Origin of the sequence: Methylobacterium terrae, assembly GCF_003173755.1 — a bacterium.
GTDB classification, from domain to species: Bacteria; Pseudomonadota; Alphaproteobacteria; order Rhizobiales; family Beijerinckiaceae; genus Methylobacterium; species Methylobacterium terrae.
In genome coordinates, this window is the sequence record NZ_CP029553.1 from 1,752,501 (window position 1) to 1,978,101 (window position 225,601).

The 225,601-nt window shown below is 72.1% G+C and carries 203 protein-coding genes, 3 pseudogenes and 1 riboswitch; of the genes and pseudogenes, 109 read left to right on the plus strand and 97 right to left on the minus strand.

Features of this window, described 5'->3' with window-relative positions; translation table 11 throughout:
* Positions 1-199: 199 nt before the first annotated feature.
* From DK419_RS07870 to DK419_RS07920, 11 genes are all read right to left on the minus strand, one after another.
* On the minus strand, positions 200-823 hold the full coding sequence (locus DK419_RS07870) for a biliverdin-producing heme oxygenase (RefSeq protein WP_109962185.1): 624 nt from the start codon (positions 821-823) through the stop codon (positions 200-202).
* Positions 824-834: 11 nt separating this feature from the next.
* Entirely contained in the window at positions 835-3,429 is a 2,595-nt protein-coding gene (locus DK419_RS07875; RefSeq protein ID WP_245442868.1) for a histidine kinase dimerization/phosphoacceptor domain -containing protein, read from the minus strand.
* A 121-nt stretch (positions 3,430-3,550) separates the two neighbouring features.
* A complete protein-coding gene (locus DK419_RS07880; RefSeq protein WP_109958587.1) occupies positions 3,551-4,942 on the minus strand; it encodes a dihydrolipoyl dehydrogenase in 1,392 nt (463 codons plus the stop codon).
* Between the two features lie 118 nt (positions 4,943-5,060).
* A complete protein-coding gene (gene gmk / locus DK419_RS07885) occupies positions 5,061-5,735 on the minus strand; it encodes a guanylate kinase (RefSeq protein ID WP_208642295.1) in 675 nt (224 codons plus the stop codon).
* A gap of 159 nt (positions 5,736-5,894) precedes the next feature.
* Positions 5,895-6,770, minus strand: coding sequence for a YicC/YloC family endoribonuclease (locus tag DK419_RS07890; RefSeq protein WP_109958588.1), 876 nt, complete (start codon positions 6,768-6,770; stop codon positions 5,895-5,897).
* 120 nt (positions 6,771-6,890) lie between these two features.
* On the minus strand, positions 6,891-8,279 hold the full coding sequence (mltG, locus tag DK419_RS07895) for an endolytic transglycosylase MltG (RefSeq protein ID WP_109958589.1): 1,389 nt from the start codon (positions 8,277-8,279) through the stop codon (positions 6,891-6,893).
* Between the two features lie 217 nt (positions 8,280-8,496).
* The gene (gene fabF, locus DK419_RS07900; RefSeq protein WP_109958590.1) at positions 8,497-9,753 is read right to left on the minus strand and encodes a beta-ketoacyl-ACP synthase II; all 1,257 of its coding nucleotides are present in this window, start codon (positions 9,751-9,753) and stop codon (positions 8,497-8,499) included.
* A 63-nt stretch (positions 9,754-9,816) separates the two neighbouring features.
* Positions 9,817-10,053, minus strand: coding sequence for an acyl carrier protein (locus DK419_RS07905; RefSeq protein ID WP_048430877.1), 237 nt, complete (start codon positions 10,051-10,053; stop codon positions 9,817-9,819).
* 282 nt (positions 10,054-10,335) lie between these two features.
* Positions 10,336-11,073, minus strand: coding sequence for a 3-oxoacyl-[acyl-carrier-protein] reductase (fabG, locus tag DK419_RS07910; RefSeq protein WP_109958591.1), 738 nt, complete (start codon positions 11,071-11,073; stop codon positions 10,336-10,338).
* 14 nt (positions 11,074-11,087) lie between these two features.
* Positions 11,088-12,023 (minus strand): ACP S-malonyltransferase, encoded by a 936-nt coding sequence (fabD, locus tag DK419_RS07915; protein ID WP_109958592.1) that lies wholly within the window; start codon positions 12,021-12,023, stop codon positions 11,088-11,090.
* Positions 12,024-12,183: 160 nt separating this feature from the next.
* Positions 12,184-12,909, minus strand: coding sequence for a carbonic anhydrase (locus tag DK419_RS07920; protein WP_109958593.1), 726 nt, complete (start codon positions 12,907-12,909; stop codon positions 12,184-12,186).
* A 233-nt stretch (positions 12,910-13,142) separates the two neighbouring features.
* Between DK419_RS07920 and rpoZ the strand changes: the two genes are divergently transcribed.
* The 4 genes from rpoZ to DK419_RS07940 all read left to right on the plus strand — a co-directional run bounded on the left by rpoZ (position 13,143) and on the right by DK419_RS07940 (position 17,643).
* Positions 13,143-13,553 (plus strand): DNA-directed RNA polymerase subunit omega, encoded by a 411-nt coding sequence (rpoZ, locus tag DK419_RS07925; protein ID WP_048436834.1) that lies wholly within the window; start codon positions 13,143-13,145, stop codon positions 13,551-13,553.
* A 251-nt stretch (positions 13,554-13,804) separates the two neighbouring features.
* The gene (locus tag DK419_RS07930) at positions 13,805-16,066 is read left to right on the plus strand and encodes a RelA/SpoT family protein (RefSeq protein ID WP_109958594.1); all 2,262 of its coding nucleotides are present in this window, start codon (positions 13,805-13,807) and stop codon (positions 16,064-16,066) included.
* 72 nt (positions 16,067-16,138) lie between these two features.
* Positions 16,139-16,729, plus strand: coding sequence for an orotate phosphoribosyltransferase (gene pyrE, locus DK419_RS07935; RefSeq protein WP_109958595.1), 591 nt, complete (start codon positions 16,139-16,141; stop codon positions 16,727-16,729).
* 221 nt (positions 16,730-16,950) lie between these two features.
* Positions 16,951-17,643 carry a LabA-like NYN domain-containing protein gene (locus tag DK419_RS07940; RefSeq protein WP_109962188.1) on the plus strand — a complete coding sequence of 231 codons (693 nt, stop codon included), beginning with the start codon at positions 16,951-16,953 and terminating at the stop codon, positions 17,641-17,643.
* A gap of 28 nt (positions 17,644-17,671) precedes the next feature.
* Here the strand turns inward: DK419_RS07940 and DK419_RS07945 are convergent, their stop codons facing one another.
* The 4 genes from DK419_RS07945 to DK419_RS07960 form a co-directional block, all read right to left on the minus strand.
* On the minus strand, positions 17,672-18,595 hold the full coding sequence (locus DK419_RS07945; RefSeq protein WP_109958596.1) for an NAD-dependent epimerase/dehydratase family protein: 924 nt from the start codon (positions 18,593-18,595) through the stop codon (positions 17,672-17,674).
* Positions 18,592-19,605, minus strand: coding sequence for an MraY family glycosyltransferase (locus DK419_RS07950; RefSeq protein ID WP_109958597.1), 1,014 nt, complete (start codon positions 19,603-19,605; stop codon positions 18,592-18,594). Before DK419_RS07950 ends, DK419_RS07945 begins: the two co-directional genes overlap by 4 nt.
* Before the next feature lie 72 nt (positions 19,606-19,677).
* Entirely contained in the window at positions 19,678-20,100 is a 423-nt protein-coding gene (locus DK419_RS07955) for a cupin domain-containing protein (RefSeq protein WP_109958598.1), read from the minus strand.
* 234 nt (positions 20,101-20,334) lie between these two features.
* On the minus strand, positions 20,335-22,353 hold the full coding sequence (locus DK419_RS07960) for a protein meaA (protein WP_109958599.1): 2,019 nt from the start codon (positions 22,351-22,353) through the stop codon (positions 20,335-20,337).
* Between the two features lie 198 nt (positions 22,354-22,551).
* On the opposite strand from DK419_RS07960, the gene ccrA reads away from it, so the two are divergent.
* From ccrA to DK419_RS07975, 3 genes are all read left to right on the plus strand, one after another.
* Positions 22,552-23,847, plus strand: a complete 1,296-nt coding sequence (ccrA, locus tag DK419_RS07965; RefSeq protein WP_109958600.1) for a crotonyl-CoA carboxylase/reductase — start codon at positions 22,552-22,554, stop codon at positions 23,845-23,847.
* A gap of 107 nt (positions 23,848-23,954) precedes the next feature.
* On the plus strand, positions 23,955-24,557 hold the full coding sequence (leuD, locus tag DK419_RS07970; RefSeq protein ID WP_109958601.1) for a 3-isopropylmalate dehydratase small subunit: 603 nt from the start codon (positions 23,955-23,957) through the stop codon (positions 24,555-24,557).
* Positions 24,558-24,707: 150 nt separating this feature from the next.
* Positions 24,708-25,907 (plus strand): lytic murein transglycosylase, encoded by a 1,200-nt coding sequence (locus DK419_RS07975; protein WP_109958602.1) that lies wholly within the window; start codon positions 24,708-24,710, stop codon positions 25,905-25,907.
* Positions 25,908-26,050: 143 nt separating this feature from the next.
* Here the strand turns inward: DK419_RS07975 and DK419_RS07980 are convergent, their stop codons facing one another.
* A complete protein-coding gene (locus tag DK419_RS07980) occupies positions 26,051-27,142 on the minus strand; it encodes a L,D-transpeptidase (protein ID WP_109958603.1) in 1,092 nt (363 codons plus the stop codon).
* Between the two features lie 61 nt (positions 27,143-27,203).
* Entirely contained in the window at positions 27,204-28,088 is an 885-nt protein-coding gene (locus tag DK419_RS07985; RefSeq protein ID WP_109958604.1) for an extensin-like domain-containing protein, read from the minus strand.
* A 219-nt stretch (positions 28,089-28,307) separates the two neighbouring features.
* Here DK419_RS07985 and DK419_RS07990 point away from each other — a divergent pair, with 219 nt between their 5' ends.
* Positions 28,308-30,368, plus strand: a complete 2,061-nt coding sequence (locus DK419_RS07990) for a M3 family metallopeptidase (protein WP_109958605.1) — start codon at positions 28,308-28,310, stop codon at positions 30,366-30,368.
* A gap of 4 nt (positions 30,369-30,372) precedes the next feature.
* Here DK419_RS07990 and DK419_RS07995 read toward each other — a convergent pair whose 3' ends face one another.
* Genes DK419_RS07995 through DK419_RS08005 form a run of 3 tightly spaced genes read right to left on the minus strand, consistent with a single transcriptional unit; the run spans position 30,373 to position 33,303 of the window.
* Positions 30,373-31,134, minus strand: coding sequence for an ABC transporter permease (locus DK419_RS07995; RefSeq protein WP_109958606.1), 762 nt, complete (start codon positions 31,132-31,134; stop codon positions 30,373-30,375).
* Positions 31,131-32,288: an ABC transporter permease subunit gene (locus tag DK419_RS08000; protein WP_109958607.1), complete on the minus strand. Its 1,158-nt coding sequence runs from the start codon at positions 32,286-32,288 to the stop codon at positions 31,131-31,133. The genes DK419_RS07995 and DK419_RS08000 overlap by 4 nt, the downstream gene beginning before the upstream one ends.
* 13 nt (positions 32,289-32,301) lie before the next feature.
* Positions 32,302-33,303 carry a glycine betaine ABC transporter substrate-binding protein gene (locus tag DK419_RS08005; RefSeq protein WP_245442869.1) on the minus strand — a complete coding sequence of 334 codons (1,002 nt, stop codon included), beginning with the start codon at positions 33,301-33,303 and terminating at the stop codon, positions 32,302-32,304.
* 164 nt (positions 33,304-33,467) lie between these two features.
* On the opposite strand from DK419_RS08005, the gene DK419_RS08010 reads away from it, so the two are divergent.
* Complete coding sequence (locus DK419_RS08010; RefSeq protein WP_109958609.1) at positions 33,468-33,857, plus strand: response regulator; 390 nt, start codon at positions 33,468-33,470, stop codon at positions 33,855-33,857.
* 103 nt (positions 33,858-33,960) lie between these two features.
* On the opposite strand, the gene DK419_RS08015 is transcribed toward DK419_RS08010, so the two are convergent.
* The 3 genes from DK419_RS08015 to rsmI form a co-directional block, all read right to left on the minus strand.
* Positions 33,961-34,176 (minus strand): hypothetical protein, encoded by a 216-nt coding sequence (locus DK419_RS08015; protein ID WP_109958610.1) that lies wholly within the window; start codon positions 34,174-34,176, stop codon positions 33,961-33,963.
* An 86-nt stretch (positions 34,177-34,262) separates the two neighbouring features.
* Entirely contained in the window at positions 34,263-34,646 is a 384-nt protein-coding gene (locus DK419_RS08020; protein WP_208642296.1) for a YraN family protein, read from the minus strand.
* Positions 34,630-35,598 (minus strand): 16S rRNA (cytidine(1402)-2'-O)-methyltransferase, encoded by a 969-nt coding sequence (gene rsmI / locus DK419_RS08025; RefSeq protein ID WP_109962189.1) that lies wholly within the window; start codon positions 35,596-35,598, stop codon positions 34,630-34,632. The genes DK419_RS08020 and rsmI overlap by 17 nt, the downstream gene beginning before the upstream one ends.
* A gap of 165 nt (positions 35,599-35,763) precedes the next feature.
* Between rsmI and DK419_RS08030 the strand changes: the two genes are divergently transcribed.
* Positions 35,764-36,972 (plus strand): penicillin-binding protein activator, encoded by a 1,209-nt coding sequence (locus DK419_RS08030; protein WP_109958612.1) that lies wholly within the window; start codon positions 35,764-35,766, stop codon positions 36,970-36,972.
* 1 nt (position 36,973) lies between these two features.
* Here DK419_RS08030 and hemW read toward each other — a convergent pair whose 3' ends face one another.
* From hemW to yciA, 3 genes are read right to left on the minus strand one after another with little or no spacing between them, the layout of a single operon-like run.
* Positions 36,974-38,137 (minus strand): radical SAM family heme chaperone HemW, encoded by a 1,164-nt coding sequence (gene hemW, locus DK419_RS08035; protein ID WP_109958613.1) that lies wholly within the window; start codon positions 38,135-38,137, stop codon positions 36,974-36,976.
* 48 nt (positions 38,138-38,185) lie between these two features.
* Positions 38,186-38,497, minus strand: coding sequence for a YkgJ family cysteine cluster protein (locus tag DK419_RS08040; protein ID WP_109958614.1), 312 nt, complete (start codon positions 38,495-38,497; stop codon positions 38,186-38,188).
* A complete protein-coding gene (gene yciA / locus DK419_RS08045) occupies positions 38,494-38,910 on the minus strand; it encodes an acyl-CoA thioester hydrolase YciA (RefSeq protein ID WP_109958615.1) in 417 nt (138 codons plus the stop codon). The genes DK419_RS08040 and yciA overlap by 4 nt, the downstream gene beginning before the upstream one ends.
* A gap of 176 nt (positions 38,911-39,086) precedes the next feature.
* Between yciA and DK419_RS08050 the strand changes: the two genes are divergently transcribed.
* Complete coding sequence (locus DK419_RS08050; RefSeq protein ID WP_109958616.1) at positions 39,087-39,455, plus strand: hypothetical protein; 369 nt, start codon at positions 39,087-39,089, stop codon at positions 39,453-39,455.
* A gap of 30 nt (positions 39,456-39,485) precedes the next feature.
* Here DK419_RS08050 and DK419_RS08055 read toward each other — a convergent pair whose 3' ends face one another.
* The gene (locus tag DK419_RS08055; protein WP_109958617.1) at positions 39,486-40,769 is read right to left on the minus strand and encodes an ArgE/DapE family deacylase; all 1,284 of its coding nucleotides are present in this window, start codon (positions 40,767-40,769) and stop codon (positions 39,486-39,488) included.
* A 235-nt stretch (positions 40,770-41,004) separates the two neighbouring features.
* Positions 41,005-42,576 carry a GMC oxidoreductase gene (locus tag DK419_RS08060; protein ID WP_109958618.1) on the minus strand — a complete coding sequence of 524 codons (1,572 nt, stop codon included), beginning with the start codon at positions 42,574-42,576 and terminating at the stop codon, positions 41,005-41,007.
* A 144-nt stretch (positions 42,577-42,720) separates the two neighbouring features.
* Between DK419_RS08060 and DK419_RS08065 the strand changes: the two genes are divergently transcribed.
* From DK419_RS08065 to DK419_RS08080, 4 genes are read left to right on the plus strand one after another with little or no spacing between them, the layout of a single operon-like run.
* Positions 42,721-43,191 (plus strand): DoxX family protein, encoded by a 471-nt coding sequence (locus DK419_RS08065; protein ID WP_109958619.1) that lies wholly within the window; start codon positions 42,721-42,723, stop codon positions 43,189-43,191.
* The gene (locus tag DK419_RS08070) at positions 43,188-43,634 is read left to right on the plus strand and encodes a cupin domain-containing protein (RefSeq protein WP_109958620.1); all 447 of its coding nucleotides are present in this window, start codon (positions 43,188-43,190) and stop codon (positions 43,632-43,634) included. The genes DK419_RS08065 and DK419_RS08070 overlap by 4 nt, the downstream gene beginning before the upstream one ends.
* 4 nt (positions 43,635-43,638) lie before the next feature.
* Positions 43,639-44,541, plus strand: coding sequence for an SMP-30/gluconolactonase/LRE family protein (locus tag DK419_RS08075; RefSeq protein WP_109958621.1), 903 nt, complete (start codon positions 43,639-43,641; stop codon positions 44,539-44,541).
* A complete protein-coding gene (locus tag DK419_RS08080; protein WP_109958622.1) occupies positions 44,538-45,461 on the plus strand; it encodes a VOC family protein in 924 nt (307 codons plus the stop codon). The genes DK419_RS08075 and DK419_RS08080 overlap by 4 nt, the downstream gene beginning before the upstream one ends.
* Before the next feature lie 139 nt (positions 45,462-45,600).
* Here DK419_RS08080 and DK419_RS08085 read toward each other — a convergent pair whose 3' ends face one another.
* Complete coding sequence (locus tag DK419_RS08085) at positions 45,601-45,972, minus strand: hypothetical protein (RefSeq protein ID WP_109958623.1); 372 nt, start codon at positions 45,970-45,972, stop codon at positions 45,601-45,603.
* Between the two features lie 345 nt (positions 45,973-46,317).
* On the opposite strand from DK419_RS08085, the gene pyk reads away from it, so the two are divergent.
* The 6 genes from pyk to DK419_RS08115 all read left to right on the plus strand — a co-directional run bounded on the left by pyk (position 46,318) and on the right by DK419_RS08115 (position 55,775).
* The gene (gene pyk / locus DK419_RS08090) at positions 46,318-47,751 is read left to right on the plus strand and encodes a pyruvate kinase (protein ID WP_109958624.1); all 1,434 of its coding nucleotides are present in this window, start codon (positions 46,318-46,320) and stop codon (positions 47,749-47,751) included.
* 134 nt (positions 47,752-47,885) lie between these two features.
* Positions 47,886-48,296: a DUF4864 domain-containing protein gene (locus DK419_RS08095; RefSeq protein ID WP_109962190.1), complete on the plus strand. Its 411-nt coding sequence runs from the start codon at positions 47,886-47,888 to the stop codon at positions 48,294-48,296.
* 77 nt (positions 48,297-48,373) lie between these two features.
* Positions 48,374-49,786, plus strand: a complete 1,413-nt coding sequence (gene thrC / locus DK419_RS08100) for a threonine synthase (protein WP_109958625.1) — start codon at positions 48,374-48,376, stop codon at positions 49,784-49,786.
* Complete coding sequence (locus DK419_RS08105; RefSeq protein WP_109958626.1) at positions 49,783-51,078, plus strand: M16 family metallopeptidase; 1,296 nt, start codon at positions 49,783-49,785, stop codon at positions 51,076-51,078. Before thrC ends, DK419_RS08105 begins: the two co-directional genes overlap by 4 nt.
* 509 nt (positions 51,079-51,587) lie before the next feature.
* Positions 51,588-52,679, plus strand: a complete 1,092-nt coding sequence (locus tag DK419_RS08110) for a UDP-3-O-acyl-N-acetylglucosamine deacetylase (RefSeq protein ID WP_109958627.1) — start codon at positions 51,588-51,590, stop codon at positions 52,677-52,679.
* 213 nt (positions 52,680-52,892) lie between these two features.
* Positions 52,893-55,775: an EAL domain-containing protein gene (locus tag DK419_RS08115; protein ID WP_109958628.1), complete on the plus strand. Its 2,883-nt coding sequence runs from the start codon at positions 52,893-52,895 to the stop codon at positions 55,773-55,775.
* Between the two features lie 26 nt (positions 55,776-55,801).
* Here DK419_RS08115 and DK419_RS08120 read toward each other — a convergent pair whose 3' ends face one another.
* Positions 55,802-56,608 carry an AraC family transcriptional regulator gene (locus tag DK419_RS08120; protein WP_109958629.1) on the minus strand — a complete coding sequence of 269 codons (807 nt, stop codon included), beginning with the start codon at positions 56,606-56,608 and terminating at the stop codon, positions 55,802-55,804.
* 110 nt (positions 56,609-56,718) lie between these two features.
* Here DK419_RS08120 and DK419_RS08125 point away from each other — a divergent pair, with 110 nt between their 5' ends.
* Both DK419_RS08125 and DK419_RS08130 read left to right on the plus strand, forming a co-directional pair.
* Complete coding sequence (locus DK419_RS08125) at positions 56,719-58,041, plus strand: tetratricopeptide repeat protein (RefSeq protein ID WP_109958630.1); 1,323 nt, start codon at positions 56,719-56,721, stop codon at positions 58,039-58,041.
* A gap of 1 nt (position 58,042) precedes the next feature.
* Positions 58,043-59,266, plus strand: a complete 1,224-nt coding sequence (locus tag DK419_RS08130) for an MFS transporter (RefSeq protein WP_109958631.1) — start codon at positions 58,043-58,045, stop codon at positions 59,264-59,266.
* A gap of 41 nt (positions 59,267-59,307) precedes the next feature.
* Here the strand turns inward: DK419_RS08130 and DK419_RS08135 are convergent, their stop codons facing one another.
* Positions 59,308-59,685 (minus strand): response regulator, encoded by a 378-nt coding sequence (locus DK419_RS08135; protein ID WP_109958632.1) that lies wholly within the window; start codon positions 59,683-59,685, stop codon positions 59,308-59,310.
* Positions 59,686-59,906: 221 nt separating this feature from the next.
* Between DK419_RS08135 and DK419_RS08140 the strand changes: the two genes are divergently transcribed.
* Both DK419_RS08140 and DK419_RS08145 read left to right on the plus strand, forming a co-directional pair.
* A complete protein-coding gene (locus DK419_RS08140; RefSeq protein WP_109958633.1) occupies positions 59,907-60,269 on the plus strand; it encodes a hypothetical protein in 363 nt (120 codons plus the stop codon).
* A gap of 52 nt (positions 60,270-60,321) precedes the next feature.
* Positions 60,322-61,314: a ferredoxin reductase domain-containing protein gene (locus DK419_RS08145; protein WP_109958634.1), complete on the plus strand. Its 993-nt coding sequence runs from the start codon at positions 60,322-60,324 to the stop codon at positions 61,312-61,314.
* A gap of 28 nt (positions 61,315-61,342) precedes the next feature.
* Here the strand turns inward: DK419_RS08145 and DK419_RS08150 are convergent, their stop codons facing one another.
* Positions 61,343-61,933, minus strand: coding sequence for an AAA family ATPase (locus tag DK419_RS08150; protein ID WP_109958635.1), 591 nt, complete (start codon positions 61,931-61,933; stop codon positions 61,343-61,345).
* Positions 61,934-62,025: 92 nt separating this feature from the next.
* Complete coding sequence (locus DK419_RS08155) at positions 62,026-62,889, minus strand: MBL fold metallo-hydrolase (protein ID WP_109962191.1); 864 nt, start codon at positions 62,887-62,889, stop codon at positions 62,026-62,028.
* Between the two features lie 327 nt (positions 62,890-63,216).
* On the opposite strand from DK419_RS08155, the gene DK419_RS08160 reads away from it, so the two are divergent.
* A complete protein-coding gene (locus DK419_RS08160; protein WP_109958636.1) occupies positions 63,217-63,498 on the plus strand; it encodes a hypothetical protein in 282 nt (93 codons plus the stop codon).
* Between the two features lie 453 nt (positions 63,499-63,951).
* Positions 63,952-64,314 (plus strand): hypothetical protein, encoded by a 363-nt coding sequence (locus tag DK419_RS08165; protein WP_109958637.1) that lies wholly within the window; start codon positions 63,952-63,954, stop codon positions 64,312-64,314.
* Positions 64,315-64,381: 67 nt separating this feature from the next.
* Here the strand turns inward: DK419_RS08165 and DK419_RS08170 are convergent, their stop codons facing one another.
* Positions 64,382-66,136 (minus strand): carbamoyltransferase family protein, encoded by a 1,755-nt coding sequence (locus DK419_RS08170; protein WP_109958638.1) that lies wholly within the window; start codon positions 66,134-66,136, stop codon positions 64,382-64,384.
* Between the two features lie 234 nt (positions 66,137-66,370).
* Here DK419_RS08170 and DK419_RS08175 point away from each other — a divergent pair, with 234 nt between their 5' ends.
* Positions 66,371-69,991 (plus strand): AsmA-like C-terminal region-containing protein, encoded by a 3,621-nt coding sequence (locus DK419_RS08175; protein ID WP_109958639.1) that lies wholly within the window; start codon positions 66,371-66,373, stop codon positions 69,989-69,991.
* 213 nt (positions 69,992-70,204) lie between these two features.
* Here the strand turns inward: DK419_RS08175 and DK419_RS08180 are convergent, their stop codons facing one another.
* The 5 genes from DK419_RS08180 to DK419_RS08200 form a co-directional block, all read right to left on the minus strand.
* A complete protein-coding gene (locus DK419_RS08180; RefSeq protein WP_109958640.1) occupies positions 70,205-70,996 on the minus strand; it encodes a VOC family protein in 792 nt (263 codons plus the stop codon).
* Between the two features lie 46 nt (positions 70,997-71,042).
* Positions 71,043-72,671, minus strand: coding sequence for an ABC transporter ATP-binding protein (locus tag DK419_RS08185; RefSeq protein WP_109958641.1), 1,629 nt, complete (start codon positions 72,669-72,671; stop codon positions 71,043-71,045).
* Positions 72,668-73,519: an ABC transporter permease gene (locus tag DK419_RS08190; RefSeq protein WP_109958642.1), complete on the minus strand. Its 852-nt coding sequence runs from the start codon at positions 73,517-73,519 to the stop codon at positions 72,668-72,670. The genes DK419_RS08185 and DK419_RS08190 overlap by 4 nt, the downstream gene beginning before the upstream one ends.
* A gap of 2 nt (positions 73,520-73,521) precedes the next feature.
* The gene (locus tag DK419_RS08195) at positions 73,522-74,499 is read right to left on the minus strand and encodes an ABC transporter permease (protein ID WP_109958643.1); all 978 of its coding nucleotides are present in this window, start codon (positions 74,497-74,499) and stop codon (positions 73,522-73,524) included.
* 91 nt (positions 74,500-74,590) lie between these two features.
* A complete protein-coding gene (locus DK419_RS08200) occupies positions 74,591-76,213 on the minus strand; it encodes an ABC transporter substrate-binding protein (protein WP_109958644.1) in 1,623 nt (540 codons plus the stop codon).
* Positions 76,214-76,495: 282 nt separating this feature from the next.
* Here DK419_RS08200 and DK419_RS08205 point away from each other — a divergent pair, with 282 nt between their 5' ends.
* Entirely contained in the window at positions 76,496-76,948 is a 453-nt protein-coding gene (locus tag DK419_RS08205; protein WP_109958645.1) for a cupredoxin domain-containing protein, read from the plus strand.
* 141 nt (positions 76,949-77,089) lie between these two features.
* On the opposite strand, the gene DK419_RS08210 is transcribed toward DK419_RS08205, so the two are convergent.
* The 3 genes from DK419_RS08210 to DK419_RS08220 form a co-directional block, all read right to left on the minus strand.
* Entirely contained in the window at positions 77,090-78,280 is a 1,191-nt protein-coding gene (locus DK419_RS08210) for an ABC transporter permease (RefSeq protein WP_109958646.1), read from the minus strand.
* A 25-nt stretch (positions 78,281-78,305) separates the two neighbouring features.
* Positions 78,306-78,698 (minus strand): DUF4112 domain-containing protein, encoded by a 393-nt coding sequence (locus tag DK419_RS08215; protein WP_109962192.1) that lies wholly within the window; start codon positions 78,696-78,698, stop codon positions 78,306-78,308.
* 243 nt (positions 78,699-78,941) lie between these two features.
* Positions 78,942-80,099 (minus strand): aminotransferase, encoded by a 1,158-nt coding sequence (locus DK419_RS08220; RefSeq protein WP_109958647.1) that lies wholly within the window; start codon positions 80,097-80,099, stop codon positions 78,942-78,944.
* A gap of 324 nt (positions 80,100-80,423) precedes the next feature.
* On the opposite strand from DK419_RS08220, the gene DK419_RS08225 reads away from it, so the two are divergent.
* The 3 genes from DK419_RS08225 to DK419_RS08235 all read left to right on the plus strand — a co-directional run bounded on the left by DK419_RS08225 (position 80,424) and on the right by DK419_RS08235 (position 82,390).
* A complete protein-coding gene (locus DK419_RS08225; protein WP_109958648.1) occupies positions 80,424-80,915 on the plus strand; it encodes a DUF2721 domain-containing protein in 492 nt (163 codons plus the stop codon).
* Between the two features lie 67 nt (positions 80,916-80,982).
* Entirely contained in the window at positions 80,983-81,417 is a 435-nt protein-coding gene (locus DK419_RS08230) for a PRC-barrel domain-containing protein (RefSeq protein ID WP_109958649.1), read from the plus strand.
* A 7-nt stretch (positions 81,418-81,424) separates the two neighbouring features.
* Entirely contained in the window at positions 81,425-82,390 is a 966-nt protein-coding gene (locus DK419_RS08235) for a hypothetical protein (protein WP_109958650.1), read from the plus strand.
* 38 nt (positions 82,391-82,428) lie between these two features.
* Here DK419_RS08235 and DK419_RS08240 read toward each other — a convergent pair whose 3' ends face one another.
* Complete coding sequence (locus tag DK419_RS08240; protein WP_109958651.1) at positions 82,429-82,797, minus strand: hypothetical protein; 369 nt, start codon at positions 82,795-82,797, stop codon at positions 82,429-82,431.
* Positions 82,798-82,966: 169 nt separating this feature from the next.
* Between DK419_RS08240 and DK419_RS08245 the strand changes: the two genes are divergently transcribed.
* Together DK419_RS08245 and DK419_RS08250 are read left to right on the plus strand one after the other, a co-directional pair.
* A complete protein-coding gene (locus tag DK419_RS08245) occupies positions 82,967-83,641 on the plus strand; it encodes an HAD family hydrolase (protein WP_109958652.1) in 675 nt (224 codons plus the stop codon).
* 78 nt (positions 83,642-83,719) lie between these two features.
* Positions 83,720-84,856 carry an alpha/beta hydrolase gene (locus DK419_RS08250; RefSeq protein WP_425352642.1) on the plus strand — a complete coding sequence of 379 codons (1,137 nt, stop codon included), beginning with the start codon at positions 83,720-83,722 and terminating at the stop codon, positions 84,854-84,856.
* A 319-nt stretch (positions 84,857-85,175) separates the two neighbouring features.
* On the opposite strand, the gene DK419_RS08255 is transcribed toward DK419_RS08250, so the two are convergent.
* Complete coding sequence (locus tag DK419_RS08255; RefSeq protein WP_109958653.1) at positions 85,176-85,493, minus strand: hypothetical protein; 318 nt, start codon at positions 85,491-85,493, stop codon at positions 85,176-85,178.
* Positions 85,494-85,840: 347 nt separating this feature from the next.
* Here DK419_RS08255 and cysS point away from each other — a divergent pair, with 347 nt between their 5' ends.
* On the plus strand, positions 85,841-87,220 hold the full coding sequence (gene cysS, locus DK419_RS08260; RefSeq protein ID WP_109958654.1) for a cysteine--tRNA ligase: 1,380 nt from the start codon (positions 85,841-85,843) through the stop codon (positions 87,218-87,220).
* 67 nt (positions 87,221-87,287) lie between these two features.
* On the opposite strand, the gene DK419_RS08265 is transcribed toward cysS, so the two are convergent.
* From DK419_RS08265 to DK419_RS08280, 4 genes are all read right to left on the minus strand, one after another.
* Entirely contained in the window at positions 87,288-87,482 is a 195-nt protein-coding gene (locus DK419_RS08265) for a DUF1737 domain-containing protein (protein ID WP_109958655.1), read from the minus strand.
* Positions 87,483-87,629: 147 nt separating this feature from the next.
* The gene (locus DK419_RS08270) at positions 87,630-87,995 is read right to left on the minus strand and encodes a hypothetical protein (protein WP_109958656.1); all 366 of its coding nucleotides are present in this window, start codon (positions 87,993-87,995) and stop codon (positions 87,630-87,632) included.
* A 110-nt stretch (positions 87,996-88,105) separates the two neighbouring features.
* Positions 88,106-88,516 (minus strand): hypothetical protein, encoded by a 411-nt coding sequence (locus DK419_RS08275; protein WP_109958657.1) that lies wholly within the window; start codon positions 88,514-88,516, stop codon positions 88,106-88,108.
* 340 nt (positions 88,517-88,856) lie between these two features.
* The gene (locus tag DK419_RS08280) at positions 88,857-89,450 is read right to left on the minus strand and encodes an LOG family protein (RefSeq protein ID WP_109962194.1); all 594 of its coding nucleotides are present in this window, start codon (positions 89,448-89,450) and stop codon (positions 88,857-88,859) included.
* Between the two features lie 234 nt (positions 89,451-89,684).
* Here DK419_RS08280 and DK419_RS08285 point away from each other — a divergent pair, with 234 nt between their 5' ends.
* Entirely contained in the window at positions 89,685-91,085 is a 1,401-nt protein-coding gene (locus DK419_RS08285) for a LysM peptidoglycan-binding domain-containing protein (protein ID WP_109958658.1), read from the plus strand.
* 6 nt (positions 91,086-91,091) lie between these two features.
* Here the strand turns inward: DK419_RS08285 and DK419_RS08290 are convergent, their stop codons facing one another.
* A complete protein-coding gene (locus tag DK419_RS08290) occupies positions 91,092-92,012 on the minus strand; it encodes a class I SAM-dependent methyltransferase (protein WP_162561169.1) in 921 nt (306 codons plus the stop codon).
* Positions 92,013-92,229: 217 nt separating this feature from the next.
* Between DK419_RS08290 and DK419_RS08295 the strand changes: the two genes are divergently transcribed.
* From DK419_RS08295 to pssA, 3 genes are all read left to right on the plus strand, one after another.
* Entirely contained in the window at positions 92,230-94,170 is a 1,941-nt protein-coding gene (locus DK419_RS08295; protein ID WP_208642297.1) for an ABCB family ABC transporter ATP-binding protein/permease, read from the plus strand.
* 114 nt (positions 94,171-94,284) lie between these two features.
* Entirely contained in the window at positions 94,285-94,998 is a 714-nt protein-coding gene (locus DK419_RS08300; protein ID WP_109958660.1) for a phosphatidylserine decarboxylase, read from the plus strand.
* A gap of 16 nt (positions 94,999-95,014) precedes the next feature.
* Positions 95,015-95,881 (plus strand): CDP-diacylglycerol--serine O-phosphatidyltransferase, encoded by an 867-nt coding sequence (gene pssA, locus DK419_RS08305; protein WP_109958661.1) that lies wholly within the window; start codon positions 95,015-95,017, stop codon positions 95,879-95,881.
* A 10-nt stretch (positions 95,882-95,891) separates the two neighbouring features.
* Here the strand turns inward: pssA and tam are convergent, their stop codons facing one another.
* A complete protein-coding gene (tam, locus tag DK419_RS08310; protein WP_109958662.1) occupies positions 95,892-96,665 on the minus strand; it encodes a trans-aconitate 2-methyltransferase in 774 nt (257 codons plus the stop codon).
* Between the two features lie 123 nt (positions 96,666-96,788).
* Here tam and mscL point away from each other — a divergent pair, with 123 nt between their 5' ends.
* From mscL to DK419_RS08325, 3 genes are all read left to right on the plus strand, one after another.
* Positions 96,789-97,199: a large conductance mechanosensitive channel protein MscL gene (mscL, locus tag DK419_RS08315; protein WP_109958663.1), complete on the plus strand. Its 411-nt coding sequence runs from the start codon at positions 96,789-96,791 to the stop codon at positions 97,197-97,199.
* A gap of 203 nt (positions 97,200-97,402) precedes the next feature.
* Complete coding sequence (locus DK419_RS08320; protein WP_109958664.1) at positions 97,403-97,936, plus strand: response regulator transcription factor; 534 nt, start codon at positions 97,403-97,405, stop codon at positions 97,934-97,936.
* 108 nt (positions 97,937-98,044) lie between these two features.
* On the plus strand, positions 98,045-99,292 hold the full coding sequence (locus tag DK419_RS08325; protein ID WP_245442870.1) for an acyl-CoA dehydrogenase: 1,248 nt from the start codon (positions 98,045-98,047) through the stop codon (positions 99,290-99,292).
* Here DK419_RS08325 and DK419_RS08330 read toward each other — a convergent pair.
* From DK419_RS08330 to rpsF, 9 genes are all read right to left on the minus strand, one after another.
* A complete protein-coding gene (locus DK419_RS08330) occupies positions 99,289-99,756 on the minus strand; it encodes an opioid growth factor receptor-related protein (RefSeq protein ID WP_109958665.1) in 468 nt (155 codons plus the stop codon). The genes DK419_RS08325 and DK419_RS08330 overlap by 4 nt on opposite strands.
* A gap of 53 nt (positions 99,757-99,809) precedes the next feature.
* Positions 99,810-100,922 (minus strand): dimethylsulfone monooxygenase SfnG, encoded by a 1,113-nt coding sequence (gene sfnG, locus DK419_RS08335; protein WP_109958666.1) that lies wholly within the window; start codon positions 100,920-100,922, stop codon positions 99,810-99,812.
* 222 nt (positions 100,923-101,144) lie between these two features.
* Positions 101,145-102,395, minus strand: coding sequence for an acyl-CoA dehydrogenase family protein (locus DK419_RS08340; protein ID WP_109958667.1), 1,251 nt, complete (start codon positions 102,393-102,395; stop codon positions 101,145-101,147).
* A 266-nt stretch (positions 102,396-102,661) separates the two neighbouring features.
* Complete coding sequence (alr, locus tag DK419_RS08345; RefSeq protein ID WP_109962197.1) at positions 102,662-103,756, minus strand: alanine racemase; 1,095 nt, start codon at positions 103,754-103,756, stop codon at positions 102,662-102,664.
* A gap of 95 nt (positions 103,757-103,851) precedes the next feature.
* Positions 103,852-105,339 carry a replicative DNA helicase gene (locus tag DK419_RS08350; RefSeq protein WP_109958668.1) on the minus strand — a complete coding sequence of 496 codons (1,488 nt, stop codon included), beginning with the start codon at positions 105,337-105,339 and terminating at the stop codon, positions 103,852-103,854.
* A 258-nt stretch (positions 105,340-105,597) separates the two neighbouring features.
* Positions 105,598-106,170, minus strand: a complete 573-nt coding sequence (rplI, locus tag DK419_RS08355; RefSeq protein WP_109958669.1) for a 50S ribosomal protein L9 — start codon at positions 106,168-106,170, stop codon at positions 105,598-105,600.
* Positions 106,171-106,276: 106 nt separating this feature from the next.
* Positions 106,277-107,227, minus strand: a complete 951-nt coding sequence (locus tag DK419_RS08360; protein ID WP_109958670.1) for a DUF2232 domain-containing protein — start codon at positions 107,225-107,227, stop codon at positions 106,277-106,279.
* Positions 107,228-107,337: 110 nt separating this feature from the next.
* Positions 107,338-107,589 carry a 30S ribosomal protein S18 gene (rpsR, locus tag DK419_RS08365; RefSeq protein ID WP_012332436.1) on the minus strand — a complete coding sequence of 84 codons (252 nt, stop codon included), beginning with the start codon at positions 107,587-107,589 and terminating at the stop codon, positions 107,338-107,340.
* A 3-nt stretch (positions 107,590-107,592) separates the two neighbouring features.
* Entirely contained in the window at positions 107,593-108,081 is a 489-nt protein-coding gene (gene rpsF, locus DK419_RS08370; protein WP_109958671.1) for a 30S ribosomal protein S6, read from the minus strand.
* Between the two features lie 422 nt (positions 108,082-108,503).
* On the opposite strand from rpsF, the gene DK419_RS08375 reads away from it, so the two are divergent.
* The 3 genes from DK419_RS08375 to DK419_RS08385 all read left to right on the plus strand — a co-directional run bounded on the left by DK419_RS08375 (position 108,504) and on the right by DK419_RS08385 (position 112,134).
* Entirely contained in the window at positions 108,504-109,517 is a 1,014-nt protein-coding gene (locus DK419_RS08375; protein ID WP_109958672.1) for a DUF2336 domain-containing protein, read from the plus strand.
* Positions 109,518-109,810: 293 nt separating this feature from the next.
* Entirely contained in the window at positions 109,811-111,508 is a 1,698-nt protein-coding gene (locus DK419_RS08380; protein WP_109958673.1) for a methyl-accepting chemotaxis protein, read from the plus strand.
* Between the two features lie 284 nt (positions 111,509-111,792).
* A complete protein-coding gene (locus DK419_RS08385) occupies positions 111,793-112,134 on the plus strand; it encodes a hypothetical protein (protein WP_109958674.1) in 342 nt (113 codons plus the stop codon).
* A 143-nt stretch (positions 112,135-112,277) separates the two neighbouring features.
* On the opposite strand, the gene DK419_RS08390 is transcribed toward DK419_RS08385, so the two are convergent.
* Entirely contained in the window at positions 112,278-113,288 is a 1,011-nt protein-coding gene (locus tag DK419_RS08390) for an ABC transporter substrate-binding protein (protein ID WP_109958675.1), read from the minus strand.
* Between the two features lie 129 nt (positions 113,289-113,417).
* A complete protein-coding gene (locus DK419_RS08395) occupies positions 113,418-113,669 on the minus strand; it encodes a DUF6356 family protein (protein ID WP_109958676.1) in 252 nt (83 codons plus the stop codon).
* A 151-nt stretch (positions 113,670-113,820) separates the two neighbouring features.
* On the opposite strand from DK419_RS08395, the gene DK419_RS08400 reads away from it, so the two are divergent.
* Positions 113,821-114,282 (plus strand): Lrp/AsnC family transcriptional regulator, encoded by a 462-nt coding sequence (locus tag DK419_RS08400; protein ID WP_048434174.1) that lies wholly within the window; start codon positions 113,821-113,823, stop codon positions 114,280-114,282.
* A gap of 177 nt (positions 114,283-114,459) precedes the next feature.
* Positions 114,460-115,922: pseudogene (locus DK419_RS08405) on the plus strand (MDR family MFS transporter).
* Between the two features lie 70 nt (positions 115,923-115,992).
* Here the strand turns inward: DK419_RS08405 and DK419_RS08410 are convergent.
* The 16 genes from DK419_RS08410 to DK419_RS08480 form a co-directional block, all read right to left on the minus strand.
* The gene (locus DK419_RS08410) at positions 115,993-116,823 is read right to left on the minus strand and encodes a response regulator (RefSeq protein WP_162561170.1); all 831 of its coding nucleotides are present in this window, start codon (positions 116,821-116,823) and stop codon (positions 115,993-115,995) included.
* 138 nt (positions 116,824-116,961) lie between these two features.
* Positions 116,962-117,927 (minus strand): tyrosine recombinase XerC, encoded by a 966-nt coding sequence (locus DK419_RS08415; RefSeq protein ID WP_109958678.1) that lies wholly within the window; start codon positions 117,925-117,927, stop codon positions 116,962-116,964.
* 78 nt (positions 117,928-118,005) lie between these two features.
* On the minus strand, positions 118,006-118,884 hold the full coding sequence (locus tag DK419_RS08420; protein ID WP_109958679.1) for an aldose 1-epimerase family protein: 879 nt from the start codon (positions 118,882-118,884) through the stop codon (positions 118,006-118,008).
* 60 nt (positions 118,885-118,944) lie between these two features.
* A complete protein-coding gene (locus DK419_RS08425; protein WP_109958680.1) occupies positions 118,945-120,621 on the minus strand; it encodes a DEAD/DEAH box helicase in 1,677 nt (558 codons plus the stop codon).
* A gap of 239 nt (positions 120,622-120,860) precedes the next feature.
* Positions 120,861-124,631, minus strand: coding sequence for an ATP-binding response regulator (locus tag DK419_RS08430; protein WP_245442871.1), 3,771 nt, complete (start codon positions 124,629-124,631; stop codon positions 120,861-120,863).
* Between the two features lie 114 nt (positions 124,632-124,745).
* The gene (locus tag DK419_RS08435; RefSeq protein WP_109958682.1) at positions 124,746-125,282 is read right to left on the minus strand and encodes a gluconokinase; all 537 of its coding nucleotides are present in this window, start codon (positions 125,280-125,282) and stop codon (positions 124,746-124,748) included.
* A gap of 349 nt (positions 125,283-125,631) precedes the next feature.
* The gene (lpdA, locus tag DK419_RS08440; RefSeq protein WP_109958683.1) at positions 125,632-127,035 is read right to left on the minus strand and encodes a dihydrolipoyl dehydrogenase; all 1,404 of its coding nucleotides are present in this window, start codon (positions 127,033-127,035) and stop codon (positions 125,632-125,634) included.
* Between the two features lie 75 nt (positions 127,036-127,110).
* Complete coding sequence (locus tag DK419_RS08445; RefSeq protein WP_109958684.1) at positions 127,111-127,857, minus strand: SDR family oxidoreductase; 747 nt, start codon at positions 127,855-127,857, stop codon at positions 127,111-127,113.
* 297 nt (positions 127,858-128,154) lie between these two features.
* On the minus strand, positions 128,155-129,441 hold the full coding sequence (gene odhB, locus DK419_RS08450) for a 2-oxoglutarate dehydrogenase complex dihydrolipoyllysine-residue succinyltransferase (protein WP_109958685.1): 1,287 nt from the start codon (positions 129,439-129,441) through the stop codon (positions 128,155-128,157).
* A gap of 80 nt (positions 129,442-129,521) precedes the next feature.
* The gene (locus tag DK419_RS08455) at positions 129,522-132,476 is read right to left on the minus strand and encodes a 2-oxoglutarate dehydrogenase E1 component (RefSeq protein ID WP_109958686.1); all 2,955 of its coding nucleotides are present in this window, start codon (positions 132,474-132,476) and stop codon (positions 129,522-129,524) included.
* A 210-nt stretch (positions 132,477-132,686) separates the two neighbouring features.
* Positions 132,687-133,571, minus strand: coding sequence for a succinate--CoA ligase subunit alpha (sucD, locus tag DK419_RS08460; protein WP_109958687.1), 885 nt, complete (start codon positions 133,569-133,571; stop codon positions 132,687-132,689).
* 4 nt (positions 133,572-133,575) lie between these two features.
* The gene (locus DK419_RS28545; RefSeq protein WP_162561171.1) at positions 133,576-133,911 is read right to left on the minus strand and encodes a hypothetical protein; all 336 of its coding nucleotides are present in this window, start codon (positions 133,909-133,911) and stop codon (positions 133,576-133,578) included.
* A gap of 30 nt (positions 133,912-133,941) precedes the next feature.
* Entirely contained in the window at positions 133,942-135,141 is a 1,200-nt protein-coding gene (sucC, locus tag DK419_RS08465) for an ADP-forming succinate--CoA ligase subunit beta (protein WP_109958688.1), read from the minus strand.
* Positions 135,142-135,220: 79 nt separating this feature from the next.
* Entirely contained in the window at positions 135,221-136,183 is a 963-nt protein-coding gene (gene mdh, locus DK419_RS08470) for a malate dehydrogenase (protein ID WP_109958689.1), read from the minus strand.
* 249 nt (positions 136,184-136,432) lie between these two features.
* Positions 136,433-137,119 (minus strand): TetR/AcrR family transcriptional regulator, encoded by a 687-nt coding sequence (locus tag DK419_RS08475; protein ID WP_109958690.1) that lies wholly within the window; start codon positions 137,117-137,119, stop codon positions 136,433-136,435.
* A 104-nt stretch (positions 137,120-137,223) separates the two neighbouring features.
* A complete protein-coding gene (locus DK419_RS08480; protein ID WP_109958691.1) occupies positions 137,224-137,784 on the minus strand; it encodes a DUF533 domain-containing protein in 561 nt (186 codons plus the stop codon).
* Between the two features lie 540 nt (positions 137,785-138,324).
* Here DK419_RS08480 and DK419_RS08485 point away from each other — a divergent pair.
* From DK419_RS08485 to DK419_RS08535, 11 genes are all read left to right on the plus strand, one after another.
* Positions 138,325-139,020 (plus strand): class I SAM-dependent methyltransferase, encoded by a 696-nt coding sequence (locus DK419_RS08485; protein WP_162561172.1) that lies wholly within the window; start codon positions 138,325-138,327, stop codon positions 139,018-139,020.
* Between the two features lie 458 nt (positions 139,021-139,478).
* The gene (locus tag DK419_RS08490) at positions 139,479-141,245 is read left to right on the plus strand and encodes an SLC13 family permease (RefSeq protein WP_109958693.1); all 1,767 of its coding nucleotides are present in this window, start codon (positions 139,479-139,481) and stop codon (positions 141,243-141,245) included.
* A gap of 96 nt (positions 141,246-141,341) precedes the next feature.
* Positions 141,342-142,490 carry a c-type cytochrome biogenesis protein CcmI gene (ccmI, locus tag DK419_RS08495; RefSeq protein WP_109958694.1) on the plus strand — a complete coding sequence of 383 codons (1,149 nt, stop codon included), beginning with the start codon at positions 141,342-141,344 and terminating at the stop codon, positions 142,488-142,490.
* A gap of 252 nt (positions 142,491-142,742) precedes the next feature.
* A complete protein-coding gene (gene ccmE, locus DK419_RS08500) occupies positions 142,743-143,231 on the plus strand; it encodes a cytochrome c maturation protein CcmE (protein WP_109958695.1) in 489 nt (162 codons plus the stop codon).
* A gap of 209 nt (positions 143,232-143,440) precedes the next feature.
* The gene (locus DK419_RS08505; RefSeq protein ID WP_109958696.1) at positions 143,441-145,438 is read left to right on the plus strand and encodes a heme lyase CcmF/NrfE family subunit; all 1,998 of its coding nucleotides are present in this window, start codon (positions 143,441-143,443) and stop codon (positions 145,436-145,438) included.
* A 17-nt stretch (positions 145,439-145,455) separates the two neighbouring features.
* Positions 145,456-145,935, plus strand: coding sequence for a cytochrome c-type biogenesis protein (locus DK419_RS08510; protein WP_109958697.1), 480 nt, complete (start codon positions 145,456-145,458; stop codon positions 145,933-145,935).
* On the plus strand, positions 145,932-146,927 hold the full coding sequence (locus tag DK419_RS08515) for a P1 family peptidase (RefSeq protein WP_109958698.1): 996 nt from the start codon (positions 145,932-145,934) through the stop codon (positions 146,925-146,927). Before DK419_RS08510 ends, DK419_RS08515 begins: the two co-directional genes overlap by 4 nt.
* Before the next feature lie 198 nt (positions 146,928-147,125).
* Entirely contained in the window at positions 147,126-147,497 is a 372-nt protein-coding gene (gene crcB, locus DK419_RS08520) for a fluoride efflux transporter CrcB (protein ID WP_109958699.1), read from the plus strand.
* Positions 147,498-147,572: 75 nt separating this feature from the next.
* On the plus strand, positions 147,573-147,878 hold the full coding sequence (locus DK419_RS08525; RefSeq protein WP_109958700.1) for an Rdx family protein: 306 nt from the start codon (positions 147,573-147,575) through the stop codon (positions 147,876-147,878).
* A 45-nt stretch (positions 147,879-147,923) separates the two neighbouring features.
* Entirely contained in the window at positions 147,924-150,482 is a 2,559-nt protein-coding gene (locus DK419_RS08530; RefSeq protein ID WP_109958701.1) for a sensor histidine kinase, read from the plus strand.
* A gap of 179 nt (positions 150,483-150,661) precedes the next feature.
* Complete coding sequence (locus DK419_RS08535; protein WP_109958702.1) at positions 150,662-152,050, plus strand: adenylate/guanylate cyclase domain-containing protein; 1,389 nt, start codon at positions 150,662-150,664, stop codon at positions 152,048-152,050.
* Positions 152,051-152,069: 19 nt separating this feature from the next.
* On the opposite strand, the gene DK419_RS08540 is transcribed toward DK419_RS08535, so the two are convergent.
* Positions 152,070-152,303, minus strand: a complete 234-nt coding sequence (locus tag DK419_RS08540; RefSeq protein ID WP_048430796.1) for a GcrA family cell cycle regulator — start codon at positions 152,301-152,303, stop codon at positions 152,070-152,072.
* A gap of 310 nt (positions 152,304-152,613) precedes the next feature.
* Here DK419_RS08540 and DK419_RS08545 point away from each other — a divergent pair, with 310 nt between their 5' ends.
* On the plus strand, positions 152,614-154,254 hold the full coding sequence (locus DK419_RS08545; protein WP_109958703.1) for an inorganic phosphate transporter: 1,641 nt from the start codon (positions 152,614-152,616) through the stop codon (positions 154,252-154,254).
* A 15-nt stretch (positions 154,255-154,269) separates the two neighbouring features.
* On the opposite strand, the gene DK419_RS28550 is transcribed toward DK419_RS08545, so the two are convergent.
* The gene (locus DK419_RS28550; RefSeq protein WP_162561173.1) at positions 154,270-154,938 is read right to left on the minus strand and encodes an Abi family protein; all 669 of its coding nucleotides are present in this window, start codon (positions 154,936-154,938) and stop codon (positions 154,270-154,272) included.
* A gap of 280 nt (positions 154,939-155,218) precedes the next feature.
* On the opposite strand from DK419_RS28550, the gene DK419_RS08550 reads away from it, so the two are divergent.
* Complete coding sequence (locus DK419_RS08550; protein WP_109958704.1) at positions 155,219-156,232, plus strand: NAD-dependent epimerase/dehydratase family protein; 1,014 nt, start codon at positions 155,219-155,221, stop codon at positions 156,230-156,232.
* A 57-nt stretch (positions 156,233-156,289) separates the two neighbouring features.
* The gene (locus DK419_RS08555; protein ID WP_109958705.1) at positions 156,290-157,540 is read left to right on the plus strand and encodes a TetR/AcrR family transcriptional regulator; all 1,251 of its coding nucleotides are present in this window, start codon (positions 156,290-156,292) and stop codon (positions 157,538-157,540) included.
* Between the two features lie 31 nt (positions 157,541-157,571).
* On the opposite strand, the gene DK419_RS08560 is transcribed toward DK419_RS08555, so the two are convergent.
* Both DK419_RS08560 and DK419_RS08565 read right to left on the minus strand, forming a co-directional pair.
* The gene (locus DK419_RS08560) at positions 157,572-159,257 is read right to left on the minus strand and encodes a methyl-accepting chemotaxis protein (RefSeq protein ID WP_109958706.1); all 1,686 of its coding nucleotides are present in this window, start codon (positions 159,255-159,257) and stop codon (positions 157,572-157,574) included.
* Between the two features lie 169 nt (positions 159,258-159,426).
* Complete coding sequence (locus tag DK419_RS08565) at positions 159,427-161,814, minus strand: oxidoreductase (RefSeq protein WP_109958707.1); 2,388 nt, start codon at positions 161,812-161,814, stop codon at positions 159,427-159,429.
* A 390-nt stretch (positions 161,815-162,204) separates the two neighbouring features.
* On the opposite strand from DK419_RS08565, the gene DK419_RS08570 reads away from it, so the two are divergent.
* From DK419_RS08570 to map, 15 genes and pseudogenes are all read left to right on the plus strand, one after another.
* Positions 162,205-163,389 (plus strand): ABC transporter substrate-binding protein, encoded by a 1,185-nt coding sequence (locus tag DK419_RS08570; protein WP_109958708.1) that lies wholly within the window; start codon positions 162,205-162,207, stop codon positions 163,387-163,389.
* A 26-nt stretch (positions 163,390-163,415) separates the two neighbouring features.
* Positions 163,416-164,339, plus strand: a complete 924-nt coding sequence (locus tag DK419_RS08575; protein ID WP_109958709.1) for a branched-chain amino acid ABC transporter permease — start codon at positions 163,416-163,418, stop codon at positions 164,337-164,339.
* A complete protein-coding gene (locus DK419_RS08580; protein WP_109958710.1) occupies positions 164,336-165,325 on the plus strand; it encodes a branched-chain amino acid ABC transporter permease in 990 nt (329 codons plus the stop codon). Before DK419_RS08575 ends, DK419_RS08580 begins: the two co-directional genes overlap by 4 nt.
* The gene (locus DK419_RS08585) at positions 165,322-166,089 is read left to right on the plus strand and encodes an ABC transporter ATP-binding protein (RefSeq protein WP_109958711.1); all 768 of its coding nucleotides are present in this window, start codon (positions 165,322-165,324) and stop codon (positions 166,087-166,089) included. The genes DK419_RS08580 and DK419_RS08585 overlap by 4 nt, the downstream gene beginning before the upstream one ends.
* The gene (locus DK419_RS08590) at positions 166,089-166,784 is read left to right on the plus strand and encodes an ABC transporter ATP-binding protein (RefSeq protein WP_109958712.1); all 696 of its coding nucleotides are present in this window, start codon (positions 166,089-166,091) and stop codon (positions 166,782-166,784) included. Before DK419_RS08585 ends, DK419_RS08590 begins: the two co-directional genes overlap by 1 nt.
* 24 nt (positions 166,785-166,808) lie before the next feature.
* On the plus strand, positions 166,809-167,267 hold the full coding sequence (locus DK419_RS08595; RefSeq protein ID WP_109958713.1) for a cupin domain-containing protein: 459 nt from the start codon (positions 166,809-166,811) through the stop codon (positions 167,265-167,267).
* 5 nt (positions 167,268-167,272) lie between these two features.
* Positions 167,273-168,529 carry a flavin-dependent oxidoreductase gene (locus tag DK419_RS08600; protein WP_109958714.1) on the plus strand — a complete coding sequence of 419 codons (1,257 nt, stop codon included), beginning with the start codon at positions 167,273-167,275 and terminating at the stop codon, positions 168,527-168,529.
* A gap of 242 nt (positions 168,530-168,771) precedes the next feature.
* Positions 168,772-169,533, plus strand: coding sequence for an SDR family NAD(P)-dependent oxidoreductase (locus DK419_RS08605; protein WP_109958715.1), 762 nt, complete (start codon positions 168,772-168,774; stop codon positions 169,531-169,533).
* A gap of 140 nt (positions 169,534-169,673) precedes the next feature.
* Positions 169,674-169,769: pseudogene (locus DK419_RS29975) on the plus strand (MarR family winged helix-turn-helix transcriptional regulator); the annotation flags it as partial.
* Between the two features lie 258 nt (positions 169,770-170,027).
* Positions 170,028-170,860: pseudogene (locus DK419_RS08615) on the plus strand (enoyl-CoA hydratase family protein).
* Positions 170,861-171,042: 182 nt separating this feature from the next.
* Entirely contained in the window at positions 171,043-172,188 is a 1,146-nt protein-coding gene (locus DK419_RS08620; protein ID WP_109958716.1) for an acyl-CoA dehydrogenase family protein, read from the plus strand.
* Between the two features lie 159 nt (positions 172,189-172,347).
* On the plus strand, positions 172,348-173,934 hold the full coding sequence (locus DK419_RS08625; protein WP_245442998.1) for an AMP-binding protein: 1,587 nt from the start codon (positions 172,348-172,350) through the stop codon (positions 173,932-173,934).
* Entirely contained in the window at positions 173,931-174,368 is a 438-nt protein-coding gene (locus DK419_RS08630; RefSeq protein WP_109958717.1) for a RidA family protein, read from the plus strand. The genes DK419_RS08625 and DK419_RS08630 overlap by 4 nt, the downstream gene beginning before the upstream one ends.
* Complete coding sequence (locus DK419_RS08635; RefSeq protein WP_109958718.1) at positions 174,368-175,210, plus strand: alpha/beta hydrolase; 843 nt, start codon at positions 174,368-174,370, stop codon at positions 175,208-175,210. Before DK419_RS08630 ends, DK419_RS08635 begins: the two co-directional genes overlap by 1 nt.
* 402 nt (positions 175,211-175,612) lie before the next feature.
* Positions 175,613-176,365, plus strand: a complete 753-nt coding sequence (map, locus tag DK419_RS08640; RefSeq protein WP_109958719.1) for a type I methionyl aminopeptidase — start codon at positions 175,613-175,615, stop codon at positions 176,363-176,365.
* Positions 176,366-176,409: 44 nt separating this feature from the next.
* On the opposite strand, the gene DK419_RS08645 is transcribed toward map, so the two are convergent.
* Together DK419_RS08645 and DK419_RS08650 are read right to left on the minus strand one after the other, a co-directional pair.
* Positions 176,410-177,324 carry a bestrophin family protein gene (locus DK419_RS08645; protein WP_109958720.1) on the minus strand — a complete coding sequence of 305 codons (915 nt, stop codon included), beginning with the start codon at positions 177,322-177,324 and terminating at the stop codon, positions 176,410-176,412.
* 108 nt (positions 177,325-177,432) lie between these two features.
* Positions 177,433-177,858 carry a RidA family protein gene (locus DK419_RS08650; RefSeq protein WP_109958721.1) on the minus strand — a complete coding sequence of 142 codons (426 nt, stop codon included), beginning with the start codon at positions 177,856-177,858 and terminating at the stop codon, positions 177,433-177,435.
* Positions 177,859-177,965: 107 nt separating this feature from the next.
* Here DK419_RS08650 and DK419_RS08655 point away from each other — a divergent pair, with 107 nt between their 5' ends.
* The 7 genes from DK419_RS08655 to DK419_RS08685 all read left to right on the plus strand — a co-directional run bounded on the left by DK419_RS08655 (position 177,966) and on the right by DK419_RS08685 (position 184,594).
* A complete protein-coding gene (locus tag DK419_RS08655; RefSeq protein ID WP_109958722.1) occupies positions 177,966-178,556 on the plus strand; it encodes a TetR/AcrR family transcriptional regulator in 591 nt (196 codons plus the stop codon).
* A gap of 36 nt (positions 178,557-178,592) precedes the next feature.
* Positions 178,593-178,691: riboswitch (TPP riboswitch) on the plus strand.
* Positions 178,692-178,795: 104 nt separating this feature from the next.
* Positions 178,796-179,872: a LuxE/PaaK family acyltransferase gene (locus DK419_RS08660; RefSeq protein WP_109958723.1), complete on the plus strand. Its 1,077-nt coding sequence runs from the start codon at positions 178,796-178,798 to the stop codon at positions 179,870-179,872.
* Positions 179,869-181,323 carry an acyl-CoA reductase gene (locus tag DK419_RS08665; RefSeq protein WP_109958724.1) on the plus strand — a complete coding sequence of 485 codons (1,455 nt, stop codon included), beginning with the start codon at positions 179,869-179,871 and terminating at the stop codon, positions 181,321-181,323. Before DK419_RS08660 ends, DK419_RS08665 begins: the two co-directional genes overlap by 4 nt.
* Positions 181,313-182,086: an ABC transporter ATP-binding protein gene (locus DK419_RS08670; RefSeq protein ID WP_109958725.1), complete on the plus strand. Its 774-nt coding sequence runs from the start codon at positions 181,313-181,315 to the stop codon at positions 182,084-182,086. The genes DK419_RS08665 and DK419_RS08670 overlap by 11 nt, the downstream gene beginning before the upstream one ends.
* Complete coding sequence (locus DK419_RS08675; RefSeq protein WP_109958726.1) at positions 182,083-182,832, plus strand: ABC transporter permease; 750 nt, start codon at positions 182,083-182,085, stop codon at positions 182,830-182,832. Before DK419_RS08670 ends, DK419_RS08675 begins: the two co-directional genes overlap by 4 nt.
* Positions 182,833-182,840: 8 nt before the next feature.
* Entirely contained in the window at positions 182,841-183,830 is a 990-nt protein-coding gene (locus DK419_RS08680) for an ABC transporter substrate-binding protein (protein ID WP_109962199.1), read from the plus strand.
* Positions 183,827-184,594, plus strand: coding sequence for an SDR family oxidoreductase (locus tag DK419_RS08685; protein WP_109958727.1), 768 nt, complete (start codon positions 183,827-183,829; stop codon positions 184,592-184,594). The genes DK419_RS08680 and DK419_RS08685 overlap by 4 nt, the downstream gene beginning before the upstream one ends.
* Positions 184,595-184,909: 315 nt before the next feature.
* On the opposite strand, the gene DK419_RS08695 is transcribed toward DK419_RS08685, so the two are convergent.
* On the minus strand, positions 184,910-185,818 hold the full coding sequence (locus DK419_RS08695; protein ID WP_109958728.1) for a LysR family transcriptional regulator: 909 nt from the start codon (positions 185,816-185,818) through the stop codon (positions 184,910-184,912).
* A 255-nt stretch (positions 185,819-186,073) separates the two neighbouring features.
* Between DK419_RS08695 and benA the strand changes: the two genes are divergently transcribed.
* The 9 genes from benA to DK419_RS08740 all read left to right on the plus strand — a co-directional run bounded on the left by benA (position 186,074) and on the right by DK419_RS08740 (position 195,554).
* Complete coding sequence (gene benA / locus DK419_RS08700) at positions 186,074-187,402, plus strand: benzoate 1,2-dioxygenase large subunit (RefSeq protein WP_109958729.1); 1,329 nt, start codon at positions 186,074-186,076, stop codon at positions 187,400-187,402.
* A 133-nt stretch (positions 187,403-187,535) separates the two neighbouring features.
* Positions 187,536-188,027, plus strand: coding sequence for a benzoate 1,2-dioxygenase small subunit (gene benB, locus DK419_RS08705; RefSeq protein ID WP_109958730.1), 492 nt, complete (start codon positions 187,536-187,538; stop codon positions 188,025-188,027).
* 22 nt (positions 188,028-188,049) lie between these two features.
* On the plus strand, positions 188,050-189,063 hold the full coding sequence (gene benC, locus DK419_RS08710; RefSeq protein WP_109958731.1) for a benzoate 1,2-dioxygenase electron transfer component BenC: 1,014 nt from the start codon (positions 188,050-188,052) through the stop codon (positions 189,061-189,063).
* Positions 189,060-189,854: a 1,6-dihydroxycyclohexa-2,4-diene-1-carboxylate dehydrogenase gene (locus DK419_RS08715; protein WP_109958732.1), complete on the plus strand. Its 795-nt coding sequence runs from the start codon at positions 189,060-189,062 to the stop codon at positions 189,852-189,854. The genes benC and DK419_RS08715 overlap by 4 nt, the downstream gene beginning before the upstream one ends.
* A gap of 33 nt (positions 189,855-189,887) precedes the next feature.
* Positions 189,888-190,823: a catechol 1,2-dioxygenase gene (catA, locus tag DK419_RS08720; RefSeq protein ID WP_109958733.1), complete on the plus strand. Its 936-nt coding sequence runs from the start codon at positions 189,888-189,890 to the stop codon at positions 190,821-190,823.
* Between the two features lie 324 nt (positions 190,824-191,147).
* On the plus strand, positions 191,148-192,317 hold the full coding sequence (locus tag DK419_RS08725; protein WP_109958734.1) for a muconate/chloromuconate family cycloisomerase: 1,170 nt from the start codon (positions 191,148-191,150) through the stop codon (positions 192,315-192,317).
* Between the two features lie 4 nt (positions 192,318-192,321).
* A complete protein-coding gene (gene catC / locus DK419_RS08730; protein ID WP_109958735.1) occupies positions 192,322-192,600 on the plus strand; it encodes a muconolactone Delta-isomerase in 279 nt (92 codons plus the stop codon).
* Between the two features lie 288 nt (positions 192,601-192,888).
* Positions 192,889-194,235 (plus strand): MFS transporter, encoded by a 1,347-nt coding sequence (locus DK419_RS08735; RefSeq protein ID WP_109958736.1) that lies wholly within the window; start codon positions 192,889-192,891, stop codon positions 194,233-194,235.
* 104 nt (positions 194,236-194,339) lie between these two features.
* Positions 194,340-195,554 carry an FAD-dependent monooxygenase gene (locus DK419_RS08740; protein WP_245442872.1) on the plus strand — a complete coding sequence of 405 codons (1,215 nt, stop codon included), beginning with the start codon at positions 194,340-194,342 and terminating at the stop codon, positions 195,552-195,554.
* Between the two features lie 79 nt (positions 195,555-195,633).
* Here the strand turns inward: DK419_RS08740 and DK419_RS08745 are convergent, their stop codons facing one another.
* Positions 195,634-196,974: a glycosyltransferase gene (locus DK419_RS08745; protein ID WP_109958738.1), complete on the minus strand. Its 1,341-nt coding sequence runs from the start codon at positions 196,972-196,974 to the stop codon at positions 195,634-195,636.
* A 355-nt stretch (positions 196,975-197,329) separates the two neighbouring features.
* Here DK419_RS08745 and DK419_RS08750 point away from each other — a divergent pair, with 355 nt between their 5' ends.
* Positions 197,330-197,620: a hypothetical protein gene (locus DK419_RS08750; protein ID WP_109958739.1), complete on the plus strand. Its 291-nt coding sequence runs from the start codon at positions 197,330-197,332 to the stop codon at positions 197,618-197,620.
* Positions 197,621-197,624: 4 nt separating this feature from the next.
* Here the strand turns inward: DK419_RS08750 and DK419_RS08755 are convergent, their stop codons facing one another.
* Both DK419_RS08755 and hppD read right to left on the minus strand, forming a co-directional pair.
* Positions 197,625-199,352, minus strand: a complete 1,728-nt coding sequence (locus tag DK419_RS08755; protein ID WP_109958740.1) for an ABC transporter ATP-binding protein — start codon at positions 199,350-199,352, stop codon at positions 197,625-197,627.
* A 593-nt stretch (positions 199,353-199,945) separates the two neighbouring features.
* Positions 199,946-201,076 (minus strand): 4-hydroxyphenylpyruvate dioxygenase, encoded by a 1,131-nt coding sequence (gene hppD / locus DK419_RS08760; RefSeq protein ID WP_109958741.1) that lies wholly within the window; start codon positions 201,074-201,076, stop codon positions 199,946-199,948.
* Between the two features lie 115 nt (positions 201,077-201,191).
* Between hppD and DK419_RS08765 the strand changes: the two genes are divergently transcribed.
* Both DK419_RS08765 and DK419_RS29790 read left to right on the plus strand, forming a co-directional pair.
* Entirely contained in the window at positions 201,192-201,683 is a 492-nt protein-coding gene (locus DK419_RS08765; protein WP_109958742.1) for an Lrp/AsnC family transcriptional regulator, read from the plus strand.
* A gap of 89 nt (positions 201,684-201,772) precedes the next feature.
* Positions 201,773-201,904, plus strand: a complete 132-nt coding sequence (locus DK419_RS29790) for a hypothetical protein (protein WP_280953930.1) — start codon at positions 201,773-201,775, stop codon at positions 201,902-201,904.
* A gap of 31 nt (positions 201,905-201,935) precedes the next feature.
* On the opposite strand, the gene DK419_RS08775 is transcribed toward DK419_RS29790, so the two are convergent.
* Positions 201,936-202,832, minus strand: coding sequence for a hypothetical protein (locus tag DK419_RS08775; protein ID WP_109958743.1), 897 nt, complete (start codon positions 202,830-202,832; stop codon positions 201,936-201,938).
* 196 nt (positions 202,833-203,028) lie between these two features.
* Here DK419_RS08775 and DK419_RS08780 point away from each other — a divergent pair, with 196 nt between their 5' ends.
* Complete coding sequence (locus tag DK419_RS08780; protein WP_109958744.1) at positions 203,029-204,081, plus strand: patatin-like phospholipase family protein; 1,053 nt, start codon at positions 203,029-203,031, stop codon at positions 204,079-204,081.
* 31 nt (positions 204,082-204,112) lie between these two features.
* Here the strand turns inward: DK419_RS08780 and DK419_RS08785 are convergent, their stop codons facing one another.
* Positions 204,113-204,544 carry a CBS domain-containing protein gene (locus DK419_RS08785; RefSeq protein ID WP_109958745.1) on the minus strand — a complete coding sequence of 144 codons (432 nt, stop codon included), beginning with the start codon at positions 204,542-204,544 and terminating at the stop codon, positions 204,113-204,115.
* 131 nt (positions 204,545-204,675) lie between these two features.
* On the minus strand, positions 204,676-205,494 hold the full coding sequence (locus DK419_RS08790; RefSeq protein ID WP_109958746.1) for a rhomboid family intramembrane serine protease: 819 nt from the start codon (positions 205,492-205,494) through the stop codon (positions 204,676-204,678).
* Between the two features lie 474 nt (positions 205,495-205,968).
* Between DK419_RS08790 and DK419_RS08795 the strand changes: the two genes are divergently transcribed.
* Both DK419_RS08795 and DK419_RS08800 read left to right on the plus strand, forming a co-directional pair.
* Positions 205,969-206,571, plus strand: coding sequence for a PAS domain-containing protein (locus DK419_RS08795; RefSeq protein WP_109958747.1), 603 nt, complete (start codon positions 205,969-205,971; stop codon positions 206,569-206,571).
* 174 nt (positions 206,572-206,745) lie between these two features.
* Entirely contained in the window at positions 206,746-207,369 is a 624-nt protein-coding gene (locus DK419_RS08800) for a PilZ domain-containing protein (protein WP_109962201.1), read from the plus strand.
* 97 nt (positions 207,370-207,466) lie between these two features.
* Here DK419_RS08800 and DK419_RS08805 read toward each other — a convergent pair whose 3' ends face one another.
* The 3 genes from DK419_RS08805 to DK419_RS08815 all read right to left on the minus strand — a co-directional run bounded on the left by DK419_RS08805 (position 207,467) and on the right by DK419_RS08815 (position 209,367).
* A complete protein-coding gene (locus DK419_RS08805; RefSeq protein WP_109958748.1) occupies positions 207,467-208,189 on the minus strand; it encodes a DUF6894 family protein in 723 nt (240 codons plus the stop codon).
* Between the two features lie 247 nt (positions 208,190-208,436).
* Positions 208,437-208,742 carry a DUF6894 family protein gene (locus tag DK419_RS08810; protein ID WP_109958749.1) on the minus strand — a complete coding sequence of 102 codons (306 nt, stop codon included), beginning with the start codon at positions 208,740-208,742 and terminating at the stop codon, positions 208,437-208,439.
* Between the two features lie 142 nt (positions 208,743-208,884).
* Entirely contained in the window at positions 208,885-209,367 is a 483-nt protein-coding gene (locus DK419_RS08815) for an MmcB family DNA repair protein (RefSeq protein WP_245442873.1), read from the minus strand.
* 251 nt (positions 209,368-209,618) lie between these two features.
* Between DK419_RS08815 and DK419_RS08820 the strand changes: the two genes are divergently transcribed.
* The 5 genes from DK419_RS08820 to DK419_RS08840 all read left to right on the plus strand — a co-directional run bounded on the left by DK419_RS08820 (position 209,619) and on the right by DK419_RS08840 (position 213,891).
* Positions 209,619-210,692 (plus strand): PepSY-associated TM helix domain-containing protein, encoded by a 1,074-nt coding sequence (locus tag DK419_RS08820; RefSeq protein ID WP_109958751.1) that lies wholly within the window; start codon positions 209,619-209,621, stop codon positions 210,690-210,692.
* A gap of 43 nt (positions 210,693-210,735) precedes the next feature.
* Positions 210,736-210,960: a hypothetical protein gene (locus tag DK419_RS08825; RefSeq protein WP_109958752.1), complete on the plus strand. Its 225-nt coding sequence runs from the start codon at positions 210,736-210,738 to the stop codon at positions 210,958-210,960.
* Between the two features lie 147 nt (positions 210,961-211,107).
* Positions 211,108-211,935: an ABC transporter ATP-binding protein gene (locus DK419_RS08830; protein WP_208642341.1), complete on the plus strand. Its 828-nt coding sequence runs from the start codon at positions 211,108-211,110 to the stop codon at positions 211,933-211,935.
* A 28-nt stretch (positions 211,936-211,963) separates the two neighbouring features.
* Entirely contained in the window at positions 211,964-212,749 is a 786-nt protein-coding gene (locus DK419_RS08835) for an ABC transporter permease (protein WP_109958754.1), read from the plus strand.
* Between the two features lie 137 nt (positions 212,750-212,886).
* A complete protein-coding gene (locus DK419_RS08840) occupies positions 212,887-213,891 on the plus strand; it encodes an ABC transporter substrate-binding protein (RefSeq protein ID WP_109958755.1) in 1,005 nt (334 codons plus the stop codon).
* A gap of 7 nt (positions 213,892-213,898) precedes the next feature.
* Here DK419_RS08840 and DK419_RS08845 read toward each other — a convergent pair whose 3' ends face one another.
* Both DK419_RS08845 and DK419_RS08850 read right to left on the minus strand, forming a co-directional pair.
* Positions 213,899-215,107: a GGDEF domain-containing protein gene (locus DK419_RS08845; RefSeq protein WP_109958756.1), complete on the minus strand. Its 1,209-nt coding sequence runs from the start codon at positions 215,105-215,107 to the stop codon at positions 213,899-213,901.
* Positions 215,108-215,266: 159 nt separating this feature from the next.
* On the minus strand, positions 215,267-215,791 hold the full coding sequence (locus DK419_RS08850; RefSeq protein WP_109958757.1) for a DedA family protein: 525 nt from the start codon (positions 215,789-215,791) through the stop codon (positions 215,267-215,269).
* Positions 215,792-216,001: 210 nt separating this feature from the next.
* Between DK419_RS08850 and pdxY the strand changes: the two genes are divergently transcribed.
* From pdxY to DK419_RS08875, 5 genes are all read left to right on the plus strand, one after another.
* A complete protein-coding gene (gene pdxY, locus DK419_RS08855) occupies positions 216,002-216,850 on the plus strand; it encodes a pyridoxal kinase PdxY (protein ID WP_109958758.1) in 849 nt (282 codons plus the stop codon).
* Positions 216,851-217,092: 242 nt separating this feature from the next.
* Positions 217,093-218,010: a PhzF family phenazine biosynthesis protein gene (locus tag DK419_RS08860; protein ID WP_109958759.1), complete on the plus strand. Its 918-nt coding sequence runs from the start codon at positions 217,093-217,095 to the stop codon at positions 218,008-218,010.
* 235 nt (positions 218,011-218,245) lie between these two features.
* Positions 218,246-218,719: an NUDIX hydrolase gene (locus DK419_RS08865; protein ID WP_245442874.1), complete on the plus strand. Its 474-nt coding sequence runs from the start codon at positions 218,246-218,248 to the stop codon at positions 218,717-218,719.
* 107 nt (positions 218,720-218,826) lie between these two features.
* Positions 218,827-220,824 carry an alpha/beta hydrolase domain-containing protein gene (locus DK419_RS08870; protein ID WP_109958760.1) on the plus strand — a complete coding sequence of 666 codons (1,998 nt, stop codon included), beginning with the start codon at positions 218,827-218,829 and terminating at the stop codon, positions 220,822-220,824.
* Between the two features lie 68 nt (positions 220,825-220,892).
* Positions 220,893-221,258: a hypothetical protein gene (locus tag DK419_RS08875; protein ID WP_109958761.1), complete on the plus strand. Its 366-nt coding sequence runs from the start codon at positions 220,893-220,895 to the stop codon at positions 221,256-221,258.
* Between the two features lie 22 nt (positions 221,259-221,280).
* Here the strand turns inward: DK419_RS08875 and DK419_RS08880 are convergent, their stop codons facing one another.
* On the minus strand, positions 221,281-221,853 hold the full coding sequence (locus DK419_RS08880; protein ID WP_245442875.1) for a cytochrome b: 573 nt from the start codon (positions 221,851-221,853) through the stop codon (positions 221,281-221,283).
* A 179-nt stretch (positions 221,854-222,032) separates the two neighbouring features.
* Here DK419_RS08880 and radA point away from each other — a divergent pair, with 179 nt between their 5' ends.
* Positions 222,033-223,484 carry a DNA repair protein RadA gene (radA, locus tag DK419_RS08885; RefSeq protein WP_109958762.1) on the plus strand — a complete coding sequence of 484 codons (1,452 nt, stop codon included), beginning with the start codon at positions 222,033-222,035 and terminating at the stop codon, positions 223,482-223,484.
* A 291-nt stretch (positions 223,485-223,775) separates the two neighbouring features.
* Here radA and DK419_RS08890 read toward each other — a convergent pair whose 3' ends face one another.
* Entirely contained in the window at positions 223,776-224,987 is a 1,212-nt protein-coding gene (locus DK419_RS08890) for a hypothetical protein (RefSeq protein ID WP_109958763.1), read from the minus strand.
* Positions 224,988-225,601: the final 614 nt, after the last annotated feature.

Sequence of the window (225,601 nt, forward strand, 5' to 3'; positions counted from 1 at the left end):
CGTCCACGCTTCTCTTTCTCGTATGCACTTGTCAAAGAGCGACCCGGCTGGAAACCGGGGCATCGTCGGCGACAAAGGGACCAGCGCCTGACCAAGGTCAGGCTCGCCAGCCCGGACTGTCTCGAAGATGGCTCAGCGCCCGGGCCGCTGTCGCGGCCGGCGCCGATGGGCTGGGGTATACGGCCGGCTCCCGGACCCGTCAACCCCTTTGCGAAACTTTCGCGACAGGCCCCTCCCCTCCCCCGTCCAGGAGCGGCACGGGCGCGGCGCAGAGCCAGCTTCGCATCGCCTCGAAGGTCCGGGTCGCGAAAGTCACGATCGCGTCCGGGTCGCCGTCCCGGGCCTCCTCGGCCAGGCGCAGGCGGAAGGCCTTCCACATCGTGCCGGTCTCGCGGCCATGGGCGGCGTAGTAGCGGCAGCCGCCCTCGGCGGTGAGGCCGAGCTGGCGGCCGATATGCTTGGCGATCACCTGCCCCCCGAGGGTCGAGCCTTCGAGGACGTAGAGCGCGCCGAAGGCTTCCGCCCGATCGCGCGGAAGGGTGATGGCAGCCGGGGGCAACTCCCGGATCGCCGTCTCGCCGAAACCGAGGACGCGGAGATCGGCGTCGAGATGCGCGAGCCTTCGGCGCGGGTCGAAGAACGCATCGTCGGCGAGGACGGCCGCCAGGGCCGGCTCGATGACGACGTGGAAACCCCGGAACCGGGCGAGCAGCGCGCGATAGCCGCCGAGGGTGGCGACGCGGGCCTCCCAGGCGAGGTCGCGCTCGATCCTCTCGTGGGCCTCTCGCGTCTCCGCGCGCAGCCGCTCAAGGATGTCGCTCACCGGGATCTCGCTCAAGCGGTGACCGTGAAGCAGGCGCCGGGACGGTTCTCGACCTCGAGACGGGCATTGATCTGGTCGAGCATCGCGCGGATCAGCTTCATGCCGAGGCCGGTGCCCCGGGCCGGGGCGTCGGGCCAGTCGCTGGGCAGGCCCTTGCCCTCGTCGCAGACCGAGAGCCGCACCCGCCCCTCGGTCTCCGCGACGACGCTGACGGCGACGCGGCCGCCGGCTTCCGCGTAGGCGTACTTGAAGGCGTTGGTGATCAGTTCGGTCGCGATGAGCGAGAGCGCCACCGCCTTGCGGTAGGGCACCATCAGGCCGGGCTGGGCGTCGAGGTCGACGGCGTGCCCCTCCCCGGCCATGCCGGCGAGGTCGGCGCAGAGGTTCTCGATCGTCTGCCCGAGATCGACCTCCTCGACGCTCTCCGCCTGGTACAGGCTGTCGTGGACCCGCGCCACGCTCATCACCCGGGCCGCCGTCTCGGCGAAGGCGGCCTGCGAGGCCGGATCGGTCACCTGGCGGCGCTGCATCTGCAGGAAGGCCGAGACGATCTGGAGCGAGTTCTTGACCCGGTGGTCGATCTCGCGGGTGAGCAGGTCCTTCTGGGTGAGCAGGCGCTCCTTGTCGGCCAGGAGCCCGGTCAGCTCGGCGATCTTGCGCCGCTGGCGCAGCACCACGCCCTCCACCGCCTGGGCCAGGGCCTCGGCGATGCCGACCTGCCAGGGCGCGAACGGCTCGGAGACGCCGCGGCGCTCCTCGACCCAGCGCTCGAACGAGCGCCGGGGCAGCACCGCCACCGGCCCGCTGCCGGCGAGGACGGGCTTGCGCGGGTCGCCGCCCCAGGTGACCGTGCTCGGCACTTCCGGCCGAAACCACAGGAGGAGGTGGCGCCGCTCCGAATCGACGAAGACGGCGAGCAGGCCGCTGGCGCATTCGGCGTAGGGCGCGCTCGGCGGGTGGGCGGCGGCGAATTCCGCCGTGGCGTAGCTGCTGCGATCCGCCGGCATCGTCGCGCGCAGCCAGTCGGCGATCGTCAGGATCGCCTCGGGCGGCGGCGTCTCGCCGAGGCGGCGCACGACGTCGTTCGACACCGTGGCGGCGCCGCCGGCCTCGAACAGGTCGAGGAGGGTGTGGGTGTTCTCGGTCAGCGCGCTGACGAAATCGTCGGAGCGGGCGAGCTCGCGCACGAGCTCGCTCTCGAGCGCCAGGTGGGCCTGCTGCTCCTGCCACAGGCGCCGGCTCTCGAGCTCGTAGACCCGCATCGCGAAGGCGTCGGCGAGCACCGTCGCGGCGGCGCGGGTCTCCGGCGCGACGTAGTGCGGCCGGCGGTGGTGCCCGATCATCAGGCCCCAGAGCCGGCCCTCGACCAGGATCGAGATCGACATCGAGCCGTTCACGCCGAGGTTGCGCTGGTACTCGAGGTGGATCGGCGACAGGCTGCGGGCCTGGGCGAAGGTGAGGTCGACGGGGGCGTTGGCGGTGGCCGGCGTCGCCACCAGGGGCACCGGCACGTAGTCGCGGTCGATGACGAAGCGGCTCTTCGAGCGGGTGTAGAGGGCGCGGGCCTGGGCCGGGATGTCGGAAGCGGGAAAGCGCAGGCCGAGGAGGCTGCGGGTCCAGGCCGGGTCCTTGTCCTCGGCGATCGCGGCGCCGTTCCAGTCCGGGTCGAAGCGGTAGACCAGGATGCAATCGAAGCCGGTCAGCGCCCGGGTCTCGCGGGCCGCCACCTCGGCGGCGTCCTCCAGCGTCGCGGCGCCGCGCAGGCGGCTGATGGCGAGCTCGGTGTCGAGCTGGCTCGCGGTGCGGAAATCGTCCGGATGGGCCGGCGCCAGTTCGAGCTCGACGATGATGCGCTCGCCGTTGCGGTGGGCCACCGCCTCGACCGGCAGGTCGGAATCGGGGGGCAGGACGACGCGCTGGCGCACGGTGCGGCCGGGATCGACGCCCTCGCCCAGCAGGCTCTCGCGGATCCGGCCGGTGAGGCCGTCGCCGAGCACGTCGCCGAGCGATCGGCCGAGGGGATCCCGGTCGAGGGCGTCCCGCACGTTGCCGCTGCAGGCCACCACGGTCAGGGTGTCGACGTCGGCCGCGACCAGCACGGCATGGGGCTGGATCGCCCCGGGAATGTGGATCGGCTCCTGCTCGCACAGGCTCGGGTCGACGGGCTCGGCCCGAACCCGCTGGCTCACCGCCGCCTGCACCGCCTCGCGCCGGTGCCCGGGCTCCAGGGTCTCGACCGGCTCGGTGATGATCCAGTAGCGGTCGGGCGCAGCGGCCTGGCGCAGGGTGATCCGCACCTGCATCGGTCGCGGATCGAAGCCGTAGACGAACGAGAAGGTCTGATCGAGCCGGCCCCGGCGCACGCCCTCGCGGAAGCGGCCGTAGAAATGCGGCAGGTGCGTGCAGGGCGCGACCTCGGTGAAGAAGTTGCGGCCGATCATCCGCTCCGGGACGCGGCCCGAGAACGCGCTCTCCGCCCGGTTGTAACGGTGGATGACGCCGCTGCCGTCGATCTGGATCACGCCCTGGCGCAGGGCGTCGAGCTCCTGGGGCGCGAGCGCGTCGAGGTCGATCGTCGGGGCCGTCGTCTGGTCGGGCAAGGTCACGGTTGTTCCACGGGATCGATGGCCCGAAACGGCCGCGCATCCGGCGACGGGTCCGGCACCTTAACGACTTCCCACCCTGAACGGAACCGCAACGGATGACGGCACGCCGGCCCTCGACGCCTCACCGCGTGCCGCCGGTGCGCGCCGCCACCGCCTTCACGGCGCTCTGCAACCCCTCCTCGAGGGTCGGGTGGTAGAACGGCCGGTCGAGGAAGGCGGCGGCGTCCCAGCCCTCCTGCACGGCGATCACGATCAGGTGCGCGAGGTGCTCGACGCCGGGCCCGATCATCGCCGCGCCGGCGAGGCGGCCGTCGGGCTCGGCGTAGATCCGGATCAGGCCGGCGGCGCGGTCCATCGTCCGCGCCCGGCCCTGGTCGGCGAAGCTGGCCTCGCCGATCACCCAGCCGCGCGCCTCCTCGGCGTCGAAGGCCCGGCCGATCGCGGCGACCTGCGGATCGGTGAAGGTGAGGGCGAAGGCCGGCCAGGGCGGCGGCGCCTCGACCTGGGGGAAGCGCGCGGCGTTGCCGCCGGCGATCCAGCCCTGGCGCTGGGCCTCGTGCAGCACCGGGCGCTCGTGGTTCGCGTCGCCCGCGAGGAAGACCGGGGCGGTGCCGCACTGGAGCGTGCGGGGGTTGAAGTCCGGCAGGCCGTCCTCGTCGCAGGCGATCCCGGCGGCGGCGAGGTCGAGGTCGGACAGGTTCGGCGGGCGCCCGGCGGCGGCGAGCACGCGGGCGAAGGTGCCGCTGGCCTGCTCCCCCGAATCCAGGCGCCAGCTCAGCCGCACCGCGTCGCCGACGATCTCGGCCGCCTCGACGGTGGCGCCGAGGCACAAGTCGATCTCCGCCCCGATCAGCGCCGCGGCGCAGGCCGCGACCTTCGGGTCGCGGATGCCGCCGACGGCGTCGGCCGGGTCGAGGAGCGTCACCCGCACGCCGAGGCGAGCCATCGCCTGCGCGAGCTCGAGCCCGACCGGGCCGGCGCCCAGCACCGCGAGGGATTCCGGCAGCCCCTCGATCTCGAACAGGGTGTCGGTGGTGAGAACGTGGCTCTCGACCGGCCGCAGGGGTGGCGGCAGGGCCGGGGTCGAGCCTGTGGCGATCACCACCGCGCCGGCGACGACGCGGGTATGGTCGTCGACGAGGAGCGTGGTCTGGTCGCAGAAGCGGGCGGTGCCGGACACGCGCAGGTCCGGCGAAATCTCGTCGAGGCCCTCGAACACCGAGGCGACGAAGTCGTCGCGCAGGCGCCGCACCCGGCGCATCACGGCGGCACCGTCGATCCGGACCTCGCCGGCGGCGACGCCGAACGGCTCCGTCCCGCGGGCGTCGTGGGCGGCGCGCGCCGCCTCGATCAGGAGCTTCGAGGGCATGCAGCCGACCCGGGCGCAGGTGGTGCCGCCGGGGCCGCGCTCGATCAGGACGGCGCGGGCGCCGGCCTTGACGGCCGCGCCGTGCGCCGCGATCCCCGCCGTGCCGGCGCCGATGATCGCCACGTCGCAGGCCAGTTCACGCATCGCTGTTCCCTTCGGGCCGACCGGCGCGGCGCGGGCGGCGACGTCGCGGGCTTCACCACCCAGCAACTTCGATCGTGGACGATTCGTTCCGGCGCGTCAGGATTCCGACGTCCCCGACCTACGGCGCCGCGCTCTCGGCGAGCAGCCGGTCCACGAAGCCGGCGAGACCGACCTGGCGCTCGCGGCGCAGGTGCTCGGCGGCGAGGATCGCCTCCAGGGTCTTGAACGAGCGGTCGAGGTCGTCGTTGACCAGCACGTAGTCGTATTCCGACCAGCGCTCGATCTCGGTGCGGGCGTTGAGGAGCCGGCGCTCGATCGTCTCGGCGGAATCCTCGGCCCGGCGCTCGAGGCGGCGGCGCAGCTCGGCCATGCTCGGCGGCAGGATGAAGATCGTGACGACGTCGTCGCGCAGCTTCCCCCGCACCTGGCGGGTGCCCTGGTAGTCGATGTCGAAGATCATGTCGCGGCCGGCGGCGAGCGCCCGCTCCACCGGGCTGCGCGGCGTGCCGTAATAGTTGCCGTGCACCTCGGCCCATTCGAGCAGGTCGTCGCGCTCGCGCAGGTGCTCGAAGGCGTCCCGGTCGATGAAGCGGTAGTGCTGGCCGTCGATCTCCGACGGGCGGCGCGCCCGGGTGGTCACCGAGACGGAGAGTTCGAGGCCCCATTCGGGACGCTGCGCCAGCGCCCGGGTCAGGGTGGTCTTGCCCGCCCCCGAGGGCGAGGAGAGGATCAGCACCAGGCCCCGGCGCGCCACCGGCGAGGTCAGGAGTTCGGAGCCCATGGTCGACACCATCGCGTTGCTTCACCCTGTGGTCGGCACCGCCCGGGAGACCTCGTGCGGCGCGACGCGGACCGGCGCCAGCCGTCCGTTCGATTCGAGACCCATCCCATTGCCGTCCGCCCGGCCGACGCGCAACCGGCGAGATGACGGCGGGACGGGGACAAGTGCCCCCTACTCGACGTTCTGAACCTGCTCGCGGAACTGCTCGACCACCGCCTTGAGGTCGAGGCCGATGCGGGAGAGCGACACGTCGTTGGCCTTGGCGCAGAGCGTGTTGGCCTCGCGGCCGAGCTCCTGGGCCAGGAAGTCGAGCCGGCGCCCGACGGCGCCCCCCGCCGCGAGCAGGTCGCGCGCGGCACCGATATGGGCGCGCAGGCGGTCGATCTCCTCGCGCACGTCGGCGCGGGCGGCGAGCAGCACCGCCTCCTGGTGCAGGCGCGCCGGATCGAGGCTGGCGGCCTCCATCAGGGCCGCGACCTGGGCGGCGAGGCGGGCCTTCACCGCCTCCGGCCGGCGGGCCGGGCAGGCTTCCGCCGCCTCGACGAGGTCGGCCATCGCGGCGAGCTGACCCTCGACCACGTCGAGGAGCGCCCGGCCCTCGGCGCGCCGCCCCTCGGCCAGGGCCTCGACCAGCCGGCCGGCCGCCGCCGAGAGGTCGCGGCGCAGCGCCTCGTCGTCGCCCGTCTCCTCCTCGACCTCGATCACCCCGCGAATGCCGAGGAGACCGTCGACGGAGGGAAGCGTGATGCCGAGCGGCATCGGCACCCGGGTCACCGCCTCGGCCAGGGAGGCGAGGAGCGCCTCGTTGATCCGCACCCGCGGCGTGGCCTCGGCCCGCGACAGGGTCAGGGTGAGGTGGCAGGTGCCGCGGCCGACGCGCTTCTGCACCAGGGCGCGGGCCTCCTCGCCGACGGCGTCGAGACCGGCCGGAACCCGGACCCGGACCTCGAGCCCGCGGCCGTTGACGCTCTTCAGCTCCCAGGCCCAGTGGGCGGGCCCGGTGCTTCCGGCCTCGCGGGCGAAGCCGGTCATGCTGGCGATGGACATCGATGGTGCTCGGAGGGTTGGAGCCTCGTCCGACGAAGCGCAGACCGGTTCGTCGTCGAAAATGCGGCGGAATCTGAGGACCGGGAGCCCCGTCCGATCGCAGCGCGATCGGGCGCCGCTCTAGCGCGAGCCGGGCCCGGCCTTGGGCTGGGACAGGACCGGGACGGTCTTGGGCGAGTTCAGGTCGAAGGTCTTGTTGCGCAGGGGGTCGCGGGCGGTCCCCTCCGAGGCGTCGAAGGCGCGCGAGCGCGCGCCGTTCGCCTCGCTGCCGTCATAGGCGAGCGGCGCGCCGGGCAGGCCGGTGCGCGGCGGCAGCGCCGCCGGATCGGCCTGCGGCGGCGGCTCGACCTTGTCGACGCCGACCGTCGAGCCCGGATCGGACGCGGCCTTCGCCTTCTCGACCTGGCGCCAGCGGGCGACGTTGCGGTTGTGCGCGTCCAGGGTCTCGGCGAAGACGTGGCCGCCGGTGCCGTCGGCGACGAAGAACAGGTCCTTGGTGCGCGAGGGGTTCGCCACCGCCTCGAGCGCCGCGCGGCCCGGATTGGCGATCGGCCCCGGCGGCAGGCCCTCGATCGCGTAGGTGTTGTAGGGCGTCACCCGGTCGATCTCGGAGCGCAGGATGCCGCGCCCGAGGGTGCCGCGCCCGCCGACGAGGCCGTACACGATGGTGGGATCGGATTGCAGCCGCATCCGCTTCTGCAGGCGGTTGACGAACACCCCGGCGACCCGCGGGCGCTCGTCGGCCCGGCCGGTCTCCTTCTCGACGATCGAGGCGAGGGTGACCATCTCCTGGGGCGTGCGCACCGGCACGTCGGGCGAGCGGCGGGCCCAGATCTGGCTCAGGACCTCGCGCTGCTTGGTGCGCATCAGGTTGAGGATCTTCTGGCGGGAATCGCCGCGCTCGAACTTGTAGGTGTCGGGGAGCAGCGAGCCCTCGGGCGGGGTCTCGTTGATGTCGCCCGTGAGCACGTCGTTGTCGTTGAGGCGGGCGACGATCTGCTCGCTCGTCAGGCCCTCCGGGAAGGTGATGGCGTGCTGCACCGGCCGGCCCTGGACCAGCACGTCGACCACGTCGTCGATGCTGGCATGGGCCTTGAAGTTGTACTCGCCGGCCTTCAGCGCCGCCTTGCGGCCGAAGCGGGCGGTGAGCTCGAACAGCATCGGATGGTCGATCACCCCCTCGCGCTTGAGCAGGTCGGCCATCTCGCCGACGCTGGAGCGGGGCACCACCACGACCTTGTCGGCGGGGAGCGGGCCGGCCTCGTTGGTCTGGCGCTCCAGCACGACGAGGCCCAGGATCGCGCCGAGGCCGAGGATGACGAACAGGGTCAGGAAGCCGCTCACCGCCGAGAGCAGGCCGCCGCGCTCGCGCACCGGCTTCTCGGGCGGGGGCGGCGCGGCCGTCGGCTTGATGGCCTCGCTCGGGCTGCGCGGGGCGAGCCGGTTCGGCTGGCTGACCGGCTCCGGCGCGCTCGGCGCCGGGTCCTGCGTCTTCGATCTGCGAAACATGGCGGTCCTGTCGTGGCGCGTCCGGGGAGCCGGCCGGTGGACGCGCGTGCCGGCCCGATAGGGCGGAGAGCGAACGAGACCCTAGCAAGTTTTATGGCGAAATGGAGCCGGACCGTGCCGGGGCCACAGACAAGAAAGCCCCTCCGCGCGAGCGAGAGGGGCTTTCCGAGGTCTCTTCGGCCGGTCGAGAGCCGGGTCGACGACCCGGCACCGGTTTCTAGACCCGCCGCAGGATCAGCGAGGCGTTGGTGCCGCCGAAGCCGAAGGAGTTCGACAGGGCGATGTCGACGGTCCGCTTCTGCGCCTTGTGCGGCACGAGGTCGATCGCGGTCTCGACCGACGGGTTGTCGAGGTTGAGGGTCGGCGGCACGACGCCGTCGCGGATGGCGAGCACGGAGAAGATCGCCTCGATGGCGCCGGCGGCGCCGAGCAGATGGCCGGTGGCGGACTTCGTCGATGACATCGCCACGTCGGTGGCGTTGCCGAGCAGGCGCTCGACGGCCTTCAGCTCGAGCTCGTCGCCGAGCGGCGTCGAGGTGCCGTGGGCGTTGATGTAGTCGATCTCGGACGGGGCGATGCCGGCCCGCTTCACCGCCGCGCTCATGCAGCGGAAGGCGCCGTCGCCGTCCGGCGAGGGCGAGGTGATGTGGTAGGCGTCGCCCGAGAGGCCGTAGCCGATCACCTCGGCGTAGATCTTGGCGCCGCGCGCCTTGGCGTGCTCGTACTCCTCGAGCACCACCACGCCGGCGCCCTCGCCCATCACGAACCCGTCGCGGTCGCGGTCGTAGGGGCGGGAGGCGCGCTGCGGCTCGTCGTTGAAGCCGGTCGAGAGCGCCCGGCAGGCGGCGAAGCCCGCGAGCGAGAGACGGTTGATCGGCGATTCGGCCCCGCCGGCCAGCATCACGTCGGCGTCGCCGAGGGCGACGAGGCGCGCGGCGTCGCCGATGGCGTGGGCGCCGGTGGAGCAGGCCGTCACCACGGCGTGGTTCGGACCTTTCAGGCCGTGGGCGATCGAGACCTGGCCGGAGGCCAGGTTGATGATCCGGCCCGGGATGAAGAACGGCGAGATCCGCCGCGGTCCCTTCTCGAACAGCGTCACCGAGGCATCGTAGATGCCGCCGATGCCGCCGATGCCCGAGCCGATGAGGACGCCGGTGGCGCACTGGTCCTCGTGCGAGGACGGGTGCCAGTCGGCGTCGTCGAGCGCCTGGCCGGCCGCCGCCATCGCGTAGACGATGAAGGGGTCGACCTTGCGCTGCTCCTTGGCCTCCATCCAGGTATCGGGATTGAAGGTGCCGTCGCTGCCGTCGCCGAGGGGGATCGAGCAGGCGATCTTGCACGCCAGATCCGACACGTCGAACGCCTCGACGCGGGCGGCCCCGCTTTGCCCCTCGATGAGGCGGCTCCACGTGACGTCGACGCTGCTGCCCAGCGGCGACACCATCCCGAGGCCCGTGACGACGACTCGACGCATCGCGTTATCCCGACCCGATCCCATGACGGAAGCGTTAACCTTTCAGCGAGACGGAGCCGGGCTTCAGCCGGCGTTCTTCTCGAGGAACTTGATCGCGTCGCCGACCGTCTGGATCGTCTCGGCGGCGTCGTCCGGGATCTCGACGTTGAACTCCTCCTCGAACGCCATCACCAGCTCGACGGTGTCGAGGCTGTCGGCGCCCAGATCGTCGATGAAGTTCGCGTTCGGGGTCACCTTCTCGGGCTCGACGCCCAGGTGATCGACGACGATCTTCTTCACCCGGTCCGCGATATCGCTCATCGTGTAGGTCCTTAAGTTACTGCTCGTGGAACTGTTCGAGGCCGCCGCGTGCGGGCGGAGCCCCGGGGGAGAGTTCGTGATGCGGCCGGGCGTGCCGGTCGCGCATGTCGTGGAAAAGCCGCGGACGGCCGGCCCGTCAATCCCCTTGCACGGCCGGCGGGTGCTTAACACAGGGATTTAGCCCTGGCGAGGGCCGCTTCACCACCGGTTAAGAAACCGTGCCCCCGCCGGGGGAATGGGGCCCGTGCCCTCAGAACATCGCGTTCTCAGGGCATGGCGTTCTCAGAACATGGCCATGCCGCCGTTGACGTGCAGGGTGTGCCCGGTGACGTAGGCCGCCTCGTCGGAGGCGAGGTAGACCGCCGCCGCGGCGATCTCGGCCCCCTCGCCGAGGCGCCCCATCGGCACCGTGGCGAGGATGCCCTCGCGCTGCTTGTCGTTCAGCACGTCGGTCATCGGCGAGGTGATGAAGCCCGGCGCGATGCAGTTCACGGTGATCTTGCGGCTCGCCACCTCGGCGGCGAGCGCCTTCGTCAGGCCGACGAGGCCGGCCTTGGCGGCGGCGTAGTTGCCCTGGCCGGCATTGCCGGTCGCGCCCACCACCGAGCCGACGTTGACGATGCGGCCGTAGCGGCGCTTCATCATGCCCTTCACCGCCGCCCGCGACAGCCGGAACGCCGCCGTCAGGTTCACCGCGATGACGCTGTCCCACTCCTCGTCCTTCATGCGCAGGAAGAGGTTGTCGCGGGTGATGCCGGCATTGTTGACCAGCACGTCGAGCCCGCCGAGCGCGGCCTCCGCCGCCGGCACCAGGGCCTCGACCGCCGCGGTATCGGACAGGTTGGCCTCGAGGATGTGGACCCGCTCGCCGAGCTCGCCCGCGAGCGCCTCCAGGGCCTCGCGCCGGGTGCCGGAGACCGCCACGTGGGCGCCCTGGGCGTGCAGGGCCCGGGCGATGGCGCCGCCGAGGCCGCCGGTGGCGCCGGTGACGAGGGCCTTGCGGCCGCTGAGGTCGAACATGGAGACGGTCTTTCTCAGAGCGTGAAGGCCGCGACCTCGGCCGAGGTCCCGACCGGCGTGGCGGAGCTCCCCGCCGCGATGCGCTTGACGAGGCCCGACAGCACCTTGCCGGTGCCGATCTCGAAGAACGTGTCGACGCCGGCCGCCGCCATGGCGGCGACGCATTCGCGCCAGCGCACGGTGCCGGTCACCTGCTCGACGAGCGCGCTCCGGATCGCCGCCGGGTCGCCGATGGGGGCGGCGAGCACGTTCGCCATCACCGGAACGGCGGCGGGGCGAAGCGCGACGGCGTCGAGCGCCGCGCGCATCGCCTCGGCGGCCGGCGCCATCAGGCTGCAATGGAAGGGCGCGGAGACGTTCAGCATCACCGCCCGCTTGGCGCCGCGGCCCTGCGCGAGGGACACCGCCCGCTCGACGGCGGCACGGGTCCCCGAGACCACCACCTGGCCGGCGCCGTTGTCGTTGGCGACGTCGCAGACATCGCCCTGACGGGCCTCCGCCGCGACCTCGGCCGCCGCCTCGACGTCGAGGCCGAGAAGCGCCGCCATGGCGCCGGAGCCCACCGGCACCGCCTTCTGCATCGCCTCGCCGCGCAGGCGCAGCAGCCGCGCCGTGTCGGCGAGCGACAGGCTGCCGGCGGCGGCGAGCGCGCTGTACTCGCCCAGCGAGTGGCCGGCCACGTACGCCACGTCCCGGGCGAGATCGAGGCCGCGCTCGGCCTCCAGCACCCGCAGGACCGCGAGGCTCGAGGCCATCAGGGCCGGCTGGGCGTTGGCGGTGAGCGTCAGCTCCTCGGCCGGGCCCTCGAACATCAGGCGCGAGAGGTTCTGCCCCAGGGCCTCGTCGACCTCGGCGAAGACCGCCCGGGCGGCGGCGTGATCCTGGGCCAGGGCGGAGCCCATGCCGACGGCCTGGCTGCCCTGGCCCGGAAAGATGAAGGCGCGCGACACGTGCGGGGTGCTTCCTGCCCTGAGAGCTTCGATGCGGCTGCGGGACGCAGCGATTGGGCGGCGCCAGTCGCAGAGCGGATGCCGCTAGTCAAGCGTGGCCGGATCGTAAAAATCCGGCGCACCTCGATGGACGGCGCCGTGGAGTCACGTCCCGCTCTCGTCAGCCCTCGTCGAAGAAGTCGACCTCGCCGGTATCGAGGCTGTAGGCCGCCCCGACGATCCGCAGCCTCTTCTCGGCGAGAGGCGTCAGCAATTCGGGGTCCGAGGCGGTGCGCAGGCGCCGCACGACCCGGCCGACATTCGCCCGCACCGCGTTCTCGACGAGGTCGCCGCCCTTGTCGCGCACGCCGAGCACCGCCGGGACGATCGGCTCGATCATCTGGCCGATGGCGCCCGGAAGGACCGTGTTGTTCCTCACCACGTCCACCGCCGCCTCGACGGCGCCGCAGCGGCTGTGGCCCATCACCAGGATCAGCGGCACGCCGAGCTTGGCCACCGCGTACTCGATCGAGCCGAGCGCCGTGGTGTCGACGGTGTTGCCGGCATTGCGCACGATGAACAACTCGCCCAGGCCCCGGCCGAACAGGATCTCGGGCGAGACGCGGGAATCCGAGCAGCTCACGAGCACGCAGAACGGCGTCTGCCCGAGCGCGATCTCGATGCGCCGCTCGCGGCCCTGGACCGAGCGCACCGGGCTGTCGGTCTTGAACAGCCGGTTGCCCTCCTTCATCGCCTCGAGGGCCTGGTCGGGCGTCATCGTGGTGCGCTTCGTCGACGGGGTCGCCGCCCGGGCGAGGCCGGGCGGCAGCACGGCGGTGGCGGCGATGGCCGCACCCAGGCTGCAGCCGCAGCCGAGCAGGTGGCGCCGGCTCGGACGGTTCGTCATCGGGTCGTCTCCTCAGGCATGGGCCGCCTCCCGCGCCGCCCCTCGGAGGCGGGGACCGGTCGATCAGTTGTCGGGGCGGATCACCCGATGCGCAATCATCCGGAAACATTAGGCCGGGCGGCGCCGGGATCGGCCCGCGCGCCCGTTCGACGCCGGTGCTTGTTGCAAAACGGCATCTCGTGTAGGGAGGCCGCTACTCCGAGATTTTCGTTTGACCAAGGAAGGGGTCGCGCATGGCTCGCGTCACCGTTGAGGACTGCATCGACAAGGTCGAGAACCGCTTCGAGCTGGTTCTGCTCGCCGGCCACCGGGCGCGCCTGCTCTCCTCCGGCGCCCCCCTCACCATCGACCGCGACCGCGACAAGAACCCGGTCGTGGCCCTGCGCGAGATCGCCGACGAGACCATCACGCCGGACGACCTCAAGGAGCAGCTGATCCACTCGCTGCAGAAATACGTCGAGGTCGACGAGCCGGAGGCCGAGACGGTGCCGCTGCTCTCGAGCTCGCCCGCCGCCGCCGCGGTGGCGCCGCAGGGCTCGGGCGACGGCGACGACATCCAGTTCGACCGGATGAGCGAGGAGGACCTGCTGCGCGGCCTCGAGAACCTCGCGCCCCCGACCGAGACCGAGGAAGAGGGCGACTGAACCTTCCGGCTCCACGCTCCGACGCGAACAGGACCCGGCCGAGAGGCCGGGTTTTTTCGTGACCCCGCGCGCGAGCGGGGCTGCCGCGACGTTTAGGGGCTGGCGCGGTCGTCGCTTCGGCTCGATATTGGTCCCCGGACCTCCACCAGCGTCGTCGGCGTTCAGCGCAACCGGCCCTCCGGCACGCCGCGACGCCTCCGCGCCGGCCCCTGGCCGGCGCCCCGTTGCGCGCCCAAGGAGACCAACGGCGGATGATGCGCCAGTACGAGCTCGTCGAGCGGGTCAAGGCCTACAATCCCGGCGCCGACGAGGGGCTGCTGAACCGGGCCTACGTCTACGCGATGCGGGCGCACGGCACGCAGAAGCGCGCCTCGGGGGATCCGTTCTTCGCCCACCCGCTCGAGGTGGCGGCCATCCTCACCGACCTGCGGCTCGACGACGCCACCATCGTGGCGGCGGTGCTGCACGACACGGTCGAGGACACCGCCGCCACCCTCGACGAGATCAACCGGGTCTTCACGCCGGAGATCGGCAAGCTCGTCGACGGGCTCACCAAGATCAAGCGCCTGGATCTCGTCTCGAAGCGCGCGGCTCAAGGAGAGAACTTCCGCAAGCTCCTCCTCGCCATCGCGGCCGACGTGCGGGTGCTGCTGGTCAAGCTCGCCGACCGGCTGCACAACATGCGCACCCTGCAGCACATGCCGGCGGAGAAGCGCGCCCGGATCGCCCAGGAGACCCTCGACATCTACGCGCCCTTGGCCAGCCGCATGGGCATGCAGGAGCTGCGCGAGGAGCTGGAGGACCTCTCCTTCGTCAACCTGAAGCCCGACGTCTACGCGACGATCGCCAAGCGGCTCTCCGACCTCTCGGCCAAGTCCGAGCGGCTGGTCGAGAGCATCGAGCGCGACCTCGTGGCGAAGCTCGCGAATGCCGGCATCACCGCCATCGTCAAGGGGCGGCAGAAGCGCCCCTACTCGATCTGGAGCAAGATGGAGCGCAAGTCGGTCGCGTTCGAGCAGCTCTCCGACATCTTCGGCTTCCGGGTCATCGTCGACACCGTCGATACCTGCTACCGCGCGCTCGGCGTCGTCCACACGACCTGGCCGATGGTGCCGGGGCGCTACAAGGACTACATCTCGACGCCGAAGCAGAACGACTACCGCTCGATCCACACCACGGTGATCGGGCCGAAGAGCCAGCGCGTCGAGCTGCAGATCCGCACCACCGAGATGGACGAGATCGGCGAGTACGGCATCGCCGCCCACGCGCTCTACAAGGACGGCGCGCCGCATCTGGCCACCGAGAGCGGCGCCTACCAGTGGCTGCGCCGCACCATCGAGCTCCTGGCCGAGGGCGACAGCCCGGAGGAGTTCCTCGAGCACACCAAGCTCGAGCTGTTCCAGGACCAGGTGTTCTGCTTCACCCCCAAGGGCCGGCTGATCGCGCTCCCCCGGGGCGCGACCCCGATCGATTTCGCCTACGCCGTCCATACGGATGTCGGCAACACCGCGGTCGGGGCCAAGATCAACGGCCGCATCGCCCCCCTCCTCACCGAGCTGCAGAACGGCGACGAGGTCGAGATCGCGCGCGCCGACGGGCAGACCCCGCCGGCGGCCTGGGAATCCCTCGTCGTCACCGGCAAGGCGCGGGCGGCGATCCGGCGCGCCACCCGCTCGGCGGTGCGGCGGCAATATGCGGGCCTCGGCCGCCAGATCCTCGACCGCGCCTTCGAGCGGGCCGGCAAGAATTTCTCCGACGAGAAGCTGCGCGGCGCCCTGCCGCGGCTCGCCCGCCAATCGACCGAGGACGTGTTCGCGGCGGTGGGCCGGGGCGAGATGTTCTCCGGCGACGTCGTGAAGGCGGTCTATCCCGACTACAAGGACGAGCGCCGCCTCGCCGCGAGCCAGCCCGCTCCCGGGGGCCCGCGCCCGCACGTCAACGGCGCCGGGCGCCTCTCCCTCGACAAGGACCAGACGGTGCGCCTGACCTGGCCGGGCAAGGCCGCCCCCGGCAAGGAGGGCCAGAAGGAGGGCGGCGCCGACAAGGGAACTCCCGACGACGGCGCGATCCCGATCCGCGGCCTCGACCGCGACCTGCCGGTGCGCTTCGCCCCGGACGGCGGCGCCGTGCCGGGCGACCGGATCGTCGGCATCCTCACCCCCGGCGAGGGCGTGACCATCTACCCGATCCAGTCGCCGGCGCTCGCCGCCTTCGACAACGAGCCCGACCGGTGGCTGGACGTGCGCTGGGACGTCGACGGCGCCTCCTTCCAGCGCTTCCCGGCGCGGCTGGCCCTGCAGTCGATCAACGAGCCCGGCAGCTTCGCCCAGATCGCCCAGGTGATCGCCGACCACGACGGCAACATCGACAATATCTCGATGAAGCGCCGGACCCAGGACTTCACCGACGTGACGATCGACCTCGCGGTCTGGGACCTCAAGCACCTCAACGCGATCGTGTCGGAACTCAGGGCCAAGCGCGTGGTGAGCCGGGTGGATCGGGTCAACGGGTAGGATTGCGCGACGGCCGGGGCGCTGCCACAAGCCCCGGCTCAGTGCCGCTCTCGAACGACCACTGAAGGTGCCATGACCTCCGACGACGTCCTCGCCGAATTCCGCTCCGCCGGCGCCCTGCTGGAGGGCCACTTCGTGCTCTCCTCCGGGCTGCACAGCGCGGTGTTCCTGCAGAAGATGGCGATCTTCACCGATCCGGTGCGCACCGCGCGGGTCTGCGGCGCGCTCGCCGAGCGGATCGAGGCGCGCTACGGTCGGGTCGACTACGTCGTCTCGCCGGCGATCGGCGGCATCGTGCCGGGCTACGAGACCGCCCGGGCGCTCGGCGCCAGGGCGATCTTCGTCGAGCGCGACCCGGGCAAGCCCTTCGCCCTGCGCCGCGGCTTCCAGATCCCGAAGGGCGCTCGCGCCGTGATGGTCGAGGACATCGTCACCACCGGCCTGTCCTCCCGCGAGTGCCTGGCGGCGCTGACGGAGGAGCCCGGCGAGGTGGTGGGCGCGGCCTGCCTCATCGACCGCTCGGGCGGCAAGGCCGATCTCGGCATGCCGCTGGTCGCCCTCGTCACCCTCGACATCCCGAACTACCCGGCCGACCAGCTGCCGCCGGAACTCGCCGCGATTCCCGCGGTGAAGCCGGGCAGCCGCGCCCTGCCGGGCGCCTGAGCCCCGGGGGGCCTCCCCGCATCCTCGATGCGCCGCCGCGACCTCGCTTGACAGGCGCCGCGGCGCATCCTTAGCTGCGCGGATTGCGGCCGCTGCCCGGTGTGCGGCACCCGCGCTGATTGCCCCCGCCTGGATACTCAGGGGGCAGTGCTTTGCTCGTAGCGGCTTTTCTCGCAAGTGATTCTTTTCGTGCGGCCGTACCGCATATTCAAGGATAAATGATGCCCAATCCCCCCCGCAGCGCCCTGTTCATCGACGGCGCCAACATCTACGCCACCACCAAGGCCCTCGGTTTCGACATCGATTATCGCAAGCTCCTGGCCGATTTCCGGGCCCGCGAGAACCTTGTCCGCGCCTTCTACTATACTGCACTGATCGAAGACCAGGAATACTCCTCGATCCGGCCGCTGATCGACTGGCTCGACTATAATGGTTACCGCGTCGTCACCAAGCCGGTGAAGGAGTTCACCGACTCCACCGGTCGGCGCAAGATCAAGGGCAACATGGACATCGAGCTGACGATCGATGCCATGGAGTTGAGCCCCTATATCGACCACATGGTGCTGTTCTCGGGCGACGGCGACTTCCGGCCCCTGGTGGCGGCCCTGCAGCGCCGCGGCGTGCGGGTGACCGTGGTCTCGACGGTGCAGACCCAGCCGCCGATGGTGGCCGACGAGCTGCGCCGCCAGGCCGACGACTTCGTCGACATCGTGCAGCTGATCCCCCGCATCGGCCGCGACCAGGGCGAGCGCCCGGTGCGCCCGCCCCGCGCCCTCGGCGCCGACGGCCCGCGCGACGCGGGCTCCCGGGACTACGCTCCCCGGGACGCCGGAGACCGGGCGCCGCGCCCGAGCGTGAACCTCGAGAACCGCTACGGCATCCGCCAGAACGACGAGGACGACGCGGAGGATTGATCCCTCCGTCGCGTCTATCCGGGCCGGCTCAGCCGCCGGCCCGGGCCAGCGCCGCGAGGCCGCCCTTCGTCTCGACCGGCGCGCGCCATCCGAGCGCCTCCAGCCCCGCCGCCCGCGCGACCAGGGAGCCGGCCAGGCGCTCGCGCAGCGCGCCGCGGCCCGTGAGGCGCAGGGCCGCGTCGAGGAGCGCCCCCGGTACCGGCAGCAGGCCGGGCCGGCGACCGAGGCCGGCCCGCAGGGCACCGATCATCTCGGGCACGCTCAGGGCCTCGGCCTCGCTGACGATCAGGGGCCGGCGCAGCGGCGAGGGGGCCCGCAGCACCGCGTCGACGGCGTCGCTCAGGGACTCGACCGAGACGAGGGAGCGCCGGCCGGCAAGCCCCCCGAGGGGGAGCGGGTACGGCGCCCGGGCGAGCCGCATCAGCGCCGCCATGTTGCCCTTCTGGCCCGGCCCGTAGACCAGAACCGGGCGCAGGGCCGCGTAATCGATGTCGATGCCGTCCAGCGCCTCCTCGGCGGCGAGCTTCGAGCGGCCGTAGGGGTCGATCGGCGCCGGGGCGTCGGCCTCGGTGAGGATGCCGCTCGCGGAAGGGCCGGCTTGAGCCCGGATCGAGGACAGGAACACGAAGCGGCGCACCCGGGCGCGGGACGCCGCCTGGGCGAGGCCGCGCGTCGCCTCGGTGTTGAAGGTCCGGTAATCGTCCTCCGGCGCCCCCGACATCGCGTGGGCGAGCCCGGCCGAATGCACCACCGCGTCGGCGCCGGAGAGGGCCGCCGCCATGTTCTGCGGCCGGGCGAGGTCGCCCACCACCGCGCCGCTGATGCCCGGCGGCAGCTCCACCGGGCGGCGCAGCAGCACCCGCACCCGGTAGCCCCGGGCGGCGAGCGCCGCCAGCAGGTGGCGGCCGATGAAGCCGGTCGAGCCCGTGAGGGCGACGAGGGGAGCGGTCATGCGGCGGCCTTCCTGGCGGCGGGCAGGGCGAAGAGCCGGAGCAGGGCGGCGACGAGCGCCGCGCCCAGCGCCAGCGCGGCGAGCGACACCGTCCAGCCCGGCACGGCCAGCGTCGCGGCGGCGAGCAGCGCCAGGGCGAGGTTGAGGGCGAACACCGCCCCGACCACGAACGGCACCGAGCGGCCGTTGGTCGTGGCGCGCTGGTAGAAGTGGCTGCGATGCGCCTGCCACACCGGCTCGCTGGCGAGGGCCCGGCGGCCGAGGGTCAGGGTCGCGTCGGCGAGGTAGTAGAGCGGCAGCAGGATCGCGGCAGCGAGCCCCCCCTCCCCCGAGCCCCCTTCGCGGGCGAGCCGGTAGAGCAGCCAGGCGACGACGAGGCCGATCGGCAGCGAGCCGACATCGCCGAGGAAGAGTTTCGCCACCGGCCGGTTGAACGGCGCGAAGCCGAGGAGCCCGCCCAGCAGCGCCGCCGCCGCCAGGGTCGCGTGTCCCGGCAGGTGCCCGGCGAGGCCGAAGGCCAGGAGGGCGCCGAGCAGCGGCACCATCTCGGCCACCGTCATCCAGTCGAGCCCGTCCATGAAGTTCGTCAGGTTGACGAACCACAGGCCCGCCAGGACCGCGAGGGCGCGCTCGAGCCAGAGCGGCAGCCCGGGGATCAGCTGCCCGCCGGCGGCGGCGAGCACCAGCACCACGGCGGCCGCCTGGAGCGGCAGGCGCAGCGCGACCGGGAGCGGCCGGATGTCGTCGACGGCGCCGACCAGCGCCAGGGCGAGGGTGCCGGCGCACAACGCCGCGATCTCAGGGCTCACCGTCCCGACCAGCGCGAGCAGGACCGCGAGGGCGGCGATCACCACCGCGATACCGCCGCCCTGCGGGGTCGGCACGCGATGGCTCGACCGGGCGTTCGGCCGCGCGAGCGCGTAGCGCTGGAGGAGCGGGCGCAGGGCGACGATCAGCCCGGCCGACAGGGCGGCGGCGAGCGGAACGGCGACGAGGGGGCTGAGCGGCATGCGGCGGGAGGCGGGCTGAACGGGGAGGCCCCCACCCCTACCCCAGCCGCCCCGCCGCAGCCAGACGCCGCCTCACGCCGGCGAGGCCAGCGGCTTGCCCTTCTCGACGATGTAGGTGCTGACGAGGCGCACCGGCTTTGCCCCGCTCTTCGACCCGGCATGGGGCACGCCGGCCGGAACCTGGAAGCCGTCGCCTGCCTTGAGCACGCGGGTCGGCTGGCCCTCGATCGGCAGCTCGATCTCGCCCTCGACGATGTAGCCCGACTCGATCCCCGGATGGGTGTGGCGGCCGACCAGCACGCCGGGCTCGATCTCGACCTCCGCCGTGATGGTGACGTAGCCCGGCGCCGGCCCCTCGGTCTGGCCCAGGACCTTGCGCTTCACCCCCGGCGTAGCGGCGGGCGGCGACTGGGCGCCGGCATCGGTGGCGAGAAAGCCGGTCAGGCTGCAGATCGCGCACGAGGCGAACCCCGCGAAACCGCGGCGCGTCAGCATGGTGTTCCTCCCGTCGTCGCGCTCTGTTGCATTGGCGCGAGTGCAGGGAGTGTGCGCGCGTCCACGGGACAGTCAAGGGAGGGTGATAGACTGGCGGCCGCACGGTCGTGCGCGCGCCCCGAGATGTCGCCACCATCGCCAACACGCAGGGTCATCCCGGGCTCCGCTGTCGCGGCCCCGGGATGACCCGGAGGGTGTGATTCCGTCGAGGGAAGCGAGGCCGGTCCCGTCCCCTCAGAACACCTCTTCCCGCCGGGGCGCCGCGTCCTCCGCCTCGCGCCGTGCGATCGCGCGCTCGACCACCTTGGCGAGGCCGACCATGATCGTGTCGAGGGCGTAGTCCTTCGGGGTGTAGATCGCGGCGACGCCCATGTTCTTGAGCACCAGCTCGTCCTCGGGCGAGATGATGCCGCCGACGACGACCGGGATGTGGTCGAGGCCCTCCTGGCGCAGGCGCGCCCGGACCTCGCGCACCAGCGGCACGTGCGAACCCGACAGGATCGACAGGCCGATGATGTGGGCGTTGCGCTCGCGCGCCTTGGCGACGATCTCGGCCGGGGTCTGGCGGATGCCGTCATAGGTCACGTCGAAGCCGACGTCGCGGGCGCGGAGCGCGATCTGCTCGGCGCCGTTCGAGTGCCCGTCGAGGCCGGGCTTGCCGACGACGAGCTTCGGCGCCTCGCCCAGCCGCTCGCCGAGGTCGGCCACCAGCAGGCGCGCCTCCTCGGCCGCCCCCGAAGTGACGGTCTCGGGGCTGACCCCGGTCGGCGCCCGGTACTCGCCGAAGACCTGGCGCAGGCGCTCGCCCCACTCGCCGGTGGTGACGCCGGCCTTGGCGCAGGCGATCGAGGCCGGCATCACGTTGCGGCCGTCCCGCGCCGCGGCCTCCAGCTCGTCGAGCGCGGACGCGACGGCGCCCGCGTCGCGCTGGCTGCGCCAGGCCTTGATGCGGCCTTGCGCCTCCATCTCGACGGTCTCGGAGACGGTGAAGATCGCGCCGTCGCCGGCGGTGAGCGGCGAGGGCTCGCCGTTCTGGAACTTGTTGACGCCGACCACGACCTGCTCGCCGCGCTCGATCGCGGCGATGCGCCTGGCGTTCGATTCGACCAGGGCCCGCTTCATCAGGCCGGTCTCGATCGCCGCGACGGCCCCGCCGAGCGCCCCGATGCGGGCGAGCTCCGCCCGGGTCTCGGCTTTGAGCGCCTCGACCTTGGCGTCGATGGCGACCGAGCCGTCGAAGATGTCGTCGTATTCGAGGAGATCGGTCTCGAAGGCGAGGATCTGCTGCATCCGCATCGACCATTGCTGGTCCCAGGGCCGCGGCAGGCCGAGCGCCTCGTTCCAGGCCGGCAATTGCACCGCCCGGGCGCGGGCGCGCTTCGAGAGGGTGACGGCCAGCATCTCGATCAGGATGCGGTGGACGTTGTTCTCCGGCTGCTGCTCGGTCAGCCCGAGCGAGTTCACCTGCACGCCGTAGCGGAAGATGCGCTTTCGCGGATCGTCGATGCCGTAGCGGTCGCGGGTGATCTCGTCCCAGAGATCGCTGAAGGCCCGCATCTTGCAGATCTCGGTGACGAAGCGCAGGCCCGCATTGACGAAGAACGAGATCCGCCCGACCACGTCGGCGAAGCTCGCCTCGTCGAAATCGGGATCGTCCCGCACCGTGTCGAGGACCGCGATGGCGACCGCGAGCGCGTAGGACAGCTCCTGGACCGGCGTCGCCCCGGCCTCCTGCAGGTGGTAGGAGCAGACGTTCATCGGGTTCCACTTCGGAACCTGGCTCGTCGTGAACAGGATCACGTCCTTGGTGAGCCGCAGGGACGGCCCCGGCGGGAACACGTAGGTGCCCCGCGACAGGTACTCCTTGATGATGTCGTTCTGGGTCGTGCCTTGCAGCGCCGAGAACGGTGCCCCCTGCTCCTCGGCCACCGCGAGATACAGCGCCAGCAGCCAGGGGGCCGTGGCGTTGATGGTCATCGAGGTGTTCATCTGCGAGAGCGGGATGTCCTGGAACAGGGTCCGCATGTCGCCGAGATGCGCGATCGAGACGCCGACCTTGCCGACCTCGCCGCGGGCGAGCTCGTGGTCGGGATCGTAGCCGGTCTGGGTCGGCAGGTCGAAGGCGACCGAGAGGCCGGTCTGCCCCTTGGCGAGGTTGCCGCGATAGAGCGCGTTCGATTCCGCCGCCGTGGAATGGCCCGCATAGGTGCGGATGATCCACGGCTTGTCGCGCTTGACGTCCGGCTCGCCCATTTGCACCCTCGCCCCTCGTTGCCCGGCATGGCGGGACTTTTCGCCCGCCCGTGCCCGGATCCTAGCCGCGCCCGGTTTAACCGTCACCCTGACCTTGAGGCCGACAAGTCGGCCCCGTCGCCAAAAGGGCTATTGGAGCCCCCTTGGAACGAGGCTAGGATCCACGGTGCAGTGCAATATTTCAAGGGAGGGTCCGCGATGGCAGCGAGCGCCGCGTTGGAGCCGGTGGCAAAGGGTGGGTCCGAGTTGAAGGATCTCTACGACATCGGCGAGATTCCGCCGCTCGGCCACGTCCCGGCGAAGATGTATGCCTGGGCCATCCGCCGCGAGCGCCACGGCCCGCCGGAAACCTCGATGCAGATCGAGGTCCTGCCGACCTGGTCGATCGGCGACGACGAGGTGCTCGTCCTCGTGATGGCCGCCGGCGTCAACTACAACGGCGTCTGGGCCGGCCTCGGCGAGCCGATCTCGCCGTTCGACGTCCACAAGGCGGATTTCCACGTCGCGGGCTCCGACGCCTCGGGCATCGTCTGGGCGGTCGGCGCCAAGGTGAAGCGCTGGAAGGTCGGCGACGAGGTCATCGTCCACTGCAACCAGGACGACGGCGACGACGAGGAGTGCAACGGCGGCGACCCGATGTTCTCGCCGTCCCAGCGCATCTGGGGCTACGAGACCCCGGACGGCTCGTTCGGCCAGTTCTGCCGGGTGCAGTCGCGCCAGCTGATGCACCGGCCCAAGCACCTGACCTGGGAGGAGAGCGCCTGCTACACGCTCACCCTCGCCACCGCCTACCGGATGCTGTTCGGCCACGCGCCGCACACGATCAAGCCGGGACAGAACGTGCTGATCTGGGGCGCGTCCGGCGGCCTCGGCGTATTCGGTGTGCAGCTCTGCGCGGCGGCCGGCGCCAACGCCATCGCGGTGATCTCGGACGAGTCGAAGCGCGACTACGTCATGAGCCTAGGGGCCAAGGGCGTCATCAACCGCAAGGACTTCAACTGCTGGGGCCAGCTGCCGAAGGTGAACTCGCCCGAGTTCAACGAGTGGACCAAGGAGGCCCGCAAGTTCGGCAAGGCGATCTGGGACATCACCGGCAAGGGCAACGACGTCGACATCGTGTTCGAGCACCCGGGCGAGGCGACCTTCCCGGTCTCGGCGCTGGTGGTGAAGCGCGGCGGCATGGTGGTGTTCTGCGCCGGCACGACCGGCTTCAACATCACCTTCGACGCCCGCTACGTCTGGATGCGCCAGAAGCGCATCCAGGGCTCGCACTTCGCCCACCTCAAGCAGGCGGCGGCCGCCAACCAGTTCGTCATCGACCGCCGGGTCGATCCCTGCATGAGCGAGCTGTTCCCCTGGGACAAGATCCCGGAGGCCCACACCAAGATGTGGAAGAACCAGCACGCGCCGGGCAACATGGCGGTGCTGGTGAACTCGCCGCGGGCGGGCCTGCGGACGTTCGACGACGTGCTGGAGCTGTCGGGGTCGCGATAGCGACCCGCGTCCCCGCGCTTCCCGCCGCATCGGCGAGTTGCTAGAACACCTCCGAACTGACGCCGCGCGGGTTTCCTCCGCGCGGCGCGCATCTCGGACGAAGATCAATGGAAAAGTTCACCGTGCTGGAGGGCGTCGCGGCGCCGCTGCCGATCGTCAACGTCGACACCGACCGCATCATCCCCAAGCAGTACCTCAAGACGATCAAGCGCACCGGCCTCGGCAAGGGCCTGTTCTCCGAGATGCGCTACCGCGACGACGGCTCGGAGAACCCGGACTTCGTCCTCAACCAGCCGGCCTACCGCAACGCCAAAATCCTGGTGGCGGGCGACAATTTCGGCTGCGGCTCGTCGCGCGAGCACGCCCCCTGGGCGCTCGCCGATTTCGGCATCCGCTGCATCATCTCGACGAGCTTCGCCGACATCTTCTTCAACAACAGCGCCAAGAACGGCATCCTGCTGATCACGGTGGCGCCGGAAGACCTCGAGAAGCTCCTCGACGACGCCAACCGCGGCGCCAACGCGACGCTGACGATCGACCTCGAGAACCAGCTCATCAAGGGGCCGGACGGCGGCACGCTCCACTTCGACATCGATCCGGGCCGCAAGCACAACCTCATCAACGGCCTCGACGATATCGGCCTGACCCTCGAGAAGGCGTCCTCGATCGACGCCTACGAGCAGACGCTCGCCGAGCGGCCCTGGGCCTGACGGCGAACGGCGACGCTTAATCCCTCCCGGCCGGCGGGCGGTTCGCCGCGGCGACAGCCCCGCCGGTCTCCGGTTCCATCAGGACTTCCTTAACCCTGATGACGCCCCATTCGGGGTTCAGGACCGGGCAAACGGGAGAGACTTCTGCTCATGACGCGGCGCGCGACCCTCAAGGCCGCCACCCTGCTCTGCCTCGCCGGCCTCGGCCTGCCGCAGGCGGCGCTGGCGGATTTCCGCTCCTGCCTCGCCGGCATCGGCCAGGAGGCCGCCGCCCAGGGCGTGTCGCCGGCGGCGTTCCAGGCCGCCACGGCCGGGATCAGCTTCGACGACAAGGTGATCGAGCTGTCCCAGGCCCAGCCCGAGTTCAAGACGCCGATCTGGGACTACATGGCCGCCCTCGTCGACGACGAGCGGGTCGATGACGGCCGCGCCGCCATGCGCCAGCACGCGAGCGCCCTCGCCCAGGCCGAGGCGCGCTACGGCGTCGACCGCTACACCATCGCGGCGGTGTGGGGCGTCGAATCGAATTTCGGCAAGAACCTCGGCAAGATGCCGCTGGTGCAGTCGCTCGCGACGCTCGCCTGCGGCGGCACCCGCCGGCGCGAGTTCTTCAAGACCGAGTTGCTCGCCACCCTCAGGATCATCGCCAAGGGCGACATCGCGCCCGAGCGCCTGACGGGCTCCTGGGCCGGCGCCTTCGGCCAGACGCAGTTCATGCCGACCACCTATCACCGCCTCGCGGTCGACCTCGACGGCGACGGGCGGCGCGACGTGGTCGATTCGGTGCCGGACGCGGTCGGCTCCACCGCGAACTTCCTGCGCGTCGCCAAGTGGCACAACGGCCAGCCCTGGGGCTACGAGGTGCGGCTGCCCTCGGGCTTCAACGTCGCGGCGGCGGGCCGCAAGAACAAGAAGCCGGTGGCGCACTGGGCCTCCCTCGGGGTCACCCGCCTCGACGGGCGACCGCTCTCGGCCGAGGGTCCGGTCGGCATCCTGGCCCCCGCCGGCGCGAACGGCCCGGCCTTCCTGGTGACCAGGAACTTCGACGCGATCTACTCCTACAACGCCGCCGAATCCTACGGCCTCGCCATCGCGGTGCTGTCGGACCGCCTGCGCGGCAAGGCCGGCGTCCAGACCGCCTGGCCGACCGACGACCCGCCGCTGTCGCGCGCCGAGCGCCGCAGCCTGCAGAGCGCGCTCGCCGCCCGCGGCTACGACGTCGGCGAGCCCGACGGCCGGGTCGGATCGAAGACCCGCGAGGCGATCAAGGACATCGAGCGGCGGCTCGGCATGCCGCAGACCGGCCGGCCCGGCGCCAAGGTGCTGGAAGCGCTGCTGCGCGGCAATTGAGGGTCCGGTCCTCGATACCGGCCCTCGCACCCGCCGCGTGATCCCGGATTCTCGCCCTCGGCGAGCACCGGGACGACGCGGAGGGCCGTTCGAGATTCGGTCGCCAAGTCCGACGTGACGACGTCGAACCGACGAAGTCCGGATCACTTCCCGAAATCGACCTTCGCGCCCTTCTCGACGTGCCTGGCCAGATCGCGGGCATCCCAGTTGGTGAGCCGGACGCAGCCGTGCGACTCGGTCTTGCCGACCTTCTCCGGCTCGGGCGTGCCGTGGATGCCGTAGCCGTCATTGCCCGAGAGGTCGATCCAGACCACGCCGACCGGGTTGTTCGGGCCGGGCTTGATGGTGAACTTGCGCTTCGCCTCGACGCCCTTGAACTCGTATTTGGGATTGTAGGTGTAGGTCGGATCGAAGGCGACGCCCTCGACCTTCAGGACGCCGCTCGGCGCCGGCTTCTCCTCGCTGCCGATCGAGGCCGGATAGAGGTGCAGCAGTGCCCCGTCCTCGCCGTAGGCGCGGACCTGGAGCGCGTCCTTGTCGACCTCGATGCGGCTGACCTTCGGCGCCTCGGGCAGTTCCTTGGCGGGGATGCGCCCGGTCTCGAGCCGTGGCACCGCCGCGACGGTGATCGCCGTGCCGGCCTTGGTCAGCGGCTTGTCGGGGTTGAGCGCCTCGAGCAGCGCCTTGCTCATGTGGAAGCGCTCGGCCAGCATCTCGGCCGGCGAGGTGTAGGAGAGCGCCTTGAGGTCGGCCTGCTCCTCCATCTTCGGCGGGATCGTCTCGGCATACGGGCCGGCGACGTCCTCGTCGGTCAGCGTGTACTGCGTCACCGCCGGGTCCTGGCTCATCCCGGACAAGGCCTGCCACAGCGTCGCGTCGAGCGCGCCCGAGAAGGACCGGCCCTTGGCCTTGGCGAAGCCCGCGAGCGCCCCGCGCAGGTTGTCGCCGTCGCGCCCGTCGATGGCGCCGGGCGAGAAGCCGGCCCGGTCGAGCAGAACCTGCGTCCGGATCGTCAGCGGGTCGGGCCGCTTCTCGGCCGTCTTCTTCCCGGCCGCCTTGTCGGCAGCCTTGGCCTTGTCCGCCTTCTCGCCCGGCTTGCCGCCCTCCTCGGGCGCGCCGGCGGCGAACTGAGCCTGGTTGATCGCCTCCGGCGTCAGCGGAGCCTCCGCGGCGCCGGCCGCGCCCGACATCCCCATCATCAGCAGAGCCGTCCCGAGCCTCGCCGCCCTTCGCATCCGCGTGTCTCCCGCTATCCAGCAAGGCCTAAAAGCCGCGGATGCCGTCTCCCGTTCCCGCTCACTGGCACAGGCGGTGCCCGGCCGGGCGTTCGCGCTCGTCGAGGTGGAGATGGTTGGCGTGGGCCGCGTCCGAGCCGGGCCCGAGCACCGTGCGGAAGAAGCCGCAGGCGCGCGCCCGCACGGCGGCCTCGAAGGCGGCCTCCGGCGTACCCTCCCGCGTCGCGCCGACGGCGAGCGGGGCCCGGCCCTCGATCGTGAATCCCATCACGTCGACGCCGTTGGCGTAGGCGTGCTCGCTGAGCTTGGCGCTCGGGTCGTGGTTCTGGCCGCGGCACTCGTAGGAGCCGCCGATCTGGAATTTCTGCGGCGCCTTGCCGAGGGTGCGCTCGGCGATCACCCGCACCTCGGTGCTCCAGCGGGCCAGGGCCTCGGCGGCGGTACAGGTCAGGGTGGCGGCCGGCGCGAGCGTCACGCCGTCCGGCAGCTCGGTCACGCGCAGGGGCCTCGCCGCCCCGCACAGCCCGTCCGACAGCGCCGCCACCGGCTCGGCCCTGGCGCCGAGACGCTCGAGACGGCGCAGGCAGGCGGTGTCGTCGGGCACGATCGTGGCCGGGGTCGGCGCCGGGCCGGAGGGCAGGTCGGCGGGCCGCTCGGGCGGCAGCGGCGCCGGCTCCGGCACCGGCGCGGCCGGCGTTTCCCTGACGGCCTCCTTCGGGACCGGCTCCTTGGCCGTCTGGTCCTTGGCAGCCGGGTCCTTAGCAGCCGGGTCCTTGGCAGCCGGCTCCTTGGCCTCCTCGGGCCGCGGCGGCGGCAGGGGAACCTGATCGGCGGGGACCCGGCTCAGGGGCGGTGAAGCGGCAGGTGCCTGTGCGGCGGCCTGACACGTTGCGAGCGTCGCCCCCATCAGCGCGGCCAGAATCCGCCCGGCGATCCTATCCGGCATGGCCCTCACTCCCATCGCGCGACCCTCGCCGGCCCGGGGGCATCCAGGGAAAGAAGGGACGCGGGATCCCCTCTCCCGGACATCGTGTCGGACGGCCCTCCACAACGGGCGGCCAAGCGTGACCGTTCCCAACCGTGACCGCCGTCCTGCGACCGGCCTTCGCTTGCGCTGCCCGACCCAGGGGCTATCGTCGTCCGCCCATCAGCGAAGAGGACCAGCATGCGCGGCGTCACGGCGGAGCACGAGCCCAACCCTTTCTCCGAGCCGGCATGGACCACGCCGCACGGGCTGCCGCCCTTCGAGCGCATCGCGCCCGCCCATTACGAGCCGGCCTTCGAGCGGGCGTTGGCCCAGCACGTCGCCGAGATCGAGGCGATCGCCGGCAATCCCGAGCCGCCGACCTTCGCCAACACGCTCGAGGCGCTGGAGCGCTCCGGCCAGGGGCTGCGCCGCGTCTCCGCGACCTTCTTCAACCTCACCGGCAGCCACACCAACCCGGATCTCCAGGGGGTGGAGCGGGCGGTGGCGCCGCGGCTCGCGCGCCACGGCAGCGCGATCTACCTCAACCCCGACCTGTGGGCGCGGGTCTCCGCGGTGGCTGAGGACGGCCTGTCCGACGAGCAGAAGCGGGTGCGCGAGCGCTATCGCCTGCGCTTCCGCCGCGCCGGGGCCGAGCTCGATGCCGAGGCCAAGGAGCGCATGGCCGCCATCGCGGCGCGGCTCGCCGAGCTCGGCACCCGGTTCAGCCAGAACCTGCTCGCCGACGAGAGCGCCTTCATGCTGGAGCTCTCCGGCGAGGAGGACCTGGCCGGCCTGCCGCCCTTCCTGCGCGCCGCCGCCAGCCGCGCCGCCGAGGAGCGCGGGCTGAAGGGCCGCCACGTCGTCACCCTGTCGCGCTCGCTGATCGACCCGTTCCTGGTCTTCTCGACCCGGCGCGACCTTCGCGAGCGCGCCTACGCCGCCTGGATCCGCCGCGGCGAGAACGGCGGCGACACCGACAACCGGGCGATCATCACCGAGACCCTGCGCCTGCGCGCCGAGCGGGCGCGCCTGCTCGGCTACGCGAGCTACGCCGATTACCGCCTCGACGACACGATGGCGGGCAGCGCCGACGCCGCGGTCGGGCTCCTGGAGGAGGTCTGGGCCCCGGCCCGCGCCCGGGCCGAGGCCGAGCGCGACCGGCTGCAGGCGCTCGCCCGCGAGGACGGCCAGACCGCACCCCTCGCGCCCCACGACTGGCGCCACTACGCCGAGCGCCTGCGCCGGCGCGAGCACGCCCTCGACGAGGGCGAGATCAAGCCGTACTTGGCTCTCGAGGGCATGATCCAGGCCGCCTTCGACACCGCGCACCGCCTGTTCGGCCTCTCCTTCACCGAATTGCACGACGTGCCGCGCTACCACCCGGAGGTGCGGGCCTGGGAGGTCGCCGACCGCGACGGGCGGCTCGTCGGCCTGTTCCTCGGCGACTACTTCGCGCGCGCCAGCAAGCGCTCGGGCGCCTGGATGAGCGGCTTCCGCTCGCAGGAGCGCCTGAGCGGCGAGGTGACGCCGATCATCGTCAACGTGATGAACTTCGCCAAGGGGGCTGAGGGCGAGCCGGCGCTGCTGTCCTTCGACGACGCCCGCACGCTGTTCCACGAATTCGGCCACGCCCTGCACGGGCTCCTGTCGGACGTGACCTACCCGATGCTCGCCGGGACCGCGGTGGCGGGCGACTTCGTCGAGCTGCCGTCGCAGCTCTACGAGCACTGGCTGGAGCAGCCGGAGGTGCTGCGCTCGCACGCCCGCCACTACCGCACCGGCGAGCCGATGCCCGAGGACCTGCTGGCCCGGCTGCTCGCCGCCCGCACCTTCAACCAGGGCTTCGCCACGGTGGAGTACACGGCCTCGGCCATCGTCGACCTCGACCTGCACCTGTCGGGGGAGGCCGAAGCCGGCATCGATCCCCTCGCCTTCGAGGCCGAGTCCCTGCGCCGCATCGGCATGCCGGCCGAGATCGCGATGCGCCACCGCACGCCGCATTTCCAGCACATCTTCGCCGGCGAGGGGTATGCGGCCGGCTACTACAGCTATCTTTGGTCCGAGGTCCTGGACGCCGACGCCTTCGACGCCTTCCGGGAGGCCGGGAACATCTTCGACCCGGCCACCGCCGAGCGCCTGCGCACCTACGTGTACGGCGCCGGCAACCTGCGCGACGCCCGCAGCGCCTACACGGCCTTCCGCGGCCGGCTGCCGAGCACCGCGCCGCTCCTGCGCAAGCGGGGGCTTGCGGCGGCGTAGGCGCCTATCGGCGCAGCAGCCGGCCCATCCCGGCCGCCGCCGCGAGCCAGCCCGCATCCGCCAGGAAGGCGAGCGCGGCCGCGGCGGCCGAGCCCTGAACCAGCGCCAGGGTGTTCTGGTTCTGCAAACCGACGACGATCGGGGTGCCGAGGGTCTGGGCGCCGGCGAGCGCCCCGATCGCCGCGGTCGCGACCGCCAGCACTAGCACCACCCGCAGGGCCTCCAGGATCGGCCCGGCGGCGAGGGGCAGCTCGACCCGGAGCAGCACCTGCGCCGGGGTGAGCCCCATGGCGGTCGCCGCCCGGCGCACGTCGTCCGGCACGGTGGCGAGCGCCCCGACGGTGCCGCGCATCACCGGCATCAGCCCGTAGGCGGCGAGCGCCAGCAGGATCGGGGCCGCGCCGAAGCCGATCACCGGCAGAGCGAGGGCCACCACCACGAGCGGCGGGACGGCCTGCGCCGCCGCGGCCAGGGTGTCGAGGGTCGGGCGCAGGCGCTCCCCGGCGGCGCGGGTCGCCAGGATGCCCAGCGCGAGCCCGGCCCCGCCGGCGAGGACGAACCCGGCGAGCGCCAGGCCGAGATGCTGGCGGGCGAGCCAGGCGAGGCGCCCGGCCGGCACCGGGGTGCCGGCCTGCAGGCCGAGGACGCGCACCACCAACCCGGCGACCTCCGGCAGGCTCAGCCCCGCGAGGGCGAGGCCGAGGAGGAGCGGCGCCAAAGCGGCACGGTGGGCGGCACGGTCGGCGTCGCGATCGGCGCGGGTCATGCCGCCGTCTCCGTGGTCGATCCCGCGAGGAGCGCGAGCCCGGCATCGACCGCCAGCGCCAGCCCGATCACCGGCAGCGCCCCGAGCAGGATCAGGTCCTGGGCGAACTGCGCCATGCCCTCGAACACCACCGCCCCGAGCCCGCCGGCCCCGACGAGGCCGCCGAGGGTGGCGAGCCCGATGCTCTGCACGGCGGCGACCCGCAGCGCCCCGATCAGCACCGGCGCCCCGAGGGGCAGGCGCACCCGCAGCAGCACCTCGCGGGGCGTGAGGCCCATCGCCCGGGCGGCAGCGAGCACGTCGGGATCCGCCGCCGCGAGGCCGGCCGCGAGGCCGCGCACCAGCGGCAGGCCGAGATAGGCGGCGGTGCCGATCACCGCCGGGGTCGGGCCGATGGCGGAGAGGCCGAGGCCGCGCAGCGCCGGCACCGCGGCGAGCAGGCCCGACAGGCCGGCCACCAGGGCGGCGAACAGCGCCAGCGCCGGCACGACCTGGATCCCGCCGAGGAGCCCGTCGGCGACCCGCGACAGGGCTCCGCCGCGCAGGTGGAGGAGCGCCAGCGGCCCGGAGACCAGGAGGGCGAGCCCGAGCGCGGCTCCGGCGAGCCCGAGATGCTGGAGGATCGCCGTCGTCAGGGCCTCCGCCCGCGCCCGGTACTCGACCGCGAGCGAGAGGGCGTCGAGGAGGCCGGCCCTGGCGGCGAGGCCCGTGAGGCCGAGGAGGAGCAGCGCGGCGACGAACCCGCCGCGGCGCGGCAACACCAATCGAACGGCCTCCGCGACGAGGCCCGCCAGGCCGAGCCCGGCGAGCCAGGCGCCCGAGCCGAGGGCGGCGCGGGCGGCCGGCGGCTGCCCGGCGAGCAGGCCGGCGGCGCCCTGCCCGGCACCGAGGAGCAGGGCGACCCACGCGGCGAGCGCCGCCGCGACGGCGGCGAAGGCCCGCCCGCGCCGCGCCGGGCCCGCGAGCAGCACGGCCGCCAGGATCGCGAAGACCCCCGCCGCGACGCCGGCAAGGCCGCAAGCCACGGGGCTGCCCGGCACGAGGCGGTTCGGCGCCAGGGTGAGGAAGGGCAGGCCGGCGAGCGCCGCGACCGCCAGGGCGGCGAGCGTGGGGGGCAGCCAGGCGGCGGGACGGGGCGCGGCGGGAGCGATCATGAGGCGAGAGCGATCATGGAGAGGACCGCCCCGGCGAGGGGGTCTCCGGCGGAAGGGATTCGAGGTAGCGGCGGGCGACCGCCTCCGGCGTGTCGCCGTCCACGGCGATCCGCGCGTTGAGGCGCCGCAGGGTCGGCAGGTCGAGGCCGCCGAACAGGCGGTCGAGGGCCGGCCCGATCGCCGGGTGGCGGGCGAGGATCGCGCTGCGGATCAGCGGGGCGGGCTCGTAGACGATCTGGGCGCCGGCGGGATCGCTCATCACCGCCACGTCGAGGGCGGCGATCGCCCCGTCGGTGCCGTAGACCATGCCGGCATTGACCCCGCTGATGCCCTGCGCCGCGGCCCGCAGCGTGACCGCCGTGTCGCCGCCCGGCAGCATCACGATCCGCTCCCGCGGCATCGTGAAACCGTAGGCCTGCTCGAAGGACGGCAGCGCGGCGGGGCTCTCGACGAACTCCGCGGAGGCCGCGAGCTCGATCAGGCCGCGCCGGACCGCGCCGGCGAAATCCGCCATCGTGGCGAGGCGCTCGGCCCGGGCGAGGCCGCCCTGCACGGCGATCTGCCAGGTGTTGTTGGCCGGCGCCGCCTTCAGCCAGGTGAGGCCGTTCCTGGCGTCGAAGGCCTTCGCCGCCGCGTAGGCGCTGTCGGCCCGGCGCCAGACCGGATCGGACTCGGTGCCCGAGAAGAAGGCGGCGTTGCCGGTATATTCGGGATAGGCGTCGATCTCGCCGGAGGTCAGCGCGGTGCGCACGATGCGGGTCGGGCCGAGCTGGAGGCGGGCCGAGACCGGCACGCCGAGGCGCTGCAGGATCATGACGATCAGGTGGCCGAGGAGGATGCCCTCCCCGTGGCTCTTCGAGGCCACGATGACGGGCTTGTCGACGGGCGTGTCGGCCCGAGCCCCCGTCGCGACGCCGAGGCCCGCGAGCGCCCCCGCGATCACGGCGCGCCGATTCAAGGGGGGGCGGGCGCAGTGGCGCCGCTGCATCGCGTCCCAGGTCGGTGCGCTTGACATGTCTGCCTTTCCGGGCGACGGCTCACCGGCGCAGGTACTGGGTACCGGCGTGGACTCGCACGGGCTGCGGGCGATTGAAACCCCTGACGGCTTTGCGGTTTCCGCAACGGCAGGGACGAGTCGGTCGAACCCCGGAACGGGGCGTTGAGGGAAAGAATTCCGGCGTGGGCACGGACACAAGCGAAGACCTCCTGAACGGTGCCCGCGTCCTCGTGGTGGAGGACGAAGCGGCGATCTCGATGCTGCTGGAGGACATGCTGCTCGATTTCGGCTGCGAGGTCGTGGGTCCGGCGGCCCGGCTGAGCAAGGCGCTCGAGATGGCCGAGAGCGAGAGCTTCGTGGTCGCGATCCTCGACGTCAACGTCGCCGGCGAGCCGATCTACCCCGTCGCCGAGGCGATCGTGCGCCGCGGCCTGCCGCTGGTCTTCTCCACCGGCTACGGCGGCGCCGGCATCCGCGAGCCTTTTCGCGATCGTCCGGTGGTGCAGAAGCCGTTCAGCCAGCAGGACCTCAAGCGCACCCTGATCGCCGCGATCGCGGCGGCGTCGGGCTGAGTTCTCACAGAGATCGACACCGCTCCGCGTCGTCCCGGGGCGAGCCGCGGGATGACCTGGAGGGGGTGACCGCGTCGCGTGAGCGGCGCATCGAGGCCGCGCCTCAGCGAATCGCCCCGGCCCTGGCCCCGATCGCCCGCCGCTCGGCCGGCTCGCAGCGCTCGGCCGCCTCCTGCGCCTCGACGCGGCGCTTGAACGCACCCCACGCCATCAGCGTGCAGCCGCAGCCGTCGCACTCGATCATGGCGTCGTCGTTCAGGTCGGCCGGCAGGCGGACCGCCGGCGAGCCGCAGGACTCGCATCCGAACCCGCTGCGCATCTCGAGACCTCCCTCTCGCGTTCCGGTCCTGCCCGCAAGCTTAAGTATGCTGCGCTGCACGCAAGATGAACGGAATCGCGAAACGGCTACGCATCCAGCTCGAAGGCGGAGACGACGTGGCGCGGCCAGCGCCCGGGCGCGACGAAGACCGCGTCGGCCCGCAGGGTCAGGCCGGCGCTCCAGGGCGAGCGGGCGATCCAGGCCCGCACCGCGCGGGAGAACAGCCGGCGCTTGCGGGCGTCGATGGCGACGGAGGCCTCGTCGAGCGTCGGCCGCGCCTTGACCTCGACGAAGGCGACGACGCTGCCGCGGCGCACGATCAGGTCGATCTCGCCGCCACCGACCGAGACCCGCCAGGCGAGCGGCCGGTAGCCCTTGGCGATGAGGGCGAGCGCCGCCAGCAGCTCGGCCCGGCGGCCGCGCGCGAAGGTCAGCCGGCGCCGCCGCGCCGCCTCAGGCGTCGCCGGCATCGTCGGCGCGGCGGGCCAGCACCAGGGCGCGGGCATAGACCTCGCGCCGCTTCAGGCCCGTCTCGTCGGCGACGAGGGAGGCGGCGTCCTTGATCGAGTGGCGGGCGAGCGCCGCCTCGAGGCGGGCATCGAGGTCGGCGTCGTGTTCCGGGCCCGGCGCGTCCTCGGGCGCGGTGCCGATCACCACCACCACCTCGCCCTTCGGCGGGCCGGAGGCGGCATACTCGGCGGCGAGCCCGGCGAGGTCGCCCCGGCGCACGGTCTCGAACAGCTTGGTCAGCTCGCGCGCCACCGCGGCGGGCCGGGTGCCGCCCAGCACGTCGGCGGCGTCGGCCAGCATCTCGGGCAGGCGGTGGGGCGCCTCGAACAGGACCAGCGTGCCGGGCACGGCGCCCAGCGTCGCGAGGCGGTTGCGCCGCGCGCCGCTCTTCTGCGGCAGGAAGCCCTCGAAGAAGAACCGGTCGGTCGGCAGGCCCGCGGCGACGAGCGCGGTGATGGCCGCCGAGGGGCCGGGGATCGGCGTCACGGCGAGCCCCGCCTCGATCGCGGCCTGGACCAGCTTGAAGCCGGGATCGGAGACCAGCGGCGTGCCGGCATCCGAGACCAGCGCCAGCGCCTCGCCCGCCTTGATCCGGGCGATCATCCGCTCGCGCACCCCCTCGCCCGAATGCTCGTGATAGGCGACGAGCGGCGTGGTGATGCCGTAATGGGCGAGCAGCGTGCGGGTGACCCGGGTGTCCTCCGCCAGCACCGCGTCGGCGGCGGCGAGCGTCGAGAGCGCCCGGAAGGTCACGTCCTTCAGGTTGCCGATCGGCGTCGCCACCACGTGCAGGCCGGGCGACAGGGGCTCGGCCTCGGCGGCGAGGCCGAAGGCGGTGTAGACCGCCGGGCCCCGGCCGGTCGCGGACCGCTCCGGGGGACGGCGGCGAGGATCGTCGCTGCGCTGGGTCATCGCCCGGGACAGTGCCACGGCGCAACCCCCCAGCGCCATCGCGGCGTGGGCGGGAGCGGTCGTTTACTTTTCGTCGGCAGACTTTATGCACCGGGCATGGATGTTGCTGTCCGGTTGCCGGTGCCGATTCGCGGCGCGGCCGCGGGCGGAGCGGGGGAGCGGGCGATGGGGGGCATCGGCCTCGACACTCTGGGGCGTCTCGGGCGGAGCGCCGCGACGCTCGCGGCCCTTCTGGCGCTCGGCGCCTGCGGCGGGGTCGACAGCCCGGTCGTCGCGACCCGCACCGCACCGGTCGAGGCACCGGCCGCGCCGGCCGGCGACGGGACGGTACTGGGCACCGGCAGCGTCAAGGTCGCGCTGATCCTGCCGCTCTCCGGTCCCGGCGCCGCGGTCGGCGCGGGCCTGCGCAACGCCGCCACCCTCGCCCTCGACGAATCGCAGAGCCCCGATCTCAAGATCCTGGTGAAGGACGACCGCAGCACGCCGGAGGGCGCCCGCGAGGCCGCGGCCGCGGCCCTCGCCGAGGGGGCTGAGCTCGTCATCGGCCCGCTCTTCGCCGCCACGGTGCAGTCCGCCGCCGCCACGGCGCGGCCGGCCGGCAAGCCGGTGATCGCCTTCTCGACCGATGCCAGCGTGGCGGCGCGCGGCGTCTACCTCCTGAGCTTCCTGCCCCAGACCGAGGTCGACCGGATCATCGACGAGACCACGGCGGCCGGGCGGCGCTCCTTCGTGGCGCTGATCCCGGAGACGACCTACGGCAGCGTCGTCGAGGCGCAGTTCCGCGAGGCGGTGGCGCGCCGCGGCGGCCGCGTGGTGGCGATCGAGCGCTACCCCGCCGGCAACCCGGCCGCCGCGATCGGGCGCGTCGCGTCGCTGATCGCCGGCCCGGCGCCGCAGGCCGACGCGCTGTTCCTGCCCGACACGCCGGAGGGCCTCGCCGCCGCGGGCGCGGCGCTCACCCGCGCGGGCTTCAACCCGGCCCGGGTGAAGCCGGTCGGCACCGCGGTCTGGAACGACCCGCGGGTCTTCGCCCTGCCGGCCTTCCAGGGCGGCTGGTTCGCCGCCGCGGATCCCGCCGGCTTCTCCGGCTTCAGCCAGCGCTACCGCGCCCGGTTCGGCTCGGATCCGGTCCGCGTCGCGACGCTCGCCTACGACGCGGTCTCGCTGGCCGCGGCGCTCAACCGGCAATACGGCTCGCAGCGCTTCGCCGACGCCACGCTCACCAACCCGTCGGGCTTCGCCGGGGTCGACGGCACCTTCCGGTTCCGCCCGGAAGGGACCAGCGACCGCACCCTCGCGGTGTTCGAGATCCGCGGGAACGGCGCGACGATCGCCAGCCCGGCGCCGCGGGCGCTCGGGCCGTCGGGGACCTGAATCAGGCCGCGAGCTCGGCCACCACGGCGTTGAGCACCGGCGCCCCCTTCGGGGTCGCCGCGAGGCGATCGTCGGGCCTGCGCGCGACGAGGCCCGCCTCGACGAGGCCGGCGACGCGGTCCGGATCGAGGGAACGCCCCGCGAGCGCGGCGTAGCGCGCCGGATCGATGCCCTCGCGCAGGCGCAGGCCCATCATCAGGAACTCGTCGGCCTGGTCGCCGGGGCTCAAGGCTTCCGTCTCGACGATGCCGTGCCCCTCGCACTCGGCGCGGGCGAGCCAGGCCTCCGGGTTGCGCTCGGTCGAGGTGCCGGTGCGGCCCTCGGGCAGGACCAGGCGGCCATGGGCGCCGGGGCCGATGCCCGCATACTCGCCGTAGCGCCAGTAGAGCAGGTTGTGGCGCGATTCGGCGCCGGGCCGGGCGTGGTTCGAGATCTCGTAGGCCGGCAGGCCGGCGGCCGCGCAGACCTCCTGCGTCACGTCGTAGAGGACCCGCGCCGTGTCGTCGTCCGGCACGGCGAGCTTGCCGGCGGCGGCGAGCCCGTAGAACGGCGTCCCCTCCTCGATGGTGAGCTGGTAGAGCGAGAGGTGCTCCGCCGCCCGGTCGATCGCCCCGCGCAGCTCCGCCGCCCAGGCCTCGGGCGTCTGGTCGGGGCGGGCGTAGATCAGGTCGAAGGAGGTGCGCTCGAAATGCGCCGCGGCGGTCTCGACCGCCCGCAGCGCCTCCGCGGTGCTGTGGAGCCGGCCGAGCTTCCTCAGCGAGGCGTCGTCGAGGGCCTGGACCCCGAGCGAGACCCGGTTGACCCCGGCGGCCCGGTAGCCGCGGAACCGGCCGGCCTCGACGCTGGTGGGGTTGGCTTCCAGCGTCACCTCGACGTCGGGCGCCATGCTCCAGGCTCCCGCCACCGCGTCGAGGAGCGCGCCGACCGTCGCCGGCTCCATCAGCGAGGGCGTGCCGCCGCCGAGGAAGATGCTGGTGACGGTGCGGCCCGGCGCGAGCGCGGCGGCGTGCGCGATCTCCCGCGCGAAGGCGGCGCGCCACCGCGCCTGGTCGATGGCCGCGTGGCGGACGTGGCTGTTGAAGTCGCAGTACGGGCACTTCGCGGCGCAGAAGGGCCAGTGCAGGTAGACCCCGAAGCCGACGTCCCGGGTCGGATGTTCGATCATCCGGCGGATGTGCCGACCTTGGGGCCGCGGCGCAAGGGGCTGCGGCGCCTACACCGGCAGGCCGTGATGCCGCCTTGCGATCAGGCATTCCGGATCGCCGGGCTCGCAGGTGCGGCACACCTCCGGGCGCACCGCGTAGACCTTGCAGGCCACCCGCTCCCCGACGCGGCCCTCGAGGGCCGAGCAGCGCTCGCCCTCGCAACGCATCCGCCCGGCCGGATCGTCGACATACGCCGCCGGGATGCGGGCGATGTCGGCATCGTCCTCGGTGCTGAAGCGCGGCCACTCGGCCGAGTACGCGCAGCAGGCCCCGCATTCCTGGCAGGCGAAGCCGCCCGGGTCGGCGGGGTCGCGCGTCACGGGGTCAGGCCCGGCGCCGCCGGGGGGATCGGGCGCGGGCGGCCGTCGTCGTCGATCGCCACGAAGGTGAACACCCCGACCGTCACCTTCTCGCGGGTCTGGGTGCGGAAGCGCCGGGCCCAGGCCTCGATCTGGATCCGCATCGAGGTGCGCCCGGTGGCCACCACCTGGGTGTAGACGCAGAGCACGTCGCCGACCCGGACCGGCCGCAGGAAGGTCATGCCGTCGACCGCCACCGTGACCACGCGTCCCTGCCCGTGCTCGACCCCGGCGATGCCGCCGGCCTGGTCCATCTGCGACATCACCCAGCCGCCGAAGATGTCGCCGTTGGCGTTGGTGTCGGCGGGCATCGCGATGGTCCGCACCGTGAGGTCGCCCTGCGGGCGCCCGCCCGTGTCCTCGGTCTGCGCCATGATGCCCCAGCCTCCCCCAAGGTCACTCGCACCAGGTCCACTCGCCCCTGGTCTCCCGCGCGAGCATAGGGCATCGAGGCGCCGGAGCGCGAGCGCCCCGAATCGACGGTCCGCGGTTTCTTCCCCCCGCACTCGGCCCTAGGTTCGGCGGCACGCCATCAGCCGGAGGACGCACCATGATCCAGGGCCACCCCACCAGCGGCGCGGAAGCCGACCGCGACTGCCCGGTCCCCCTCGCGACCCTCGGGGAGATCTACCGGGCCGAGCCGGAGGACCTGCCGGACCTCCTCGACGCCCTGCCGGTGGAGACCCGCGCCAAGCTCGCGGGCTACCTCTACGCCAAGAGCCACACCCATAAGCTCGGCCTCACCGTCGCCCGCACCTGCGGCAAGGACGACCTCGTGAAGGCGCTCGGCGAGATCGGCGCCGTGGTCCACGGCCAGGCCCACCTGCCGCCGCCCAAGCCCGTGCAGGCCGCGCCCGCCGCGCCCCAGGCCCGCAAGATCAGCCTCGGCGGCTCGGGGGCGAAGCGCAGCTTCGATTGACAAGGTCCGGGCCCCGACGGGGCCCGCCCCTCAGAGGCTTTCGGTGCCGCACCACTCGGCGACGAACAGGGCCATCGCGGTGGTGATGCGCTTCAGCGAGGCGAGGCTCACCCGCTCGTCGAAGCCGTGGATGTTCTCGCTCTTCGGCCCGTAGCAGAGCGCCGGCACCCGGTCGTAGAGGGCGTGGACCCGGGTATCGAGGTAGCCGGCGGTCATGAAGCTCCTGAGCTGCGCCCCCGTCGCCGCCGCGTGCGCCCGGCCGAGCACGGCCTCGGCCTCCGAGCCCTCCTCCAGCACGTAGCCCTCGGCGAAGAAGCCGTGGAAGCCGACCTGCGGCGGGCTGTTCGACAGGAACGCGTCGTCGCGGGCGAAGGCCTGCACCGCCGCCTCGATCTCGCGGGCGGCCTGCGCCGCGCTGGTGCCCGGATAGATCGCGATGCGGCAGTCGATCCGGCACCAGGCCGGCACCGAGGAGGCCCAGTCGCCGCCCTCGATCCGGCCGATATTGAGGTTGATCGGGTGCGCCTCGCCCTCGAAATGCGGGCGACCGGCCTTGTCGGCGTTCCAGCGCGCCTCGAGTTCCCGCAGCGCCCCGATCACCCGGTAGGCCGCGTCGATGGCGTTCGCGCCCGTGCCCATTTCGCGCACGTGGACCGGCCGGCCCCGGACCTCGACACGGAACCACAGCACGCCGGTATTGGCGCGCACCAGCATCTCCTCCTCGGGCTCGGGGATCAGCACCGCGTCGGCGCGGTAGCCGCGCAGGTGGGTCATCAGGGCGCCGTTGCCGGTCGATTCCTCCTCGACCACCGATTGCAGGGTCACGGTGGCGGCAGGCTGGAGGCCGAGGCTGCGGAGCGCGTCAAGAGCGAACAGGTTGGCGGCGTGCCCGGCCTTCATGTCGGCGCCGCCGCGGCCGTAGAGCCAGTCGCCCTCGACCACCGGCTCGAAGGGCGGGTGGGTCCAGAGGTCGGCGGGGCCCGGCGGCACCACGTCGACATGGGCCTGGAGGATCAGCGAGCGCCCCCGCTCCTCCCGCGGCCGGTGGATGCCGACGACGATCGGCGCCTCGGAATGCTCCGGGCTGAAGCGTGCCCCGCCCGGATGCGCCTCGATCTGCGCCCGGTCCATGGCGAAGCGGTCCATGGCGTAGCCGCGCTCACGGTACTCACGGAACACGAAGTCCTGGATCGCCTGCTCGTCGCCCCGGATCGAGGGGAAGCGCATCAGCGCCTGGGTGTGGGCGATCTGCTCGGAGAAACCGTCGGCGACGGCCGTGATGATGCGGTCGCGCAACGCAGGGTCCAGGGGCATCGGGGGCTCCTCTCAAGGCGCCCCCGTCATAGCCTGGGAAGCGGCGCAGCACCTATGCCCTGGGCACGTGATGCCGTGCGCCGCCGACCAGGCAGTCACGTCGAACCGGGGTCTTCATCGCCAACTCACCGCGCCACTCGCGGGGCCGCGAAAGCGGAGCCCGGGGTGACGCGGCGGATACGACCGGCTTGGAGGAGAGGTCGTCCTGCGGGCGATCGGACGGGAATCGGGGGGACTACGCCCCCAGCCGCCCGATGACGTGATCCGCCACCCTGAGCGAGTTGGCGATGATCGTCAGCGTCGGGTTCACGGCGCCGATCGAGGGAAAGAAGCTCGCGTCGGTGACGTAGAGGTTGTCGAGCTCGTGCGCCTTGCAGTCGAGGTCGAGGACGGATGTCGCCGGGTCGGTGCCGAAGCGCAGCGTGCCGGCCTGGTGGGCGGTGCCGCCGATCGGCACGTCCTTGCCGAGGTAGAGCGAGCGGTCGAACAGGTGCGGGTGGATGTCGAGCTTCGTGCACAGGTCGCGCAGCTTGGCCTTGAGCCGGTGCAGCGCCTCCTCGTTGGTCTGCTTCAGGTCGAGCCGGACCTTCGCCCCGTCGTAGAAGATCCGGTTCTCCGGGATCGGCAGGTCCTCGGTGGTGAGCCAGAAGTCGAGGGAGTGCCTGGCGATCCAGTCGAACGGCTTCTCCGGAAACCATTGCAGGAAGCCCGGCAGGCCCTCGCCGTGGATCTGCACCCCGTCCGACTTGCCGACCATCTGGATGTGGCCCAGCGGAAACTCCCAGTCGTCGGCGCCGAAGTAGAAGTCGTTGAGGCCGAGGGTCTTCTGGAACTTCGTCGGGTTCGGGGTGCGCGAGATCGCGAGCACCGTCGAGTTGTTGTGCCGCATGTAGTTGCGGCCGACCTGCCCCGAGCGGTTCGCGAGCCCGTGCGGGTGGGCGTCGTTGGCGGATCGCAGCATCAGGAGCGCGGAGGAGAGCGCGCCGCAGGCGACCACCACGATGTCGCCGGTGAACACCTCGGTGGCGTCGCCGCGCTTCACCTCGACGCCGGTGACCGTCCGCCCGGCCGGATCGGTCAGGAGCCGGTCGACGTAGGCGTTCGTCATCAGCGTGAGGTTGTCGTGCGCCGCCAGCGCCGGGTCGACGCAGGTGATCTGCGCGTCGGCCTTGCCGTTGGTGATGCAGGGATAGCCGTCGAAGGCGTCGCAGCGGATGCAGGCCGAGTGCGGCAGCGGCTTGCCGTCGCGCTCCTCCAGCCGCACGCCGACCGGCAGGTGGAACGGGTGGTGCCCCTCACGCTTGAGCCCGTCGAACAGCTCCTGGATCCGGGGCTCGTGGGTGATCGGCGGGTAGGCGTAGGGTTTCGAGGACGGCGGCTCGGTCGGGTCCTCGCCGCGCAGGCCGTGGACGTAGTAGAGCTCCTCCGCCGCCTGGTAGTAGGGCTCGAACACGTCGTACTTCAGCGGCCATTCCGGCGAGATGCCGTCCGGATGTCGGATTTGATAAAAGTCCTTCTCGCGCAGGCGGAGCAGGACCGAGCCGTAGACCTTGCTGTTGCCGCCGACGAAGTAGTGCAGGCCGGGATGGAAGCTCGACCCGTCGGCGCCGTACCAGGTCTCCGGCGCCTGGTAGCGCGCGTCGACGAAGACCGCCTGGCTGTCCCAGTTCTCCCGCTCGCGCGGCAGGTAGTCGCCGCGCTCGAGCAGCAGGATGCGCTTGCCGGTCTGGGCCAGCCGCCACGCCATGGTGCCGCCGCCCGGCCCCGAGCCGATGATGACGACGTCGTAGTGCCGGTTCTCGCTCATCGACGGTGTCTCTTCTCAACGAAAGCCGCGGGATGACGCAGGGCCCCTCGGCCGTGCGGGGGCATATGGCGGGGCTGGCCCGAACGTCGATCCGCTCCAGTTAGCTTTTCGCAACGCAAACCGGGCAGCGGGGTTCGCAGGTCGATGGCCACCTTCAGCATCGCGGTCGCCTTCGGGGTCAGGCTCCTCCTGGTGATGCTGTTCCTGCCGTTCAGCGCGCTGGACAAGATCCTGAACTTCCGCGGTGCGGTGGGGCAGGCGAGGCAGGCGGTGCACGCCACCGCGCCGGCGACGATGCTGATCCTCGCCGGCCTGTTCGTCGAGATCGTGATGTCGCTCGGGGTCCTCACCGGCATCGCCGACCGCTTCGCCGCGCTCATCCTCGCCGGCTATTGCGGCGTGACGGCCCTCCTGTGGAAGCAGTTCTGGAAGCCGGGCGATTTCTGGTCCGGCGGCAAGGGCCGCGAGCTTTTCTGGGATTTCTGGAAGAACCTCGCGCTCGCCGGCGGGTTTCTGCTCGTCACCTTCGGCACCGGGGCGAGCACCGTGGAGACGTTCTTCTCACACCCCTTCGCCTCGTCGAAGCCCTACAGCGTCAGCGAGACCGCCCGATGAGCGACGAGAAGCCCACCATCCCCTACTGGCACCTCTGGGCCGACGCGGACGGGATCAGCCACCAGACCCGGTGCGCCTTCACCGAGTTCGAGCAGAAATCGATGTCGCCGCCGGCCCCGCCGCAATGGCAGGGCCAGAAGACCCATGACGGCGCGACCGTGTTCGTGACCGTGCAGCCGGTCGGCTGGACCGGAGACTGGCACCCGAACCCGAAGCCGCAATGGATCATCCCGCTCTCGGGCCGCTGGTTCGTCGAATCGATGGACGGCACGAGGGTCGAGATGGGCCCGGGCGAGATCTCCTTCGGCGAGGACCAGAACGTGCGCGAGGTCGACGGCAGGAAGGGCCACCGCTCCGGCACCATCGGCGACGAACCCGCCGTGCTGATGATCGTGCAGGTCGACAAGCCCCCGACCACCGGGTCGGCCTGCCGGTTCCGGTGATTCCATGAACGGGTTCGAGATCCACGACGAGCGCTTCGCGCACTACATCCTGGGCAACGCGCCCCTGGAGGAGCTGGGCTCCGGCTTCCGCTGGATCGAGGGCCCGGTCTGGATGGGCGACGCCGATTGCCTGCTGTTCCAGGACCTGCCGCGCAACCGCACCATGCGGTGGATCGAGGGCGCGGGCTTCTCGGTCTACCGCGCGCCCTCGAACTACGCCAACGGCCAGACCCGCGACCGGGAGGGCCGGCTGATCGCCTGCTCGCATCGCGGCCGCTGCCTGTATCGGACGGAGCACGACGGCACGGTCACGACGCTCGTCGAGCGCCACGCCGGCAAGCGCCTGAACTCGCCGAACGACGTGGTGGTGAAGTCCGACGGCACGATCTGGTTCAGCGACCCGGTCTACGGTATTTCCAACGATTACGAGGGCGGACGCCAGCAATCCGAGCAGCCCCCGGCCCTCTACCGCTTCGATCCGCGGACGAGCGAGATCCGGGCGATGGCCGGCGACTTCGACGGGCCGAACGGCCTCGCCTTCTCGCCCGACGAGCGCCGGCTCTACGTCGCCGAGACCGGCGACCAGTCGAAGCCGAACCCGCGCCAGTATATCCGCGTGTTCGACGTCGCACCCGACGGCGCGCTGTCGGGCGGCGACGTCTTCCACACGATCTCGCCGGGCTATTGCGACGGGATGCGGGTCGACGAGGACGGCAACGTCTGGTCGAGTGCGGCGGACGGCGTCCACTGCATCAGCCCGGAGGGCAAGCTGATGGGCAAGATCCTGGTGCCGCACCGGGTCTCGAACATCGCCTTCGGGGGTCCGGCCAAGAACCGGCTGTTCATCGGCGGCTCGCACACACTCTACGCGATCTTCCTCGACCGGCGCGGGGTGCAGACCCCGTGAGCGCCGCTCGCCCGCGCGCCCGTCGCCTCGTCCGGTTCGGCCTCAATTCCGCCGATCCGGAGCGGCTCGCGGGCTTCTACCGGACGGCGCTCGGCTTCGTCGACGCCGAGGCATCGGCGGAGCCGGACCTCGCCGCCATCGCCGGGTTCACGGCCGCTCGCGCCGTACCCTTGCGCCTCGGCGATCAGCGCCTCGACCTCACGGCGGTGACGCCGGCGGGCCGGCCCTATCCGGGCGACGTGCCGGGATTCAGTCCGCTGTTCCAGCACTGCGCGATCATCGTCGCCGACATGGCCGCGGCCCATGCCCGCCTGTCGGCGCATCCGGGCTGGCGCCCGATCTCGACCGACGGCCCGGTGCGGCTCCCCGCCTCGTCCGGCGGCGTGACCGCGTTCAAGTTCCGCGACCCCGAGGGCCATCCCCTCGAATTGCTGTCCTTCCCGGCGGATGCCGTACCGGAGGCGTGGCGCGGGCGGGGCGCCGGCGATGTCTGCCTCGGCCTCGACCACTCGGCGATCTCGGTCGCCGATACCGCCCGCAGCGCCGCGTTCTACGAATCGCTCGGGCTCGCCGTGACGTCGCGCTCGCTCAATACGGGACCCGAACAGGCGCGCCTCGACGCCGTCCCCGAGCCGACCGTCGAGGTGACCGGCCTCGGCTTCCCGGACGGACGGCCGCCGCATGTCGAGCTGCTGTGCTACCGCGATGCTCCTCCGCAGCCCGCTTCAAACCTCGCGGTCGGCGACGTCGCGGCGACCCGGCTCGTGATCGCGATGATGGACGAGGAGGCGTTGCGGGCGGCGTGCGCGGCCCATGCCGAGCGGCTCGTCTCGCCCGGACCGGTGCCACGGACCCGGGGTGGCGCCGACGCGCTCCTGCGCGACCCGGACGGACATCTGGTGTGGCTGACGGCGGGGTGATGCAAGGCTCGCGTCGGATATCCAACGCGGCACGACGTCCGGTGCGGATCGTCTCTCACCCGGGGCCATCCCGAGGTGCTGCGCGCAGGTCCGAGCGGGTACCGGTCGGCCCTCACGTCAGCGCGCGACAACGACGACGTCAGGCCGCCAGGCCCGGCCGGGTGCGCGGCGGCGGGACGGGCTGGCCGCCGAGGCGCTGCAGCGCGATCTCGGCGCCGCGGCGCGACTGCTTGAGGGCGACGAGGGCCGACCAGCGCATCGTCACCTCGTGCCGAGCGACGAACCGGCCGGCGGCGTCGTAACGGCGCCAGCCGCAGCGCTCGCGGCCGGCCTCGTCGGTCTCGTCGTAGGTCTCGTAGCGGGCCACCAGGGCGCCGGCGGCGTCGAACTCGTCGTGGTACCAGCACACGCCGTCCATCGGGGCGCCGCGGCTGCGCGAGCCCCGGATCACCAGCCGATGCGCGACGGGCGTGCGGAAGATCGTCTCGAACACGGGCGGCTGGAACAGCATGACCGTCGATCCCTCCCGTCGCCGTATCGTCACCGAAACGCTTCCAGGTGACAGGGTGCGTTGCAGCATAGCCGGCGTCAAGGGCGTGAAGCCGCGGCGGACGGAGCGTTTCCGGCCCGGACGGGTGCTCCTTTGGTCCAAGATGCCCTAGCTTTCACCTCGGGACTGCTGCCCCGTGCCGGCAGCGTTCCCACCGATTGCCGCTCCTCCCGGTCGCCGAGGATGACAATGCCCTGCTGCGGCCCGCCCGTGAGCGTCACCCACCTCCACCGCCGCGCCGAACCCCGATCCGCACGTCCCGCCCGATCCGCACATCCCGAAGCGAACGCGAGCAAGGAGCGCCCGATGCGCCGCCACCGCCACGCCAAGATCGTCGCCACCGTCGGCCCGGCCAGCAACACGCCGGAGCGATTGAAGGCCCTGTTCCTCGCCGGGGTCGACACCTTCCGGCTCAACTTCTCCCACGGCACCCACGACGACCACGCCAAGGTGCACGCGGCGATCCGGGCGCTCGAGCAGGAGACCGGCCGGCCGATCGGCATCCTGCAGGACCTGCAGGGGCCGAAGATCCGCATCGGCACCCTGCGGGGCGGCAAGGCGGAGCTTGCCACCGGGGATCGGATCCGCTTCGTGCGCGAGGGCCGGGAGGGCGGCACCGACGCGATCCCCCTGCCCCATCCCGAGATCTTCGCCGCGGTGGCGCCGGGCCAGGATCTCCTGATCGACGACGGCCGGGTCCGGGTGCGGGTCGTCGGCGTCGACGACGCGGCGATCGACGCCGACGTGGTGGTGGGCGGGCCGATCTCCGACCGCAAGGGCGTCAACGTGCCGGGCTCGGTGCTCGCCCTCTCGCCGCTCACCGAGAAGGACCGGCGCGACCTCGCCTTCGGGCTCGAGCTCGGCGTCGACTGGGTCGCACTGTCCTTCGTCCAGACCCCCTCCGACGTGATGGAGGCGCGCGGGCTGATCGCCGGCCGGGCCGGGCTGATCGCCAAGATCGAGAAGCCCTCGGCGCTCGACCACATCGAGGACATCATCCGGATCGCCGACGGCATCATGGTGGCCCGCGGCGACCTCGGCGTCGAATTGCCGCCCGAGGACGTGCCGGGGCGCCAGAAGGAACTCGTGCGCGCCTGCCGCCGGGCGGTGAAGCCGGTGATCGTGGCGACCCAGATGCTCGAATCGATGGTCGCGGCGCCCTCGCCCACCCGGGCCGAGGCCTCGGACGTCGCGACCGCCGTCTATGACGGCGCCGACGCGGTGATGCTCTCGGCCGAATCGGCGGCGGGCCGGTACCCGATCGAGGCGGTCTCGATCATGGACCGCATCATCCGCCGCACCGAGCAGCACCGGCTCTACCGCTCGCTCGTCCGGGCGAGCGAGCCGGAGGTCGAGGACAGCCCGCCCCACGCGGTCGCCGCCGCCGCCGCGACCCTCGCCGACGCGATCGAGGCGGCGGCGATCGTCGCCTTCACGTCGAGCGGCACCACCGCCGCCCGCATCGCCCGCAAGCGCCCCAACGTGCCAATCCTCGCCGCGACCTCCGACGCCGCGGTGTCGCGCCGCCTCAGCCTGTACTGGGGCGCCCATTCGGTGCTCGGGCCCGAGATCGAATCCTACGAGGCCATGGTCGCCCGCGCCGCCGAGGTCGCCGCCCAGGAGGGGTTCGCGCAGGCGCCGGACCTCGTCGTGGCGGTGGCCGGCATCCCGTTCGGCCAGCCCGGTACCACCAACAACCTGCGGGTGGTCGAGCTGGGGCGCAGGGCGAGCGGGGTGTAGGCACCGCCGGCCCTTGTTAGATCAAAGTGCAGTCGACTTGAGGTTGTGCGCGCGGACCGGGCTTGCTACGCTGCGGCATCGGCAAAAGACTGTTTTCCGGGAGGGCCCGGCCCGTGCGCACCCTCGTCGCCCTGATGACCCTGCTCTGCGTCGGCCAGGTCACCTTCGACCAGGGTGCCCTCGCGGCCGGCGACGGCGACCGGGATGCGGCCCGTGCGGTGATCCTGCGCCAGCAGGACGCCTTCCGGCACGACGACGCGGCGGCGGCCTATGCCGAGGCCGCCCCGGCGATCCGGTCGATCTTTCCCAGCGCCGAGACCTTCCTCGGCATGGTGCGCCAGGGTTACGCCCCGGTCTACCGCAATCGCCGCTTCGAGTTCGGGACCGGCGAGGCGCTGCCGGACGGCAGCCTCGCGCAGGGCGTGACCATCCAGGACCAGGACGGGACCGACTGGGAGGCGCTCTACACCCTGGAGCGCGGGACGGACGGGGCGTGGCGGATCACCGGCTGCCGCCTGCGCAAGGCCCCGGGCACGAGCGCCTGACCGGCCCCGCGCAGGCCCCGGCTGACGCGAGCCCCGGATTCGTGTAGGGCCTCGCGTCAGCCTCAGGACTGATCACCGTGCTCCATGTCTCGACCCGCGGCAGCGCCGCGCCGCTGACCTTCACCGACGCCCTCCTCGCCGGGCTCGCCCGCGACGGCGGCCTCTACATCCCGCAGGCCTGGCCGCAGATCGCGCCCGGGACCATCGCGGGCCTCGCCGGCAAGCCTTACGCCGAGGCCGCCAAGACCGTGCTGTCGCCCCTCGTCGACGGCGAGATCCCACAGGCCGACCTCGACCGCATGATCGACGCGGCCTACGCCTCGTTTCGCCATCCGGCCGTCTGCCCGCTGACCCAGCTCGGCGACAACCTCTTCCTGCTCGAACTGCATCACGGCCCGACGCTGGCCTTCAAGGACGTGGCGATGCAGCTGCTCGGCCGGCTGATGGACCACGCGCTGAAGGCCAAGGGCAGCCGCGCCACCATCGTGGGCGCCACCTCGGGCGATACCGGCAGCGCCGCCGTCGAGGCCTTCCGCGGCCTCGACAACGTCGACGTGTTCATCCTCTACCCGCACGGCCGGGTGTCGGAGGTGCAGCGCCGGCAGATGACCACGGTGGATGCGGGCAACATTCACGCGCTCGCGGTCGAGGGCACCTTCGACGACTGCCAGGCGATCGTGAAGGCCTTGTTCCAGCACCCGCACTTCGCCGAGGACGTGCGGCTGTCGGGCGTGAACTCGATCAACTGGGCCCGCGTCGCGGCCCAGGCCGTGTACTACTTCACCAGCGCGGTGGCGTTGGGGAGCCCGCACCGGCCGGTCTCGTTCTCGGTGCCGACGGGCAATTTCGGTGACATCCTCGCCGGCTGGGCGGCCAAGCGCATGGGGCTGCCGGTCGGGCGGCTGATGGTCGCGACGAACGCCAACGACATCCTGGCCCGGACGCTTGCGAGCGGGTCGTACGAGGTGCGGGGCGTGGCGCCGACCACCTCGCCGTCGATGGACATCCAGGTCTCGTCGAACTTCGAGCGCCTGCTGTTCGAGGCGCTCGACCGCGACGCCGACGCGGTGAACCGGCTGATGGCCGGCTTGAAGCAGTCGGGCGCGTTCACGCTCGACGCCCGCACCCTGGAACGGATCCGCTCCGAGTTCGACGCGGCCGCGGTGCCGGAGGAGGAGGTCGTCTCGGAGATCCGCGACGTCTACGCCGGCACGGGCCAGATCATCGATCCCCACAGCGCGATCGGGGTGCGCGCCGCCCGCAAGCTGCTCGAGCGGGATCCCGCGACGCCGGTCGTGGCGCTGGCGACCGCGCACGCGGCGAAGTTCCCGGACGCGGTCGAGACCGCGACGGGCGTGCGTCCCGCCCTGCCGCCGCATCTGTCGGATCTCCTAGAGCGGCGCGAGCGGTTCACGGTCCTGCCGAACGACGAGGCGGCGGTGGAGCGGGCGATCCGCGAGCGCGCCCGCATCCTGAGGAGCGCCGCGTGAACCAGCATTTCGCGACGCTCGGCGCCTCGCCCGACCTCAAGATCACCCGGCTGCAAAACGGCCTCACCGTCGCCACCGAGGCGATGCCGGGCGTCGCCACCGCGACCCTCGGGGTCTGGGTCGGCGCCGGCTCGCGCAACGAGCGGCCGGAGGAGCACGGGCTCAGCCACCTCATCGAGCACATGGCGTTCAAGGGCACGGCCTCGCGCACGGCCCGCCAGATCGCCGAGGACATCGAGAATGTCGGCGGCGAGATCAACGCCGCCACGAGCGTCGAGCAGACGAGCTACACCGCCCGGGTCCTGGGCGAGGATGCCGAGGTCGCCCTCGACGTGCTCGGCGACATCCTGACCCGCTCGACCTTCGAGGCCGGCGAGCTCGCCCGCGAGAAGGGCGTGATCCTGCAGGAATACGCCGCCGTCGAGGACACGCCGGACGACGTCGTCTACGACGCCTTCACCGAGGCCGCCTTCCCCGACCAGCCGATCGGCCGGCCGATCCTCGGGCGCCCGGAGACGATCAAGAGCTTCGATCGTGCGGCGATCGAGGCCTATCTCGCCCGGGAATACACGCCGGGCAAGATGGTGCTGGCCGCCGCCGGCGCGGTCGAGCACGACGCCATCGTGGCGGCGGCCGAGAAGCATTTCGGGTCGATGCCGGCCGGCGAGACGCCGGAGCTGGTGCCCGGCCAGTATCGCGGCGGCGAGCGCCGGATGCCGCGCAAGCTCGAACAGGCCAACCTGGTGCTCGGCCTGCCCGGCCTGTCGTTCCGCGACGAATCCTACTACGCCGCGCACCTCTTCGCGCAGGTGCTCGGCGGCGGGCTGACCTCGCGGCTCTGGCACGAGGTGCGCGAGACCCGCGGGCTGGCCTACGAGATCCACGCCTTCCACTGGCCGTTCAGCGATTGCGGCCTGTTCGGCATCGGCGCCGGCACCGCGGGCGCCGACCTGCCGGGCCTCGTCGAGGTGACGCTCGCCTGCCTGCGCGAGGCCGCCGACACGGTCGACGCGGCCGAGCTCGCCCGGGCCAAGGCCCAGCTCAAGGTGGCGCTGCTGTCCGCGCTGGAGACGCCGGGCGGGCGCATCGAGCGCACGGCGCGCCAGCTGCTGGCCTGGGGCCGGGTCATCCCCGCCGCCGAGGTCATCGCCAAGGTCGACGCCGTCACCCCGGACGACGTGCGGGCGGCCGGCCGCGCGCTGATCGCCGGCGCCCCGACCCTCGCGGCGATCGGGCCGATCAAGAAGCTGCAGAGCCTCGAGTCGGTGGACCGGGCGCTGAAGCAGGCGTGATGCGCGGGTGAACCCTCCCCCCACTGCGGGGGAGGGTGGCGAACGAAGTGAGCCGGGAGAGGGGACGCCGCTTCCGGATATGACCGAACCGTTCTGACAGGCGCCCTCTGAATCAGCGTCGCGCTGCCCCTCTCCCGACCCGGCCTCACGGCCGGGCCACCCTCCCCCGCAGAGGGGGGAGGGCTCAGGTGGCGGAACCTTCCGCAGAGACCCGACCTCCGCCGACAATCGAACCGACAGCGTCCCGCGCGACGCGAGATCGCTCGTCTGCCGCCCCACTCGCCTGAACTAGGCCGAACGGTCGAGTGTCGAGCCTCGCCCAGTCTCCGTAGAACCGACCTGCAATCGAGCGCGCGAGCACTCGACGGCGAGGCCTGCGCGGCGCCAAGGTCCGGGGACGAGGAGACTGGCCGATCGGCCGTCCCGCCCACGGAACACCCGCACCGGCCCCAGGGGAACAGCAGACGACGGCCGTCGCGGACGGCCGGCGGAACGGTCGGGCGGAAGCGATGGGGCTCGAGGGCGGCGCGCACTCGGCGGACGAAGAGTCGTGCGAGGCGACGCTCGGGCGGAGCGTGTCGGTGCGCGGGCCCGGGCTGCATACCGGCCGGAGCGCCCGCGTCACCCTGGCGCCAGCGCCGGCCGGCCACGGCATCCGCTTCGCGGTGCGCTGCCCCCGCAGCGGCGCCCGCGCCGAGGTGCCGGCCGGCACCGCGGCCTGGGTCGCGAGCCGGATGAGCACCGCCCTCGACATCGGCCAGGGGCGCAAGCTGCGCACCATCGAGCACCTGATGGCGAGCCTCTCGGCCTCCCGCATCGACAACGCCGCGATCACCGTGGAGGGGACCGAGATCCCGATCCTCGACGGCTCGGCGTCGCGCTGGTGCGCGCTCATCGACGAGGCCGGGCGGGTCGCGCAGGCGCGGCCGCGCGAGGTCTTGCGGATCCGCGCGCCCTTCCAGGTCGACGGCCTGCACGGCTTCCTGCGCGCCGAGCCGGCCGAAGGGTTCAGCGTCGACGTCAGCACCGATCGGCTGCCGGGTTTCGGCGTGCTGCGCTGGTCGGGCCCGATCGATCCGGCCTCGTTCCGCGCCGCCATCGCCCCGAGCCGCAGCTTCGGCAACGCCTCGCTGATCTGGCGCACCGTGCTGAAGACCCGGCTTGCCCGCACCCTGCTGCCGCCGGCCGCGCGCGAGCGGCTCTGGGCGCGCTCGTTCGCGGCGCAGACCGTGTGCGGCGCCGGCCTCGCGCCCACGTCGGGCCGGCCGGACTGCCGGCGCCCGATCGGCCCGGAGACGGAGGGGCGGATGCATCCGCGCGACCGCGAGCCGCTCCTGCGCGGCGCGCGCCCCGGACGGGTCGCGATCCTGCTCGGCGGCCGGGTGCTCGGCGGCGCCCGCTTCCCCGACGAGCCGGTACGGCACAAGATCCTCGACCTCGTCGGCGACCTGGGCCTCGCCGGCCGGCCGATCCTCGGGCGCATCGTGGCGAACTGCCCGACCCACGCCCTCACCTTCGCGTTCCTGAACGAGCTGATGCGCCATCCCGAATGCTGGGAGGTCGTCGCGGTCTCGGAGGCCGCCTCCCGCTCACTCCCTTGAGCGACCGGCACGGCCCGCGACGCGATCCGCACAACTTGATTTGGCCGCAAAGCGGAGCGATCGAAGCCCGTCGACGGCCGCGCTCGCGGACGGCAGGGGAGATCCGGGGCCTCCGCCTTGCTCGGAAGCTTGGGCGTCAGTACGGTCCGGCACCCTCCCCTCAGCCGCCCCCGTGGCCGTGGCCGCCCCCGTCCGGTCGGAAGACCCCGAAGCTTGCGCACGTACTCACTCGTCCTCGCCTGCCTCGTCGCCCTCGCCGGGCTGATCCTGTCCGTGCCGCAGGCCCGGGCGGTCGAGGCCGTGCGCGTCACACTCGACTCGCAGGCCATCGATCTCACCCCGGCGATCGAGCGCTACCGCTCGGACGGCGACCTGATCCAGATCTCGACCGCCCCGGGCAAGGACGGCATCGTGCGCCGCATCGCCGTCAAGGCGCGCGAGACCGGCGCGCGGCCGGACTGGATGGTGTTCGCGCTCACCAACGACACCGACGAGCAGATCGACCGCCTGCTCGTCGCCCCGCATTTCCGCCTCGTCGGATCCGGGGTGGTCTGGCCCGATCTCGGCGGCTCGCGCATCGCCGCGATCACGGCGAGCCAGGGCATCCGCCCCGAGCGCGACGAGAGCCCCGACGCCGACCAGTTCGTCATCACGCTCGATCCCGGCACCACCGTCACCTTCGTGGCGGAGCTGCGCACCCCGACCGTGCCGCAGGTCTACCTCTGGGACCAGGACGCCTACCGCAAGAAGGCGACCGGGCTCACCCTCTACAAGGGCATCATCATCGGCATCGCCGGGCTGCTCGCCCTGTTCCTGACCATCGTGTTCGTGGTCAAGGGCGCGATCATCTTTCCGGCCGCGGCGGCGCTGGCCTGGGCGGTGCTGGCCTATGCCTGCATCGATTTCGGGTTCTTCCAGCGCATCTTTCCCGTCACGGAAGTCGCCGAGCGGATCTACCGCGCCTCGGCGGAGGCGGTGCTCGGCGCCACCTTGCTGGTGTTCCTCTTCGCCTACCTCAACCTCGCCCGCTGGCACGTGCGCTACAGCCACGTCGCGCTGATCTGGCTCCTGTTCCTCGGCGGCCTCGTCGGCCTCGCGGTCATCGACCCGCCGGTGGCGGCGGGCGTCGCCCGGATCTCGATCGCGACGGTCGCGGGCATCGGCCTGCTGCTCGTCGTCTACCTCGCGATCCACAACGGCTACGACCGGGCAATCCTGCTGATCCCGACCTGGCTGCTGCTGCTCGCCTGGGTGGTCGCGGCGGGCTTCGCCATCACGGGCCAGCTCCACAACGACCTCGTCCAGCCGGCGCTGATCGGCGGCCTCGTCCTGATCGTGATGCTGATCGGCTTCACGGTGCTCCAGCACGCCTTCGCGGGCGGGGGCCTCGGCAACAGCCTCGTCTCCGACACCGAGCGCCGGGCGCTGGCGCTGACGGGCGCGGGCGACGTGGTGTTCGACTGGGACGTGCCGGGCGACCGGGTCTTCGCAGGACCCGAGATCGAGGGGCAGCTCGGCCTCAAGCGCGGGGCGCTGGAGGGGCCGCAGGCGAACTGGCTCTCGCTCCTCCATCCCTTCGACGTCGAGCGCTACTCGGCGGCCCTCGACACCGTGATCGAGGAGCGCCGCGGCCGCATCTCCCAGGATTTCCGCCTGCGCTCGGCGGCCGGTCCCTATTACTGGTTCCGCCTCAAGGCGCGGCCCGTCATCGGCACCGACGGCGAGGTGGTGCGCATCGTCGGCACCATCGCGGACGTGACCGAGGCGAAGATCGCCGAGGAGCGGCTGCTGCACGACGCCGTGCACGACAACCTCACCGGCCTGCCCAACCGCGAATTGTTCAACGACCGGCTCGATGCGGCACTCGCCCTCGCGAGCCAGGACCCGCGCCTCAAGCCCACCCTGTTCGTCGTCGACATCGACCGCTTCAAGCAGGTCAATGATGCGATCGGGCTCTCGGCCGGCGATTCGATCCTGCTGACGCTGTCGCGCCGCCTCAACCGGCTCCTGCGGCCGCAGGACACGCTCGCCCGCGTCGCCGGCGACGAGTTCGCGGTCATCCTGCTCTCCGAGCGCGACCCCGACCGGATCATCGCCTTCGCCGACAGCATCCGCCGGGCGATCACCACGCCGATCACCTACGCCGACCGGGAGATCTTCCTCACGCCCTCGATCGGCGTCGCCCTGCACGAGGCCGGCGCGGTGGTGAAGCGCGACGACGTGATCAAGAACGCCGAGCTCGCGATGATCAACGGCAAGCGCCAGGGCGGCGACCGGATCGAGGTCTACCGCCCGACCATGCGCTCCGACCGCGGCGAGCGGATGATGCTCGAGAGCGACCTGCGCCGGGCGCTGGAGCGCAACGAGATCAAGGTGCTGTTCCAGCCGATCGTGCGGCTCGAAGACCGCACGGTCGCGGGCTTCGAGACGGTGCTGCGCTGGGACCACCCGCGGCTCGGCCGCATCGCCCCCCAGGTCTTCCTGCCGATCGCCGAGGAATCCGGCCTCATCGTCAATCTCGGCGTCTTCGCGCTCGAGCGCACCGCCGCGGAACTCGCCGCTTGGCAGCAGGCGCTCGTGGTCGAGCCGCCGATCTTCGCCTCCGTCAACCTGTCCTCGCGCCAGCTCCTGCGCCACGACCTCCTGCACGACGTGAAGACCGTGCTCGCCCGCACCGGCGTCGTCCCCGGCTCGCTCAAGCTCGAGCTGACCGAGGCCCTGGTGATGGAGAACCCGGAATACGCCGCCCAGATGCTGGCGCGCATCCACGAGCTCGGCGCGGGCCTCTGCCTCGACGATTTCGGCACCGGCTACTCGGCGCTGACCTACATGCAGCGCTTCCCCTTCGACACGATCAAGATCGACCAGTCCTTCGTGCGCCAGATGGCGAGCGGCCGCTCCGGCATCCTGCGCTCGATCGTCCGGATGGCGCAGGAACTCGGCCTCGAGATCATCGCCGAGGGCGCCGAGTCGGAGGCCGATGCGCTCGCGCTCTCCGAGATCGGCTGCGACTACGCGCAAGGCTTCGCCTTCGGCGAGCCGATGTCGATCCTGCAGGCGCGCCAGCTGGTGGGGGCGGCGCCGGAGGCGGCGTGACGCCACCCGCTCACGCCGCCTGCGCCTCACGGGCCACCCCGCCCCCGGCGGCCGCGCATGTAGGCCCGGGGCGTCGATCCCAGGACGGTGCGGAACGCGTAGACGAAGGCCGACGTCGAGCCGTATCCGAGTTCGAGGGCGGTGCGGGTGACGTCGAGGCCGCCGCCCATCAGCTCGATCGCCTTGAACAGCCGCAGGCGCTGCCGCCAGCCGCGGAAGCTCAGCCCGAGCTCGGCCTCGAAGCGCCGCGACAGCGTCCGCGCCGACAGGCCGAGCTCCCGCGCCCAGGCGTCGAGGCCGCGGGCATCGGCCGGGTCGGCGTAGACCGCCTCGCACAGGGTCGCGATCGGGCCGCCGCGCGGCCATGCGAGCGCGCCCGGCAGCGGCTCGGCCCGCCGCAGCTGGTCGAGGATCAGCGCCGTCACCCGCCCGGCATAGCCGTCGGGCGACGCTTCCACCGCCGCCCCGCGCTCGAGCGCCGCCGCCTCGACGATCAGTTCCCGCAGCAGCGGCGACACCCGGAACACGCACGCCGCCGCGGGCAGGTCGCGGCTCGCGCTCGCCGCGATCCAGAGCGAGCGGAACTCGGCGCCGAGGAGCGAGCCGACCCGGTGCCGCGCGCCCACGGGCAGCCACACCGCCTGCTCGGGGGAGATCACCAGGTTCTGCCGGTCGGCGGAGACGGTCAGGACCCCGGCGACCGCGTAGACGACCTGCCCCCAGGCATGGGCGTGCTCGACGAAGGCGTGCCGGGCGGGGATGCCCTGCGCCCGGACCGTCAGCGGGTCGGGCGGGCGGGCATCGGTCGGGGTCTCGACGGTCTGCCAGGTCACGCGCGCCTCCGATTGGCGTCTCGTCGATGCAATTTGGCATTTCATCGAGAGACAGTCGATCCGTGACGGATTACGACGCGTGTCATCCGTCACGACCACGCGAACGCGCCATGGCCCATCTCGACAGCCGAGGCCTGCCGATCTCGACCCGCTCCGACGCGGCCGCCGCGCTCTACCGCGACGGCGTCGCCCTCCTGCTGTCGGCGTGGCCGGGCGCCGCGGAGACGCTCGACGCGGCCATCGCGGCCGATCCCGAATTCGGCCTCGCCCGCGCGGCGCGGGCGAGGATGCACGCGATCCGCGGCGAGGGCGCCGCGGCCCGGGCGGCGATCGAGACCGCCGGCGCGCTCGTCGCCCGGGACGGCACGGCGCGCGAGCGCGGCCATGTCGGCGTCGTCGCCCTCGCGGTGACCGGCCGCTCGGCGGACGCGCTCGACGCCGCCTACGCCCATCTCGACGCCTGGCCGCGCGACGTCCTCGTCATGGCGCTGCCGCTCGGCGCGTTCGGGCTCCTGGCCTTCTCGGGCATGTCCGGCCACGACCAGGCCCGGGTCGACCTCGTCGAGCGCCACGCCCACCATTTCGCGGACGACGACTGGTGGTTCCTCAGCTCCCGAGGCTGGGCGCATGCCGAGAACGGCGCCGTCCGCCGCGGGCGCGACCTCGCGCAACGCGGCTTCGAACTGCGGCGCGAGAACGCCAACGGCGCCCACGCGCTCTCGCACGCGATGTTCGAGGACGGCGACGGCGACGGCGCCGAGGCGCTGATCGCCGGATGGCTGCCCGGCTACGACCGCTCCGGCATCCTGCACGGGCACATCGCCTGGCACGCGGCGCTGTCGGCGCTCGAGCGCGGCGACGCGCAGGGCGCGCTCGGGATCTACGCCGCGCACGTGCGGCCCTCGGCGAGCCTGGGCCTGCCCCTCAACGTCGTGACCGATGCCGTCTCGCTGCTGTGGCGCCTGAAGGCGTACGGCCACGAGGTCCCGGCCGGCCTGTGGGAGGAGGCCCGAGCCTACGCGTCGGGCACCTTCGCCAGGGCCGGCTTCTCCTTCGCCGACGCCCATATGGGCATCCTGGCCGCCGCGACCGGCGACGAGGCCGCGGCGGCGGCGCGGATCGCGGACCTGACCGCGCTCGTGGAGGCCGGCACGCTCGCCGCCGGCCCGGTCGTCCCGGCGATCTGCCGCGCCGCGCTCGCCTTCGCGGCCGAGGATTTCGCCGGCTGCGCGCGCCTCCTCGAACCCGTCGCGGCCGAGGTCGTGCGCATCGGCGGCAGCGGCGCCCAGCGCGAGATGATCGAGGACACGCTCCTCGTCGCGCTCATGCGCGGCGGCGAGGCCGCCAAGGCCCGCACCCTGCTCGACCGCCGCCTCCACCGTCGGCCCTCGCCGCGCGACGCGCGCTGGCACGGCCTGCTCGCGAGCGCCTGACATGACCGATTCGCCGATCAGCACCCCGGCCCCGGGTCCCGACGCCGGCACGGGCAACATCCTCCGGCTCGCCGCCGCCCAGGCGCTCGCCGGGGCGAACTCGACGGTGCTCTTCGCCACCGGCGCCGTCGTCGGCAACATGCTCGCCCCGAGCCCGGTGCTCGCGACGCTGCCGATCTCGATCTACGTGGTCGGGATGACGGCCTGCGCCATCCCGGCCGGCTTCGTCGCGCGCCGCCACGGGCGCCAGGCCGTCTTCATGATCGGCACGGGGAGCGGCGTGGTCACCGGCCTCCTGTCCACCCTCGCGGTCCTCGCCGGCTCGTTCTGGCTCTTCTGCCTGGCGGCGTTCTTCGGCGGCGCCTACGCGGCCGTGGTGTTCACGTTCCGCTTCGCGGCGGCCGATTGCGTCGGCCCGGACCGGCGGGCGCGGGCCCTGTCCGCCGTGATGGCGGGCGGGGTCGCCTCGGGGGTGATCGGGCCGCAGCTCGTCACCCACACGATGAACCTCTGGCCGCCGACGCTGTTCGCCGCGACCTTCCTCGCCCAGGCCGCCGTCGCCGCACTCTCGGCCGTGATCCTCGCCGGCGTCCGGCTGCCGCGGCCGACCGCGCAGGACGCGAGCGGCGGGCGCCCGCTCGCGACGATCCTGCGCCAGCCCCGCTTCGTCACGGCGGTGGTCTGCGGGGCCGTGTCGTACCTGCTGATGAACTTCCTGATGACGTCGGCCCCCCTGGCGATGCGCCTGTGCGGGCTCGGCCAGGAGGACGCCAATCTCGGGCTGCAGTGGCACGTCATCGCCATGTACGGGCCGAGCTTCTTCACCGGGCGGTGGATCGCGCGGTTCGGCGCGTCGCGCGTCGTCGCCGCCGGGCTCGCCCTCACGGCCGCCGCGGCGGCGACGGGGCTCGCGGGCGTCGACGTCGCGCATTTCTGGGTCACGCTGATCCTGCTCGGGCTCGGCTGGAACCTCGGCTTCCTCGGGGCGTCGGCCCTGGTGCTCGAATGCCACCGCCCGGAGGAGCGCACCCGCGTGCAGGCGTTCAACGACTTCGCGGTGTTCGGCTGCGTCGCGCTCGGCTCGTTCTCGTCGGGTGGGCTCCTCGCCGGCTACGGCTGGGACGCGGTGCTGCGGATCTCGTTCGCGCCGGTGCTGGTGGCCGCCGCCGCGCTCGCCTGGTCGGCGATGCGGCGCGGCGGCGAGGCCCGGCCGCGGACGGCCTGAACGGGGACGGCCCGGACCGGGGGCAGGCCTTCGCGGCGGCCCTACCCGCGCCCGCCGACCGGCTCGGCGCACAGGGCGTTCAGCGCCTCGACCAGCCGATCCGGGTTCAGGGGCTTCCTCAGCATCGGCAGGTCCGGCCACATCAGCCGCATGGCGCGGGGCAGCACGCCGCCGGTGCAGATCAGGACCGGCACGCCCTTGGCGATCAGGCACTCGGCAGTCGGCGTCGCCTCGCCGTCGGCGAGGTTGAGGTCGAGGATCGCGACGTCGATCTCCTCGAAATCGATGAGCGCCAGGGCCTCGCGGTTCGTGCGGGCCGGGCCGACGGCGTGGGCGTTCGAGCCGGTCACGATCTCGGTCAGCTCCAGGGCGACCAGCGCCTCGTCCTCGACGATCAGCACCCGTCGTCCGTCCAGCATCGCGATCTCCGTGGGTTCCGGAACCTGGCGAATCGGCGCCCGATCCCGGTGTTGGGGCGAGAGTGTGTCGGCGCATCCGCCCGGTCAATCACGCGAATGCGACGGTGCCGCTTAAACGCTCCTTAACCATGACGACAGCATCGTCAGCCGGCCGTGAGCGGATGCGGCGCACCCGTCGGGGTGCGGTCCGGACGGCCGGGACGAGGCGCGGAGAGGCGGCGATGGGCGAGGCGGCGTTTGACATCGCGGGCCAGGATCGGGAGGAGCGCAGCGGCCCGGATTTCGATCTGGTGCGGCGCCTGCTGCTTCCGCCGGGCTGGCTCGGGCCGCGGCCCTACCGGCTGCCCCCGCCCGAGGAGGCCGAGGCCGAGGAGCTCGACGACCTCGTCGCGAAGCTCGAGGCCGAGAACAAGGTGATGAAGGCGGTGCTGCGCTCCGAGCGCGAGGCCGCCGCGGAGCTGCGCGCCCAGGTGGCGGCCCTGTCGAGCCAGCAGAGCCTGGACGGGACGACGCAGGAGGACCTGCGCGCCGACCGCGACCGCTGGGCCGGCCTGGTCGAGCGCCTGCTGTTCGCCTCCCGCTAGAGCCGCGCACGATCGCCGCGCCTCACTCCCCCGCAGTCGCACGGAGACGGCCATGAGCCCCCGCTGCTCGCTCGTCGTCAACGGCAAGCCCGTCCGTGTGGCGACCGGCGACACGCCCCTCGACGCCGCCCTGCCCCGGACCATCGCCGCCGGCCGCGACGGCGTGGTCCAGGATTCGCTCCTGGAGGCGCGCCACCCCGACGCCCTGCCGCGCCTGCGCAACACCAGCCGCGCCCGGCCCCGCCTCGGCGACGGCGCCGCCACCCGCCCGGGCCCGGCCCCCTCGCCTCTCGCGGTCCTGCGCACCGCCAAGCGCGCCGGCACGCTGCTCTCGGCCACCCCGCTCTCGGGCGCGGTGATCGAGGTGGTGGTCACGGTCTCGCGCGCCCTCGAGGTCGCCCCCGGCCAGGCGGTCGAGGTCGCCTTCGCGGGGCTGCCGGCGCGGCCCTACTGCCCGACCCAGCGCATCGACGGCAACACCGAGCTCAACGAGCTCGTGTTCCACCTGCGCCGCGACACCGGCGCCCTCGGCCCCGCCCTCGGCGAGGCCGTGCAACCCGGCCACGCAGTGCGGATCAAGGGACCGGCCGGCGGCACGCCCTACCGCCCCGGCCCCGGCCGCCTGATCCTCGTCTCGGCCGAGACCGGCTTCGCGCCGATCTGGGCCATCGCCCGGGCGGCGCGCCACCTCGAGACCGGCCGCGAGATGGTGGTGGTGGCGGGTGCGGCCGACGCCGACGACCTCTACATGCGCCCCGGCCTCGACTGGCTGCGCGGCACCGGCGTGCCGCAGATCACGCTGGCGGCGAGCCGCGAGCGCCGCGGCCGGGCCGACGTGCGCCACGGTCCGGTCACCGCCCACCTGCCGACCCTGCGGGGCAGCGACATCGTCCACGTCGCCGGCCCGCCGGACATCGTGCGCGCCGTCGAACGGCTCTGCGACAGCGTCGGCGCGACCTGCGCCGCCCTGCCCTTCCTGCCCTCCCGCAGCCGGGCCCGGAGTCTCGTCACGCCCGGGGATACGGGCGCGCAGTTCGGGTTGTGAGGGGACGAACCGGAGGGTTCGAGACGAATCACGCCGTCCGGTCCGGGTCCGGCATCCCGTCAGCCACCAGGGCGGCGAGCCTGCTCGCCTCGCTGCGCGACCGGATCACCAGGGTCGGGACGCGCGGGCCGTGAGCCTCGAGGCCGCGGGCGATGGCGGGGGTGGTGTCCCGCTCGAAGTTCCAGATGTAGCTCAGGAATTCCCGGTCCGGCAGGCGCTCCGGGCAACCCGGCGCCATGTCGGGCCGGGTCCGGCCGCGATGGGCGATCCCGCGGCGGATCACGCCGGCAAGGCAGGTCAGCCGCGGCGGGCGCAGCCAGACCACGAGATCGGTCCGCGGCAGGCGCAGATCGAGGCTCGAGGGAAAGCTGCCATCCATGATCCAGCGCTCCTCCGCGACGGCGGCGGCGATCAGCGCGCGGGTCTCGTCCCGGGGCCGGACCACCCAGCCGGGAAGCCAGCAGAACTCCCGGTCCATGGAGAGGTACGGAAGGTCGAGGTGACGCGCGAGGGCCGAGGCGAGCGTCGACTTCCCGGCGCCGGAGCTGCCGACGACGAGGACGCGTCCGGCGCCGCGGAGCAGGCGGCCCGCCTCGTGCAATCCGATCCAGTCCGGCATCGCGAGCCCCGGCGTCGATGGAGTTCGCCACGCCGTCACGGCACCGGATCCGTGCCGGCAAGGCGCCGATGGCGGCCGGGGCGCAAGGTCCCTCACGTCAGCCCGGCGACCGGCACGGGGTAGGCGTGCGGCCGCCCGACCAGCATCGCGTCGATGAGGGCCAGCACCTCGCCGCGCCCGACATTCGCCGCCTGCTCGAACGGCGTCCAGGTCTGGTGGAAGTCGAGGGCGGCGAAGACCTCGCGGTAGCGGGCGAGTTCCCGGTGCGTCAGCGGCACGCCGCGCACGAAGGCCTTGTGGGCCGAGATCGTCAGCGCCTCGCGCGGGTTCTCCGGGGCGAGCTCGAACTTCAGCGCGTCGCCGCAGAACACGATCCCGCGGGCGCGGTCGTGCAGCACCGCGTGGCCGTCGAAATGGCCGGCGGTGCGGTGGAGGGTCAGCCCCGGCAGCGGCTCCAGCACGTCGTCGTAGGGCCAGGAGACCTGGAGCCCGGCGCTCCAGGTGAAGTCCGCCGCCGGCAGGCACAGCTCGGGATCGAAGCGGTCCTGGAGCTGGGGCAGCGCGCCGTAGCTGTGGGGGTGCGACGCCGACAGGATCGTCATGCCGCCCAACGCCGCGATGTGGTCGAGCGCCGCCTCGCTGAAGACCGGGCAGCCCTCGAAGCCCATGTTGCCGTCCGGCGTCACGATCAGGTAGGCGCTCGGCCCGATGCCGGTGACCGGCTCGTTCCAGAACTTCCACACCCCCGGCTCGACCTCCGCCCAGTGGCAGGGGAACGAGGCTTGCGCCTCCGCCACATCGCGGAAGCGCCAGCCGTCCTGCGGCACGACGTGCCGGGCGTCGAGGCAGAGGGGGCAGCTCGGCGGGGCCGCGAAGTGGCGCTGCCAGAAGCCGCAATTGTCGCAGACGAAGGCGGGAAGCTTGAGGGCGCCCGCGAAGGGCAGGTAACCGGGCACGCGCGACACCTGATCGAAGCCGAAGTGCCGCCGGATATAGGTGCGGCGGCGGGGCCGTCGATGGAGGGAGCCGTACGGGCCGCCTGGCACGTCGCCCGCGACGGTCGCCCCCGGACCTGCCGGAGAGGCAGCACCTCCCACGGATCGCAGAACGGCCCCGCTGCCGCCCCGCCCCATGCGGGACCCGACTATTTATTCCGTCACCTCGCGTGCGCCGGAGCACGTCACGGCGGTTTTCCATCCCCTATATTCGGATCATCGAGAGTGATGCAGAACAGATGCATCGTTCGCCAAGAGACGTCAACAGAGATATCGAAGGAACAACCGATGAAGAACCGTCTTACGAACGGCCGTCTTGCCGCCGCCGTGACCGCGCTCGCCCTCGTCGCCGCTCCGGTCTCGTCCGCCCTGGCGTTCGGCGCGAACGCCCCCGCCCACCCGTTCTGGCCGCGCGACGTCGAGACCACCGGCTCGATCGGCGGCTCCCCCAACACCAGCGTGCCGTTCTACGGCGCCTGCCCGATGAGCTCGGCCTCGGAGGGCAACGCCCGGCAGCAGAACTTCCCGGTCAAGCAGTACGGCCAGACCTCCGGCGGCTACCGCTGCTGACCCGCAACTCTTCCGCCGACTTCCCTCGCCCGCCCCCTTTCGACACCGGAGAATCCCACGATGAGCGACATGAAGCTCCTGCGCGCCGTGTCCTACGGCATGATCGGTGTCCTGGCCGGCGGCCTCGCCATGACGGTGTTCGGCACCGCCAACGCCCTGATCGGCCTGTGATCGACGATCGACGAACCCGAGGATCGACCGAAGGACCGTCCCCCGGGCGGTCCTTCTCGCGTCGCGCGCCGCTCCCCGCACCGTCACCCGAAATACACACCCCCGGCCGAACCGCGGGCATACCCGGAAATCGCCGCAAACCACCGTCAGGTCTTGGCCGGCGGCGCGAGGCTTTCGTCGGTCCCGGGCCGTGCCGTCCGGCGCTCGTCCGGGCGGCAAGCTTGGCACTTCGTTAAGCACTCACTCGCATTCTCGCGCCAACACCTTCGGGAGACCCTCAGCGTGCGCGCTCTGACCTCTAACGGCCTTCCGCGCCTCGGCGCGGGCGCGGCGCTCGCCGCCGCCCTCTTCGTCACCGCAGCGCCCCAGGCCCAGGCCCGCGACAACGTCGGCGCGGCGATCCTCGGCGGCGCGGCGGCCGGCGTGCTCGGCGGCGTCGCGGCCGGCGCCATCCTCAACGGCGCCCAGGCGGCGCCCCCGCCGCCGCCGGCCTACGTCGTGCCGCCGCCGCGCCGGGTCTACGTCGAGGAGCCCGAGACCGTGATCGTGCGCCCGCGCCGCGGCCCGATCTGCCACTTCGAGCGCCGCAAGGTGTGGCTCGACGACGAGTCCTTCACCTACAAGCGCGTCGAGGTCTGCGAGTAAGCCTCGCAGGCATCGCAAGGCTTCGGAGGGCCGGCACCCGGGGACGGGGCCGGCCCTTTCTCATGGGTCACCCTGTGGGCATCACCCCGTCCTTCACCAGGATCCAGTCCTCGATCACCACGGCGTCGAGCCCGGTGGTGGAGAACATCAGGATCGCGTCCTCGGCGGTGTGGAGGATCGGCTTGCCCATCACGTTGAAGCTGGTGTTGAGCAGGATCGGCACGCCGGTCCGCTCCGCGAAGGCCCGGATGAGGGCGGCGTAGGCCGGGTTGCGCTCGTCGGTCACGCTCTGAAGGCGCCCGGTGCCGTCCTCGTGCACCACCGCCGGGACGCGGGCCCGCATCTCGGGCCGCCACACCAGGGTGCGCTCCATGTAGGGGCTGTCCTGGTAATCCTCGAACCAGTCCGGCCCGGCCTCGGCCAGGATCGAGGGCGCGAAGGGGCGGAACGCCTCGCGGTACTTCACCTTGCCGTTGAGGATCGCCTTGGCGTCGGCCGGGCGCGGATCGGCCAGGATCGAGCGGTTGCCGAGCGCGCGCGGCCCGAACTCCGCCCGCCCCTGCACCCAGCCGACGAGGCCGCCGGCGGCCAGGATCCCGGCCGCGGCCCGCGTCACCCCGTCATGGCCGAGATGCTTGAGGCGCGGCTCCCAGCCGACCATCCGCTCCAGGGGCTCGGTCGAGACGCGCGAGCCGAGATACGGGGTGGCGAGCCGGCCCGGCCCGGTCCAGCCCGGGTTGTCCTCCCCGTACGCGAGCCAGGCCGCACCCAGCGCGTTGCCGTCGTCGGCGGGCGCGGAGGGGACGTGCAGGCGCTCGAAGTCGCAGCGCCCGAGCAGCCGGCCGTTGTAGGACGAGTTGAGCGCGCAGCCGCCGGTGACGACGAGGTTCTCGTGGGGAGCGAGACGCCAGGCCTCGGCGACCAGCACGTCCATCATCTCGCCGAACACCGCCTGGCCGCAGGCGGAGAGGTCGGCCCAGCCGTCCTCGTCGGCCTGCGCCGGGCGGCGGGCGCGGATCTCGCCGGCCACCGCCTGCACGGTGGCGGCGTCGGAGAAGCGCAGGCGCCCGCCCTCGACCCGGTAGAGCCGGCGCAGAAGCGCCATCAGGTCGGGGTCCTGCCGCCCGTAGGGGGCGAGCCCCATGATCTTCCATTCCTCGCCCTTGGCCTGGTCGAAGCCGGCGAGGTCGGTGACGAGGCCGAAGAAGAAGCCGATCGATTCGCGGCCGCGGTGGCGCTTCACCTCCGCGAGGCGCCCCGCCTCCATCCGGTAGACCGCCGAGGCGCCGGTCTCGCCCATCCCGTCGACGACGAGGCAGGTGGCGTCCCGGAACGGCGAACCCCACAGCCCGTAGGCCGCGTGCGTCAGGTGGTGGGGGTAGCGCTTGAGACCGGCGATCGTCGAGCGCCCGCCATGCGCCCGGTCGAGGCCGAGCAGCGTGCCGTAGCCGGCCCGCCCCTGCGCGAGCGCCAGCTCGGCGATGAAGGTGCGCTCCGCGCGCTCCGGCACCAGCGAGCGGTTGAGGGCGGGGGAATGGCCCTTGAGCGTCTCGAGCCCGAAGGCGCCGGTCGTCGCCTGGTCGGCGAGGTAGCGGCTGAATTCGGGGCCCCACGTCGTGGCGATCACCAATTCGGCGCCGGGCGGCAGGTGGGCCTTGAGCAGGCCCGCCATGCGGGGCGCCGAATCTGGCTCGCAGTTCGGGGCGCGCTTGTACTGCAGGTAGCGCTCCGTCGCCTCGGCGAAGAGCACCGTGCCGTCCGGCCCGACCAGGGCGAGGGCCGGGTCGTGGAAGGTGGTGGCAAGCCCGAGATAGTAGCGCATCGGATCCGTCGATCTGGTCACGCAGCCGCTCTAACAGTGTCGGCCCCCCCTGTCAGGCCGGGCCGCGGCGTTGCGCGGGCGCATCGGGGGGCGGCTCTCGCTGCGTGATCCGGCCGGATTTCGCCCGCGTGTCCGATGCCGATATGCTAGCGCTGTCATCGGGGTACGGCCCGTCGGGCCGTCGGACGAACATGAGGCGGCGCTCTCCTCGCGGGGCGGCACGGACGGCTTAAGGTGCGCGACATCCTGACCGCCCTGGCGGGCCTCGTCATCCTGATCCTCGCCGCGGCCCTCGTCGCGCCGCCCTTCGTCCCGTGGGAATCCTACCGCCAGGCCGTCGATGCGGCGCTCGGCCGCTCGCTCGGCGTCGAGGCCCGCAGCGACGGCCGGCTCGAGATCCGCCTCCTGCCCTCGCCGCGCCTGCGCATCGACCACCTGGTGCTCGCGACCGGGCGCGACCGGCCCGCCCTCGACGCGCGCTTCGTCAAGGCCGAGATCGCCCTGACGCCGCTCCTCTCCGGCGAGATCCGCTTCACCGAGACCCGCATCGGCCGCGGCGAGGTCACCCTGCCGATGACCGAGGCCGGCAGCTTCCTGCCGCTGCCGAGCCTCGGGGACCACCGCGATCTGGCGATCGAGGACCTGCGGGTGTCCCAGCTCCTCGTCACCACCCGGGTGGCGGCGACCGGGCGCACCGACCAGGTCTACGCCGAGGACGTCCGGCTCTCCGCGCCGAGCCTCGCGGGGCCGTGGCGGGCGGAGGGCCAGGTCGAGGCGGTGCCGTTCCGCCTCACCACCGGGGCGCCGGGCCCGGACGGGACGGTGCCGGTCAAGCTCGGCGCCGGCGGCGACACCGTGCCCCGGCTCGATCTCGACGCCCGGGTGAGCCTCTCGGCCGGTCCGGACGGCGGCGGGGTGCCGGAGGCCGCCGGCACTGCCCGCCTGGTGGTGGGACCGCCGGCCCAGGCCGCGGGCGCCGCCCTGCCGGTTTCGCTGCAGGGCGGGTTCAAGGCCAAGGGGCGCTTCGCCACCGTCGAGACGCTGAGCGTCGAGGTGCCGGGCGAGGCGCCCCTGCGCCTCACCGGCCGCGGCAGCCTCGACCTCGCGGCCGCCCGGGCGACGATGAGCCTCGAGGCGCGCCGCCTCGACCTCGACGGCTTCCTGACGAGCGCCACCGGCCAGACCCTGCTCGGCCGGGGCCTCACTCCCGCCGCGCTCCCCGGCCCCCTCGCCGGCACCCTCGCCCTCGAGGTCGCGGCCGACAGCCTCACGCTCGCCCGCGAGGAATGGACCGGCGCGGGGCTGAGCGCCGTCCTCAGGCCCTCCGGCGCCGTCACCCTGCGGCGCCTGTCCGGCAGGGCGGCCGGCGGGCTCAAGCTCTCGCTCGGGGGCGACGTGACGCCGAGCGGCGGGTTCTCCGGCCACGCCGCCCTCGACGCCCCGGCCTCGGACCGGCTCGCGCGGCTCCTCGACCGGCTCGGCCTCGGCGGCCCCCTCGTCGGGCTCCTCGACGGCCGGCCGTTCTCGGCCGAGGCCGACGTGGCGGCGGCCCTGCCGGTGCTGTCGCTGCGCAACGCCCGGGTGGCTCTAGGAAGCGCGAAGATCACGGGATCGGCCCGCTACAGCCCGGCAGGCCCCGACCAGGCGCGCCCGCGCTTCGACGCCCAGGTCATCGCCGACGGGCTCGACGTGGCGGAGCTGCCGCCGATGCGCGGAGCGATCGCCGCCCTGCACGACCACGATGTCGGCCTGACGCTGCTGGCCCGCGACCTGCGCTACGGACCGACCGGCACGAAGACCGGCGAGATCGCCGCCAGCCTGCAATCCGAGGGCGCGGCGCTCCGCCTCGACAGCCTGGAGGTGCGCGACCTCGCCGGGGCCCGGGCCAGCCTCTCGGGCCGGATCGGCGCCGACGGGGCCGGGCGCATCGCCGGCCGGGTGAGCGCCCCGGTGGCCGCCCCCCTGATCGACCTTCTGTCGCGCACCTTCGTCGACGAGGCGCGGGGGCTGCCGGGCTTCCTGCGCGACGGCCCGGTCGCCCTCGACGTGGCGCTGGAGCGGGGTCCGGGATCCGAGGAGGGCGTCCTGCGGGGGACGGCGGGCGGCAGCGCCGCCGGCGGCCGCCTCGCCCTGTCGCTCGCCGCCCGGGCCGGGCGGCTCGACGGGCTCGACGCGCGGCTCGACGGCGTGGCCTCCGGTCGCTGGCTCGGCCGGCCGGCCGATCTGGCCCTGTCGGCCCCGGCGAGCCTGCACCTTACCGGACGCCGCGACGGGGCGGAGGGCCCGTTGCGCCTGAGCCTCGAGGCCGGCATCGCCGGGGCGACCGTCGGCACGGCGAGGCCGCTCCTGCTGCCCGCCTCCGGCGGTCCGTTCCAGGACGGCGCGCTGACCGTCGCCTCGCCCGACCTGCGGCCGCTCGCCGGCCTCCTCGGCCGGGCCGCCGCCCCGCTCGATCCGGTGCCGGCGCGGCTGACCCTCGGCTTCGCGCGCACCGGCGACGTGCCGCGGCTCGCCGTCTCCGGCACCCTGGCCGGCTCGGCGGTGGAGGCGACCCTGACCCGGCCGGCGGGCGGCGAGGTCGCCGGCAGCCTGTCGCTCGAGCGGCTGTCCCTGCCCTGGCTCGCCGACGCGCTGGTGCTGAACGCCGGGGCGGCGCCGGGCGGCCCGGAGGCCTGGCCCGCCGCCCGCTTCGGCCCGGCCGCGGCGCCGCCCGTCGCGGGCCGCGTCGCCGTGACGGCGCGGCGCCTCGATCTCGGCCGCGGCCTCGCGGCGGACTGGGCGCGGTTCGAGCTCGGGCTCGGGCCGGACGGCCTCTCCTTGCGCGACTTCGCCGGCACCCTCGCGGGCGGGCGGCTCGCCGGCAGCGCCACCCTGGCGCGCCAGGGCGCCCAGGCCACGCTCGCCGCGGAGGGCAGCCTGACCGCGGCCGCGCTGCCCGCGCTCACCGGCGGCGACGCGATGCGGGGCCAGGTCTCGCTGCGGCTGCGCCTCGGCGCGGCGGGCGACAGCCCGGCTGCCCTCGTCGGCAACCTCGCCGGCAGCGGCACCCTCGAACTCGCCGGGCTGACCCTGCGCGACCTCGACCCGGCGGCGGTGCAGCGGGCGCTGGCCCGGCTCCTCGCCGAGGAGGACCCGCTGCGGGCCGGCCGCGTCGAGCGGGTGGTGTCGGAGGAGTTCGACCGCGGGCCGCTGGTGCTGGCGGGCCCCGTCTCGGTGCCGGCCTCGATGGTCGGCGGGACCCTGCGCACCGGGGGCCTCACCCTCGATCTCGGCCCCGCCACCTGGGCCGGCCTGGTGCAGGTGGACGCGAAGTCCCTGCGCCTGGACGCCCGCGGCACGCTCACCACCACCGCGACGCCCCGGGCCTGGACCGCACCGGCGCCGACCCTCGGCCTGGCGCTCGTCGGCCCCCTGGCGAAGCCGCAGCGCGAGCTCGACGTCGTCCCGCTCGGCAACGTGCTGGCGGCGGTGGTGCTGCAGCGCGAGCTCGACAAGATCGAGACGGTGGAATCCGACCGCAACGAGCTCGCCCGCCGCCGCAGCCGCCTGGAGATGGACCGCGCCCGCGCGGCCGAGGATGCGCGCCAGCGCGCGGAAGAGGCGCGCCAGCGCGTAGAAGAGGCGGCGCGCCAGCGCGCGGAAGAGGCCGCGCGGCAGGCAAGGCAGCGGGCGGAGGATGCGGCGCGGGCGGAAGCCGCCAGGGCCGCCGAGGCCGCGCGCGCGGCGGAGGCGGCTCGTGCTGTGGAGGCGGCGCGCATGGCGGAAGCCGCGCGGGCGGCGGAGGCGGCGCGCCGGAAGGCCGAGGAGGAGGCGCACCGGCAGGGCGCCGCGGCTCCGGAGACGAGCAATCCGTAGCAGGCCCGAGCGGGACGCTCCGCGTGGCGGCGCGCTCCTCCTTGCCTTGGGCACCATACCGTTTCCGCCCGATCCGTTCCGAGACAAGTCAGGCGTGGAATCCCCTCTCCGGGCGATCCCGGGCTTGCCCGGTACCGCCCGGAGAGGGGAGATGTGCTCTACATTTGCGAGAGCGGATCGAGCGGACGCCGCATCGCTGCCCGAGGATGCCGGTCATCCCGCCGCGACGGCGAGCCGGGCCCCGTGGGTGAGCCGGAGGTCGAGGTCGCCGGAAGCCGCCGCCCCCCGGAACACCGCGGCGACCGGGCCCTCGCCCCGTGAAGCCAGCGCCTCCGCCAGCGCCCCGTCCGGCCCCGCCGGGCTCGCGAGCGTGACGGTGGTGGCGGGCCCGAGCGGCAGGGTCACGGCGCGGGCCGGGCTGCCGAGGATCTCCGCCTCCACGACGGGCGCGTCCGCGCCGGTGCCGAGCAGGGCGGCGTAGCGGGCCCGCGAGGCCTCGACGTCGCGCACCGCCACCGTCAGCGACTGGACCCCGGTGACGCCGTTGTCGTGGCGGCGCACGTCGCCCTCCTGCACCCGAAGGGAGCGGGGCGTGACGTCGCCGCACAGGAACGGCACGTCGGAGCCGGGCGCCCGGGCGGTCTTCCAGTCGAGGCGGGCGCCGTCCGGCCGGAAGCGGCCACCCGCGACCGGATCGGCGATGTCGAGGCCGCGCGCTTGCGCCGCCTTCACGTCGGCGTCGATGTCGCCGGGCAGGAGCGCGTGGTCGAGGAAGCCCTCGCCGGCGCGGTGATAGACCTCGGACCAGCGGTTGCCGGGCTCGGGCTTCTTGAAGGCGATCAGCTCGAGGTAGGCGCCGTCCTCCAGCACCACCAGGACGTTGTGGGTGATGCCGTTCTGGTGCTCGCCGCCGCGGATCACCGTGAAGCCGAGGCTGGAATAGTCGGCGAAGGCGGCGTCGAGGTCGGCGACCGCGATGACGAGGTGGTCGAGGGTGAGGGGCATGGGGTGTCCTCTTCGGTCGGCGGGCAATCGGGCGGCGGGAACGTGCTCAGGCCGCGGGCGCTTGCGGGCGCACCGGAATCCAGGAGCGGCCGGGCACCGCCTCCAGGAGGGCGCGGGTATAGGCGGCCTGCGGGGCGGCGAAGACCTCGGCGGTCGGGCCGGCCTCGACGACGGCGCCGTCCTTCATCACGGCGATGCGGTCGCAGATCTGGCCGGCGACCCGCAGGTCGTGGGTGATGAACAGCATCGAGAGCCCGAGCCGGTCGCGCAGGGAATCGAGCAGCGCCAGCACCTGGGCCTGGACCGAAACGTCGAGGGCCGAGACCGGCTCGTCGGCGACCAGCACCTCGGGCTCCAGCGCCAGCGCCCGGGCAAGGCCGATGCGCTGGCGCTGGCCGCCGGAGAATTCGTGCGGCAGACGGTCCATCGCCGCCGGATCGAGCCCGACGAGGGCGAACAGCTCGCGGGCCTTCGCCATCGCGTCGCGGCGGGAGACGCCCTGGAGCATCGGCCCCTGGGCCACCAGCTCGCCGGCGCGGCGGCGCGGGTTGAGCGAGGCGAAGGGGTCCTGGAACACCATCTGGACCCGGCGCGCTTCGGCCCGCATCGCGCGGCGCGACAGGGCCGCGAGGTCGGTGTCGCCGAGGCGGATCGTGCCGGCGTCGGGATCGAGCAGGCGCACGATGCAGCGGGCGAGCGTCGATTTGCCGGAGCCGGATTCGCCGACGATGCCGAGCGTCGTGCCCCGGGGCAGCGACAGGCTCACCTCCCTGACGGCGTGGGTGACCCGGGCCCGGCCGGGAATGAGCCCGCCGCCCTTGCGGTAGGTCTTCGAGACGCGATCGAGCGCGAGGATCGCCGGCGCCTCGGTGGCGGCGCGCGCGCGGGGCAGGAGTGGCGGCACCGCGGCGATCAGCGCCCGGGTGTAGGGCGCCCGCGGGCGGTTCAGCACGGCATCGGCCGGTCCCTCCTCGACGAGGCGCCCGGACTGCATCACCGCGACCCGGTCGGCGATCTCCGCCACCACGCCGAAATCGTGGGTGATGAACAGCACGCCCATGCCGCGCCGGGCCTGGATCTCGCGGATCAACGCCAGTATGCGCCCTTGCGTCGTCACGTCGAGGGCCGTGGTCGGCTCGTCGGCGATGAGGAGCGCCGGCTCCAGCGCCAGCGCCATGGCGATCATCACCCGCTGGCGCTGCCCGCCCGACAATTCGTGCGGGTAGGCCCGGAGCGCCGCCTGCGGATCCGGCATCCGCACCTCGGCGAGCAGCGCCAGGGTCTTCTCGCGGATCTCGCGGGCGCTCAAGCCGGTGTGGATGCGGAAGGTCTCGGCGATCTGGTCGCCGGCCCGGCGCAAGGGGTTCAGGGCCGTCATCGGCTCCTGGAAGATCATGCCGATCGCGGCGCCCCGCAGGCGCCGCATCTCGGCCTCGGAGGCAGCGACGAGGTCGCGGCCCTGGAACAGCACCGCGCCGGCATCGGGCCGCACCCCCGGGGGTAGAAGCCGCATCACCGTGTTGGCGAGCACCGACTTGCCCGAGCCCGACTCGCCGACGACGCACAGGATCTCGTTTTCCGCCAGCGCCAGCGAGACGTCGGTGAGCGCGTGGCTGCGGTCGGCCCCCGGCGGCAGGCGGACCGAGAGGTTCTTCACCGAGAGGAGTTCGGTCATGGCGCGGCCTTCACCGGGGCGGGGCCGCGCAGGCGCGGGTTGAGGGCGTCGTTGAGGCCCTGGCCGACCAGCGACACGGCGAGCACCGTCACCAGGATCGCGACACCCGGAATCGCCGAGACGTACCACTGGGTGCGCAGCACCCCGCGCCCGGCCCCGATCAGGTTGCCCCAGGAGGCGACGTTCGGATCGGACAGGTTGAGGAAGGCGAGCGCGCTCTCGAGCAGGATCGCCACCGCCATCACCACGCTGGCGTAGACGATCACCGGCGGGAGCGCGTTGGGCAGGATCTCCCGGGCGATGATGCGGATGTCGCCCATGCCGAGGACCCGGCAGGCCTGGACGAATTCGCGGTTGCGCAAGGTGAGGAACTCCGCCCGCGTCAGCCGGGCCGGGGCGGGCCAGGAGACGAGGCCGATCGCCACCGTGACGGTGGTGATGTCCGAGCCGAACACCGCCACCAGGACGAGGAGGAGCAGGAAGTTCGGCAGGGTCTGGAAGGCCTCCGTGATCCGCATCAGGACGTCGTCGACGATCCCGCCGTAGAAGCCCGCGACCGCACCCACCGCGATGCCGATCGCGATGGCGATCACCGTCGCGACGAGGCCGATCAGCAGCGACACCCGGGCGCCGTGGAAGACCTGGGCGGCGATGTCGCGCCCGCTGGAATCGGTGCCGAGCCAGACCTTCGGGTTGACGAAGGGCCATTGCAGCGGCCGCCCGGCGAGGCCGAGCGGGTCCTTGGGGAACAGCACCGGCGCGGCGAGCGCCACCGCGATCACCGTGACGAGGAGAACGGCGCCCAGCACCGCCGCCGGGTTGCGCCAGTAGCGCGAGAGAGCCGCCATGGTCAGCGCCCCGCCGCGATGCGCGGATCGAGCCGGCCGTAGATCAGGTCGACCGCGAAATTGACCGTGATGACGAGGAGCGCCGAGACGAACACGATGCCGAGCAGCGTGTTGAGGTCGCGCTGCACCACCGATTCGTAGGCCAGACGCCCGAGGCCGGGCAGCGCGAACACGCTCTCTACCACCACCGAGCCGCCGAGCATCGTGCCGGCCTGCAGGCCCACCAGGGTCACCATTGGCAGGAGCGCGTTGCGCAGCGCATGGTGCACGATGACGCCGGTCTCGCCCAGGCCCTTCGCCCGGGCGGTGCGGACGTAGTCGAGGCTCATCACTTCCAGCATCGAGGCGCGCATGATCCGCAGGTAGGTGGCGAGGAAGACGAGCGCGAGCGTCAGGGTCGGAAGCACCATGTGGCGGGCGATGTCGAGGATTCGGGCGAGCCCGGCATGGCCGGCGCCGACTTCCTCGAAGCCGCCGGCCGGCAGCCAGCCGAGATGGATCGCGAACAGCACGATCCCCATCAGGCCGAACCAGAACGAGGGCGTGGCGTAGAACATCAGGCCCAGCGTCGAGATCAGGGTGTCGGGCCACTGCCCGATCCGCCGCGCCGCGAGCACGCCGAGCACGATCCCGCCCGCGAAGGCGAGGGTGAGGGACGCCCCCATCAGCAGGAGCGTCACCGGCAGCCGCTCGGCGATCACGGTCGCGACCGGCTTGCCGTAGATCGCCGACTGGCCGAGGTCGAGCTGCACCAGCCGCCACAGGTAGCGGGCGAGCTGGGCCGCCGCCGGCAGGTCGAGCCCGTAATAGCGGCGCAGCTCCTCGGCGGTCGCCGGATCGCCGCCGCCCATCTGAGCCATGAGGGCGTCCACGGTGTCGCCGGGGGCGAGCTGGAGCAGCAGGAAGAGCCCCGCCAGGATGACGAGGAGCGTCGGCAGGCTGGCGGCGAGGCGGCGCAGCGCCAGGAGGAGGATGGTCATGAGCTAGGGCCGTCCTGCGTCCAGGCTGGCGCGGGTAATCCTCCCCCCTGCGGGGGAGGGTTACGCGTCGCGGGCGTCATCAAGGATGCCCTCACGCCTCGATCCACGCGTCGTGCCAGTCGGCCGAGCCCCAGCGCGGGGTGTTGTGGTCGCCGTGCACGCGCTTGCTCGTCGCCGACAGGAAGGTGCGCTCGGTCATCATCCAGACCGGGATCTCGTCGTTCACCGCCCCCACCCATTGGGCGTAGAGGGCTTTCCGCTTGCCGGGATCGAGCTCGCTCGCCGCCTCGTCGGTGAGGCGGTCGACGAGGTCGGATTGCCAGCCGTACTGGTTGGTCCAGGGGGCGCCCTTCGGCGAGCCGGAGCGGTACCACACGGTCGTCGAGACCGCGGGGTCGCCGCGATACTGGTGCCAGCCGGTGGCGAGATCGAAGTTCCAGTCGCGGTAGACGGTGGAGAGCGCGCCCGCCGTGTCGAGGTTGACGATGTCGACCTTGATCCCGACCGCCTGCAGCGATTGCTGGATGAAGGTGGCGAGCAGCGGCACGTCCTCGCCGTTCATGATCGGCACGAGCTTCAGCGAGAAGCGCGTGCCGCCGGCGCCGCGCTTGTACCCGGCCTCGTCGAGGAGCGCCGCCGCCTTCTTCGCGTCGAAGGGATAGGGGGGCGGGTTGTTCGGGTAGAAGGCGGTCGAGGAGGACGGGATCGGCCCGGTCGCCGGCTTGCCGAGGCCGTAGATGAAGTTCTCGATGAAGAACGGCACGTCGATGGCGTGCGCGATCGCCCGGCGCACCCGGACATCCGCCAGTTCCTTGCGGCGGGTGTTGAACTCGAGCGTGTTGTTGAAGGCGTTGGCCTCCAGGCCCCTGCTCGACACGGTGAAGTGCGGATCCGACTTCAGCCGGTCGAGGTCGGCGAGCGCGAGCGCGTTGTAGGTCGAGAGCTGGACCTGGCCGGTCTCGAGCGCGGCGGAGGCCGCCGCCTTGTCGGTGATGAAGCGCCAGACGATCCGGTCGAGATAGGGGAAGCCCTCGCGCCAGTAGCTCGGGTTGCGCTCCGCGATGACGTGCTGGCCGCGCTCGTAAGCGACGAACTTGAACGGGCCGGTGCCGATCGGCGCGGTGTTGGCCGGGTTCTCGAGCACGTTCGTGCCCGCGAAGACGTGCCGGGGGGCGACGTAGCCGAGGTCGCAGAGCGCCCGCAGCAGGAGGTCCAGCGGCATCGGCCGGGAGTAGCGGAACACGGCCGTCCCGGCGTCGGGCGTGTCGACCGCTTCCAGGTATTGCTGGAGCTGCGTGCCGTAGTTCAGGTACTTCTTCCAAAGCTCCATCGCGGTGTACTGGACGTCCGCGGAGGTGAACGGCTTGCCGTCGTGCCAGGTCACGCCCGGGCGCAGGCGGAAGGTCACGGTCTTGCCGTCGGGCGCCGCCTCCCAGGACGTCGCGAGGACGCCGGCGGGCTTGCCGTCCTGGTCGAGATCGACCAGCGGCTCGACGATCTTCGAGGTGATGACGTAGACCCCGGTCGAGGCGCGGATCGCCGGATTGAGCACCCGCTGCTCGCCGTTGAGCTGCACCGTCAGCACGCCGCCGCGCCGGGGTGCCTGCGCGGAACCTTGCGCCAGCGCGCGCGTCAGGGCCGCCGGGCTCCAGGCCGCGGTGCCGAGCGCGAGGAGGCCGGCCCGCTTGAGGGCGTCGCGGCGGTCGATGATCATCCTTGGGTCCCCGTCGTGTTGCGGGCGCCATCCTTGCTGCAACGCAGCGCCGGCGCAATGGACGAAGCGCGGCAATTTCCACTTCATCCGGAGAGACTTCGTCTCCCGGAGGCGCCGTCCGGAGATATTTGTCGTCGCTTGCTCGCCCTGCGCGAGGGGACGGGCCCCGCGGCCGACCCCGGCGGGCATCGCGTCGCGGGCCGACCGGGACGCGCGAGGAAACATCGGGCGCAACCTGGCGTTCTGGCCTCGATCGTGTTCATCCCCTCCGAGAGGCAACCGATGACGTTCCCCGCCCGCACTGCCGCCGCCGCCCTCCTGCTGACCGCCCTGACCGGCGGGGCCCGCGCCGCCAACGACCTGCCGCCGCCCAAGACCGACGCGATGCCCCCGGTCGAGGTGACGATCACCGCCGAGAACGGCGTGCCGCGCTGCGCCCCCGCCGAGCTGCGCCTGCCGGCCCAGACCAACGTCGACCTTCACGTGACCAACCAGTCGAACGAGCAGATCTCGCTCACCGCGCCGCAGATCTTCCAGAACAAGAACGTGCTGCACCACGACGGCGACGTGGTCCACGTGGCGAGCAACGACGCCTACCTGATCAAGGCCAACGGCAAGGGCGAGATCCGCCTGCGCACCATCGCGCCGGGCGAGTACAAGTACGGCTGCACCGCCGTCTCGAAGCAGGACAAGCCGTTCGAGGGCAAGCTGACGCTGGTCGATCCGACGAAGTGAGGGGTCGGGGAGGCACGGAAGCTTTTCTCCCCGTTCCTCTCGCCCTCCTCGGTGATCCCGGGGCCGCGAAAGCGGAACCCGGGACGACCGAGGAGGGGTTCGGAGGCGCCGAGGAGATCCGACGGGCCCCTGAGGCCACCCTCACCGGAACGTCTTTCGCGGATCGAACGCGTCCCGCACCGCCTCGCCGGCGAAGATCAGGAGGCTCAAGGTCACGGCGATCACCGCGAAGCCGGTCAGCCCGAGCCACGGCGCCTGCAGGTTGGCTTTCCCTTGAGCCAGCATCTCGCCGAGCGACGGCGAGCCCGGCGGCAGGCCGAAGCCGAGGAAGTCGAGGGAGGTGAGCGTCGTGATCGAGCCGTTCAGCACGAAGGGCAGAAAGGTCAGCGTCGCCACCATGGCGTTCGGCAGGAGGTGGCGGAACATGATGCGGGCGTTCGAGAGCCCGAGCGCGCGGGCGGCGCGCACGTACTCGAAGTTGCGCGCGCGCAGGAACTCCGCCCGCACCACGCCGACCAGCGACACCCAGGAGAACAGGAGCAGGATCCCGAGCAGCACGAAGAAGCTCGGCGTGATGATCGACGAGATGATGATGAGCAGGTAGAGCGACGGGATCGCGGTCCAGATCTCGATCACCCGCTGGAACACGAGATCGACCCAGCCGCCGAAATAGCCCTGCACCGCGCCGGCGAGCACGCCGATGACGGACGAGACGATCGCCAGGGTGAGGCCGAACAGCACCGAGAGGCGGAAGCCGTAGAGCAGCCGGGCGACGACGTCGCGACCCTGGTCGTCGGTGCCGAGCCAGTTCCACTCGATGTCGCGGCAGGTCGCGCCGCCGGTCTTCTCCGCCACCGTCTTGCACTGCGCGTCGGTGAGGAGCCAGGTCGGCGGGGCGGGGGCCGGCACCGGCAGGTCGAGGTTGTGGGTGTTGTAGGAGAAGCGGATCGGCGGCCAGACCGCCCAGCCGTTCTGGGCGATCTCCTTGGCGATCACCGGGTCGCGGTAGTCGGTGCGGGCGAGGAAGCCGCCGAACGTCTCCTCCGGATAGTCGACGACGATCGGGAACAGAATCTCCCCTTTGTAGGAGACGACGATCGGCCGGTCGTTGGCGATGAACTCGGCGAAGAGGCTCGTGACGAAGAGCAGGCAGAACAGCACGAACGACCAGTAGCCGCGGCGGTTCGCCTTGAAGTTCGCGAGCCGCCGGCGGTTGAGCGGCGACAGCCGTCCGGTCCCGGCGGGACCCGGAAGCGGCAGGCTCACCGGACCCGCCGCCGGGGAGGTGACGGGGACCGCGTCGAGTTCCGGCGTCGGGGGGCGCTGGTTCATGCGGCGTCCCCCGGTCGGGCGGTCGTCAGTCGAGGCGCGTGGCGGTGACGTCGATCACACTGGGCTTCAGCGCTCCGCTGCGCTCCAGGTGGCGGCGCAGCAACTGCACGTTGCGGCGGTTGGCCTTGAAGGCGGCGTCGAACAGGTCGCCGACCAGCGGCACCGCACCGACCACGCCGTCGATCGCCACGTTCGCCGCCATCCGGGCGATCAGCCAGCGCGGCGCGCCGAGGCGCCGGGCCTCCCAGACGATGTATGACGAGATCGCCGTGGTGACCACGTCGCCGATCACCGGGATCAGGCCGACGATCGCGTCGAGGCCGATGCGCCGGTTGCCCGGCAGCAGGATCGCGGTGTCGAGGACGTGCGCCAGCAGGTCGAGCCGCGCCATCACCTGCTCGGGAGTCGAGCCGGCCATCGCCTGGCCGGCCTTGGCGCGAAGGCCGAGCGTGTCGTCCTGCGAGAAGCGGGAGTCGTTGAACCCGTTCCCTTTGAACTCGTTCCCTTTGAACTCGTTCCCTTGCCCGAACGCCCCGGCCCCGAAGGGCGGGACGCGGCCGGCCGTCTGCGAAGAGGTCATCCCGGGGCTCCGGAGCGGGTGCGTGGTGCTCATGCTCCAGGATGTGGCCCCGCCCCCCCGGTCCGACAAGGAGGCGCCGCATCAGGCGGCGCGCCCGGGCGCGAGGCCGCCGAGGCGCTCGAGGGCGCGGTCCAGGGTGTCGTCGCGCTTGGCGAAGCAGAACCGCACGATGGTGCGCACCGGCCGGTGGGCGTAGAAGGCGCTCACGGGAATCGCCGCGACGCCGTGCCGGCGCACCAGCCGCTCGCAGAAGGCGACGTCGTCGCCTTCGCCCAAGGGGGCGATGTCGACGTTGAGGAAGTAGGTGCCGGCGGAAGGCAGCACGCTGAAGCCGAGATCGGTCAGGCCTGACGCGAAGCGGTCGCGCGCCCGGGCGAACGCGGCGCGCATCCCCTCGTAATAGGCGTCGTCCTTCGCGAGGCCGTAGGCCACCGCCGCCTGGAGGTTCGGCGGCGTGGTGAAGGTGAGGAACTGGTGCGCCTTGGCGAGCCCCCGCATCAGGTGAGGCGGCGCCATGACGAAGCCGACCTTCCAGCCGGTGAGGGAGAAGATCTTGCCGGCCGAGCCGATCTTCACCGTGCGCTCGCGCATGCCGGGGAACGCCATCAGCGGCGTGTGGCGGCGGCCGTCGAAGACGACGTGCTCCCAGACCTCGTCGCAGAGCGCCACGGCGTCGAAGCGCCGGCAGAAGCCGGCGAGCAGCGCCAGGTCCTCGTCGGGAAAGATCGTGGCGGAGGGGTTGAGCGGGTTGTTGAGCAGCACGACCTTCGTGCGCGGCGAGAAGGCGGCGGCCAGCGCCTCTTCGGTCAGCCGGAAGTGCGGCGGGGTCAGGGTGACGAAGCGCGGCACGCCGCCGGCCCGGCGCACCAGCGGCAGGTAGGCGTCGTACATCGGCTCGAACAGCACGACCTCGTCGCCGGGCTCGATCAGGGCCATCAAGGCGCCGGCCAGCGCCTCGGTGGCGCCCGAGGTCACCATCACCTCGGTGTCGGGATCGAGGTCGAGCCCCTGCCACCGGGCGTAGTGCGCGGCGATGCTCCGGCGCAGTTCCGGCAGGCCCATCATCGGCGGGTACTGGTTCCAGCCCTCCACCACCGCCTCGGCGGCCTTGGCGCGCACGTCGGCCGGGCCCGGATCGTCCGGGAAGCCCTGGCCGAGATTCACGGCGCCGGTCTCCCGGGCGAGCGCCGACATCACCTCGAACACGGTGGTCGGCAGGTCGGCGAAGATGGGGTTCATGCGGGAACGCGGGTTCGAGGGCGGATCGGCGCCTCGCTACCACGCCGGGGAGCCGGACGGAACCGAGCCGGCCTGCCGGCCGCGGCGCGGCCCGGAAGTCCACCCGGGAGCCGGTCGACGCAGGTCGACGGGAAATCTGGGCGACGGGGCGGGCGGCGGCGGCCCGTGAGCGCGACCGGTGCCGTGACGCCGTTGGCGCGCGACACCCTATATCGGGACGGGCGCGGGTTCCGGCACGCCTCGACGGCGGGCCGGGACGATCCGCACCCCTCGAAGCCCCGCGCGGTGCGGCGCCGACCGCCCCACGCCCGCCCCGATCACGGAATGCTTCCCTCCACCGATCCGTCCCAGGTCGATTCGACCGCCCACATCATCCAAGTGGCGCTGACGCCGGTCTTCCTGCTCTCCGGCATCGCGACGCTGCTCAACGTCTTCTCGACCCGCCACGCCCGCATCGCCGACCAGGTCGAGAAGCTCTCCGACCGCATCGCCGAGCGGCCCGGCGACCGGGCGAAGCTGCGCGACCTGCGCCGGCGCAGCCTCGCCCTCGACGTGGCGGTGGTGATCGCGGCGCTGGGCGGGGTCGCGATCTGCGGCGCGGTGCTGACGCTGTTCCTCGGCACCCTGCGCGACGCCGCGGTGGCGAGCGTGCTGTTCCTGCTGTTCGGCGCCGCGATCGTCTGCACCCTCGCCTCGCTGACCGCCTTCGCGGCCGAGATGATGCTGGCGAGCCGCACCGTGCGGACCGAGGTCGACGAGCAGCAGCAGGAGTCGCGCGAGCAAGAGGCGGCCGGGGAGGACGCCGCGGCGCGCTGAGCGCGGAACCGTCGCCGGGCCGGTCGGTTCCCGGAGGAGAGCCCTTCCCTCTCACCCCGGAGGCCGCATGCCGACCGAACTTCCCAACGAGCGCCCCTTGCGCGAGCCGGGCACGATGGAACTCGATCCGTCGGGCGACGGCATCGCCCTCGACGAGACCCGCCGGCTGATCGCCTCGAACAAGGTCGAGGGCACCGCGGTCTACGACCGCAAGGGCGAGCATCTCGGCAGCGTCTACAACTTCATGGTCGACAAGGTGTCGGGGCAGGTCGCCTACGCGGTCCTGTCCTTCGGCGGCTTCCTCGGCTTCGGCGAGAGCCACCACCCGGTGCCGTGGAAGGCCCTGACCTACGACGTGCGGCTCGGCGGCTACGTCATCGACATCGACGCCGGCACCCTCGCGGAGGCGCCGCGGCACGGCCCGGGCGAGGATCCGTTCGCCGATCCGGCCTACGGCGGGCGCCTCGACGACTATTACGGCGGCCGCGCCCCGACGATCTGAGGCGGAGATGGGCGAGGCGGAGCAGGACGCACCCGGGGTGGCGGCGGCGCCGGCCGGCGAGGTCGCCCGCGGGGCCGGCTTCGCGGTGGCGCCCGGCACCGCCAAGCGCCCGGGCGTGCTGGTGGCGATGCCGTTCGACCGCGCCCTGCTCGCCCGCTTCAAGGAAAATTTTCCGACCGCCCGCTGGCGGCGCAAGCTGCGGCGCTGGTTCGTGCCCGGCACCACCGCCGAGCAGCGGGCGGATGCCTGGATCGCCCGGGAGATCTCGGCGCTGGACGCCTACGGCGACGACAAGGGCCGCGACGCCTACGCCTTCGAGCCCCTGGAGAGCCCCTATCTCGAGGCCGGCCGCGACGCGCTCGTGGTCCGCACCCCCTACTCGCGCACGGTCGTGGACAGCTTGCGGGGAATCCCGTTCGCCGCCTGGGCGCCGGAGATCCGGGCCTGGCGGGTGCCCTGGCGCTCCTACGAGGCGCTGAAGGAGGTCTGGGCGGTGATCGAGGAGGCGGCGCGGCTGAGCGAGCCGGCGGCGCGGCGGGCCCGGCGCGAGGCCGCCCGCAACCCCGCCGCCGAGGCGGAGCGCCGGCGCCGGCGCCACCCGGTGCCGCGCGGCGATCCCCCGCCGCTCGGGGCGGCGGTGGAGGTGGCCGACGCCGGGATCGTGGTGTTCGAGGCCCTCGACGACGCCCCGATCGCCGAGACCGAGGCGCTGGCGCACTATCCCGGCATCACCGCACCGGGGCCGCTGGTCTGGGGCTGGTGGCGCATCCCGACCTTCTCGGAGATCGCCGAGGCGGTGCCGGCGGCAGCCCCCGACGCCCCCGGACGCGGCTGGTGGCCGGCGACCCGCGCCGGCCTGGAGGAGCGCCTGCGGCGCCTGCGCGAGACCGCCCGGGCGCAGGAGACCCGCGCCGGGAAGGCGCGCGCGAAGCGCGCCGCGGAGGCCGAGCCGCGCGGACCCGGCGCCGCCTAGACATCGCCGTTCGGAGCTTGCGGCTCAGACCTTGCGGCTCAGAACTTGCCGCCGAGCCCGACCGTGCCGCCCGATCCGATCGAGGGCGACATGCCGCCGCTGCCGCTGCCGCTCGCGCCGCCCTCGCCCTCGATCTCCTCGCGGCGGATGCGCCGGGGCGCGGCGCTCAGGGTGTCGCTGCCGCGGGTGCTCGACGGGACGTTGAGGCGGCGGGTCGGCTCGGTCGCCGCCTGGGCGAGGTCGCCGTTGCTGCGGGCCGGCAGCTTCACGTCGCCGCGCAGGGAGGGCGGCGGGCCGACATCGCCCGCCGGGAGCACGCCGCCGACCTGGCCGAGGGGATTTTGGATGCAGCCGCCCGCGAGCGCGGCCACGGCCACGACGAGGCAGGCTCTGGACAGGACGGACATCGGCATTTTCCACGCTTTCACGAAGACCGCCCCGCCTGCCGGCGGGGAACGGCGTTGATGAACCTCTAACGGCCAAGGCGCCCGAAGGCCAGCCGCGCGGCCCACCGCGCGGGGAACCCCGGCGCTTTGGCCGGCTTTCGTGCCTGGCTGCAACAGACGAGGCCCCGCCATGATCCGCAACCTGATCTTCGACATCGACGGGACCCTGCTCGACAGCGTCGACCTGCACGCCGCGGCCTGGGCGGAGGCCTTCCGGGCCTTCGGCATCGACGTGCCGGAAGGCGAGATCCGCAGCCAGATCGGCAAGGGCGGCGACCAGCTGATGCCGGTCTTCGTCCCCCGGGACCGCCTGGAGCGCGAGGGCGAGGCGATCGAGACCTTCCGCTCGGACCTGTTCAAGCGCGAGTACCTGTCGAAGGTCAGGCCGCTCCCCGGGGTGCGGGCGCTGTTCGAGCGGCTGAAGGCGGAAGGGCACGTGCTGGCGCTGGCCTCCTCCGGCAAGGCCGAGGAGGTCGAGCGCTACCAGGAGATCGCCGGCATCCGCGACCTCGTCGACGTCGCGACCAATTCCGACGAGGCCGAGCGCTCGAAGCCGCATCCCGACATCTTCGAGGCGGCGCTCGCCCGGCTCGGCCACCCGCCCCGGGGCCAGGCGGTGGTGATCGGCGATTCGCCCTACGACGCCGAGGCCGCCGTCAAGGCCGGGCTGCCGGTGATCGGCGTCCTGTGCGGCGGCTTTCCCGAGGCGGGCCTGAGCGAGGCCGGCTGCGGCGCGATCTACCGCGACCCCCAGGACCTCCTCGACGGCTACGACAGCTCGCCCCTGCGGCGCGGCCTTCCGTAAGCCGACGGCGGCGTCTTGCCGGATGACGGGCGGCGTGCGAATCGTGCGGGGATTCTCAGCGATCAGGATGACCGTCCCGTGCCCGGCCAGCACCGCTTCGCCGCCCTGCTCCTGGCCGCCGCGCTGCCGGCGACCGCCCTCGCGCAGCAGACGGCGCCCCCGAATGCCGACGCCTCGGACTTCGCCCGCCTCGAAGCGGCCCAGAACGCCGCCAACGCCAAGCCCGGGCCCCGCACCGTGCCGGGCCGGCGCATCCCGGTGCCGGAGACGGTCAGCCCCGAATTCCAGGCGGCGATCGCCGCGCCCTACCGCACCCCGGCCTGGAACGCCGATCCGGGCAGCGCGGCGGAATGGAAGGCGCTCGTCGCCAAGCTCGCGGCCCAGACCGCCGCGCCCCTGCCGGCCCTGCGCGAGCGCCTCGGCGTCGTCTCGACCCCGGAGGTGATCGGCGGCGTCAAGGCCTGGATCATCGCCCCCAAGGAGGTGCCGGAGCGCAACCGGCACCGGCTGCTGGTCCACATCCACGGCGGCGGCTACGTCTACAATCCGGGCGAGGCCGGCACGCTCGAAGCGGTGCTGATGGCGGCCTTCGGCGGCTTCACGGTGATCTCGTTCGACTACCGCATGCCGCCCGACGCGCCCTACCCGTCCGCGATGGACGACGCCATGGCGGTGTGGAAGGCGGCGCTCGCCCTGCAGCCGGCCGAGAACATGGCGGTGTTCGGCACCTCGACCGGCGGCGGAATGACGCTGGCGCTGATGCTGCGGGCCCGTCGCGAGGGCGTGCCGCTCCCGGCCGCCATCGCCCCCGGGACCCCGTGGTCCGACCTGACCGAGACCGGCGACAGCTACAAGGCCAACGAGTGGCTGGACAACGTGCTGGTCTCCTACGACGGGTACCTCACCCGGGCAGCGACGCTCTACGCCGCCGGCCACGACCTGCGCGACCCCCAGCTCTCGCCGATCTACGGCGACCTGCGCGGCCTGCCGCCCACCATCCTCACCACCGGCACCCGCGACCTCTTCCTGTCGAACACCGTGCGCACCCACCGCAAGCTGCGCCAGGCCGGGGTCGAGGCCTCGCTCCAGGTGTTCGAAGGCATGAGCCACGCCCAGTACCTGTTCAACCCGGACGCACCGGAGACCCGCGAGGCCTTCGCGGAGATCGCGGGCTTCCTCGACAAGCACCTGGGGATTGCGGCGAAGAAGCCGTGAGGGCGCAAGCGCCTGTTCGACCCGAACTCTCGGATCCGAGACCTTATCTGGTCAACCCGGGGCCGCGATAGCGGAGACCGGGGTGCCGGGAGGCACGCCCGGAACCGCCGGAGGTGCAGGAAAAAGCGAACAGCGTTCCACTTCTTCCTGGACCAACCGAGCGTCTGGTTTCCGGGCTCCGCTTCGCGGCCCCGGAATCACGCACAGGTCGCCAAGTGCGTCGGGAGAAGGCAAGTGCGTCGGGAGAAGGAATGACAGACCGACCTCGAGCGAGGACGTCGCGGACGCGCTCTGCGCGCGGCCGCTTCCCCGCGGAACGTCAATCCCGGCAGGTGATCCGGATCGGGCGGTCGGAGGTCTTCACGGCCGGGGCCGCCTCGATCGCGCCGGTATACTCGTCCTGGGCGGCGATGCCGTAGGAGGCCGACTTGGCGTAGCCCTGCGACTCGCACCAGGCATCCGCCACCACCTGCCCGCACTCGCCGCCGGTGGTCAGGCACTCGGCGACACCGTAGCCGTCGCTGGAGGGGATCAGGAAGGTCTTCTCCACGCCGGCCGCCTGCGACGCGGCCAGCGCCGGCACGGCGGCGGAGACCAGGACACCGAGGACGCTGAGGACGGCGAGGGTGCGACGCATGGGGCAAACCTTCTGATCGGAGCCGTCGGCATCCGGCTCCGGCCCGACACTGGGCGTGGGTGGTAAACAATCTCTCTACGCATCGTGTGCGTGCACCGATTACGCAGGGTCCGGCGGGGGCTTGGCGCCCGCGGTGCCTGGCGTCTCGAATTGCTCGCGGAATTGGGCTAACCCAGATCGGTCCTCCGCGGCGTCTCACCCGTGCAACAGGCGGCGCTCCCGTCGCCCGCGCCCGGCGCGCCCGGGGATCGGCTTGGCCGGGCCCGAAGCCCGTCCCGGCAACGACTTAGAACCTCGGCCGGAGCGCCCGACGGCGACCCGGCCCGACCTCCTCCCGCAGGTGTTTCATGGCCTCGCTGTTGCGCCTCTACAACACGCTCTCCCGGGCCAAGGAGCCGCTCCGGCCGATCGATTCGGGCAGGGTGCGGATGTATGCCTGCGGCCCGACCGTCTACGACGCCGCCCATATCGGCAACGCCCGGCCGCTGATCGTCTTCGACCTCCTGTTCCGGCTCCTGCGCCACCTCTACGGGGCGGAGGCGGTCACCTATGCCCGCAACGTCACGGACGTCGACGACAAGATCAACGCGCGGGCGGCCGAGCGCGGCATCACCATCCGCGAGCTGACCGACGGGACGCTGGCGCAGTTCCACGACGACATCCGCCGCCTCGGCATCCTGATGCCCGGGGACGTGAACGTGCCGGGCAAAGCCCCGGCGATGATCGAGCCGCGGGCGACCGACCACATCCTCGAGATGACGGCGCTGATCGACCGGCTGGTGGCCGCCGGCCACGCCTACGTCGCCGAGGACCACGTGCTGTTCGACGTGCCCTCGATGCCCGATTACGGCGCGCTGTCGCGCCGCCCCCTCGACGAGATGGAGGCCGGCGCCCGGGTCGACGTGGCGCCCTACAAGCGCTCGCCCCTCGATTTCGTGCTGTGGAAGCCCTCGAAGCCGGCCGAGCCGTCCTGGCCCTCGCCCGGCGGGATCGCGGTCCCGGGGCGGCCGGGCTGGCACATCGAGTGCTCGGCGATGGCCTGGAAGCACCTCGGCGAGACCTTCGACATCCATGCCGGCGGCATCGACCTGGTGTTCCCCCACCACGAGAACGAGGTGGCCCAGTCGCGCTGCTGCTTCGACACGCCGGTGATGGCGAACATCTGGCTCCACAACGGCTTCCTGCAGGTCGAGGGGGACAAGATGTCGAAGTCCCTCGGCAACTTCGTCACCCTACGCGAGGTGCTGGCGGACTGGCCGGGCGAGGTCGTGCGCCTCGCCATGCTGCGCACCCATTACCGCCAGCCGATCGACTGGACCCTGCGCGGCCTGGAGGAGGCGAGCCGCACCCTGGAGCGCTGGTACGAGGCCGCCGGCGACGCCGCCCCGGGCCCCGCGCCGGAGGCGGTGCTCGCGCCGCTCCTCGACGACCTCAACACCCCGGCGGCGCTCGGCGAGGTGCACCGCCTCGACGATCCGGCCCTGCTCAGGGCCGGCGCCGGCCTGCTCGGGCTGCTCGGCCGGACCAAGACCGAGCGCGACCGCGCCGCGGTGGCGGCCTCCGGCGTCGACGCGGCGGCGGTGGAAGGGCTGATCGCCGAGCGCAAAGCGGCGCGCGCCCGCAAGGACTGGGCCGAATCCGACCGCCTCCGCGGCGCGCTCGCGGCGCTCGGGGTGACCGTGAAGGACAACAAGGACGGGACGACGACCTGGACGGTGAACCCGTAGGGAGGCGCCGACGCCGGTGATGTTCGCCGGTTCGGCCGAGGGGCGGCACGCCGCCTCTCGGCCGCCCCTACTCCACGACGACCGACGGCCAGACCACCGCCTGCGCCACGATCACGTCCGTGCCGTTGAAGGTGCAGGAGGGCGAGCCGTAGAGACGGTAGCCCAGCGCCAAGGCCTCCGAGATCCGGCGGCAGAAATTGGCGTCGTCCTTACCGGTGATCAGGCGGTAGGGGAGCATGTCGTTCGGGGGCTTGGTGTCCAAGATCGGGTCCTCGCGATCCGCGGGCGTTGATGTGCCCTGCGTCGTGACAGTCCCGTGCTGTCATCACAAGAGCGACCGAACGCGGTCGGGGGTTAGGCCACCGTCCGCGTCGACCCCGCGCATGGACTCACCTCGCCGGTGGCCGTCCTACCTGTGCGCGTTCGGCCAGATGGCGAGCACCGTCGGGAGCGCGGCGATCCTGCCCAGTTCCTTGCCCGTCGCCTCCAGGATGAAGGAACGGGACGAGGCCAGGAACTTGCCGGGCTGGCGCCCGAGCGCATCCGTCAGGGCGTGGCGGATCTCGGCGAGCCGCGCCTCCAGGGCCGTGCCGGAGGTGGGCGACGGCAGGATGCTGATCCGGGTCGGTTGCGCGCCGAAGCGGTTGCCGCCCGAGACGGCGACCTGCGGCACCGGCAGATCGACCTCGACGATCACGGTCGTCGGCTCGACATCGGCCTGCCGGGCGTGATCGCGCAGCTCGTCGGAGCGGATCTTGCGCAGGGCGGCTGGCATTGCCTCGAACTCATCTCCATCTGTGTTTCCGTCGAAAATGCAATCCGCGCCCCGTACGTTCTTGCTCCCAATCCATGAAAAAACCTTGAGCCACGGCCTGGTTCCGTCCGTCAATAGCCGAGGTCCTTGGCAAAGCCGATCGCCCGCAGGACATCGAGGCGGCCGAATCCGAAACGATGATCCTGCCCTGCCTCACCGAGTTCTTCGGCTGAACCGGTCAGGAGATCTTGAATGACGAAAGCTCGTTCGTGGAGTTTGACGCTATCCTTGATATTGGTGGCGCTCAGCAGAAGTGGAAGGACATCCCGCGGGGAGGTCGAGAGGCTGCGCCTCTGAAGGGCCTGCGCGACCGTCGTCACCAGTTGCTGGTCGTGGATGTCCGGCAGTCCTGCCTTGATGATGACTTCGTGAACCTCCTCGTCGCTGTTCCGACGAACGAAGTCGATCTGGTCCCTGACATAAGCGCGCCGATCGGAATCCCTTGCCAATTGCTCCTTCCGCCGCGCGCCCTGCCGATCCATCGACGGGTCAGATCTCCTGACTGCCTGTCATAGGATCGGTCATTGCGGAAAGTCCAGGGATTTTCCAGTGAAAATGTCTTTTCTGAATTTATGTATATTGCCGGTATCCGTAAATTAAAAAATCTTATCCAGAATATTACATTCGCAATTACAGAGTCCAAGGCGGCGACAGCCTGATGAGCCAATATTTCCAAGTATTAAATCTGATATTCTTTGACGTCTTTTCTCCCCGGATCTTCGCGCGAAACCTGCGCTTTGGATGCACGGCGAGGCGACCGGATCGCCGGGTTCGCCTCGCCGTGCATCGACGGTCCCGGGATCCGGGACGCCGGGCGGTTCCTCAGAACTTCTCGTCGATCAGCGCTTCCGCCTCCGGCCGCGGCTCCGATCGCCGGATCGCCGCGCGCAGCATCGGCACGACCTGCTCGGGGTCTTCCGCGACGAGGTAGCTGAGGTCGAGCCCCTCGCGGATGAATCCGGTGCGGCGCATGTGGTCGAGGAGGCCGAGGAAGGGCGCCCAGAAATCCGCCACCGAGAGCAGCAGGATCGGCTTGGCGTGCTGGCCGAGCTGCGACCAGGTCATCTGCTCGACCAGTTCCTCCAGGGTGCCGATGCCGCCCGGCATCGCCACGAAGGCGTCCGAGCGGTCGAACATCAGCTTCTTGCGGGTGTGCATGTCGGAGACCACGACCGTCTCCTGCACGTCGTCGAGCATGCGCTCGCGCGACTTCAGGAAGTCCGGGATGATACCGGTGACGTGGCCGCCATGGTCGAGCACCGCCCGCGCCACCGTGCCCATCAGCCCGACATTGCCGCCGCCATAGACCAGGGCGATGCCGGCCTCCGCCAGGTGGCGGCCGAGCGCCCGCGCCGCCGCCTCGAAGACCGGATCGGTGCCGAACCCCGAGCCGCAATACACGCAAACCGTCCGCATCGAGTCTCCGCACCGTTCGCGGCCGAAGCCGGCCATCCCGATTACTGCCTTGCGGTACGCAAGTTTCCGGCCGAACCGCGCGATTCGCGCCGCGTGGTCTCGCCCCGCCAGTCCTGTTAATATGAGGGCGATGGCGCGGGCGTGTCGACCGGAGGCGAAAGGTCGCGCGGCCTCGGACGACGCCGGGAGACGCCATCGTATCCGGGGGGACCCCGTGAGCGGGAGTGTTGCGCCATGACGACCGAGTTGCGGACGTCCGAGCTGCGCAGGGGCATCGTCCTCGCGGCCGTCGGCCTCGTCGCCGGGTTCGTGCTCATCGGCGTCGCGGCGAGCGGTACGCGCCTGTTCTCGCTGGCCGCGCCGGACGCCCCGCCATCCGAGACCGCCCCGACGCCGCTCGCCGCCCTGCCGGCCGGGCCCGGAGCCTCGCCGGCCAAGCCCGGAGCCCTGACGACGGGGCCCGAGGCCGCGCCGGTCACGTCCAGGCCGCAGGCCGCGGGCGACGCGCCGTCCTTCGACGTCGTCCGGGTCGAGCCCGACGGGGCGAGCGTCGTCGCCGGGCGCAGCCGCCCGGGCGCCGAGGTCGAGCTGCTGCGCGACGGCCAGCCCTTCGCCCGCACCACGGCCGATGCCGCCGGCAACTTCGCCCTGGTGCCGCCGACGCTGCCGCCGGGCAGCCACGAGATCACCCTGCGCAGCACCGCGCCCGACGGCACCGTCGCGACCGGGCGGGCGAGCGCCGTGGTGGTGGTGGCGCAGGACCGCCGCGCCAAGCCCCTCGTCGCCGTGACGGCCCCCGGCCAGCCGACCGCGGTGCTCTCGCTGCCGGAGACCGCCAGACCGCCGGAGGCCGGCAAACTTGCGGAGGCCGCCAAGCTTGCGGAAGCCGCCAAGCCGGCCGAGTCCGGCCGCACCGCGCCCGCGTCCCCCGCGCCGCCGGTCAAGGTCGTCGGCGTCGATGCCGAGCCGGGCGGGCGGCTCTACGTCACCGCGCAGGGCGCCCCGAGGGCCGACCTTCGCCTCTACCTCAACGACACGCTCGTGGCCCCCGGCCGGGCGGCGCCGGACGGCCGCATCGCCTTCACGATCGGCAGCGGGGTCAAGCCCGGCGACTACCGGGTGCGGATCGACCAGGTCGATCCCGCCTCCGGCGCGGTCAAGGCCCGCGCCGAGACCGCCTTCGCCGTGCCGCCGACCCTCGAGCGGCCGGCGCCCGCCGAGGCGTCGGGCCGCCTCGCCCGCCAGTCCCCGCCGACGCCCGCGGGGGCTCCGTCCCCGGCCGTTCCTCCGGGGGCTGCGACGGCGGCCGCCCCGGAGGCCGCGCGGGCGCCGGGTGCGCAGGCGCTCCTCGCCCCCGCCGACCGGCCTTCCGCCGACCACGCCGCCGCCGACCACGCCGCCGCCGATCCCGGCGCGGTGTTCGTGCCCGGCATCAGCACCGCGAAGGTCATCCGCGGCGACAACCTGTGGAGCATCAGCCGTCGGGCCTACGGCCGCGGCCTGCGCTATACGGTGATCTTCGACGCCAACCAGGGCCAGATCCGCGATCCGAACCGCATCTATCCCGGCCAGGTCTTCGTGCTGCCCGGCGAGGCGTCGCAGGGACAGCGGCAGATGCCCGAGAGCCCGGGCTGACCGCCGTCACCTCGCCCGCTGGATCAGCGTCGCGTCGAGCAGGTTGTCGAAGCCGCGCTCCTTGAGGCCGATCACGAGGGCGTCCTCCCGCTCCTCGACCAGCCGCATCAGCCAGGACGGCGCCGCGTAGCTGCCGCCGTAGCTCTGGCCGTAGAGCCTGGTCCAGCTGCGCACCTCGGTGTAGCCGAAGCCGTGCCGGGCGTAGTCGTCCTCCAGCACGCGCAGGCGGTCGGAGCCCTTCGGCCCGCCGAGGAGCGCCCGGGCCGCCCGCCACCAGCGCAGCGGCACCAGCCCCTTGTCCCGGTCCTCGGTCCGCGAGAGCGCGGCCCAGTTGCGCCCCGCCGAGGTCAGGACCAGCACGCCGCCGGGAGCGAGCGCGTCGATCATCACGTTCACCGCCCGGGCGAAGAGCGGCGCGTCGAAATGCGTCACCAGCGAGCCGACGAAGATCAGGTCGTAGGCGCCGGGCAGCGGAGCGGAGAAGTCCTTGCTGCCCGCAATCTCGGTCACGCCGAACTGCGCCACCACGTCCGCCACCTTGCGGGCGTCGAGGTCGGCGACCGCGACCTCGGCCTCGGGGAAGAACTTGACGAGGTGGCGCGTCACGCGGCCCCCGCCGCAGGGCAGGTCGAGGATGCGCCCGGGGTCCGTGCGCCCGGTGAGCAGCATCGCCTCGGTGATCAGCCGCAGGGCCGAGAGGCCCACGTCGCGGTAATGCGCCCGGCCCTCCGGGGTGTCGACCAGCATGTCGTCGTGCGGCGACACCGCCGGGTCGACGGTCTGCGCCTCGTAGCGGCGCCAGAGGTCGAGGCAGCGTTCGAGCACGGCCCTCGTCGAGGCGCTGTCCCAGGACGGGGGCGCGTGCACGGGCAGCAGGGCCGGCCCGGTGCGCGGGCGCCGAACATCGCGGGATGGAGGGAGCAGCATGGACGATCCGGGCATCACGAGAGGGACGGGGACGCGCGAGGCCGGCGCGGCCGGAGCGCCGCCGTTCTAGGCGGGTTTCGCCGGCGTGTCGCGCGGGTTTCCCCCGGATGGCCGCCGCGGCGCCGTCCCGGCCGCGGGGCCGGGCCGCGTCGGGCGCGCTGTCTCTCCGTTCTATCCTGGCCTATATGCGGCGCCGATCCCGTCCGGAACCGGTTCCTTGTTCACGACCCAGATCCCACCGGCCGAGCCCGAGCGGCCCGGCCTCGTCGCGACCTACCGCCGCCTCTGGCCCTATCTCTGGCCCCATGGCCGGCCGGACCTGCAGCGCCGCGTCTTCGTCGCCTTCGGCCTGCTGCTCGTCGCGAAGGTCGTCACCCTGGCGATGCCGTTCACCTTCAAGTGGGCGACCGACGCGCTGGTGGCGGTGGTGGGGGGTAAAGGCGAGACGGTGCCGACCGGGATCTGGGCCGTGCCGGCCCTGATGATCCTGCTCTATGGCGTCGCCCGGATCGCCATGGCGCTGCTGACCCAGGTGCGCGACGGCCTGTTCGCCAAGGTGGCGATGCACGCGGTGCGGCGCCTGGCGCTCCAGACCTTCCAGCACATGCACCAGCTGTCCCTGCGCTTCCACCTCGAGCGCAAGACCGGCGGCCTGACGCGGGTGCTGGAGCGGGGCCGCAACGGCATCGAGGAACTCTCGCGCCTGATGGTGCTGACGCTGGTGCCGACCATCGTCGAGTTCCTCTTGGTGCTCGGCACCCTCGCCTACGAGTTCAGCCTGTCCTACTCGGCTGTCGTGCTGGTCATGGTGGCGGCCTATCTCGGCTACACCTACAAGGCCACGGAATGGCGCATCGCCATCCGCCGGCGGATGAACGATTCCGACACCGACGCCAACACCAAGGCGGTCGATTCGCTGCTCAACTACGAGACGGTGAAGTATTTCGGCGCGGAAAGCCGCGAGACCGCCCGCTACGATCAGTCGATGGCCCGCTACGAGAAGGCTTCGACCCAGACCTACGTCTCGCTCGCGGTGCTGAACGCCGGCCAGGCGGTGATCTTCACGATCGGCATGAGCGTGGTGATGTGGCTGGCTGCCCGCGACATCATGGCCGGGCGGGCGACGATCGGCGGGTTCGTGCTGGTCAACACCATGCTGGTGCAGCTCTCGATGCCGCTCAACTTCATGGGCATGATCTACCGCGAGATCAAGCAGGCCCTGATCGACATCGACGACATGTTCAAGATCCTGCACCGCAACCCGGAGATCGCCGACCGGCCGGGCGCCGCTCCGCTCGCGATCCGTGACGCAGTGGTGCGGTTCGAGGACGTGCACTTCGCCTACGTGCCGGAGCGGCCGATCCTGCGCGGCATCAGCTTCACGGTGCCGGCGGGGCGCACCGTCGCGATCGTCGGGCCGTCGGGGGCCGGGAAATCCACCCTGTCGCGCCTGCTGTTCCGGTTCTACGAGCCGCAATCCGGCCGCATCACGATCGACGGGCAGGACATCGCGGCCGTGCAGCAGGACAGTTTGCGCGCCGCCATCGGCATGGTGCCGCAGGATACGGTGCTGTTCAACGACACGATCGGCTACAACGTCCGCTACGGCCGCTGGGAGGCCTCCGAGGAGGAGGTGCGGGAAGCCGCCCGCCTCGCCCAGATCGACCGCTTCATCGCCGCCCTGCCGGAGGGCTACGACACGCCGGTCGGCGAGCGCGGCCTGAAGCTCTCGGGCGGCGAGAAGCAGCGCGTCGCCATCGCCCGCACCATCCTGAAAGCGCCGCCGATCCTCGTCCTCGACGAGGCGACCTCGGCGCTCGACTCCTTCACCGAGCGCGAGATCCAGGACGCCCTCGACCGGGTGAGCCGCGGCCGCACCACGCTCGTCATCGCCCACCGCCTCTCGACGGTGGTGGGCGCCGACGAGATCATCGTCCTCGACCAGGGCCGCATCGCCGAGCGCGGCACCCACGGGGCGCTGCTGGCCCAGGGCGGCGTCTACGCGGCGATGTGGAACCGCCAGCGCGAGGCGGACGCCGCCCGCGAGGCGCTGAAGCGGGCGGAATCCGAGGAAGGCGAGAGCCTGCGCACGCACCTGGAGCCGGGCGAGCTTCCCGGACCCGTGGCGAAGGCGCCCGAGCCCGCCGCGGTCTCGTGAAGGCGTCCCCGCGCCGATCGGACGATTGACGCCGAGCCACGCGCCTGCCATCCGCGGGCGCTGGCCGGCTGCGTTCGCGGCCGGCCTGGGGCCCGAGGACCGATCCGAGGACTTATGACCGACCTGTTCGAGACGATCCGCCGCGTGCTGGTGCCGATCCACAAGGAGGGCTATCCCTTCATCGCGATCGGCATCGTGCTGACGGTGCTCGCCGGCACCTTCGTGCAGTTCCTCGGCTGGATCTTCCTGCTGCTGACGCTGTGGGTCTGCTACTTCTTCCGCGACCCCGAGCGCATCGTGCCGGTCGGCGACGGCCTGGTGATCTCGCCGGCGGACGGGCGGGTGAACCTCATCAGCACCGTGCTGCCCCCGGCCGAGCTCGACCTGCCCTCCGAGCCGATGCTGCGGATCTCGGTGTTCATGAACGTGTTCGACTGCCACGTGAACCGCGTGCCGGTCACCGGCCGGATCGACCAGGTGCACTACACCCCGGGCCTGTTCCTCAATGCCGAGCTCGACAAGGCGAGCGAGGACAACGAGCGCAACGGCCTCGTGATCGAGACCCGGCAGAACGGCGAGACCGTGCGGATCGGCGTCGTGCAGATCGCCGGCCTCGTGGCGCGCCGCATCGTCGACTGGATCAAGCCCGGCGACGACCTCACCGTCGGCGACCGCTTCGGCCTGATCCGCTTCGGCTCGCGGGTCGACGTCTACCTGCCGGCGGGCACGCGGGTGCTGGTCGGCCTCGGCCAGAAGGCGGTGGCCGGCGAGACCGTGCTCGCCGACCTGCGCGGGACCGGCCCGGTGCGGCAGTTCCGCCGCGTCTGACAGGGAAGGCCCCGCCATGGACGACCTCTTCCCGCCCTTCGCGCCGGAGCCGAACGAGCCCAAATCGGCCGAGCCCAGATCCGCCGATACGCGGTCGCGCCGCTTCAAGGCGGTGCCGGTGCGGATGATCATCCCCAACATGATCACCCTGATGGCGGTCTGCCTCGGGCTCACCGCCGTGCGCCTCGCCTTCGAGGGCAAGTTCGAGCCGGCGGTGATCGCGATCGTCGCCGCCGCGGTGCTCGACGGCGTCGACGGCCGGGTGGCGCGCCTGCTCAAGGGCACCTCGCGCTTCGGCGCCGAGCTCGATTCCCTCGCCGACTTCGTCAATTTCGGCTGCGCCCCGGCGCTGATCCTCTACAGCTTCGTGCTGCACAACCTGAAGTCGCTGGGCTGGATCGTCGCCCTGATCTTCGCCATCGCGATGGCGCTGCGGCTCGCCCGCTTCAACGTGATGCTGGACGATCCCAACCGGCCGGAATGGAAGAAGGACTTCTTCGTCGGCATGCCGGCCCCGGCCGGCGCGCTGACCGTGATGCTGCCGCTCTACCTGCACTTCCTCGGCTTCGAGCTCAGCCCGAGCCTCGCGCCGGTCGCGCTGGTCTACATGCTGGTGATCGCCCTCATGGTGATCTCCACCGTGCCGACCTTCTCGGGCAAGACCGTCGGCAAGCGCGTGCCGCGGGAATACGTGCTGCCGATCTTCGTCGTCACGGTGGCGGCGTTCGGGCTCTTGATCAGCTTCCCGTTCGAGATCCTGGCGCTCCTGAGCCTCGGCTATCTCGGCGCGATCCCGATCGGCGCCAACCAGTACCGGCGCCGGCTCAAGGCCGAGGCGGCCGAGGCCCCGGCCCATCCGCGCGACGAGGCGCCGGCGGCCTGACGGCGGCGGGTCAGGCCCGCCGCGCCACCAGGAACAGCCGCGGGAACGGCAGCAGCACCCGCCCGTCTTCCTGCATCGGATAGGCCTCGCGTAGTGCCGCCTCGTAGCGGGCGAGGTAGGCGGCCTGCGCCTCCGGATCGAGGGGGGTGAGGAACGGGCGCAAGCCCGTCGAGCGCACCCATTCGACGATGCCGCGATGGCCGGCGAGCGGGTGGATATAGGTGGTGCGCCACAGATCGACGGTGCAGCCCGCCCGCGACAGCCACGCGTCGTAGTCCCGGACGGTGCCGAGCGTGGTGCGCGCGCCCGCGGCCCCGGCGAGGCGGGCGCGGAACGGGGCCTCCTCGGCCACCTCGCGCATCAGCCGGTGCGACGGCTCGTCGAGGTTGTCCGGCATCTGCACGGCGAGGCAGCCGCCCGGGGCCAGGAAGCCGGCGAGGCGCGGCAGCAGGGCGGCGTGGTCGGGCAGCCAGTGCAGCACGGCGTTGGCGAAGATCAGGTCCGGCGCGGCGTCGGGCGCCCAGGCGGCGATGTCGGCCTCCCGGAAGCTCCGGCCCGGCAGGGCCCGGCGCGCCTCCTCCAGCATCGCGGGCGAGGAATCGAGGCCGGTGATCGCCGCGTCGGGAAAGCGCGCCGCGATGAGCGCGGTGCTGTTGCCCGGCCCGCAGCCGAGATCGACCGCGCGGGCCGGCGCGGCGAGCGTCACCCGCGCCAGCAGGTCGGCCGCCGGCCGGGTGCGCTCGTCGGCGAATTTCAGGTACTGGCCCGCATCCCAATCCGCCATCGGACGACTCCCCTCCGCGCGTGTCCGCTCCAGCTTAATCCAGGTTGGTTCGCTCGCGTGACGCCGTGTCGCGCGGAGCAGACCTTCGCCGGGCGGCCGGCGCCCGCAACGGAGAGATCCTGCATGCTCGAGGAATTCAAGAAGTTCGCGCTGCGCGGCAACGTCGTCGACCTTGCGGTCGGCGTGGTGATCGGCGCGGCCTTCGGCGCCATCGTCACCTCGCTGGTGCAGGACGTGATCATGCCGGCGGTCGGCGCGATCACGGGCGGGCTCGACTTCTCGAACTACTACCTGCCGCTGTCCTCGACGGTGCAGAGCGGCCTGCCCTACGCCGAGGCCAAGAAGCAGGGCGCGGTGATCGGCTACGGCCAGTTCGTCACCGTGGCGCTGAACTTCCTGATCGTCGCCTTCGTGCTGTTCCTGGTGATCCGCGCCATGAACCAGCTGCAGCGGCGCGAGGAGGTGACGAAGGAGGATCCCGCCGACGTGAAGCTCCTGACCGAGATCCGCGACCTGCTGGCGGCGCGGCGGTGAGGGGCGCCACCCGCGCGGGGAGCCGCCCTGCCAGGAGCCGGGCGACCTCCCCCGGGCCGTCCGGGACCCTACATCCCGGGAACGCTCCCGGCTCCGGGCCCGGGAGGCCGCGGCCCGCGAGCGGGCTCCCGGTACGAGGTCGCCGATGGGGTAGGATCGATCCGCCGTGCTGTGTCGCCTTCCCCATCGAAACAGGGCCTGAGATGTCGGACGACCGCCTGCTCGTCATCGTCGAGGACGACGACCGCTTCGCCGCCACCCTGACCCGCTCGTTCGAGCGGCGCGGCTACACCGTGGTGAGCCTGCCCGGCCTCGCCCCGCTCGAGGCGCTGCTCGCCGCGCGCACCCCGACCTACGCGGTGGTCGACCTGAAGCTCAACGGCGAATCGGGCCTCGCTTGCGTCAAGGCCCTGCACGACCACGATCCGGGCATCCTGACCGTGGTGCTGACCGGCTATGCTAGCATCGCGACCGCGGTCGAGGCGATCAAGCTCGGGGCCTGCCACTATCTCGCCAAGCCCGCCAACACCGACGACATCGAGGCGGCCTTCTCCAAGGCGGAAGGCGACACCGCCATCGCCCTCGACGGGCGTCCGACCTCGATCAAGACGCTCGAATGGGAGCGCATCCACCAGACCCTGGTCGAGACCGACTTCAACATCTCGGAGACCGCACGGCGCCTCGGGATGCACCGGCGGACGCTGGCCCGCAAGCTCGACAAGCAGCAGGTCAAGTAATCCTGCCTCGTTTCCGCATGGCTGGCGCGTGCGGAATGCGGTTTCGCATCCTGGCGGAGGCGGCGCACCCGGGGTAACGTCCCGCCCGAAATGCAAGGAGGAGACGCCATGAACGCCCCGTCCGCCGCGGCCGCGACCCAGACCAACCTGACCCCGGTGAAGCCCAACGAGGGCACCCGCGGCGCGTTCCGGTGGGACGATCCGTTCCTGCTCGACGACCAGCTCACCGACGACGAGCGCCTGATCCGCGACTCGGCCCGCAGCTTCGCCCAGGAGCGGCTGCTGCCCGGCATCGTCGAGGCCTATGCCGAGGAGAAGACCGACCGCGCGCTGTTCAACGCCATGGGCGAACTGGGTCTCCTCGGCGTCACCCTGCCGGAGGAGTACGGCTGCGCCGGAGCGAGCTACGTCGCCTACGGCCTCGTCGCCCGCGAGGTCGAGCGGGTCGATTCCGGCTACCGCTCGATGATGAGCGTGCAGTCGTCGCTCGTCATGTACCCGATCTACGCCTACGGCGACGAGACCCAGCGGAAAAAGTACCTGCCGAAGCTCGCCACGGGCGAGTTCGTCGGCTGCTTCGGCCTGACCGAGCCGGATGCCGGCTCGGATCCCGCCGGCATGAAGACCCGCGCCGACAAGATCGACGGCGGCTACCGCCTCTCGGGCGCCAAGACCTGGATCTCGAATGCTCCCATCGCCGACGTGTTCGTGGTCTGGGCGAAGTCGCCGGCCCACGACAACCAGATCCGCGGCTTCATCCTCGAGAAGGGGATGAAGGGGCTGTCGGCGCCGAAGATCAAGGGCAAGCTGTCCTTGCGCGCCTCGGTCACCGGCGAGATCGTCATGGACGGCGTCGAGGTGCCGGAGAGCGCGCTGCTGCCGAACGTCTCGGGCCTCAAGGGTCCGTTCGGCTGCCTCAACCGGGCGCGCTACGGCATCTCCTGGGGGGCGCTGGGCGCGGCCGAGGATTGCTGGCACCGGGCGCGGCAATACACGCTCGACCGCAAGCAGTTCGACCGGCCGCTCGCCCAGACCCAGCTGGTGCAGAAGAAGCTCGCCGACATGCAGACCGAGATCGCTCTCGGCCTCCAGGGTAGCTTGCGCGTCGGTCGGCTGTTCGACGAGGGCCGGATGGCGCCGGAGATGATCTCGCTCGTCAAGCGCAACAATTGCGGCAAGGCGCTCGCCATCGCCCGCGAGGCGCGCGACATGCACGGCGGCAACGGCATCATGGGCGAGTACCACGTGATGCGCCACGCCCAGAACCTCGAGACGGTGAACACCTACGAGGGCACCCACGACGTCCACGCCCTGATCCTGGGCCGGGCGCAGACCGGGCTGCAGGCGTTCTTCTAGCCCACGGCCCGCCGCCAGTAATCCAGGCTCCCCGGATTCACCGGGGAGCCTGCCGCATCGTTGAGGCGCAGGACGGCGTCGTGGAAGGCCCGGGCCTCCTCCGGCCCGGCGAGGTCGCGCAGGGCCGTCAGGATGCGGGTGATGCGCAGGTGGTTGTGGTCGAAGGCCGTGAGCCACCCGTCGGTCGCGGCGTAGAACCGCTGCATCCGGTCGCGGGCGGCCAGCAGCCCGGCCCGCGCCGCCGGATCGGCCCGGATCGCCTCCGCCTCCGCAGGTCCGAGCACCGGCGCCCCCGGCACCGCCCGGCTCGCCTCGGCGAGCGGGAACAGCCACTGGATGAAGTCGTGCACGCCCTCGATGCGGGCGTCGTCGAAGGCCAGCACGTCGGCGAGGCCGCGGCCGCGTCCGTCGCGCCCGCGCCCGGCGAGGAAGGCGTGGATCGGTCCCGCACTCGCCTCGGTCATGGATGCCTCCCCTGGAACAGCCCCCCTCAGGATAGGGCGGGGAGGTCGCGCCGTCAGGCCGCCGCCCGCCGCTCGGCCCGCGCCGCCTCCAGCGCCCGCACCCGCGGGATCACCTGCTCGCCGAAATATTTCACCTCCTCCTGGAAGTGCAGGAAGCCCAGCAGCGCGAGGTCGGCGCCGGCATCCTTCAGCGCCAGGATCCGCTCGGCGATCTGGTCCGGCGTGCCGATCAGGTTCGAGCGGAAGCCGTCATTGTACTGGACCAGGTCCTCGAGGCTCGACGTCGCCCAGTTGCCCTCGCGCTCGGGCGAGGCGGCGCCGGCATTCTTGACCTCGTGGCCGAAGGCGCGCACCGCCTCCGGGTCGGCGTGGTCGATGATCTCGCGCAGCACGGCCCGGGCCTCCTCCTCGGTGTCGCGGGCGATCACGAAGGCGTTGACGCCGATCTTCACCTGCCGCCCCTCGGCCGCGGCCTTGTGGCGGATGTCCTCGACCTGGGTCCGGATGTTGTCGGGCGTGTTGCCGTTGGTGAAGTACCAGTCGGAGACCCGGGCCGCCATGTCCCGCGCCGCCCGCGACGAGCCGCCCTGGAAGATCTCAGGGAGAGGCTCGGCCGGCTTCGGCTTCAGGGTGTAGTTGCTGTAGCGGTAGAAGTCGCCACGGAAGCTGAAATCGTCCTGCGTCCAGATCCCCCGCAGGGACCGGATGAACTCCTCCGAGCGGCGATAGCGCTCGTCGTGGTCGAGCCAGGGCTCGCCGATCGCCCGGAACTCGCCGGAGAACCAGCCGCTGACGATGTTGACGGCGATGCGTCCGCCGGTGAGCTGCGAGATCGTCGCCACCTGCTTGGCCGCCAGAGTCGGGTTCCACGGCCCGGGCAGGAGCGCCGCGATGACCTTCAGCCGGTCGGTGGCGGCGAGCAGCGCGTGGCTGAAGGCGACCGATTCGTGCTGGTACTCGGCGCCGTAGCCAGCGGTGAAGCGGATCTGGGTCAGGGCGTAGTCGAAGCCCGCCCGCTCGGCGATCCGCGCCAGCTCGCGGTTGTAGTCGGCGTCCCAGCTCGTGCGCTGGGGGATCCTGCTGATGACGAGGCCGCCCGACACGTTCGGCACCCAGTAGGCGAAGCGGATCGGCTCAGGGGTCGGCTGCGCGGTCTGCTGGGTCATGGCGGATCCTCGCTCGTCTGTCATGAAGAAGAGCCGGCGCCAGTCGAACGAACGGCGCGGACGGCCCCAAGTATCGGAGGCCGCTTCCGCGCCGTCAAAAGCATCGTCGTTCTTTTTTGCTGCCCGAGCGGAAAGCCCATCCTCCGGATCGGGCCTCCCGCGCGGACGATCTTCCGTCAGGCCGTCCCGCCTGGTCAGGACTTGCCGCTCACGACTTGCCGCTCAGGCCTTGGGCCGCTCGCGGTTGCCGTACTGCGCCAGTTCCAGCCGGGCGATCGAGCGGTTATGGACCTCGTCCGGCCCGTCGGCGAGGCGCAGCGTGCGGATGCGGGCGTAGGAATAGGCGAGGCCGGCATCGCTGCTGACGCCCGCGCCGCCATGGGCCTGGATCGCGTCGTCGATGATCTTGAGCGCCATGCGCGGGGCGGCGACCTTGATCATCGCGATCTCGAGCTTGGCGCCCTTGTTGCCGACCTTGTCCATCATGTCGGCCGCCTTGAGGCAGAGCAGCCGCGTCATCTCGATGTCGGTGCGGGCCTCGCCGATGCGCTGCTCCCAGACCGAATGGTCGGCGATGCGCTTGCCGAAGGCGACGCGGCCGAGGAGCCGCTTGGCCATCTTCTCCAGCGCCTCTTCCGCCACCCCGATGGTGCGCATGCAGTGGTGGATGCGCCCCGGCCCGAGGCGCCCTTGCGCGATCTCGAAGCCGCGGCCCTCGCCGAGCAGCAGGTTCTCGACCGGCACCCGCACGTCGTGGAGGATCACCTCGGCATGGCCGTGCGGCGCGTCGTCGTAGCCGAAGACCGGCAGCATCCGCACCACCTCGATCCCCGGGGTGTCGAGGGGGACGAGGATCTGCGATTGCTGCTGGTGCAGGGGGGCGCTGGTGTCGGTCTTGCCCATCACGATCGCGACGGCGCAGCGCGGATCGCCGACGCCCGAGGACCACCACTTGCGCCCGCTGATGACGTAGTGGTCGCCGTCGCGGCGGATGCGGGTCTCGATGTTGGTGGCGTCCGAGGAGGCCACGTCCGGCTCGGTCATCAGGAAGGCCGAGCGGATCTCGCCGGCCATCAGGGGCGTGAGCCAGCGCTCCTTCTGGGCCTTGGTGCCGTAGCGGTGCAGCACCTCCATGTTGCCGGTATCGGGCGCCGAGCAGTTGAACACCTCGGAGGCCCAGGAGATCCGGCCCATCTCCTCGGCGCAGAGCGCGTAGTCGAGGTTGGTCAGGCCCGCGCCCCGGAACGCGCCGTCGTCGTGCTGGGACGAGGGGGGCAGGAACAGGTTCCACAGGCCGGCCTCGCGGGCCACGGGCTTCAGCCGCTCGATCACCGGCACCGGCTGCCAGCGCTCCGAGCCGAAGGCCTCCATCTCGGCCTTGTAGGTCGGCACTGCCGGACGGACGTGCTCGTCCATGAAGGCCCGGACCCGGTCGCGCCAGTGGCGCTGCCGCTCGGAGAGGGTGAAGTCCATGCGCGAATCCTCCCGTCGCCGGGGTCTCAGCGCCCCGGCATTCCCGGGCAGGAGCCTAGCGCCAACCGGGCGCGAGCAAAACCGTCTTTTCGAAAGGAGCGGGAGATGTGGGCTGCGCCGGTTCCGTACCGGGTTTTCGAAGGTGCCGACGCGCCTCGATGCGGCTCACACCCTCCGGGTCGTCCCGGGGCTCGCTGACGGCGGGAACCCGGGACGGCGAAGGGGGCTTCAATCCCGTCGGCGCGACACGGGGAGGACCCGAACCCTCAATCCCGATACACCCGCTCGTAGCGCGCCCCGAGCCCGGTCAGGATCTCGTAGCCGATCGTCCCGGCGTTGCGCCCGACCGTGTCGAGGTCGAGCCCGTCGCCGATCAGCGTCGCGGGCGCGCCGCGGCGCAGGGCGTCCCGGGGCACCTCGGTCACGTCGAGGATGATGAGGTCCATCGAGACGTTGCCGGCGAAGGGGCAGCGCACGCCGCCGACCACGGCCTCGCCGCGGCCGGTGGAGGCGCGCGGGTAGCCGTCGGCGTAGCCGAGCGACAGGGTGGCGAGGCGCCGGGGGCCCCGGGCGACCCAGCGGGCGTTGTAGCCGGCGGTGGCGCCGGCCTCGACCTCCCGGACCTGGAGGATGCCGGCCTCGAGCCGCACCACCGGGCGCATCGGGTTGTCGCGCCCCGGCCGCGGGTTGCCGCCGTAGAGGGCGTAGCCCGGCCGCGCCAGGTCGGCGCGGCAGGAGGCGAGGAAGTCGCCCGAGGAATTGGCGAGGGAAGCCCTGAGATGGGGATAGGCCGCGCGCACCCGGGCGAACTCCGCCGCCTGATGGTCGGTGAGGGGATCGTGCTCGACCTCGGCGCTGACGAGGTGGCTCATCAGGAGGTCGAACCCGGCCTCCGCCATCATCGGGTCGCCGGCGAGGGAAAGGGCGTCCGGCACCGACAGGCCGAGGCGGTTCATGCCGGTATCGACGTGGAGGGCCGCCGGGCGCGGTCCCGCCTCCCGGTTCGCGGCCGCCCACTCGGCGACCTCGTCGCGCGATCCCAGCACCGGCCGGAGATCCGCGTCCCGGTAGGCCTGCGCGCTCCCGGGCGGGAAGCCGTTGAGCACGTAGACCACGGCGTCCGGCACCGCCTCGCGGGCGGAGAGCGCTTCCGACAGGTGGGCGACGAAGAAGGTGCGGCAGCCCTCCGCCCACAGGGCTGGCGCCGCCCGGGCGATCCCGCAGCCATAGGCGTCGGCCTTGATGACCGCGGCGGTCTCGGGGCATTCCGCGGCTGTCGCGAGGATCCGCCAGTTCGCCCGCAGGGCTGCGAGGTCGACGGTGAGGCGGCCGCCGTGGCCGATCGGGGTGGGCTCGGTCATCATCTCGCTCCTGGCGCCCCGGTCTATCGCCCGAAGGGAGCACCGCCAAGGCCGCAGCGAGGACCCGCCTGACTTCCGGTCAGGCGGCCGGGGCATCAATGCGTATCCGGCAGCCGGTCGCCCTGGGCGAGGTTCGAGAACCGGGTGATCTCGGCGTCGAACTGGAGCTCGACGGTGCCGGTCGGGCCGTGGCGCTGCTTGCCCAGGATCACCTCGGCCTTGCCGTAGACGCGGTTCATCTCGGCTTCCCAGGTGAAGAACTCTTCCGTGCCCTCGCGCGGCTTCTTGTTCTTGACGTAGTATTCCTCGCGGAACACGAACATCACCACGTCGGCGTCCTGCTCGATCGAGCCCGATTCGCGCAGGTCCGAGAGCTGCGGCCGCTTGTCGTCGCGGGCCTCGACCTGGCGCGAGAGCTGCGACAGGGCGACGATCGGCACCGCCAGTTCCTTGGCCAGCGCCTTCATGCCGGTGGTGATCTCGGTCATCTCCTGCACCCGGTTCTCGCCCTTCTTGGACGAGCCCGACAGGAGCTGGAGGTAGTCGACGACGAGGAGGTCGAGGCCGCGCTGGCGCTTGAGCCGGCGGGCGCGGGCGGCGAGCTGGGCGATCGAGATGCCGCCGGTCTGGTCGATGTAGAACGGGATCGTCTGCATGTCCCGGGCGGCGTCGGTGATCTTGTAGAACTCCTCCGGCCGGATGTCGCCGCGGCGGATCTTGTAGGAGGCGACGCCCGACTGCTCGGCGATGATGCGGGTGGCGAGCTGCTCGGCCGACATCTCGAGCGAGAAGAAGCCGACGATGCCGCCGTTCTTGGTCGCGATCGAGCCGTCGGGCTGCTTCTCGCCGACATAGGCCTTGGCGATGTTGAACGCGATGTTGGTCGCGAGCGAGGTCTTGCCCATGCCGGGGCGGCCGGCCAGGATGATCAGGTCCGAGGCCTGCAGGCCGCCCATCTTGGCGTCGAGGTCGGACAGGCCGGTGGCGATGCCCGACAGCCGCCCCTCGCGCTGGTAGGCCTTGGCCGCCATGTCGACCGCCGCCGTCAGGGCGTCGGAGAATTTCTGGAAGCCGCCGTCGTACTTGCCGGTCTCGGCGAGCTCGTAGAGCCGGCGCTCCGTCGCCTCGATCTGCTCGCGCGGCGAGGTCTCGACCGGGGCCTCGTAGGCGCCGTTGACCAGGTCCTCGCCGATGGTGATCAGGCGCCGGCGCAGGGCCAGGTCGTAGATCGTGCGGCCGTAATGCTCGGAGTTGATGACCGTGGTGGCCTCGGCGGCGAGCCGGGCGAGGTACTGGCCGACCGTGAGGCCGCCGAGATCCGCGTCGCCGAGATAGGTCTTCAGCGTGATCGGGCTCGCGAGCTTGCCGGCCTTGATCAGCGTGATCGACACCTCGTAGATCCGCCGGTGCACCTCCTCCATGAAGTGCTCGGGGAGCAGGAAGTCCGAGACCCGGTAGAACGCGTCGTTGTTGACCAGGATCGCGCCGAGCAGGGCCTGCTCGGCGTCGATGTTGTGGGGGGCGACGCGGTATTCCTGCTGCACGGGCTCGAGGTTCGCCGTCAGGGTGCTGGGAATGGCCATCCGGCGGGGCTCCGGGCAAGAGGGGAGGCTAGGACGGGTGTCAGATCATAGCCGCTGCGGCGACCATCGCACCCGTATCGTTGACCAAACCTTGACCGAGGGGCGGCGGCCGTGGCTCGAAACGACAGCGGGGCCCGCGACTCGCGCCGCGGACCCCGCCATGCTGGAACAAACTGGGAACAAGTCAAGCCCGGCTCGCGGGCTTGTCCCCGCTGTCCCGGTTCTCCCGCCGCGGGCGGCGGGAGAACCCTGGATCGATCAGCGGTCGCTGTCGGCGTCCGGGCCGGCCTCGGCCAGGGCGGCCCCGACCTCGAGGCCGAGGTCGTCGAGGTTGAACTCCTCGCGGGTGGTGGTCGACTCGCCGCGGGCCTGGCGCTCGGCCTCCTCGGGGCTGCGGGCGACGTTCACGGTCACGCTGACCTCGACCTCGGGGTGCAGCACCACCGGGACGGTGTGCAGGCCGAGCGTCTTGATCGGCTGGGCGATGCTGAACTGGTCGCGGTTGATCGTGAAGCCCTCCTGGGTGACCACCTCGGCGAGGTCGCGCGGGGAGACCGAGCCGTAGAGCACGCCGGTCTCGCCGGCCTGGCGGATCAGCACGAAGCTCTTGCCGTTGAGGGTCTCGCCGACCTTCTCGGCCTCCGAGCGACGCTCGAGGTTGCGGGCCTCGAGCTGGGCGCGCTGGTCCTCGAAGCGCTTCTTGTTGCCTTCGGTGGCGCGCAGGGCCTTGCCGCGGGCGAGCAGGAAGTTGCGGGCGAAGCCCGGCCGCACCTTCACGGTCTCGCCCATCTGGCCGAGCTTGGCCACGCGCTCGAGCAGGATCACTTCCATGGTCGTCGTCCTTCCAATGCGAGGCCTCGCGGCCTCCGGGTGGTGATGGCGGAACGGGCCGCCTTCGGGGAACCGGACCGCCCGACGGGCGGTCCGGGGATTCGGGTCAGGCCAAGGGCGGAGCCTTGGCCGCCCGGCGGCGCCCGAACAGGGCGTCGACCAGGCCGAAGAGCGAGAGCGCGGCGAGCGCCAGCCCCTGCGTGAGGAAGACCAGCACGTAGAGGCCGACGAGGAGCGGCGTGCGGCCGGGCTTGCCGCGGCTGCGGTCGTGGAGCGCCGCCAGGCCCTGGAGCGCCAGGGCGGCCGCGAAGGCGCCGAGCAGCGCCACCCCGAACGCCCCGGCATAGCCGGGCGCGACCGAGAGCACGGCGCCGGCGACGAGGGCCCACAGGGCCCGGCGCGGCAGGGCGGTGGCGGCCAGGTCCGGCCAGGGCCGGGCGAGGCGGCCGGAGATCTGCACCACCCGGGCGCCGGCCCAGAGATAGAAGGTCAGGAGCAGGGTGAAGGTCGTCGCCATGATGGCGGGGGCGAGGCCGGCGACCCGCTCGGCGATGCGGGCGAGGTCGTCCTCCTCCAGGCCGGCGCCCCGGGACGGGGTCTCCTGCATCTGCACCTGCAGCATCGCCCGGGCGAGGCGGCGGACCCGCTCCTGGTAGGCGGCGTGGTCGCCCGACGACAGCATCACCACGACGATGAGGGCGACGGCCGCGGTGACGGCGACCCAGGCGAGCAGCCGCCCGGTCGGGTACCATTCCATCCGGCCGGGCGCGGTCTCGCGGCCGAGCAGCGCGAGGTAACCGAGCCACCAGGCGGGAAGCGCGGTCGAGACCAGGAAGGCGAGGCCGCGCAGAGGGGAGGAGGCGAGCGCGAGGGCGAGCGTGCCGGAGGCGGCGGCCACGAGGCCGGTCCGGTGGCTCCAGCCCATCGCGACGATCAGGATCGGCAGCGGGGCGAGCAGGTAGAGCGCGAGCGCGAGGGGCGTCGCCTGGACGACGACCCCGATCAGGAGCGCCGAGGCGAGGCCGGCGACGACGCCGATGCCGGTGTGACGAACCATCAGGAACCCGTTCGCTGTCCCGCCGCCCCTCTCGAGGGCGGGGTTAGAGGCGACGCGCGTCGCCCCAGCGACCCGGCGGCACGAGAGCCGCCGGGTTGTTGATCAGAGGATCAGCGGATCACGTAGGGCAGGAAGCCCAGGAAGCGGGCGCGCTTGATCGCCTGGGCGAGCTCGCGCTGCTTCTTGGCCGACACCGCGGTGATGCGCGAGGGCACGATCTTGCCGCGCTCGGAGACGTAGCGCGAGAGCAGCTTCACGTCCTTGTAGTCGATCTTCGGGGCGTTGGGGCCCGAGAACGGGCAGGTCTTGCGCCGACGGAAGAACGGACGACGGCCACCGCCGCCACCAGCACCGAAAGCCATGGCTTACTGCTCCTCGTTCGTGTTGCGCTCGGCGCGCTCAGGGCGCTCCGGACGGTCGCCGCGATCCGGACGGTCGCCGCGCTCCGGGCGGTCACCGCCGCCGAAGCCGCCGGCGAACCCGTCGTCGTCACGGCGACGGCCGCGCTCGCGGTCCTTGCGCTCGTCGCGGTCGCGCTTCTGCATCATCGCGGACGGCTCGGACTCGAGCTCCTCGACGCGCACGGTCATGAAGCGCAGCACGTCCTCGGAGATGCGCATCTGGCGCTCCATCTCGGCGAGGGCCGCCGGGGGAGCGTCGATGTTGAGGAGGGTGAAGTGCGCCTTGCGGTTCTTGCGGATGCGGTAGGCGAGGGACTTCACGCCCCACATCTCGGTCTTCTCGACCTTGCCGCCGTTCTGCTCGATGACGGACTTGTAGGTCTCGATCATCGTTTCGACCTGCTGCGAGGTCACGTCCTGGCGAGCCAGGAACACATGCTCGTAGAGAGCCATGATGGGCCTTTCTCAGGGAGACTTTGGCCCTCTGCCAGATGACACGGATGTGCGTCGGGCGTCGGGCCGGTTCGTCTTCGCGTCGCACGGCGCCAAGCCCTTCGAGCCTGCAAAGGCCCGAGCGGTTGTTCGAAGGCGGAGACACGGGACGACGGGGCGAGCCCCTGCGGCGGGTCTGGCGACCCGACACCGTCCGTTCAGCCCCCGGCCGGAGCGAACGCGAGGCGCGGCCTATAGCAAGTTTCGGGGAAAGGGCAAGAGTGCTCGGGAAGAGTGTGGGGCAAAAGCGCGGCGCAAGAGCGGAGGGCGGGAGCGGGAGGCCGATGGCCGGACGCTAAGGCTCGCGTAACCATGCCGCCGTCAAGATTGCCGCGGCGTCCGTCCGGACGGCTCCTCCCGCATCCCCGCAGGATTCCCGCACCATGGCATCGGCAGCGGCTCCCCGGCCCGACAGGATCCCGCCGCCGGCCGGCGCCACGCTCGCCGACCTCGTCGACGAGGCGGAGCGGGTCGCCGATCCGGCGCGGGTTCTCCACGGCGTCACCGACCTCCTCGTCGCCCGGGCCGACCGGCTCTCGGGGCCGCAGGTCGGCGCCTTCGACGAGGTGCTGACGGTCCTCGCCGAGGGCGCGGGGCCGGAGTCGCGCGGGCGGCTCGCCCGCCGGGTCGGGGCGTTGCCGCGCCCGCCGCACAAGCTCGCCCGGCACCTCGCCCTCGATCCCGAGGCCCAGGTGGCGGTCCCGGTGCTGGCGGCCTGCGCCGCGCTGCCCGACGACGTGCTGCTGCGCGTCGCCCGCAGCCGCGGGCCGGCGCATCTCGCGGCGATCGCCCGGCGCGAGAGGGTCGCGGCCCGGGTCGCCGACGTGCTGGCCGATCGCGGCGACGAGGCGGTGATGGCGACGCTGCTCGGCAATCCGGGCGCGCGGCTCTCGCTCGCGGCGCTCACGACCCTGTCCGACCGGATGGAGGACCGGGGCGGCCTCGCGGCGGGGCTCGCCGCCCGCGGCCTGCTGCCGGGCCAGCGCGCCGCCCTGCTGCGGACCCCCGGGCCTCCCGGTCCGCCGCGCCGGGCCGCCGAGGCCGTGGCCCTGCGGATCCGCCTCGGCCTCGAGGAGGCCGACATCCGGGGCTGGCTCGCCGACGGGCGGACCGCCGAGGCGCTCCTCGGCCTCGCCCATCTCGCCGGCTGCTCCCCCGCGCGGGCCGAGGCCGCGCATCGCTCCGCGGGTCTGCGGGCCCTCGCCCTGATCGTGCGCGCGGCGGACCTGCGGCTCTCGACTCTCGGCGCCTACCTGCGCGCCCGGCCCGGACCGGCCCTGACCGCGGAGGCGGCCGGCGCGGCGGTGCAGGCGTACCGGGCGTTGAGCGTCGCGCGGGCGCGGGAGATGGTCGCGGGGCGGCCGCAGGCCGCCGCGAGCGAGGCGCGGGTCGGCTGAGCGGATCACGCGGCCGGCCTGACGGTGCTCCCGGTCCGCGAGGGCACCGGCCGCGAGACCCGGCCGGACGGGCGATGCATCCGGCGGGCGGGCGCGCGTCGCCGCCCGGCTTGGATGCCGGGCAAGCAGCGATGAACTGGGAATTAAAACCTGTCACTCGGGGTGGGCGTTCGAAGTTGTACTGCGAAACGGTTATATGCGATCGACCCGGCGCTCCAGTGTTTAAATATTAGGCATCGATTAACGGTTTCCGGAAAACTCTGGACACGATTGGTCGCATCAGGTCTCCGGCAATGAATCTTCTCGGCAACACTCGCATACTGGTGAAGGCTGCTCTGCCGCTGCTGATCGTCGCGGTCGTGGCGGGCGGCCTCGTCTCGTATGCGCACACCACGATCGCCAGCCTGTCGGCGCAGACGCGCCAGCTGGTCGAGGTGCAGATGGTCCGGCTGCAGACCATCCTGGCCGTCCGCCTCAACGTGAACGAGGCGGCGGTCCAGAGCCGCAACATGGCCTTGGAGACGCGCCAGGAGGAGATGGCCGGCTACAAGGAGCGCCACGACGCCGCGGAGAAGGCCGCCCTCGCCGGTGCCGACACGCTCGTCGCCCTGTCCGACACGCCGGATCGGCGGGCGGCGAACGAGCGGCTGCGCCAGACCCTGGTCGAGTTCTTCGCCGTCTCCGCGCGGGCCAACGTCCTGGGGCTCCGGAACGAGAACGAGGCGGCCGGCAAGGTCCTGCTGGTCGATGCGGCGCCGATCCGGCTGAAGGTCCGCGACATCGTCCAGGGGCGCATCGACCTCCTGACGGCGGAGCTCAAGCGGGCGCGGGACTCCGCCGACCGCGCGGCGGACGAGGCCGGCACGGTGCTGATCGGGTCGGCGGTCCTGGGGATGCTCGCCGCCCTCGGGCTCGCCGTCCTGATCGTCGTGTTCGGCATCACGCGTCCGCTCGGCGGCCTCGTCGGCGTGCTCGAGCGCATGGCCCGGGGCGACACGGGCGCCGAGATCAAGGCGGCTTCCCGGGGCGACGAGATCGGCGCGGTCGGCCGCGCGGTCGCGGGCATCCGGGACATGGTCGCCCGCAAGGCCGCCGAGGAGGCGGAGATCCGCCACCTCGCCGACGAGGCCGCCGCCGCGGAGCGCCGGCGGACGATGGTGGAGCTGGCCGACGGGTTCGAGCGCGCGGTCGGCGGGATCGTCGGCCTCGTCTCCGCCTCGGCCACCGAGCTGCAGGCCACCGCCGGCACGATGACCGCCACCGCGACGCAGACGGCGTCCCAGTCCACCGCGGTCGCGGCCGCGGCCGAGGAGGCGGCGTCCAACGTCGGCACGGTGGCGGCGGCCGCCGAGGAGCTGGGAGCGTCGGTCCAGGAGATCGGCCGCCAGGTCCAGGGTTCGGCCGGCCTCGCCCAGGCGGCGGTCGGCGAGGCTGACAAGACCGGCCAGCTCGTCCAGGCGCTCAAGGCGACATCGGCGCGGATCGGCGACATGGTCGGCATGATCTCCGGCATCGCCGCCCAGACCAACCTCCTGGCGCTGAACGCGACCATCGAGGCGGCGCGGGCCGGCGAGGCGGGCCGCGGCTTCGCGGTCGTCGCCGCCGAGGTCAAGGAGCTCGCCTCCCAGACCGCGCGAGCGACCGAGGAGATCGCCGGCCAGATCGGCGAGATCCAGGGCGTGACCGACCAGGCGGTCTCGGCCATCGGCGCGATCACCGGCCGGATCCGCGAGATCAGCACCGTGGCGGTCTCGATCGCCTCGGCGGTGGAGGAGCAGGGCGCGGCGACCCAGGAGATCGTGCGCAACGTCTCCCAGGCCGCGACCGGCACCGGCGAGGTCACCGGCAACATCGCGGGCGTGGCGCGGGCCTCCGAGGAGACCGGGGCGGCGGCGAGCCAGGTGCTCGCGGCGGCCTCCGAGCTGTCGCGCCAGTCCGAGCACCTCTCGGCCGAGGTCCACCGCTTCCTCGACGGCGTGCGGGCGGCCTGAGCGGGGGCTTCGTCTCCGCCGGGCCCCTCGACCGTCTGTCCGCCGCGCTTGATGGACGATGACATCCACCTCGTCATTCCGGGGCCGCGAAAGCGGAGGCCGGAACGACGAGGTGGAGGGCAAGATCGCTGCGGGAAGATCCGGCCGCGCCACCGGACCGTCGCCGACTGCCTCGTTCGACGCACGCGCTTCACCCGAAGCCCGCACGACGGCTGGCGCACCCCACGAACTCCCCTATCTCGGACCGCGAGAGCCGCCATCCGCATCGGCCGGGAGACTGGGGCATGATCCGAAGCGCCGTCCTCGCCGCGGCCCTGATGCCGACCCTGGCGCTGGCTGCCCCGCGGACCCGCGAGCCCGCCCCCGTCGGCCCGGTCGTCTCCGGCCTGCCCGGCTACGATTGCCGGATGTGGAGCCCGTTCGATCACGACGTCGTCGGGCCTTATCCGCGCCCGGGTGCCCGGCCGGTGCGGGCGGCGAGCGGCTGGGGCCGCACCGCCTACGGCTACGGCACCGGCGGCGCCTCGGCCTCCGGTGCCGTCGCGTTCCCGGCCGACACCGTGGCCGCCTGCGACATCGGCGAACTCACCGTCGGCCGCGCCGGATTGGACATCCTGCCGCGCTGACCCTCGACGCCTGGTCGGCGCCGAAACCCGATCGTCGGTCGATCCGCGTCCACCTCACGGGGTCGTCCCGGAGCCGCGAAGCGGAACCCGGAACGACCAGCAGGGTGGCCGATCTCGATCGGCCAGACTCCGCTCCTCCGGCCTCACGTGCCCGGCTGGCCGTGCACCGCCTTGTAGAAGAAATCCTTCCACTCCTTCGGGCGGTTCTTCAGCACGCCGGCCTTCACCAGGTGATCGGCCTGCAGCATGGTGCCGTAGGGCGTGGTCGAGAACACGACGCCGGGCTGCTTCATCATCGCGACGAGCTCGTCGGGCTCGAACTTCTCCTTGGTCGCCGCGAGGTAGATCTCGGCCGCCCGCTTCGGGTCGTCACGGATGAGCGCGTTGGCCTCGTCGATGGCGGCGAGCACCGCGGCGGTGGTCTTCGGGTTCTGCTCCATGAACTTGCCGCGGCCGAACACGATGGCGTTGCTCAACGGGCCCCCGACCACGTCGAAGGAGTTCAGCACGACGTGGATCTTCGGGTCCTTCAGCTCGATCTGCTGGTAGGGCGGCAGCGAGAAGTGGCTGTTGACCTCGCTGGTGCCGCCGAGCAGCGCGCCGACCGCGTCGGGATGGCCGAGCTGGATCGTGATCGGGTCGAGCTTGTTGCGGCCGGCCTCGCCGAGCTGGCGCTCGGCGGCGATCTGCAGCATCACGGCCTGGGCCGAGACCTTCACGGTCGGCACCGCGATCCGGTCCTTCGACGAGAAGTCGGCGAGCGTCTTCACCGCCGGGTTGCGGGTCACGAGCAGCATCGGCGCGCCGGCGGAGGCCGCGAGCCCCTTCACCTCGCCCCGGGTGCGGTCCCAGGCGAGCAGCAGGTTGGTGGCGCCGCTGGTGACGAAATCGACGTTGCCGGAGATCAGCGCGTCGACCGAGGCGCCGCCGCTCGTCAGCGTGACCCAGCTCACCTTGACGTCGCCGAGGCCCGCGCTCGCGACGTGCTTTTCCACCAGGCGCTGCTGCTCGGCCAGCACCATCGGCATGTAGATCAGGCCGGGCTGGCGAGTGAAGCGGACCTCCCCGGTCTCGGCCCGGGCGGGCGCGGCGAGGGTGGCGGCGAGGCCGAGCGCGACGGCCAGCGCGCCGGCGGCGCGCCTGAGGAACGGCATGGGCGAATGCTCCCTGGTTCCCGGCCCCTGTCCGGGCGCTCGGGAAGCCGAGCGCCCGCCGGGCCGTGTCAGAGCCAGGGTCCGGAAATGACCCGGACACGTCAAGCCGCGACGAAAGTCAGGGGGTGCTCAGGCCGAGACGGCGGACGGAGCCTCGGCCCGGTGCCGGTCCGCGCGGGCGCGGTTCGCCACCATGCGGTCGTGCAGGCGGATGATGGTCCGGGAGCCGGTCGAGGTGAACGCGAAGGGCAGGATGCCGTGCACCAGGCAGGCGAGCCCGCCGGCGATCATGCGCAGGCCGAAGCCCGTGGCGACGCCCATGTGCTCGACATAGGTCTCGCCGACGGAAGCCGGATGCTCGGAGAAGGACAGCTTCGACATGGCGGTTTCCTGAAAGGTCTCGAACCGGGGTCTCGAAAGGCACCTTGAGGATCGCACGGGGGCCGCGAAGCCGGATTGCGAATTTCCCCCGTTTCCCGCATGTTCGCGCAAGGCGATTTCGCGGAAGCGCGATGCGTTGGGAAAATTTCGCGTGGACGAGTTCGACCGGAAAATCCTGTTGTGCCTGCAGGAGAACGCGGCCGAATCGCTCGAGGCGATCGCCGCGCGGGTCGGCCTGTCGGCCTCGCCGTGCTGGCGGCGGATCCAGAAGCTGGAGGCGCAAGGGGTGATCCAGCGCCGGGTGGCGCTCCTCGATCCCGACCGGATGCGGGTCGGCGTCACGGTGTTCGTGTCGGTGCGCACCAACCGCCACACCGCCGACTGGGCCGAGCGCTTCTGTGCCGCCGTGGTGACGATTCCCGAGGTGGTCGAGTTCTACCGCATGAGCGGCGAGACCGATTACCTGCTGCGCATCGTCGTGCCCGACATCGCGGCCTACGACCGGGTCTACAAGCGGCTGATCCAGTCGGTCGACCTGTACGACGTCAGTTCGGCCTTCGCGATGGAGCGCATCAAGTACACCACCGCCCTGCCGGTGACTTACGCCGAGTGATCGACGGATGCGGGTCTCTCTCGGGATCCCTTGCGCGATCCCTTGCGCGGTCTCTCGCGCGATCCCTTGCGCGGGTCTGGGCTGCGCCGGGCGCCGGTTGCTTTCCGGGCGGATGGGTTTAGCTGCGCCGGTCGGCCCCCTCCCCGGCCCGACGCGCCCGACGAAGAAGCCTCGATCATGACGACCCCCCGGACGACGCACCGTCCCCTCGTGATCGCCGCGGTGATGGCCGCGATGGCGATGGTGGCGATCGAGGCGACGATCATCTCGACCGCGATGCCGGGCATCGTCGGCGAGCTCGGCGGGCTGTCGCTCTACGCCTGGGTGTTCTCCGGCTTCCTCCTGACCCAGACCGCCGCCACCATCGTGTTCGGCAAGCTCGCCGACATCCACGGGCGCAAGCCCGTGCTGCTCGCCGGCATCGCGGTCTTCCTCGCCGCCTCGACCCTGTGCGGCTTCGCCTGGTCGATGCCGGCGATGATCGCCTTCCGGCTGATCCAGGGCATCGGGGCCGGCGCGATCCAGCCGATCGCGCTCACCATCGTGGGCGACCTCTACAGCGCCGAGGAGCGCGGGCGGATCCAGGGCTTCCTCGCCAGCGTCTGGGCGATCTCGGCGGTGGTCGGGCCGCTGGCCGGCGGCTTCATCGTCGCCCACGCCTCGTGGTCGTGGATCTTCTGGATCAACCTGCCGGTCGGCCTCGTGGCGACCGGCCTGTTCGTCGCCTTCCTGCACGAGGGCGAGCGGCGCGAGCGCCGCCCCGTGGACGCCAAGGGCGCGGCCCTGTTCACCCTGACGGTCGCCGCCCTGATGGTGGGCCTGACCGAGGCCGGCGAGGCGCGCTGGTCGATCGTGGCGGGGGCGGCCGCGCTCGGGCTCGTCGCGGCCGTGCTGCTGGCGTTCCAGGAGCGCCGGGCGCCCGAGCCGGTGATCGACGCCGCGCTGTGGCGGCGCCGGCCGATCGCCGCCGCCAACGCCACCTCGCTGCTCGCCGGCATGGCCCTGATCGGGCTCACCACCTTCCTGCCGATGTACGTGCAGGGCGTGCTTCAGCAGACGCCGATCGTCGCCGGCATGGCGCTCACCGTGATGGTGCTCGGCTGGCCGATGGGCGCGACGCTGGCCGCGCGCAACCTGCACCGCTTCGGGCTGCGCCGCATCCTGGTCACCGGGGGCTGCTGCTGCCGCTCGGGGCCCTCGCCATCGTGACGCTGCAGCCCGGCAGCTCGCCGGCCCAGGCCGGCGCCGGCTCCCTCGTCATGGGCTTCGGCATGGGGCTCCTCAGCAACGCTGCCCTGATGCTGATCCAGGAGATCGTGCCCTGGGCCCAGCGCGGCAGCGCCACCGCCTCGAACATCTTCTCGCGCAACCTCGGCAGCACGCTCGGCGCCACGGTGTTCGGTGCGGTGCTCAATCACGGCCTCTCGGCGGCGGGCGGCACCGTCACGGCCGACAGCCTGCAGCAGGCCCTGGCGGCGGGCGGCCTGCCGGGCGAGGCGGAGAGCGTGCGCGTGGTGCTGCAGCACGCCCTGCACCAGACCTTCTGGGCCGTGCTGGTGATCTCCGCGGCGGCCTTCGCCACGGCGCTCCTGGTGCCGCACGTCGCGGTCGGGCGCGCCCGCGAGGTGCCGGCGGAGTGACGAGGCGCCCTCGGGCCGGGCGCGAGGCGGATCTCTCGCGCGACGCGGCTCTCTAGCGCGACGCGGCTCTCTAGCGCGACGCGGCCTGGGCCGGCAGCGCCTCGGTGATGGCGTTGAGGAGGTAGGGCCGGCGCAGGCCCAGCACGTGATAGAGCACCCGGTCGACGTCGCGGGCGAAGAAGGGTTTGCGCAGCACGTAGTCGATGCCGAAATGGCGCGAGGCCTGGGCCATGGTGGCGGCGTCGCCCCCGGTCATCAGCACCAGCGGCGTGCCGGGCGCGACCTCGCGGATCTGGCAGGCGAGCTCGAGCCCGCCCCCGCCGCCGCGCAGGCCGAGATCGATCAGGGCGACGTCGCAGGCCGCCTGCCGGGCGAGCTTCAGGGCGTGGGGACCGCTCTCGATCTCCTCGACCGAGAGGTTGAACCCGGACGTCGCCAGGATGCGCCGCACCAGGGTGCGGCTCTGGGCCGCGCTGTCGACGAGGAGGAGGCGGGTCGATTGCCGACGTCGGGCATGGGCCTGGAGCAGCCCGGCGATGTGGGTCTCGTCGAGGGGCAGGCGCAGGAACTCGTGGGCGTCGAGGTGCTGCGCGACCTCGGTCCAGCGGGGGAAGATCTGGGTCGCGATCAGGATCAGGCAGGGCACGACGAAGCCCTGCGACTTGAACCGCGCGACGGCCTCCGGGCCGGTCGCGTCCTCGAATTGCAGGCCGACGAAGGCGAGGACCGGCCGGTGGGCGAGGCAGGCCTCGCAGGTCTCGCGGCTCGTCGCCGCCTCGACGATCCGCAGCGACGGATCGTGCGCGCGGATCAGGGCCGCCAAGCTCCGGCGCAGGGCCGGGTCGCGGTCGGCGATGAGAGCCGAGGCCGGTCCGCTCGCGCGGGCATCACTGTCGCTCACCGGCATCATGCTTCGTCCGCGTGGCAGGTCACCGCCAGGATCGCCCGGCCGTCGGCCGAGGCCATGGGTCGGGTGATCTGGAGATTAAGGTCTTAAACGGCAAAACTTAGCGCTCGATTACGAAGAAGCGCGACTGGCTTACGAGGCACGCGCCCGCGGATGTGCGGAATCGAACGCATCGAGCAGGCGGACGGCGTCGACTTTGGTGTAGACCTGTGTCGTCGCAAGAGATGCATGACCCAGTAGTTCCTGGATCGCCCGCAAGTCACCCTGGCGGGCGAGAAGATGGGTGGCGAAGGAGTGGCGCAGCGCGTGCGGCGTCGCACTGTCCGGCAGCCCCAGCGCCCCGCGCATCGATGCGACGGCGAGCTGGACGATGCGCGGCGAGAGCGGACCGCCCTTGGCGCCGACGAAGAGCGGTCCCTCCGGGGGTAGGCCGTAGGGGCAGAGGCCGAGATACTCGGACACGGCGGCCTGGACCTGCGGGATCACCGGCACGCTGCGGGTCTTCTGGCCCTTGCCGATCACCGTCACGGCGTCGACGCCGTCGACCGGCGCGTCGCGCCGCCGGAGGCCGAGCGCCTCCGAGATGCGCAGGCCCGAGCCGTAGAGCAGCGCCAGCACCGCGGCGTCCCGGGCCAGCACCCAGGGCGGGCGCTCGTCGCCGGCCCGGATGTCGGGGCTCGCCATCGCGATCGCCGCGGCGACGGGCAGCGGGCGGGGCAGGCGCCGCTCGACCTTCGGCGAGCGCACCGCCGCGAGCGCCGCGACGCTGCCGTGGCCCTCCCGGTCGAGGTGGCGGGCGAAGGAGCGCAGGCCCGCGAGCCCCCGCATCAGGCTGCGCCCGCCGACCCCCTCCTGGCGCCGCGCGGCCATGAAGGCGCGCAGGTCGCGGGGCTTGAGCCCGATCAGGGCCGGGATGTCGGGATGGGCGCCGGCCCGCGCGAGATGGGCGAGGAACTGGCGCAGGTCGCGCCGGTAGGCCTCGACGGTGTTGGGCGACAGCCGCCGCTCGGAGGCGAGCCCCGCGAGCCAGGCGATGGCCGCCGCCCGCACGTCGGGCGCGCCGGGCAGGAGCAGGTCGGCGGGTTCGGCGTCGGGCATGACGGGCGTTCCGGGCACGGTCGGGGCCGCCGAGTAGGACCCGCGCCCGGTTGACGCGAGGTTGACGGGAGACGCCCGTCAGGCCGGCGTGAAGCGCAGGGTGACGCCGTGACGGGCGCTCGTGCCCGGCGCCAGCAGCGCTTGCGAATCGCGGGTCGCGAGTTCTCCCGCGAACCCCATCCAGTCGGCGTGGCCGGTCCAGCACTCGAGCGACAGGAACGGCGCCGTCGGCCGCGTCCAGACCGCGAGGTGGGGGAAGTCCTCCGCCTCGAGGGCGATCGTCGCGCCCGAGGGCGCGACGAAGCGCATCGCCCGGCTGCGGGCGTTCAGGAAGACCAGCGCCTCGGTGAACAGCTCCGGGTCGAGGGGCAGGGTGTCGCCCTGGAGCGGGAGCGGGCGCTCCGAGCGCACCAGGAGGCCGCCGGGCCCGACCTCCGGCACCGCCGGCCGCTCCGGATGCTCGAAGCGCACGGCGTAGCCGCCCCCGGCCGCCCGGGTGCCGTCGGCGAAGGGCCAGGGAAAGGCCGGGTGGAAACCGAGGCCGTAGGGCAGCGGCTCGGAGCCCGGATTGTGGACCTCGCAGGAAAAGGCGAGCGCCCCGTCCCGGACCGTCGCGGTGATGTCGAGCCGGAAGGCGAACGGGTAGTGCGTCCGGGTCTCCGGGGTGTCGGCGAGGCGCAGGGTGACGCTGTCCTCGGCCTGCGCGACGACCGTGAAGCGGCTGTCGCGGGCGAAGCCGTGCTGCGCCATCGGGTAGGCGCGGCCCGCCACGGTGACGGCGCCCCCGGCGGAGGCGCCGACGACCGGGAAGAGCCAGGGCGCGTGCCGGTTCCAGTGCGCCGGATCGCCGGACCACAGGTACTCGGTGCCGCCGACCCGCCAGGAGACCGGCTCGGCGCCCGTGAGCGCGAGGCGGGCGGTGGTGTCGCGGTGGCGGATCTCGACGGTGTCGGTCATCGGGGCCTCGTGTCGTACGAGGCCCCTGTTACCGGCTGAGAGCCGGTCCGGGAATGGCCCTCACCCCCGCCGGGCGGTGTTGCGCCGGGGCTGGCGCGGGCGCGGCGGCACGTCGGCCTCCCCGCCGGCCAGGGGCTCGACCTGGAGGTCGGCCGGGCCGGTGCGCGGGAAGGTGTGGGCGAAGCGCTCGGCGGCGCCGCCGCGGACCTCGAACTTCGTCTCGCGGTCGAAGATGCGGATCGCGCCGATCTCCTCGCGGGTCACGTCGCCGCGCCGGCACAGCATCGGCAGCAGGCGGCGCGGGTCGGCGTTGTCGCGCCGGCCGACGTTGAGGCGGAACCACACGCTCGACCCGAACGGCGCGCGCGGCCCATCCCGCGACGTCGTCTCGCGCCGGGCCGCCGCGGTGCCGCGGCCGGTGGCGAAGCCCGGATCGGTGACCTCCTCGGGCGAGGGCATGCGGGCGCGGTAGGCCCGCACCAGGGCGGCGGCGATGTCCTCGGCCGAGCGCTGGGCGAGGAGCGACTGGGCCATCGCCCGGTCCTCGTCGCTCACCTCGTCGGTGACGAGCGGGTCCTGGAGCAGGCGGTCATGGTCGAGGGCGCGGATCTCGTCGGCCGGCGGCGGGCCGGACCAGACCGGGACCACGTTCGCCCGCACCATCAGCTCCTCGGCCCGGCGGCGGCGCGACGGCGGCACGAGCAGCACGCTGATGCCCTTGCGCCCGGCCCGGCCGGTGCGGCCGGAGCGGTGCTGCATCACCTCCGAATCGTTGGGCAGCTCGGCGTGGATGACGAGGCCGAGGCCCGGCAGGTCGATGCCGCGGGCGGCGACGTCGGTGGCGACGCAGACCCGGGCGCGGCCGTCGCGCAGGGCCTGGAGGGCGGCGTTGCGCTCGCCCTGGCCGAGCTCGCCCGAGAGCGCCACGGCCTGGAAGCCGCGCTCGGTCAGCACCGCCTGGAGGTGGCGCACGGAATTGCGGGTGTTGCAGAACACGATGGCCGTGCGCGCCTCGATCTGGCGCAGGGTGTTGACCACCACGAGCTCGGTCTCCCGCGGCAGGATGCGGAAGGCGCGGTACTCGATGTCGGCATGGGCCTTGGTCTCGCCGACGACCGCGATGCGCAGGGCGTCGCGCTGGTAGGCTTCCGCCAGCGCCACGATGGCCTTCGGCAGGGTGGCGGAGAACAAGAGCGTGCGCCGCTCGGCCGGCGTGGTGCCGAGGATGAACTCGAGGTCCTCGCGGAAGCCGAGGTCGAGCATCTCGTCGGCCTCGTCGAGCACCGCGGCGCGCAGGGCCGTCGGGTCGAGGTTGCGCCGCTCGAGGTGGTCGCGCAGGCGGCCGGGCGTGCCGACCACGATGTGGGCGCCGTCGGCGAGCCAGCGGCTCTCGCGCCGCGGGTCCATGCCGCCGACGCACGACACGACGCGGGCGCCGGCCGGGCCGTAGAGCCAGGACAGCTCGCGGTGGACCTGGAGCGCCAGCTCGCGGGTCGGCGCGATCACCAGGGCGAGCGGAGCGCCGGGCGCCGGCAGCATCTCGGCGTCGCCGAGCAGGGTGCGGGCGAGGGCGAGACCGTAGGCGACGGTCTTGCCGGAGCCGGTCTGGGCCGAGACGACGAGGTCGCGCCCCTCGGTCTCGGGCTCGAGGACGGCGGCCTGGACCGGCGTCGGGTCTTCGTAGCCGCGGTCCGCGAGGGCCTTGGCGAGGGGGGCGGGCAGAACAGGAAACGGCACGTGGATTCGATCCCGGGGTAATGCGACGCGCGGGGATCGGATCGGCTCCGGAGGCCAAAGGCTTGGTAGCACATGGCCTCGACAGAGGGCCCGGCCGCATGGCGGCGGGCGCTCGCGGCGCGCGGGATATCCCTACGGTCTTTTCGTGGAGGATGGTGCTGTTACAGGGGATCGAGGCGCAGGTCCACCCCAGGGGGCCGCATGGCCGCCGGGCGCCCGGGGGATGGTTCCCCCGGGGATCACCCCTCGATCATCGCCCGGATGCGCCGCGCCAGCAGGTCCACCGGGAACGGCTTGGTGATCATCTGCATGCCGGGCGCGAGGAACCCCGCCATGGCGGCGTTCTCGGCGTAGCCGGTGATGAACAGCACCTTGAGCCCCGGGCGGTGCTCGCGGGCGGCGTCGGCGAGCTGGCGGCCGTTGAGGCCGGGCAGGCCGACATCGGTCACGAGGAGGTCGATGCGGCCGGGCACGCGCAGGGCGGCGAGGCCGGCCGGGCCGTCCTGCGCCTCCAGTGCCCGGTAGCCGAGGTCGCGCAGCACCTCGAGGATGAGGCTGCGCACCGCCGGCTCGTCCTCCACCACCAGCACGGTCTCGCCGCTGCCGGCGAGCGGCGCCGCGTCGGAACCCTGCGCCGGGGTCTCGGCCTCGTCGAGCGGACCGTCGTGGCGCGGCAGGTAGAGCGCCACGGTGGTGCCGCGGCCGACCTCCGACGCGATGGCCGCGTGGCCCTCGGACTGGCGGGCGAAGCCGTAGATCATCGACAGGCCGAGGCCGGTGCCCTGCCCCAACGGCTTCGTGGTGAAGAACGGGTCGAAGGCGCGGCGCGCCACCTCGGGCGGCATCCCGGTGCCGGTGTCGGTCACGGCGAGGCGGATGTAGGAGCCCGGCGCCACGTCGCCGTGGGCGGCGGCGAACACCGCGTCGAGGGTCACGTTGCGGGTCTCGATGGCGAGGTGCCCGCCGTCGGGCATCGCGTCGCGGGCGTTGATCGCGAGGTTCAGGATCGCGCTCTCGAGCTGGTTGGCGTCGCAGAGCGTCGGCCACAGCCCCTCGGCGAGGCGGGTCTCCAGGGTGACGGTCTCGCCGAGCGTGCGGCGGACCAGGTCCTCCAGCGAGGCGACGAGCGCGTTGGCGTCGACGGGGCGCGGGTCGAGGGGCTGGCGCCGGGCGAAGGCGAGGAGGCGGTGGGTCAGCGCCGCGGCCCGGTGGGCCGAGGTCAGCGCCGCGTCGATGTAGCGCCCGGCGACCTCGGTGCGGCCTTGAGCCAGGCGCGTCGAGAGCAGGTCGAGGGAGCCGACGATGCCGGTGAGCAGGTTGTTGAAGTCGTGGGCGATGCCCCCCGTCAGCTGGCCGACCGCCTCCATCTTCTGCGACTGGCGGAAGGCCTCCTCCAGCTCGCGCTGCTCGGTGACGTCGCGCCCGACCGCGTGCAGGTGCTGCTCGCCCGGCACCGCCGTCCAGGACAGGGTGCGGTAGGTGCCGCCGGCGTGGCGGTAGCGGTTCTCGAACAGGAGCGTGGCCTGGCCCTGCTCGACCCGCCGCGCCTCCACGGCGGTGCGCTCGCGGTCGTCGGGATGGACGAGGTCGAGGAACGAGCGCCCGACGAGGTCCTCCGGCTCCCAGCCCAGCACCGTGCGCCAGGCCGGGTTGAGCGCGGTCATGGTGCCGTCGAAGCGCGCGATCAGCATCACGTCCTTCGACAGGCGCCACATCCGGTCGCGCTCGCGGGTGCGGGCGGCGACCTGGGCCTCCAGGGTCTCGTTGACCTGCCGCAGGGCGTCCGCCGCCTCCCGCCGGACCCGGGCGAGGCGCAGGTTGGTCTCGACCCGGGCCTGCAGCTCGCGGGCCGAGAACGGCTTGATCAGGTAGTCGTCGGCGCCCGCCGCCAGCCCCTCGATGCGGGCCTCCTCGCCGGCCCGCGCCGAGAGCAGGATCACCGGGATCCCCCGCAGCGCCGGGTCGGCCCTGAGGGCGGCGAGGAGCCCGAACCCGTCGAGGCCCGGCATCATCACGTCGGAGAGGACGAGGTCGGGGGCCCGGCGGCGGGCCGCCGCCAGGGCGGCATGGCCGTCTCCCACCGCCTCGACCACGTGGCCGCTGTCGCCGAGCAGGCGCCCGACATAGGCGCGCATGTCGGCGTTGTCGTCGGCGAGCAGCACCCGGCCGGTGAGGCCGGGCGGGGCGGCCGTCCCCGCGGCCTCGCCGAGATCGGGCGGCGGCGCTCCCCCGTCGTCGAGCCAGCGCGTCGCCTCCTCGACGAAGACGTGCGAGCGGGTCGCGGTCGAGACCGCGGGCCGGGCGGCGCGGATGCGCTCCGGCGGCAGGTGGGCGCGGCCGAGCGGCAGGCTCACCGTGAAGGTGCTGCCCTCGCCCAACGCGCTCTCGACCGCGACCGTGCCGCCGTGGAGCCGGGCGAGCTCCTGCACCAGGGCGAGGCCGATGCCCGACCCCTCGAAGCTGCGCCCCTGCGCGCCCTCGACCCGGTGGAAGCGCTCGAACAGCCGCGGCAGCTCGGCCTCCGGGATGCCGAGGCCGGTATCCGCGACCGTGAGCACCGCCCGGCCGCCCTCCGCCCGCAGGCGCACGGCGATGCGGCCGTCGAGGGTGAACTTGAAGGCGTTGGAGACGAGGTTGAGGACGATCTTCTCCCACATCTCCGGGTCGACGAAGGCCGGCTCGGGGAGCGGGGCGCACGCGACGTCGAGGACGAGGCCGGCCTTGTCGGTGGCCGAGCGGAAGCTCGACGCCAGCTCGGCGGTGAAGCGGGCGAGGTCGAGGGGCTCGAAGGCGGCCTGGGCCCGGCCGGCCTCGATGCGCGAGAAGTCCAGCAAGGCGTTGACGAGCTTCAGGAGCCGCAGGCCGTTGCGGTGGGCGAGCTCGACGAGGCGGCGCGTCTCGGGGTCGATCGCGGCGGGCGAGGATTCCAGCACCTCGGTCAGCGGCCCGAGCATCAGGGTCAGGGGCGTGCGGAACTCGTGGCTGACGTTGGAGAAGAACACGGTCTTCTGCCGGTCGAGCTCGGCGAAGGCCTCGGCCCGGCGCCGCTCGGCCTCGTAGGCGTTGGCGTTGGCCAGCCCCGTGGCGATCTGCCCGACGAACAGCGCGACGAAGCCGCGATAGGTCTCGTCGAGGGGTCGGTAGGGGTTGAGCCCGGCGACGAACACCCCGGCCGGGCGGCTCTGGCCCTGCCGGGCGATCGGCAGCACCAGGGCGTGGGCGGGGGGCCGGTCCCACGGGCCCGCCGGCAGGTCGGCGAGGAGCGGGCCGAGATCGGCCACGGGCAGGGCCGCGTCGCCGGCGCGCGCGAGGAGGTCCATCGCCGCGGCGGCGGCCTCGCGCCCGGCGGCCGGGTGCTCCGGCCCGAGGCCCGATCCGGCGAGGAGCGCGGGGGCGTCGCCGTCGAGATAGGCGAGAACCGCCGGCAGGTCGGCCGTGCCCGCCCCGAGGCAGCCGGCGACGACCGCGCCGACCTCCGCGGCGGTGCGGGCCGCCGCCATCCCGGCGCCGAGGTCGCGCAAGCAGCGCAGCCGCCGCTCGCCGATCACCCGCTCGGTCTCCTCCGAGACGACGCACAGCATGCCGGTGACGGTGCCGGAATCGTCGGCGAGCGGGCTGTACGAGAAGGTGTGGTAGCTCTCCTCGGTGAAGCCGCGCCGCTCGAGGAACAGCAGCAGCGCCTCGTCCCAGGTCGCCTGGCCCGTGCCGAGCACCTGGGCGATGCGCGGGCCGATGTCGGGCCAGATCTCGGCCCAGACCACGTCGGAGCGCGCCCCGAGCGCCCAGGCCTCCTTGACCCCGAGGGTGGGCTTGTAGGCGTCGTTGCAGAAGAAGGTGAGCTCGGGCCCCCATGCCATCCACATGGCGAAGCGCGAGCCGAGCATGATCCGCACCGCCGCGGTCAGCGATTGCGGCCAGCCCTCGACCGGTCCGAGCGCCGTCGCCGCCCAGTCGTGGGCGCGCAGGCGCGCGCCCATCTCGCCGCCGCCTGGGAAAAGAGTCTCGCGCATCGCGGGCGGGTTACCGGGCATGGGAGGTGTCCAGCATGCCTCCGCGATGGCACGGGCGCCGCGAACTGTCAAAAACCAGGCCTAACACGAATCGGTTCGGCCCCGCCCGGGGGCTTAGGGCGCCCGCCCGGTCAGCGTCTCGACGATCTCGGCGACGATCGCCTGCGGCGTGCCGCCGACCGAGACCACGAGCGGGTTCTCGTCGGGCGTGGGCTCCTGCAGGGTGCGGAACTGGCTGTCGAGCAGGCTCGTCGGCATGAAGTGGCCGTGGCGAGCGGCCATGCGCCGGCCGATCAGCTCGCGGTCGCCCTTGAGGTAGACGAGGCGCACGTCCGGCCGGTCGCCGGCCAGGATGTCGCGGTAGGCGCGCTTGAGCCCCGAGCAGGTCACGACCCCGTGCCGCCCCTCCGCCCGGAGCGTGTCGATCCAGGCCGCGATCGCGGCGAGCCAGGGCCAGCGGTCCTCGTCGGTCAGCGGCGTTCCGGCCTGCATCTTCTCGACGTTGGCGGCGGGATGGAAATCGTCGCCGTCCTCGAACTCCCAGCCGAGCCGGCCGGCGAGGAGGCTCGCCACCGTGCTCTTGCCGGAACCGGAGACGCCCATCACCACGATGACCGCGGGGGGAGCCGGGTTGCCTGACGCGTCGTCCATCGTGGCGTGTCCTCCGGTTTTCTTTGGTATTCTGGAACAGACGATATCGCGTTGAGCGCGTCACCCTCCCCTTCTGCCGCACCGCTGTCCGGGGAAAACCCCTTCGAAATCAAGGCGCGGGATCCCCTCTCCCGAGTGGGAGAGGGGTAGGGGCGATCGAAGATCGCGCGAGGGTGGCTCGGGTTCCGCAATGATCCAGAACTGTCGAGCTGCGCAGCTCGACGCCCAGCGAATTATCCTTAAGCCGAGCCACCCTCACCCCCGGCCCCTCTCCCACACGGGAGAGGGGAGGCGCGCCATTTTTTTTCCGGACAGCCCTGCGCAGGGGGGAGGGTTACGGCCGTCGCGCTCACATGTGCAGCGCGCGCTTCTCCACCGCGAGAGCGGCTTCCTTCACCGCCTCGGTCAGGGTCGGGTGGGCGTGGCAGGTGCGGGCGATGTCCTCGGATGAGGCGCCGAACTCCATCGCCACCGCAACCTCCATGATGAGGTTGCCGGCGTCGGGCCCGACGATGTGGACGCCGAGCACCCGGTCGGTCCCGGCATCGGCCAGCACCTTCACGAAGCCGTCGGTGGTGTGGTTCACCTTGGCGCGGCCGTTCGCGGTGAACGGGAACTTGCCGATGTTGTAGGTGATCCCGTCCTTCTTCAGTTCCTCCTCGGACTTGCCGACCGAGGCGACCTCCGGCGTGGTGTAGACCACGTTCGGGATCACGCCGTAATTCACGTGGCCGGCCTTGCCGGCCAGGATCTCCGCCACCGCGACGCCCTCGTCCTCGGCCTTGTGGGCGAGCATCGGGCCGGCGATCACGTCGCCGATGGCGTAGATGCCGGTGACGTTGGTGGCGTAGCGGTCGTCGGTCTGGATCCGGCCCTTGTTGTCGACCTGCACGCCGACGGTCTCGAGGCCGAGGCCGCCGGTATAGGGCACGCGGCCGATGGCGACGAGCACCACGTCGGCCTCCAGCGTCTCCGCCGCACCGCCCGCGGCCGGCTCGACCGTGACCTTGGCGCCCGAGCCCGTGCGCTCGACGCCCGTGACCTTCTGCGACAGGCGGAACTGGATGCCCTGCTTGGCGAGGATGCGCTGGAACTGCTTGCCGACCTCGCCGTCCATGCCCGGCAGGATCCGGTCGAGATACTCGACGACCGTCACCTCGGCGCCCAGCCGCCGCCAGACCGAGCCGAGCTCGAGGCCGATCACGCCGGCACCGATGACGACGAGCTTGCCCGGGACCTTGGTCAGGTCGAGGGCGCCGGTGGAGGAGACCACCACCTCCTCGTCGATGGCGACGCCCGGCAGGTTGGCGACGTCCGAACCCGTCGCGATCACGACGTTCTTGGCCTCGAGGATCTGGTTAGCCCCGTCCTCCGACGTCACCTCGACCCGGCCGGCGCCGGCGAGACGCCCGGTGCCCTGGAAGGCGTCGATGCCGTTCTTCTTGAGCAGGAACGCGACGCCCTTGGTGTTGCCGTCGACGCCGTCCTGCTTGAACGCCATCATCTTGGCCAGGTCGAGCTTCGGCTCGCCGACGGTGATGCCGAGCACGGGGAAGTGCTTGGTCGCCTCCTCGAACGCCTCGGAGGCGTGCAGCAGGGCCTTCGAGGGGATGCAGCCGACGTTGAGGCAGGTGCCGCCATGGGCCGGGCGCTTCTCGACCACGGCGGTCTTCAGGCCGAGCTGGGCGGCGCGCAGCGCGCAGACGTAGCCGCCGGGACCAGTGCCGATGACGACGAGATCGTAGGAGGACATGCAGGACTCGCGAGGTTGGGAGCGGCGGGCCCGGCTGGGCGCCGCCGCTGCGATGAGTGATGGAGTGAGGGGCGGCTAGCGGCCGCCCGAGATCGTCAGGGTCGCGCCGGTGGCGTAGGAGGCGTCGTCCGACAGGAGCCAGACCACCGCGGCCGCGACCTCGTCGGCGGTGCCGGCGCGCTTCATCGGCACGAGCGGGCTCAGCCGCGCCAGCCGGTCCGGCTGGCCGCCGCTGGCGTGGATGTCGGTCTCGATCAGGCCGGGGGCGACGCCGTTGACCCGGATGCCCTCGGCGGCCACCTCGCCGGCGAGCCCCGTGGTGAAGGTATCGATGGCGCCCTTCGACGCCGCGTAATCGACGTACTGGTTCGGCGCGCCGAGGCGGGCCGCCACCGACGACAGGTTGACGATGACGCCGCCCGACCCGCCGTGGCGGGTCGACATCCGCCGCACCGCCTCGCCGGCGCACAGGAACGAGCCGATGATGTTGGTGGTCATCATCCGGTTGAGACGCGAGAACGTCATCTCGTCGACCCGCGCGGCGTAATCGACGACGCCCGCATTGTTGACGAGGCCGCCGAGCGTGCCGAGGCCGTCCGCCGCCTTGAACAAGGCCGGGATGTCGGCCTCGACGGCGACGTCGCTTCTCACCGCGAGCGCCCGGCCGCCGAGATCCTCGATCTCCCGCACCAGGGACTCGGCGGCGTCCTTGGCCGCGACGTAGGAGAAGCAGACCCGCCAGCCGGCCCGCGCCGCCCGCAAGGCGACGGCCCGGCCGATGCCGCGGCTGCCGCCGGTGATGACCAGGACCTTGTCCGTCATTGCCGTGCTCCCCGATGTCGAGAGACGTCCGCCCTTGGACGGGCAGGCTATCCATGGAACGTCACGGGGAAGAAAAAAACGCAGGATCCCCTCTCCCGTGTGGGAGAGGGGTAGGGGTGAGGGTGGCGCGCTTCAGTGTGAAGCTGAAAGCGTCGTGCTGGCAGCTCGACAGTTCCGGGTCATTGCGGAAGCCGAGCCACCCTCACCCCTACCCCTCTCCCAAACGGGAGAGGGGATCCCGCGCCCTGATCTTATCCCAGAAGAGCCTCTCCCAGGGGGAGAGGCTGTTTGTTGATCCTAGAGGTCGAGCACGAGGCGCGCCGGGTCCTCCAGGGCTTCCTTGACCCGCACCAGGAAGGTCACGGCCTCCTTCCCGTCGACGATGCGGTGATCGTAGGACAGGGCGAGGTACATCATCGGCCGCGCCTCGATCTTGCCGCCTCGCACGACCGGACGCTCCTCGATGCGGTGCATGCCGAGGATGCCCGATTGCGGCGCGTTGAGGATCGGGGTCGACATCAGCGAGCCGTAGATGCCGCCGTTGGTGATCGTGAACGTGCCGCCCTGCATGTCCTCGATCGACAGCTTGCCGTCGCGGGCCTTGCGGCCGAAGCCGGTGATGGCCTTCTCGATCCCGGAGATCGACAGCTGGTCGGCATCGCGCACCACCGGCACGACCAAGCCCTTGTCGGTGCCCACCGCGATGCCGACGTGGTAGTAGTTCTTGTAGACGATGTCCTGGCCGTCGATCTCGGCGTTCACCGCCGGCACGTCCTTCAGGGCGCCGATCACCGCCTTGGTGAAGAAGCCCATGAAGCCGAGCTTGGCGCCGTGCTTCTTCTCGAACACGTCCTTGTACTGCTGGCGCAGGGCCATCACCGCGCCCATGTCGACGTCGTTGAACGTCGTCAGCATCGCGGCGGTGTTCTGCGCGTCCTTGAGGCGCCGGGCGATGGTCTGGCGCAGCTTGGTCATGCGCACCCGCTCCTCGCGGGAGGCATCGTCCGGCGCCGACGGGGCGCGGGCGACCTGCGGGGCCGGGGCCGGGGCCGGAGCGGAGGCGCCCGACGAGATCGCCGAGAGCATGTCGCCCTTGGTGACGCGGCCGTCCTTGCCGCTGCCCTTCACGGACGACGGATCGACGCCGGATTCCTGGGCCAGGCGCGCGACGGCCGGGCCGTTGTCGCCGGCCGAGTGGCCCCCAGTACCTTGATTCTTGGGCGCGGCGTCGCCGTGGCTGCCGTAGGAAGCGGAGGACGACTTGGCGGGCGCCTCGGCGGCGGCCTTCGGGGCCTCCTTGGGGGCCTCCGCCTTCGGGGCGGCCGCGCCGTTGCCGGCGGAGGCGCCGCCCTCGACGATGGAGCCGAGGAGCGCGCCGGGCTCGACCGTCTCGCCGTCCTTGGCGACGATCTCGCCGAGCTGGCCCGAGGCCGGGGCGTTGACCTCGAGGGTGACCTTGTCGGTCTCGAGCTCGACCAGCGGCTCGTCGGCCTTCACGGTGTCGCCGGGCTTCTTGAACCAGCGGCCGATCGTGGCCTCGCTCACGGACTCGCCGAGCGTCGGGACGCGGATTTCGGTGGCCATGTCTTCCGTCAGGGTTGGGGCGGTGGGGTGCCCGGAAAAAGGTCAGGCGGCGCCCCGGAAGGGGCGCCGGTGAAGGGAGATCAGACCGCCAGGGCCTCGTTGAGGAAGGCCTGGAGCTGGTCGAGGTGCTTCGACATCAGGCCGACGGCGGTCGAGGCCGAGGCCGGGCGGCCGACGTAGCGCGGACGCTTGGAGGCGGAGCCGGCCTGGTTCAGGACCCACTCCAGGTAGGGCTCGACGAAGGCCCACGAGCCCATGTTCTTGGGCTCCTCCTGGCACCACACCACCTCGGCGTTGCGGAACCGCGAGATCTCGGTGGCGAGCGACTTCAGCGGGAACGGGTAGAGCTGCTCGACGCGCATCAGGTACACGTCGGAGATGCCGCGCTTCTCGCGCTCCTCGTAGAGGTCGTAATAGACCTTGCCCGAGCAGAGCACGACGCGACGGACCTTGTCGTCCTTCGACAGCTTCACGCCGTCCTGCGCCTTCTCGGCGTCGTCCCACAGCACCCGGTGGAAGGTCGAGCCCTCGGCGATGTCCGACAAAGCCGAGACCGCCCGCTTGTGGCGCAGGAGCGACTTCGGGGTCATCAGCACCAGCGGCTTGCGGAAGTCCCGCTTCAGCTGGCGGCGCAGGATGTGGAAGTAGTTCGAGGGCGTCGTGCAGTTGGCGACCTGCATGTTGTCCTCGGCGCACATCTGCAGGTAGCGCTCCAGGCGAGCGGAGGAATGCTCCGGACCCTGGCCCTCGTAGCCGTGCGGCAGGAGCATCACCAGGCCCGACATGCGCAGCCACTTGCGCTCGCCGCTACTGATGAACTGGTCGACCACGACCTGCGCGCCGTTGGCGAAGTCGCCGAACTGCGCCTCCCACAGCACCAGGGAGTTCGGCTCGGCGAGCGAGTAGCCGTACTCGAAGCCGAGCACCGCCTCCTCCGAGAGCATCGAGTTGATGACCTCGTAGCGGCTCTGGCCGTCCTTGATGTGGTTGAGGGGCGTGTAGCGCTCCTCGTTCTCCTGGTCGATCACAACCGAGTGGCGCTGCGAGAAGGTGCCGCGCTCGACGTCCTGGCCCGACAGGCGGACCCGGTGCCCTTCCGTGAGGAGCGAGCCGAAGGCCAGGGCCTCGGCGGTCGCCCAGTCCAGGCCCTCGCCGGTCTCGATCGCCTTGGCGCGGTTGTCGAGGAAGCGCCGGATGGTGCGGTGCAGGTGGAAGTCCTGCGGCACCGTGGTGATTCGGTTGCCGATCTCCCGCAGGGTGTCGGCCGGCACGCCGGTGCGGCCGCGGCGCGGGTCGTCCTCGTCCTCGCGCACCGCCTTCAGGCCCGACCAGCGGCCGTCGAGCCAGTCGGCCTTGTTGGCCTTGTAGGCGGTGGCGATGTCGAACTCGCTGTCGAGGGTCGCCCGGAACTCGGCCTTGCGGTCGTCGAGCTCCTTCTGGCTCACCACGCCGGTCTCGGTCAGCCGCTTGCCGTAGGTCTCGAGCGTCGAGGGGTGCTTGCGGATGATCTGGTACATCTTCGGCTGGGTGAACGCGGGCTCGTCGCCCTCGTTGTGGCCGAAGCGGCGGTAGCAGAGCATGTCGATCACGACAGGCTTGTGGAACTTCTGCCGGTACTCGGTGGCGATCTTGGCCGCGAAGGTGACGGCCTCGGGGTCGTCGCCGTTGCAGTGGAAGATCGGCGCCTCGACCATCTTCGCCACGTCGGACGGGTAGGGCGAGGAGCGCGAGAAGCGCGGATCGGTGGTGAAGCCGATCTGGTTGTTGATGATGAAGTGGATCGAGCCGCCGGTGCGGTGGCCCTTCAGGCCCGAGAGGCCGAAGCACTCCGCCACCACGCCCTGGCCCGCGAAGGCCGCGTCGCCGTGGATGAGGAGCGGCAGCACGGTGGTGCGCTGCTCGTCGCCGGTCTGGTCCTGCTTCGCCCGCACCTTGCCGAGCACCACCGGATCGACGATCTCGAGGTGCGAGGGGTTGGCGGTCAGCGACAGGTGGACGGTGTTGCCGTCGAAGGCCCGGTCGCTCGAGGCGCCGAGGTGGTACTTCACGTCACCCGAGCCCTCGACCTCGGCCGGGGACGACGAGCCGCCCTTGAACTCGTGGAAGATCGCCCGGAAGGGCTTCGACATCACGTTGGCGAGCACGTTGAGCCGGCCGCGATGGGCCATGCCGAGCACGATGTCGGTGACGCCGAGCGCGCCGCCGCGCTTGATGATCTGCTCCAGCGCCGGGACCATCGCCTCGGAGCCGTCGAGGCCGAAGCGCTTGGTGCCGGTGTACTTGAGGTCGAGGAACTTCTCGAAGCCCTCGGCCTCGATCATCTTGTTGAGGATCGCCCGCCTTCCCTGCTCGGTGAACGAGATCTCCTTGTCCTTGCCCTCGATGCGCTCCTGGATCCAGGCCTTCTCCTCCGGATCGGAGATGTGCATGAACTCGACGCCGAGGGTCTGGCAGTAGGTCCGCTCCAGGATCGCGACGATCTCCCGGATGGTGCCGAATTCGAGGCCGAGCACGTTGTCGAGGAAGATCGGGCGGTCCCAGTCGGACTCGGCGAAGCCGTAATGCTGCGGGTGCAGCTCCTCGTGGTCGCCGCGCGGCTGCAGGCCCAGCGGATCGAGCTTGGCATGCAGGTGGCCGCGCATGCGGTAGGCGCGGATCAGCATGATCGCGCGCACGGAATCCTTGGTGGCCTGCTGCACGTCGGCCGGAGCGACCGCTTGGCCCTTGGCCTCCTGCTTGGCCTTGATCTTCTCGCCGACCGCCTTCTCGATCTGCGCCCAGTTGCCGTCCAGCGCCGAGACGATGTCGCCGTTGGCGACGACCGGCCAGTTCGGCTTCGTCCAGGACGCGCCTTCCGCGTTCTTGACGACGATCGCGCTCTCCTCCTTCAGGCCGGAGAAGAAGCTGCGCCACTCGGGATCGACCGCGTTGGGATCCCGGGTGTAGGTCGCGTAGAGCTCCTCGATGTAGTCGGCGTTGCCTCCGTAGAGGAACGAGGTTCCGAGGAGGGCGTCGTTCGCGTCCTGGCGTGCCATGGCGATCTGTCTATCCGCGCTGGTCGATCGATGCGCCGGCTTCTCAAGCCCGGTTGCGGCGGGAGAATGGCATCTTGTCGACGGTGGGGGCGCCCGGATATCCGGGCGCCAGGGTGTCTTACGAACTCAAGAGAGTTGACGTTTGCTTGCGATGTGGGTGCGGAACCGAAATTCCGCACGCCACGCCTGCCATGCGCGAGGCGAAGGGCTTCAACCCTTCAGGACCTCGACCAGGGTCTTGCCGAGGCGGGCCGGCGACGGCGAGACGCGGATGCCCGCCTCCTCCATCGCGGCGATCTTGTCCTCGGCGCCGCCCTTGCCGCCCGAGATGATCGCGCCGGCGTGCCCCATGCGGCGGCCGGGAGGCGCCGTGCGGCCGGCGATGAAGCCGACCATCGGCTTCTTGCGGCCGCGCTTGGCCTCGTCACGAATGAACTGCGCCGCCTCTTCCTCGGCCGAGCCGCCGATCTCGCCGATCATCACGATCGACTCGGTCTTGTCGTCCTTGAGGAACATCTCCAGCATGTCGATGAACTCGGTGCCCTTGACCGGGTCGCCGCCGATGCCGACCGCGGTGGTCTGGCCGAGGCCCTCGTTGGTGGTCTGGAACACCGCCTCGTAGGTCAGCGTGCCGGAGCGCGACACGATGCCGACCGAGCCCGGACGGAAGATGTTGGCCGGCATGATGCCGATCTTCGACTCGCCGGCGGTGACGATGCCGGGGCAGTTCGGGCCGATGAGGCGCGACTTCGAGCCCTCGAGCGAGCGCTTGACGCGCACCATGTCGAGGACCGGGATGCCTTCCGTGATGCAGACGATCAGCGGGATCTCGGCGTCGATCGCCTCGCAGATCGCGTCGGCGGCGCCCGGCGGCGGCACGTAGACCACCGAGGCGTCGGCGCCGGTGGCGTGACGGGCCTCCTTCACGGTGTCGAACACCGGCAGGCCGAGATGGGTCGCGCCGCCCTTCCCCGGCGAGGTGCCGCCGACCATCTTGGTGCCGTAGGCGATCGCCTGCTCGGAGTGGAAGGTCCCGTTCTTGCCGGTGAAGCCCTGGCAGATGACCTTGGTGTTCTTGTCGATGAGGATGGACATGCTGTCAGAGACTCCGTGGGATTAGCGGGCGCTTTGCGATTCGGGGCCACAGCTTCATCAGGACAACACTGAGAGCGGCAACGACCGGCGCGACCACGATCAAAACTAGAAGGACGAACAAGCCGCCTGGACCACAATCCCGGTCGTAAATTGGGTAATTCTCATTTTCCCAACCGACGATTTGAGGATTTGAACAGTAGATCAAATCCGAGACTGCAATCACCGCGACTGCGGAAATCAGGACGAGGATTGCGCACCCAAGATAGAAGCCGAACCGCGCGGACAGTCGGATCCCGATCAGCAGCGGGATTCCAGCCAGTACCAGCACGAGTGTCAGCATGCATGTCAGGAGCGCAATCCAGATCAAAGGTCAGTGTCCGCCGCGCACCGCCGCGACGATCTTCTGCGCCGCGTCGTCGAGGTCGTCGGCCGGGATCACGTTGAGGCCCGAGGAGCGGATGATCTCCTTGCCCTTCTCGACGTTGGTGCCCTCGAGGCGCACCACCAGCGGAACCTGGAGGCCCACGGTCTTGACGGCCGCGATCACCCCGTTGGCGATCACGTCGCACTTCATGATGCCGCCGAAGATGTTGACCAGGATGCCCTTCACGTTCGGGTCGGCGGTGATGATCTTGAAGGCCGCGGTGACCTTCTCCTCCGAGGCGCCGCCGCCCACATCGAGGAAGTTCGCCGGCTCCTCGCCGTAGAGCTTGATGATGTCGAGGGTCGCCATGGCAAGGCCGGCGCCGTTCACCATGCAGCCGATGGTGCCGTCCAGCGCGATGTAGGCCAGGTCGTACTTCGAGGCCTCGATCTCCTTCTCATCCTCCTCGGTGATGTCGCGCAGCTGCACGATCTCCGGGTGACGGTAGAGGCTGTTCGAATCGAACGAGATCTTGGCGTCCAGGCACTTCAGGTGCCCGTCCTTGGTGACGATGAGCGGGTTGATCTCCAGCATGCTCATGTCCTTGGCGGTGAACGCCTTGTACAGCTTGCTGGTGAGGTCCTCCGCCTCCTTGGCGAGCGGGCCGGTGAGGCCGAGCGCCTTCGCCACGGCGCGGCCGTGATGCGGCAGCGCGCCGGTGGCCGGATCGATCGAGAAGGTGATGATCTTCTCGGGCGTGTCGTGGGCGACCTGCTCGATGTCCATGCCGCCCTCGGTCGAGACCACGAAGGCGACCTTGCCGGTCTCGCGGTCGACGAGCATCGACAGGTAGAACTCGGTCTCGATGTCCGAGCCGTCCTCGATGTAGAGGCGGTTGACCTGCTTGCCGGCCTCGCCGGTCTGCACCGTCACGAGGGTGCGGCCGAGCATCTGCTCGGAGAAGGCCTTGACCTCCTCGACCGACTTGGCGAGGCGCACGCCGCCCTTCTCGCCGGCCTCGGCCTCCTTGAACTTGCCCTTGCCGCGCCCGCCGGCGTGGATCTGGGACTTCACGACCCAGAGCGGACCGCCGAGCTCGTTGGCGGCGGCCTCGGCCTCGGAGGCCTTGAAGATGGCGCGGCCGTTCGAGACCGGCAGGCCGAACTCCTTGAGGACGGCCTTGGCTTGATACTCGTGGATGTTCATGGGGCGACAAGCTTTCTGATGACAGGCGGGGCGCGGGAAGGCGGCGCGGGGAGATCCCTGCGCCGCTCGTGTCAGGCGTTTAAGCCAGCGCGCCGTTGATGCCCTTGCAGGCCTCGACCAGGCCCTTCACGGAATTGACCGACTTCTCGAACATCGCCTTCTCCTCACCGGAGAACTCGACCTCGACGATGCGCTCGACGCCGTTCTCGCCGATCACGATCGGCACGCCGATGAACAGGCCGTCGACGCCGTACTGGCCGGTGAGGTGGGCCGCGCAGGGCAGGACCCGCTTCTTGTCCTTGAGGTAGCTCTCGGCCATCGCGATGGCCGACGCCGCCGGCGCGTAGAAGGCCGAGCCGGTCTTGAGCAGGTTGACGATCTCGCCGCCGCCCTTGCGGGTCCGCTCGACCATCGCGTCGAGCTTCTCCTGGGTGGTCCAGCCCAGCTTGACGAGGTCGGGCAGCGGCACGCCGGCCACCGTCGAGTAGCGCACCAGCGGCACCATGTCGTCGCCGTGGCCGCCGAGCACGAAGGCGGTGACGTCCTCGACCGAGACCTGGAACTCTTCCGCCAGGAAGTGGCGGAAGCGGGCCGAGTCGAGCACGCCGGCCATGCCGACGATCTTCTTCGGGTCGAGGCCGGAGAACTTCTGCAGCGCCCACACCATCGCGTCGAGCGGGTTGGTGATGCAGATCACGAAGGCGTTCGGGGCGTGGGTCTTGATGCCGGTGCCGACCGCTTCCATCACCTTCAGGTTGATGCCGATCAGGTCGTCGCGGCTCATGCCGGGCTTGCGCGGCACGCCGGCGGTGACGATCACCACGTCGGCGCCGGCGATCGCGCTGTAGTCGCTGGCGCCCGAGTACTTGGCGTCGAAGCCGTCGACCGGAGCCGACTCGGCGATGTCGAGGCCCTTGCCCTGCGGCACGCCGTCGGCGATGTCGAACAGCACGATGTCGCCCAGCTCCTTGAGGCCGGCGAGGTGCGCGAGCGTGCCGCCGATCTGTCCAGCGCCGATGAGCGCGATCTTCTTGCGTGCCATGTAGAACCGATCCTTCGCGGTGTGGTGGAACCGTCGGGGGCCGGGGTCCGCTCGCGAGGAGCCCGCGCCGGCGGGTGCCTCTTTGGCGAAAAAAGCCCGTGCCGACAACCCGAAGGCCCTGCGCGAGGCGTGCCGGGAGCGCCGAGGCCCCGCTCACGGCGCGTCACACGATCGAAATCGGCCTTGAATTTCAATATATTGCGGTGGCGCTCAAGCGAACGTTACAATTTCGACAGTTTGTAAGCGCCACTACAGGGTTCCGATGCGCAGGATCCGCAGCATCGCCCGGATGACCGCGCCGAGGCGGGCCTCGATCAGGTCGCGGGGCACCTCGGCGTCGAGCTGGATCGAGACCGGGTGCAGGAAACGGTGGCTGGTATCGAAGATGAAGGCGAGCCCGCGCTCGCGGTCGCGCAGGGAGAAGGTGCCGGCATTCATCCCCTCCTCGATCACCCGCTCGACGAGCTGGCGCAGGCGGCCGCGGTGGCGCCGGGCGATCGGCCGGGACTCGACGGTGGCGTCGCGGTGGACGGCGAAGAGGTGGGGATCGCGCGCCAGCACCTCGCGCTGCATCGAGGCGAGGGCGAGCAGCAGGCGCTCGAGCTTGTCGTCGGCGGGGTCCGGCGCGTCCGCGATGGAGCCGAGCTCGGCCTCGACCTCCCGCAGCCAGCGGCCCGCGACGGCGTCGACGAGGGCGGTCTTCGACGGGAAGTAGCGGTAGACGTTGGCGTGGGTCATGCCCGCCTCGGCCGCGACCCCGACCACGGTGACCTGCCGGTGGCCGAGCCGGCGCAGGTGGTCGGCGGCGATGGCGAGAAGCCGCGCGTCGGCGGAGGGCGGCGCCGGCCGGGCGCGGGGCCCCGGCCCGGTCGGAGGAAGCCCGTCGGCCGGGTTCAGCTCGTCGCGGGACTGGGCGCCGGGGCGGCTGCGGGGCATGGAACTCGAGAAGGATCGGGATCGACGGCGCGACGATCCCGCCAGGGTAACGGCCAGCCAGCGGCAAGAGAAGCCCCGCGCGGACGGGGCGGAGGACGTAAGTCTCAGACCCGGTAGCGCCGGTGCAGGCTCGAGACCACGTCCTCGGCCAGGCCCAGACGCTCGGCCAGATACGCGAGGTAGAGCTGGTTGACCCTGCGGCGCTGGTCGACGGCGAGCAACGAGGCGACGTAGGCGTAGGCGCCGAGGTCGGCGTCCAGGATCGCGTCGAGGAGGTCGCCGAGCGCGAGCGGCGCGGCGAGCGCCTTGTCGAGGCGCTGGCGCTCGGCCTCGGCGGCGCTGATCCGGGCGAGGGCGTCGCGCACCGGGGCCGGATCCTGGCGGCGCCCCTGCGCCAGGAAGGCCGCCGCCATCGCCTGGATCACGAGGTCGCGCTGGGCTGGCTCCAGCACCCGCAGGTTCAGGGTGAGCGGCACCAGGGTCTGGTGGCGGTTCTGCAGGAAGGCGTGCAGCACCTTCTGGCCCAGCGCCTCGGTCACCACCGCGTCGGCGCGGCCCGCCCGCCGGTCGCGGCGCGAGGCCCGGGCCGGGACGGCCTCCGGCTCCTCGATCTCCTCGACCGGGTCGCCGTGCCCGAAGGCGCGGGTGAGGAAGGCGAAGCTCATGCGGGGGGTCTCTGGCGGAGTCTCGGGCCGGGTCTCGGGTCCTGCGGTCGGGCACCAACGTGCGACCGCCCGACGGGCTCCGCCGGATCGGACACAGGACCGTCACGTCGACGCTGAACCGGTCGAGGTCGACCGCGACATCCCCGCCCCGAGATGCCGGGTGCGGTCCCGGGTCGTGACGACGTGCCGGAGCGTCGGCAGAGATTCGGCGAAGGAGAGTTCGGCCCCGCTCGCGATCCATGGGGCTTGGCGACCGCCTCCCGACGATCACCGGCGGGGGCGGATGCGATGGTTCTTGAGCCGCGCCGGATCGCGCCGCAACCGGGCGCGGCCCCAATTCTTTGATTGTGCCGCATTTTCTGCGACGATCCGGTATCCACCTCGTTGGAAGATGCTCCGGCGGATGAGAGGTCGGGAGTGGGAATGCGGCGGTTCCGCGTGCCTGTTGCACGCCGGCAGCGACGCTGTTTACGCGCTGACGCTGATGCCTCATGATCCTGGTGCCATCGCACTCGTTGAGCGGGCATCCTGGAGCTGCAGGTGACAAACGATCTCCACCGTCTTTTTCAAAATGTACACGCTCGCTCCCGCCGTGTTCATAAGTGGCACCATTACTTTGATATTTATGAGAAATATTTCTCGGAATATCGAGATAGGGAGATCGTATTCTTGGAAATTGGCGTTTTCGAGGGCGGCTCACTGGAGTTGTGGAGAAAATATTTCGGCAACAAGGCGCGGATCATCGGCGTCGACATCAATCCGGCATGCCTCCAGTTTCAGGAACCGGACATCGAAATCGTCATTGGCGATCAGTCAGACCCAGAATTCCTGAAAGATCTGGTCAACCGCGTGGGTCCGATCGATATCGTTCTCGACGATGGAGGACATACGGCCAATCAGCAAATCACGACATTCGAATATCTCTACCATAATGTGAAGGTTCCTGGGATCTATCTTGTCGAGGACACCCACACCGCCTTCTGGGGTGGGGGATATTCCGATCGCCAGGACCAGAAATCCTTCATGGATTTCGCGTTCGAGCGCTGCCGTTCACTCCACGAATGGACGATGCGGCAATCCGCATTCTGGCACCTCGGAACACCGCCGACGCTCAGGGAGCCAGGGAAAATCCCGGTCTCGGACTTCTGTCGCCTGACGAACTCCATCTCGTTCTACGACAGCGTGGTGGTGTTCGAGCGGGCCTTGAGAGAGGAACCGTGGCACGAGATTCGGTAGGCCATCGCCACCCCTGATACCGGCTCCGGACGAGGCCGTCCGGAGCCGGTATCACGAGCCCGCGCGGTGGAGCCGATGGCTGCCCACGCTTGCGCGGAGCCGAAATCCGCACGGCGAAGCAACCAGGCGGATGTCGTGTGACCGGCACCGGCTTCCCGGCTCTCGTTCCAGCCCCTGTCGAGACCGCATTCCGCGTCCAGGCATCGGGTGAGCGACGCATGTCGCGGCCGGTGGGGGAGCGTCCCGTCGGACCCTCGCACCGGCCAGCCAGCCCGGCACGATCGGCGGCCGATCGGCGCCGCTCGGCGAACTCTCGAGCGATCCCGCCCTGGGCGCCGCCGCGCTCCACCCAATCTAAGGAGGCCCTGCACCCCGCATCAGGATCACCGCCCCGGCATGACACGCCCTCAACCGTCCGTCCGGAGCCTTAGCCGGAGCCTTTGCCGGAGCCCCCGCGCATGACCCTCGACCAGGGCCTCGCCTTCGGCCTCATCGGGGTCACCGTTCTGCTCTTCATCTGGGGCCGGCTGCCCTACGATCTCGTGGCCCTTCTCTCCCTCGTCGCCGCCGTGGCGCTCGGGCTGGTGCCGGCGTCGAAGGCGTTCGACGGCTTCGCCGACGACGTGGTGATCATCGTGGCGAGCGCGCTGGTGATTTCCGCGGCCGTGTCCCGCTCCGGCGTCGTCGAGAGCGCGATGCGCCCGCTCCTGCCCTATCTGCGAAAACCCCGGCAGCAGGTGCCGGCGCTGGCCGGCGCGGTGATGGGTCTGTCGATCGTCACCAAGAACATCGGCGCCCTCGCGATCTTCATGCCGGTGGCGTTGCAGCTCGGGCGCAAGACCGGCACCTCGGCCTCGCTGCTCCTGATGCCGATGTCCTTCGCCTCGCTGATCGGCGGCCTCGTCACGCTGGTCGGCTCGTCGAACAACATCATCGTCGCGAAGGTGCGGGCCGACGTCGTCGGCGAGCCGTTCGGGATGTTCGACTTCACCCCCGTCGGCCTCGGCCTCGCGGTCGCGGGCCTCGCCTTCCTGTCGGTCGGCTACCGGCTGCTGCCCAGGGACCGGCGCCCGGGAGGCTCGCTCGCCGCCTCGTTCCGGATCGAGGCCTACACCACCGAGGCCTGCCTGCCGGCGGAGTCGCCCCTCGTCGGCGCCACCGTGGGCGAGCTGGAGGCGCTCGGCGACGGCGACGTGACGGTGGCGACCGTGATCCGCGAGCGCTTCCGCCGCTTCGTGCCGGGGCCGGACTGGCGGCTTTCCGCCGGCGACGTCCTGCTCCTCGACGGCGAGCCGGAGGATCTCGAGCGCCTGGTGGCGCGGGCCAAGCTCGTCCTCGTCGGCGCGCAGGCCGCCGGGGAGGAGGTCGCGGTGATCGAGGCGGTGATCCCGGACGGCTCGGCGCTCGTCGGCACCACCGCCGCGGGCGCCGACCTCGCGGCCCGCCACGGCACCGCGCTCCTCGCGGTGAGCCGTTCGGGCGCGGCGATCACTCGGCGCATCGGCAGCGTGCGCCTGCGCGCCGGCGACGTGGTGGTCCTGCGCGCCCCGCCCGAGCGCCTGGCCGACATGCTCTCCGAGTTCGGCCTCCTGCCCCTCGCCGAGCGCAAGCTGGCGCTCGGCCACAGCCGCCGCAGCTACATCCCGATCGTGGTTCTGGCCGGCGCGATGGCGCTGGTCGCCCTCCACCTCGTGCCGGTGGCGATGGCGTTCTTCGGCGCCGCGGTGCTGCTCCTGTGCCTGCGCGTGATGACCATGCACGAGGCCTACGAGACCATCGAGTGGCCGGTGATCGTGCTGCTCGGCGCCCTGATCCCGGTGAGCGACGCGGTGCGGGCCACCGGCGGCACCGACCTGATCGCCGGCGCGCTCTCGAACGCGATGCACTCGGTGCCGCCGATGCTGTCGATCGGGCTCCTGCTGATCGCCGCCATGGCGGTGACGCCGTTCCTCAACAACGCCGCGACGGTGCTGGTGATGGGGCCGATCGGCGCGAGCCTCGCCCAGAAGCTCGGGCTCAACCCCGACCCGTTCCTGATGGCGGTGTCGGTCGGCGCGGCCTGCGACTTCCTCACCCCGATCGGCCACCAGTGCAACACCCTGGTGATGGGCCCGGGCGGCTACCGCTTCGGCGACTACGCCCGCCTCGGCCTGCCGCTCTCCATCATGGTGATCGTCGTCGGCACGCTGCTCATCAGCCTGTTCTGGCCGGTGGCGCCGCGCTGAGGGCGGGGGCGATCCCTTCGGGGATTGCCCGTACGTGACACCGTGTCGCCACGGCCGAGAATCGTGTCTCCCGGGGCCGGGGGATACAGAAGTGGCATGACGGCGATCTGGTTCATCTTCGCGCTCATGACCGGCCTGGCGGTGCTCGCCCTGCTCTGGCCGATGTCGCGCCGCCCCGCCTTCGCGGCCCTGCCGGAGGGCGAGGCGCGGATCGCCACCGAGACCGGCTTCTACCGCGACCAGTTGCGCGAGATCGACCGCGACGCCGCCCGCGGGCTGCTGGCGGCACCCGAGGCGGAGGCCGCCCGGGCCGAGGCCGCGCGCCGCCTCTTGCGGGCGAGCCGCGATCCCGGCCGGAGCCCGGGCGCGGTCGGCGAGCCGGCCCTGCGCCGGCGCCGCGCGGCCTCGGCCTTCGCCCTCTCGACGGTGCCGCTCGTCGCGCTCCTCGTCTACGGCCTGTACGGCTCGCCCGACCTGCCCGCCCAGCCCCAGGCCGAGCGCCTGGCCCATGCCAGGTCGGCCGGCAACGACCTCGCGGCGGCGGTGGCGCAGATCGAGGCCCACCTCGCCAAGGCGCCGGAGGACGGCCGCGGCTGGGCGGTGCTGGCCCCGGTCTATCTCCGCGTCGGGCGCGTCGAGGACGCGATCAAGGCCTACGAGAATTCGCTCCGGATCCTCGGCGACGACGCGAGCCGGCTCGCCGATTACGGCGAGGCCCTGGTGGCGGCGGGCGACGGCGTCGTCTCCTCGAAGGCCCGCGACGCCTTCGAGCGGGCGCTCCGCCAGGATCCCAAGGCGGTCAAGCCGCAATTCTACCTCGCCCGCGCCGCCGAGCAGGACGGCGACCGGGCCCGGGCCCGCAGCCGCTACGCGGCGATGGAAGCGGGCGCGCCGCCCGAGGCGCCCTGGCTGCCGCTGGTGCGCGAGAGCCTCGCCCGCCTCGACGGCACCGCCCCGGCGGCCGCCGGGTCGGCGCCTGCCGCGAATCCCGGCATGAGCGAGGAGCAGCGCGGGATGATCCGCGGCATGGTCGAGGGGCTGGCCCAGCGACTAGCCGAGAAGGGCGGCTCGCCGGAGGAATGGGCCCGGCTGGTGCGCTCCTACGGGGTGCTGGGCGACCGGCCGAAGGCGGAAGCGACCCTGGCCCAGGCGCGCGCGGCGCTCGGGACCGATCCGGGCAAGCTCGCCCCGGTGGAGGAGACGGCGCGGGAGATGGGATTGGGCACCGGGAAGGCGGCGCCGTGATCGGCGCGACGGCAGGGCGCTTGAACCCTCCCTCCCCCGCAGAAGGGGGAGGGTTCAGGCGCGAGCCCTTCGAGGACGCGCGTCCGACAATCATCCCGCCGGCGGACCCCGCCTTTTTCCCGCCTCGCCACGCGAGCCCGGCCGGTGCACAACACACCGACAGAGCCGGCCGCCCCACGCCGGCCCCCCGGGAGACGCCCCGCATGACCCTCGCCGCCCCCCTCCCCCTCCGCCGGCGTTGAGGCCCCGACCATGACGCGCCGGCGCCGCCGTTCCGTCCTCATCCTCGTCTGCGGCGCCGTGCTGGCGGCGGCCCTCGGCCTCGTCCTCACGGCGATGCGCGACACCATCGTGTTCTTCCGCTCCCCCACCGAGGTGGCGAGCCAGAAGGTCGCGCCCGGCACCCGCTTCCGCCTCGGCGGGCTGGTCGAGGCCGGCTCGCTCAAGCGCGAGGCCGACGGGCACGTGGAGTTCGCCGTCACCGATACTGGCTCGACGGTGGCGGTGCGCTACCGCGGCCTGCTGCCCGACCTGTTCCGCGAGGGCCAGGGCGTGGTGACCGAGGGCGTGCTGCAGGCCGACGGGTCCTTCCGGGCCGACACCGTGCTCGCCAAGCACGACGAGACCTACATGCCGCGCGAGGTCGCCGACGCCCTCAAGGCGCAGGGGCGCTGGCAGGAGGGCGGCGCCGCGGCGGCGAAGGGGCAATCCGGCCCGGTCTCGCGCACCGCCACCCAGTAAGACCGCCGCATGCGGCGGCAGGTCTGCGGCACGACGTCCGCGGCGGAAGGTCTGCGGCGGAAGGTCTGCGGCGGAAGGTCTTGGCGGCTCGACGCCGGAAGCGGACTAAGGTGACGCCCGCGCTCCGCCATGGCAGGACGCCGGACCGGGAGAGCCGTCGACCGATCTCCCGTCCCGATGGATAAAACGCTTACCGAAAGGTCGCCCCGGTGCTGATCGAGGTTGGTCACTACGCCCTCGCCCTGGCGCTCGCCCTGTCGCTGACGCAGATGGTGATGCCGGTCTGGGCGAGCCGCACGGGCGACCCGGTCCTGCGCAGCGTGAGCGTGCCGGCGGCGCTCGCCACCTTCGCGTGCATCGCCTTCGCGTTCGCGGCCCTGACCTACGCCCACGTGACCTCGGACTTCTCGGTCCAGAACGTCGTCGAGAACTCGCACTCGATGAAGCCGCTGATCTACAAGATCTCCGGCGTCTGGGGGAACCACGAGGGCTCGATGCTGCTCTGGGTGCTGATCCTGGCGCTGTTCGGCGCCGTGGTGGCGCTCGCCCGCAACGCGGTGCCGCCGACCCTGCGGGCCAACACGCTGGGCGTCCAGGCCGCGATCACCGCGGTGTTCCTGCTCTTCATCCTCGTCACCTCGAACCCGTTCGCCCGGCTCAACCCGGCCCCGGTCGAGGGCCGCGACCTCAACCCGCTGCTCCAGGATCCCGGCCTCGCGATCCATCCGCCGCTGCTCTATCTCGGCTATGTCGGGTTCTCGATCACCTTCGCCTTCGCCATCGCGGCCCTGATCGAGGGCCGGATCGACGCCGCCTGGGCCCGCGCCGTGCGGCCCTGGACGCTCGCGGCCTGGTGCTTCCTCACCGTCGGCATCGCCATGGGGTCGTACTGGGCGTACTACGAGCTCGGCTGGGGCGGCTGGTGGTTCTGGGACCCGGTCGAGAACGCCTCGCTGATGCCCTGGCTCGCCGGCACGGCGCTCGTCCACTCCACCGTCGTGATGGAGAAGCGCGATGCGCTCAAGGTCTGGACGGTGCTGCTCGCCATCCTGACCTTCTCGCTGTCGCTGCTCGGCACCTTCCTGGTGCGCTCGGGCGTCCTCACCTCGGTCCATACCTTCGCCACCGATCCCACCCGCGGCACCTTCATCCTCGGGATCCTGGTCGTCTTCATCGGCGGCTCGCTGGCGCTCTACGCCTGGCGCGCGCCGACCTTGCGCCAGGGCGGCCTGTTCGCGCCGATCTCGCGCGAGGGCGCGCTCGTGATGAACAACCTGTTCCTGTCGGCGGCCTGCGCCACGGTGCTGGTCGGCACGCTCTATCCCCTGGCGCTGGAATCGCTGACGGGCGAGAAGATCTCGGTCGGGGCGCCGTTCTTCAACCTGACCTTCGTGCCGCTCGCGGTGCCGCTGCTCCTCGTGGTGCCGTTCGGCCAGACGCTCGCGTGGAAGCGCGGCGACCTCGCGGCCGCGAGCCAGCGGCTGTTCGTCGGCTTCGGGCTCGCGCTCGCCGTCACGCTCGCGGCGATCGCCGTCACCTGGGGCGGCCCGGTGGGGGCGCCGCTCGGCATCGGGCTCGGCGCCTACCTGATCGTCGGCGCCGCCCTCGAGATCGTCACCCGGGCGCGGGGCAAGACGGTCGGCCTGTCGCTGCGCCGGGCCGCCGGCCTGCCGCGCTCGGCCTGGGGCACGGCGCTGGCCCATGCCGGCGTCGGCGTCACGGTGATCGGGATCGCGGCCCAGGCCTGGAGCGTCGAATCGCTCGCCACCGTGCAGCGCGGGGGCGAGCTGCGCGCCGGCCCCTACGTCGCGGTGCTCGAGGGCGTGCTGCCCCGGACCGGGCCGAACTACACCGAGACCGTCGCCCACCTGACCATCCGCGAGGGCGGCGCGCCGGTCGGCGTGCTGGAGCCCGGCAAGCGCTTCTACGCCTCGCGCAACATGTCGGTGAGCGAGGCGGGCCTCCTCACCGTCGGCGTGAGCCAGGTCTATGCCAGCGTCGGCGAGACCGGGGCCGACGGCCGCGTCGGCATCCGCCTGTACTACAAGCCGCTGGTGCTGATGATCTGGCTCGGCGCCGTGGTGATGGCGCTCGGCGGCGGCCTCTCCCTCACCGACCGGCGCTTCCGCGTCGGCGCCCCGGCGCTGAAGCCGGCCGTCCGCGACGCCGCCGGCCCGGTGCCGCCCCACTCGGTTCCGGCCGAGTAGGAGAATCAGGAGCCCCGATGCGCGCCGTCCGCCTCCCCCTGCGCTCCGCCCTTCTCGCCCTGGCGCTGCTCCTGCCGGTCGCCGCCGGCGCGGTGCAGCCCGAGGAGGTGATGAAGGATCCGGGCCTGGAATCGCGGGCCCGGTCGATCTCGTCCGGCCTGCGCTGCCTCGTCTGCCAGAACCAGTCGATCGACGATTCCGACGCGCCGCTCGCCCGCGACCTGCGGCTGATCGTGCGCGAGCGCCTGCGCCAGGGCGACAGCGACGGCGCGGTGGTCGATTACGTGGTGCAGCGCTACGGCGAGTTCGTGCTGCTGCGCCCGGTGCTCGCCTGGCACACCGCCCTGCTCTGGCTGACGCCGGTGATGGTGGTCGGCCTCGGCGGCCTCGCCCTCTGGGGCGCCGCCCGCCGCCGCAAGCCGACCCCGCCCCGGGCGCTCTCGGCGGCCGAGGAAGCCGCGGTCGCCGACCTGGTGCGCCGGGCCGAGCCGCGGTGAGCGGCAGCCTCACGGACATCGCGGGCATCCGCGTCGGCCACGCCGCGGATGCCCGCGCGCTCTCCGGCGTCACCGCGATCGTCTTCGATTCCCCCACGGTCGCCGCGGTCGACATCCGCGGCGGCGGGCCGGGCACCCGGGAGACCGACCTCCTCGACCCCGAGCGCACGGTGGCGGGCGTCGATGCCCTGGTGCTCTCCGGCGGCTCGGTCTTCGGGCTGGATGCCGCCTCCGGCGTCGTCGCCTGGCTCGCCGAGACCGGCCGCGGCTTCGCGGTCGGCCCGGCGCGGGTGCCGATCGTGCCGGCGGCGATCCTGTTCGACCTCCTCAACGGCGGCGACAAGGCATGGGGCCGCTTCTCCCCCTACCGCGACCTCGGCTACGCCGCGGCCGCCGCCGCCGCCGCCGATCCGGTGGCGATGGGCTCGGTCGGGGCCGGGCTCGGGGCGCGGACCGCCAACCTCAAGGGCGGGCTGGGCAGCGCCTCCGCGGCGGTCGAGGGCACCGGCGCCCGCGTCGCCGCGCTCGTGGCGGTGAACGCGCTCGGGCGGGTCACGGTCGGGGACGGACCGCATTTCTGGGCCGGCCCGTTCGAGGAGGGCGCCGAGTTCGGGGGCCTCGGCCCCGCGCCGACGATCCCGCCCGACGCCTTCGCCTGGCCGCGAAAGCCGATGCCGGGCGCCAACACCACGATCGCCGTGGTCGCGACGGATGCCCGGCTGACCAAGGCCGAGGCCCGCCGCCTCGCCGTGACCGCGCAGGACGGCCTCGCCCGGGCGATCGTGCCGGCCCACACGCCCCTCGACGGCGACCTCGTCTTCGCCGCCGCCACCGGCGCCGTGCCCCTCGCCGACCCGGTCGGGGATCTGGCACGGCTGGGTGATGCCGCGGCGCGGGTTCTGGCGCGGGCGGTCGCCCTCGGGGTGTACCACGCGAGCGCCCTGCCGGTGGCGGGAGCGCAAGGCGCGTGGCGGGAGCGGTTCGGAGGTTGAGACGAAGGGCCGCCGGCCGCGCGGCCGGGATGGGACGGCCACTCGACGATGCAGGGAGTGCCGCACCCCTGACGGAGCGCGATGTGCCTGCACCGGATGGATCCCGGTGCGGCGCGCGGGCCACGGTTGCACGCGGCGTCGTCGTCCCGCCCGACGGCGCGTGCCAGAAGCCGCGGGGGTGAACGGAGACGGCGTACGGTGAGCTATCTGGTGGTCTTCCTCGGGGCCGGCCTCGGCGGGGCGCTGCGCCACGGCGTCAACCTGTGGGCGGCGCGGGCCGGCAGCAGCTTCCCGTTCGGCACGATGCTGATCAACATCGCGGGCTCGGTGATGATGGGGGTGCTCACCGGCTGGTTCGCGGCGCGGGGCGGGGGCCCGCAGGCCCTGCGGCTGTTCCTGACCACCGGGATCCTCGGCGGCTTCACCACCTTCTCGACCTTCTCGCTCGAGGCCTTCCTGCTGTGGGAGCGCGGCGCCCACGGGGCGGCGCTCGCCTACGTCGCGGTGTCGGTCCTGGCCGGCATCGCTGGCGTCGCCGTGAGCCTCGCCGTGCTGCGCCAGCTCGCGTGAGCACGGGCGGAGACCGGGCTTCCTGGAGCCAATACGGTTGACAAGCGGGGGGATCGGAGGCGGAGTCCGTTCACGATGAGCGACACCGCCCCCCGTCCGGACGCCGAGAAACCCCGCATCGCGATCACCTACTGCACCCAGTGCAACTGGCTGCTGCGGGCCGGCTGGATGGCGCAGGAGCTGCTCTCGACCTTCCGCGACGCTCTCGGCGAGGTGGCGCTGATCCCCGGGACCGGCGGCGCCTTCGCGATCACCTGCGACGGAGCCCTGGTCTGGGAGCGCAAGCGCGACGGCGGATTTCCCGACATCAAGACCCTCAAGCAGCGGGTGCGCGACCGGATCGAGCCCGGCCGCGACCTCGGCCACCTCGACAGGGCCTGACGCCTTGACCCGACCGCGCGCCCCGCGCGCCGCAGGATGCAAGCCATGATCCGCCGCCGGCTCAACGCCCTGCGGCGGGACGGGCTCTCGACGCAGGTCTACCTCGTCGCCCTGGCGATCGCGCTGATCGGGCCGGGCCTGCTGTTCACCGCCGTGCTGCTGGGCCGCTACGCCGCCCTGGAGCGGATCCGCTTCGAGCAGGACGCTCGCGAGAGCGTGCGCGGCATCGCGCTCAGCATCGACCGCGACATGGCCGGCCTGGTCTCGGTGCTGCAGACCCTCGCGACCTCGCCGCGGCTGCGCCAGGCGGGGCTCGGGCCGGGCAATCTCGGCGGGTTCGACGTCCAGGCCCGGGCCGTGCGGGAGACGACGGGCCTTGAGCTCTCGCTGCGCCGCCCGGACGGGACGCAGCTCGTCAACACCGCCCTGCCCCCCGGCGCGCCGCTGCCGCAGGACCCGCATCCCGAGGATGCCGCGGTGCTGGCGACCCGGCGCCCGGTGATCGGCGGCGCCCGGGCGGGCACCCCCGGCCGGCCGCCGACCTACGACGTGGCGGTGCCGGTGATGGTCGACGGAGCGCCGGCCTACGTGCTCAGCGTCACGGTGCCGGTGGAGCGGCTGCACCAGATCCTGATCCACGACCTCGCGCCGGGCTGGACCACCGGGATCGTCGACCGCGACGGCATCCTGCTCGCCCGCTCGGAGGACCACGCGACGCTCGCCGGCCAGCCGATGCAGGCGTCCTTGCGCGGCACCGCGACCGCCGCGGCCGACATCTGGGAGGGCGTCGACCGGCGCCGGCGCCCGGTGCTCTACGTCGAGACCGCCGCGAAGGCGGCGGGCTGGACCGTGGGCGCCAGCATCCCCAAGCAGCGGGTCGAGGCGCCCTTGCGCCACTGGATCCTGGCCTTCGGGGGGTTCGGGCTCCTGGCGCTCGCGGTGTCGTCGGTCCTGGCGGTGCGGCTCTGGGCGCGGGTGGCCGAGCCCCTGCGCCAGCTCGCGGCGGCAGGGGGGGCGCTCGCCGTCGGCCAGCCGGTGCCGCGGGTCTCGACGCCGATCCGCGAGATCCGCCAGCTCGCCGACGCGCTGGCCGACGCCTCCCAGAGCCTGCGGCGGCGCATCGCCGAACGCGACCGGGCGCTCGACGAGCAGAGCCGGGGCCTCGTCGCCCTGCGCGAGAGCGAGGCGCGCTTTCGCCACATGGCCGATTCCGCCCCGGCCCTGATCTGGATGACCGATGCCGAGGGCGAGATCGCCTTCGTCAACCTGCATTACGGGTACCTGTTCGGCCGCTCGACCGAGACGCTGCGGGAGGGCCGCTGGCGCGAGCTTCTCCATCCCGACGACCTCGCCGGCTTCGAGGCCGCCTTCGCGAGCGCCTTCGCGGCGCGCGAGCCGTTCCGCTGCACCACCCGGGTCATCGACAAGCACGGGGCGACGCGCTGGATCCTGTGCGAGGGCGTCGCCCGCCTCGACGATCGCGGCCGCTTCCTCGGCTATACCGGCTGCAACGTCGACATCACCGAGGCCAAGGTCGCCGAGGCGGCGCTCCGCGAGGGCGAGGAGCGCCTGCGGCTGGCGCTGGCCGCCGGCCGGCTCGGCACCTGGGAGATCGACCTCGCCACCGGGCAGCACCGCCTCTCGGCCCGCTCGGCCGAGATCTTCGGGCAGGCGCCGCTCTCGCACGAGGCCTGGACCCGCACCGTGCACCCGGAGGACCGGGCGCGGATCGAGGCGGCGCTCGTCGCGCTGCTCGCGGGCGAGGCCGAGTACCGCGCCGAGTTCCGGATCCGGCCGGACGAGAACCATCTGCGCTGGGTCAGCGCCCAGGCGATCGTCCAGCGCGAGCCCGGCGGCCGGGCGCGCCGGGTGATCGGCATCCACCAGGAGGTGACCGAGCGCAAGCGGGCCGAGGAGCACCTGCGGCTGCTGGTGCACGAGCTGAACCACCGGGTGAAGAACACGCTCGCCACCGTGCAGTCGATCGCGATGCAGAGCCTGCGCGGCCTCGACGGCCCGGCGGTCGGCGCCGCCACGATCGACGCCGCGAAGGCGGCCTTCGAGGCGCGGCTGATCGCGCTCGCCCGCGTCCACGACGTGCTGACCCGCGAGAGCTGGGAGGGGGCGGAACTCGCCGATGTGGTGAAGGACGCCCTCGCTCCCCTCGACGGTCCGGGACCGCAGCCGCGCTTCGCCGTCGGCGGTCCCGCCGTGCGGCTGCCGCCCCGCATCGCCCTGTCGATCGCGATGGCGCTGCACGAGCTCGCCACCAACGCGGTCAAGTACGGCGCCCTCTCGGTACCGGCCGGACAGGTCGCGCTGTCGTGGACGGTCGCCGAGGGGCGGCTCAGCCTGCGCTGGCAGGAGCGCGGCGGCCCGCCGGTCGTGCCCCCGACCCGCACCGGCTTCGGCTCCCGCCTGATCGAGCGCAGCCTCGCCCGCGAGCTCGACGGCACGGTGAGCCTGAGCTTCCCGCGCGAGGGCGTGGTCTGCACCATCGTGGCGCCCTTGGGCGAGCCGGGCGCGGCACGGCCGGAGGAGCGGCGAGAGGACGGGCAGGAGGGCGACGCGCCGGCCCGGCGCCGGGCAGCGGGGCAGGCGTGAGGCGTGGGATCGTCCCCTCCGGGGGATCCCGCGGCTCGGTCTCGAACCGGAACTCGTCGGAGCGGCACCGACGTCAGGGGAAGTAGGCCGGCCGGTCGATTGCGGGCGGCGGGACGCGTCCCATATCGCCGGAAGCCGAGGGCCCGTCCCGCGCCCGGCGCCGGACGATTCGACCGCCGATGACGCCAGACCCGACGCACAGTCCCCCGGCCCGCCGGGCGCTCGGCCGCCAACTCGGGCGCGTCCGCAGCCGGGCGGGGCTCACCTCCGTCGGGGCGGCCCTGCTGCTGCTGGTGGGATCCGCCAACGGCCTGCTGCTCGCCTGGCAGAGCAGCGTGCAGCACCGCATCACCCACACGCTCTCGATCGACCGGATCCTGATGCAGGTGCTGGCCGACCTCCTCGACAGCGAGACCGGGCAGCGCGGCTACCTGCTGACCGGCGATCCGGCCTTCCTGGTGCCCTACACCGAAGGCCAGGCGCGCATCGCCGCCGAGCTGCCGCAGCTGGAGGCGGAGCTGCGCTCCTCCTCGACCCAGGAGGCCCGGATCGCCGCCCTGCGCCCCGCCATCGCCCGCAAGTTCGCCGAGCTCGACCGGACCATCGCCCTCGACAAGGCCGGCGACCGCGATCGCGCGCTCGCCCTGGTGCGGGCCGGCGAGGGCAAGGCGGAGATGGACGAGATCCGCCGGATCATCGAGGCGATGCGCGCCCGGGAGGACGCGCTGCTGCTGGGCTACCAGCAGCACGCCCACCGGATCGAGACGATGGTGGGGATCGGCAGCGTCGTGTCGGTCGGCGTCATGGCGCTGCTGGCGATCCTGGCCCTGCGCGAGGCCGGGCGGCGGGCGGCCCTGTCGCGCTTCCTGCCGGCGGAGCTGGCGCCGCTGCTCGAGCGCGGCGGCAGCATGGAGCAGGGCGGCGGCCTGCGGCTCGGGGAGCGGCGCCACGCGGGGATCGCCTTCGTCGACATGCGCGGCTCGACGACGATCGCCGAGCGGGCCGATCCCGAGACGGTGGCGATCCTGGTGACGGGCTTTCGCCGCTGCGTCGCCCAGGCCGCCCGGGAGACCGGCGGCGTGATCGACAAGTTCATGGGCGACGGGGCCCTGGTGGTGTTCGGCGTGCCGGAGGCGCGGGCGGATGCCGCCGCCCAGGCGCTGGCCTTCTCGGGGCGGCTCGAGGCCCTGGTGGCGGAGTGGAATGCCGGATCGGGCGAGGCCCGGGTCCAGGATCGAGACCCCGTGCGGATCGGCATCGGGGTGCATTGCGGCGAGGTGTTCGTCGGCGTGGTCGGCGACGACGACCGGCTCGAATTCACGGTGCTGGGCGACGCGGTCAACGTCGCGGCGCGGCTGGAGCAAGCGACGAAGACCTTCGGGGTCACGACGCTGGCGTCGCAGGCCGCCCTCGACGCGGCGCAGGTCCCGGACGCGGAATGGCACGAGGTCAGCCGCTCGGCCCTGCGGGGCCGGCAGGAGGCGTTTCCGATCTACGGGCGCGCGGCCCGAGGCCCGATGGACGACCGAATGGTCGAACGGGCCGAAGAACGGTCCGGGACGGGGTAGCGGTCCCGGCCGACCTCTGCTATCGCAGCCGCCCCGGCCGGGTCGGTTCGAACACGATCCGGCGGTGGAAGGCGCACCAGCTCTTTCCATCCTGCACCGGCGCGCCGCAGCAGACCGCACGGTCGTTCGGCTCGCCGATGATGAACTTGCACACGAAGGCGCCCGATTGGGCGAAAGGAACCCGGAGACTCGGGGAGGGCTCCTCGACGGCGTCTGCGGTCACGATATGCGACATGCGCACGAGCTGGTTCATCGGGTACTGACTCGCTGGCCATCCGCCACCCTCGACCAGAAGGGCGCCGGGCCGGTTCGTTGCGGGCGGATCCGTCGCCGGATACGTCGTCAAGGGATCCACGCCCCGGCGGCGCGCACGCGCGTCGCTAGGGCAGCGGTGATCGTGTGAATTTGGGGTTGCGTCACGCAGAACGCAAGCCCCTTAAGCATTTACACCGGGTTTTCGAGTGCCGGCGGGCTCCCCGCGGCCTCCCGCCGAATCCGGCGCCGTCATCGACTTGCCATCCGGCCGCCCTATCCTTGCGGGGCGCCGCTACAGCGAGTTCCCGATGACCGATGCCGCTCTCGCTCCCGACCGCCCCGGCGCGGCGCATGGTCACGGCCGCCCCCGGCTCGACCACGCCCTCCACCCCGCGGCGACGATGGGGTTCGTGGCGGTGCTGGCCGCCGGCCTCGCCTATGGCGGCTACAACCTCGTCGCCGACATGCACCGGGCCGGCCAGCCGCCGCTCGCCATTGGCGCCTTCGCGCTGCTCGGCCTCGCCCTGGTGATCGCGCTGGCCTTCGAGTTCGTGAACGGCTTCCACGACACCGCCAACGCGGTCGCGACCGTGATCTACACCCACTCGATGCCGCCCCTCGTCGCGGTGATCTGGTCGGGTGCCTTCAACTTCCTCGGCGTCATGGCCTCGACCGGGGCGGTGGCCTACAGCGTCGTGACGCTGCTGCCGGTCGAGCTGATCCTCCAGGTCGGCTCGGGGGCCGGCTACGCGATGATCTTCGCCCTCCTGCTCGCCGCCATCGTGTGGAACCTCGGCACCTGGGCGCTCGGCCTGCCGAACTCCTCGTCGCACGCGCTGATCGGCTCGGTGATCGGCGTCGGGCTCGCCAACCAGCTCATGGCGCCCCACCACGCCGCCTCGGGCGTCGCCTGGGGCCAAGCCCTGAGCGTGCTCGAATCGCTGCTGTTCAGCCCCCTCGTCGGCTTCGTCTGCGCCGCGGGCCTGCTCCTCGTGCTCAAGCGCCTGGTGCGCCGGCCCGAACTCTACCGCGCGCCGGAGGGCGAGGCGCCGCCCCCGCCCTGGATCCGCGGCCTCCTGATCCTGACCTGCACCGGCGTGTCCTTCGCGCATGGCGGCAACGACGGCCAGAAGGGCATGGGGCTGATCATGCTGATCCTGATCGGCGCCGCCCCGACCGCCTACGCGCTCAACCGCACCATGCCGGATTCGAGCACGCCCGCCTTCGTGCAGGGCTCGCAAGGCGCGAGCCGGGTGTTTCGCGACCATGCCGGATCGGCGCCGGTGCCGGAGGCCGCGGGCGCCCGCGCCAAGGTCGGCGAGGCCCTGAAGGCGGAGTCGCCCGCGAAGGCCCTCGCGACGCCCGAGGCCTACGCCGCGCTCGCCGGGCTCTCCGACGACATCGCCGCGCAGGTGCAGAGCTACGGCGCCATCCGGCACGTGCCGGCGGAGGCGACGCCGAACCTGCGCGCCGACATGTATCTCGCGGGCGACGCGGTGCGCCTGCTCACCGGCGACAATTCGCCCTTCGGCGACGCCGAGAAGAAGACCCTCGGCGACTACCGGCACACCCTCGACGACGGCACGCGCTACATCCCGACCTGGGTCAAGGTCGTGGTCGCCCTGGCGCTCGGCCTCGGCACCATGGTCGGCTGGAAGCGGATCGTCGTCACGGTCGGCGAGCGCATCGGCAAGCAGCACCTGACCTACGCGCAAGGCGCGTCCGCCGAGGCGGTCGCCGCCGGCACGATCGGGCTCGCCGAGGCCTACGGCCTGCCGGTCTCGACCACCCACATCCTGTCGAGCGGCGTCGCCGGCACGATGTGGGCCAACGGCACCGGCCTGCAGATGGCGACGGTGCGCAACCTGGCGCTCGCCTGGATCCTGACCCTGCCGGCGGCGATCACGCTCGCGGGGGTCCTGTACTGGGGCCTGCGGCAGGTGTTCTGAGGGTGCCGCGGGTCCTCACGGGCCTGCCTGCCACACCGGTCCGAAACCGCTATGCGCCTCGGCGAACGCGCGGGTGCCCGGACACAGGGCGGCGACGATACGCTGAAGATCGTCGTAACCTTTGTCGAGCGGGAGATGGAAGATCGGCTCGTGATGAGCGATTCGATTGCGTAAAGTCAGCATCTCGTTGCAGATCGACCAAGCTGTCGGCCGGTCGAGGCTGGGCTCGTGCGGCAGGATCTTCGGCATGTTTTTACGCCAGACATGTGCGATCTCATAGCTTTTCGAGAGCTGCGAAACCCAAAAGCCGGCTGAGAGATCGGAGACGATGGCCGGCAGAGGAGCCGGGACCACGCGGCGTTTTCTCTCCTGTCGCTCCCTCGCTTGCGACAGGCGGTCCTCGTCGGTCCTGGTCAGCTGCCGCCTCAGGCCGCCGACATCGTAGGGCCAGGCCCGACCGTACCGGCAGATCAGGAATTCACTCAGCCGATTCCGCAGGCAGATTTCCCAAGCTTGCAGATAGATATATAACTCTTTTGAAAGCCGAGAATTCCAACTATAAAGTTTCAGCGCCCCAAACTCATCCCCGCCTGATTCTATCAAGTAACGGTTGAAGCGCGGCTGGCTCAAGGACGCCGCGAATTGGCGCTGCAGCCGACCATCTCTCCACAGGTCGTCTTGCATGCGGCCCAACCTTGAACTAGATAGAAAACGTGCGCCTGGGGAAACGGTCACTGTGCGATCGGCACACACCCCCCCGGGACGGGACATGACGTTTCGAACGGCGGGGGCGGGTTCGCGAGAATCCGCCCCTTGCTGCTCGAAAACCCGTGTCGCACGCCTCCTGACGCAGCGGCAAGACCCAGCTTCCATCGGGTCCCGCGTCTCGGAGGCTGGCAACCCGCCCCCCGCCGGTGTAACCGCCCCGGGCGGGCGCTTTCCCGGCCCGCGCCAGGGACCCGCCATGCGCTTCCTCGTGACAGGCACGGCCGGCTTCATCGGCTTCCACCTCGCACACCGGCTGCTCCGGGCCGGCCACGAGGTCGTGGGGATCGACGGGCTGACCGACTACTACGACGTCGCCCTCAAGCGGGCGCGGCTGGCGCGGCTCGCGGCCCTGCCGGGCTTCTCGTCGCACGAATTCCTGCTGGAGGAGCCCGGGGCCTTCACGGCCGTGATGGCCGAGGCCCGGCCCGACGTGGTGGTGCACCTCGCCGCCCAGGCCGGGGTGCGCTACAGCCTGGAGCACCCGGAGGCCTACGTCTCGGGCAACGTGGTGGGGACCTTCCAGGTGCTGGAGGGCTGCCGGGCCCATCCGGTGCGCCACCTCGTCTTCGCCTCGACCTCCTCGGCCTATGGCGGCAACCGGAGCGTACCGTTCCGCGAGACCGACCGGGCGGTGTGGCCGCTCACCATCTACGCCGCCTCGAAGATCGCCGGCGAGGCGATGGCGCATTCCTACGCCCATCTCTGGAAGATCCCCACGACGGCGTTCCGGTTCTTCACCGTCTACGGGCCGTGGGGCCGGCCCGACATGGCGCTGTTCCTGTTCACCCGGAAGATCCTGGCCGGCGAGCCGATCGACGTCTACGACCACGGCCGGGCCGTGCGGGACTTCACCTACATCGACGACCTCGTCGAGAGCATCGCCCGGCTGATCGACGCCCCCCCTCCCCCGGCCGGCGCCGAGCCGGTCTCGGCGGCCGACACCCTGAGCCCGGTCGCGCCCTACCGGATGGTCAATATCGGCGGCGGGCGGCCGGTGAGCGTCGCGGCGATGCTCGACGCCCTGGAGGCGTCCCTCGGCCGGAAGGCGGTGCGCCACTTGCGCGACCTGCCGCCCGGCGACGTCGAGCGCACGGAAGCGAGCACCAACCTCCTGCGCGACCTCGTCGGCTACGTGCCGGCGACGCCGATCGAGGCCGGCATCCCGGCCTTCGTCGCCTGGTACCGGGAGCATTACGGCGTCGAGCCGTGACACCGCCTCGTCGCGATCCTCCTTGTCAGGGGGCCCGCGACAGTGCTCAATCCCCCCATGCCCCGCAGCCTCGATCCCGAGACCGTGCCCGCCCCCGAGGCGGCGCCGCGCCAGACCCGGCGCTACGCCCAGAAGCGCGACGCGATCCTCCACGCCGCCGCCGCCCTGATCAACGAGGCCGGGGTGAAGGGCACGACGCTCGCCGACGTCGCCCGCAGCGTCGGGCTGATGACGAACAGCGTGACCTACTATTACCGCCGCAAGGAGGACCTGGCGGCGGCCTGCTTCCTGCACACGATCGGGGTGCTCGACGGGCTGGTGGCCCGGGCCGAGGCGGCGCCCGACGGACCGGCGCGGCTCGCCCGCCTCCTCGACCTCGTGGTCGCCCACCGGGCCGCGACGGCGGCGGGCGAGGAGCCGGACATCGCCGTGCTCAACGACGTGCGGGCGCTGCCCGCGCCCCAGGCCGAGAGCGTGTTCTCCGCCTACAACGCCCTGTTCCGCCGCCTGCGCGGGTGGTTCGACGACGGCCTCGACCGGGCGGACCGGAACGCCCGCACCCACCTGCTGCTCTCGGTGATGCACTCGACGCGGCTGTGGATCCACCGCTACGAGCCGCGGGACTACGCGAGGGCCGGCGCCCGGATGGCCGATCTCCTCACCCGCGGCCTCGCGGGCCCGGGCTCGGAGTGGCGACCGGCCCTCCTACCCGAACAGGCGCCGCCGGAGGAGAGCGAGGTCTCGCCCGAGGCGTTCCTGCGCGCCGCCACGATCCTCATCAACCAGCAGGGCTATCGCGGCGCCTCGGTGGAGAAGATCTCGGGGCTCCTCAAGGTCACCAAGGGCTCGTTCTACCACCACAACGACAACAAGGACGACCTCGTCGCCAACTGCTTCTCGCGCAGCTTCGCCCAGATCCGGGCGGTGCAGGACGCGGCCGACGCGGGCGGCGGCAGCGGCTGGGACCGGATCTGCACCGCCTCGGCCACCCTGGTGCGCAGCCAGCTCGGCCCCGGCGGTCCGCTCCTGCGCGTCACCGCCTTCAGCGCGCTGCCGGAGGCCCTGCGCACCGAGACGCGCCGCACCATGAACCGCCTGACCGAGCGCTTCGGCTTCTGCCTCGTCGACGGCATGGCCGACGGCTCGGTGCGCCCGCTCGATGCCGGCATCGCCGCGCAGCTCGTCTCGAGCATGGTCAACGCCGCCGCCGAGCTGCCGGCCTGGGTGCCGGGGGTGACCCCGGAGACGGCGGCCGACCTCTACGCGCGGCCGCTCTTCCTCGGGCTGTTCGCGCCGCCGGCGCGGTGAGCGACGGCGGCGTCCTCCCGGCCCGGCCGGGTCAGGCCGCCCGCACGGTATCGAGGAAGCGCGCCACCTCCGCCGAGAGGTGCTCGGATTGCCGCGACAGCTCGGAAGCCGAGACGAGTACCTGGGTCGCCGCGGCGCCGGTCTCCTCCGCCGCGCCCGCCACACCGGCGATGTTGCCGGTCACCTCGCCGGTGCCGGAGGCGGCCTGCGAGACGTTGCGGACGATCTCCTGGGTCGCCGCACCCTGCTCCTCCACCGCCGCCGCGATCGAGGTCGCCACCCCCGAGATCTCCTCGATCCGCGCGGTGATCGTGCCGATCGCGCCGGCCGCCTGACCCGTCGAGGCCTGGATCGCCGCGATCTGGCTCGTGATCTCCTCCGTCGCGCGGGCCGTCTGGCCGGCGAGTTCCTTGACCTCCGCGGCCACCACCGCGAAGCCGCGGCCGGCCGCCCCGGCGCGCGCCGCCTCGATCGTGGCGTTCAGCGCCAGCAGGTTCGTCTGCGCGGCGATCGAGGAGATCAGCCCGACCACGTCGCCGATGCGGGCGGTCGCCTCGGTCAGCGCCCGGACCTGATGCGCGGTCTGTCCGGCCTCGGCGACCGCGGCCTGCGCCAGCCGGGCCGAGCCGTCGACCTGGCGGCCGATCTCCTGGACCGAGGCGCCGAGCTCCTCGGCCGCGGCCGCGACGGTGCCGACGTTGGAGGAAGCCTCCTCGGCGGCCGCCGCGACGGCGGTGGACTGGGCGGCGGTCTGGGTCGCGGTGGCGGTCATCGCCTGGGCGGTGGCCTGCAGCTCGGTGGCGGAGGCCGAGACCCGGCCGACGATGCCGCCGACGGCGCGCTCGAAGGCGTCCGCCATCCCGCGCATGCCGGCGCGGCGCTGCTCCTCCGCCGAGGCGCGGGCGAGGACGGTCTCCTCCTCGAGGGCTCGGGCGCGGATCAGGCCGTCCTTGAACACCTGCACGGCGGCCGCCATCGCGCCGATCTCGTCGCGCCGGCCGGTGCCGGGGATCGCCACCGCGAGGTCGTGTCCGGCGAGCCGGCCCATCGCGGCGGTCATGCGGGCGATCGGGCGGGCGATGCCGATGAGGCTGAAGATCACCGCGCCGGTCGCCGCCGCGAGCGCGAGGGCCGTCATGACGGCGGCGGCCAGGATGCCGCCATCGGCGCTGGCGCTGCTGTGCTCGGCGCTCGCCAGGGCGGACCCGGCATTCATCGCGACGATCGCCTTCAGGGCGCCGGTCGCCTCGGCATTGGTGCCGGTCATCTCCGGGCCCGTCAGCATGGCGAGCGCCGAGGCCTGGTCGCCGGCCGCCATCGCGCCGGTCACGTTCTTCTGGCCCTCGAGGTAGCGGCTCCACTGGGTGACGAAGCGCCCGAACGCCGCCCGCTCCTCCGTGCCGGAGATCAGCGGCTCGTAGCGCGCCTGGAGGTCGACCAGCGCCTTGCGGCTGTCGGTCAGGGCCTGCTCGTTGCGGTCGTAGGCGGCGTCGTCCGTCGAGGTCACGACGAAGCGGTAGAGGTGGATGCGGTAGCTCTGGGTCTCGGCGTAGATCTGGCTGATCAGGTTCGAGGCCGGAATCCGGGTTTTGGCAATGTCGACGATGTCGTCCCGCAACGTCAGCAGCCGCATGATCCCGTTGCCGCCCTGCGCCACGCTGAACAGCATCAACGTCATGATCGTCCCGATCAGGACGTGCTTGATTGACAACTTCATCCTGCGACTGCCCAGCATCGACGCACCCGCCTCGCCATTCGAGGCACTAACTCGTGTTAGGGCGCGTTCGTTATGCCTTGATGAACGAAGGCGTTGCTGGCGCAAGAAGCATCGTAACGTCTGAACAATCATCATGGGGGCGATCGATCGGGCAAGCGTCTCTTTCCCCCTACTCCGCCGCCTGTCCTGCTCCTTGCGCCGTCCCTTGCCCCGCCTGATGCGGCCGCGGCCGGGCCTTGCGCCGCAGGGCGATCTCCTGCTCGCGCGCTTTCGGCAATTCGCGGTGGGCCTGGTCGCGGCCCGGCAGGTAGGGCTTCGGCCAGGCCTGCGTGCGGGCATCGTACCAGGCCGAGGCCTGGCGGCAGAAGTTCGGGTTCCAGAGATGCGGCCGGCCGAGCGCCACGATGTCGGCCCGGCGGGTATGCAGGATCGTGTTGACCTGTCCGGCCTCGGTGATGGCTCCCACCGCCATCACCGCCATCGGCGCCCGGTTGCGGGCGTGGTTGCGGATCGCGTCGGCGAACTGGACCTGGAACATCCGGCCGTAGACCGGGCGCTGGTCGGCGACGGTCTGGCCGGCCGAGACGTCGACGAGGTCGCACCCCGCCTCCTGCAGGGCCCGCGCCACCGCCACCGTGTCGGCCTCGCTCATGCCGCCCTCGGCCCAGTCGGTGGCCGAGATGCGCACCGACATCGGCCGCTCCGCCGGCCAGGCCGCCCGCATGGCGCAGAAGACCTCGAGGGGAAAGCGCAGGCGGTTCTCGATCGAGCCGCCGTACTCGTCGGTGCGGGCGTTCGTCAGCGGCGAGAGGAACGAGGCCATCAGGTAGCCGTGGGCGCAGTGCAGTTCGAGCATGTCGAAGCCCGCCCGCGCCGCCCGCTCGGCGGCTCGCACGAACTCGTCGCGCACCCGGTCCATCCCGGCCCGGTCGAGGGCGCGCGGCACCTGGCTCACGCGATCGAGATAGGGGAGGGCCGAGGCCGAGACGATCGGCCAGTTGCCCTCGGGCAGCGGCCGGTCCATCCGCTCCCAGCCGACCTGGGTCGAGCCCTTCCGGCCGGCGTGCCCCAGCTGCATCACGATCTTCGTGTCGGTGTGGGCGTGGACGAAATCGACGATGCGGGCCCATTGCGCCTCGTGCGCGTCGGTCCAGAGCCCTGGGCAGCCCGGGGTGATGCGGGCGTCCGCCGACGGGCAGGTCATCTCGGTGAAGAGCAGGCCGGGGCCGCCGAGCGCGTGCGAGGTGTAGTGCACGAAGTGCCAGTCGGTGAGGTTGCCGCCCTCGTCGGCCGAGTACTGCGCCATCGGCGCCATCGCGACCCGGTTCGGGATCCGCATCTCGCGAAGGCGCAAACCCGTGAACATCGGCGTCGGCCGGCTCTCCCGGTAATCCTCGCCGGTCTCGGCATGGAGGCGGGCGTAGAAGGCGTCGTCGACCGCCGCGACGTAGGCGGGATCGCGCACCACCAGGTTGTCGTAGGTGACGGACTTCGCCCGACACATCACCACCATCGAGAACTGCTCGAGATCCATGTCCCAGGAGCGGTTCATGTGCTCGAACCAGGCGAGCGACACGTCGGCATTGTGCTGCACCACCTGGGCCGGGGTGCGCCGCGCCCGGTCGTAGGCCGCGAAGGCCGCCTGCACGTCCTCCTCGCCCTTCTCGACCAGCGCGTCCGAGAGCGCGATGGCGCATTCCATCGCGAGCTTGGTGCCCGAGCCGATCGAGAAATGCGCCGAGGCCTTGGCGTCGCCGAGCAGCACGATGTTGTCGTGCGACCAGGCGTGGCAGAAGATCCGCGGGAAGCGGCGCCAGGTCGAGCGGTTGAGGAGCAGGCCGTGGCCCTGCAATTCCTCGGCGTAGAGCTGCTCGAGGATCCGGCGCGAGCCCTCCTCGTCGGTCTCGGTGAAGCCGTGGCCCTGCCAGCAGGCCTCGTCCATCTCGAACACCCAGGTCGAGCGGCCGGGCTCGTACTGGTAGGTATGGGCGCAGACGATGCCGTGCGGGGTCTCGCGGAAGAAGTAGTTGAACTCGTCCATCGGCCGGGTCGAGCCCATCCAGCAGAAGCGGTTGGACTTGATCTCGACCTCGGGCTCGAACTCCTCCCGGAAGTGCTCGCGGATGCGCGAGTTGATGCCGTCGCAGGCGACGATGACGTCGGAATCGGGGAAGCGCTCCTTGAGCCGGTCGGGCGGGATGCTCTCGCCGAAATGCAGGTCCACCCCCTCCTCGCGGCAGCGCTCCTGGAGGATCTGCAGCAGGCGCATCCGGCTCACCCCGGCAAAGCCGTTGCCGCCGCACCGCATCACCCGACCCTCCTTGTGGATCGCGACGTCGTCCCAGTACGAGAACGCGTCCTGGATGCGGGAGAAGGAGCGGGAATCGCGCGACAGGAACTCGTGCAGGGTCTCGTCGGAGAACACGACGCCGAAGCCGAACGTGTCGTCGGCCCGGTTCTGCTCGTAGACCTCGACCTGCCAGCCGGGCCGGCGCTTCTTGGTCAGGAGCGCGCAGTAGAGCCCGCCGGGTCCGCCGCCGATCACCGTGACGCGCATGGAGGGCTCCTTCGTGGGACGGCGGGGTCGCCGGCGAAGAAACTTTATACTTGAAATATCGTGGCGCAAGGGGGCAGGCGCCGGATCGCCCGGCTGACCGGGGACGACGCGATCATCGATCGGGAACGCTCGGCCGATTGCTGCAGCGCAGCGATCAAAATGTCTTGTTTCTCAGCATTATGCTCGCTGCAATGCACAAGGATGCGGCAGGACGGAAAATTCATCGGAGGCGGTTGCCAGGAGATATTTCATGCGTAAAGTATTCCGGGCGGAGCGGTGTCGGGATCCGACGAAAGAAGCGCCGCCTTCGCCTCCCGCGCCGACTCGACTTCGGCCGCTTCGCGCCGGACAAGTGCCGACGATGCTCTCGACACGAAGGGGACACACGGGATGAAGTCGATCCGGAACGCCAGCCGCCTCGCGACCGCGCTGTTGGGCGCCACGCTGCTGGCCGGGCCCGCCGCCGCGCAAGGGCCCGAGAAGGTCCGGGTCGGACTGATGTTCACCCTGTCGGGCCCCTCCGCCGTACTCGGCGAGCAGGGCCGCGACGGCTTTCTGCTGGCCCTCGACAGCTTGGGCAAGAAGCTCGGCGGCCTCGACGTCGAAGTGGTGACGGTCGACGACGAGCTGAAGCCCGACGTCGCCACCAACAAGGCGCGCGAACTGGTGAAGCGCGACCGGGTCGACTTCGTGGTCGGGCCGACCTTCTCGAACGTCCTGCGCGCGGTGGTGCGCCCGGTGACCGATGGCGGCGCCTTCCTGATCTCGCCCAATGCCGGCACCTCGAACTATGCCGGGGCGGAGTGCAACCCGAACCTGTTCGTCTCGTCCTACCAGAACGACCAGGTCCACGAGGTGCTGGGCAAGTACGCGCAGAACAAGGGTTACAAGCGCCTCGTCCTGCTGGCCCCGAACTACCAGGCGGGCAAGGACTCGCTCGCCGGCTTCAAGCATTCCTACAAGGGCGAGGTGGTGAACGAGATGTTCACGCCGCTCGGCCAGCTCGACTTCTCGGCCGAGCTCGCCCAGATCTCGGCGGCCCAGCCCGACGCGGTGTTCGCCTTCATGCCCGGCGGCATGGGCGTCAACCTGGTGCGCCAGTACCGCCAGGCGGGCCTCAGCACGATCCCGTTCCTTTCCGCCTTCACGGTCGACGAGAGCACCCTGCCGGCCCAGAAGGACGCGGCGGTCGGCTACTACGGCGGCGCCAACTGGGCGCCGAACCTCGACAACCCGCAATCCAAGGCCTTCGTCGCCGCCTACGAGAAGAAGTACGGCAGCGTGCCGGGCACCTACGCCATGCAAGCCTACGACGCCGCCCTGATGATCGACGCCGCGGTCAAGCGCGCCAAGGGCGACCTGAAGGACAAGGACGCGATCCGCGCCGGCCTCAAGGCCGCCGAGTTCCAGTCCCTGCGCGGCAACTTCAAGATCGGCAACAACCACTACCCGATCCAGGATTTCTACCTCGTCAAGGCCGCCAAGCGGCCCGACGGGAAGTACGAAACCCAGATCGCCGAGAAGATCTTTTCGAATTATCAGGACAACTATGCTGCCGAGTGCAAGATGAAGTGATCGACGAATAAAAGGATGCCGGGCTGATGCTCAACCTGTTCCTGATCCAGGCGCTCAACGGCGTCCAGCTCGGCATCCTGCTGTTCCTGGTGGCGGCGGGGCTGACGCTGATCTTCGGGGTGATGGACCTCATCAACCTCGCCCACGGCGCGCTCTACATGATCGGCGCCTACCTCGCGGCGACGTTCACCGCCGCCACCGGCAGCTTCGGCCTCGGGCTGCTCTTGGCCCTGCCGGCGACGCTCGCCTTCGGCCTCGCCCTCGAATTCCTGGTGGTGCGCCACCTCTACGGGCGCGACCACCTCGACCAGGTGCTCGCCACCTTCGGGCTGATCCTGATCCTCAACGAGGGCGTGCGGATCGTCTGGGGCGCCGCCCCGATGAGCGTGCCGGTGCCGGACGCCCTGTCGGGCTCCGTCCGGCTCGTCGGCAGCCTGCATTACCCGCTCTACCGGGTCGCGATCATCGCCGCCGGCCTCGCGACGGCGCTGGGCCTCCACCTCCTCGTCAACCACACCCGGCTCGGCATGCGGCTGCGGGCAGGCGCCAGCAACGGGCCGATGGTGGCGGCGCTCGGCATCGACATCCGCCGGCTGTTCCTGGTGGTGTTCGGGCTCGGCGCGATGCTGGCGGGCTTCGCCGGCGCGATGGTGGCGCCGATCCTGTCGGTCGATCCCGGCATGGGCGATTCGGTGCTGATCCTGACCTTCGTGGTCATCGTGATCGGCGGCGTCGGCTCGGTGCGGGGCGCCTTCGTGGCGGGCCTCCTCGTCGGCCTCGCCGACCAGCTCGGCCGCACCTTCGGGCCGATCCTCTTGCGCAGCGTGATGGATGCGTCGGCCGCCTCGCAGACCGGGCGGACGCTGGCCCCGATGCTGATCTACATCCTGATGGCGGCCGTGCTGTTCTTCCGGCCCTCCGGCCTGTTCCCGGCGCGGGGGTCCCGATGACGACGCTCGTCGCCCGCGCCGCCGCCGAACCGCCCCGGCGCCGGGCCGCACTCCCCGCTACGGCCGTTGCCGGCCTGCTTCTCGCCGCGCTCGCCGCCCTGCCGGTCGCCGCGGAGGCCGCGGGCCTGCCCTTCCTGGTCGTCACCGCGACCCGGATGATGATCTTCGGCCTCGCCGCCCTCTCCCTCGACCTCGTGCTCGGCTACGGCGCGATGGTGTCGTTCGGCCACGCCGCCTTCATCGGGCTCGGGGCCTACGCGGTCGGCATCCTCGACGCCCACGGCATCCGCGACCTCGCGGTGCAGGCGCCGGTGGCGGCTCTCGTCTGCGCGCTCTTCGCCCTCGTCACCGGGGCGATCAGCCTTCGCACCCGCGGCGTCTACTTCATCATGATCACGCTGGCCTTCGGGCAGATGGCGTATTTCTTCATGGTCTCGCTCGCCGCTTACGGCGGCGACGACGGTTTGCCGCTGTCGGGCCGCTCGACCCTGTTCGGGATGCGGCTGATTGAGGGCGATCCGGCGCTGTTCTACTGCGTGCTGGCGGTGCTGGCGATCGCGCTCCTCGGCTTGCGCCGCGTCGTCGCCTCGCGCTTCGGCCGGGTCCTGCGCGGCAGCCGCGACAACGCGGTGCGGATGCAGGCGATCGGCTTCTCGCCCCTGCCCTACCGGCTCACCGCCTACGTGATCGCCGGCGCCATCGCGGGTCTCGCCGGGGTGCTGCTGGCCAACCAAGCCGAGTTCGCCTCCCCGGCCTACATGAGCTGGCAGCGCTCGGGCGAATTGATCGTCATGGTGGTGCTCGGCGGCATGGGCACGCTGATCGGGCCGGTCGTCGGGGCCGCCGCGCTCATCGCGCTGGAAGAGGTGCTGGCGCATTACTCCGACCATTGGCGCCTCGGCCTCGGGCTGATGCTGGTCGCGGTCGTGCTCCTCTCCCGCGGCGGCCTCGCGGGGCTCGCGGCGAAGCTCGGGAGGCGCGCGTGACCCCGCTCCTCCGGGATCCCCTTCTCTCCGTTCGGTCCTTGCGCAAGTCCTACGGGGCGCTCAAGGTCACCGACGACGTCAGCCTCGACGTGGCTTCGGGCGAATTGCACGCGATCATCGGCCCGAACGGCGCCGGCAAGACCACGCTGATCCACCAGCTCTCCGGCAGCCTGGCGAGCGATTCCGGCACGGTGCACCTCGCCGGCGAGGACGTGACGGCGCTGCCGATGGTGGCGCGGGTGCGACGGGGGCTCGCCCGCTCGTTCCAGATCACCTCGATCCTCGACGGGTTCTCGGTGCTGGAGAACGTCGCGCTCGCGGTCCAGGCCCGCTCCGGCTCGAGCTTCCGGTTCTTCCGCCCCGCGGCGAGCGAGACGGCGCTCAACGCCGAGGCGATGACCGCGCTCTCGCGCGTCGGCCTCGCCGACCGGGCCGGGCGGCGGGCCGGCAGCCTGTCGCACGGCGAGAAGCGCCAGCTCGAACTGGCGGTGGCGCTCGCAACGGACGCCCGCCTGCTCCTCCTCGACGAGCCGCTGGCCGGCACCGGCCCGGAGGAATCGGCGATCCTGGTCGGGCTGATGCGCGAGCTGAAGGCCACCCACACGATCGTGCTGATCGAGCACGACATGGACGCGGTGTTCGCGCTCGCCGACCGGATGAGCGTGCTGGTCTACGGCCGGGTCATCGCCAGCGGTGCGCCCGAGGTGGTCCGCACCGATCCCGCCGTGCGCGCGGCCTATCTCGGCGAGGAGGAGGCGGCCTGATGCTCACCGTCGAGGGACTGGAGAGCGCCTACGGCGATTCCCGCATCCTGTTCGGGATCGACCTGTCGGTCGCCAAGGGCGAGGTGGTGACGCTGCTCGGCCGCAACGGCATGGGCAAGACCACGACCGTGAAGTCGATCTTCGGCCTCTTGAAGCCCCGGGCCGGCCGGATCCTGATCGACGGCGAGGACATGGCCGGGCGCCCGTCCCACCTCGTCGCGAGACGGGGCCTGGGCCTGGTGCCGGAGGGCCGCCAGGTCTTCCCGACCCTCTCGGTCGAGGAGAACCTGGTGGCGACCCATCGCGGCGGGCGGGCCGCGAAGTGGAATCTCGACGCGGTCTACCGCCTGTTCCCGCGCCTGAAGGAGCGGCGGCGCAACGGCGGCGACCAGCTCTCGGGCGGCGAGCAGCAGATGCTGGCGATCGGGCGGGCGCTGATGACCAACCCGCGCCTCGTCGTCCTCGACGAGGCGACCGAGGGGCTGGCGCCGCTGATCCGCGAGGAGATCTGGGCCTGCCTGCGGGCGATCAAGGACGAGGGGGAGGCGATCCTGGTGATCGACAAGAACGTCGATGCCCTGGCCCGCTTCGCCGACCGCCACGTGGTGATCGAGAAGGGCCGCGTGGTCTGGACCGGCACTACTGCGGCGCTCCGGCAGGCGCCGGAGGTGAAGGACCGGTTCCTTCATGTGTGAAACATCTGTCGAAGGAGTAACCGCATGACCCCCATGACCGCAGGCATCACCCGCGCCGGTGACGGCATCGAGGGCGTCCGCTGGAACATCCTCGGGCAGATCTACGTGCCCAAGCAGCACACCGAGAGCTCGCTGTCCTGGCACGCCACCTTCCCGCCGGGCACCTTCGTGCCGCCGCACATCCATCCGACGCAGGACGAGTTCCTGTACATCCTGCAAGGAAAGCTCACCGCCGTGCTCGACGGGCAGGAGAGCGTGGCCGAGCCCGGCGACACGGTCCGGCTGCCGCGGGGCCAGCCGCACGGGCTGTTCAACCGGACGGACGCGGACGTGAAGTGCGTCTTCTGGGTCTCGCCGGCGCGCCGCCTCTACGACCTGTTCTGGGCCCTGCACAATCTCGGACCGCAGGCGAACCCGGCCGACGTGGTGGCGATCTCGGCCAAGCACGAGGTCGACTTCCTGCCGCCCCCGGACGCGGAGTGAGGCCTATGCGCGTCATCATCGTCGGCGCCGGGATCGGCGGGCTCGCCACCGCCCTGATGCTCCACCGGCGCGGCATCCGCGCCACCATCGTCGAGCAGGCCTCCGAGGTGCGCGAGGTCGGGGTCGGCATCAACACCCTGCCGCACGCGATCCGCGAGCTCGCCGAGCTCGACCTGCTGCCGGCCCTCGACCGGGTGGCGATCCGGACGAAGGAACTCGCCTACTTCAACCGCCAGGGCCAGGAGGTCTGGCGCGAGCCGCGCGGGATCGATGCCGGCCACCCGGTGCCGCAATTCTCGATCCATCGCGGGCGCCTCCAGGCCGTGCTCTACGACGCGGTGCGCGAGCGCCTCGGGCCGGACGCGGTCAAGACCGGCCTGTCGCTCGCCGGCTTCCTGCAGGACGAGGGCGGGGTCACGGCCCACTTCACCGATTCGCTGAGAGGCGATGCCGGCCGCACCATGCGGGGCGACGTGCTCGTCGCCTGCGACGGCATCCACTCGGTGGTGCGGAAAAAATTCTTCCCCGACGAGGGCCCGCCGCGCTGGGACGGGGTGCTGATGTGGCGCGGCGCCACCGAGTGGGCACCTTGGGGCGACGGCCGCACCATGGCGATCGGCGGCGGCATGGGGGCGAAATGCGTCCTCTACCCGATCGCCGAGGCCGAGGGCGGGCGCCAGCTCATGAACTGGGTGGTGTTCGTGAAGATGGCGGACGGCGCCGTCTCGCCGCCGCCGAAGGAAAGCTGGTCGCGCCCCGCCCACCGCTCGCAGGTGCTGCCCTACGCCCGTCGCTTCGCCTTGCCGGATTTCGACCTCGCGGCGCTCGTCGAGGCGACGCCGCAGATCTTCGAGTACCCGATGTGCGACCGCGATCCGCTGCCGAGCTGGACCCACGGCTGGGTGACGCTGCTGGGTGATGCCGCCCACCCGATGTACCCGGTCGGCTCGAACGGCGCCTCGCAGGCGATCCTCGATGCGCGGGCGATCAGTGACGCGCTCGCCCGGGCCGAGCACCCGATGCAGGCGCTCCATGCTTATGAGGCCGAGCGCCGGCCGAAGACCGCCGAGATCGTGATGCTCAACCGCAAGGGCGGGCCGGAGCGGGTGATCGACGAGGTCGAGAAGCGGGCCCCTGCCGGGTTCGCCCGGATCGAGGACGTGCTGAGCCACGCCGAGAGGCAGGCGATCGTCGGGGGTTACGCCGGCAAGGCCGGGTTCGCGGTGGCCGGCAAGGTGAGTCCGCTCAGGATGGCGGTGTGAGGCACGCCGCGCCGTGAGCACTCTCCTCTCCCCGCGGGCGGGGAGAGGGTTTCGCCCCCCTTGTCGGGGGCGAAGCGAGGCGGAAGCCGAGGGTGAGGGGGACGTGCCGAATGAGGCTCTTGCGGCAAACACCCCCCTCATCCTCGCCCTTCGGGCTCATTGCGACCCCGACAAGGGGTACCCCTCTCCCCGCCCGCGGGAGAGGGGTACCCGCGCCCAAATCCTTTAAGGTTGAAATATCCATGACCAACCCCTCTCCCCGCCACGTCCTCGTCACCGGCGCCGCCCGCGGCATCGGGCGGGCGATCGCGGCCGGGTTCGTGGCGGCGGGGGAGCGGGTGACCGTGCTCGGCCGCACGCCTTCGAGCGCCGCGCGGGCGCGCGACGAACTCGGGGCGGCTCACGCCGTCGCGGCCGACGTGACCGACGCGGCGGCCCTGGAGCGCGCCCTGGCGGAGACCGCCGAGCAGGCCGGCCCGGTCGCGGTGCTGGTCAACAATGCCGGCGGCGCCGAGACCGCGCCGCTCGCCCGCAGCGACGTCGACACCCTGCGGCGGATGATGGCGCTCAACCTCGAACCGGTGCTGGTGGCGGCCCGCGCCGTGGTGCCGGGCATGAAGGCGGCGGGGGGCGGACGGATCGTCTCGGTCGCCTCCACCGCCGGGCTGAAAGGCTACGCTTACGTGGGCGCCTACTGCGCCGCCAAGCACGCCGTCGTCGGCCTCACCCGGGCGCTGGCCCTGGAGCTGGCCGCCACCGGCATCACCGTCAACGCGGTCTGCCCCGGCTTCACCGACACCGACCTCGTCGGCAGCGCCATCGACGGGCTGGAGGCGAAGACCGGCCGCGGGCGCGACGACCTCCTGACCGAGTTCACCCGCCACAACCCGATGGGCCGCCTGATCCGCCCGGAGGAGGTGGCCGACGCCGTGATGTGGCTCGCCGGGAGAGACGCCGGCGCCGTCACCGGCCAGGCCGTCGCGGTGGCGGGAGGCGAGCTGTGAGCGCAGCCACCGAGATCCCCGCCCATCGCAGCGAGCTGCGGCTGTGGCTGCGGCTGCTCACCACCGCCAACACCATCGAGGCGGAGATCCGCCGGCGCCTGCGCGACCGCTTCAACACCACGCTCCCTCGCTTCGACCTGATGGCGCAGCTCGAGCGCGCGCCCGACGGCATCCAGCTCGGCGAGCTGTCGCGCCGGATGATGGTCTCGAACGGCAACGTCACCGGCCTCGTCGAGCGGCTGGCGCAGGAGGAGCTGATCGACCGCCAGGTCTCGGAGGTCGACCGCCGGGCGGTACAGGTGCGCCTGACGCGCCAAGGCCGCGCGGTCTTCGCCGAGATGGCGCGGGCCCATGCCGACTGGATCGCCGAGCTCGTCGGCGCCCTCGACCCCGCCGAGCAGGAAGCGCTCTCGACCCAGCTCTCCGCCCTCAAGGCCTCGGTGCGGCCGGGCGGCAATTCCGAGAAGCCCAAGCCAAAACGCCAGGGAGGCACAATGAGGCGCCAGAACGCCATCGCGGCCCCGCTCGAGGGCTTCACGCCGCAGCATTTCGGCTTCGCGATCGACGGCGGCATCGCGACCGTGACGCTCAACCGGCCGGAGAAGAAGAACCCGCTCACCTTCGAGAGCTACGCCGAACTGCGCGACACCTTCCGGCCCTGCGCTTCGAGGAGAGCGTGACCGCGGTCGTCATCACGGGCGCCGGCGGCAATTTTTCCAGCGGCGGCGACGTGTTCGAGATCATCGAGCCGCTGACCACCATGGGGGCGGCCGACCTCCACGCCTTCACGACGATGACCGGCGACCTCGTCAAGGAGATGCGGGCCTGCCCGCAGCCGGTCGTCGCCGCGGTCGAGGGTGTCTGCGCGGGAGCCGGCGCGATCATCGCCATGGCCTCCGACCTGCGGGTGGCGGGCACCGGCGCCAAGGTGGCGTTCCTGTTCAACCGGGTGGGGCTCGCCGGCTGCGACATGGGCGCCTGCGCGATCCTGCCCCGGATCGTCGGCCAGGGCCGGGCCTCGGAGCTTCTCTATACCGGCCGCTTCATGAGCGCCGAGGAGGGCGAGCGCTGGGGCTTCTTCAACCGCCTCGTCCCGACGGGAGAGGCTTTGACCGCGGCCCGCGAGACCGCCCGCGCGCTGGTGCAAGGCCCGGCCTACGCCAACGGCCTGACCAAGCGGATGCTGCACATGGAATGGGCGATGGGGGTGGATGCCGCCATCGACGCCGAGGCGATGGCCCAGGCGCTCTGCATGAAGACCCAGGATTTCCGCCGCGCCTTCGAGGCCTTCGCCGGCAAAACGAAGCCGGTCTTCGAGGGGAATTGAGCGATGACCCTCGGAAGCCCGCTTCCTCCCACCCTCCACCTCATCCTGAGGTGCCGCGCAGCGGCCTCGAAGGAGCGCTCCAGCAATCTCCGCGATCCCTGGAGCCCTCCTTCGAGGCTCCCTCCGGTCGCACCTCAGGATGAGGGTGCGGGCGGGATGAATCGGATGGGGAGCCTCTGACCATGCCCGACCGCAGCTTCCTCGACTGGCCGTTCTTCGAGCCCCGCCACCGCGACCTCGCTCTCGAGGCCGATTCCTGGGCCGCCCGCACGGTGCCCGCCCTCGTCGACCATCACGACGTCGACGGCTCGTGCCGGCGCCTCGTCGCGGCCCTCGGCGAGGCCGGCTTCCTGCGCTTCGCCGCCCCCGAGGACGGGCGCTTCGACGTGCGGGCGCTCTGCCTTCTCCGCGAGACCTTCGCCCGCCACGACGGGCTCGCCGATTTCGCCTTCGCCATGCAGGGCCTCGGCACCGGGGCGCTGACGCTCTCCGGCACGGCGGCGCAGCGGGAGGCGGTGCTCCCCGGGGTCAGGGCCGGGCGCCGCATCGCCGCCTTCGCGCTGACCGAGCCGGAGGCGGGCTCGGACGTCGCCCAGATCGCGCTCGCGGCGGAGCCGCTGCCCGACGGCACGGTGCGGCTCACCGGCGAGAAGACCTGGATCTCGAACGGCGGCATCGCCGACACGTACGTCGTCTTCGCCCGCAGCGGCGAGGCGCCGGGCGCGCGCGGCCTCTCGGCCTACCTCGTGCCGGCGGACACGCCCGGCCTGACGGTGGCGGAGCGCCTCGACACCATCGCGCCGCATCCGCTCGCACGCCTTCGCTTCGACGATTGCCGGGTGCCGGCGGAGAACCGCATCGGCGAGGGCGGAGCCGGGTTCAAGGTCGCGATGGCGACGCTCGACGTCTTCCGCTCCACCGTCGGCGCCGCGGCGCTCGGCTTCGCCCGCCGCGCCCTCGACGCCTCCCTGACGCGGGCGCAGACCCGAAAACTGTTCGGGGCGCCGCTCGCCGCGATGCAGCTGACCCAGACCAGCCTCGCCGAGATGGCGACGGCGATCGATAGTGCGGCGCTCCACGTCTACCGCGCCGCCTGGACCCGCGATTCCGGGGCGCCCCGCATCACCCGCGAGGCCGCGATGGCCAAGATGGTGGCGACGGAAGCCGCGCAGGAGGTGATCGACCGGGCGGTGCAGCTCCACGGCGGCGAGGGCGTCCGCTCCGGCTCGGTGCCGGAGACGCTCTACCGCGAGATCCGGGCGCTGCGGATCTACGAGGGCGCCACCGAGGTCCAGAAGCTCGTCATCGCCCGCCAGATTCTCGCCTGAGAGGAGGACCGTCCGATGGAGGCCGCCATGCCGGAGACCCCGATCCCGATGCCGGACATCCCGGCGACCGCTCCCGAGGCCTCCCCCCGCCCCGGCGGCAGCCCGTGGGCGCGCCTCCCCGACACCTTCGTGCGGGACAACCTGCCCCCGCCGGACCGGATGCCGGACTTCGTCAACCTCGACCGGCTTGGCTACCCCGAGCACCTGAACGCCACCGTCGAGCTGGTCGACCGCCACGTGGCGGAGGGGCGCGGCGAGCGGGTGGCGCTCGTCGGCCCGGACGTGACCTGGACCTATGCCGAGCTGAAGCGGCAGATCGACCGGATGGCGAACGTGCTGGTGGACCGGCTCGGCCTCGTGCCGGGCGGTCGCGTCCTGCTGCGCTCGGCCAACAACCCGACCAAGGTCGCGCTCTACCTCGCCATCATCAAGGCGGGCGGGATCGTGGTGGCGACGATGCCGCTCTTGCGGGCGCGCGAGCTGACCCAGATCCTCGACAAGGCCCGCATCCCGCTGGCGCTGTGCGATGCCGGGCTGATCGACGAGATGGCGAAGGCCGCCGACGGCCGAACCGATCCGGTGCGGATCGTGACCTGGCGCGGCACCGCCGGCGGCGAGCTCGGCGACCTTCTCGCAGGTGCGAGCGAGCATTTCGAGGCGCCCCCGACCCGGGCCGACGACCCGTGCCTGCTCGGCTTCACCTCCGGCACCACCGGCCTGCCGAAGGCGACGATCCACTACCAGCGCGACCTCCTGGTGATCTGCGACTGTTACGGCCGCGAGGTGCTGCAGGCGACGGAAGACGACGTGTTCGTCGGCTCGCCGCCGCTCGCCTTCACCTTCGGCCTCGGCGGGCTGGTGCTGTTTCCGTTCCGGGTCGGCGCCCGGGCGGTCTTGCTCGAGAAGGCGGGGCCGGCCGAACTCGCGGCGGCGATCGAGCGCCACCGCGCGACCGTGCTGTTCACGGCGCCGACCGCCTACCGGGCGATGCTCGGGCTCGTCGGCCGGCACGACCTGTCGAGCTTGCGCAAGTGCGTCTCGGCCGGCGAGACCCTGCCGGCGCCGACCTGGCACGCCTGGGCGAAGGCGACCGGCCTCAAGCTGATGGACGGCATCGGCGCGACCGAGATGCTGCACATCTTCATCGCCTCGCCCGAGGACGAGATCCGCCCCGGCGCCACGGGCCGGCCGGTACCGGGCTACGAGGCGCGGGTGATCGATCCGGACGGCGCGCCGTGCCCGCCCGGGGTGCCGGGGCGCCTCGCGGTGCGCGGGCCGATCGGCTGCCGCTACCTCGCCGACGAGCGCCAGAGCTCTTACGTCCGGGACGGCTGGAACGTCACCGGCGACACCTACCTGCAGGATGCCGACGGCTATTTCTGGTTCCAGGCCCGCAACGACGACATGATCGTCTCGGCCGGCTACAACATCGCCGGGCCGGAGGTGGAGGCGAGCCTGCTCGCCCATCCGGCGGTGGCCGAATGCGGCGTCGTCGCGGCGCCCTGCCCGGAGCGCGGCCGGATCGTCGCCGCCTACGTGGTGCTGAACGCGGGCTTCACCGGGACCGAGGCGCTGACGAAGGCGCTGCAGGAGCACGTGAAGAACGACCTCGCGCCCTACAAGTACCCGCGGGCCCTGCACTACGTGGAGAGCCTGCCCAAGACCGAATCCGGCAAGCTGCAACGCTTCGCCCTGCGCCGGCAGGCCGAGGCGCAAGCCGCCACCGTCCAGGGAGAGACCGCATGACCGCCAGCCCGATCCCGCTCCACCCCGAGAGCCCCGCCCTCTCGACCCTCCAGCCCCCGGGCTGGAAGAAGCCGAAGGGCTACGCCAACGGCATGGCCGGCCGCGGCACCGTGGTGATGACCGGCGGCCTGATCGGCTGGGACGCCGACGAGGTCCTGGCCGAGGGCTTCCTGCCCCAGGTCGAGCAAACCTTACGCAACATCGTCGCCGTGCTGGCCGAGGCCGGGGCCGGGCCGGAGCACGTCGCCCGCCTGACCTGGTACGTGCGCAGCGTCGACACCTACCGCGCCGCGCTGCCCGAGCTCGGGCCGGTCTACCGCCGGGTGATGGGCCGCCACTTCCCCGCCATGGCGCTGGTCGGCGTCGCCGACCTCGTCGAGCCCGGCGCGCTGGTCGAGATCGAGGCGACCGCGATCGTGCCGGACGCCGCGTGATGCGGGCGCCGACCTGGACCACCGGCGGTCCCCTGCGCGACATCGACCGCGCCTACGACAACGTGGGCGCGATCCCCGACGCCAAGACCTACCCGCCGCGCTGGAGCGAGGCGGCGGCGGCCTTCCGCGACCGGCTCTCGGCACGGGGCCGCGCCCGCCTCGCCCTGCCCTACGGCGCCGGCCTGCGCCACGCCTACGACCTGTTCCTGCCCGAGGCTGAGCCCACCGGCCTCGCGGTGTTCGTCCATGGCGGCTACTGGAAGGCGTTCGACCGCTCGGTCTGGTCGCACCTCGCCGCGGGGCCGCTCGCCCACGGCTTCGCCGTCGCGCTGCCGAGCTACACACTCTGCCCGGAGGCGCGCCTCTCGGCGATCACCGCCGAGATCGCCGCCTTCCTCGACCAGGCGAGCGCCGAGGTGGCGGGGCCGATCCACCTCTCGGGCCACTCCGCCGGCGGCCACCTCGTCACCCGGATGCTCTGCACCGACGTCGCCCCCGCCTGCGCCGGGCGGATCGCCAGGACCGTGTCGATCAGCGGCGTCCACGACCTGCGCCCGCTCCTCGCGACGCAGATGAACGAGATCCTGCGCCTCGACTCGGACGAGGCCCGCGCCGAGAGCCCGGTCCTCCACGCGCCCCGCTCCGGCGCCAGGCTGATCGCCGTCGCGGGGAGCGACGAGCTGCCGGAGTTCCGCCGCCAGAACCTGCTGCTGCCGACGATCTGGCACGGGCTCGGGGCGGAGACGGAGGCGTTCGAGATCGCCGGTGCCCACCATTTCAGCGTCATCGCGGGGCTGGCCGACCCGGAGAGTGACCTGACGCGGGCGCTGGTCGGCGGCTGACGCGAGTTCCGCGTGATGTTCCTGATCAAATAGAGGCGCGAGTATCCTCCTCTCCCCGCGGGCGGGGAGAGGGCTGGGTTCCCGTTCAGGGAACCCAGCAAGCGCAGGCGAAGCCGGAGTGAGGGTGAGGGGGTCTCGACGAGCGAGGCTCTTCCGGAACCGCCCCCTCACCCTCGCCCTGCGGGCTTGCTGCGCCCCCGACGAGGGGGGCGCAGCCCTCTCCCCGCCCGCGGGGAGAGGGGGAGACCAGCGTCTTTCCCCTCCCCGGGGGTGAAGGACGCCGTGCTTCGGACTTGTGGGGCCGCTCGGACTCGAAGCCTTCCACCCGGGACTTTGCCCGCCCCCGCCGCGATGGCACAAGCGCACGGGATCTTGCGGTCCGGCCGCGCGAGGAACGACCACATGACGGTGTCGAGCGACGACGAGCTGGAGGGATTGCGGCGGATCGGCCGCATCGTCGCCGACGCGCTGGAGATCATGGGCAAATCGATCGAACCCGGCATGACCACGGCCGAGCTCGACCGGATCGGGCGCGACGTCCTCGAGCGCGAGGGCGCCCGCCCGGCGCCCGAGATGGTCTACGGGTTCCCGGGCGCGACCTGCATCAGCGTCAACGAGGAGATCGCCCACGGCATCCCGGGGAACCGCCGGATCCTGGCCGGCGACCTCGTCAACGTCGACGTCTCGGCCGAGAAGGACGGCTGGTTCTCCGATACCGGCGCCTCCTTCGCGGTGCCGCCGGTGACCCGGGCGGTCGAGCGGCTGTGCCGGGACGGGCGCCGGGCGATGTGGACCGGCTTGCGCCAGGTCGGGGCCGGCAAGCCGCTGTCGGGCATCGGCCGGGCGGTCGGCGCCTTCGCGAAGAAGAACGGCTACACCCTGGTGCGCAACCTCGCGAGCCACGGCGTCGGCGCCTCGCTGCACGAGGAGCCGACCGAGATCGCGACCTGGCCCGACGCCTCCGAGCGCCGGATCATGGCCGAGGGGCTGGTCTTCACCGTCGAGCCGTTCCTGTCGCTCGGCGCCGACTTCGCCGAGAACGGCGACGATCCCTGGACCCTCTACAGCCGGCCGCAGGCGCTGACGGTGCAGTACGAGCACACGGTGGTGGCGACCCGCAACGGGCCCCTCGTCCTCACCATGCCGAGCCCGTAGCGCGCGTCGGTGCAGGCGGCTGCGCTCAGCGCAGGCGGCTGCGCTCAGCGCAGCCAGTAGCGCTCCGGCGCCAGCGGCGGCGGCACCGGCTCGCCGAGGGCGTCCTGCACCACGCCGTCGACGGTGCGCAGGAGCGCGTCGAGGGGCAGGTCGTTGGCGGCCGCGCCGAACGGCTCCTCGAGCTCGTCGCCGAGCGCGTCGAGGCCGAAGAACGTGTAGGCGACGAGCGCCGTCGCCACCGGCGTGCCCCAGCCCAGGGACGCAGCCAGCCCGAACGGCAGGAGCAGGCAGTAGAGCCAGGCGGTGCGGTAGAGGAGCAGCGTGTAGGCGAAGGGCAGGGGCGTGCCCTGGATGCGCTCGCAGGCCGCCTGCACGCCCGACAGCCCGGCGAGCTTCCCCTCGATCAGGCCGAACGACACGTCGCTCAAGGCGCCCTCCCGCACGGCCCCGCCGAGATCGATCGCGAGGCCGGTCAGCGCCGCGTCGGCGGGGCTCGCGCAGGCGGCCAGGCGCCCGCGCTCGGCCTCCGGCAGGAACGGGGCCGCCTCGGCCGCGGCGTCCCTGCCCCGCAGGCGGGCATGGAGCGCGTGGGTGAAGCCGGCGAGCCGGTTCAGGCAGCGCCGCCGGCGAGCCTCGTCCTCCGGCAGAAGCGCGCCGAGCAGGCGGGCAAGGCCCCGCGCCTCGACGATCAGGGCGCCCCAGACCTTCCGGGCCTCCCACCAGCGATCGTAGCAGGCGTTGTTGCGGAAGCTGAGGAAGATCGACAGGGCGAGGCCGATCAGCGTGAACGGCCCGATGCCGGCATGGAGCGGGATCGCGCGGGCCCAGCCCTGCTCCGTCGCCACCACCAGGCAGGCCACCGCCGTGATCCCGATCACCTGCGGGGCGATCTGCGGCAGGATCGACCCGCGCAGCGCGAACAGGATCGCGAGGGCGCCGGGGCGGGAACGGACGATCATCGGAGGAGGACCTGCATCGGGACGGGACCTGCATCGGGGAAGCGCCCGCATCCGGACCGGGGCCGGCCGGGTGCGGGGGCGCGGTCATCCGCCCCCGCGCCCCCGCGGTCAAGCGCCGGCCGCCCGGCCGCCGGCGGGAATGCGCGCGATCGCCTTGATCTCGAAGTCGAAGCCCGCGAGCCAGGTCACCCCGACGGCGGTCCAGTTCGGGTAGGGCGGCTCGCCGATCACCCGATCGCGCACCCGCATCACCGCGTCGAACTGCGCCTCCGGGTCGGTGTGGAAGGTCGTCACGTCGACGACGTCGTCGAAGGTGCAGCCCGCCGCCGCCAGCACCGCCGCGAGCCGGGCGAAGGCCTGCGCGACCTGGGCCTCGAACTTGGGCTCGGGCGACCCGTCCTCGCGGCTGCCGACCTGGCCGGAGACGAACAGGAGGTCGCCGGAGCGGATCGCCGCCGAGTAGCGGTGCTTGTCGTAGAGGGCCTGCCGGCCGGGCGGGAAGACGGCGTCGCGGGTGGGTCGGGCTTGCGCCATGGGTTGCTCCTCCGGGCCGCGCGTTGATATACGGTCCGTATGTGAAGGAGCATGGATACGCGCCGTATGTCAATTCACATACGGCGCGTATGTCACGAGGGAGCGGAATGGCCGGACGACGCGCGCGGATGATGGAGGAGACGAAGGGGAAGCTCCTCCGGGCCGCCCGGGACGCCTTCGCGACGAAGGGCTACGCGGCCGCCTCGATGGACGACCTGACCGCCGAGGCCGGGCTGACGCGCGGCGCGCTCTACCACCATTTCGGCGACAAGAAGGGGCTGCTCCAGGCGGTCATCGATCGCATCGACGCCGAGATGGCGGCGCGGCTGCGGGTCGTCGGCGAGGGCGCGCCGACGCCGTGGCACGGGCTCCTCGACGAGTACCGGGCCTATATCGAGATGGCGCTGGAGCCCGAGATCCAGCGCATCGTGCTCCTCGACGGCCCGGCGGTGCTCGGCGATCCGTCCCGCTGGCCGAGCCAGAACGCCTGCCTCGCCGAGACGACCCGGCGCATCGGGGCCCTCGTCGCGGACGGGGCGATCCCGGCGATCGACCCGGAGGCGGCGGCGCGCCTCCTCAACGGCGCCTCGCTCCACGCGGCTTTGTGGGTCGCGGCCTCGGACGCGCCCGAGGCGGTGCTGGGAAAGGCCCTCGACGCGTTCCGGCGGCTCGCCGAGGGGTTGGGGCGCCCAGCTTGACACCCGCGCCCACGCCCCCCACTCTCCCCCGCTCCCAGGGGAGCCTCGCGAGGAGGCTGAGATTCCGCCGGTCCGGACCCGTCCGGGCGCCGCGGTGACCCTATGAACCTGATCCGGGTCATGCCGGCGTAGGGATGCGGGACCGGCACGGGCTCCAGGGCCGACCGAGCCGTCTTTTCGCGCATGATCTCTCCGCTCGCGCATGGCCGTCGCCCGGGAACGGGCGCGAGGTGGCCGTCATGTCGCAAGCCGAGATCGTCGAGGCGCTGCTCGCCTTCATCGCGCGGGACGACGCGACCGACGACGCGTTCGAGGCGCTGGCCCTGCGGCTGTTCGCCCACCAGTTCACGCACAACGCGCCCTACCGCCGCTTCGCCCAGGCGCGCGGGCGCACGCCGCTCACGGTGCGGCGCTGGCACGACATCCCGGCGGTGCCGATCAAGGCGTTCAAGGACCTGACCCTGAGCTGCTGCCCGCCGGAGGCGGCCGAGCGGGTGTTCATGACGAGCGGCACGACCGGAAGCGGGCGCGGCCGCAGCTACCATCCGACGCTCGCGGTCTACGACGCCTCGATGCTGGCGGGCTTCTCCGCCCGGATCATGCGCGGGCGAAAGACGATCCGGATGGGCATCCTGTTCCCGGACGAGGCGGCGCTGCCGAATTCCTCGCTCGCCCACTACCTGGCGCTGGCGAAGGAGCGGTTCGGCACGCCGGACAGCGCGGTCTTCGTCCGTCAAGGCGGGCTCGACCTCGACGCGCTCCTGCGCGCGCTCGGTGAGGCCGAGGCCTCGGGCGCGCCCATCGCGCTGCTCGGCGCCACCTACGCCTTCGTGCCGGTGATGGACGCGCTTCGCGATCGGGGTCGCCGCTTCGCCCTGCCGCCGGGGAGTTTCCTGTTCGACACCGGCGGCTTCAAGGGCCAGTCGCGGGAGATCGAGCCGGACGCGTTCTACGACGGGCTGTCGCAGGCGTTCGGGGTGCCGCGGGCGGCCTGCTTCAACATGTACGGCATGACCGAGCTGAGCACACAGTTCTACGACGACGGCAACGCGGCCTGCCCGCCGGTGAAGTCCGGTCCGCACTGGATCCGCAGCCGCGTCGTCGATCCGCTGACCGGCCAGGATCTCCCGGAGGGCGAGACCGGCGTGCTGGTCCACCACGACCTCGCGCATTTCAATTCGGTCTCGGCGATCCTGACCGAGGATGCCGGGGTGGTCGTGCCCGGGGGCTTCCGGCTGCTCGGGCGGGTCGAGGGCTCGGCCTCCCGCGGCTGCTCGGTCGCGGTGGCCGAGTTCCTGGCCGCCGCACAGGGATGAGCGCGGTCGAGCAGGCCGGCCACCTGCCGGATATCTTCCCCGAGCCGGTCGGCCGGCGCGTCGCCGCGCACACGGCCTGGGGCGAGACCGTCGCGGTCGCGCTGCCGTCCTTGAGCGAGGGCCAGGCCGGGGCCCTGTGCGCCCATATCCGACGCCAAGCCCGCGAGCGCTTGCGGCGGATGGAGACCGCCCGCATCGTCGCCGCCATCGACCGGGCGAGCGCCTGCCTGCTCGACCGCGCCCACCCCCTGCGCCGCAAGGCCGAGGCGCTGCTCCCGGTCGTCACCGGCTACGACCGCGAGACCGTGCGGCTCGGCCTGACGAGCACCCTCAAGACCTTCCGGCGGCCGCAGCTTCTGCGCTTCCTGGCCGAGGACTTTTCCGATCCCGGGATGCTCGACGGCTTCCGGCCGGCGGTGAAGGGCGGGTTCGTGCGGGCGAAGGCGCCCGACCTGCTGCTCCACGTCTGGGCCGGCAACGTCCCGGCCCTGCCGCTGTGGAGCCTCGTCGCGGGCCTGCTCGTCAAGGCCGGCACGATCGGCAAGCTCGCCTCGGCCGAGCCGCTGACCGCGGGCTGGTTCGCGGGGCTCGTCGCGGAGGCCGATCCCGAGCTCGGGGAGTGCCTCGCGATCACCTGGTGGAAGGGCGGCGAGGACGCGATCGAAGGAGCGTTCCTGGGAGAGGCCGATTGCGTCATGGCCTATGGCGGCAACGCGACGCTCGCGGCGTTGCGCGCCAAGCTGCCGATCACGGCCCGGTTCCTGCCGCACGGCCACCGCATCGGCTTCGCGATGGTCGCCCGCGAGGCGCTCGACAGCCGCCGCGCCGGCCCGCTCGCGCGGCTCGCCGCCCACGACGTCGTGCGCTACGAGCAGCAGGGCTGCTACGCGCCGCAGATGCTGTTCGTCGAGCGCGGCGGCGCGGTGGCGCCGGACGCGTTCGCCCGCCACCTCGCCCACGAGCTCGCCGCGATGGCGAGCCGCCACCCGCGCCGGCGGCTCGACGCGGGCGAGGCCGCCGCGATCGCCGGGTGGCGCAGCGCCCACGAGATGCGCGCCCTGGATGGTGGCGCGGCGCTCCTCGGCGACCCGGCCGATCCGTGGAGCGTCGCCCTCCTCGACGAGGCCGCCGCCTTGAGCCCGTCGGGCCTCAACCGCACCGTCGCGGTGGTGGCGCTCGACGATCTCGCCGAGGTGCCGGCCCTGGTCGCCCCCCATCGCGCCTACCTCCAGACCGCCGGGATCGCCGCCGCCCCCGCGCGGCTGCTGACGCTCGCCGACGACCTCGCGGCGGTCGGCGTCACCCGGATCTCGGCCATCGGCCGCATGACCGCGCCGGAGGCCGGCTGGCACCATGACGGGCGCTTCAGCCTCCTCGACCTCGTCACCGTGACGGAGATCGAGGCGAGCGCCGAGGCGGCGGCGGAAGGCTTCGCGCCCTATGCCGACTGACGCCTTCCTCGCCCTCGACGGCGTGCGCTACCGCTTCCCCGGCGACCCGGCCGAGACCGTGGCGGGCGTCGACTGGGCGATCCCCCGCGGGGCGATCCACTGCCTGCTCGGCCGCAGCGGCTGCGGCAAGACGACGTTGCTCAAGCTCGCCGCCGGCCTGCTGGCGCCGGATCACGGCACGGTCCGGCTCGGCGGCGAAGCCTTGCGCGGCCCCTCCCCCCGCGTCGGCTTCGTGTTCCAGGCCCCGACCCTCCTCGACTGGCTCTGCGCCCTCGACAACGTGCTCTTGCCGGTCTCGCTCAAGCGCCGGCCCCGTCCCGCCGACCGGGACGCCGCCCGCGACCTGCTCGCGGCGATGGGCCTCGGCGACCTCGCCGGCCGCCGGCCCGCCGCCCTCTCGGGCGGGCAGCGGAGCCGGGTCGCGATGGCGAGGGCGCTCATCGGCGGCCCGGACCTCCTGCTCCTCGACGAGCCCTTCGCCGCCCTCGACGCGCTGACCCGCGAGGAGTTGCAGGACGACCTCCTGGGCCTCTGCGCCTCGCGCGGGACCGCGGCGCTCTTCGTCACCCACGACATCGCCGAGGCGGTCACCCTCGGCGACCGGGTCGGGGTGATGGCGGCCGGGCGCCTGATCCACGAGGGCGCGGTCCCGCTGCCCCGGCCGCGGCCTCCCGGCATCCGCTACGAGCCCGCCTTCGGGGCGGCGTGCCGCCATCTGCGCGCGATCATGGACGCCTCCCCGGCTCTCGGGCGGGCGGCGTGAGGGCGCGCCTCGCCTCGGCCCTGCTGCTGGCGGGCCTTCTGATCGCCTGGGAGGCGTGGTGCCGCTCGGGCGCCGTCTCGCCCCTCGTCCTGCCGGCGCCGTCGGCCGTCGCCGAGACCCTGTGGGGGGAGATCGCCTCCGGCCGGCTCTGGCCGCACCTGCGGGTCACCGTCACCGAGATGGCGCTCGGGCTGCTTGCCGGCGCGGGCCTCGGGCTCGGTGCCGGCATCCTGCTCTCGGAATGGCCGGCGCTCCACCGGGTGCTGCGCCCCTACGTGCTGGCGAGCCAGCTGGTGCCGAAGCTGGCGCTCGGCCCCCTGCTGATCCTCTGGTTCGGCTTCGGGCTGACGCCGACCGTGGTGATCACCGCGCTGATCTGCTTCTTCCCGCTGTTCGAGAACACCCTGACGGGCCTCGCCCAGGTCGATCCGGGCCAGCGCGAGCTCTTTCGCATGCTCGGGGCGGGCCGGGCCCGGACGCTCTTGCGCCTGAAGCTCCCTTCGGCGCTGCCGGTGGTCCTGGCGGGTTTTCGCGTCGCGATCGTGCTCGCCCTCGTGGGCGCGGTGGTGGGCGAGTTCGTCGGCGGCCGCCAGGGCCTCGGCGCCTCGATCATCGCCGCCCAGAGCGTGATGGATTCGAGCCTGATCGTGGCGCTCTTCGTGGTGATCACCGCCCTCGGCATGGCCGTCTACGAGGCCGCGCGGGGGCTCGAGGCCCTGATCCTGCGCCGTTACGCGAGAGGTTGACCCTGACGATGCCCTCCTTCCGTCTCCTCGTCGTCCTCGCGCTGACCTGGCTCGGCGGCCCGGCCCTCGCGCAGACCCCTGAAAAATTCACCGTCGGCGGCTGGAGCCAGCCGATCAGCGAGATCACCAACCTGCTCGCCGAGCCCGACCACGGCTTGTTCAAGGCCCGCGGCATCGCCCTCGACTACGTGCCGGGCAATGGCGGCGGCGCGGCGATCCAGGCGCTGCTCTCGGGGCAGGCGGACGTCGCCTTCACCGACCCGGCCTCGTTCTACCTCGCCCTCGACAAGGGCGCGGACCTGGTGGCGATCTACAACATCTACCCGCAGAACGTGTTCAACGTCGTGGCGCTTAAAGAGCGCGGCATCCGCTCGGCGGCCGACCTCAAGGGCAGGCGCGTCGGCGTCTACAGCCTGGCGAGCGGCACCCGCCAGCACCTGCTGCTGCTGCTCGCCAGCGCCGGCCTGAAGGAGAGCGACGTGACGGTCGAGGTCACGGGTCTCCTCAACTTCGCGCCCCTGATCCAGGGCCAGGTCGACGCCACGGCGGCCACCGATACCGGGCTCCTCGTCGGCCGCGCCAAGGGCCTCGGCGAGGTCGACGTGATCGCGGTGCGCGACCACCTCAACCTGCCGAGCGACATCTTCGTGGTGACGCGCAAGGACTACGAGGCGAGGAAGCCGCTGCTCAAGCGCTTCCTCGCCGCCTACCGCGACTCCGCCGCCTGGATGATCGCCAGGCCCGACGAGGCGGCGCGGCTGGCCGTCACCCGGGCGATCAACGGCCGCGACGAGGCGATCAACCGCGAGGTGATCGCCTTGCGCAATCGGTCGAGCGTGTCGCCCACCACCGAGCGCGAGGGCCTCGGCCATTTCGACTTGCCCGTCCTGCAAGAGGGTGCCGACACCTTCCGCCGGCTCGGCCTGATCGCCCGCGCCCTCGACATGGGCCAGGCGGTGAAGAGCGACCTGCTGCCGGGCAAGGAGGGCACGAAGTGAGGTTTACCGACCGCGCCGTCCTGGTCACGGGGGCCAGCCGCGGCATCGGCGCGGCGATCGCCGCGGCCTTCGCCCGTGAGGGCGGCCTCGTCGTCGTCAATTACCGCCAGAACCACGACGCCGCGCACGCCGTGGCGGAGCGCTGCCGGGCGCTCGGCGGCCAGGCGCTCGCGGTCGCGGCCGACGTGACCGATGCCGGCGCGGTGGCGGCCCTGGCGGAGCGGATCGCCGAGGAGGTCGGCCGCCTCGACGCGGTCGTCAACAACGCCTTCGCGCCCTACCGCTTCGATCCCGACCGCCGCGCACGCTTCCCCGACGTGCCGTGGGAGGCCTACCAGCGCCAGTTCGACGGCGCGGTGCGGGCGGCCCACACGGTCGTCCGGGCGATGCTGCCGCTGCTCGCCCGGCGCAGCGGGGGCGCCATCGTCAACCTGACGAGCGACCTCGTCGCGCGCCCGAGCATCCCCTACCACGACTACACCACCGCCAAGGCGGCGCTCGTCGGCTTCAGCCGCAACCTCGCGGCCGAGCTCGGGCCGATCGGCGTGCGGGTCAACTGCGTGGCGCCGGGGCTGGTCACCGGGACCGATGCGAGCCGGGACACGCCCGAGGAGGTGCGCGAGGCGCTGATCGCCCAGACCCCCTTGCGCCGCCTCGCGACGCCGGAGGACGTGGCCGGGCCGGTGCTGTTCCTGGCCAGCGCGGAGAGCCGGTTCGTGACCGGGCAGGTGCTGACCGTGGATGGGGGATTGGTGATGGGGTGAGTCAGCCCGGGGGCTTGCGCCACCTTGCGCGCTGTTCCGGCATGGGCGCGGGTCTTCCCCTCTCCCCGCGGGCGGGGAGAGGCCTTCACCCCCCTCGTCGGGGGTGAGGGGAGCGAAGGCGACAGCCGGAGCGAGGGTGAGGGGGTCTCGACGAGCGAGGCTCCTCCGGAACCGCCCCCTCACCGTCGGCTGCCGCCTCGCTGTGCTCCCTGAACGGGAGCACAGCCCTCTCCCCGCCCGCGGGGAGAGGGGATACGCGCACCACATGGGATTGCCGCTCAGTAGTCAGACTTCAGCAGACGCCACCACCGATCCTCACACCCCGAACCGCAACCCCTCCCGCTCGTAATCCTCCCGCACGCATTGCAGGATCAACCCGATCTCCGGCGAGGGGTCGTTCCTGCGGTAGCTCATGATAACCGGGATCAGCGCCCGCTCCTCGTCGAGGGGCCGGTAGGCGACGCCGTCGCGGCGCAGGCGCTCGATCGAGGCAGGCACCACGCAGACTCCCGCTTCCGCCGCGACGAGGCCGAGCGCGGTCTGGAGCTCGCGCACCTCGTGGATCACCGGCGGGCGCACCCCGTGCTCGCGAAACAGTGCCAGGATGCGGTCGGCGTTGTTGGGCCGGGCGCTCTTCGGGTAGAGGATCAGGGCCGTGTCGGCGAGGTCGCGGAGCTTCAGGGGGCCCGGCGGGCGCTCGGCGTCCCAGGCCATCGGCACGGCGACGATCAATTTCTCGTTGCGCAGGAGGACGCGCTCGATCGCCGGATCCTCGATCTCGACCCGGCCGAAGCCGACATCGATGCGGCCCTCCTTCAGCGCCGCGATCTGCTCGAGGGTCAGCAATTCGAGCAGCGTCATGTCGACGTCGGGGCGTTTCGTCCGGTAGCCACGCAGGATCTCCGGGAGCCGTCCGTAGAGCGTCGAGGCGACGAAGCCGATGCGAAAACTGTTGCGCTCGGCGACGCGCAGGCGCCGGCCGGTCTCGCGCAGGTCGTCGACCCGCTCCAGGATCTGCAGGGCCTGCTCGTAGATCACCCGGCCCGGCTCGGTCAGCCGTACCGGCCGCGAGCCGCGCTCGATCAGTTCCAGGCCGAACTCCTCCTCGAAGTGCTGCACCTGCTTGCTCAGCGCCGGCTGGGCGACGTGCATCGCCTCCGCCGCGCGGGTGAAGCTCTGCGCGCGGGCGACGGCCACGAAGTAGCGCAGGTGGCGCAGCTCCAATCATTCCTCCCCGATCATTCCTGCCAGGAATGGTTTTGTTCCCAATCGGTCTTGGACCTCCTTATGCCGCTTCCTTAGAACTGAAAAAAGAGGAAACGCTCAGGGAGCGAGCGGGGCTCGGGACGAGACAGTCCAGGACGAGCACCCTGCCACCCTGCGCACAGACGAGCGACAGATCCGAGCCGGCCGCGCATCCCGTGGACCGGCAACGACCTCCCTCGTCTCAAGAACAGCCGGCGCGGCAGGGAGAGCATCATGCTGGACGAACTGCATCAGGTGGTCGAGGGCGCGGTCGAGGAGAACGCCGAGACCGGCGTGTACCGCTGCCGCCGGGACATCTTCACCGATCCCAGCATCTTCGAATTGGAGATGCAGCACATCTTCGAGGGCAACTGGATCTACCTGGCCCACGAGAGCCAGATCCCGAACCCGAACGACTACTTCACGACGTTCATGGGCCGCCAGCCTGTCGTCATCACCCGCAGCCGCAAGGGCGAGTTGCAGGCCTTCGTCAACGCCTGCAGCCACCGCGGCGCGATGGTGTGCCGGCACAAGCGCGGCAACAAGGCGACCTTCACCTGCCCGTTCCACGGCTGGACCTTCAGCAACGGCGGCAAGCTCCTGAAGGTCAAGGATCCGGAGAATGCCGGCTATCCCGAGAGCTTCAACCGCGACGGCTCGCACGACCTGACCAAGGTGGCGCGCTTCGAGAACTACCGCGGCTTCCTGTTCGGCAGCCTCAACCCCGACGTGAAGCCGCTGACCGAGCATCTCGGCCAGGCGACGCGGATCATCGACATGATCGTCGACCAGTCGCCGGACGGGCTCGAGGTCCTGCGCGGCGCCTCGACCTACGTCTTCGACGGCAACTGGAAGCTCCAGACCGAGAACGGCGCCGACGGCTACCACGTCAGCGCGACGCACTGGAACTACGCCGCCACCACCAGCCGGCGCAAGGAATCGCACGTCGTCGACAAGACCCGCGCCATGGATGCGGGCGGGTGGGCGAAGCAGGGCGGCGGCTTCTACTCGTTCGAGCACGGCCACCTCCTGCTCTGGACCACCTGGGCGAACCCGGAGGACCGGCCGAACTGGGACCGCCGCGGCGAACTGGCGGACCAGCACGGGCAGGCGATGGCGGACTGGATGATCAACCGCTCGCGCAACCTCTGCCTCTACCCGAACGTCTACCTGATGGACCAGTTCTCGTCGCAGATCCGCACCTACCGGCCGATCGCCGTCGATAAGACCGAGGTGACGATCTACTGCATCGCGCCGCGGGGCGAGGCGCCCGACGCCCGGACCCGGCGCATCCGCCAGTACGAGGACTTCTTCAACGCCAGCGGCATGGCGACCCCGGACGACCTGGAGGAGTTCCGCGCCTGCCAGATCGGCTATCGCGGCCGCGCGGCGCAGTGGAACGACCTCTGCCGCGGCGCCACCCACTGGATCGAGGGCGCGGACGAGGGGGCGCGGGCGATCGGGCTGGAGCCGCTGCTCAGCGGCGCCAAGACCGAGGACGAGGGCTTGTTCGCGATCCAGCACCGCTACTGGATGGACACGATGCGGCGGCACCTGCCGTAGGCGCGCCGGCCCTGGACCCTCCCCCCTCCGCCGGGAGGGTTCTCGGGAGCCTGACTCACGACAAGCGAAACACCGACGGCGCCGGCCCCACCGGGGCGCCGAACGCCCCCGCACGCCTACACGGAGCCCTCCGATGCCTCTCACCCTGGAGCAGGTGCAGCAGTTCCTCTATCGCGAGGCCCGCTTCCTCGACGACCGCGACTTCGACGCCTGGCTGGCGCTCTACGCGCCCGACGTCGAGTTCTGGATGCCGTCCTGGGACGACGACGACCAGCTCGTCACCGATCCGCAGACCGACGTCTCGCTGATCTACTACGACAGCCGCAGCGGCCTGGAGGACCGGGTCTTCCGCATCCGCACCGAGCGCTCCAGCGCCACCAGCCTGCCGGAGCCGCGCACCTCGCACAACATCGCGAACGTCGAGATCCTGGAGCAGGACGGCGCCACCTGCCGCTTACGCTTCAACTGGCTCACCTTCAACTACCGCTACAAGACGGTGGACACGCATTTCGGCACGTCGTTCTACACCCTCGACACCAGCGGAGAGACCCCGCTGATCAAGAACAAGAAGGTGATCCTCAAGAACGACTACATCCACCACGTCATCGACGTCTACCACATCTGAGGAGGGCGCCGTGAACGCTGCCATGCACAACGTTGCGCTCAATTTCGAGGACGGGGTCACCCGCTTCGTCGCCTGCCGGCCGGGCGAGACGGTGGCCGACGCCTCCTACCGGCTCGGCATCAACATCCCGCTCGATTGCCGGGACGGCGCCTGCGGCACCTGCCGGGTCCACTGCGAATCCGGCCGGTTCGATGCAGGCCACTACATCGAGGACGCGCTCTCCGACGAGGAGGCGGCGCAGGGTTACGGCCTCGCCTGCCAGATGCGGCCGACGACCGACCTGGTGCTGGCGGTGGCCGCCTCCTCGGAGGTCTGCAAGACGAAGGCTGCCGCCCTCAAGGGCAAGGTCGCGGCGGTGCGGCGGCTGTCGGACACGACCTTCGGCTTGAGCGTCGAGACCGAGGAGCCGGTCGGCTTCCTGCCGGGGCAGTACGTCAACATCGCGGTGCCGGGAAGCGGCCAGGCGCGGTCCTACTCGTTCAGCTCGGTCCCGGGCAGCGCCCAGGCCGAGTTCCTGATCCGCAACATCCCGGGCGGCCTGATGAGCACGTTCCTGGCCAGGACCGCGCAGGAAGGCGCCGCCCTCGACCTGACCGGCCCCTCGGGCAGCTTCTACCTGCGCGAGATCCGCCGCCCGGTGCTGATGCTCGCCGGCGGCACCGGCCTAGCGCCGTTCCTGTCGATGCTCGGCCGGGTCGCCGAGACCGGGTCCGACCAGCCGATCCACCTCGTCTACGGCGTCACCCACGATGCTGACCTCGTCGAGACCGAGGCGCTCGAAGAGGCGAAGGCGAAGATCCCGGGCTTCAGCTTCGAGACCTGCGTCGCCTCGCCCGGGAGCACCCATGCTCGGAGGGGCTACGTCACCGAGCACCTCGCCGACGCGCACCTGCATGGCGGCGCCATCGACACCTACCTGTGCGGCCCGCCCGCGATGGTCGATGCCGTCCGCAGGACCTTCGCCGAGCGGGGATTGAGCCCCGCGAGCTTCCACTACGAGAAGTTCGCCGCGAGCGGCGTCGGGGGCGGGGCATGACCGGGTTCGTCTCGCCCGGCCGCTTCGCCGGCAAGATCGCGGTGGTGACCGGCGCCGCGCAGGGCATCGGCCGCGAGGTCTCCTTGCGGCTCGCCCGCGAGGGCGCCGCCCTCCTCCTCACCGACCGCTCGGAGATCGTCGAGGAGACGGCGGCGGCCGCCCGCGACCTCGGCGCGAAGGCCGCGGTGCGGCTCGCCGACGCCGAGAGCTTCGAGGGCTGCGAGGGCGTGATGGCGGCGGCGGTCGCGCGGTTCGGCCGGCTCGACGTGCTGATCAACAATGTCGGCGGCTCGATCTGGTTCAAGCCGTTCGCCCACTACGCCCCGCACGAGGTCGAGGCCGAGATCCGGCGCTCGCTGTTCCCGACCCTGTGGTGCTGCCGGGCGGCGCTGCCGCACATGCTGGCGCAGGGCGGCGGCAGCATCGTCAACGTGTCGTCGGTGGCGACGCGGGGCGTCAACCGGGTGCCCTACGCGGCGGCCAAGGGCGGGGTGAACGCGCTCACCGCCTGCCTGGCCTGCGAGTACGCCGGGCACGGCATCCGGGTGAACGCGGTGGCGCCCGGCGGCACCGAGGCGCCGCCCCGGCGCGTCGCCCGCAACCCGGACCCGCCGAGCGACCAGGAGCGGGCCTGGATCGCCGAGGTGGTGGCCCAGACCAGGGCATCGAGCCTGATGCACCGCTACGGCACCGCCGCCGAGCAGGCCGCCGCGATCCTGTTCCTCGCCTCCGACGAGGCCTCCTACGTCACCGGCGTCACCCTGCCGGTCGCCGGCGGCGACCTCGGCTGACCCGTCCCCCCGACCAGAAGAGAGGAAACGCCCATGTCCAAGCCTTCCCCGATCACCGAATCCGCCGAAGCCCAGGCCCTGTTCGACAAGGTCGCGGGCCTGTCCACCGAGGCCGGCGACCCGCGCATCAAGCAGATCGTGCGCCGCGTCGTCGAGGATGCCTGCCGGATCGTCGAGGATCTCGACGTCACCCCGAGCGAGTTCTGGACCGCGATGAGCTACCTGACCGAGACCGGCCAGGCGAACGAGTTCGGCCTGCTGATGCCGGGCCTCGGGATCGAGCACTTCATCGACCTGTGCATCGACGCCAAGGAGCGGGCGGCCGGCATCGAGGGCGGCACGCCGCGCACCATCGAGGGCCCGCTCTACGTCGCCGGCGCGCCGCTGGCCAAGGGCGAGGCGCGCCTCGACGACGACCCGGAGGACGGCGAGGTGCTGATCGTCGAGGGCCAGGTGACCGGCCGGAGCGGCGCGCCGGTGGCGGGCGCCATCGTGGACGTCTGGCACGCCAACACGCTCGGCAACTACTCGGTGTTCGATCGGAGCCAGAGCACCTGGAATCTCCGCCGGCGGATCGAGACCGACGATCAGGGCCGCTACCGCTTCCGCAGCATCCTGCCGAAGGGCTACGGCTGCCCGCCGCACGGCCAGACCCAGAAGCTCCTCGACCGGCTCGGCCGCCACGGCCAGCGCCCGGCCCACATCCACTTCTTCGTCTCCGGCCCCGGCCACCGGCAGCTGACGACGCAGATCAACCTCTCGGACGATCCCTACCTGCACGACGACTTCGCCTTCGCCACCCGCGACGGGCTGATCGCCGAGGTGGTGCGGGTCACGGATCCGGCGGCGATCGCGGCGGCGGGGCTGGAGGGACCGTTCTCGACCATCCGGTTCGACTTCGCCCTCAACCCGGAGGTGGCGCACGCGCCGGATCCGGTGGTGGTGCGGCCGCATGCCGAGGCGGCGTAAGGCGCGACGCCCGCCCCCCCCCTCTGCGGGGACTGTCCGGGAAAATCCCTTTCAGAATCAAGCGCGGGATCCCCTCTCCCGTGTGGGAGAGGGGTAGGGGTGAGGGTGGAGACGGTGCAGCAAGAGGACTGAACCGTTCCGCTGCCAGCACGACGGCCACAGCTTTACACGGAAGCGTCACACCCTCACCCCCGGCCCCTCTCCCACTCGGGAGAGGGGAGGCGCGCCTTCTCCTTCCCCGGACAGCCCTGCGCGGAGGGGGAGGGCTGGAACCGCGCGCCTCACGCCCGAACCGACCCCACCCCCCACATCCCGAGACGCCCCATGCTCGCGAAGACCCAGCTCCACGACGCCGTGCGCCACACGCCCGCCCGAGACCTCGCGGTCGCCGACATCCGCACCACGATCGTCGACGTGCCGACCGTGCGGAAGCACAAGCTCTCCCAGACCTCGGTCACCGCGCAGAGCTACGTCATCGTCCAGCTTCGCCTCGCCAACGGCGTCGTGGGCATCGGCGAGGCGGCGACGCTCGGCGGGCCGCGCTGGAGCGAGGAGAGCGTCGAGGGCATCAAGGCCACCATCGACACCTACCTCGCCCCGGCCCTGATCGGGCAGCCCGCCGACCTTTTCGTCGCCGCCGGCGAGCGCCTGGACGCGGCGGCCAAGCGCAACAACGCCGCCAAGGCGGCGCTCGAGACAGCCCTGTTCGACGCGGTCGGAAAAACCCTCGGCCTTCCCGTCGCGGCTCTGCTCGGCGGCGCGGTGCGAAACCGATTCCCGGTCCTGTGGACGCTCGCCTCGGGCGACCCCGACCAGGAGATCGCCGAGGCCGAGGACAAGCTCGCGGCGCGGCTGCATCGCACCTTCAAGATCAAGATCGGCGCGCAGTCGCCGGACGCCGACCTCGCGCGATTGACGCGGCTCTCGAAGGCGCTCGCCGACCGCGCCACCCTCATCGTCGACGCCAACCAGGCCTGGGACGAGACGGTCGCGCGCCGCTGCCTGCCGCGGCTGGCCGATCTCGGCATCGCCCTCGTCGAGCAGCCGCTGCCGGCCTGGAACGTCGCCGGGATGGGCCGCCTGCGGGCGCGAGGGGGCGTGCCGCCGCTGCTCGCCGACGAGTGCGTGTTCACCGCCCACGACATGCTCGGCGTCGCGCAGGCCGCGGCAGCGGACGCGGTCTCGCTCAAGCTCGTCAAGCATGGCGGCCTCGTCGGCTTGCACAAGGTCGCGGCGGTGGCGGAGGCCGCCGGCATCGGGCTCTACGGCGGCTGCCTGCTGGAGAGCTCGGTCGGCGCCGCGGCGCATCTCCACGCCTTCGCGGGGCTGCGGGAGCTGGCCTGGGGCTGCGAGCATTTCGGGCCGCAGATCCTCACCGGCGACCTCGTCACCGAGCCGCTCGCCTTCCGCGACTTCGCGGTGCACCTGCCCGACGGCCCCGGCCTCGGCGTGACCCTCGATCCCGACAAGCTGCGCCACTACGCCCGGAGCTGATCCCATGCTGTACTGCGTCGAGATGGACGTCGCGATCCCGCACGGCCTCGATTCCGACTATGTTGCCAAGCTGAAGGCCGACGAGAAGGCGAGAGCCCAGGATCTCCAGCGCCAGGGCAAGTGGCGCCACCTGTGGCGGGTCGCGGGTCGCTACGCCAACATCAGCGTGTTCGACGTCGAGAACCACGACGAGCTGCACGACATCCTGTCCGGCCTGCCGCTGTTCCCGTTCATGACGATGCGCGTGACCCCGCTCGCGCGCCATCCCTCGGCGGTCGGCTGACCGGATGCGGGCGGGGAGCCAGCCACTCTCGCCCCTCGCACTCTGCGCGTCGTCCCGGGGACCGTCGAAGACGAGAACCCGGGATCCGGAATCGTCGACGGTTCAGATCAAGTTGGAACGCGCATCGCCTCGCCCGGCATCGTCGGCGGCGGTGGATCCCGGGTTCCGCTTCGCGGCCCCGGGATGACGAAGAGGAGATGAGTCCCGCCGAGGACTTCGATCCCCCCGTCCGCCATTCGGCACGAGACCGAAGAAATCCCCAAAAACCACCCAGGAGGAAACAACGCCATGCCCACACCACGCAGCATCGACGTCCAGGACGTCGTCAACCGCCACGGGGTCTCCCGCTTCCAGATGCGGATCGTGCTCCTGTGCTTCCTCGTCGTCGCCATCGACGGGTTCGACACCGCGGCGATCGGCTACATCGCCCCGGCGCTCCGGACCCAGTGGGGCGTGACCCAGGCCCAGCTCGCGCCGCTGTTCGGCGCCGGGCTGTTCGGCCTGATGGTCGGCGCCTTCCTGTTCGGCCCGCTCGCCGACCGGGTCGGCCGCAAGGCGATGCTGATCGTCACCACGGCCTTCTTCGGGCTCGCCAGCCTCGCCTCGGCGTGGTCGACCTCGATCGAGATGCTGACGGTCCTGCGCTTCGTCACCGGGCTGGGCCTCGGCGGCGCGATGCCGAACGCCATCACGCTGACCTCGGAATACTGCCCGGAGCACCGCCGCTCGTTCCTCACCATGGCGATGTTCTGCGGCTTCACCGTCGGTTCGGCCCTCGGCGGCTTCGCGGCGGCGCACCTGATCGCCGATTACGGCTGGACCTCGGTGCTGGTGATCGGCGGCGTCATGCCCCTCGCGCTGGTGCCGGTGCTGGTGCTCGGCCTGCCGGAATCGGTGCGCTTCCTCGTGCTCAAGCAGGCCCCGGCGGAGAAGGTGGCGCGGCTCCTCAACCGCATCGCCCCGGCCGAGGACTTTTCCGGCGCCACCTTCGCCGGCATCGCCAAGCCCAAGGGCTCGCCGATCAGCCAGCTGTTCCAGCCCGGCCTCGTCGCCGCCACGCTGTGCCTGTGGCTCACCTTCTTCATGAGCCTGCTGATCTTCTACCTGCTGTCGAGCTGGCTCCCCACCATCATCAGCAGCGCCGGGCTCACCCTCAAGGAAGCCTCCCTCGTCACCGTCATGCTCGCCACCGGCGGCACGGTCGGCGGCCTCGTGCTCGGGGCGCTGATGGACAGGGTCAACCCGCACGTGGTGCTGGGCCTGTCCTACCTCGCGGCGGCCGGCTTCGTGGCGCTGATCGGCAGCGCCACCGGCTCGGTCCCGCTGCTGGTGGCGGCGGTGTTCGGCGCCGGGTTCTGCGTCGCCGGCTCGCAGATCGGCATCAACGCGCTCTCGGCGAGCACCTACCCGACCGCGAACCGGGCGACGGGCGTGGCCTGGGCCAACGCCGTCGGCCGCGTCGGCTCGGTGGTCGGCTCGATGATCGGCGCCTCGCTGATCGGGCTCGGCTTCGGCCTGCCGGCGACCTTCGGCATCGTCGCGGTGCCGGCGCTGATCGCGGCCGCCGGCATCACGCTCAAGGGCCGGCTCGGCACGCCCGCGCCGCGCCTCGCCCCGGCGCTCCAGAGCACCTGACGCTCCCCTCCCCGCGCCACCCGGCGCGGGGTCCCTCACGTGCGCCATCCGGACGAGCCGACATGCCATCGACATCCTCCGCCCAGTCATCTTCGGGCAGGGCCTTGCGCGTCGCCGTGATCGGCGGCGGCATCGGCGGGCTGACCCTCGGCCTCGCCCTGCGCCGCCGCGGCCTGACCGCCGACATCTACGAGCAGGCGGCGGAGCTCGCCGAGATCGGCGCCGCCGTCGCGCTCTCGGCCAACGCGACGCGCGAGCTCGAACGCCTCGGCCTCGGGCCGGCGCTGGACGCGGTCTCGACCGAGCCGACCGAGCTGATCTTTCGCGACGGGCGCAGCGGCGCCCGGGTCGCCGCCCACCCGGTCCGCGACGGCGGCGCCTACAGAACCCGGTTCGGGGCACCGTATTACGGCGTGCACCGGGCCGATCTGCAGAAGGTCCTGAGCGGGGGGCTCGCCGGCGCGGGCCTGCATCTCGGCCACCGCCTCGCCGCCCTCGACCAGAGGGGCGACGTCATGATGCTCGCCTTCGAGAACGGCGCCGAGGTCGAGGCCGATCTCGTGATCGGCGGCGACGGCGTGCGCTCGCCGGTGCGGCGCTGGATCACCGGCGGGGAGAAGGTGCGCTACTCCGGCACCAGCGCCTTCCGGGGCGTGGTGCCGATGGGCCTGTTGCCCTCGCTCCCCGACCGCCAAGCGATCCAGTTCTGGATGGGGCCGGACGCGCACCTGCTGCACTACGCCATCGGGGGCGAGGCGGATTCCGTCAACTTCTTCGCCGTCGTCGAGGGGCCGGGGACCTGGACGTCCGAGCGCTGGCTCGCCGGGATCGCGCCGGGCGAGCACCGCGCGGGCTTCTCCGGCTGGCACCCGGCGGTGATCGAGATGCTCGACGCGCTGCCCCAGACCCAGCGCTGGGGCCTGTTCGTCACCGATCCCCTGCGGCGCTGGCACCGGGGCCGGGCGGTGCTGATGGGCGACAGCGCGCATGCCATGCTGCCCCATCACGGCCAGGGCGCCAACACCACGATCGAGGACGCCGTCACCCTGGCCGAACTGCTCGCCGCGGGCGGCGCGCGCGACCTCGACCGGACGGTGCGGCGCTACCAGGACCTGCGGCAGGCCCGGACCCGCACGATCCAGCGCAGCGCCTGGGCGACGAACCGCCTCCTGCACCTGCCCGATTCCGTCGGACCCGGGGCGCTGGCGCGGCGCGACGCCCGGATGGCGCGCTTCCCCGAGGATTTCGGCTGGATCCACGCCTTCGACGCGCGGGCCGTCGTCGGGAAGGCCGCCGCCGAGGATTCGCGCGCGGCGTGACGCGCCGGCGACGTCGCGTCCGACCCGCGCGAGACGGCGCGGGATCCCCGCCGACCCCGCAGGAGGGGATCTCGATCCATCAATCCAGAGGAATGCCCTCTCGGCGATCGACGCCCCGGATGGCCGCGCAGGCCTCCGCGACCCCGCTCTCGGCCCGCATCAGCACCTGAACCTCGCGGCAGGCCGCCGCCACCGCGCCCGAGCCCACCAGCCGCTCGATCGCCCGCCGCGCCCGCGGGGCGGTGAAGCGCCAGCGCGCGAGCGAGGTCCCGACCCCGAGCCGCACCACCCGCTCGGCCTCGTCGGCGTGGTCGAAGGCGACCGGCACGATCAGCTGCGGGCAGCCGGCCGCCAGCGCCTGCGCCACCGTCCCGACCCCGCCGTGATGGACGAGCGCCGCGCAGGCCGGCAGCAGCCGGCTCAACGGAGCGTAGGCCGCGTGCACCACGCCCGGCGGCAGCGCGTCCGGCACCTCGTCCGCCCGGCCGGCGAGCAGGAGGCCGCGCCGTCCGGTGAGCCGGCACACCTCGACGGCGGTGGCGAAGAACGCCCGCGCCCCGGCCATTGCCGAGCCGTAGGTGAAGACCAGCGGCGCCGGCCCGTCCTGCAGGAAGGCGGCGAGGTCGGGCGCCAGCTCCGCCGCGTCGCCGAAGGTGTCGGCGAGGGGAAAGCCGACCTGGGTCACTTGCGCCGGCCAGTCGGCCTGGGGCGGGGCGTACCAGTCGGGTACCGCCAGGAGCACGCGCTCGGGGCTGTGCCACCAGTGGCGCAGGCGCCGGACCGGGGCGAGGCCGAGGCCGGCCCGGAAGGCGTTGAGCGGCGGCAGCGCGGCGGGGCCGAGGACGAAGCGGTCGGCACCGCGGCCGAGCGCGTGGCGCAAGGCGGCGGGCAGGAGGCGGGGGAGCGGCAGGCCCGGCAGCCGGGGCGGGGCGGTGCGGCTCTCCAGCAGCATCGGCATCAGGTGGAGCGTCGTCAGCGACAGGCCGAGGCGCTCCTGGGCGACGCGGGCGCCCAGCGCCAGGGTCGAGGCGACGACGCGGTCGCCGGGGCCGGCCTCGGCCTCGAGCCAGCGATAGGTCGGCTCGGTCGCCGCGGCGACCGCCGCGAGCATCGCCCGCGCACCCCGGACCGGGCGCCACAGGGCGGGCTGGTCGACGGCCCGGGCGAAATCGGCGGCGGTGCCGAGGGCGTGGAAGGCGAGGCCGGCCCGGGCGGCGAGCGGCCGGAACGGCGCCGGCGCGGCGAGGCGGACCTCGACGTTCCGCCGGCGCAGGGCGGCCCCGAGGGCGAGGACGGGCAGCACGTCGCCGTGGGTGCCGAGCCCGATGAGGAATACGCGCCCGCCGCCCTCCCCGGCCGCGGCGGAGGCCGGGACGGGCGCGGGACCCGCGTCGGAACGGATGTGCAGCGCTCCGGCCATGGCCGCTCCTACTCGGAAAAGCGCCGGCTCCGGGCGAGACGCGGCATCCCTCGCGACAGGTTCGGCGCCGGCGGGCGCGCCGGTCAATTAACATTGCATCATCGAAAAATGCGCAAAGCGCGACATATCGGTCATCCGATATCGCTTATGCTATTGATCGACCGCTCCGGTCGATGCTGCTCGCGATGCACGAACACCGGGCAGCCCCCACCCTGTACGAGGCGGAACCTGCCGCGCGCGGGACGGCGCGACGTCGGACACGCGGCGGGTCCGAAGCCTTATGTCGTAAGGCCTAGGCTGTAAGCCTGAGTATGTCTGTCGGGTTTCAGGCACTACTTGCGCGGGTATGATCCCGATGCTCGACATGCCGGCGGCCGCCGAGGGCCGCCCTCCCGCCCCCCCGCGCAGCGCCGCGGGCCTCCTCGCGCACGTCCTGCGGGACCTCGCCTTGTCCTACGAGGCCGAGTGCCCGGGCGGCTTCGCCCGCTTCCGGCAGGCCCTGTCGGTCGAGTCGCTCGCGGTCATCGCCCGCTTCACCGGCGCCGCGACGAGCGACGAGGCCGCCTACGCCCTGGCGCGGCAGGTGCACGAGACGCTGCTCGACGTCGAGGAAGACGTCTGGGCGCTCCACACCGCCGCGCACTGACTCTTCACTCCGCCGCGACGACCCCGCCCTGCGCCGCGTGCAGGCGCCGGTAGGCGCCGTTCGCCGCGACCAGCGCGTCGTGCGAGCCCTGCTCCAGGATGCGCCCGTTCGACACCACGGCGATGCGGTCAGCGTGCCGGATGGTGGCGAGGCGGTGGGCGATGACGAGCGTCGTGCGGCCGATCGTCAGCTCGGCGAGCGCCTGCTGGATCTCGCGCTCGGTCTGGGTGTCGAGGGCCGAGGTCGCCTCGTCGAGGATCAGGATCGGCGGGTTCTTCAGGAACACCCGGGCGATCGCCAGGCGCTGCTTCTGCCCGCCCGAGAGCTTGACGCCGCGCTCGCCCACCACCGTGTCGAGGCCGTCCGGCAGCGTCTCGATCAGCCCGTCGAGGCGGGCCCGGTGCGCCGCCTCCCGGATCTCGGCCTCGCCCGCGTCGAGGCGGCCATAGGCGATGTTCTCGCGGATCGTGCCGGCGAACAGGAACACGTCCTGCTGCACGATGCCGATCTGGCCGCGCAAGGAGGCGAGGGTCAGGTCGCGGATGTCGTGCCCGTCGACCGTGATGCGCCCGCCCTCGACGTCGTAGAAGCGCGGCAGCAGCGAGCACAGGGTGGTCTTGCCGGCGCCCGAGGGCCCGACGAAGGCCACGGTCTCGCCGGCGCCGACCGCGAGGTCGACGCCATCGAGCACCTGGCGGCCGTCGCCGTAGCCGAAGCGCACGCCCTCGAAGCGGATCTCGCCCCGGAGCGGCGGCGCGGGACGCGCGCCCGGCCGGTCGACGATGTCGGGGACGGTGGCGAGCAGCGCCCGGTAGCGGCGAAAGCCCGCGATCCCCTTCGGATAGGTCTCGACCACCGCGCTGATCTTCTCCAGCGGCCGGTAGAACACCCCGACGAGGAGCAGGAAGCCGACGAAGCCCCCGGCGCTGAGGTCGCCCCGCACCACGTAGGCCGCGCCGCCGAGCAGCACCACGATCTGGACGAGGCGCATGCCGAGGTAGTTGAGCGACAGGCTCGCCGCCATGATCCTGTAGGCGTCGAGCTTGGTGGCGCGGTAGCGCGCGTTGTCGGCGGCGAACAGGCGCCGCTCGTGGGCCTCGTTGGCGAAGGCCTTCACCACCCGGATGCCGCCGACATTCTCCTCGATGCGGGCGTTGAAGGCGCCGACCCGGCCGTACTGCGCCTGCCAGTTGCTGGTCATCCGGCCGCCGTAGCGCACGGTGACGAAGGCGATGACCGGCAGGATCGCGGCGGTCATCAGCGCCAGCGGCGGGTGGACGGTGAGCATCAGCGCGAAGGCGCCGATGAGCGTCATCACGGCGATGAACAGGTCCTCGGGCCCGTGATGGGCGACCTCGCCGATCTCCTCCAGGTCCTTCGTCACCCGGGCGACGAGGTGGCCGGTCTTCTGGTTGTCGAAGAACCGGAACGACAGCGTCTGCAGGTGGTCGAAGGCGCGGGCGCGCATCGTGGTCTCGATGTTGATGCCGAGCACGTGACCCCAGTAGGTCACCACCACCATCAAGCCCGCATTGGCGACGTAGACGAGGGCGAGCCCGGCGGCCGCGAGCACGATCAGGTTCCAGTCCTGGCTCGGCAGCAGCACGTCGACGAAGGCCTTCACCGCCATCGGGAAGCCGAGCTCGAGCAGGCCCGACAGGATGGCGCAGCCGAAATCGAGGAGGAACAGGGCCCGGTACGGCCGGTAATAGGCGAGGAAGTCCTTCAGCATGTCGATCCGGCGGTGGTCGGAACGCGGCCTCGAGGCGGCACGCTGGGCCCCTGATAAGCGGGAAACCGCGCGCGCGACAAGGTCACGGCGCGTGCCATAGGGCCGCTCCGGGTGAATGAGTTGGGGCATGGGAAGGACAGGGTGGGTCGGGAGCGGTTTCACCGCTGTTCCGGGACCCATCTCGGTATTATTCTGAATCGAAAATCTTATGACGCCCCACCCCCTGATGAGAGCGACAGGCAATGCTCTACTCGCTGCTAGTCTCGGACGAGCGACGGCCGGTAGCGACACAGATCGCTTCCAGGGGCAGATAAGGGCTGTTCAAGGAATGAGATGCGTGGGTTTCCCCTCTCCCCGCGGGCGGGGAGAGGGCTCCGGCGACCTTGTCGTCGACGGAGCTAGCGGAGGCGAAAGCCGGAGCGAGGGTGAGGGGATGCCTCAGGATGAGGCTCCTCCGGAAACACCCCCTCACCCTCGCCCTTCGGGCTCGCCGCGCCCTCTAAACGAGGGCACGGCCCTCTCCCCGCCCGCGGGGAGAGGAGAGAACTCGCGTCCGTTCCTTTCCCGGGACGGCCCTGCCTTCGCACCTCCCCTCACGCCGCCGCGTCGCGGGCCCCATCGGCGGAGAGCACGCCGCGGCGGATCTGGTCCTCCTCGATCGACTCGAACAGGGCCTTGAAGTTGCCCTCGCCGAAGCCGTCGTCGCCCTTGCGCTGGATGAACTCGAAGAAGATCGGCCCGATGGCGTTGGCCGAGAACAGCTGCAGCAGGATCTTGGTCATCCCGCCCTCGACCACGCCCTCGCCGTCGATCAGGATGCCGTTGCGCTCCATGCGCTCCAGCGGCTCGCCGTGGCCGGGCAGGCGCCGGTCGACCCGGCGGTAATAGACGGAGGGCGGCGAGGGCATGAAGGCGACGCCGCCCGCCCGCAGGGCCTCGATCGTCGCGTAGATGTCGCGGCAGCCGCAGGCGATGTGCTGGATCCCCTCGCCTTTATAGGCGTGCAGGTATTCCTCGATCTGGCTCTTCTCGTCGGCCGATTCGTTGATCGGGATGCGGATCTTGCCGTCCGGCGAGGTCAGGGCCTTCGAGAACAGGCCGGTCTGCTTGCCGGCGATGTCGAAGTAGCGGATCTGCCGGAAGTTGAAGATTTTTTCGTAGAACCCGGCCCAGACGCCCATCCGGCCGCGATGCACGTTGTGGGTCAGGTGGTCGAGGTAGAAGAGGCCGAGGCCCTCGGGCCTGGGGTCGCGCTCGGCCAGCCACTCGAACTCGGCCTCGTAGGGCGAGCCCTTCGCCCCGTAAGTCTCGACGAAGTAGAGCAGCGAGCCGCCGATGCCCTTGATCGCCGGCACGTCGAGGGTCTTGCCCCCGTCCGCCGGGTCGGCCGGCTCGGCGCCGAGCGCCAGCGCCCGGTCGTAGGCGGCCTTCGCGTCCACCACCCGGAAGGCCATCGCGGGGGCGCAGGGGCCGTGGGCGGCGACGAAGCGGTGGCCGTGGCTGCCGGGCTCCTCGTTGACGAGGTAGTTCACGTCGCCCTGGCGGTAGACGGTGATCGCCCGGGTGCGGTGGCGCGCCACCGCGGCGAAGCCCATGGCGCGGAAGAGGTCGTGCAGGGCCTGCGGCTCGGGATGGGCGTACTCGACGAACTCGAAGCCGTCCGTGCCCATCGGGTTGAAGGCGGTGATCGCGGCGGCGGGAGCGTCGTGCGGATAGGGGCCCATCGTTGTCCTCCGTGCTCGTTGCCCGCATCACAGCATGGACGGCCCGCGCGGGGCGTGCGAAATCCAGGCGCCGACCCGGCCTTCGCGCACGGATCGTGCACGGATCGAGGCTTCGATGACCGATTCCCTCACCCTCGACGGTTTCGACCTGAAGATCCTCGCGGCCCTGCAGGAGGATGGCCGGCTCGGCAACCAGGAGCTCGCCGAGCGGGTGCACCTGTCGCCGAGCCAGTGCTCGCGCCGGCGCCTGCGGCTCGAGGAGCGCGGCGTGGTGCGGGGCTACCGGGCGGAGCTGGCCCCGGGCCCCCTCGGGCTCACCGTCACGGTCTTCACCAAGGTCGCGCTCGCCACCCACAACCGCGACAATGCCCGCCGCTTCGCCGAGCTGGTGCGCGGCCTCGACTGCGTGCTCGAGGCCCACGTGATGACCGGCGACAGCGACTACCTGCTGAAGCTGATCGTGCCCGACCTCAAGGCCCTGTCGTCGGTGGTCAACGACGTGCTGCTGCCGCACGAGAGCGTGGCGCACGTCCACTCCTCGGTGGTGCTCGACACGCTGAAGGAGGCGGCCCCCCTGCCGCTGTCGGGCGTGCGCCCCTCGACCTGATTCCGCGGGTCGCCCCTTGCGGCCGGAACCGCCGCGTGCTCACGGTGCGGCAAGTGCCGCGAGTGCGGCCGGCACGACGGAGGACCGGCGTGAACAAGGGATCGACGATCGCGTCGGGGGTGGCCGTCGGCATCGCGGTCGGTGTCGCGGCGGGCTGGGGCGTGGGCCTCGCCTGCGGCGTGGCCGCCGCGGCGGCCCTGTCCGCGAGACGCCGTCCCTGAGACGGTCGCGGCGAACCCTGCGGATCCGGCCTCAGAACTCCACCCCGAGCTTCACCCGCACCGCGTGGCGCTCGAAGTGGCTGAGGTCGAGCGGGCGGCGGGTCTGGCCCTCCGTGCGGTCGCGGCCCGCGACCTGGCCCGCATAGGCCAGGGTCACGAAGGCCTTGTCGGACAGGCGGCGGTAGAGCAGCGGGCCCAGCGTCAGCGCCCGGCCCTCGAAGCGGTTGAGGAAGGCGCCGTCATAGGCGCGCAGGTAGCGGATCTCCGGGCCCGCGAAGGTGTCGGCATCGAGCCGGAACGCCAGCGCGTTCGACCACAGGAAGGTCGAGGAGCGGTCGGTCTCCCGGGAGCCGCGCAGGGTGCCGACCGCGGGCTCGACGCTGAGGTTCATGCCGTACCAGACCCGGTCGGGCACCAGCCGCCAGTCGAGCTGGAGCACGCTCTCCATGTCGAAGATGTCGGCGCCCCGTCCCTCGACCGGCAGCACCCGGGCGAAGCGCGGGCGCAGCTCGAGCGCGAGGCCGAGGGGCTGCGCGTCGGTGCCCTTCAGGAACTGGTACTTCAGCTCGATCCCGACGCCGTCGAAGCTGCCGTTGTCCTTGTCCGGCAGGTCGGTGCCGCCGCGCACCCGGCGGGCGTCGCCGAACAGGCCGATCTCGACGCTGAACGACTCGGTCGGGTCGAACTGATAGCTGAGCTTGGTGTTGGCGATGGTGTAGCGGCTCGGTCCCGTCTCGCCCCGCCGCTTGCCGGCACGGCCCACGGTGTCGAGCAGGATCTCCTGCTCGCCCTTGCGGCCGGTGGTCGAGCCTTCCGTGAAGCCGAACAGGTTCTCGGTGTCGACGTCGTCCGCGTCCCCGGCGACGGCCGGCTGGACCAGCGCGGCGAGGAGCAGGCCGTCGCGGACGATGCGACCCAGTCTCGTCATGTGCGTCGAATCCGCCTCGGCCCCTTCCGTCTCTGGACCGGTCGGGATGATCGCGCAAGGCCTCGCCCGGGCTGCCGCAGGGTCCGCGCCGCCCCGATCCCCGACGAAACGGTGATGCAACCTCCGCCGTTGACGAACGCTTGATGGATCCAGGCCACACTGGGACCCGGGACAGGCCCGGCAGAGGTCAGGCGCCATGATGTGGGACGGCATCGCACTCTTCTCCGGCGCGCCGGTGCGGCGCTCAGCGGACGGCGTGCTGGGTGCCGCGGGCGTTCCTCCGGTGCCCGAGCCCGAGCGGCCGCGGCGGGCGAAGGTCGGCCTGGCGCTCGGCGGCGGGGCCGCCCGGGGCTGGTCGCATATCGGGGCGATCGAGGTCCTGCGCGAGGCCGGCATCCCCATCGACGTGGTGGCGGGCTGCTCGATCGGCGCGGCGGTGGGCGCCTGCCACGCCGCCGGCAAGCTCGGGGAATTGCGCGAGTTCGCCCTGTCGCTGACCAAGCGCCGGGTGATGGGCCTGCTCGACTTCCACATCAGCGGCTCGGGGCTCATCGCCGGCGAGCGCCTGCGGCGGCTGCTCGAGCGCGACCTCGGCGCCTCCCGCATCGAGGACCTGCCGCTGACCTTCGCGGCGGTGGCGACCGAGCTCGGCACCGGCCACGAGATCTGGCTCACCCGCGGCGGCCTCGTCGAGGCGGTGCGGGCGTCCTACGCGCTGCCGGGCATCTTCGATCCGGTCAAGATCGCCGGGCGCTGGCTGATGGACGGGGCGCTGGTCAACCCGGTGCCGGTGACGGCGGCCCGCGCGCTCGGCGCCGACGTGGTCCTGTGCGTCAACCTCAACGGCGACATGCGGGTCCGCGGCACGGTGATCCAGTCGCACGGGGCGGAAGGGGCCGACGCGGTGATGGAGGCCGCCGCGGAGGCCGCCGGCGCGCTGCCGGAGGAGCCGCGGCGCTGGCCGCGGATCGGCGGCCGGCGCACGAAGCCGAAGCCCCGGCCCGAGGCCGGCGCGCCGAGCGGCATCGCCAGCGTGATGGTCGACGCCTTCAACATCACGCAGGACCGGATCTCGCGCTCGCGGCTCGCGGGCGACCCGCCCGACGTGATGATCAACCCGAAGCTCGCCCAGATGGGCCTGTTCGAGTTCCACCGTGCCGAGGAATGCATCGAGCTCGGCCGCCAGGCGACGAAGCGCCTGCTGCCGGAGATCCACGAGATGATCTCGGCCGCCGTCACGCCGGTGTGAGGCGGCCGAGCGGCGCTCGCCGGGGCGGCGGTCAAGCCGTGGCGATGTACTCGCGCAGGGCCTTGTGCTCGGCCTCGACCGACTCGATGCGGTGCTTGACCACGTCGCCGATCGACACGAGGCCGACCAGGCGGCCGTCCTCGACGACCGGCACGTGGCGGAAGCGCCCGTCGGTCATCAGCTCCATCACCTCGTCGACGGCGGTGGCGCGGCTGCAGCACACCACCTTGGCGGTCATGTGCCGGGAGACCGGCGCCTCGAGGGCGCCGCCGCCGCCGCGGACCACGGCCCGGATGATGTCGCGCTCCGACAGCATGCCGAGGACGCTCTGGCCGGCATCGCTCACCACCAGGGCGCCGATGCCCTTCTCGGTCAGGAGCGCGGCAGCCTCCGCCAGCGTGCGGTGGGGCTGCACGGTCACGACGGTGCGGCCCTTCTGCGACAGGATGCGCGCAACGGTCATCAACACCTCCCTGCTCGGGCCCCCCGGCCTTCAGCGATCCGGGCGGGACGCCCATTTGGACGCAGAGTGTGTGACCGCATTCCGGATGACGCAAGCACCCCGGAAGTCGAAAGGAAGAATCCTCGGGCCGCTCAGCGTCGTCCGAGCCGGTCGACCAGGGGAAGCAGCAGGAATCCGACGATGAAGCCGCCGAGATGCGCGTCCCAGGCGACCGCCGAATCGCTCAGGCCGAGCGGCAGGGCGGCGAGGCCGAAGAGCAGGTTGGTGACGAACCAGATGGCGAGGAACACCGCCGCCGACCGGTTGCGCAGCAGCTCCGGGATGGTCTGGAGCCGCGTCGGCACCGGGCGCTGCCACGGCACGGCGGCCGGGCTCGGGCCCTCGGCCGGGTGGAAGGCGAAGCGCACCGCCGCCGCCATCAGGCCGGACACCCCCGCCGAGGCGCCGATCAGCGGCACGGTGCTCAGGGGATCGATGAGGACGTGCAGGAAGCCTCCCGCGGCGGTGGAGACGAGGGCGATCACCCCGTAGCGCCAGGCGCCGCAGCGCCGCGCCACCGGGGTGCCGAAGGCTGCGAGCCAGACGCCGTTGAGGAGCACGTGGCCCCAGGAGCCGTGCAGGAGCGCGTAGGAGACGAAGGTCCAGGGCATCGCGCCCGGATCGGCCACCAGGTAGGCCGCGAAGGCCTTGCGCGCCTCGACCTCGAGGGCGGAGCCCTCCGCGGCGGCGGCCGCCCGCAGCACGTCGGCGGCACGGTCGGGATCGAGGGCGAGGGTCCAGCGCGCCGGCACCAGGGCGAGGTCGAGGAGCAGGGTGATGTCCCAGACGTCGGGCAGCCCCTGCCGCACGGCATGGAGCAGCACCAGGATCCCGACCGAGGCGGTGACCACGGCGGGCATGTTGAACACCGGCACGCGCGGCGGTCGCGGGAGGTCGGGGGTGGCATCCATGCGGCACCATTGCGGGGCCGCGGGGCCGACCGCAAGGGAGGCCGGCGCCGCGGGCCGGTCCCGCCCCCGAAAAGTGAGGGCTCGCGCACGAAAAAAAGGGAGAGCGTTGCCGCTCTCCCCGGAAGAGGGTGAACATGCCCGGCCGCGAGGCCGCGCGCAGAACGCCGTCAGGACCGTGACGCCGCGGGCCGCGACGCGGCCCCCACCCCTTTCTCACGCGAGCGGGCTTAGGGCGGGTTCGCCACCCCAGCCAGCCCGAATTCGCTGTCGCCCGCGACAATCGCGCAGGTGTGGGCCAAACGCAACATTAATGCCTCGGTAACCCTAACGAAACCTTACGCTCTCGCGGCTCGGCCGTTCGGCATACGGTCTGCTGAACCGAATCAGCTCAGCCGGCCTCGGTCCCGAAACGGGACAGCGTCCGGCGGCACCCCGGACCGCCCGCCGCAAACGCCTGTGCCAGACCGAGACGCCATGAAGCACCCGACCAGCCGCATGCTCCACGCCTACTGGAACGGCCTGCGCGGCGCCCGCGCCGCGCCGGAGCGGGGCGAGATCGAGCCCGGCGAGATCCGCCACGTGCTCGCCGACAGCCTGATCCTGGAGATCGACGCGCCCCGGCGCGCCGCCGCGATCCGCCTCGCCGGCACCCGGCTCTGCGCGCTGTTCGGGGCCGAGCTGCGCGGCCTCCCCTTCGCCGGCCTGTGGGGCGAGGCCCCGGCGGCCGATCCCTGGCGGCTGATCGAGGCGGTGATCCAGGAGACCGCCGGTGTGGTGGTCGGCCTCGTCGGGGTGACGGAGGCCGGCGAGACGATCGACCTCGAATTGCTGCTGCTGCCGCTGCGCCACCGCGGCAAGACCCAGGCGCGGGTGATCGGCTCGCTCTCGCCCGCCCTGATCCCGACCTGGCTCGGCCTGCGCCCGATCGTGGCGCTGCGCACCGTGTCCCTGCGGATCCTCACGGCGGAAGCGAACGCCGCCGCCGCGCCGCTCGCGGCGCCCCCGCCCGCCGCCAACGACGAGCCTGGCCCCGAGCGGCGCAAGCGCTTCGTGGTGCATCGCGGCGGGCGGGCCTGAGGGATCGACGGCTCGTTAACCATTCCGGCGCAGGATGACCCGGGGCGGCCGGGTGCCGCCCCGGGAGAGTCGCGCGTCATGGCGAGCGTCGTGGGCACTGGCATCGGCACCGTCGCGGGCGGCGGCAGGAGCGTCGGCATTGGCAGCGGCCTCGGCAGCGGCGCCGGAAGCGTCATGGGCCGGGCCGCGGCGCCGGGCCTGCGCTCCCTCGCGCTGCGGGCGGCGGCGGACCAGCGCCGGCATCATCGCGTCGCCGTGGCGCTGCTCGGCCGCTACATGCTCGCCGACCGGCAGGAATACCCGTGCCAGACCGTCGACATGTCCCCCGGCGGGGTGCGTCTGACCTGCGCGGTCGGCGGCGAGATCGGCGAGCGCATCGTGATCTACCTCGAGCATGTCGGGCGGATCGAGGGCACCATCGCGCGGCTCCTGCCGGACGGTTTCGCGGTGACGATCGGCGCCACGGCGCGCAAGCGCGACAAGATCGCCTCGCAGCTGACCTGGCTCGCCAACCGCGCGGTGCTCGGCCTGCCGGAGGACCGCCGCCACGAGCGCGTGGTGCCGCGCCAGGCCCTCACCACCCTGCGCCTGGAGGGCGGGCGCGAGACCGCCGCCCGGATCATCGACATCTCGCTGTCGGGCGCGGCGCTGGCCTGCGAGGTCGAGCTGCCGCTCGATACCGGCCTCACGGTCGGCCGCACCCCCGCCCGGGTGGTGCGCCAGTTCAAGGGCGGCGTCGCGATCGAGTTCCGCCTGCCGCTGTCGCCGGACCGGTTCGACGAGAACTTGGTGCTGTAGGAACGAACTTCTCGGCCCGGCGAGACGAGGGCCTGCCGGGCGTGCGAAGCAGACCCTGGTCTTCCGCCCTCGAATCGGACATTTTGCTCGCTCGCGTTCAAACCGATTTCTGGGCAACCGTCACTTTCGTCCTGCCTCCTCGTGTGGGCGCCGTGAATGGCTCCGCCCATTCGACGAACCCGAGCAGATTCTCGTCGTCATCGAAGATCGGCCAGGTGCGTGCATTCCACCAGCCGTTCGTCGTCTGGCCCTCGGCGTCCAGTACGAGGTAGGGAAGATCGGTGATCTGAGATGCCGCGCCTGCCTGCGCGAGGGACATGAACTTCGTGAAATTCGCCTTGGGCGCACCATGCAGGTCGGCAAAGATGCCGTAGATCGATCGACCCCGGATGGCCTCAGGGTCCACGTGACTGTGGCGAGCGCCGAACCGGTTCATCTCGACGATATGCATCTCGGGGGTCATCAGGACGCATCCCGCATCGACCGGACCAAACATCCGGCGAAAGCTCGCCAGCGCCAGGTCATCGCGGCTGCGAGCCGAGCGAGGCCACCCGTGCGGACGACGCCGGGCCTTCGTGGGCCGCCATTCCGAGGGCGAGAGCACGTCCGTGAACGGCACCGTCATCAGGTTCCGACCTTTGTCGTCGGCGATCACGCAGGACGCGGCGAGCGGATCTTTTCGCTCGATGAGGAGCTCCTGCGCGATTCCCGGTATGCTGGCACAGACCGCCAGGTAGGCGTGGTGGAGATCGGCGAACTCTATCGGGTCGCTCGGAGCCGCCTCGTGAATATCACTGAATACGAGGTAATAATTTGGCATAATCGAGCCATATCTACCTTTTGCAGCCCGCCCTGTAGGCTGGAAACAAGCCGATAACTACAGAACTATACAAAATTCCGACATAGAGGTATCACGCGCGCGCGAAGCAGCCTTTAACGAATGTTAGATTCAAGCTGCCGACACCATGCCCTGCGCCCCGGGAGACGGATATCTCCGGGCCCCAAGCGTGATGCGCAGAGGCCCGAAGGGCGTTCCGGACGGGTGGGAAGCAGATGGTGCCGGGCGATCACCCGCCCCAGCGCGCCCGTGCCTCCGTCGCTTGATCGGGGCTCTCGGCAACGGGAGGCACATCCTCACCCAGCCAGATGCTCGCGAAGGTCATCGTGGCCGTATAGACGATCAGATTGCTCGCGTTGCGGACGAGCACCGTCAACGCCTGCCGATCTCCGTCCTTCGGGATGACGTCCCGCGCGATCGCGGGGAGGGCCATCATGGCTTCAAACCTGATGGTGTCCGGACCGCCGCATTCGGTACCCACGTCATCTCGCGTAAGGTGTTTCCCGTCGTGGACGTCGAAATAGTAGCGGGCCATAGGTTCCTCTGCCACGAGCACCTAGGCCGCAACGCGCAGAACTCGATGATGTTCTGTACGAATTCGCACTCAGTGGACGCAACGGGTCGAAACCCTCCTCGCACGATCGAGCCGACCGTGCTCCGGCTCCGATCGCGCGCCCCTACAGCGCGCCCTCGCGGATCGACCCCGGATCTGCCAGCGCGTGGAGCAGGCCCGCCGCCGCGTGGGCGAAGCGCAGGGTCACGGCCTTGCGGCGGGCGCCGGCCAGGGGATGCTCGGGCGGCGGCCTCAGGATCTCGGCCCCGAAGGCGTCGGCGACGATGAGGCCGGTCTCGTCGGGCAGGATCTCCACCGGCAGGGTCTCCGGCACCGCGAAGTAGAAGCGGTCGCAGAAGTCGCGGTAGTCGGGCCATTTCCGGTCGGCGCGGAAATCGGCGACGCTCGACTTGATCTCGATGATCGTCAGCTTGCCGCAGCCGCCGAGCGCGATCAGGTCGGCGCGCCGGCCGTTGGCCAGGGTGAATTCCGGGATCGTGACGTGGCCGAGCTCGGCGAACAGGCGCCGCACGCCCCGCTGCACGCTGAGCGCGGTCGGCGATTGGCGGCGGTCGACGGGGAGCGAGAGGGCGAGGGCGGCGGACAAGGCTGTGGAGGGACGCTGATCGAGGGGTTGCCAAGGAGACCGAATCGGGAACGCCATCGGACCAGCTTCGCCGGCCGTTGTCACCTGCAGCCCGTGTCGCAGGCCGCGCAACGTGGTCTCGCGCCGAGGCTGCCCCTTGCGCGGAGGCCCGCCAGCCTCTAGCCACCGATCTGGAAAGCCGAGCCGCATCAGCACCTTATACCCATTCAAAACTGCGCCGTCTCCGGTGCGGTCGCCCGACGGAGAACCGGATGAGAGCGTCCAGCGTCCGCGCCTGGGCCTTCGTGCACACGTGGTCGAGCCTGATCTCGACCCTGTTCATGCTGCTCCTGTGCCTGACCGGCCTGCCGCTGATCTTCCACCACGAGATCGACGAGGTGTTCGGAGTTGGCGACGCGCCCGCGGCGATCGCCGGGCAGGCGCCCGTCCCGGTCGAGCGGATCGCCGAGAACGCCCTGCGCGACCATCCGGGCAAGGCCATCCAGTATGTCGGCTGGGACCAGCACGAGCCCGACAAGGTCTTCGTGATCCTCAACGCCGCCGCGGATGCCGCGCCGAACGACGCGACGGTGACGCTCTACGGTGCGGCCGGCGGGGAGAAGCTCGGGCCGTCGGGCAACGCCTTCATGCAGGTGATGCTGCGCCTGCACGTCGACCTGTATGCGGGGCTACCCGGCAAGCTGTTCCTCGGGGCGATGGGCCTGCTCCTCGTCGCGGCGATCGTATCGGGGGTGGTGCTGTACTGGCCGTTCACCCGCCGGCTCGCCTTCGGCACCGTGCGGCCGGAGCGGTCGCGGCGGGTGGCCTGGCTCGCGGTGGTGGGCCTGACCGGCGCGATCAACACCCTGTCCGAGCCGCTCGTCGGCATGTGGAAGGCCGAGACCCTCGGGCGGATGATCGCGGGCAGCCAGGGCGGTCCGGCACCGGCGCGGCCCGCCTCCCTCGACACGATCGTGGCGCGGGCGCGGGAGGCGGCGCCCGGGATGGTGCCGGGCTTCGTCGCCTTCCCGGGCACGCCCTTCGCGACGCCGCGGCATTTCGGCGTGTTCCTGCGCGGGACCGCGCCGCTCACCGCGCGGCTGCTGCAGCCGGTGCTGCTCGAGGCCGGCACCGGCGCGGTGGCCGATTCGCGCGCCCTGCCCTGGTACCTGACCGCGCTCCTCGTCTCGCAGCCCCTGCATTTCGGCGATTACGGCGGGCTGCCGATGAAGGTGCTGTGGGCGCTGCTCGACCTCGTCAGCATCGTGGTCCTGGGCAGCGGCCTCTACCTGTGGTGGGTGCGCCGCCGCCGCCCGGCGCCGGCCCTGCGGGCGCAGGCGGCATGAAGCGGCCCCGCATGACGAGGCGGCCGCGCATGGGACACCCGGCATGAGGCGGTCCGGCCGTCCGCGCGGCCCGGCCGGCTGGCGCGCCGTGTTCGGCGTGCCGCTCGCCGTCGGCGCCGCCACCCTGGCCGGCCTCCTGGCGGCGCTCCTCCACGAGGGCGCCGGCGGGGTCGCGGCCTGGGCGGCGCTGGGCCTGCCCCTCGCCCTGATCGCCTGGCATGTCGGCAGGGCCTACCTGCCCCGAAACCGGCCCGCGCGACGGACGTAGCGGTTGATCTCGCGGGCCCGCTCGCCGATGGTCGCCGCCCCGGGAGCCGCGCGAGACGGCGACGGAACCCGGCAAGGACGGCAGGAGGGAGCGACGGGCATGGGGGGGCAGCACGCCGCCGAGGGACGAAAAGGGGGGCGGGCCGGCATGCGCCTCGTCGGCGGCACGGCACTGGCCCACGGCGAGGCGGTGCGCCTCGACGGCGTCAGCATCGCCTTCACCCTCAAGGGCGGCAAACGCTACGTCGCGGTCGAGGGGATCGACCTCGGGGTGATGCCGGGGGAGTTCGTGGCGGTGGTCGGACCGACCGGCTCGGGCAAGTCGACGCTGCTGAACGCCGCCGCCGGCCTGCTGAAACCCGCCTCCGGCTCGGTCACGGTGTTCTCCTCGGCCCTGTCGGGCCTCAACGCGCGCGCCGGCTACCTCTTCCAGGCCGACGCCCTGATGCCGTGGAAGACGGCGCTCGACAACGTCGCGGTAGCCCTCGAGCCGCAGCGGGTGCCGCGCGCGGAGGCGCTCGCGCGGGCCCGCGAGTGGCTGGGCAAGGTCGGGCTCGCGGCCTTCCTCGACCGCTACCCGCACATGCTCTCGGGCGGCCAGCGCAAGCGCGTCGCGCTCGCCCAGATGCTGATCCGCGATCCCGAGATCCTGCTGATGGACGAGCCCTTCGGGCCGCTCGACGCGCAGACCCGGCAGATCATGGGCAACCTGCTGCTGGAACTGTGGGCGGCCAACCGCAAGGCGGTGATGTTCGTCACCCACGACCTCGAGGAGGCGATCGCGCTCGCCGACCGGGTGGTGGTGCTCTCCGCCGGCCCCGCCGCCCGCATCGTCGGCGAGTTCAGGGTCGATCTCGCCCGCCCGCGCGACATCAGCGAGATCCGCCTCGAGCCGCAGTTCCACGCCCTCTACAAGGAGATCTGGTCGTGCCTGCGGGTCGAGGTCTCCCGCGCCTATGCGGGCGGCCCGGCGTGAGCATGACGACCCTCCGGAGACCCCATTCGTGAACCGCCTCGGCCTCCTCGCCCTGCAGATCCTCGTCGGCCTCGTCGGCTTCGCGATCTGGCACGTGCTCACGGTCTACCCGATCCTCGGCAGCCCGAAGCAGATCCAGTTCTTCTTCTCGACCCCGGTCGACGTCCTGAAGCGCACCTGGATGGAGATGACGAACCCCGAGATCTGGGGCCACCTGTGGATCACCCTTCAGGAGACGGTGCTGGCCTTCGTCTTCGGCGCCGTCGGCGGCATCGCCTTCGGGTTCCTGTTCGCCCGCAACGCGCTGCTCGCCGCGGTGTTCGACCCCTACATCAAGGCGGCGAACGCCCTGCCCCGGGTGGTGCTGGCGCCGATCTTCGCCCTGTGGTTCGGCTTGGGCATCTGGTCGAAGGTGGCGCTCGGCTTCACGCTCGTGTTCTTCATCGTGTTCTTCAACGTCTACCAGGGCGTGCGCGAGGTGAGCCCGGTGGTGCTGAACAACGCCCGGATGCTCGGCATGAGCGAGCGGGGCCTGCTCCGCCACGTCTACTGGCCCTCGGCGCTGACCTGGATGTTCTCCTCGCTCCACACCGCGGTCGGCTTCGCCCTCGTCGGCGCGGTGGTGGGCGAGTATCTCGGCTCCTCGGCCGGCCTCGGCTACAAGATCCACGAGGCCGAGAGCGTGTTCGACGTCACCGGCGTCTTCGCCGGGATGCTGATCCTGACCGTGTTCGTCATCGTGATCGACACGGTCGTCACCCTGATCGAGAACCGCCTCCTGGTCTGGCGCCCGCAGGCCGGCGGCCAGGGCTGAGAGGCGGTCTCGCCGCTCGTGGGATCGGCATCACGACGGGCGTCATCTCACCCGCGGCCTCGTCCCGAGGTCGCGGATGGGACGGGTTCGACATTTCGGCCTGATCGGCCCACGGAACCAACGGGAGGACACGACCCATGCAACGCCGCAGCTTCCTCGCCGGCGCCGCCGCCCTGGCGCTCAGCCCCGCCGCTCCCGCCCGGGCCGACACCGTCAAGGTGCGCATCGGCGTCGGCGGCAAGCCGCTCCTCTACTACCTGCCGCTGACGATCGCCGAGCGGAAGGGCTTCTTCAAGGAGGAGGGGATCGAGGCCGACATCAACGATTTCGGCGGCGGCGCGCGCTCGCTCCAGGCCCTGATCGGCGGCTCGGTCGACATCGTGACGGGAGCCTACGAGCACACGATCCGGATGCAGGCCAAGGGCCAGGACGTGCGCGCCGTGTGCGAGCTCGGCCGCTTCCCCGCCATCGTGATCGGGGTGCGCAAGGACCTCGCCGACACGGTGAAGTCGGCCGCCGACCTCAAGGGCCGCAAGATCGGCGTGACCGCGCCGGGTTCCTCGACCTCGCTCACCGCGCAATACGCGATGCTCAAGGCCGGGCTGAAGGCGACCGACGCGGCGCTGATCGGGGTCGGCGGCGGGGCCGGGGCGATCGCCGCGATGAAGAAGGGCGAGATCGACGCGATCTCCCACCTCGACCCGGTGATCGCCAAGCTCGAGGCCGACGGCGACATCAAGGTCATCATCGACACCCGCACCGAGGCCGGCACGCGGGCGCTGTTCGGCGGGCCGAACCCGGCCGCGGTGGTCTACACCAAGCAGGACTGGATCGAGCGCCATGCCGCCGCGACCCAGAAGGTCGTCAACGCCTTCGCCAAGTCGCTGAAGTGGATCGTCGCCGCCTCGCCGGAAGAAATCGCCGACACGGTGCCGCCGGCCTACCATTTCGGCGACAAGCCGCTCTACGTGCAGGCGGTGAAGAACTCGCTCGAGAGCTATTCGCGCACCGGCGTCCCGACGCAGGAGGGCATGGCGAGCGTGCTGGAGCTGGTGCGCACCCTTGATCCCGAGCTGCAGGGCGCCAAGATCGACCTCGCGGCGACCGTCGAGGACCGGTTCGTCAAGCGGGCGATGGGCTGAGGCGGCCTCACGCCCACCCGACCCGGGCCGCCGCGCGCGGCCCGGGCATCGTCGCCGAGGGGTCGAGCGCGGGGTCGAGCGGGCGGTCGATCCTGGCGCCCGAGGTCGCCAGGCGGCCCTTGCCGGCGGCCTTGGCGCGGTAGAGCGCCGCGTCGGCCTCGGCGAGGAGCGCCTCCGGGGTCATCCCCGGCATCGCCCAGCCGATGCCGACGCTGAGTCCGACGCCGATGCCGACGTCGGTGGGCGCCTTCACGGCCTCGATCAGGCGCGCCGCCACCTGCGCGGCCTCGTGGGCCCTCTCGCCGCCCGCCAGGATCACGAACTCGTCGCCGCCGAGCCGGGCGGCCTGCCACTCCTGCGGGATCGCGGCGGAGATCCGTCCGGCCACCTGCACCAGCAGGGCGTCGCCGGCGGCGTGGCCGAGGCAGTCGTTGACCGCCTTGAAGCCGTCGAGGTCGAGGTAGAGCAGGGCGAGGTCGTCGCTCCCCCGCCGCAGCCCCGCGGCGAGGTCCTCCATCAGCCCGGTGCGGTTGCGCAGGCCGGTCAGGGGGTCGTGCGTGGCCCGGCGCTGGTTCTCCCGCTTGGCGAGGAGCGCCTCGACGTAGGTGCGGTTGAGACGCGTCACGGTGGTGCGGATCGCCACCACGAACAGCAGGCCGAGGAGCGTGCCGAGCAGGAACCAGGCGTCGCGGAAATGGAGCGGCAGCGCCACCTTCAGCGGCAGGTCGCACAGGGCGACCATCGTGACGGCGAGGCGCGGGGCGCCGTAGTTGCGGGTGACGATCCCGCACAGGATCCCCATCATGGTGATGGGCGCCAGGGTCTGCAGCAGCGGATCGCCGCTCAGGAAGCACAGCATGGTCGAGAGGCCGACGAGGCCGGCCCAGGCGAAGCTGCTGGCGAGCAGGAGGCCCGTCGGCACCGGAAGCCCTTGCGCGGCCTTGCGGCCGGCGCGCACGAAAATTCCGATGCGGAGGGCGAGCAGGGCGGCGTCCGCCGCCAGAAGGCTCAGGAAGAGCGGCCCCGGCTGCCGGATCGCGGCCGCCACCTCGATGATCAGCATCGCGACGGCGCCGAGCACCAGCGAGGCGATCGAGGGTAGGAACGTCGCGAGCAGGCCGCCCCGCAGGTCCGCCGGCAGGTCGAGACCCGGATCCGCCAGCCAGCGCAGGATGGCCGGTCTCGGCATCTGGTAGGTCGGCAACACGTTGGGCATGGAACCGCTTTCGGGTGCGGCCTCGTCGGCGCATCAGGGGTCGAGTACGCCGTTACGGTTAATATTCCGTGATACCCCAGCGTCCACCATTGTCTAGGACAAGTTTCTTCGACCTCGACGCTGCGTCAGGCGGGGGAACGTGGCGTGATTACCGTTTCGTCAGGCGCGCCGCAACCAGTCGATCAGGCCGGCGCCCGGCGCGAGCCAGACGAAGGCCCACAGGAAGGCCGAGGAGAGGTTCGCGAGCTGGAACGGCAGCCGCGGCAGCAGGGCGACGCCGGCGACGAGCGGCACCACCGCCCGGGCCGGGCCGATGAAGCGGCCGACGACGATCGCCCAGGCGCCCCAGCGCCGGCAGAACGCCTCGCCCTTCTCCACCATCTCGGGGTAGCGGCTGAGCGGCCACAGGCGCTTGGCGCCGTCCTTGTAGTAGCGGCCGATCTCGTAGGAGACCCAGTCGCCCAGGATCGCCCCGACGGCCGCCCCGACCATCACCGGCAGGAAGGGAATCGCGCCCGAGCCGATCAGCGCCCCGATCCCGATCAGGATGACGGTCGCCGGCACCAGGAGCGAGAGCACCGCCAGCGATTCGCAGAAGGCGATGATCCCGGTGATCACCGGCGCCCAGGCCTGGTGGTCGCGCACGAAGTCGATCACCGTGGTGCGTAAGCTCTCGAAGTCCATGGAGCGCGTGACCGTGGGTTCAGCCGGGTGGCGGGACAAGTCGGGGCGCCGGGCGGGCGTTCCCTCGCGCAATCCTTAACCCCGGACGCGTGAGCGCCGCGTGAACCCGCCTCGCGCGCGGTGTCGCGACCCGAAAGGCGGTTGCCAGGAACGCCCGGTTCCGGGAACGTTGCGGGCGTCAGTACACCCCGCGCGAGGTCTCGTGTCGCGATGAACGTCCTGTCGATCCAGTCCCACGTCGCCTACGGCCATGTCGGCAACGCCTCGGCGGTCTTCCCGATGCAGCGGCTCGGGGTCGAGGTCTGGGCGGTGCACACGGTGCAGTTCTCCAACCACACCGGCTACGGCGCCTGGCGCGGCCGGGTGTTCGACGGCCCCGCCATCGAGGAACTGGTCGAGGGCATCGCCGAGCGCGGGGTGCTCCCCTCCTGCGACGGGGTGCTGTCGGGCTACATGGGCTCGGCCGATATCGGCACCGCGATCCTGCGGGCGGTCGCGCGGGTGCGGGCGGCCAACCCTGCGGCGCTCTATTGCTGCGACCCGGTGATCGGCGATGTCGGCCGCGGGGTGTTCGTGCGCCCCGGCATCCCGGAATTCATGCGCGACCACGCCGTGCCGGCCGCCGACCTCATCACCCCCAACCAGTTCGAGCTCGATTACCTGAGCGGGATCGAGACCCGGACGCTCGCCGACGCGAAGGCCGCGGTCGCCGCCGTGCAGGCGAGCGGGCCGAAGGTGGTGCTCGTCACCTCGCTCCACACCGAGGAGACGCCCGACGACAGCATCGACATGCTGGCCGGCGAGGGCGGGCGGTTCTGGCGCCTGCGCACCCCGCGGCTGTCGCTGAGCGTCAACGGCGCGGGCGATGCCACCGCGGCCCTGTTCCTGGTGCACTACGCCCGCAGCCGCTCGGCCGGCGAGGCCCTGGGGGCGGCGGCCGCCTCGGTCTTCGGCCTCCTGCGCCGCACCGCGGAGGCCGGCGCGCGGGAGATCCTGACGGTGGCGGCGCAGGAGGAGTTCGTGGCGCCGAGCCGGACGTTTCCGGTCGAGGCGGTGTGACGCGTCGGGATCGGATCCGGTCGCGACGCGGCCGTCGTGGCAGCGCTCGGCGAGTTCGGCGTAGAGCGTGCTGAACGGCAGGTCGATGCGGCGCATGATCAGGTCGTTATGGCGCTTTCGCGAAAATGCCATAACGCGCTCCTCGCGCTCCGGCGACGGGTGCGCGGCAGAACCCCGGGGCTTGCGCCCTCCCCCCGATCCGTGCTGCCTCGCCGCTCGCCTTCGGAAGGACGGATAGCCCGATGCCCGCACGCCGATACGCCACCCTGGACGTGTTCACCGACACCCCCCTCGCCGGCAACCCGCTGGCGGTGGTGCTCGACGCCGAGGGGCTGGACGATTCCGCGATGCAGGCCATCGCCCGGGAGTTCAACCTGTCCGAGACGGTGTTCGTGCTGCCGCCGGCCGAGAGCCGGCACCGGGCGCGGCTGCGGATCTTCACGCCGGCCCAGGAGCTCGCCTTCGCGGGTCACCCGACCGTCGGCACCGCGGTGCTGCTGGCGCTCGGCGACCGGCGGGCGGAGGTCGCCGACGCGGTGGCGTTCGGGCTCGAGGAACAGGTCGGGGTGGTGCCCTGCGTGGTCGAGACCGGCGAGCGCGAGACCGGCGGGAAATGGGGCCGCGCGCGCTTCCGCCTGCCGCGCCTGCCGGAGAGCTGGGGCGAGGAGCCGGACGCCACGGCTCTCGCCGGGGCGCTCGGCCTGTCGCCGTCCGAGATCGGCTTCTCGCGCCACCGGCCGAGCCGCTACAGCGCCGGCACGCCGTTCCACCTCGTGCCGGTCCAGAGCCTCGACGCGCTCGGCCGGGCGCGCACGAGCGCGGAGGCGCTGGCGCAGGCCCTCGGGGCGGGCGCCAAGGTGTTCCTCTATACCGGCGAGACCGGGGAGCCGGGCCACAGCTTCCGGGCCCGGATGTTCGCCCCCGCCGCCGGCATCGCCGAGGACCCGGCGACCGGCGGCGCGGTCGCGGCCTTCGCGGGCGCCCTGATGCAGTTCGAGCCCCTGGGGAGCGGCACCCACGACCTCGTCGTCGCGCAAGGGTACGAGATGGGCCGGCCGAGCGCGATCGCGCTCCAGCTCGCGATCGAGGACGGAGCGCTGCGCGCGGCCGAGATCGGCGGCAGCGCCGTCGTGATCTCCGAGGGCGAGCTGCACCTCTGATGGGCATCACCATCACGCCCGCCCGCCGCGTCGAGGCGACCATGGTCGCGCACGACTGGACCTGGGCGCGCGAGAACCGGGAGAGGATCGCGGCCCATTGGGAGATGCGCCGGGCGGCGCGCCCGGCGATGTTCAACGGCACGGTGCTGATGCTGCGCGCGTTCGACCTCGCCGACGGGGTGCTCCGGGCCGAGCTGTTCGAGGCCGAGTACGCCGCCCTCACCGCCCTCAAGGATTGGGGTTTCCGGACGGGAGCGTCCTCAACGTCTTCGCCGCGGTCGTGCCGCGCACCCGGGACGGCGCCTACATCCTCGGCGAGATGGGCCCGCACACCGCCGCCGCGGGCCGCGTCTACTTCCCCTGCGGCACGCCCGACCCGACCGACATCGCGCCGGACGGCCGCGTCGACCTCGCGGTGAGCGCGCTGCGCGAGCTGCACGAGGAGACCGGCCTCGTCGCCCGGGAGATCTCCCCGGAGGCGCCGGATCCCGGCTGGGCGATCGTGCGCGACGGCGGCCTGATGGCGCTCCTGCGCCCGGTGCCGCTCGCGGAGGACGAGGCGACGGTGCGGGACGCGATCGCGGCCCACCTCGCGGCGGAGGCCGAGCCGGAGCTGTCGGCGATCGTCTCCGTGCGTCGGGCAGCGGATCTCGACCCCGCCCGGATGCCCGGCTTCGTCCGGCACTATCTCGCGAGCGTGCTCGCCTGAGCGGACGCCGCGGGGCGCCCGACACGGTTCACAGCGGAACCGCGCGTCGCTACGGTCGCGCCGGAAGGCGCCCGGGACGTGGCGCCGCCGAGGGGGAACAGACCGCCATGACCAGGATCAGGCGCGCCGCGACCGCGGCGCTCGTCGGAGGGGGCCTCGCGGGAAGCGGCCTCGTCGCCGGGCCGGCCGGGGCCGAGGTGACCCGGTTCGAAACCCTCAAGGCCGAGAAGCCGGCCCTGCAGGGCCGCAGCTTCGGCGAGCGCGGCCAGGCCGAGAAGGTCACCGGGCGGGCGACCATCGCCCTCGATCCCGCCGACCCCCGCAACGCCGTCATCGCCGACATCGCGCTCGCGCCCCGCAACGCGGAAGGCCGGGTCGAGGCGACCGCCGACGTGGTGCTGCTGCGGCCCGAGCGGCCGAACGGCCTGCTCATCGTCGAGATCCCCAATCGCGGCCGCAAGCTCATCGGCCCGCTCGTCGAGGGCAGCTCGACCGAGGCGTCGGGCCGGCTGGAGCAGGCGGACGACGCGGGCCGGGGCTTCCTGCTGTCGCGGGGCTACACGCTCGCCTGGATCGGCTGGCAGGGCGACGTCGCCCCGAGCGACGGCAGAGCCGGGGCCGGCATGGGCATCCGCCTGCCGGTGCTCGCCGGGATCACCGGGCCGTCGCGCGAGGAGTGGAGCTTCGACAACACCACGTCGCCGATCGAGGCCCCGCTGACCTGGCCCGCCGCCGACCTCGACCCGGCGAAGGCGCGCCTCACCGTGCGGGCGAAGGCGGAGGATCCGCGCACGACGCCCCCCGGCCTGTCGTTCCGCTTCGTCGACGCCGGGCGCATCGCGATCACCCGGCCGGCGGGCTTCGACGGCAGCGCGCTCTACGAGCTGAGCTACACCGCCCGCGACCCCGCGGTGACGGGTCTCGGGCTCGCGGCGATCCGCGACGTCGCGACCTTCCTGCGCCACGATGCGAGCGCGCGGAACCCGCTCGCGCGGGACGGCCGCAGCACCATCGACCGGGCGATCGGCTTCGGCATCTCGCAATCGGGCCGGGTGCTGCGCGACCTGCTCTATCTCGGCCTCAACGAGGACGAGCGGGGCCGGATGGTGTTCGACGGGATGATGCCGCACATCGCCGGCAGCCGGCGCAGCTTCACCAATGCCCGCTTCGCCCAGCCCGGCCGCAATCCCGGCCCCCACCTCGATCGCTCCTACCCGGCCGACCAGTTCCCCTTCGCCTACGCGACGACGACCGACGCCCTGACGGGGAAGCGCGACGGCCTGTTCCTGCGCTGCCGGCTCGGCAACACCTGCCCGCGCCTGATGCACGTCGACAGCGAGTACGAGCTGTGGGGCTCGCGGGGGGCGCTCGTGACCACCGACACGCGCGGCGCCGAGCTGGAGCAGCCGCCGGAGGTCCGGGTCTACATGATTACCGGCGCGCCGCACTTCGCGAATCCCGACGCGAGGACCGCGACCGATCCCGCTTGCGCCCTGCCGGTGAGCCCGGTCCATGCCGGCGCTGCCTCGCGGGCGCTGCTCACCGCGCTGGAGGCCTGGATCACCGACGGGGTCGCGCCGCCGGCGAGCCGCTACCCGTCGCGGGCCGACGGCACGCTGGGCGCCCCCGCCCACCTCTACCCGCCGATCCCCGGCCTGCCCTATACCGGCCTCCACACCCCGGCCCAGTGGGTCGAGCCGGGGGTGCAGTCCGGGCCCGAGCCCGCCGGTCCGCCGGTGGTGCGCGGCACCTACCCGCTGCTGCTGCCGAAGGTCGATCCCGACGGCAACACGCTGGCGGGCCTGCGCCTGCCGCTGATCGAGGTGCCGCGGGCGACCTACACCGCCTGGAACCCGACCCGCGGCGTCGCCGCCGAGACCCTGTGCAACCAGAAGGGCGGCGTGCTCCCCTTCGCCGGGACCAGGACGGCGGCGCAAGCCGCCCACGACCCGCGGCCCTCGCTCGAGGAGCGCTATCCCGATGCGGGCGACTACGCGGCGGCGGTGAAGGCGGCGGCCGACCGCATGGTGATCGAGCGCACGCTGCTGCCGGCGGATGCCGAGGACATGGCGAAGGCCGCGGCGGAGGGGCGGCTGGCGCGGTGAGGCCCCGCCGCCCGCGGACCCGCGGGCCGGCTCCTGGGTTCCAGATGGACATTCACAGCGGGTACGCCATGGTCGCCAAGCTCGTCGAACTCGTCCGGGAGGCCGCGGTGCAGGCCCGGGGCGTCGCCCGGACCTATCCCGAGGCGTGCAGCGCCGACGCGCTGCCCTGGACCGTCATCGCGCGTTTCGACGCCGACGTGCGCGGCCATGTCGAGCGCGATCCCCGGATCGAGGACGGGCGCGACCAGGTCCTGATCGCCGCCGTGAACCTCGCCGAGGCCGCGCCCGGCGACGGGGAGACCCCCGAGCGCGAGCGCCTGGTGAAGGCGATCAACGACCTCGAATGGGTGACCCTGAGCCGGGGCATCGCCAACCGCGCGGCGGCGGCGCTCGGCTACGGCGAGGCGGGGGAGCGGCTCCGGGACGCGGGGTGACGGCGGGACGGCTCCCGCCGCCTCACCCCCGAGCCGCCCGCCGCGGCCACATCCGCCCCATCACCTCGTCGCGCCGGATCCAGGCGTGCCAGGCGACCGCCAGCACGTGGATGCCGAGCACGATCCCGACGCCCCAGGCGATCCAGTAATGCGCGGCGTAGCCGGCGAGCGACAGGGCCTTGTCGACCGGCACGAGGCGCGGGAACGAGAGCACACCGAACCACGGCAGGCCGTAGCCGCCCGCCGCCGAGTAGACGTAGCCGCTGACCGGCAGGAGCAGCATCAGGGCGTAGAGGCTCGCATGCGCGGCCTTCGCGGCGAGGTGCGCGGACCGGGACGGCGGGGCGCGGTAGGCCGGCTCGCCGGCGATCAGCCGGTAGACGAGGCGCAAGGGCAGGAGCAGCAGCACCGTCAGGCCGATCGACTTGTGGAGGTCGAGAAGCTCGCGCCGCGGCGAGGTGCCGGGCACCTGCCAGGCGGCGTAGATCCCGATGCCGAGCGCCACCAGGATCAGGGCCGCCATCAGCCAGTGGAAGCCCCGCTGCGTACGGTCGTAGTGGTAAGGTTCACCGGCCCGGGCCATCGTCGTGCGCATCCCTCGTCGCGGGTCGGCCGAGCTTTCGCGGCCGATCGGGGCGCGAGCGCGGCGGGTTCGTTTCGGAACCGTGGCCGGGCGCGAGGCGGGCCCGGTTGCAACAGCCCGCCGCTGCGGACATATCAGGAACACCTGACGGAGGCCGGCGCGCGGCCCCCCATCTCGGAGAATCGCCGCCGATGGCGAAGAACCACCAGACCTTCGCCTGCCAGTCCTGCGGCGCGGTCTACAACCGCTGGCGCGGGCGCTGCGAGGCTTGCAACGGGTGGAACACGATCGTCGAGGAGACCGGCGCGGCAAGCCCGGTCTCCGGCCCGGTCGCGACCCGGCCGAGCCGGGCGCGGGGCCGGATCTTCCCCCTCGAGGGGCTGACCGGCGAGGCCAAGGAGGCGCCCCGCACCTCGTCCGGCATCGCCGAGCTCGACCGGGTGACGGGTGGGGGCTTCGTGCGCGGCTCGGTGATCCTGCTCGGGGGCGATCCCGGCATCGGCAAGTCGACGCTGCTGATGCAGGCCTCCGCCGCCCTGGCAAAGAGGGGCGAGCGCGTCGCCTACATCTCGGGCGAGGAGGCGGTGGGCCAGGTGCGCCTGCGGGCCGAGCGGCTGGGGCTCGCGAGCGCTCCGGTGGAACTCGCCGCCGAGACCAACGTCGAGGACATCATCGCGACCTTGAGCCAGGGCAAGCCGCCGGCGCTCGCGATCATCGACTCGATCCAGACGATGTGGACCGAGACGGTGGAATCGGCCCCCGGCACGGTGACCCAGGTGCGCGGCTCGGCCCAGAGCCTGATCCGCTTCGCCAAGACCTCGGGCACCGCCGTGATCCTGGTCGGCCACGTCACCAAGGACGGGCAGATCGCCGGTCCCCGCGTCGTCGAGCACATGGTCGACGCGGTGGCCTCGTTCGAGGGCGACCAGGGCCACCATTTCCGCATCCTGCGGGCGGTGAAGAACCGCTTCGGCCCCACCGACGAGATCGGGGTGTTCGAGATGACCGACGGAGGCTTGGCCGAGGTGCCGAACCCCTCGGCCCTGTTCCTCGCCGGGCGCGACCTCGCGGCGCCGGGCACCGCGGTCTTCGCCGGGATGGAGGGCACGCGGCCCCTCCTCGTCGAGATCCAGGCCCTCGTGGCGCCCTCCGCGCTCGGCATGCCGCGGCGCGCGGTCGTCGGCTGGGACCCCAACCGCCTGTCGATGGTGCTGGCGGTGCTGGAGGCCCATGGCGGCATCCGCTTAGGCGGCCACGACGTCTACCTCAACGTCGCCGGGGGGCTTCGCATCAGCGAGCCCGCCGCCGACCTCGCGGTGGCGGCGGCCCTCGTCTCCTCGCTCTCGGGCGCGGCCCTCCCGTCGGACGCGGTCTATTTCGGCGAGGTCGGCCTGTCGGGGGCGGTCCGCCCGGTGGCGCAGGCCCCAGCGAGGCTGAAGGAGGCGCAGAAGCTCGGCTTTGCCAAGGCGCTGATGCCGCAAGGGCGCGAGGGCGCCGGGCGCGACGGGTCCGGGACGGGGTTTCCGGCGGAATCGCTGCGCCACATCGCGGATCTCGTGGCCGGGGTCGTCGCCAGCGGCAAGCCGGTCCGCGGCGGGCGGCGCCAACCGCAGCGGATGCCGGCCTACGACGACGAGGATTGAGACCTTCGCGCCTCGGCGCCGACGCCCGTTCGGGCTTGGCCGGCGCCTTCGAACGGATCCGTTCGAAGGCGCGGCGGCATGAAACGTCGGTCGATCCCGAACGCCGTCGTGCCGGACGCTCCCGCTCCCCGGTGCACCGGCCTTGCACCGCCTCCCCGGGCCCGCCCGCCGGAGCCGGCCTCCGGGCGCCGGAGCGCTGCCCGGCGACACCGATCCGCCGGAGAATGCTGCGCCATCGAGGATGTGGAGCAGCGTCGGATGACAACGCGATCGGTCGCTGCTCCAGGCCGTCTACGAGGCGATGACGAAGGCGTAGGCGCTGCTGCCGCCGTCCGCGTTCATGTGGCCCTCGATGACGTGCCCTGCCGGCGACGTGTCGGTCGAGTCCAGCGCGCCGCTATCGTCGGTCTGGTTCGAGAAATCGTCGACCGAGCCCGTGAAGTTGGCGCTGACGAGGAGCCGGTTGCTGCCGATCGACAGCGGGACCTCCCATCCCAGGAAAATCCCGGACGCGAATTCCGATGTCGAGGCGAAGCTGATCGCACCCTGCGTTCCGACGAGAGCGTTGTCGCGCTTTCTCACGCCGAGGAAGCCGGCACTGATCGCCGCGTACGAGGTCTGGACATTCAGGTTTTCGATCACGAACTTCGCAGGAATGATCGCCTGGGGATTGTCGGCGTCGGCGTCCGCCTTGAACCCGGAGACGCACTTCCCGTGCGTGAACACGATGTCGCTCATGACGAGATCCGAATCGGTATTGTTGATGATGACGAACAATCCGAACGCGTCCTTCGCCATCAGGATCATCAGCGGCACGAGGATCGCGAGCACGATCGATGAGATCATGAACCTGATGACGTTCGCGCCGACGGACAGGATTCCGGAGAAGACGGCAGAGGCTTCTGTCGCCTCCGTCAGGGTGACCAACGTCTTGATGATATTCAGGACATACTTTATGGCCGCAGCCCCGAAGGCTATCACGCCGGACTGCATGCATATTTTCGTTATTCCGACCTCGTCGTCCTGCTCCATGACTTGAAAATTGTTGACCAGATTCGTGACGTAGGTGGCGACGTCATTTCCTCTCGCGGCCTGGTATTTTGCGACGGTATCGCTGCTCCAGCCCCAGACGGTGTAGCTGGGCGCCCCGTCCGGAAACGTTGCCGGCACGGGCGCACCCCCCACCGCGTCACGGAGGAAGGCGGCGAGCTCGATCGGCTTTCCCTCCTTGCTCAGAACCCCGAGATCCTGAGCGACCTTGACCTCTGCCGCCGAGAGCGCGCGCGCCTGGCCGTCGAGCCAGGCCTGCGCCTTGGCGACCGCCGCCGCGAGGGTATCGGGGCCGCCGGCCGCGGCGGCGCGCCAATCGATTCCCCTGACGGTCTTCTCATGCCGCCAGATTCGCTCGATGACCTCGTGATACGGAAGGTTGTTAGCGACATCCACTTTCTTCGCATTGTACGCAGATTCAAATTGATCGAAAGTCATTTGGTTACTGAACATGTCATCTCGCATTTATCTTCGACGAGATCTCTATGTTCACACGTACAATTTGCCAAATCAAGCGGCCGATGGAGGGAATGTTTTTTCCATAATCAAAGTTAATACATGATTGTTCCATAGATATCAAAATTAACACGCAAATAATGACATTTTATAATAATTTATTATTTAAATTCATATGTATCATGCATGCAATTGCGAGAGTATACTGATTAGATCGATGATACCGCCGCGCCTTCGAACGGATCCGCTTGAAGGCGCCGGCTCGGCCCGAACGGGCGTCGGCGCTGATGCGCCGGACGCCTCGGCCCCGACACGTCGATGCCGAGGCGCGCGGGTATGGGATCTGTTTCCTGGCTGATCTGCGTTTGCCGGTCGGTGCGATGCCCGGGCACGCCACGGCGATCGCGCAGGCGGGGAAGGCGCCCGACGGCGCCGGCAGGCCTCGGACGAAACCGCGCCGCACTCACCGACCGACCCGTCTGCCGGTGCCGGAGAGGACCGGGGCGGGCATCCGGGGGCTCGCCCGGCAGCGCGAGGGACTCAGCGCGAGGGTGACGAAGCGCATCCGGCAGCGTATACAACCCCCGCGGTGCCGGGCAGCCGCGACCCCG

What these genes read in the sequence shown, in the direction of transcription:
- DK419_RS08850 (WP_109958757.1), bottom strand. Translation starts at nt 215,791, where the DNA reads ATGGACTTCGAGAGCTTACGCACCACGGTGATCGACTTCGTGCGCGAC.
- DK419_RS08380 (WP_109958673.1), top strand. Translation starts at nt 109,811, where the DNA reads ATGAATCTTCTCGGCAACACTCGCATACTGGTGAAGGCTGCTCTGCCG.
- DK419_RS08395 (WP_109958676.1), bottom strand. Translation starts at nt 113,669, where the DNA reads ATGTCGAAGCTGTCCTTCTCCGAGCATCCGGCTTCCGTCGGCGAGACC.
- DK419_RS08205 (WP_109958645.1), top strand. Translation starts at nt 76,496, where the DNA reads ATGACGTTCCCCGCCCGCACTGCCGCCGCCGCCCTCCTGCTGACCGCC.
- DK419_RS08190 (WP_109958642.1), bottom strand. Translation starts at nt 73,519, where the DNA reads ATGGCGGCTCTCTCGCGCTACTGGCGCAACCCGGCGGCGGTGCTGGGC.
- rpoZ (WP_048436834.1), top strand. Translation starts at nt 13,143, where the DNA reads ATGGCTCGCGTCACCGTTGAGGACTGCATCGACAAGGTCGAGAACCGC.
- DK419_RS08530 (WP_109958701.1), top strand. Translation starts at nt 147,924, where the DNA reads ATGATCCGCCGCCGGCTCAACGCCCTGCGGCGGGACGGGCTCTCGACG.
- DK419_RS08075 (WP_109958621.1), top strand. Translation starts at nt 43,639, where the DNA reads ATGAACGGGTTCGAGATCCACGACGAGCGCTTCGCGCACTACATCCTG.
- DK419_RS08755 (WP_109958740.1), bottom strand. Translation starts at nt 199,352, where the DNA reads ATGCTGAAGGACTTCCTCGCCTATTACCGGCCGTACCGGGCCCTGTTC.
- DK419_RS08525 (WP_109958700.1), top strand. Translation starts at nt 147,573, where the DNA reads ATGAGCGACACCGCCCCCCGTCCGGACGCCGAGAAACCCCGCATCGCG.
- DK419_RS08185 (WP_109958641.1), bottom strand. Translation starts at nt 72,671, where the DNA reads ATGACCGAACTCCTCTCGGTGAAGAACCTCTCGGTCCGCCTGCCGCCG.
- catC (WP_109958735.1), top strand. Translation starts at nt 192,322, where the DNA reads ATGCTGTACTGCGTCGAGATGGACGTCGCGATCCCGCACGGCCTCGAT.
- DK419_RS08735 (WP_109958736.1), top strand. Translation starts at nt 192,889, where the DNA reads ATGCCCACACCACGCAGCATCGACGTCCAGGACGTCGTCAACCGCCAC.
- DK419_RS08270 (WP_109958656.1), bottom strand. Translation starts at nt 87,995, where the DNA reads ATGCCAGCCGCCCTGCGCAAGATCCGCTCCGACGAGCTGCGCGATCAC.
- DK419_RS07940 (WP_109962188.1), top strand. Translation starts at nt 16,951, where the DNA reads ATGCCCAATCCCCCCCGCAGCGCCCTGTTCATCGACGGCGCCAACATC.
- ccmI (WP_109958694.1), top strand. Translation starts at nt 141,342, where the DNA reads ATGACGGCGATCTGGTTCATCTTCGCGCTCATGACCGGCCTGGCGGTG.
- map (WP_109958719.1), top strand. Translation starts at nt 175,613, where the DNA reads ATGACGGTGTCGAGCGACGACGAGCTGGAGGGATTGCGGCGGATCGGC.
- DK419_RS08595 (WP_109958713.1), top strand. Translation starts at nt 166,809, where the DNA reads ATGACCCCCATGACCGCAGGCATCACCCGCGCCGGTGACGGCATCGAG.
- DK419_RS08605 (WP_109958715.1), top strand. Translation starts at nt 168,772, where the DNA reads ATGACCAACCCCTCTCCCCGCCACGTCCTCGTCACCGGCGCCGCCCGC.
- DK419_RS08805 (WP_109958748.1), bottom strand. Translation starts at nt 208,189, where the DNA reads ATGCCAAATTATTACCTCGTATTCAGTGATATTCACGAGGCGGCTCCG.
- DK419_RS08060 (WP_109958618.1), bottom strand. Translation starts at nt 42,576, where the DNA reads ATGAGCGAGAACCGGCACTACGACGTCGTCATCATCGGCTCGGGGCCG.
- DK419_RS08430 (WP_245442871.1), bottom strand. Translation starts at nt 124,631, where the DNA reads ATGCGCGAGACTCTTTTCCCAGGCGGCGGCGAGATGGGCGCGCGCCTG.
- benA (WP_109958729.1), top strand. Translation starts at nt 186,074, where the DNA reads ATGCTGGACGAACTGCATCAGGTGGTCGAGGGCGCGGTCGAGGAGAAC.
- DK419_RS08545 (WP_109958703.1), top strand. Translation starts at nt 152,614, where the DNA reads ATGACCGATGCCGCTCTCGCTCCCGACCGCCCCGGCGCGGCGCATGGT.
- DK419_RS08580 (WP_109958710.1), top strand. Translation starts at nt 164,336, where the DNA reads ATGACGACGCTCGTCGCCCGCGCCGCCGCCGAACCGCCCCGGCGCCGG.
- DK419_RS08875 (WP_109958761.1), top strand. Translation starts at nt 220,893, where the DNA reads ATGGTCGCCAAGCTCGTCGAACTCGTCCGGGAGGCCGCGGTGCAGGCC.
- DK419_RS08350 (WP_109958668.1), bottom strand. Translation starts at nt 105,339, where the DNA reads ATGGCCATTCCCAGCACCCTGACGGCGAACCTCGAGCCCGTGCAGCAG.
- DK419_RS08455 (WP_109958686.1), bottom strand. Translation starts at nt 132,476, where the DNA reads ATGGCACGCCAGGACGCGAACGACGCCCTCCTCGGAACCTCGTTCCTC.
- DK419_RS08110 (WP_109958627.1), top strand. Translation starts at nt 51,588, where the DNA reads ATGGGGCTCGAGGGCGGCGCGCACTCGGCGGACGAAGAGTCGTGCGAG.
- DK419_RS08635 (WP_109958718.1), top strand. Translation starts at nt 174,368, where the DNA reads ATGCGGGCGCCGACCTGGACCACCGGCGGTCCCCTGCGCGACATCGAC.
- DK419_RS08620 (WP_109958716.1), top strand. Translation starts at nt 171,043, where the DNA reads ATGCCCGACCGCAGCTTCCTCGACTGGCCGTTCTTCGAGCCCCGCCAC.
- DK419_RS08445 (WP_109958684.1), bottom strand. Translation starts at nt 127,857, where the DNA reads ATGACGGACAAGGTCCTGGTCATCACCGGCGGCAGCCGCGGCATCGGC.
- DK419_RS08870 (WP_109958760.1), top strand. Translation starts at nt 218,827, where the DNA reads ATGACCAGGATCAGGCGCGCCGCGACCGCGGCGCTCGTCGGAGGGGGC.
- DK419_RS08840 (WP_109958755.1), top strand. Translation starts at nt 212,887, where the DNA reads ATGCAACGCCGCAGCTTCCTCGCCGGCGCCGCCGCCCTGGCGCTCAGC.
- DK419_RS08375 (WP_109958672.1), top strand. Translation starts at nt 108,504, where the DNA reads ATGGCATCGGCAGCGGCTCCCCGGCCCGACAGGATCCCGCCGCCGGCC.
- DK419_RS08000 (WP_109958607.1), bottom strand. Translation starts at nt 32,288, where the DNA reads ATGATCGCTCCCGCCGCGCCCCGTCCCGCCGCCTGGCTGCCCCCCACG.
- benB (WP_109958730.1), top strand. Translation starts at nt 187,536, where the DNA reads ATGCCTCTCACCCTGGAGCAGGTGCAGCAGTTCCTCTATCGCGAGGCC.
- alr (WP_109962197.1), bottom strand. Translation starts at nt 103,756, where the DNA reads ATGACCGAGCCCACCCCGATCGGCCACGGCGGCCGCCTCACCGTCGAC.
- DK419_RS08220 (WP_109958647.1), bottom strand. Translation starts at nt 80,099, where the DNA reads ATGAACCCCATCTTCGCCGACCTGCCGACCACCGTGTTCGAGGTGATG.
- DK419_RS08125 (WP_109958630.1), top strand. Translation starts at nt 56,719, where the DNA reads ATGGCCCATCTCGACAGCCGAGGCCTGCCGATCTCGACCCGCTCCGAC.
- DK419_RS08590 (WP_109958712.1), top strand. Translation starts at nt 166,089, where the DNA reads ATGCTCACCGTCGAGGGACTGGAGAGCGCCTACGGCGATTCCCGCATC.
- DK419_RS08600 (WP_109958714.1), top strand. Translation starts at nt 167,273, where the DNA reads ATGCGCGTCATCATCGTCGGCGCCGGGATCGGCGGGCTCGCCACCGCC.
- DK419_RS07990 (WP_109958605.1), top strand. Translation starts at nt 28,308, where the DNA reads ATGCGCGGCGTCACGGCGGAGCACGAGCCCAACCCTTTCTCCGAGCCG.
- DK419_RS08320 (WP_109958664.1), top strand. Translation starts at nt 97,403, where the DNA reads ATGTCGGACGACCGCCTGCTCGTCATCGTCGAGGACGACGACCGCTTC.
- DK419_RS08170 (WP_109958638.1), bottom strand. Translation starts at nt 66,136, where the DNA reads ATGCGCTACTATCTCGGGCTTGCCACCACCTTCCACGACCCGGCCCTC.
- DK419_RS08065 (WP_109958619.1), top strand. Translation starts at nt 42,721, where the DNA reads ATGGCCACCTTCAGCATCGCGGTCGCCTTCGGGGTCAGGCTCCTCCTG.
- DK419_RS08670 (WP_109958725.1), top strand. Translation starts at nt 181,313, where the DNA reads ATGCCGACTGACGCCTTCCTCGCCCTCGACGGCGTGCGCTACCGCTTC.
- rplI (WP_109958669.1), bottom strand. Translation starts at nt 106,170, where the DNA reads ATGGAAGTGATCCTGCTCGAGCGCGTGGCCAAGCTCGGCCAGATGGGC.
- DK419_RS08880 (WP_245442875.1), bottom strand. Translation starts at nt 221,853, where the DNA reads ATGCGCACGACGATGGCCCGGGCCGGTGAACCTTACCACTACGACCGT.
- DK419_RS08800 (WP_109962201.1), top strand. Translation starts at nt 206,746, where the DNA reads ATGGGCCGGGCCGCGGCGCCGGGCCTGCGCTCCCTCGCGCTGCGGGCG.
- DK419_RS08390 (WP_109958675.1), bottom strand. Translation starts at nt 113,288, where the DNA reads ATGCCGTTCCTCAGGCGCGCCGCCGGCGCGCTGGCCGTCGCGCTCGGC.
- DK419_RS08535 (WP_109958702.1), top strand. Translation starts at nt 150,662, where the DNA reads ATGACGCCAGACCCGACGCACAGTCCCCCGGCCCGCCGGGCGCTCGGC.
- DK419_RS08570 (WP_109958708.1), top strand. Translation starts at nt 162,205, where the DNA reads ATGAAGTCGATCCGGAACGCCAGCCGCCTCGCGACCGCGCTGTTGGGC.
- DK419_RS08860 (WP_109958759.1), top strand. Translation starts at nt 217,093, where the DNA reads ATGCCCGCACGCCGATACGCCACCCTGGACGTGTTCACCGACACCCCC.
- odhB (WP_109958685.1), bottom strand. Translation starts at nt 129,441, where the DNA reads ATGGCCACCGAAATCCGCGTCCCGACGCTCGGCGAGTCCGTGAGCGAG.
- DK419_RS08055 (WP_109958617.1), bottom strand. Translation starts at nt 40,769, where the DNA reads ATGCCCCTGGACCCTGCGTTGCGCGACCGCATCATCACGGCCGTCGCC.
- DK419_RS08780 (WP_109958744.1), top strand. Translation starts at nt 203,029, where the DNA reads ATGATGTGGGACGGCATCGCACTCTTCTCCGGCGCGCCGGTGCGGCGC.
- DK419_RS08575 (WP_109958709.1), top strand. Translation starts at nt 163,416, where the DNA reads ATGCTCAACCTGTTCCTGATCCAGGCGCTCAACGGCGTCCAGCTCGGC.
- DK419_RS07950 (WP_109958597.1), bottom strand. Translation starts at nt 19,605, where the DNA reads ATGCCGCTCAGCCCCCTCGTCGCCGTTCCGCTCGCCGCCGCCCTGTCG.
- DK419_RS08750 (WP_109958739.1), top strand. Translation starts at nt 197,330, where the DNA reads ATGCTCGACATGCCGGCGGCCGCCGAGGGCCGCCCTCCCGCCCCCCCG.
- ccrA (WP_109958600.1), top strand. Translation starts at nt 22,552, where the DNA reads ATGGCAGCGAGCGCCGCGTTGGAGCCGGTGGCAAAGGGTGGGTCCGAG.
- lpdA (WP_109958683.1), bottom strand. Translation starts at nt 127,035, where the DNA reads ATGTCCTCCTACGATCTCGTCGTCATCGGCACTGGTCCCGGCGGCTAC.
- DK419_RS08490 (WP_109958693.1), top strand. Translation starts at nt 139,479, where the DNA reads ATGACCCTCGACCAGGGCCTCGCCTTCGGCCTCATCGGGGTCACCGTT.
- DK419_RS08290 (WP_162561169.1), bottom strand. Translation starts at nt 92,012, where the DNA reads ATGCTGCTCCCTCCATCCCGCGATGTTCGGCGCCCGCGCACCGGGCCG.
- hemW (WP_109958613.1), bottom strand. Translation starts at nt 38,137, where the DNA reads ATGATCGAACATCCGACCCGGGACGTCGGCTTCGGGGTCTACCTGCAC.
- catA (WP_109958733.1), top strand. Translation starts at nt 189,888, where the DNA reads ATGTCCAAGCCTTCCCCGATCACCGAATCCGCCGAAGCCCAGGCCCTG.
- DK419_RS08655 (WP_109958722.1), top strand. Translation starts at nt 177,966, where the DNA reads ATGGCCGGACGACGCGCGCGGATGATGGAGGAGACGAAGGGGAAGCTC.
- DK419_RS08820 (WP_109958751.1), top strand. Translation starts at nt 209,619, where the DNA reads ATGAGAGCGTCCAGCGTCCGCGCCTGGGCCTTCGTGCACACGTGGTCG.
- DK419_RS08665 (WP_109958724.1), top strand. Translation starts at nt 179,869, where the DNA reads ATGAGCGCGGTCGAGCAGGCCGGCCACCTGCCGGATATCTTCCCCGAG.
- pssA (WP_109958661.1), top strand. Translation starts at nt 95,015, where the DNA reads ATGGACGACCTCTTCCCGCCCTTCGCGCCGGAGCCGAACGAGCCCAAA.
- DK419_RS08625 (WP_245442998.1), top strand. Translation starts at nt 172,348, where the DNA reads ATGCCGGACTTCGTCAACCTCGACCGGCTTGGCTACCCCGAGCACCTG.
- DK419_RS08255 (WP_109958653.1), bottom strand. Translation starts at nt 85,493, where the DNA reads ATGCGTCGCACCCTCGCCGTCCTCAGCGTCCTCGGTGTCCTGGTCTCC.
- DK419_RS08195 (WP_109958643.1), bottom strand. Translation starts at nt 74,499, where the DNA reads ATGACCATCCTCCTCCTGGCGCTGCGCCGCCTCGCCGCCAGCCTGCCG.
- DK419_RS07945 (WP_109958596.1), bottom strand. Translation starts at nt 18,595, where the DNA reads ATGACCGCTCCCCTCGTCGCCCTCACGGGCTCGACCGGCTTCATCGGC.
- DK419_RS07890 (WP_109958588.1), bottom strand. Translation starts at nt 6,770, where the DNA reads ATGTCCATCGCCAGCATGACCGGCTTCGCCCGCGAGGCCGGAAGCACC.
- DK419_RS08415 (WP_109958678.1), bottom strand. Translation starts at nt 117,927, where the DNA reads ATGCCCGACGCCGAACCCGCCGACCTGCTCCTGCCCGGCGCGCCCGAC.
- DK419_RS08070 (WP_109958620.1), top strand. Translation starts at nt 43,188, where the DNA reads ATGAGCGACGAGAAGCCCACCATCCCCTACTGGCACCTCTGGGCCGAC.
- DK419_RS07955 (WP_109958598.1), bottom strand. Translation starts at nt 20,100, where the DNA reads ATGCTGACGCGCCGCGGTTTCGCGGGGTTCGCCTCGTGCGCGATCTGC.
- rpsF (WP_109958671.1), bottom strand. Translation starts at nt 108,081, where the DNA reads ATGGCTCTCTACGAGCATGTGTTCCTGGCTCGCCAGGACGTGACCTCG.
- DK419_RS08245 (WP_109958652.1), top strand. Translation starts at nt 82,967, where the DNA reads ATGATCCGCAACCTGATCTTCGACATCGACGGGACCCTGCTCGACAGC.
- DK419_RS08275 (WP_109958657.1), bottom strand. Translation starts at nt 88,516, where the DNA reads ATGGATCGGCAGGGCGCGCGGCGGAAGGAGCAATTGGCAAGGGATTCC.
- DK419_RS08145 (WP_109958634.1), top strand. Translation starts at nt 60,322, where the DNA reads ATGAGCCCCCGCTGCTCGCTCGTCGTCAACGGCAAGCCCGTCCGTGTG.
- DK419_RS08555 (WP_109958705.1), top strand. Translation starts at nt 156,290, where the DNA reads ATGCCCCGCAGCCTCGATCCCGAGACCGTGCCCGCCCCCGAGGCGGCG.
- DK419_RS08790 (WP_109958746.1), bottom strand. Translation starts at nt 205,494, where the DNA reads ATGGATGCCACCCCCGACCTCCCGCGACCGCCGCGCGTGCCGGTGTTC.
- DK419_RS28545 (WP_162561171.1), bottom strand. Translation starts at nt 133,911, where the DNA reads ATGCTGACACTCGTGCTGGTACTGGCTGGAATCCCGCTGCTGATCGGG.
- DK419_RS07920 (WP_109958593.1), bottom strand. Translation starts at nt 12,909, where the DNA reads ATGACGAACCGTCCGAGCCGGCGCCACCTGCTCGGCTGCGGCTGCAGC.
- DK419_RS08150 (WP_109958635.1), bottom strand. Translation starts at nt 61,933, where the DNA reads ATGCCGGACTGGATCGGATTGCACGAGGCGGGCCGCCTGCTCCGCGGC.
- DK419_RS07880 (WP_109958587.1), bottom strand. Translation starts at nt 4,942, where the DNA reads ATGCGTGAACTGGCCTGCGACGTGGCGATCATCGGCGCCGGCACGGCG.
- DK419_RS08660 (WP_109958723.1), top strand. Translation starts at nt 178,796, where the DNA reads ATGTCGCAAGCCGAGATCGTCGAGGCGCTGCTCGCCTTCATCGCGCGG.
- DK419_RS08360 (WP_109958670.1), bottom strand. Translation starts at nt 107,227, where the DNA reads ATGGTTCGTCACACCGGCATCGGCGTCGTCGCCGGCCTCGCCTCGGCG.
- DK419_RS08540 (WP_048430796.1), bottom strand. Translation starts at nt 152,303, where the DNA reads ATGAACCAGCTCGTGCGCATGTCGCATATCGTGACCGCAGACGCCGTC.
- DK419_RS07930 (WP_109958594.1), top strand. Translation starts at nt 13,805, where the DNA reads ATGATGCGCCAGTACGAGCTCGTCGAGCGGGTCAAGGCCTACAATCCC.
- DK419_RS08020 (WP_208642296.1), bottom strand. Translation starts at nt 34,646, where the DNA reads ATGCCGGCGACGCCTGAGGCGGCGCGGCGGCGCCGGCTGACCTTCGCG.
- DK419_RS08745 (WP_109958738.1), bottom strand. Translation starts at nt 196,974, where the DNA reads ATGGCCGGAGCGCTGCACATCCGTTCCGACGCGGGTCCCGCGCCCGTC.
- yciA (WP_109958615.1), bottom strand. Translation starts at nt 38,910, where the DNA reads ATGGCGCAGACCGAGGACACGGGCGGGCGCCCGCAGGGCGACCTCACG.
- benC (WP_109958731.1), top strand. Translation starts at nt 188,050, where the DNA reads ATGCACAACGTTGCGCTCAATTTCGAGGACGGGGTCACCCGCTTCGTC.
- DK419_RS08030 (WP_109958612.1), top strand. Translation starts at nt 35,764, where the DNA reads ATGGGGGGCATCGGCCTCGACACTCTGGGGCGTCTCGGGCGGAGCGCC.
- DK419_RS08645 (WP_109958720.1), bottom strand. Translation starts at nt 177,324, where the DNA reads ATGATCGTCCGTTCCCGCCCCGGCGCCCTCGCGATCCTGTTCGCGCTG.
- DK419_RS08890 (WP_109958763.1), bottom strand. Translation starts at nt 224,987, where the DNA reads ATGTTCAGTAACCAAATGACTTTCGATCAATTTGAATCTGCGTACAAT.
- mscL (WP_109958663.1), top strand. Translation starts at nt 96,789, where the DNA reads ATGCTCGAGGAATTCAAGAAGTTCGCGCTGCGCGGCAACGTCGTCGAC.
- DK419_RS08005 (WP_245442869.1), bottom strand. Translation starts at nt 33,303, where the DNA reads ATGTCAAGCGCACCGACCTGGGACGCGATGCAGCGGCGCCACTGCGCC.
- DK419_RS07985 (WP_109958604.1), bottom strand. Translation starts at nt 28,088, where the DNA reads ATGCCGGATAGGATCGCCGGGCGGATTCTGGCCGCGCTGATGGGGGCG.
- DK419_RS08095 (WP_109962190.1), top strand. Translation starts at nt 47,886, where the DNA reads ATGACCCTGCTCTGCGTCGGCCAGGTCACCTTCGACCAGGGTGCCCTC.
- DK419_RS08050 (WP_109958616.1), top strand. Translation starts at nt 39,087, where the DNA reads ATGATCCAGGGCCACCCCACCAGCGGCGCGGAAGCCGACCGCGACTGC.
- DK419_RS08230 (WP_109958649.1), top strand. Translation starts at nt 80,983, where the DNA reads ATGCCGACCGAACTTCCCAACGAGCGCCCCTTGCGCGAGCCGGGCACG.
- hppD (WP_109958741.1), bottom strand. Translation starts at nt 201,076, where the DNA reads ATGGGCCCCTATCCGCACGACGCTCCCGCCGCCGCGATCACCGCCTTC.
- DK419_RS08630 (WP_109958717.1), top strand. Translation starts at nt 173,931, where the DNA reads ATGACCGCCAGCCCGATCCCGCTCCACCCCGAGAGCCCCGCCCTCTCG.
- DK419_RS08015 (WP_109958610.1), bottom strand. Translation starts at nt 34,176, where the DNA reads ATGCGCAGCGGGTTCGGATGCGAGTCCTGCGGCTCGCCGGCGGTCCGC.
- mdh (WP_109958689.1), bottom strand. Translation starts at nt 136,183, where the DNA reads ATGGCACGCAAGAAGATCGCGCTCATCGGCGCTGGACAGATCGGCGGC.
- DK419_RS08285 (WP_109958658.1), top strand. Translation starts at nt 89,685, where the DNA reads ATGACGACCGAGTTGCGGACGTCCGAGCTGCGCAGGGGCATCGTCCTC.
- pyrE (WP_109958595.1), top strand. Translation starts at nt 16,139, where the DNA reads ATGACCTCCGACGACGTCCTCGCCGAATTCCGCTCCGCCGGCGCCCTG.
- sucC (WP_109958688.1), bottom strand. Translation starts at nt 135,141, where the DNA reads ATGAACATCCACGAGTATCAAGCCAAGGCCGTCCTCAAGGAGTTCGGC.
- rpsR (WP_012332436.1), bottom strand. Translation starts at nt 107,589, where the DNA reads ATGGCTTTCGGTGCTGGTGGCGGCGGTGGCCGTCGTCCGTTCTTCCGT.
- gmk (WP_208642295.1), bottom strand. Translation starts at nt 5,735, where the DNA reads ATGGTGTCGACCATGGGCTCCGAACTCCTGACCTCGCCGGTGGCGCGC.
- DK419_RS08830 (WP_208642341.1), top strand. Translation starts at nt 211,108, where the DNA reads ATGCGCCTCGTCGGCGGCACGGCACTGGCCCACGGCGAGGCGGTGCGC.
- cysS (WP_109958654.1), top strand. Translation starts at nt 85,841, where the DNA reads ATGGCCTCGCTGTTGCGCCTCTACAACACGCTCTCCCGGGCCAAGGAG.
- DK419_RS08480 (WP_109958691.1), bottom strand. Translation starts at nt 137,784, where the DNA reads ATGAGCTTCGCCTTCCTCACCCGCGCCTTCGGGCACGGCGACCCGGTC.
- DK419_RS08650 (WP_109958721.1), bottom strand. Translation starts at nt 177,858, where the DNA reads ATGGCGCAAGCCCGACCCACCCGCGACGCCGTCTTCCCGCCCGGCCGG.
- DK419_RS08435 (WP_109958682.1), bottom strand. Translation starts at nt 125,282, where the DNA reads ATGGACGACGCGTCAGGCAACCCGGCTCCCCCCGCGGTCATCGTGGTG.
- fabG (WP_109958591.1), bottom strand. Translation starts at nt 11,073, where the DNA reads ATGTTCGACCTCAGCGGCCGCAAGGCCCTCGTCACCGGCGCCACCGGC.
- pyk (WP_109958624.1), top strand. Translation starts at nt 46,318, where the DNA reads ATGCGCCGCCACCGCCACGCCAAGATCGTCGCCACCGTCGGCCCGGCC.
- DK419_RS08845 (WP_109958756.1), bottom strand. Translation starts at nt 215,107, where the DNA reads ATGCCCAACGTGTTGCCGACCTACCAGATGCCGAGACCGGCCATCCTG.
- DK419_RS08550 (WP_109958704.1), top strand. Translation starts at nt 155,219, where the DNA reads ATGCGCTTCCTCGTGACAGGCACGGCCGGCTTCATCGGCTTCCACCTC.
- rsmI (WP_109962189.1), bottom strand. Translation starts at nt 35,598, where the DNA reads ATGACCCAGCGCAGCGACGATCCTCGCCGCCGTCCCCCGGAGCGGTCC.
- DK419_RS08560 (WP_109958706.1), bottom strand. Translation starts at nt 159,257, where the DNA reads ATGAAGTTGTCAATCAAGCACGTCCTGATCGGGACGATCATGACGTTG.
- DK419_RS08225 (WP_109958648.1), top strand. Translation starts at nt 80,424, where the DNA reads ATGCTTCCCTCCACCGATCCGTCCCAGGTCGATTCGACCGCCCACATC.
- leuD (WP_109958601.1), top strand. Translation starts at nt 23,955, where the DNA reads ATGGAAAAGTTCACCGTGCTGGAGGGCGTCGCGGCGCCGCTGCCGATC.
- DK419_RS08785 (WP_109958745.1), bottom strand. Translation starts at nt 204,544, where the DNA reads ATGACCGTTGCGCGCATCCTGTCGCAGAAGGGCCGCACCGTCGTGACC.
- DK419_RS08160 (WP_109958636.1), top strand. Translation starts at nt 63,217, where the DNA reads ATGAAGAACCGTCTTACGAACGGCCGTCTTGCCGCCGCCGTGACCGCG.
- DK419_RS08240 (WP_109958651.1), bottom strand. Translation starts at nt 82,797, where the DNA reads ATGTCCGTCCTGTCCAGAGCCTGCCTCGTCGTGGCCGTGGCCGCGCTC.
- DK419_RS07980 (WP_109958603.1), bottom strand. Translation starts at nt 27,142, where the DNA reads ATGCGAAGGGCGGCGAGGCTCGGGACGGCTCTGCTGATGATGGGGATG.
- DK419_RS08215 (WP_109962192.1), bottom strand. Translation starts at nt 78,698, where the DNA reads ATGGCCGGCTCGACTCCCGAGCAGGTGATGGCGCGGCTCGACCTGCTG.
- DK419_RS08565 (WP_109958707.1), bottom strand. Translation starts at nt 161,814, where the DNA reads ATGCGCGTCACGGTGATCGGCGGCGGACCCGGCGGGCTCTACTGCGCG.
- DK419_RS08300 (WP_109958660.1), top strand. Translation starts at nt 94,285, where the DNA reads ATGACCGACCTGTTCGAGACGATCCGCCGCGTGCTGGTGCCGATCCAC.
- DK419_RS08180 (WP_109958640.1), bottom strand. Translation starts at nt 70,996, where the DNA reads ATGCCCCTCACCCTCGACCACCTCGTCATCGCGGTCGCCGACCTCGAC.
- DK419_RS08765 (WP_109958742.1), top strand. Translation starts at nt 201,192, where the DNA reads ATGACCGATTCCCTCACCCTCGACGGTTTCGACCTGAAGATCCTCGCG.
- DK419_RS08510 (WP_109958697.1), top strand. Translation starts at nt 145,456, where the DNA reads ATGCGCGCCGTCCGCCTCCCCCTGCGCTCCGCCCTTCTCGCCCTGGCG.
- DK419_RS08340 (WP_109958667.1), bottom strand. Translation starts at nt 102,395, where the DNA reads ATGGACTTCACCCTCTCCGAGCGGCAGCGCCACTGGCGCGACCGGGTC.
- DK419_RS07975 (WP_109958602.1), top strand. Translation starts at nt 24,708, where the DNA reads ATGACGCGGCGCGCGACCCTCAAGGCCGCCACCCTGCTCTGCCTCGCC.
- DK419_RS08085 (WP_109958623.1), bottom strand. Translation starts at nt 45,972, where the DNA reads ATGCTGTTCCAGCCGCCCGTGTTCGAGACGATCTTCCGCACGCCCGTC.
- fabF (WP_109958590.1), bottom strand. Translation starts at nt 9,753, where the DNA reads ATGCGTCGAGTCGTCGTCACGGGCCTCGGGATGGTGTCGCCGCTGGGC.
- DK419_RS08810 (WP_109958749.1), bottom strand. Translation starts at nt 208,742, where the DNA reads ATGGCCCGCTACTATTTCGACGTCCACGACGGGAAACACCTTACGCGA.
- DK419_RS08795 (WP_109958747.1), top strand. Translation starts at nt 205,969, where the DNA reads ATGAAGCACCCGACCAGCCGCATGCTCCACGCCTACTGGAACGGCCTG.
- pdxY (WP_109958758.1), top strand. Translation starts at nt 216,002, where the DNA reads ATGAACGTCCTGTCGATCCAGTCCCACGTCGCCTACGGCCATGTCGGC.
- DK419_RS08775 (WP_109958743.1), bottom strand. Translation starts at nt 202,832, where the DNA reads ATGACGAGACTGGGTCGCATCGTCCGCGACGGCCTGCTCCTCGCCGCG.
- DK419_RS08825 (WP_109958752.1), top strand. Translation starts at nt 210,736, where the DNA reads ATGAGGCGGTCCGGCCGTCCGCGCGGCCCGGCCGGCTGGCGCGCCGTG.
- DK419_RS08200 (WP_109958644.1), bottom strand. Translation starts at nt 76,213, where the DNA reads ATGATCATCGACCGCCGCGACGCCCTCAAGCGGGCCGGCCTCCTCGCG.
- DK419_RS07995 (WP_109958606.1), bottom strand. Translation starts at nt 31,134, where the DNA reads ATGACCCGCGCCGATCGCGACGCCGACCGTGCCGCCCACCGTGCCGCT.
- DK419_RS07905 (WP_048430877.1), bottom strand. Translation starts at nt 10,053, where the DNA reads ATGAGCGATATCGCGGACCGGGTGAAGAAGATCGTCGTCGATCACCTG.
- radA (WP_109958762.1), top strand. Translation starts at nt 222,033, where the DNA reads ATGGCGAAGAACCACCAGACCTTCGCCTGCCAGTCCTGCGGCGCGGTC.
- DK419_RS08235 (WP_109958650.1), top strand. Translation starts at nt 81,425, where the DNA reads ATGGGCGAGGCGGAGCAGGACGCACCCGGGGTGGCGGCGGCGCCGGCC.
- ccmE (WP_109958695.1), top strand. Translation starts at nt 142,743, where the DNA reads ATGACGCGCCGGCGCCGCCGTTCCGTCCTCATCCTCGTCTGCGGCGCC.
- DK419_RS08330 (WP_109958665.1), bottom strand. Translation starts at nt 99,756, where the DNA reads ATGACCGAGGCGAGTGCGGGACCGATCCACGCCTTCCTCGCCGGGCGC.
- DK419_RS08135 (WP_109958632.1), bottom strand. Translation starts at nt 59,685, where the DNA reads ATGCTGGACGGACGACGGGTGCTGATCGTCGAGGACGAGGCGCTGGTC.
- DK419_RS08325 (WP_245442870.1), top strand. Translation starts at nt 98,045, where the DNA reads ATGAACGCCCCGTCCGCCGCGGCCGCGACCCAGACCAACCTGACCCCG.
- DK419_RS08130 (WP_109958631.1), top strand. Translation starts at nt 58,043, where the DNA reads ATGACCGATTCGCCGATCAGCACCCCGGCCCCGGGTCCCGACGCCGGC.
- mltG (WP_109958589.1), bottom strand. Translation starts at nt 8,279, where the DNA reads ATGTTTCGCAGATCGAAGACGCAGGACCCGGCGCCGAGCGCGCCGGAG.
- DK419_RS08725 (WP_109958734.1), top strand. Translation starts at nt 191,148, where the DNA reads ATGCTCGCGAAGACCCAGCTCCACGACGCCGTGCGCCACACGCCCGCC.
- DK419_RS08475 (WP_109958690.1), bottom strand. Translation starts at nt 137,119, where the DNA reads ATGCCCCGCAGCCGCCCCGGCGCCCAGTCCCGCGACGAGCTGAACCCG.
- DK419_RS07960 (WP_109958599.1), bottom strand. Translation starts at nt 22,353, where the DNA reads ATGGGCGAGCCGGACGTCAAGCGCGACAAGCCGTGGATCATCCGCACC.
- tam (WP_109958662.1), bottom strand. Translation starts at nt 96,665, where the DNA reads ATGGCGGATTGGGATGCGGGCCAGTACCTGAAATTCGCCGACGAGCGC.
- DK419_RS08715 (WP_109958732.1), top strand. Translation starts at nt 189,060, where the DNA reads ATGACCGGGTTCGTCTCGCCCGGCCGCTTCGCCGGCAAGATCGCGGTG.
- sfnG (WP_109958666.1), bottom strand. Translation starts at nt 100,922, where the DNA reads ATGACCCAGCAGACCGCGCAGCCGACCCCTGAGCCGATCCGCTTCGCC.
- DK419_RS08280 (WP_109962194.1), bottom strand. Translation starts at nt 89,450, where the DNA reads ATGCGGACGGTTTGCGTGTATTGCGGCTCGGGGTTCGGCACCGATCCG.
- DK419_RS08210 (WP_109958646.1), bottom strand. Translation starts at nt 78,280, where the DNA reads ATGAACCAGCGCCCCCCGACGCCGGAACTCGACGCGGTCCCCGTCACC.
- DK419_RS08140 (WP_109958633.1), top strand. Translation starts at nt 59,907, where the DNA reads ATGGGCGAGGCGGCGTTTGACATCGCGGGCCAGGATCGGGAGGAGCGC.
- DK419_RS08385 (WP_109958674.1), top strand. Translation starts at nt 111,793, where the DNA reads ATGATCCGAAGCGCCGTCCTCGCCGCGGCCCTGATGCCGACCCTGGCG.
- DK419_RS08680 (WP_109962199.1), top strand. Translation starts at nt 182,841, where the DNA reads ATGCCCTCCTTCCGTCTCCTCGTCGTCCTCGCGCTGACCTGGCTCGGC.
- DK419_RS08420 (WP_109958679.1), bottom strand. Translation starts at nt 118,884, where the DNA reads ATGACCGACACCGTCGAGATCCGCCACCGCGACACCACCGCCCGCCTC.
- sucD (WP_109958687.1), bottom strand. Translation starts at nt 133,571, where the DNA reads ATGTCCATCCTCATCGACAAGAACACCAAGGTCATCTGCCAGGGCTTC.
- DK419_RS28550 (WP_162561173.1), bottom strand. Translation starts at nt 154,938, where the DNA reads ATGCAAGACGACCTGTGGAGAGATGGTCGGCTGCAGCGCCAATTCGCG.